The following is a 227,941-nucleotide window of genomic DNA, read 5'->3' on the forward strand; positions in this document are numbered from 1 at the left end:
TCACGGGCGGCCTCTGCCATCTGGAAATTGATCAGCGTGCCGTAGCAATCAAAGGAGATGTATTTCGGGCGGAAGATGGTCATATCGTCGTCATCCTTGCTTGGGGATCGGCCGTGCCGGAATGAATTGATCATAGAAAGCCTTTGCCCGGTCGGCGCACCGCAATTGCCATCAGCGGAAGCAGATTGTTGCGTATGCAGCCGCCAGTTTGGCAGAGAGTTGCGTTGAGCCCAACCGAAAGCCGCCGCCCGTCCCGGTTTTACGACCGGGTGCGGACAAGATGCGGCATAAGATGCGGCGGCGGATAAAAGCAACAGCGAAACATATCGAACCTTCCCATTTGTCGGGACAATCTTCTTCCGGCGTCAGTCTATCAATGAAGAGTAAGAAAAAACGGAGTTCCGGCATGCAGGCGAGCCTGATCGATATCCAAATGTTTCAACCGGACCACCTCGACGCGGCCGTTGAACTTTCCCGTCAGGCCGGCTGGCCGCACCGGAAGGAAGACTGGGCGCTGGTCCTTTCCCTGAGCAAGGGTTTTGTCGCCCTTGAGAACGGACGCGTCGTCGGCACCGCCATGGCGACGCTTCTCGGAGAAAGCTGCGCCACCGTCAATATGGTGATCGTGGATGAGAGCATGCGCGGCCGCGGCCTCGGGCGTCAGTTGATGCAGGCGGCAATGGACGCAGCAGAAGACCGCGAATGCCGTCTGGTCGCCACGGCCGACGGCCTGCCGCTCTACGAAAAACTGGGCTTCGTCGCCTGCGGCGAGGTGCGTCAACATCAGGGAATTCCGGTGACGACCGACAGGCCAACCGGTGTCATCTGGGTCGAAACCATTGATCCGGCCGCGCTTGCGGCACTCGATGCGGAGGCTTTCGGCGCGGATCGCACGGCGCTCTTTGCAGCGCTTGCCGACAGGGCACGTTTCGCGATCGTTGAGAAACAGGGCGTCATCAAGGGTTTTGCCGCCCTTCGCACCTTCGGGCGCGGCGAGGTCATCGGCCCGGTCGTGGCGGAAAATGCTGAAATCGCTAGGGATTTGATCGCCTTTGCAGTTTCCGAGCGCCCCGGCGCATTCCTGCGCGTGGATACCACCGCCGATACCGGTCTTGGCCCCTGGCTTGCCGAACGTGGCCTTGCCCATGTCGGCGGCGGCATCGCCATGCGCCGGTCGAAAACCGAAATCCCCGCGGACAAAAAACTGAAAACATTCGCATTGACCAGCCAGGCACTGGGCTGAATCTGGAGAGACCCATGTTAAGCAATTCACTGATCGAACTGGACCGCGCCCATCTGGTGCACCCCGTCTCCTCCTTCCGCGGCCATGAGAAGCTTGGTGTGCGGGTGCTGAAATCGGCAAGCGGCGCCACGGTCACCGACATGACCGGTCACCAGCTCATCGACGGTTTTGCCGGCCTCTGGTGCGTCAATGCCGGTTACGGGCATGACAGCATCGTCGAAGCGGCAGCCAAACAGATGCGTGAGCTGCCCTATGCCACTGCCTATTTCGACATCGGCAGTGAACCGGCGATCCGGCTTGCTTCCGAACTCGCCGACCGCGCGCCGGGCGATCTCAACCATGTCTATTTCACGCTTGGCGGTTCCGATGCGGTGGACAGCACCATCCGCTTCATCCGCTATTACTGGCACGCGAAAGGCCAGCCGCAACGCGACCAGTTCATCTCCATCGAACAGGGTTATCACGGCTCCACTACCGCTGGGTCGGGTCTCACGGCGCTACCCGCTTTCCATGCGGGTTTCGGTGTGCCTTATGACTGGCAGCACAAAATTCCGTCGCACTACGCCTACCGCAATCCGGCCGGCAACGATCCGGCCGCGATCATCACCTCCTCCCTGCAAATTCTCAAAGACAAGATCGAGGCCATCGGCCCGGACCGGGTCGCCGCCTTTTATGCGGAACCCATTCAGGGCTCGGGCGGCGTTCTGGTGCCGCCGCCGGGCTGGATCAAGGCCATGCGCGAACTCTGCCGTTCCTATGGCATTCTCTTCGTCGCTGATGAGGTCATCACCGGCTTCGGCCGCACCGGACCGCTCTTTGCCTGCACGGACGAGGACATCGTGCCGGACTTCATCACGGCTGCAAAGGGTCTCACGTCGGGTTATGTGCCGATGGGCGCCGTCTTCATGGCGGATCACGTCTATGATACAATAGCCGACTTTGCCGGCGATGCCGCCGTGGGGCATGGATACACCTACTCCGCCCATCCCGTCAGCGCCGCTGTCGGCCTTGAAGTGCTGAAACTCTACGAGGGCGGACTGCTGGAAAACGGCCGCCGCGCCGGTCAACGACTGATGGCCGGCCTGGAAGGCTTGAAAAGCCATCCGCTGGTTGGCGATGTGCGCGGCCGCGGCATGCTTGCCGCCATCGAACTTGTGACCGACAAGGACAAAAAGACGCCGCTGCCGGCTGCAGCGGCCCCTGCACGCAAGGTTTTCGACCGCGCCTGGGAAAACGGCCTGATCGTGCGCGCCTTTGCAAACGGCATTCTTGGTTATGCGCCGCCGCTCTGCTGCACAGATAGTGAGATCGACGCCATTGTCGAGCGGACGCTGAAGACGCTCGACCAGACACTCGAAGACCCGGCCGTCAGGGCCGCCATGGCCTGAGGTGATAGAAAGGCAGCGTTGCGGCCCCCTCTCGAAATGTCGCAACGCACCGCATATTCGCAATATTCTGCCGAAGAGCCGATCCATTTCGGCGTATCCGGCGTGCCGAAAGTGCCAAACTATTAATGCAAATGGCACTAAACGCCATAAAAAAGGGCGTAATTACAAATGGGAACGGGGCAAGGATCCCGTCCGGGAACAGAATAATCTGCCGCAACCTCCCCAAGAGGCCAAGGCGGCAAAGCGGAGACCGACATTGCCCAAAAAACTGAGCGACTTCAAATATATGAGCTTCGATGTGGTGGGAACTCTCATCGATTTCGAAGGTGGCCTGAAATCGACCCTGGCCGCAATCGGCGCGGAAAACGGCGTGGAGGTCGATGGTGAAAAGGCGCTCGCCCTTTATCGCGCAGCCCGTTACTCCGATGCGACCGACCTGTTTCCGGACGATCTCGTCCGCGTCTACCTGATCATCGCTCCGCAACTTGGACTGCCGGCGGAACGCGCTTTCGGCGAGCGCCTGCGCGACGCGGCAAAAAGCTGGAAAGGCTTTGAAGACAGCCGCGCCGCCATGGCCGAGCTTGCCAAGACGCATCGCCTCATCGCCATGACCAATGCCCAGCGCTGGGCCTTCGAATATTTCTCGAAGGAGCTCGGCAATCCCTTTCATGCGGCCTTCACGGCGGATGATACCGGCACGGAAAAACCCGATCCTGCCTTCTTCGAAAAGGTTTTCGCTTTTGTGGAGAGCGAAGGCGCATCGAAGGATGACATTCTCCATGTCGCGCAAAGCCAGTATCACGATATCGGCATTTCCCGGAAACTGGGCATGACCAATTGCTGGATCGAGCGGCGTCACGCCCAGAAGGGATATGGCGGCACCATCGAACCGGAAAACTTCACCGAGCCGGACTATCACTTTACCTCAATGGCCGGCCTTGCCGACGCCGCGAGGCAAGCGGGCGGTTAAGCCGCACCGCCAGTGGCGTGCCGCGAACTGGGATGCGGCATGCCTGAAATTTCTTCAGATGCATTTCAACAAATCATACAAAAGGGGAAGACCATGAGTGACAGGATTACAAACTGGACCCGCTCCGACGATGCCGCCGTTGAACAGGCGATCCGACGCGGCGCAACGCGGCGCGAGCTGCTTCACATGCTGCTGGCGGGTGGTGTCGCCCTTTCCGCCGGTTCGGCCATTCTCGGTCGCGCCTCAAATGCCGTGGCCGCAACGCCGGTCTCCGGCGGCACCCTCAAGGCAGCCGGCTGGTCCTCCTCCACCGCCGATACGCTCGATCCGGCGAAAGCCTCGCTTTCGACGGATTATGTTCGTTGCTGCGCGCTCTATAACCGTTTGAGCTTCCTTGATGTTTCCGGCACGCCGCAGCTGGAGCTGGCCGAAGCCATCGAAACGAAGGACGCCAAGACCTGGACGGTGAAGCTGCGTTCCGGCGTCACCTTCCATGACGGCAAGGCGCTGACCGCCGATGACGTGGTCTATTCGCTGAAGCGCCATCTCGATCCGGCCGTCGGTTCCAAGGTCGCCAAGATTGCCGCGCAGATGACCGGCTTCAAGGCTCTCGACAAGAGCACGGTCGAAATCACGCTGGCGAACGCGAATGCCGACCTGCCATCCATTCTGGCCCTGCACCATTTCATGATCGTTGCCGACGGCACCACGGATTTCTCCAAGGGCAACGGCACCGGCGCCTTCAAGCTCGAAAAATTCGAGCCGGGCGTCCGTTCGATCATGGCCAAGAACACCAATTACTGGAAGTCCGGCGGCCCGCACATCGACAGTTTCGAATTCATGGCGATTTCGGACGACAATGCCCGCGTCAACGCCCTTCTCTCCGGCGATATCCAGCTCGCGGCCTCCATCAACCCGCGTGCGCTGCGCCTGCTCGACAAGCAGGAAGGTGTCGTTCTGTCCAAGACGACATCAGGGAACTACACCAACCTCAACATGCGTCTCGACCAGGCGCCCGGCAACAATGCCGATTTCGTCGCCGGTATGAAGTCGATCGTCAATCGCGAGCAGATCGTCAAGGCGGCCCTGCGCGGCCTCGGTGAAGTCGGCAACGACCAGCCGGTTCCGCCGATGAACCCCTACCACAATCCGGATCTCAAGCCGAAAGCCTTCGATCCGGACAAGGCGAAATTCCACTTCCAGAAGGCCGGCCTCATCGGCCAGTCCATTCCGGTCATCGCATCGGATGCAGCAAGCTCTTCGGTCGACATGGCGATGATCATCCAGGCTTCGGCCGCCGAAATCGGCGTGAAGCTGGATGTGCAGCGTGTTCCCTCCGACGGTTACTGGAGCAATTACTGGCTGAAGGCGCCGGTCCATTTCGGCAACATCAACCCGCGCCCGACGCCGGACATCCTGTTCTCGCTGCTCTATGCTTCAGACGCCCCGTGGAACGAAAGCCAGTACAAGTCGCCGAAATTCGACAAGCTGATGCTGGAAGCACGCGGCATGCTCGACATGGAGAAGCGCAAGCAGATCTACTTCGAACTGCAAACGATGATCGCCGACGAAGCCGGCACCATCATCCCCGCCTATATTTCGAATGTCGACGCCATCACCTCCAAGCTAAAGGGGCTGGAAGCCAATCCGCTCGGCGGCATGATGGGTTATTCCTTTGCGGAATACGTCTGGCTTGAAGCCTGATAGATCATGGGGCCGGGCGCGAAAATGCGCCCGGCACGTTTTCCGCAGGATGCGGGAAGCCTCCACAATCAGGCAGGTCGCAGGAGCATGTGAATGAACAGCCGGATATTGTCCCTTATCGCCAGGCGGCTGGTCGTCATGCTGACGACGCTGCTGATCGTGTCGTTTATCGTCTTTTCCGCCACCAGCCTGCTGCCCGGCGACACGGCGACGATCCTTCTCGGCCAGGCGGCGACGCCGGAAGCCGTGGCGGGCCTGCGCACCGCCATGCATCTCGACGACCCGGCCCTGCTGCGTTTCGTCCGCTGGCTTTTTGGCCTGCTGCATGGCGAGCTCGGCACCTCCTATGCCAACAACATGGCGATTGCCGATCTTATCGGTCCGCGCTTCGTCAATTCCATGAAGCTTGCCGGCATTACCACCATCATCGCCGTGCCGCTGGCGCTCACGCTTGGCATCAGCTCTGCCATGCTGCGCGGAACGCTTTATGACCGGGCCGTCACCGTGCTGACCATCGGTGTCATCTCGGTGCCGGAATTCATGATCGCCACACTCGCCGTGCTGCTTTTCGCCGTTTACCTGAAATGGCTGCCGGCGCTTTCGCTGGTCAGCGAGGTTCACACGCTTTTCGATGTACTGCGGGTCTATGCCATGCCGGTCATCACGCTGACCTTCGTCGTCTCAGCGCAGATGATCCGCATGAGCCGCGCCGCCGTCATCGAAACGCTGGATACGCCCTATGTCGAAATGGCGCTTTTGAAGGGCGCACCGCGCATGCGCATCGTGCTTCGCCATGCGCTTCCTAATGCGCTCGGCCCCATCGTCAATGCGGTGGCGCTGTCACTTTCCTATCTCGTCGGCGGCGTCATCATCGTTGAGACGATCTTCAATTATCCTGGCATCGCCAAGCTGATGGTGGATGGCGTCGCAACCCGCGACCTGCCGCTGATCCAGAGCTGCGCGATGATCTTCTGCGTCGGTTATCTCCTCCTCATCACGACGGCTGACATTATCGCCATCATGTCCAATCCGAGGCTGCGCTGATGGCCGACAATATCAAAACAACTTCGGGGACTTCGCGTTTGGGTTACAAGATCAACGCAGTCGGCGTTTTCGGCTTTCTCATGATTTTTTCCTGGGCCATGGTCGCAATCTTGGCGCCGTATCTCATACCGCATCCAGTCGGTGAAATCGTCGATCTCGATTATTTCGGGCCGATGACATCAGATCTCTGGCTCGGTTCCGATTACCTCGGCCGTGACGTGTTTTCCCGCATTCTCATGGGCGCGCGTTTCACGGTCGGCATATCGCTCGCAGCCGTCACCATCGCCTGCACCTCCGGCGTCGTGCTCGGCATGTGCGCCGCCGTCATCGGCGGCTGGTTCGATGCGGCGTTGAGCCGGTTTCTCGATGCGGTGAATTCCATTCCGAGCAAGCTTTTCGGCCTCGTTGTCGTCGCCGCCGTCGGCTCGTCCATACCGGTGCTGATCATCACGCTCTCGGTCATCTATACGCCGGGCGCCTATCGTTTCGCCCGGGCGCTCGCCGTCAATGTCAACACCATGGATTTCGTCACCGTCGCCCGCGTGCGCGGCGAAAGCCTGCTTTATCTCATCGGTTCCGAAATCCTGCCGAACATCGTCCGTCCCGTGTTGGCCGATCTTGGCGTGCGCTTCGTCTTCATCGTGCTGCTGCTGTCGGGCCTCTCCTTCCTTGGCCTTGGCCTGCAGCCGCCGAATGCGGACTGGGGTGCGCTGGTGCGCGAAAACATCGGCGGCCTGCCGTTCGCGGCACCCGCCGTCATCTTCCCGTCTCTAGCGATTGCCAGCCTGACGATCAGCGTCAACCTGCTGATCGACAATCTGCCGCAGAAAATCCGCGACAGGAGCGAATAATGAGCAATCTCGTTGAAATCCGCGGACTGAAAGTCGAGGCCACCACCGATTCCGGCCGCCGCATCGACATCATCAAGGGTGTGGACATCGACATCGCCGATGGCGAGATCGTTGCGCTGATCGGCGAAAGCGGTTCCGGCAAGACCACCATTGCGCTGACGCTGATGGGCTATGCCCGCCCGGGCTGCCGCATTTCCAGCGGCAGCGTCAAGGTGGCGGGCCGCGACATGGTGCAGCTTTCCGAAGCCGAGCGAGCAACGATCCGCGGCACGAAGGTGACCTATGTGCCCCAAAGTGCGGCCGCCGCCTTTAACCCTGCGCAGAGGATCATCGACCAGGTGATCGAAGTCACCCGCATCCACCATCTGATGCCGCCGCAGGAGGCGCGGGTGCGGGCGGTAGAACTCTTCAAGGCCCTGTCGCTGCCCAACCCTGAGACCATCGGCGAGCGCTACCCGCATCAGGTGTCCGGTGGCCAGCTTCAGCGCCTGTCCGCCGCCATGGCGCTGATCGGCAACCCGAAGCTGGTGATCTTCGACGAGCCGACCACGGCGCTCGATGTCACGACCCAGATCGAGGTGCTGCGCGCCTTCAAATCGGCAATGCGCAAGGGCGGTATCGGCGGCGTTTATGTCTCGCATGATCTTGCCGTCGTCGCCCAGATTGCCGACCGGATCGTGGTGCTGAAAGGCGGCGAGGTGCAGGAAACCGGCACTACAGCGGATATCCTCGAAAATGCGCAGCATCCCTATACTAGGGAATTGCTGACGGCTTTTCACGACAAGGCACGCGTTGTCACACCCGTCAAACAGGAGCAGGCCACGCCCCTCCTGGATATCGAGGAGCTGATCGCCGGATATGGAACGAAGGGCGGAGACAAGATGCCGCTAGTGCGTGCGGTGGATTCCGTCAGTCTTTCAGTCTATCCCGGCCGCAATCTCGGCATTATCGGCGAATCCGGCTGCGGAAAATCGACACTTGCGCGCGCCATTGCCGGCATTCTGCCGGCGGCAAGCGGCCATGTGATCTTCGAAGGCAAGGAACTGGATGCCGATGCACGCCGACGGACCGGCGATCAGCTTCGCCGCATGCAGATCGTGTTCCAATATGCCGACACGGCACTCAACCCGTCCAAACCCATCGAGGGCATCCTCGGCCGGCCGCTGACCTTTTATCACGGTATGAAGGGCAAGGCGCGCGATGCGCGGATCGACCAGCTTCTCGATATGGTGAAGCTGCCGCGCTCGGTTCGCCATCGCCATCCTTCCGGCCTTTCCGGAGGGCAGAAGCAGCGTGTCAATTTCGCCCGGGCGCTTGCCGCCGAACCATCGCTCATCATCTGCGATGAAATCACCTCGGCGCTCGATACCGTGGTCGCGGCCGCGATCATCGATCTTCTCGGGGAACTGCAGCGGGAGCTGAACCTCTCTTACATCTTCATCAGCCATGATCTTTCGGTGGTGGAGACCATTTGTGACGAAATCGTCGTGATGTATGGCGGACAGAAGGTGGAGCATCTGGAGACGGAAGCGATCAAGTCGCCGACCCACCCCTATTCGAAACTGCTGTTCTCCTCGGTGCCGAAACTCGACCCGAAATGGCTCGACAATCTGCAGCAGGATGCGGAGCTGGTGCGGGCGTTTTCGAAGAGGTGAGAACGGGATGATACGGCCCTGCAAAGGGCCGTTTCCCACACCTCAAAGCGGAAACAGGCTGGTCAGCGGCATATGCGATTTGATGATCGGTGATTTCAGCACCACGAAGCTGAAATATTTATCGATGCCGACATCCATATCGGTCAGTCGCTCCATGATCGACTGGTATTCGACGATGCCAGAGGTGACGAATTTCAGCAGGTAGTCGTACCCCCCGGAAACGAGGTGGCACTCCACCACCTGGTCGATCTTTTCGACAACGCCGAGGAAGCGGGCGAAATCGATCTGGCGGTGGTTCTTCAGCGTAATCTCGGTGAAAACAGTCAGCGTCTGGCCGAGCTTGTTGATGTTGATCTGCGCCGAATAACCCTCGATATAACCTTCCGCCTGCAGTTTCTTTACCCGCATCAGGCAAGGGCTGGGCGACAGATTGACAAGCTCCGCCAGCTCGACATTGGTGATGCGACCGTTTTTCTGCAGTTCATAGAGGATCTTGATATCGATCCGGTCAAGTTTCATCACGTGCGGAACCCCTTTTTTGTTTTTTGAACACGCGGCATAAAATTCTGGCGCGGTATCGGAAATCTTACCACATGGGTGCGCCCTGTCGACGTGGAGATGTTTTTTTGGTGCAGCATAAAGAGTTGCAGACGTGGCCACCAACAGCATGAGATTCCGGCAAGACGCCCAGTCTGGCAGCGTTTACACGCCAGCTGAGGTAAATTAGGACGAATATAAGGAGTCCGACCATGCCCGCCCCGCTGCAACAGATCACGACATCGCCGGAACTGCCGACATCTGCGGACGCCGTCATTATCGGCGGCGGCATCGTCGGTGTCTTCGCCGCCTATTACCTCGCCCGGCGCGGTCTGAAGGTGGCGCTGGTCGAAAAGGGCCTGATCGGGGCGGAGCAATCCAGCCGTAACTGGGGCTGGTGCCGCCAGCAGAACCGCGACGCCCGCGAATTGCCGATTTCCACCAAGAGCCTGGCGCTTTGGGAAGAATTTGGCGCAGAGAGCGGCGAGGACACGGGCTTTCGGCGCTGTGGGCTGTTTTATCTGAGCGACAATGAAGCCGAGCTTGCCGGCTGGGCGCGCTGGCGTGACTTTGCCATTACCGCAGGCGTGACGACCCATATGCTGAGCGCCGATGAGGCGAGCGAACGCGGCCGATCTACGGGCAAACGCTGGAAGGGCGGTGTGTTTTCACCGACAGACGGTACGGCCGATCCTTCCATGGCGGCACCCGCCGTGGCGCGCGCCATCATCAAACTGGGCGGCACGGTGCATCAGAATTGCGCCGCGCGCGGGCTTGAGACGGAAGGCGGCCGTGTCAGCGCCGTTGTCACCGAAAAAGGCACGATCCGCACCAAAACCGCCATCATGTCCGGCGGGGCCTGGGCGTCGTCCTTTTGCCGCCAGCTCGGCATTCGTTTCCCGCAGGCCTCCGTCCGCTCCTCCATTCTGTCCGTCACGCCGGGTGCGGAGGGGCTGCCGGATGCACTGCACACCGCCGCCGTCTCAGCCACGAAGAGAAAAGACGGCGGCTATACTCTCGCCATCAGCGGGCTGGGCCGCATCGACCCGACGGCGCAGCAGATGCGGTTTGCCCGTGAATTTGTTCCGATGTTTCTCAAGCGCTGGCGAAGCCTGCGGCCAGGCGGGCTGGAAGGTCTTCGCGGCGGCCACGAGACGCTGAAACGCTGGCGGCTCGATGCGCCGACGCCGATGGAACGGGTTCGTATTCTCGATCCGAAACCCAATGCCGCCGCCATCCGCGAGACCCATGAAAGGGCACTGAAGCTTCTGCCGGCCCTCGGCAAAACCCGGATTTCCGCCGCCTGGGCGGGCTTCATCGACAGCACGCCTGATGGCGTGCCTGCCATTGGCGAAACCAGCGAATTGCCCGGCTTCATCCTCGCCGCCGGCTTCAGCGGCCATGGTTTCGGCATCGGACCGGGTGCCGGCCATCTGATCGCCGATATCGTGACGGGCTCGAACCCGATCGTCGATGCCGCCCCCTATCACCCCAGCCGCTTCCTCGATTCGTCCTGGGGCAAGGTCGCGGATTTCTGACCCTCCCTTAATGGGATGCGACAGACTCACCGCGATGGAACCGGCCGATGTGAAAATCCGCAATCGGCGTCGTAGTCTTCCCGGTTGCTATCAGCTCCGCCATCACGTCGCCAACACCCGGCCCGATCTGGAAACCGTGGCCGCTGAAGCCGAAGGCATAATAAAGGCCGGAGGTCGCAGCACTTCCCCCCATGACCGGCAGATCGTCGGCCATATAGCCTTCCACACCGGACCAGGTGCGGATCAGCCGGGCATGGCGCAAAGCGGGAGCCAGCCGCAGCAACTGGCGCAGCTGAGCATCAAGCCCGGCGGGATCATATTTCGCCCGGCGTTCGTCCAGCGCGGCGGCGCATCGTTTCACCCCGCCGAAAATGACGTTTCCGCGCGGGATTTGCCGCATATAAATGACCTCGCCGGGAATTTTGGTGGAGACGCCGACGACGGGGTGAATGAACCATGGCAAAGGTTCCGTCACGCCCATTTGCGGGCCGGCCACTTCCAGCGGCACCGCCTCTCCCAGGGCGCCGGCAAACCCGCCGCCCCATGCACCGTTGGCAACCAGCACCGAGGGCGCGCGATATTCCCCTTCCTCCGTCGTCACCTGGAAATCCTCGCCCGCCTTTTCGATGGCCAGAACTTCGCAATTTTCCACGATGGTTGCACCATCCCGCCGCGCCGCGCGGGCAAAGGCGGGCGCGACAAGGCGCGGATTGGCGTGACCATCATGCGGCGACCATGATCCCGCAACCGCCTCCGGTCCGATGAAGGGGAATTTCTGCCTGACAGCCTCGCGCGAGAGTATCTGCAATTCCAGACCATATTGCGTGGCATCGTCGCGGTATTTCTCGACCACGGCGATCTGTTCTTCCGCCCAGAGAAACCGGATATGGCCGACGGGCATGAATTCCACATCCGCACCGGTCAGTTGCGGGATCCGGCTCCAGATATCCCGCGATCTGTTGGCGAGCGGAAGCTGCCCGAGATAACGGCCCTGACGGCGGACATTGCCGAAATTGGTGCCGCTCGCCTGCTGGCCGACGAGGAAACGCTCCAGCAGAATGACGCTGACACCCCGATGCCGCAGGAAAAACGCCGTCGCGGTTCCAACAATGCCGCCGCCGACGATAATGACATCGGCCTCTGCAAGCGTGTTACGCATCATCGCCTCCCTTCACAATCGCCAGCGGCAGCGGTTTCACCGGCGCCTGCCCGCGCAGCCGTCCGGCCAATTCCACCGATATACCAGAGGCGGCGGCGACAATCTCCTGACCCGCCTGCCCGCAGAACCGGCCCTGACACCGGCCCATGCCAGCCCGCGAGAAAGCTTTCGAGCGGTTGACCTCCGTCGCACCCTTTTCGGTCACGCTTGCGCGCAACTCGCCCGCCGTCACCACCTCGCAGCGGCAGATAATCGTCTCGTCGGCAAGTGACCGCACCAACAGGTGCGGCCAAGGGAAGGCCCGGGCCATTCCCTGCGCAAAGCGGCTCGCGGCTTTCAGCGATTTCCGGCAGCGGCCGATCTCCGCACGGGATGGCTTCAAACCTTGATCCTCAAGAAGCGCGAGCGCGGCGAGCCGGCCGGAGGCTTCCGCACCATCTGCACCGAGAATACGCACGCCATCGCCTGCCAGATAGACATCAGGCACGGAACTGCGTCCCATATTGTCCACATCCGGAAGCCATTGCCGGATCAGCGGATCAAAGGAGAAGCGGCAACCGGCAAGGTCGGCAAGCTGGCTTTCCGCCCGCAGATGATAGCCCATGCCAATGGCATCGCAGGCGAGGCGTGTTTCCTCACCGGACGCATCCCGATAGCGAATGCCGGTCACGCCACTCTCAGCGTCGCCGATAATCTCTATCGGCATGATGCCCCGTTCGATCCTCACGCCGCCCGCAAGCAGCGCCGCGACAAGCCGCATGCCCTTGAGGAGCTGCATTGGTCGTGCCACCATCCCCGGCAGGCCCTTGATCTGCGTGAAGAATGATGTGGTATCCAGCACCGCCACAGGCGCCGCCCCTGCCTTCATATATTGATATGCCACAAGATAAAGCAGAGGCCCCGTGCCCATAAAAACCACCCGTCGCCCTATCGCGCAGGCCTGCGCCTTCAGGGATATCTGCGCCGCGCCAAGCGAAAAACAACCCGGCCTCGTCCAGCCCGGCAAGGGCATGATGCGGTCGGTCGCACCCGATGCGATGATGAGGGCATCGAAATCCAGAGCTTCGGATGTCTCTGCGCGCTGAATATGAATGCGATTGTCGCGAATTGCCCACGCCAGGGTCTGCGGGCGGTAATCGATATGGTCTGAAAGCCCGTCGAATGTGTCGTGCAGAGCCTTCGCCTTATCCGCTTCCGTGCCGTAAAGAGCGGTATATGAGCGCTTGAAATTCTGCGGCTGACGGCGATAGATCTGGCCGCCGCTGCGATCTCCCTCATCAATGACGACGGGGCGAAGCCCAGCCCGCACCAGCGTCTCGGCGGCACGCGTACCGGCGGGGCCGGCGCCCACGATCACGACGCGCAAATCTGCCATAACCCCTCCGGAACCTCGGTTCTGATATCCATGCCCGGGCGAACGGCGGTGGAACAGGCGCGCAGCCGCTCCCCTTCCCCGGTCCAGACCCAGCAATCCTGACAGGCGCCCATCAGACAGAACCCCGCGCGCTTGCCATCGGCGAATTCCGAAAGGCGGGCAAACCCGCGCGACAGCATCAGCGCCGTCAGCACCGTGTCTCCCTCCAGCGCCTCGACCGGCATGCCGTCGATCAGGACAGAGCAAACCGCGCGTCGCTCTTCGGCGATGCGCCTGAATCTGGCAAGCATCCGCGTTTCCTTTCCCAAAACCTTCGCAGGCACCTCTCCTGCACCGTCACAGATTTCCACGGCAGAAGGTTTCTCACCAATCGCAAATGGTCGCTTGAACAGAACCTTGGGTTATGGAAGAGATGACGCCGGAGGTTTCCATGAACGCCCGACAGCTTGAAATTTTCCGCGCCATCATGCGCGACGGCTCCGTGACAGCGGCTGCCAATTCGCTTGCCGTTTCCCAGCCCGGCGTCAGCAAGGTGTTGCACCATCTGGAAAGCCAGCTGGGTTACAAGCTGTTCGAGCGCATCGGCGGGCGGCTGGTGCCGACGATGGAAGCGCATCTGATCTACGAGGATGCCGACCGGGTTTTCCGTGAACTGGAAGTGCTGAAAAAACTGACGCGCACCATCGGCGAGCGCAAGCTTGGCCTTCTGCGCATCGGGGCCAGCCTGCCGGTCACCTATTCCGTGCTGCCTGAAGCATTGCTCGCTTTCCGGCAGACGCATCCGACCGTCAAAATCCACCTCAACGCCCTGCCCAAAAAGGAAATTGCCGAGCAGCTGCTGCTGGGAGACATCGATTTTGCGGTAACGCTGTCCACCATTCAGGCACCAACAGTGCGCAGTGAAATTCTTGCCTCCGTGCCTGTTGTGGCGGTGATGCGGCATGATGATGCCCTGGCCGAGATGATGACGGTGACGCCGCGCGACCTCGCCGGCAGACCGCTGATTTCCTACGGCAACCAGGCGGACGAGATCGGCCCGCAGCTGAACGAGGTCTTCGAACGCGACGGGCTTATGCGTGATGTCTCGGTGCAGGTCACCTCATCGGTCGGCGCTGTGCCGCTGGTGCGTGGCGGCATCGGCATCGCCCTTGTCGACGGCCTGGTGCGGTGGAACAGTTTCGAGGGAGTGACGGTGCGCCCGTTCATGCCTGAAGTGACGATGAATGTCGCCGTTTCCACCAACACGGCGCGGCCGCTCTCACGTTTCTTCAAACCCTTTGTTGGCGAATTGCGACAACTCTTTCGCGCCCTTCCCGCCCAGGGCTGACGGACAAAACAATACCCGCAAGGCCTGAGCCTGCGGGTATTGTCGTCCGCCGCATTTATTCGACCGGTCAGCTTTTTGGCAGGCCGGGTGGGTTGGTGCGCGATTCCGGCAGGGCTTCTTCCGATAGCTGCCAGCGATCCAGGATCTTCGCGTAAGCGCCGCTCTTGATCAGGTCGTTGGTGGCAAGCGTCAGTGCATCGGCCAGTCCCGAGCCCTTGCGGGTGGTGATGGCGACATCGGACCGTTCCGGCCAGCCGGCGGAGAGGGTTCCGACGCGCTTGATCGTCTTGTCGCGTGCGGCGATGAAAACCAGCTGCGCATGCGGCTGGACGATCACATCCGCCCTCCCCGCAGAAAGCGCCACAAACCGTGTGGCTTCATCATCGTAATATTGCAACTCGATCGGCTTCAACCCGGCGGCAACATTCTCGTCGCTCCATTTCAGCAGAATGCGCTCCTGATTGGTGCCAGCGCCGACGATGATCCTCAGGCCGGCCGCGTCCTTCGGCTCGCGGATGGCGGTTATACCGCTATCCGACTTGACGAAAAATCCGTGCAGGCCCTGACGATAGGTGGAGAAATCGAACTTTTCCTTGCGCTGTTCGGTCACACCGACATTCGAGATCACCGCATCGTATTTGCCGGAAGCAAGCCCCAGCGGCCAGTCCGCCCAGGCCACCGCCACCAATTCCAGATCGAGGCCGAGGCTGTCGGCCACCGCAAGCGCGTAATCAGGGTCTGCGCCGACCACAGTTTTTGCATCCGTCGCATAGGTCGCAAGCGGTGGCCCACCGGGTGCGACCGCGACGGTGAGTTTGCCCGGTGTGACGAATTTGAAATCCTTGGGAATAGCGGCAATAGCACCGGGGTCTTTTTCAACCCTGACGCGGCCTGGCTGGTCCGGCGACAGATCGAAGACATCCGTTGCAAAAGCCGGTGCGAAACCGGCAACGGACAGAAAAGCACCGAGCGTGGCCGTGGCGAGACGAGAGGTGAAAGTCATTGTGGTTTCCCGATAGAATGATTGCGGGACGGAGGTAGCGCGGGCGGGAGGATGCCCGCGCTACCGGCTGAGTGATGTCCCACCTTCAACTCAGCTTTTTGGCAAGCAAACCAGAACTCAGCTCTTCGGAAGGCCGGGCGGATTGGTGCGGGATTCGGTGATGGCTTCCGATCCAAGATTCCAGCGGGCGAGAACCTTGCCGTAATTGCCGTTCTTGATCTGGGCGTTCAGCGCGGCGGTGATGGCCTCGGCGATGCCCGCGTCCTTTTTCGAAGCGACGGCGATTTCCGCCGCCTCAGGCCAGCCGCCGGAGAAGGTGCCGACAAGTTTCGTCTTCTTCTGGCTTGCCGCCTGGAAGGCAGAGGTGGCGTTGGGGCCGAGATAGGCATCCGCGCGACCGGATTGCAGGGCGACGTCAAGCACGGCCTGATCGTCGTAATATTGCACGTCGGTATCGGCCAAACCCTTGGCCTTGTTGTCCTTGATCCATTTCAGCAGGATCTGCTCCTGATTGGTGGCGGCGCCGACGATCACCTTCAGCCCGGCTACATCCTCGGGCTTGCCGATGGACGTAACCTTGCTGTTATTGCCGACGTAAAAGCCGAGCAGATCGTTGCGATAGCTGGAAAAATCGAATTTTTCCTTGCGGGCTTCCGTGACCGTGATGTTGGAGGTGACGGCATCGTATTTGCCGGAGGTGAGACCGAGCGGCCAGTCGGCCCAGGCGATGGGAACAAGTTGCAGCTCAAGGCCAAGGCTGTCGGCGACCAGCTGGGCGATATCCGGCTCCACGCCGATCGGCGTTTTCGTGTCGCTCGCATAATCCACCAGCGGCAGACGGAACGGCACGGTCGCGACCGTCAGCTTTCCGTCGGCGATGAATTTATGTCCTGCGGGCAGAAGCTTGATCGCCTCTTCCACCTTTTCAGCGCGCACCCGGCCTTTCTGTTCGGGCGACAGGTCCACTTCCTGCGCATGCGCAGCCGGAATGAGTGCGGCGGTGGCGGTGAAAAGACCGCCGGCGAGCAGGGACAATAATTTCGATGAAAATACCATGCGAGTGTTTCCTTTGTTGTTGATTAGAGAACTTTTGCGAGGAATTCGGCCGTGCGCGGGTGGTCCGGGTTGTTGAACACCTTTTCCGGCGTGCCCGTTTCCAGGATGCGGCCCTGCTCCATAAAGACGACCCTGTCGGAGACTTCGCGGGCAAAACCGATTTCATGGGTGACGATGATGAGGGTGACGCCGGAGCGGGAAAGCTCCTTGATGACGTCAAGCACCTCGTTGACGAGTTCAGGATCGAGAGCGGATGTCGGCTCATCGAAGAGCAGCACCTTCGGCCGCAAGGCCAGCGCCCGGGCAATCGCCACGCGCTGCTGCTGCCCGCCGGAAAGCTGGCGCGGATAGGCGCCGGCTTTTTCGGCAAGGCCGACACGGGCCAGAAGATCGCGTGCTTCGGCCTCGGCCTGCTCTTTCGATATGCCGCGAACCACGACCGGCGCTTCGGCGATGTTTTCAAGTGCGGTCAGATGCGGGAACAGGTTGAAGCTCTGGAACACCATGCCCACTTCGACGCGGCGTTTCAGGATTTCCCGTTCCTTCAGTTCGTAAAGCGTATCGCCCTTCTGACGATAACCGACCAGCTCGCCGTCTATGGCGATAAAGCCGTCATCGACACGCTCCAGATGGTTGATGGAACGAAGCAATGTGGACTTGCCGGAGCCGGACTGGCCAAGAATGGTGGTGACGCTGCCTGCCGGGATGGAAAGGCTGACGTCGTCCAGCACCTTCAGCGTTCCGAAGGATTTCGAGACACCGTGAATATTGACCGAACCGCCGCGATTTCCGAGCTGGAAACTTCCCGACCTGACGGTGGCGGGGCGTTGGGACAAGGCAACCGCAGGCGTCGCCGTCTCCACCGCTTCAGGCAAGGGCTTGCGCGGCAGGAAGGTGCGGTAGAGCGTGGCGAACAGCGAGGGCGGCGGATTGCGCAGCGCGCCGCGCGAGAAGTGCCGTTCGATATGGTGCTGCACGATGGAAAGCGCCGTCAGGATCACCAGATACCAGACGGTTGCGACCATCAGCAGCGGGATCACTTCCAGATTGCGGCGATAGATGATCTGGATCGTATAAAAAAGCTCCGGCAGGGCGAGGATATAGACCTGCGAGGTGCCCTTTGCGAGCAGAATGATCTCGTTGAAACCATTCGGCAGAATGGTGCGCATCGCCTGCGGCAGCACGATGCGTGAAAACTGTCTGCGCCGCGGCAGGCCGAGTGAGGCCGCAGCCTCAAGCTGGCCCTGTTCCACCGAAAGAATACCGCCGCGCACGATTTCCGATGAAAAGGCTGCGGCATGTAATGTCAGCCCCAGCACCGCAGCCGCAAAGGGCGTCATCAGCTGCGTGGTATTCCAGCCGAAGAAATTGATGCCGGTATAGGGCACGCCGATCGTCACGGTCTCGTAGAGATAACCGAGATTGTTGAGGATCAGCAAAAGCACGATCAGCGGAATGGAACGGAATATCCAGATATAGGTCCAGGAGATCGCGACAAGCAAAGGCGAACCTGAAACGCGCGCAAGCGCCAGAACCGTGCCGAGCACGAAACCGAGAAAAGCCCCGAGCACCGTCAGCAACAGCGTCCGGCCGAGCCCCACAAGCACCGGTTCGGCAAAGAACCATTCCGCAAACACGTTCCAGCCCCAGCGGGGATTGCCGAATACGGAGTGCAAAATGGCCGCGATGATGAGGACCGAGAGAACGGTGCCCGCCGTGCGCAGCGGATAACGGGCGGGAACGACGCGAAAATGCGCGTAACCGTCCTTGACCGGCTCACCCTTCTGTTCGTTCACCGCAACATGCGGAAAATCGGAGGCTATTGTCATCGGAGAAAGCCTTTCACGGATGAACCGGAGAGAGTTGCGGCCGGGCGGCCTGTACTGGCGCGCCATCCGGGATGGAGGCGGCAGCGTCGGAAAGCCATTTTTCGAAGGGCAGCGACCGGATCGTCTCGGGATCGGCCGTCGTGTCGAACAGGGCGCGATAGCCATTGGTGAGATAAAGGCCGACCGCTTCCGGCTGGCGGAAACCCGTGGTCAGATAAACGCGGGCGTAACCCTGCCGGATCGCCTGCTGCTCCAGCTCCTGAAGCACGATTTTCGCAAGCCCCTGCCGGCGGTGGGCCGAGTGGGTCCAGACGCGCTTGAATTCGGCCGTCTCGTGGTCGTAGCGCATGAAAGCGCCGCCGGCGATCGCCTTACCGTCGCGCAAAAGCAGCAGGAAATTGCCCGATGGCGGGCTGAAGGCCTCCGGCGGATATTTGTTCAGCTCCGCCTTGGCCCCTTCCGCGTTGAAAAATGTGCCGTAACGGCTGTCATATTCAAACAGCAACTCCTCCAGAAGCGGCGTTGCGAGCGGATCCTTGACCGATGTGTAGAGAAAACTGTCGCTCATGTCCTTGTCCTAAATTTCGCGTCAGGAGAGGTATGCTTCCGCCAGACGCACCCAGAAGCGCGCTGCCGGTGCGATGATCGCGTCGTTGAAATCATAGTGGGGGCTGTGCAGCGGCGCGCTGTCGCCATTGCCGACGAAGAGATAGGAGCCGGGCCGCTCCTGCAGCATGAAGGCAAAATCCTCGCTCGCAGTGCGCGGCTGGAACGCTTCGGCAATCTGCGCGGACGGGAAATGCCTTTTGGCAACCTCACGGGCGAAGACCGTCTGCGGGGCGTGATTGATGACCGGCGGGAAACCACGGGAATAGGAGACATCGGCGCTTGCGCCGAAACTTTCCGCCTGCGCTCTGGCCAGCGCCGGAAGCCGCTCCTCCAGCCTGTCACGCACGGCGGGCGAAAAAGCCCGGGCGGTGATCTGCAGCTCGACGCTCTCGGGAATGACGTTGGAGGCGGTTCCGCCATGGATGGAGCCGACCGTCAGCACCGCCATCTCGCGCGGATCGACATTGCGCGAAACGATGCTTTGCAGGGCGGTGATGAAGCTTGCCGAGGCGAGAACCGGATCGACCGTCTCATGCGGCGCCGCCCCATGCCCGCCCCTGCCGATGATCTGCACCTTCGCCTTGTCGACGGAGGCCATGGCAGGACCTTCGACGAAGCCGAACTGCCCGGTTTCGACACCCGGCCAATTGTGCAGGCCGAAGACCGCATCGACCGGAAACCGCTCGAACAGCCCGTCCTTTATCATCGCCCTTGCACCCGCACCGATCTCCTCGGCCGGTTGGAAGATCAGTGTCAGCGTGCCGGAAAAATTCGATGTTTCGGCAAGATAACGGGCGGCTGAAAGCAGGATGGTGGTATGGCCATCATGACCGCAGGCATGCATGACGCCCGACGTCTGGCTGGCATAGGCAAGGCCGGTTTCCTCGATAATGGGCAGGGCGTCGATATCGGCGCGGATTCCGAGACGTTTTTCACCATGACCGCGCTTCAACGTGGCGACGACACCGTGACCACCGACACCCTCCGTCACCTCGTATCCGAAAGACAGGAGATAACGGGCAATGAGCGCCGCCGTACGCGTCTCCTTGAGCGAAAGCTCTGGATGCCGGTGGAGATCATGCCGGATGGCGATGCTCTCTTCGATGAAGGCAAGGATTCCCCGTTCGGCGTCGTCCTGCGGACGCGCGCCGTCAATGCGGATATTCATGGTTCTGTCTCCTGCGCGGGGCCTTTGCGCGCCGCGTCTTGAAATATGCGCCGGGCAGCGATTAACGCCGCCCGGCTGCAAGCTCAGGCGATGGCCTTGTCAGACGCGTTTTCGCCGCCGGCATAGACGTTTTCCCGGAAAGGCAGACCGAGATGATCACGCAATGTCGCGCCTTCCAGATGCGGATCGAAATAACCGCGCCGCTGCAGCACCGGAATGACGAGGCGGATGAAATCATCCAGTCCCTCGGCAATCACCGGAAAGCCCAGAATGAAGCCATCGGCCGCATCGTGTTCCACCCAGCGTATGATCTCGTCGGCCACCTTGTCCGGTGTGCCGATGAAGCCTTCACGCGGGGTCGCAGCCTCCAGCGCCGCCTCGCGCAGCGTCTGGTTCTTTTCCTTGGCCCGCCGCTTGATGCGGTCGGTCGTCGAGCGGAAACTGTTCTTGCCGATCTCGCCGAGTTCGGGGAAAGGCTCATCCAGCGGATAGGCGCTGAAATCATGATGATCGAAGAAGCGACCGAGATAGGCGAGCGCATCCTCGATAGTGATGAGGTTCCGGATGACGTCGTATTTCGCCTCCGCTTCCTCCTGCGTTTCGCCAACGATCGGGCCGATGCCGGGGAAAATCTTCACATCGGCAGCGGACCGGCCCTGCGCAACGGCGCTCTGCTTCACACGCTTGAGGAAGGTCTGGTTTTCCTCCAGCGAAGCGGAATTGGTGAAGACCGCATCCGCGTGTTTGCCAGCAAGACCGATGCCGGCATCGGACGAGCCTGCCTGGAACACCACCGGCTGACCCTGTGGAGAACGCTGGATGTTCAGCGGGCCTTCCACCTGGAAGAAGCGGCCCTTGTGGCCGAGCGTGTGGAGCTTGGCGCGGTCGAAAAACTGTCCCGTCTCGCGGTTACGCAGGAAAGCGTCATCGTCCCAGCTGTCCCACAAGCCCTTGATAACCTCGAGGTATTCATCGGCGATCTCGTAACGCAGCGCATGTTCGGGGTGATTGCGGCTGTAATTTTTCGCCGTGCCTTCGAGCGGTGTCGTCACGGCATTCCACCCGGCACGGCCGCCGCTCAAAAGATCGAGCGAGGCAAACTGGCGGGCAATGGTGAAGGGGTCGCTATAGGAGGTCGAAACGGTTCCCGCCAAGCCGATCTTCGAGGTGACGGCGGCGAGCGCCGAAAGGATCGTCAGCGGCTCAAACCGGTTGAGGAAATGCGGAATGGACTTGTCGTTGATGTAGAGCCCATCCGCCACGAAGGCGAAGGCGATGCCGGCTGCTTCCGCCTTCAGCGCGTTCTTTCTGAAAAAGTCGAAATTGACGCTGGCATCGACAGGGCTTTTGGGGTGTCGCCAGGCATTCATGTGCCCGCCGGGACCTTGAAGCATGATGCCGAAACGGATTTTCTTTCTCGTCATGTCATTCCCTCCTGAGAGAAAATTATGCCGCCCGGGAAAGGCGATGTGGGGCCAAGAGTTCGACCGAGGCAAGCCGCTGATCGGCCCCGACATGGGGCGGTTCGATGATGAATTCCTCGATGCCGTGCTCTTCGGAAAGCGCACGAAGCGCCTTGTGAATATCCTCCGGCCCGCCATGCAGGACGTTGGGCTTGCGCTCTTCGATGCGATAATCGGTATCGCCGGACTGGCGGGCGAATTCCTCCGCCTGTTCGCGGCGGCCGAGGTTGAACGCCCTGCCGTCGCTGAGGAATACCCGGTAGATGCGTTGACCTTCGACCTGTCTCGCGGCATGGGCGGGATCGCTGGCTGCAAAAGCCGACAGTGCAAGGATCGGGGCAACTCCACCGCTTTCCTCCCGGAAAGCCGAGAGGCTGCGGCGAAGAACCTCCGCATCACCATTGAGGTGGCCGGCAAAGACGAAATTCCATCCCCTTGAAGCCGCAAGCCTTGCGCTTTCCGGGCTGGCGCCGAGCAGAAATCTCTCTGCCGCGACCGGCGGCGCAGGTGTTGCCTGCAGCCCGGCCTGTGCATGATCCTGCGGCACAGCGCCCGATAAAAATGTGGTGAGTTCACCGAAGGCCGCTTCGAAATCCGGCTTGCGGGCGGGATCATAGGCCTGCTGCAAGGCCGACGTCGCAAGCGGCAACCCACCCGGTGTCTTGCCGATGCCGAGATCGACCCGGCCGGGCGCAAGCGACGACAGGACGTTGAAAACCTCGGCAACCTTGTAAGGGCTATAGTGCTGCAGCATGACGCCGCCCGAGCCAACCCGGATGCGGGAGGTCTTCGCCAGTATCCATGCAACCAGCGCCTCCGGCGCGGAACCGGCAAGCTCCGGCGAATTGTGATGTTCGGCCACCCAGAAACGGCGATAACCCAGCTCTTCGGCGCGTTTGGCAAGATTGATCGTGTCGCGGAACGCGCTCGCGGCGTCCTCCCCCGTTGAAACCGGGCTCTTGTCCAGCAAACTGAGCGTATACATCATCACCTCGCGTCTTTGATGCATACTTTGTCTACCGATTTTATATTCTAATAAAGGATGATCGTTCCACGTTGCGGCGCGATCAGAGAAAATATTGTTTTCAGTGATGTTTTCGAAAGCCCGTGCCGGCAAAACGGGGGACCTGGTCTCAAAAAGGCTGCAACAGGCCGCTTTGAGCACCAAACCCGGACGAAACGGGCTTGCGCCGGAATTCGCTAAAAACTACTTAGTAAGTAAGGAATAATACGGCCCGGCACTGTAAACTGTGCCGACTCTCTTTTCGGATCGTGCGATGTTGACCAAAAAAGGCAAATACGGATTAAAGGCTCTTGTCGATCTGGCGCGGTTGCCTCAGGGCGAGACCGCCTTCGTGACGGAGATTGCGACCCGCAACAACATCCCGAAAAAATTCCTGGACACTATTCTTCTGGAACTGCGCAATAGCGGCATTCTGCGCTCCAAGAAGGGCCCGAATGGCGGTTATTCACTGTCGAAAATGCCATCCGAAATCATGATCGGGCAGGTTATCCGTACGCTGGATGGACCCTTGGCTCCCATCCGCTGCGCAAGCCGCACGGCCTTTGAAGCCTGTGACGACTGTGATGATCCCGAGACCTGTCAGGTCAGGGTTTCGATGACGGACGTGCGTGACGCCATCGCAACCATTCTGGACAATATGACGCTTGCGCAATTCGTGGCAAAGGACGGGCAGGATGCCCGCTCTATTCCGGCCGGCGAATAGAATTTCGCACGGCCCTTCGTTCGGGTTCCACGACAGAGCGTCGCTTATTGCCTGCGCAGATCACTGTCCAGCGACGCGATCAGCCCGGCTTCGCTGACGCCTTCGACAAGACCGAGGCGCGCCATCAGGATTTCAAGCGTGATGGCATTGTTGCGGACCGAACGAAAGGTGACATTCTCCGCCCCCACCTGCGCCGCATCGATATTGGCCGCAAGGCTTGTTATCTGCGCCTTCAGGAGTTCGATGGCGAGAAATATTTCACCTATCATGGGCCGCGCTGCGCCCTCGTCCGCCAGTCTGTCGATCAGCAGAACGGAAAGCTCACGCTGCTTCTGCCCCAGAGCCACTGCGGCTTTCAAAAGGGCGGAAACGGAAGCGGCCAGGTTCCCGGCGCCCTGGGCAAGGAACACCACCTGATCGGCGCGCAAGAGACCCTCCCATGACGTATTGGGGCGATTGCGCAGGACGACAAGCAGGGGCTGTCCGGCCGTGTTGACAGCCGGCACAACGATCCAGTCCGCATCGACCTTGACCGACCCCGCGACTTCATCGGGCAGCCGCAGGGCGTAGTCGTCTTCCGTCACCACAACCGCCTGATCCAGATCAGCGGCAGATATTGCCAGCGCGAAGGTCTCGCCAAGATCAAGACGGGCGAAGAGCGCCTTGCGCTGGTCTTCGCTACCCGCGTTCCTGATGAATTCCAGGGCGGTGAAATGTTCAACGAGATCATGCGCCGCCCCCGCATCGGCTGCGGAAATGATGGCTAACGCCTGTGACAGAACGTCATTTGTGATATCCGCCCCGCCGAGTTCCGTTGGAACGGAAAGAGCAAGAAGACCGGAACGGGCGATCCGCGCATGAATTTGCCCGGGACTTTCAACGGCGCAGTTTTCGGCGATCGTCCGGGCAACGGTCAGCACATCGATATCCGCGCCGAGGCGTGGAGGAACGAAACGAAGTCTTTCGCCGAGAGGCGTGACGGATCCCATGCTCAACTCCCTCAAAGAATGACAAAGTGAAAGCGCCGAATGGCCGGCGCTCAGTCCAGAGAATGATAACGCCCGTTTTGATAGAGCAGCGAATGACCGGAGCCGATGCGGATCGCCTCCACCTTGCCGATGACGATGACATGGCTGTGCCGTTCGATCGTTTCTTCGATGGTGCAATCGATCGCGGCAACCGCGTCTTCGAGGATGGGCGCGCCGCTCGACAGCCGTGTCCATTCAGCGCCGCGATACCGATCCGGGCCCTTCAGGCCACCGATGCCGGCAAACTGATTGGCAATGAACTGATGGTTCGCTCCGATGATGTTGACGGCAAGATGACCGAAACGCTGCACCACCGGCCACGTTGACGAGGAACGGTTGAGCGCTACCAGAATGCGCGGCGGATCGACCGACAAAGCGGTGGCCGAAGTCACGGTCGCTCCCGTTCGCTCGTCACCCTCACCGGCCGTAATCACGCTGACACCGCCGCCCAGTGTTCTCAACGCCGCCTTGAGGCTGTCGGCATCCGCCGACTTGCCGCCAACCGGGTCGCGGAGATTGATGAAGTGTTGATCCTTGGCCGCATATTGCAATGTCATCGGGTTGCTCCTGAAAACAGCTGAATTGTTCAATAGCTAGCAGCGATGGCGGGGGGTGAAATAGACATCGTTTTCCATATTGATAATATTCTATAGAAATAATGTCTTATATGCCGTTGCCTGATTTCATTGCGCCGCAAGGATGTCTGCCGAAACGGAAGAAGGCATAAGCCGCCTCCCGCCGATGAATCAGGATCCGGACACCAGCTTGACGTTACCGCCATGACCGCCACCGCCGAAAACCTGTTTCGCGCCGAAAGAGGACCGTATCTGGTTACGGGGCCCACCGAGCCCGATTTCCGGAAACAGCAGTTCGGATAGCCGATAGGCTTCTTCCAGATGCGGATAACCCGAGGCGATGACGGTATCGATGCCCAGCGCCTGATATTCCCTGAGCCGCGCCGCCACCGTCTTCGGCGAACCGACCAGCGCCGTGCCTGCACCCGAACGGACAAGACCGATGCCCGCCCACAAATTCGGGGAGACTTCCAGCCGGTCTCGCCGGCCATTGTGCAGCGCCTGCATTCTCGCCTGCCCAACGGAATCCGAAGCCTTGGAGAAGACCTCCTGAGCGGATGCGATGGTTTCGTCGGAAAGCTTCGAGATCAGCCGGTCGGCATCGACCCACGCTTCCTCGTCTGTTTCGCGAACGATGAAATGCAGCCGGATACCGAAGGTAACCTCTCGCCCTTTTTTGGCGGCGGCGGCGCGCACCTTGGCGATTTTTTCAGCCACCTGCGCCGGCGGTTCACCCCAGGTCAGGTATTTGTCGGTGATACCGGCCGAAAACTCGATGCCGGCATCGGAGGAGCCGCCGAAATAAATAGGCGGTCGCGGTTCCTGCACCGGCGGCAGGCCGAGTTTTGCGTCCACCGCCTTGATATATTTGCCGTCGAGGTTTCCCTTGCCGGTTTCAATCAGCGAATTGAACACCTGGAAAAACTCGCCGGCGTGATCGTAACGCTCGTCATGGGGCAGAAAAATGCCATCGCCGGCAAGTTCCTGGGCGCTGCCGCCGACCACGATATTAAGCAGCAGCCGGCCATGGGAAACGCGATCCAGCGTGGAAGCGAGCCGCGCATAATAAGCGGGCGATGCGACGCCCGGACGGATGGCGACCAGGAATTTCAACTTTTCGGTATAGGCGGCAAGATTGGCCGCAAGGATGAAGGATTCCTCACAGGCAACGCCGGTGGGAATGAGCACGCCTGAATAACCCAGCCGATCAGCGGCCTGGGCTATTTCCCGGAAATAGCCGGGATCGGCAGGACGCGAAAGATCGTCTGAGCCGAGATAGCTGCCATCGCCTGAGGTGGGTATGAACCACAGAAAATCGAGTGGCTTATCGGGTGTGCTCATCGGCAGGTCCTTTGCAATCTGCCCTCGGGCAATGCGGCTTGATGATAAAAGGGTAGCCAATTCCCCGGCGCGTTTAAGAAATTTTGTTCCAATTTCCACCCGGCGAAGAGAGTTTCTCTCCCCGATAACCCGCGCTCCGAAAGGAAAAGGAGCCTTCGTTAATGGTCCTCAGAAGACCGGATAAAGGCCGAGCATCGCAAAGTTCATTTCGCAGATCTCTTCCCTTTCGAGTTCGAGATCGCTTTTCTCCTGCCTGATGCGTCCGGAATGATCCAGAGGATGAAGACTAACCTGTTCCTCGCCACGCGGCTGGCGCCGGGTCAAACCGAACAGATCGAAAGTAAACGCATGAAGTCCCTGCGGCATGTGCGCCTCCTTTGCTCAACTCCCTTATCCTCGGGCGACGGTCTGACATCGTCAATATTTTCCATAAAATTACTATTCTATAATTGGGGGATCACCGGCAAATGTGGACTAAGGTTGCGGCGACGGGAAAAAATCCGTTTCCGGCCGCCGAGAATGGGCCCTCGCCGCCTCATCTAACGATGGTGGTAAATTTCAAGCGTCCGGTCTCATGGCAAGGCAAACCGGCGCTTGAGAAAAAGGCCGGAAAATGCACCCAAACCGCAAAAAACGAGAAATACCCAGCCGGAAAGCGCACCCGCATGGATGCCTGACAAAAGCACGCCAATAGTGCAGCCAAGCGCGGTCATGCCACCCCAGCCCATCAGCACGCCACCGGCAAACCGTGTCACCAACCCACCGGCGGAAGGCCATGCGGGCTGAAATTTCCCCGCTGACAGCGCGGACGCCAGACTCGCAAACATCAGTCCCAGGACGAAAACACCGTTCGGCGACAGGATCGTTGTTTTAACGGCGCTGATGCATCCCCGCACCGTGTCTAATCCCGCAAGCGTTTCCGGCACCCAGCCCGCCGCAGCCCCGGTCGTTCTGACGATGCTGCCGAGTTCGGCCGTCACTCCGAGCGGTGCGACACGGAAATAGGAAAAGGCGCTGATGGCCGCGACAAGAACGCCGGTTATGACGGGCGGCCAGCGTTCGACGAAAATGCTTCGGAGCGCCTGCTGCAGCCGGCTTGCCGTGGCGGCAGTCGATGAAGCGGGCTCGGTTTTATCGAAAAACAGAACGAGTAGGATCAGAATGACCAACACAGTGCAGGCAACCAGCAGCGCCGGGCCGTATCCAAGATGATGCGGCAACCAGATGGGCAGATCGTCAAAAATGCTGACCGTATAGAGAAAATTCCAGCTGAGAAATGCCAGCAGGAAACCAAGCCCCGCTCCGGCTATGGCAAGCACGGAACCGAAAGCCCCCTCGCCCAGCCGGTAAAAATGCCCGGACAGGCAGGAGCCGGAAAGCGCTGCGCCCAAACCGAAGACGCTCGCAGCCAACGCCAGAATCCAGCCGACGGGGCCGATATGCGCATTGGGCGGCAGGCGGCCGGGTTGCGGCACCGGCATCCACGCCGCGGTGACGACCTGGTAAAACACCACGCCCGCCAGCAATGCCACAAGAATGGCCACAACACCGTCCGAACGCCTGCCGTCGATGAAATCGCGGAAATTGCAGAGAAAGCAGAACCGTCCGCGCTGCATCACGATGCCGAAAGCGGTGCCGGCCAGAAGGGAAAATGCAAGCGGCCTGCCATTCTCAAGCAGCCCCAATTGATAAACAGCAACCGTCAGGGCGCATAAAATGGCAAGCGCCGCGAGGCGGGAAAGGGTCGAATGCATGGAATACCGGCGATGTCGGAAGAATAAATGCCGGTGCGCCATCCGACGCACCGGCCCCATGATGAAGGCGGTGGAGGCTTATTTGCCCGTCCAGACCGTTCCCGTCGGATTGCTGATGGGAACACCGACCGCATTTCCGTACTCGGTCCAGGAACCGTCATAATTGCGGACGTCGTAACCGAGTATCTTCTTCAGCGCGAACCAGGTGTGGCTGGAGCGCTCGCCGATGCGGCAATAGGTGATGATGGGCGCCGAGCCGTCGATGCCCTTCTCGGCATAGATCGCCTTGATCTCTTCTGCCGCTTTGAAGGTTCCATCCTTGTTGACGATTGTGCCCCACGGAACATTGACGGCGCCGGGGATGTGACCGGCACGGACGGACAGCTCCTTGACGCCATCCGGCGCGAAAATCTTGCCGGAATATTCATCCGCCGAGCGGATATCCACCAGCTTGATGTTGTGCTTGCCCTCAGCCACCGCAACGACGTCGACAAAGCGCGCCCGGACCGAGGTGTCGGGCTCGGCGAGTTTCAGTTTCGTTTCGGCCGTTGCCGGTGCGGATGTGTCGAAAGGCAGGCCCTGCGCCTCCCAAAGCTTGCGGCCACCATCCAGCAGCTTTACGCGGTCGCCAAGACCGTAGGTTTCGAAAATCCACGCACCCCAGGCGGCAAACCAGTTGTTGTTGTCGCCATATAAAACGATCGTCGTATCGTCACCCACGCCGGCTTTCTGCAGCAGGGACTGGAAATTCTCACGCGCGGCAATGTCGCGTTTTTCCTTGTCAACGAGATCCGTATGCCAGTTGAGGTTCACTGCGCCCGGAATATGCCCGCGCTCATAGACGCCCGTATCGACGCTGACTTCAAAGACCCGCACTTTCGGATTGTCGAGATTCTCCTTCAGCCAGTCGGCCGTGACCAGCGCTTCCGATGCTCCAGCCGTGGCCAACGATATCGCCGACAAAAACAATCCGCCGAGAGCCGACGTTACAAGCTTGATTCTGGACATTTCCTTACCCCTTTCCCTGATTTGATGACCAATGAAAGGTGACGACAAAACCGTCCGGAGCGAAGAAACGCTTTTCTATATTTTCTGTAGAAATAAATGCGACCACTCAAAAACAATCTTCAGGAGAAATTCAAAATTCCGTCCGTAAAAATTGCCAATAAAACTTCCAAAGGTTGTAAATGATGCCAAAAATCGAAAAGAGCGATAAACCGACCGCTATCCATCCCGTTTAGCAAGGAAGGCTGGAAAAACCCGATCTTTCTCTAAAAATGCGCGTCGCCCAGGGCAGTCAGTCTGCGCAGCCTCGATCCCGCCACCGCCTTTGAAGGTGCGCCATCTGCCTTCAACCGCTCGAAAAGAGCATAACCCTCAGGCCATCGTCCGTAACCGCTGGCAATATTGATATGTCCGACGGGACCGAGATTGATGAGGCCACTGCCCCACAGGCTCGCACTGCGCGAGAGCTCTTCGGAATCCATATAGGGATCGTTCATGCTGCCCACGACGAGGCTGGGGAAAGCAAGCGGCTGCTGCGGAAAGGCACCGAACCTGACGATGCAGGGATGCATCGCCTCCACGCGGTCGAGATGGGCGGGTGCGACCAGAAGCGCGCCCTTGATTTTGGCGGCAGAGGGTCGAGACCCCATATTCGCCACCAGCAGGCAACCGAGGCTGTGGGCGACGATATAAGCGCTGTCGACTGTCGCCAGCGCTGCCTCGAGACGGTCGAGCCAGTCCTCGAGAACCGGGCATTGCCAATTGTCCTGATCGACCAGTTGCGCTTCGGGATCATCCAGCAACCAGTGCCGTTGCCAATGTCCTTCATCCGAACCATTCAGGCCAGGGACAATCAAGGTGGTACACATGCCTGCTCCGTGAGTTATGGGCGGTGTGTGGCAAGCATGGTGAATTTCGCGATTCCAGTCGACTATTGCCTTGCTCACCTTTCGGACGCACGAGAAAAATCAATCCAGACAATTTCGGTAGCGCAGAAAATGCTTTCCCACCGACGGAGATAATGTCGATCGCAGGGAATCATTTCCTCAAATTTTTTATATAGAAAATATGTGCAATATAGTCTTTCCAGACGGAAAGCTTTTCCTCTGCCGGATGACAAAAGAAACGTCGCTGCTTCGCCGGACCGCCGCCGCTTTGCCATTCTCGCACCAGCGGAGGCTTGCGCCTCCGCGAGCCCCAAGTGGTGAAGGCAAAGCGTCGGCAGGGCCATTCCACCGCAACATAAAACGAAAATTCAGGCGGATAATGTGAGCAGCACGAGCGAATTTCTCTGGTACATCCCCAATGACGTCAAACCCGGCCACCGGGGCGACGCCGTCAGCGAAAACCACAACAGTCTCGAGACATTGACGAGCCATGCCAGGGCGCTTGAAACCCATGGCTGGAAAGGCGCGCTGATCGGCACCGGCTGGGGACGTCCGGATACATTTACGGTGGCGGCGGCGCTTGCGGCGCGCACCACCACATTCGAGCCGCTGATCGCTATCCGTCCCGGCTACTGGAAGCCGGCCAACCTCGCATCGGCCGCTGCCACCCTCGATCAGCTTTCCGCCGGCCGGGTGCGGATCAACATCGTCTCCGGCAGGGATGAGCTTGCCGCCTATGGCGACGAAGAAGGTGATCAGGCGCAGCGTTATGCGCGCACGAAAGAATTCATGCGGCTGGTACGGCGGCTCTGGACCGAGGAAAACGTCACGTTTAATGGCGACCATTTCCGGGTGACGAACTCCACCGTCTCGCCACGTATCACCGCACGCGAAGGCCGACCGCATCCCAAACTCTATTTCGGCGGCGCTTCCGAAGCAGCCGAGCAGGTTGCCGCAACCGAGGCCGATGTGCAGCTTTTCTGGGGAGAACCGCTTGCCGGCGTGCGCGAACGGATCGAGCGGCTCAGGCACTTCAGTGAAAAGCTCGGCCGCGATCTGCCGCCGCTGCAATTCGGCCTGCGGATCACCACGCTGGTACGCGAAACCACGGCCAAGGCTTGGCAAGATGCGGAAGCGAAAGTTGCCGAGATGGCCGCAAACAGTGGCGTACGCTGGAACGACCACCTTCAGGCCGTAGCTGTCGGCCAGCGCCGTCTGCTGGATTTGCACCGTCAAAGCGACGTGCTGGACGACAATCTTTATACCGCGCCGGGCAAATTCGGCGGTGGCGGTGCGGGAACCACATGGCTTGTCGGTTCGGCGGAGGATGTCGCCGCGTCACTGCGTAAATACCGCGCGCTGGGCATCACCCATTTCGTGCTTTCCGACACGCCCTATCTCAAGGAAATCGAAAGGCAGGGCGACAGCTTGCTGCCGCTGCTGCGGGATTGATTGGCGTGGCTTGAACATGGGCGGCCCGCCCCAGACAAGGCCGCCCTGTTGCTTCATTGATCAGCCACCCGCCGCCTTGATGCTCTGACGGCCAAGAATCGTACGGATCATATGGCTCTGCGGCGCATGTGCCCTTGCCGTGATGGCATCGCGGTGATGGCGTTCAAGGTTGTAGTCCCGGCGCAGGCCGCGATTGCCGCCAAGCTCCAGCGCCAGATCCGTCACCGCCACCGCATTGTCGATCACCACATGGCGAACGGCGAGCGCATCGGTTCCCACCCTCTCGCCCGCATCGACGTCGCGGGCGACGGAGAGAAGGAGGCGCCGGTTCGCCGCCAGCAGCACCTCGATCTGGCCGAGACCTTCCTGAATCCGAGGAATGGAGGACAGGGGTGCGCCAAGGCTTGCCGGAACATGGCCGTTCAGATGGCTCAACAGATCGTCCCGCGCCGAAAGCGCGACACCGTGGTAGACGGAAGCCAGCAGCACGAAGAAATTATAACCATCTGCCTCATCGCGCCGCAGCGGCTCATCCGCCGGCTGTTCGGCAACGACGTCGGCAAGCGGCACCTTCACCTCTTCCAGCACCAGATCATGGCTGGCGGTGGCGTACATGCCGGTCGCTTCCCACGCTTTTTCCTCGGCGATACCAGCCGCATCGAGCGGCACCAGAAGCTGGACGAGGCGCGGCGTCTCTTCCGTCGTCACGGCAAGCACGATCGCCCATTTCAGACCCGGCAGGCCGGTGACGAAGCTCTTGCGGCCATTGACCACCCAGACATCGCCCTCGATCCGCGCCGTCGTTTCCGGCAGGCCGCCATGGGCCGGCGAACCGACACCCGGCTCCGCCTGCGCATTGTTCAAAAGCGCCGGCTCCGTGCTATTGGCGGCCAGTACCTTTGCAGCAAGTGCTGCCGGCCACTTGCCACGCCGGATCGCGGCATGAACGCTGTAGTGCATGGCGAGAATGAGAGCGGTCGACGGATCGCCCTTGGCGATGGCCGTAATGACGGCATGGGCCGTTTCCATACCCTCGCCCCAGCCGCCATCCTTTTCAGCCGTGACGAGACCAAGCAGGCCTGATTTGAAAAGCGCCTCGAAATTACCGGCGGCGAATTCGCCGCTCTTGTCGTGCTCCGCAGCCGTCAGGCTGAAATTCCCGGCCAGCGCGGTTGCGATGGCGACGGGATCGGGCCGCTGCGCCAACGCGTTTGGGACGGCGGAAAGTGCAACGCTCATGCCACCGCCCTTTCATTTGCCGTGACGAAACGATCGTCAATCCAGTCGCCGAGATCGAAGTCGTTTTCAAGGAAGCCCCATTGGTGCAGGAAGTCCTTGTAATGGCCGACGGCGCCAACAAGATCGGCATCGAGGCCGAGACCAAGATGACGGTGAACCTCAGCTCCGTTGGCAGCCAGAACCTGTTCCTCCGTCGCGCCGGCCTCGCGCGCGATGAAACGGCGCGTTTCTTCCGGATGTTGCTCCGCCCAGAGAGAGGCCCTGGCGATGGCGTCAACCAGCCGCTCCACCAGATCGGGGCGCTCATCGGCAAGCCGTCCGTCGACCGTCAGCACCCGGGGTGAACCGGAATTGATGCGTATCTTCGGATCGGCATGAAAACCGAACTCCGCCACCTGCACGGCACCGATCAGGTTGGCGGCGGCAATGCCGGCCGTTCCCTTGACGAAAATCGCGTCGACCTCGCCACGCAGCAGCGCGATGATTTCCTCGCCGAAGGATTGACGGCGCTTCAGGCCAAACAGCGACGGCCCTTCCTGCGAGGCCAGCACCGAATCCTTGATGACAATATCCTTGAGCTCGACATCCTCGACCTTAAGCCCTTCCAGCGAAAGCGCCGAGACGATGCCCTTCAGCGCCGTCGCGCGCATGAAATCAACGATGCCTTCCGGCCGGCGCGGCACACCGAAACGGCGGCCGACGAGATCGGCAAGCGAACGGATACCGGTTTCCGGCAGGGTGATGATTGCCTGAAACTCGTCCGTCCAGGTAACCCCGATTAGACGCGTATTGCGCCCTTCCGAGCGGGCGCGGATGGGAGGTACATTGCCGCCGTGGCGGAACGACCATTCCAGCGTGTGGTTGAAATGGCTCTGGCGAACGGAACGGTCAGGCGAATCGATGATGGATTTCAGCGCTATGCCGACCTCCTCGAAGGTCTGCGAAAGATAACCGAGCTGTGCCGCCAGCCCTACTGGGGTGGGCACCGGGCAGCGTGTGTACCAGATTTCAGAAAGTGTCGTGCTCATGGCTTTGGCCTCGATGAAAACGATGGCACCGGAAAGCGATGCTGCGGCGCCTGTCGACTGAAGGGACATCCCGGCCCGCACCAAAGGGCGAGCCGGGTTTGGCGAGACGATCAGGATGCGGCGATATGCGCGAAAGCGAGGCTTCCCGCCACGCCTTCTGCGCCGATGGTGTGATCGGAAATGCGCTTGTTGAAGATGGTAATCTCAGGTGCTGCGACGATGTCGATGGCCGGCACGTCTTCAACCAGGATCTGCTGGATTTCCTTCCATTGCGCGACGCGCTTGTCCGGATCAATCTCGATGGCGGCGGCTTCGAGAAGCGCATCCACCTTGGGATTGCTGTAAGCCGCGCCATTGGAGAAAGGCACGCCCTTCTTGAAGTTCTTGGACCAGTAAAGCCGCTGCACGCCGACGGTCGGATCGAAGAGATTACTCATGCCCTCATAGGCAAAATCGAAATCGCGATCCGTGTAGATGCGCTTGGTATAGGTGGCGAAATCCTGCGTCCGCACCGTCACATCCACGCCGACCTTCGCCAGCGCCTGGCGAATATAGTCCGCACCACGCGGATAGGCTTCGGTGCTCGGCACGTAATCCAGATTGAGCTTGAAACGGATGCCATCCGCGCCGCGCTTGTATCCGGCCTCATCCAGCAGCGCTTCCGCCGCCTTCAGATCGATCGGATAGGTCTTCAGATCATCCACGAACCATTTCGTCAGCTTCGGATTGATCGGGCCGGTGATCGTCGCGCCATAACCGTAATTGACCGTGTTGAAGATGACGTTGCGGTCAATCACATGCGCGAAGGCGCGGCGAACGCGCACGTCCTTGAATACGTCCTTTTCGAGGTTGAATTCCACGCGGCTGATCGAGTTGGTATATTGATAGCCATTGGTCTCGAAGCCGAGGCTCGGCAGTTCTTTGAGACGGTCGAGATCGCTATAGGCGACCGGCGTGCTGGGGGCGAGATCGATCTCGCCGGTTTCTATGGCAATCGCGCGGGCAGAAGCGTCAGGAATGAAGCGGACGATGAGCTTGTCGAGATAGGGGCGCGGCGCATCCCAATAATCGGCATTGCGCTCGAAAACGATATGGCTGCCGCGCACCCACTCCTTGAACTTGAACGGGCCGGTGCCCACAGGCGCGAGATTGACCGGGTTTTCGGTAACCTTCGTACCCTCATAAAGATGCTTCGGCACGATTGGCGTTTCGGCCGCCGCGAGCGCCGTTATGAGGTACGGCGCGGGTTTGGAAAGAACCAGAACCGCCGTCAGCTCGTCCGGCGTCTCGACAGCAGTGAGGTTCAGGAATGTATTGCGGCCGCGCGGATGCACTTCCTTGATGGTGTTTATGGAGAATGCCACATCGGCGGAAGTGAAGGGCTTGCCGTCATGCCATTTCACGCCGGGCCTCAGCTTGAAGGTATAACGAAGGCCATCTGCGCTCACGTCCCATGATTTGGCCAGCAGCGGTTTGGGATTGAGATCGAAACCATAGGTCAGCAGCCCTTCGGTGACCTTTGGCGATATATAGACGGAATTATAGGCCGTGTGCGCGATCGTCGTCAGTACCGGCGGCTCTGACGAGATCAGCAGCGTGGCCGTACCGCCACGGGCCGGCTCTGCAGCCTCTAGCTTCAGCCCCGGCAATGACACCACGCCAAGCGCCACCGACGCCAGCAGAAATCCACGCCGCGTCGTCTGGTTGAAAACAGTCATGCGATACCCTCTCCTTGATTGAACCGGCGAAAAACCGACAAAACTCAACAGTTGCGCTTAGGAAGAAGTTTGTTCCGCAGACGAGAGCGTGCTTGGCATGAAGAACCAGTCATTCTCATAAATAGGAATTATCTTTTCTTTATGGCGCTTATTTTCGTAAATTTCAGAAAATAATTCTATTACTCTTTGACAAATTCCATAAAATTAGTCAACTAATACCAACACCCCAGCGGGGCCGATTTCCTGATTTCACGCTTACGGACTGGAGCCGATGTCGAATTCGAAAAGGATTTTATCGCAGGCGAGGAGGGTGGCCATTCAGGCCATTCCGACGGTTCTCGGTATCGTCATCCTGAACTTTTTCCTGCTGCAGCTGGCGCCGGGCGATGCCGCCGATGTGCTGGCCGCGGAAGCGGGTTCGGCGACGGTCGAGACCATGGCGGAAATCCGCAATCGTTTCGGACTGGACCTGCCGGTTCTGCACCAGCTGATGAATTATCTCGGCAATCTCGCGCAGTTCAGCCTCGGCTTTTCGCCCCGTTACGGTATGCCGGTTGCTGATCTCATCGGCCAGCGACTGCCCGGTACGCTTGCGCTGATGGGAGCAGCGCTTGGCATAGCAATTTTCGTGGGCGTGTTCCTCGGCTCCATCATGGCGCTTTTCTCAGGCAAGCTGCCGGACCGGATCATTTCCATCGGCTCGCTGATCTTTTATTCCGTGCCGGGCTTCTGGATCGGCCTGATGCTGATCCTGACCTTTTCGGTGAAGCTCGGCTGGCTTCCCTCGGGCGGCGACAGCACCATCGGCAGCAGCCTCACCGGTTTTTCCGCCCTGCTGGACCGGTTACGTTACATCGTTCTTCCCGCCCTTTCGCTGGCGCTTTATTTTCTGGCGATCTATGCCCGCCTCACCCGCGCGGCGATGCTGGAAGTGAAATCGCAGGATTATGTGCGCACGGCCCGCGCCAAGGGCGTTTCGCCGATCAGGCTCACCACACGCCATATCCTGCGCAACGCGCTCATCCCCATCACCACCATGGCCGGCATGCACATTGGCGGCCTGCTCGGCGGCGCTGTCGTGGTTGAAACCGTCTTCAGCTGGCCCGGCCTTGGCCGTCTAGCTTTCGAAGCCGTCATGGCGCGCGATTTCAGCGTGCTGCTCGGCATTCTGCTCCTCTCTTCCCTCGTCGTCATCATCGTCAATGCGGCCGTGGACCTGTTGCAGGCATGGCTTGATCCCCGCATCGGAGAAAGCCGATGAATTCCTCCCATACGTCAGCGGTTCTCGACACGGCCGAACTCGGCACTGGAGAGACCAATCCCAAACCGAAAAAGCCGGAAGAAAAGGTCTGGCCCTATATCCACGCACCGGATGCGCTTTCGGCCCGCTCCGTCTCCGTGCCGCGGCGCGGCCTGCGGCGGGAACTGAAGATTTTCCTCACCAATCCCAACGCCATCGTCGGCCTGCTGTTTCTCGCCACCGTCATCATCACCGCACTGATCGCCCCCTTGATCTATCCCGGTGATCCCTTGGAAATGGTGGCCCGCCCATTCCTCTGGCCCGGCCAGAATGCCGCCTATCCGCTCGGCACCGATTCCATGGGCCGGGATGTTCTGGCCGGGATCGTGCATGGCGCGCGTATCTCGCTCACCGTCGGCGTCGTGGCGACGTTGATCGGGCTCACCATCGGCATCGCCGTCGGCGCCTTCGCCGGTTATTTCGGTGGCGTCATCGACGATATTCTCGTGAAGCTGATCGAAATCTTCCAGACCCTGCCGAACTTCGTGCTGCTCGTCGTGCTCGTCGCCATCGCCCAGCCCTCCGTCACCACGGTCACATCGGCTATCGGCATCATCACATGGCCGCTGGTGGCACGCCTTACCCGCGCGGAATTCCGCGCCATCCGCGAAAAGGACTATGTGCTCGCCGCCCGCAGCCTCGGTTACGGCCATGCGCGGATCGTCTTTCAGGAAATCCTGCCCAACGCGCTGCCGCCTATTATCGTCACTTCCTCCGTCATGGTGGCGGGTGCAATCCTCATGGAAGCAGCCCTTTCCTTCATGGGGCTTGGCGATCCCAACCGCGTCTCCTGGGGATCGATGATCGGGTCCGGCCGCGATGTCATCCGCACCGCCTGGTACCTGACCGCCCTTCCCGGCCTTGCCATCGTCTTCACCGTCATTTCGCTGAACCTCATCAGCGACGGTCTCAACGATGCGCTCAACCCCCGCTTTTCGGAGGAACGCCGATGAGCAAACTGATTGAAGTCCATGATCTGTCCGTCAGCTTCGGCTCGGCCCAGCCTGTCAAAGGCGTCAGTTTCGATGTCAGCCCGGGCGAGATGCTGGCAATCGTCGGCGAAAGCGGCTCCGGTAAATCCCTGACAGCGCTCGGCCTGATCGGCCTCCTGCCATCACACGCCAAGACCGGCGGGCGGGTTCTGCTCGAAGGCCGCGAGCTGCTACCGCTTTCCGAGCGGCAATGGCGCGGCATTCGCGGCCGCGATATCGGCATGATCTTTCAGGAGCCGATGACCTCACTGAACCCGGTTTTGACGGTCGGCGAGCAGATCATCGAGGTACTGCGCATCCACGAAAAGATCGACCGGCACCAGGCGCGCAAACGCGCCATCGAGCTTCTGGAACTGGTCAATATTCCCGATGCCCGCCGCCGCGTGGATGATTATCCGCATCAGCTTTCCGGCGGCATGCGCCAGCGCGTGATGATCGCCATCGGCGTCGCCTGCAATCCGAAACTGCTGATCGCCGACGAGGCGACAACCGCGCTCGACGTGACGATACAGGCGCAGATCCTCCAGCTGCTCGACAATCTGCGCCGCGATCTCAACATGGCCGTCATCCTCATCACCCACGATCTCGGCATCGTGGCCCAATGGGCCGACCGGGTGATGGTCATGTATGCCGGCCGCAAGGTGGAAGAAGGATTGCCGGAACCGGTTTTCTCCAACCCCTACCATCCCTATACGCGCGGTCTGCTCGCGGCCTCTCCGCGCGCGGAAGATGGCCAGCATTATCGCGACGGGCCGCTCATTGAAATTCCGGGCTCCATCGTTTCCGCGACGGGGGAACGCGGTTGCGCCTTCCGGCCACGCTGTCCGAGCGCCCGCGGTTTCTGCGGGCAGTTCGTGCCCCCGCTGCGGCATATTTCGGAAGGTCGTTACGCCGCCTGCCCCTTCGTTGCTCCCACATCCAAGGAAGTATCCGATGACGCTCTTGTCAGTGCATAGCCTGTCCACCCACTACACGGGCGGACGCGGAACCGTGCGTGCCGTCGATGACGTCTCGCTCGATATCGAAGCGGGCGAGACCGTGGCGCTCGTGGGTGAATCCGGCTGCGGCAAATCCTCGCTCGGCAAGTCGCTGATGCGTCTGGTCGAGCCATCTTCCGGCCGGATCACCTTCAAGGGCGCCGACGTCACGGCAATGACATCGTCCGAACTGCGCGGTATCCGCCGCCGCATCCAGATGATCTTTCAGGACCCCTTTGCCTCGCTCAACCCGCGCCAGACCGTGCGCACCATTCTGACCGGGCCGCTGAAGGTGCACGGTATCGGAGACCGGGCGCGCCAGCGGGAAATCGTCGAAGCCATCGTCACGCAGGTCGGTCTGCCGGCGGATTCGCTCGACCGGTATCCGCATGAATTTTCCGGCGGCCAGCGCCAGCGCATCGGCATTGCCCGCGCGCTGGTTCTGGAACCGGAACTGGTGGTCTGCGACGAGCCGGTTTCAGCGCTCGATCTGTCGATACAGGCGCAGATTCTCAACCTTCTGGTGGAGATGAAGAAGCGGCTTTCGCTCTCCTATCTCTTCGTTTCCCACGATCTGTCCGTGGTGCGTTATTTCTCCGACCGCGTGCTCGTCATGTATCTCGGCAAGATCGTCGAAAGCGCACCGACATCGGAACTCTGGGCGTCGCCGAAACACCCCTATACCCGTGCGCTTCTCGCAGCCGTTCCCGATCCCGCGCGCCGCAAGCAGGCAGCCCCCATTTCCGGAGACCTGCCGAGCCCGCACGACCCGCCATCCGGCTGCCGGTTTCACACCCGCTGCCCGCTCGCCACCGATCTCTGTCGCGAAAAAGCGCCTGACTACACCCTTTTCGGCAAGAACCACGCCGTGGCCTGCCACCATGCCCAATAAACTGAAGGAGCAACCATAATGGTCGACTATCGCTATCTCGGACGCAGCGCGCTGAAAGTTTCACCGCTGAGCCTCGGCACGATGATGTTCGGAGGCCCGACGCCGGATGACGTGGCCTTCCGCATCATCGACAAGGCACGCGAGCAGGGCATCAACTTCATCGACACAGCTGATGTCTATCACGACGGCAAGTCGGAAGAAGTCGTCGGCCGCGGCATCAAGGCCAATCGCGATCACTGGGTTCTGGCAACGAAATTCGTCAATTCCCACACCAAGGGCCCCAACCTCGGTGGGCATTCCCGGAAGTGGGTGATCGAGACCGTCGAGAATTCGCTGCGCCGTCTCAACACCGACTATATCGATATCCTCTATTTCCACCGCGCCGTCTTCGATGCGCCGCTGGAAGAGCCGGTGCGCGCCATCGCCGATCTCATCCATGCAGGCAAGCTGCGTTACTTCGGCGTGTCGAATTTCCGCGGCTGGCGCATCGCTGAAATTTCGCATCTGGCCGACCAGCTCGGCATCGACCGGCCCGTTGCCAGCCAGCCGCTCTACAATATCGTCAACCGCACGGCGGAAGCCGAACAGCTGCCGGCCGCCAACCATTATGGCCTTGGCGTGGTGTCCTATTCACCGCTCGCACGCGGCGTGCTGACAGGCAAATATCAGCCGGGCGAACAGCCAGGCGCCGATACCCGCGTCGGCCGTGGCGACAAGCGTGTTCTGGAAACGGAATGGCGTCCGGAATCGGTCGACATCGCCCAGAAGGTCGCGGCCCATGCCGCATCGAAGGGCGTTTCGGCGGCGGATTTTGCGCTCGCCTGGGTGCTGAACAACAAGTTCGTCACCGCCGCGATCACCGGCCCGCGCACCGAGGAGCATTGGGACGGTTACGTCCGTGCGCTCGATGTGAAGATCGATGCGGAAGATGAGGCGCTTATCGATAGCCTCGTCACGACAGGCCATCCCTCGACGCCGGGCTTCAACGATCCGAGCCACCCCGTCGAAGGCCGCGTGCCGCGCAATCTCGAACCGGCACACCGCCCGGCGCTCAAGCCGCGCGCGGTCGCCTGATCGTCCAGAAGTACAAATGCCTGCGGCGCGACCGCGCCGCAGGCCTTCACATCCGCTCAGGGAAAACCGCAATGTCCAATCCGAAACTGCAGACAACCACCACCGACAATGCCGGCGTGCCGAGCCGGGACGAGATTCTGGCCCGGGCAAAGGACATTGCGGCTATTGCGGCAAAGGATGCCGCCCGTCGCGAACGCCAGCGGGAACTTCCCTTCGACATCTTCGCCCTTATCAAGGAGGCGAAGATCGGCACGCTGCGCGTTCCCGAAGCCAAGGGCGGACCGGGCGGCTCGATTTCGGACTACATCGAGGTGCTGATGATCCTTGGCGAAGCCGACAGCAATATTCCGCACGCACTTCGCAGCCATTTCAATTTCACCGAGAACCTCGCTCTCTCCCCCATCGAACTGGAGGACCGGCGGCATCTCGAACATGTTCTCGCCGGCAAGCTCTTCGCGGGCGCCAGCACCGAACAGGGCACCAAGCGCCCCGGCGAAATCACCACGCGTCTCAGCGCCGATGGTGAGCGTTATCGCCTTAACGGCCGCAAATGGTATGCGACCGGCACGGCCTTTGCCGATTTCGGCACCTTCAGCGCCATCGGTGACGACGGCCAGCCGATCGGCGTGCTCATTCCGCTCGATCGCGCCGGCATCACCATTCTCGATGACTGGGACAGCATGGGCCAGCGCATGACGGCGAGCGGCGGCGTCCTGCTGGAAAATGTCGAAGTGCTGCCGCATGAGCTGACGACCCGCAAGCTCGGCAGCCAGATCGGCCGCCACAGCTCGGCCATGCGGCAGCTGCACCTTGCCGCCTCCGCCGCCGGCGCCGTTCAGGGCGCGCTCAAGGATGGCGTCGATTATGTCTTGCGGCAGGCGCGCACCACGCTCCACAGCAGCGCGGAAACAGCCAATCAGGATCCCTTCGTGCAGAAGATGCTCGGCGAAATCAGCGCCGGCGCTTTCGCCGTCAAGACCCTGATCCGCGAAGCGGCCAGAACGCTCGACCGCAGCGCCATCGCGTTTGCCACCGGCGACGAAGAGGCCATAGAGGCAGCCCTGCTGGAAGGCTCGCTCGCCACCGCCCGCACCCAGATCATCGCCTCGCAGCTTTCGCTGACGGTCGCCACCAATCTCTACGAACTCGGCGGCGGCTCGGCGACGTCAAGCGATCGGAATTTCGATCGCCACTGGCGCAACATCCGCACCGTCTACAACCACAACCCGCTTGCCCACAAGGCGCGTGTCATCGGTGATTATTACCTCAACGGCACCACGACGCACCTTAGGGAAGGCCGGGTATTCTGACCATGCCGGAGGTCCAGGCGGCAAAGGAGAAACAGCAATGAGAACGGAGTTTGTCGCTCCCGCCGGGAGCCGGACGGCTTTTCGCCTGCCGACACTTTCCCGGCTGCCGCCGCTGACGGCCTTGCGCGCCTTTGTCGTGGCCGCCCGCCACGCCAGCTTCTCGCGGGCGGCGGAGGAACTGCATGTATCAACCGCTGCCATCGGCCAGCAGGTCCGCATTCTCGAAACCCATCTCGGCCAGCCGCTTTTCAGCCGCCAGCGCGGAGAGTTGCTGCTGACCGATGCCGGCAGCGCACTTTATCCCGGCCTTGCGGATGCCTTCGAGACCATGATCGGCAGCCTTTCCGACCTGATGGTTTCGAACGCCAGACCGCAGCTGAAGGTTCTGGCCGAGGGCTGCTTTGCCGCCCGCTGGCTGGCACCGCGGCTGGGAAGTATCGTTCCGGCGCTGGGAGACGTCGAGCTTTCCATCGAATCCCTTGATGGTGAAACCATCGACCTCACCCATTTCGACGCCGATTGCGCGATCGTCGCTACTTCTGCGCAAATTCCGGGTTTCATCCATGAGCCACTTTTCACCGACACGGTCAGCGCCGTCTGTGCTCCGGACTTCGCAGCCCGCCATGGGCTTGCAGGCGAACCGGAGCGATTGCGGGATCTCGGCTTTGCGATGCTGCGCGGCAATGGTCTGGACCCGGCATTCGAATGGGCAAACTGGCTTCGCGCCTGCCGCATTCCACTCCGGATTTCGGCGACGGGTCCCCGTTTTTCACGCCAGACCGCACTGATAGAAGCGATCTCATCCGGCCACGGCATCGGTCTTGTGCGTCACTCGCTGATTTCCGAAGACCTGAAAACCGGGCGCCTGATCGCCCCCTTCGGCGCGCCGCAGCCGACCGCCAGCCGTTATCACCTGTTGACCAGTCCTGACAGGCGGCGGCTGCCGGAGGTTGCATCTCTACTCGCTTTGTTGCGCGAGGATATGCGCTCTCTTGAGGCCGCCGCCTGAACACGCCCGTCCCACCTCAGGCGCGTTCCCTTTGCAACTCTCTGGCCGCGTAAATGTTCTCCGGTCGGGGCAGACCATAGTGGTCACGCAGCGTATCACCCTCATATTCCTCGCGGAACAGACCACGCCGTTTCAGGATCGGAACCACCTCGTCCACGAAGATATCGAACCCGCCGTTCAGCCAGGGCGGCATGATGTTGAAGCCGTCGGCCGCGCCCTCACGGAACCAGGTTTCTATCCAATCCGCCACCTGTTCCGGCGTTCCGGAAATCACCTTGTGCCCGCGCCCGCCGGCAAGCCGGTGCAGCAATTGCCGGATCGTCGGGTTCTCCCTGTCGATGACGTCGAGAACCAGTTGATGGCGGCTGCTATCCGCCTGCGCCCGCGTCGACTCGACTGCCTCTTTCGGCAAAGGCTTGTCGAGATCGGCGGATGAGAGATCGATGCCGGTGATGCGCTGCAATTGCTTGAGCGAAAAGGCCGGCTGGATGAGATCGTTGAACGAAGCCTCCAGCTTGCGCGCCTCCTCTTCCGTGGAGGCGATGAAGGGGCTGATGCCCGGCAGGATTTTCACATGGGCGGGGTTGCGCCCGGTGGCTGCAACCCGCCGCTTGATATCGGAGTAAAAAGACCGCGCACTCTCCAGAGTCTGATGCGCGGTAAAGATCGCTTCGGCATAATGGGCGGCAAAGCCGCGCCCTTCCTCCGAAGAGCCGGCCTGCACGTAAACCGGCCGTCCCTGCGGTGAACGGGGCACGTTCAGCGCGCCGCGCACCCGGTAAAATTCGCCGTCGTGATTGGCGGGATGGATGCGGTCGGTCTCGGCAAACAGACCGCTCTCCTTGTCTGCGACGATGGCGTCATCTTCCCAGCTATCCCAGAGCTTCGTCACCACGTCGACAAATTCAATGGCCTGACGGTATCGATCGGCATGCGGCGGGTGCTTCTGGAGGTTAAAGTTGCCGGCCGCAGCATCGGCCGAAGTCGTCACGATGTTCCAGCCCACGCGGCCGCCGCTGATATGATCGACCGAAGCGAACAGCCGGGCGAGATTATACGGCTCGTAATAGGTAGTGGACGCCGTGGCGATGAAGCCGATCTTTTCGGTGACGGCAGCGAGGGCAGCCAGCATGGTGATAGGCTCCAGCCGGTGGCGGGCGGCATAGCGGATATTGGCGTCCAGCACCGGCGCATCGGCAAAGAAGATGGCGTCCAGCTTTGCTGCCTCGGCCTTGCGGGCAATATCCTGATAGAGCTTTATGTCGGTGACGCGGTGGGGCTCCGAGTCCGGATGCCGCCAGGCCGCCTCATGATGTCCGCCCGGATAGATGAACGCATTGAGAACCAGCTTTTCGGATTTTCTGCTCATGGAAATAACCTCTTCTTCGCTCTACGAACCGAAAGGTGAGGAGGCTCACGCCTCCTTCGTCACCCAGGCCTTGGCGAGATTGCCGCTCAGCCCCTCCGCCCCGGTCGCATAATCCTTAATGCGAACGCTGCCGACGACCGGCTGGATGGGTGAGACCAGATTGATGACGGGAAGATCCTTGGCGACAACGGCCTGAAATTCCTTGAAGAAGGCGGCGCGCTTCTCGATGTCAGGCTCCACCGCCGCCGCTTCCAGCAATCGGTCGACTTCCGGATTGGCGTAATGGCTGGCATTCGAGAACGGCAGGCCGATCTTGAAATTCTTGCTCCAGTAGACACGCTGCACGCCGGCCGTCGGATCGAAGGTATTGGAGAGGGATTCCACCGAAAGATCCCAGGCGCGGTCGGTATAAACGACCTTCACATAGGTGCCGAAATCGAACTTCTGGATATCCGCCTCGATGCCAATCTTCGACAGCGCCTGCGCGATGAAATCCGAATAGGTCTGCGGATTGAACGGGTTGGTGGTGACCCTGAGCTTGAAGCGCTTGCCGCCGTCCTTGCGCGGAAAGCCTGCCTCATCCAGCAATTTTTCCGCCAGCGCTATATCGAATTTGGCAAAACCGATATCGGAATTGTGGAACTTCGCAAGGCCGGGGCTGATCGGCGTCGGCGACGGCACGGCATAACCGTAAAGCACGGTATCGATGAGCGCCGGAACATCAATGGCATGGGCAATCGCCTGCCTGACCTTCAATTCCTTCAGATATTCGTTCTCAAGATTGATCACCAGCTGGTTCTGCTGGCCGGCATAGGCATAGATGCGGTCATCCACTTTCAGCGTCGGGATGGATTTCAGCCGTTCCAGATCGGCAAGAGCCACCGGGTTGGGGCCAATGTCGCCTTCCCCGGTTTCCAGCGCCGCCGCGCGTGCGCCCGCATCATTGATGAGGCGGATGATGACGCGGTCGAGATAAGGGCGCGGTGCATCCCAGTAATCGGCATTTTTCTCCAGCAGAATATGGCTGCCCGGCACCCATTCCTTCAGCACGAAGGGACCGCTGCCAATGATCTGCGCCGGCTTCGGGTTATCAGTCGGTTTGAAGGTCTCGAAGATGTGCTTCGGCACAACAGGCGATTCCGAGGAGGCGAGCGCCGTGATCAGACCCGGCGCCGGCTTGGAAAGTTTCACCTTCGCAACAAGTGGATCGGATGTATCGACGCTCTCGACATTTGCGAAAGTCGCCCGGCCACGCGGATGGGCCTCCTTCAGCCGCAGGATGGAAAATGCCACATCCGCCGATGTCACCGGTTTGCCATCATGGAATTTCGCCTTTGGCTGCAGGTGAAAGACATATTCCAGCCCGTCGGCCGAAACGCTCCATTCCCTGGCAAGGCTCGGCTTGGGCGAAAGTTCGTAATCGTAAGTCAAAAGCCCGTCATAAATCTTCGAACCGATGAACTGCGGGCCACCCGCGCTGGTATTGATCGCCACGAGCTGCGTCGGCTCCGGAAAATAGACGATCTTGAGCGTGCCGCCCGAAACGGGCTCTTCGGCAGCGGCGAAAGAACCGCCGGGAAGCGCCACGAAAGCGCCGGCGGCGAGTGCAATTTTATGAAACTGGCGTCTGGAAAAGGTCATGTCTGTCTCCTAAAAAATCCGATATGCGAGGTGCGGCAGCTCAATGCAGCTGCGGGAACCCGTGGCGCTCGGCGAGGATTTGCAAAATACGTTTGGTGTCCTGAATGAAGTGCGTGTCGCCCCTTGTGGTCGCGTCACCGGGTGCATCGCCAGCAAAGATGAGCAGCGGCAGCGACTGGTTTTCCTCCCCCACGGCGGCGATGACCGCCTCGCGCGGGCGCTGAAAACCGACTCGGTGAATATCGATGCCGGCGGCAAGATCCGGAAAGGCGGCAAGCAGGCCTTCGATCTGGTTACAATGCGGGCAGACGAAGCGGACACCGGGGTGCTTTGGGTCCTCAAAACCGGGGGCGATCAAAAAAAGCGTATCCTTGGCCATGGCATCCATCATTTGCGGTGAGATTTCCAGCGCACAGTGCAGGCGGCCAAAGCGTGGGTCCAGAAAGCAATTCTTGCTTTGAAACGAAGAATTCCTTTGCGCTAAATTATTGATGAAACTTATTTTTTCGAAATTTCCACTGGTGACATCGCCGTTTCGGCCGACATGTTTCATGCGCAAAGTTTTTCTCGAAAACGGGCGTGCCGCGCGAAGGCGCAAAAAGGATGGAGGGCGAATTTCGACAATAAAAAACCCGGCAGAATTGCCGGGTTAATGTTGATGATCGCAGACCCCCTCTTCCGTCATGCCGGGCTTGACCCGGCATCCAGCCACGGCGCATCTGTGCCGTTAAGAAACTCTCTCGCGATCAAGGACTTGAGTGCGCTGGATCCCGGATCCAGTCCGGGGTGACGGAGTTTGGATGAAAACGCTCACTCCTTCTTCCAGGCCGTCGCCAGATCCCCATAGGCGATGTCGATGGTCGTCACGAGGGACTGCAGACTGGTGTTGCGTAAAATGACTGTCGGCAGGGCGACGATCGAGAAATTTGGCAGATCGTCCCCGGTGATTTTCTGGATGTCGTGGAACTGCCCGGCCCGCTTCGTTTCATCCACCTCGATGGCAGCGGCACGGAAGAGATCATCCACCTTGGGGTTGTTGTAGTGGGCGGCGTTGACATAGGGAGCGGGGTTCTTGATGCCGTCGGACCAGTAGAGGCGCTGCACGCCCGCCGTCGGATCGAACAGCCGGCTGATGCCGTTCACCGTCAGGTCAAAACCGCGCTCCGTATAAACGCGCTTGATGAAGGTGGCGAGATCGCCTTCGACGATATCCACCTTCACGCCCAGTTTGCCGAAGGATGAACGCAGATATTCGGAGGTCTTGCGGAAGACGTCTGACGGCAGGAAGGCAAGCCGCAGCGAAAAGCGGGTGCCATCCGCGCCCTTCGGATAACCGGCCTTGTCCAGCAACTCATTCGCTTTGGCGAGATCAAAGGGATAGGTGAAGGGCTTTTCGTCATTATAGGCAGTGAAGACCGCCGGGATGTTTGAACCGGCTGGTTTGGCCGTACCGAAAAAGATGGCATCGTTGATGAAATCGCGATCAATGGCATGGGCCAGTGCCTGCCGGACTTCCTTCTTCGCGAGGATAGGATTCTCCAGATTGAACTCGAATATGGCGGCGTTGTTGAGATAGGCGTCGGTATAGACCTCCACCGCAAGTTTCGGATTCTGCCGCAACCGCTCCAGATCGCTGTAGGAGACATCGGCGGTGTAATCCGCCTCACCGGTTTCGACCGAAATGGTGGTGGAGGCCGCATCGGCGACTAAGCGCGCCACGAAACCGTCGAGATAGGGCAGATCGGCCTGCCAGTAATTCGGGTTCTTCTTCAGCTTCACATAGCTGCCGCGTTTCCATTCCTCAAACACGAAGGGGCCGGTGCCGACAGGCGCGTTGCCGTTCGGGCTCTCATTGTATTTTTCCGAGGTATAGGCATGAGCCGGCAGAATGGGCGTTTCGCCGCCCGTCAGCGCCCTCAAGAGATAGGGTGCGGGTTTGGAAAGCACCACCACGGCCGTCAGTGGATCGGGCGTTTCGATATCGGCAACATTGGCAAAGGTGATGCGTCCGCGCGGGCCAACCTTCTTGAAGGCCAGCAGGGAAAATTTGACGTCCTGCGACGTGAAATCCTTGCCATCATGCCATTTGACGCCCTTGCGCAGCTTGAAAGTGTAGCGCAGCCCATCGGCTGATGTTTCCCAGCTTTCGGCCAGAACCGGATGCGGTTTGAACTCGCTGTCGAACCGTACCAGTCCTTCGAGGATTTTTGTGGAGATGGCGCGGGTTCGTGTGTTGGAATCGGAAAGCGGCACCAGCGTCGTCGGCTCGCCAAGGCCTGCAAGGGTAACGATCCCGCCTTTCTTCGGCGTTTCCGCCGCCAGCACCGGCAAGGACGGCAGGAGCATGGCCCCGGCAAGGGCAGCACTCAGAAGCAATGTCTTACGTCTTGTAATATCCATGGATGTTTCCTCTTGCAGACTTGTTTTTAAAATTTTCAGGCAGCCTTCAGCCGGGTCTCCACCAGCCGGGCAAACAAGGTGGCGCCGACGGGCAGGATGTCGTCGTCAACGATAAAACCAGGATTATGGGCGGGCACGGTGCCGGAATGACCGAGGGTGAAAAATGCGCCGGGCGCGTGTTTCAGGAGATCGGCGAAATCCTCGCTGCCCATGAAGCGGCCAGGCTCCGTGGAAACGCGCTCGTCTCCCAAAACCTCGCACGCCACGCCGGCGACGATATCCACCGATGCGTCATCATTGGTCAGGACCGAGAATATGTCGCGAATATCCACCTCGGCAGTGAGGTCGTGAGCCGCGGCAACGTGATCCGAGATGGTGCGGATGCGCTGCCTTATGGTTTCGCGCACGCTGTCGGAGAAGGCCCGCACAGTCCCGGCAATCGCGGCCGTTTCGGGAATGACGTTATAGGCTGATCCCGCCTCGATACGCGTGATCGACAACACGGCGGGATCGGTCGGCGACACGTTTCGGCTGACAATGGTCTGCAGCGCCTGGATAAGCTCACCCGTCGCCGGCACCGGATCGCGAGAGACATCGGGATGTGCCGCGTGAGCGCCCCTGCCCTTCAACCGGATATCGAAGAAATCCGCTCCTGCCAGAATGGTGCCCGGCGAAACCTTCAGGTGATTGGGCGCGGCATGGGTGGAATTGTGCAGCCCGTAAATCTCGTCAACGGGAAAATCCTTGAACAGCCCGTCGGCAATCATGGCGCGTGCGCCGCCCAGCCCTTCCTCGGCCGGCTGGAAAATGAACACCACCGTACCGGCAAAATCCCGGGTTTCCGCCAGATAGCGGGCGGTGCCTAGCAGGATGGTGGTGTGCACATCATGCCCGCAGCCGTGGAACTTTCCGGGATAGACGGACGCATAGGGCAGACCGGTTTCCTCCGGCATCGGCAGGGCATCCATATCGGCCCGCAGCCCGATGGAGCGGTTGCCTGCATGCCGGCCGCGCAGCACACCGACCACGCCGGTCTTGCCATAACCGCGATGGACCTCGATGCCCCAGGAAGCGAGCTTTTGGGCGACGATGCCGGACGTGCGCACCTCCTCGAAACCGATTTCGGGATGCTGGTGCAGATCGTGGCGGATGGAGACAAGTTCGGGAACATAGGTCCCGATCCGATCAAGGATTTTAGGAGCGGGCGTTTTGATGGGATCGACGGCGATATTCACGGTATCTCCTCAGGGCAAAAAATATCGTTTTCGCAATCGGGCGATTGCGAAGGATTGGCTTCGGATATGGAAAATCAGGGCTGGAAAGACGTCAGAGCCTCAGGCCAGCCTCCTTCATCAAGGGCAGAATGCGCTCGGCGAAATAGTCGAGGTCTTCGCGGAAATCGTAGAAATTGAGCTGAACGCCGTCGATCCCTGCCTTTTTAAGACCGACAAGCTGCTCGACCACCTGCTCGGGCGAACCGATGATTTCGATATTACCGCCGAGATTGCGCCCCTGCTTGTGGCGCGCATCGCCGCGTCCGCGCCAGGCATGCGCGTCGCTATCATAATTATTGGTGGCGAAGGCGCGGGTGCCGGGCTGCGGTTTTCCGGCCTCGATGGCATCGGCATAGGCTATCGCTTCCTTCTCCGTGTCGCGGCTGACGATGATCGGATTGATGATCGTCTTCACCTGCCGGCCATAGGCTTTGGCGCGGTTCTTGACGGTGGCGACATGATCGGGAAGCGTTTCGAGCGCACTGTCTATATGCGCACCACCTGGCGAGGTGACGAAAACCAGATCGGAATGACGGGCGGCGAAATCGATACCGGCGGGCGAACCGGTCGCCGTCACCAGCGGCGGGCGGCCGAAGGTGGGCTTCGGCGTGATCCAGCCATTGTTGATCGCCCAGGGATTGAGCTTGCCTTCATAGGAGAAGTTTTCGGTTTCGCCCCACAGGCGATGAAGCACATCGAACAATTCTCCGGCCATATCGTAACGCTTGTCATGGTCGATGCGCTGCCAGCCGAACATTTCATGCTCAACGGCGCGGTGGCCGGTGACGATGTTGATGCCCCATCGTCCTCTAGCAATGTGATCCAGCGTCGCGCCATATTTGGCGAGATGCAGCGGATGCAGAGGCCCATAAAGCACATGGATGGTGGAGATCAGCAAAATGCTCTTCGTGACCGCCGCCATTGCGCCGAGCGCAATGAAACTGTCGAGCGAGGATTCGCCATCATAACCACCCTTGGGCAGCCATTGCGTTCGGCTGAAAGCAATTTCGAAACCAAGCTCTTCCGCACGCTTCACCAGTTCGACGTTGTAATCGAAGGTCCAGCTGTTGCTGGTCGGTAGGCTGGAGAAATTGATGTCCTGCAGATTGAGGAACAGGCCCAGCATCAGCGGCTGCTTTACCGCGCGGCTGAGCGGGCTGTCGTCGAAATCGGCCGGGCTTTTCAGTTCAAGACCTTTCAGCTCGGGACCTTCGGGCAATGGAACAGTCAGCGCCATGTCTTTTCTCCCTCGGAATTGCCGCCCTGCGGGGCGGTCGCCGCCAGGCGGGCGCGCAGATAATCTTCGACGCCGCGGGGCAGCCGGCCCGTAATCTGGTGGATGGTATCGGTGACCGATGCGGCGAGACCTTCGCGGATGAGCTCTCCGAATTCACCGATCGCCGTCTGTTCAAACCCACCGATATGGGGCGGAAAGGCCGGGGCGGCATGATGGGAAATCCCGACAGGGCGATGCAGGATACGCGCCGCGATGCGGGCGATTTCCAGCGCCGTCAGGGCTTCGCCGCCGGTCAGCACAAAAGTACCGGAAACCAGCGCGCTTGATGTCAGGGCGTGAACGGCGACATCGGCAATATCATCGGCATCAATGAAGGAGACGGCCGCATCGCCAAAGCGGGCGGGCACATCCTCCCCCTTGCGCAGCGCGGCGACAACGGGCTCCAGCGCAACCTGCATCCAGGCGTTCGGCCGCAGCACCGCATGCGCGATGCCGCTTGCGGCCAGATGCTGTTCCACCTCTGCATGGGCCGCCCCCGAAATGGAGCGTGCGGCATTTTTAATGGTCCAGTCGGAACCGGATATTTTCACGATCCGCGACACACCGGCGGAAAGAGCGGCATCGATGACCGCCTTCTGGTCCGCCGCCAGCGTCTCTCCGATGGGGGAAAGCAGGAACAACCGGTCTATTCCCCGCGCAGCTTCTTTCAGGCTGGCAGGATCGGAAAAATTGCCTTCCGAAATATCGACCCTGTCGCCCCAGAGCTTCAGCGCATCTTCTCGCCGGCGGGTCAGCACGCGAACCTCTGCGTGATTTTGCAAAAGACGGCTGACGACCCGTTGCCCGAGCTTGCCGGTTGCACCTGTCACAAGAATGGTGGATGCCATGGCTCCCTCACTTTCCGGCGCTGTGTTGCGTGGCGTCTTGCAGTAAAGAAAGGGCGCGTGGATCAGCCCATTCCTGCACGTCGAAATCTTCGGGGATGAATTTCCATTCCAGCAGGAAATCCTTGAAGTGGCTGAGCGCATCCAGCTCGGTCGGATCGAGATCAAGCCTCAGATTGCGATGCACATCCGCCCCATTCGCAGCCAGAACCGCCTCCTCGCTGACGCCGATCTCGCGGGCGATGAAACGCACGGTTTCGGCCGGATTGTCATTTGCCCATTGGGCGACACGCTGAACCGTAGCCACCAGTTCCGCCACCAGATCGGGCCGCTCATCGGCAAAGGTGGCGTCCACCGTTAAGGGACGCGGGGTGCCGTTGTTGATGCGGATTTTCGGATCGGGGTGAAACCCCGTCGACACCACGACCTGCGCGCCGATGAGATTGGCGATGGTGACGCCTTCCGCTCCCTTGACGAAAAACGCGTCGATCTGGCCCCGGTGCAGCGCTGCAATTTCTTCGCCATAGGGAAGCCGCCGGTGCAGACCGTGAAACCGCTCATCCGCTGGGCCGAGCAACACCGGTTCTTTAGCCGTGAGATCGACAAGCTCGACCTCCGCGACGGAGAGACCCGAGACCGTCAGCGCCGACACGATGCCCTTGAGCGATGTGGCGCGCTGGAAATCGATGGTTTCGTTCGGGCGCTTCGGCAAACCGATGCGCCGCCCCTTCAGGTCGCTGCCCTTGCTTATCCCGCTTGCGGGCAAGGCAATGACGGCCTGGAACTCATCGGTTCTCGTCAGCCCCACCAGCCGGGTTTTCCGGCCACCGGATTTCGCCCAGATCGGCGGGATATTGCCGCCCTGACGGAAGGACCAGTCCAGACGATGGTCGAAATGGCTCTGGCGAATGGCCGGGTCGGCCGCATCACGAATGGAGGAAACGGAGATGCCATGGGTGGCGAAACTTTCCTCAATCCAGCCGAGTTGCGCCGCGATGGAAAGCGGGGTGGGCGCCGGGCAGCGTGTATACCACACGGTTACGGGTTGGGTTACCTGGCGAAGGGCGGCATCAGCCATGGCGTGCGTCCTCGAAATTGCGATCTGAACGGCACGCTACACGTCATGAGATATTTTCTATAGATAAAGTGTACTATTTCAGGTGCGATTGAGGAAATTCGTTTCCATCTTGTCACGTCTTCACCGGGATGACGGAATATCCTTTCGATGGCGGCCGGATTTCGGGTCGGATTATCGCCCGGACTCTATCCGCTCTTTAAGTCCACTGCAGCTTGGCTGCCGCTACTGATGAAAGTTTTTCTTCTCCGAGCAGCAAGGATTTTTAACTCGCGGCCCGAACCCCGGCTGTTACGCTTTCATGCAATTGCACCGGCCAAGGCCGGAAATCCCAGCAGACCGAGAAGAAAAAGTAAAAGCATGAGCAAGACCAAACGCCGGCTCAATCTCAATGTCGGCATCAACACGACCGGATACCTCGCCAACGCCTGGAAATACCGGAGCGGAGATCGGCACGACATCAACGAGATCGGCTATTACCGGCGGCTGACGGAACTGGCCCACAAGGGCCGGTTTGACGCCGTTTTCCTTTCCGACCATCCCGCATTGCTGACCGACCCGGCAAGCCGGCCGTTTCACACCATCGATCCGCTCATTCTCTCCACATCGCTTGCCGCGCAGGTGCCGGATATCGGCTTTGTGGCAACGATATCCTCCACCTATAACTCGCCCTATAACTTTGCCAGACGGACCCAATCCATCGATCTCGTCACCGGCGGACGGCTGATCGTCAACATCGTCTCCTCCTTCAATCCCAATGTCGCCGCCAATTTCGGCAACGACCCGCTGCCGCCGCGCAACGAGAGATATGCCAAGGCCACCGAATTTCTCGATGTTGCAAAAAAACTCTGGTCGAGCTGGGATCCGCGCCGCGAAGGCGAGGTGCCGGAAGAGCGTTTCTGGGATGCGGCGACGGCCGAAACCATCGATCACGAGGGGCAATATTTCCATGTAAAAGGGCCGCTCAATGTTCCGCGCGGACCACAGGGGCATCCCGTCATCGCGCAGGCCGGCGCCTCCGAAGGTGGCATCGATCTCGCCGCACGCCATGGCGAGATCATCTATTGCAACATATTGTCCCGGCCGGCGGGCCAGGCCTTCGGCAAAAAGGTCCGCGACCGCGCTGCCTCCCTCGGCCGCGATCCCTCCGGCATCCGCATCGTTCCCGGCCTCGTTGTCATTCTCGGCGAGACCCGGGAGGAAGCGTTGCGCAAACACGAGCTATACAGTGGAGCCGGTTCGGAAGACGGGCTGCTGGCGCGTTTCGCCAGGGAAAACGGCATTGATCCCCGCGATTTTGATCCCGATGCAAAGCTCGATGCAGAGCGTTTCATCCCGGACCAGAACCGGCAGTGGGCGGTGGGCATGGGGCTTGGCCTTTCCGACCTTTTGACCCACGAAAAGCTCACAGCCCGCGAGGCCGTACGCCGTTCGGAGGGACACCACCGGTTGCTACTCGGCACGCCAGAAGATGTGGCGGATGGCATTATCGATCTCTGGCAGGATGGCACGGTGGACGGCTACACCCTGCAGCCGCCGCGCGCGCCAGACGATATTGCTGAATTTGTCGAAAAGGTCGTGCCAGTGCTGCAGGATCGCGGTGTTTACCCGCGCGAATACGAAGGCGCGACAATACGCGACCGCTATGGCCTGCCCTATCCCGACTGAATAGGATGTGGCGCAGGTAAAGCGCCACACGTCCATCTATCGCCGCTTCCCGCTGGAAGCGGGAGTGGCGGGAACGGGAAATATTATTGGCCGGTCACCACTTTCAAAACGGGCCGCCCGCCGGAAAGCTGCGGCAGGACGGAAGCGAAATCCGTGACGATCTGGCGATAATCTTCCGGCTGGAACTCATAGGGTAGTTCAAGACGGAACTCCGAGACGAGCGGCAGAACGGGATCGCGCGACAATTTCTCCAGAATTTCGTCCGTCGTCCCAACGATATCGGGCAGGAAAAGCGTGCGGCGCGCGCCATGCGCCGTGGTCGTACGCTTGTCGCGCTCGGCGGCGAATTCCTCGTAACGGCGGCGGGTCGCGGGGCTGGCGCTATCCGTCGGCAGGATCACGCGGCCAAGAGCGACACGCGGTTGACGCTCATGCGCCCACTCCTGCCGGAAGCGGGCAACGAGAGCAGCCTGCGCAATCAGAAAATCATCGGTATTTTCACCGCTGACGATATTGCCCGTCAGAAGATTGAACCCTGCCTTGCCCGCCCAGCGGGCGGAATTCTGCGATCCGCCGCCATACCATAATCGGTCCGTCAGCCCCTTGGCGACGGGCCGCAGGCGCGGCACCTGCGCACCGGCCGCATTGCCCGCTTCCGTCTCGCTGGACAGCGGTTCCGATCTCAGAGCCCTCGCCAGCTTTTCGGCGCGGGCATGGCTGTAATCCGTATCGGGAACCGTATCGACATAATCCGAAATGAGATGGGCGAAAGGCGGCGCGCCCACGGAAACCCCAACATTCAGCCGCCCACGCGACAGCACATCCACGGTGGCCAGATCTTCAGCCAGCCTGAAGGGATTTTCGTAACCAAGCTGAATGACGGCGGTGCCTAATCCGATCCGCTTAGTGCGCTGCGATGCCGCTGCAAGAAAAGTGGCCGCCGAGGAAACGCCCCGTTCCAGGTGGCGCTGGCGAACCCAGGCGCTGTGATACCCCAGCGCCTCCCCGGCTTCAAAAAGCTGCAGGGTTTCTTCCAGCCCCTGCGCCGGATCGTCGTCCTGATAATTGCCGGGCACGAGAAAAGCAAAGTGGGAGATATGGGAAAGGGGCATGGTTGTGCATCCGGAAACGAGTGTTGAAGCTCAGCGGCGCAGACGCAGCCATCCTTGTTGCGGGACAGCCGTTCAATGCGGCGCATGCTCACGCAGAATGCATGATGGCAGGCACGGCTGGCACGGCATGTTCGTTTATAGTCCCGGTCATTGTTGAAAGATCATTGCGCGATTTAATAGTCTACTAAAATTATAGATTAATCTCGGATAGCATAGGCCGCGCCCACCCGATTTTCTTCTGCGAAGCGGCAAAATCTCCCCAACCGCCCTGTCCACCGAAGATCTGTGCAAGACCGCCTGTAAATGGCCTTGATTTTTCGCGTCAACATGTAATACAGATTATCATACATGTTGACAAATATCGCATACATGTATGACATTGCAGCCGCCGCAAACGCTGCCATACCTGCATGAGGGAGGAATTATGATCATCACCGACGTCGATGTCCGTGTTTTCCGCACGACGACCCGTCGCCACTCGGACAGTGCCGGTCACGCGCATCCGGGTCCGGCGCATCAGGTGGAACAGGCCATGCTGACCGTCCGCACCGAAGACGGTCAGGAAGGTCATTCCTTCACCGCGCCGGAGATCGTTCGCCCGCATGTCATTGAAAAATTCGTCAAGAAAGTCCTGATCGGTGAGGATCATCGCGACCGGGAACGGCTGTGGCAGGACCTTGCCCACTGGCAGCGCGGTTCGGCCGCACAGCTGACTGACCGCACGCTGGCGGTGGTGGATTGCGCGCTGTGGGACCTTGCCGGCCGCTCGCTCGGGCAACCTGTATACAAGTTGATCGGCGGTTATCGCGACAAGGTGCTGGCCTATGGCTCCATCATGTGCGGCGACGAGCTGGAAGGCGGACTGGCAACGCCGGAAGATTATGGCCGCTTTGCCGAAACGTTGGTGAAGCGTGGCTATAAGGGCATCAAGCTGCACACCTGGATGCCGCCAGTAAGCTGGGCGCCGGATGTGAAGATGGACCTCAAGGCCTGCGCGGCCGTGCGCGAAGCGGTCGGGCCCGATATCCGCCTGATGATCGACGCCTTTCACTGGTATTCCCGCACCGATGCGCTGGCGCTCGGCCGAGGCCTCGAAAAACTCGATTTCGACTGGATCGAAGAGCCTATGGATGAGCAGTCGCTGTCCTCCTACAAGTGGCTTTCCGACAATCTCGATATCCCCGTCGTCGGCCCGGAAAGTGCAGCCGGCAAGCACTGGCATCGCGCCGAATGGATCAAGGCCGGTGCCTGCGATATTCTGCGCACCGGCGTCAACGATGTCGGCGGCATCACCCCGGCGCTCAAGACCATGCATCTGGCCGAGGCTTTCGGCATGGAATGCGAAGTGCATGGCAACACGGCCATGAACCTGCACGTTGTCGCCGCCACCAAGAATTGCCGCTGGTACGAGCGCGGCCTGCTGCACCCCTTCCTCGAATATGATGACGGCCACGACTATCTGAAGTCGCTGTCCGACCCGATGGATCGCGACGGCTTCGTGCATGTCCCTGATCGGCCGGGCCTTGGCGAGGACATCGATTTTACCTTCATCGACAACAACCGGGTGAGGTAACGGGCGATGAAAACCGTGCTCGCCTTCGGAGACAGCCTCACCTGGGGCGCAGACCCGGCAACGGGCCTCCGGCACCCGGCCGAACACCGCTGGCCGGAGGTACTGGAGGCAGAGCTCGCGGGAAAGGCGAAGGTTCACCCCGAGGGCCTTGGCGGGCGCACCACCTGTTATAACGACCATACCGGCCCCGCCTGCCGCAATGGCGCACGGGCGCTTGAAGTCGCGCTCTCCTGCCATATGCCGCTCGATCTCGTCATCATCATGCTCGGCACCAACGACATCAAGCCGGTGCATGGCGGGCGGGCGGAAGCGGCGGTTTCCGGCATGCGGCGACTGGCGCAGATCGTCGAGACCTTCATCTACAAACCACGCGAGGCAGTGCCGAAACTGCTGATCGTCGCCCCGCCGCCCTGCGTTGCAGGTCCGGGCGAAGAGCCGGCGGGCGGGCGGGATATCGGGCAATCGCTGCGGCTTGCGCCGCTTTACCGCAAACTCGCCGCCGAACTGGGGCACGCCTTCTTCGATGCCGGATCGGTCGCCAGCGCTTCATCGGTGGATGGCGTGCATCTGGATGCGCCGGCAACGGCCGCAATCGGCCGGGCGCTCGCAGACCCGGTGAGAGAGATTCTTGGCTGATCATGCGAAGCCTGTGGAGGAACCAGGCGCGTGGATCAAAACGTGGAAAGGCCGTATGAACCGGCCGTATTGGGAGGAAAAATGAAACATTTTCTTGCAACCGCAGCGCTTGGCGCCTTGCTGATCGGCGCGATGCCGCTCAGTGTTTTCGCCGAAACGCCGAAAGACCAGCTCATCGTCGCCACGACCATGAGCAACATCCTGACCCTTGATCCCGCCGCCATTACCGGCCGCGAGACCGTGCAGGTTCTGAACAACGTTTATGACACGCTGGTCGTACTTTCACCGAAAGATCGCAGCGTCCAGCCACGTCTTGCCGAACGCTGGGAAATTGCCGAAGACCGCAAATCCATCCGTTTTCATCTGCGCGGCGATGCCAAATTCTCTTCCGGCAATGCGGTGACGGCAAAAGACGTGGTCTGGAGCCTGAAGCGGCTGCTCGCTCGCAACCTGGCGCAATCGTCCTTCCTGAAGACCCGCGGCTTCAAGCTGGAAGAGGCCGACAAGCTCTTCGTTGCCGAAAACGACCAGACCTTCGTGCTCAATATTCCAAAGCCCGATGATCCCAATCTGCTGCTGATGATTCTTGCACAGAATGGTCCGGGCTCGATCATCGACAGCCAGACGGCGCTTGCCAATGAAAAGGACGGCGATCTCGGCGGCGCATGGCTGACGCTGAATTCCGCCGGTTCCGGTCCCTTCAAGCTCACCCAGTGGAAATCCAACGAATATATCATCCTCACGCGCAACGATGATTATTGGGGTGAGAAGGCCAGGATGAAACGCATCCTGATGCGCCATCTGCCGGAATCGCAGTCGCAGCGGTTGATGCTGGAAAAAGGCGATATCGACGTTGCCTATTCCCTGCAGGCCCCGGACCTGAAATCGCTTGAGGCCGACAAGGCCGTCACCATCGAATCCACACCCGGCTCCGGTTTTTATTACCTCAGCGTTTCGATGAAGGATGAGAAGTTCGCGAACAGGAAAGTGCGCGAGGCCCTGCGTTACCTGATCGATTACGACGGTCTCGACAAGGCGGTCATGCCCTATTACGGCAAGCTGCATCAGCGTTCTCTCAGCACCGGCGTGATGGGCGCGCTGCCCGATCAGGGCTACAAGCTCGACATCGCAAAAGCCAAGGCGCTTCTGGCCGAGGCCGGTTATCCCAATGGTTTCAAGACCACGCTGCGCGTGCTTTCAGAAGACCCCTTCATGAAGGCGGCAACGGCGATCCAGAACACGCTGGCCCAGGCTGGCATTCAGGCTGAATTGATCAGCGGCTCGGGCGACCAGATTTACGGTGCAATGCGCGAGCGGAATTTCGAACTGCTGCTCGGGCGCGGTGGCGGCGGCCAGCAGCCGCATCCGGACAACAACCTGCGCTCGATCGCCTATAACCCCAACAATGCCGACGATGCCAAACTGACCAACTACCAGAGCTGGCGCACCAGTTTCTTCGATGAGAAACTGAACAAGATGATCGAGGAAGCGCTGGTCGAGCGCGATGTGGCAAAACAGACGAAGCTTTATGAGGACCTGCAGGGCTATATGGACGAAACCGTCATGTCGATCCAGCCCTTCTCCGAAGTCATCGACACCGCCGCCTTCCGCAGCGACATCAAGGGCATGATCGTCAGCCCCTGGCTTTCGCGGTTTGAAGAGGTGAGCAAGGAGCGGTAAGGCATCCCCGCTCGCCGTCATCCTCGGGCTCGACCCGAGGATCCATAGCTCCAACCGCTTATGGATCCTCGCCTCAAGAGCGAGGATGACGACCGAGGGACGCGAAGATAACGGCGGAGAAGTTTCGTTTTACAACCCCAAGGCGCGGCTAACCCCGCGCCTTTTTGCTGGTAATAAAACCTGGCAGAGCCGATGCGTTCGGTGAAATCGGGACATCCGCACTCCGTCATCCCGGACTTGATCCGGGGTCTAGTGCGATCAAGTCCTTGATCGCGAAAGAGTCTGTTCACGGCGCAGACGCGCCGTGGCTGGAGGCCGGATCAAGTCCGGCATGACGGAAAGGCCGGTCTCGCACTATGTCAGCAGCCTAGGCGCAGTTGGCGGCCCGCCATCCCGCCTAGCTACCTCCAAAAAAATGCCCGGCGGGGAGGCCGGGCAAGGAAGGAGGATGTTATTATCCGTGACGCCCCGGAGGAGGACGGTCACGTTCTTGGAGCCGTCACGCGCCTTCATATTCCAGCGAAGCGCCGATCAATTCACGCGCATAGGGATGCGTCGCGCGATTGTCGGCGATGGCCTCGCGCGGCAGGATTTCGGTGATTTCGCCGCGCAGCATCACCGCGAACCGGTCGCACATGTGATCGACGACGGCGAGGTCATGGGTCACCATGATATAGGTAAAGCCGCGCTCTTCGCGCAGCCGCTGCAGCAGGTTGAGGATTTCCGCCTGCACCGAGACATCGAGCGCAGACGTCGGCTCATCGAGCAGTAACAGCGACGGCTCGAGAATCAGCGCCCGCGCAATCGCCACGCGCTGCCGCTGGCCGCCGGAAAGCTGGTGCGGGAAACGATCCAGAAACGATACGGGCAGGCCGACATCGGTGATGACCTTGCGCATGCGCTCTTCGCGGTCGCCAAGCTTGTGGATCGCAAGCGATTCCGAAAGCACGGTGCGCACCGACTGGCGGGGATGCAGGGAACCATAGGGGTCCTGAAACACCATCTGCAGCATGCGGCACCGCTCGATCAGCGGCATGTCGCGCACCGATCTGCCGTCGATAAGGATATCGCCGGTCCAGAAATCGTTGAGCATGGAGACGCAGCGAAGCACGGTGGATTTGCCCGAACCGCTTTCGCCGACCAGCCCGAAGCACTCGCCCGGCTCGACGCGGAAGGATACGGAAGGCAGCACTTTCAGCGCCGTGTGGCCGCTGCCGAAAGTGATGGAGAGATCGCGGGTTTCGACGGAAACGGCCATTATACGTTCTCCTCCAGCCATTCGGGGCGACGGTCCAGCACCGCAAGCGGCGCGCGTGTGCCACCGATGCGCGGCTGTGCCGCCAGCAGGCCGCGCGTATAGGGATGCTGCGCCTGATCGAGATCGCGCGCGGCCAGCGTTTCCACCACACGGCCGGAATACATGATGAGCACCCGGTCGCAGAAATTGCGCACGAGATTGAGGTCGTGACTGATCATGATCAGGCCGATGCCGCGATCGCGCACGAGACCGTCGAGAATATTCAGCACCTGCAGCCGCACCGTCACGTCAAGCGCCGACGTCGGCTCATCGGCAATGACGAGATCGGGATCGGCAAGCAGCATCATGGCGATCATGACGCGCTGGCCCATGCCGCCGGAGATTTCATGCGGATATTGCTCGTAAACGCGGGCGGCATCGCGGATTTTCACTGCATCGAGCATGGCAAGCGCCTTTTCCCGGGCCTCCTGTTTCGAAGCCTTGAAGTGGCGCAGATAGGTTTCCGTTACCTGATCGCCGACCCTACGGATGGGATTGAGAGAGAATTTCGGATCCTGAAGGATCATCGACATGCGCCGGCCGCGAACCTTCAGCATCTCTTTCTCATCGAGCGAGAGAAGATCGAGGCCATCGAAATCCAGCCTGTCGGCGGTGATCGTCGCCGATGGCAAAAGGCGCAGCAAGGCGCGGCCGACGGTGGATTTGCCCGAGCCGCTTTCACCGACGATACCAAGCCGTTCCCGGCCAAGGGTGAAGGAAATGCCCCGCACCGCCTCGGTGGGTGAGCCGCCATAACGGATGCGGAGATTTTCGACGTCAAGAATTGGTTTTTCCATGACCTATCTCCGGTTCATCTGCTTCGGGTCGAGCGCATCCCGCAGGCCGTCTCCCAGAAGGTTGAAGGCGAGGCTGACGGACAGGATCGCAACGCCGGGGAAGGTCACCAGCCACCAGCTATCCAGCATGTAACGGCGGCCGGTGGCGATCATCGCCCCCCATTCCGGCAGCGGCGGCTGCGCGCCGAGACCGAGAAAGCCGAGGCCGGCGGCGGTGAGAATGACGGTCGCCATGTTCAGCGTCAGGCGGATGAGGACCGAGGGCAGACACATGGGCATGATCGATTTAACGATGATGCGCAGAGGCGACGCGCCCTGAAGCCGCGCAGCGGCAATATAATCCGCCTTGCGGAAGGTCATGGCTTCGGCGCGCGCAAGGCGCGCGATCGGCGGCCATGAGGTGAGCGCGATGGCAATGATCGCGTTGTTGAGGCTGGGGCCGAGCGCTGCGACGAAGGCGAGCGACAGGATGAGGCTCGGGAACGACAGGAAGATATCCGTGATGCGCATCATCACCGTGTCGAACTTGCCGCCGAGATAACCGGAAGCCGTGCCGACCAGAAGGCCGACGGGACCAACAATGATCGATACCAGCGAGATGATGGTGAGCGTGATGCGCGCGCCCCAGAGAAGGCGGCTATAGATGTCGCGCCCCAGCTCATCCGTGCCGAAGACATGGCCGTTACCCGGCGCCTGCAGCGTATTGGCGAGATCCTGCACATAAGGGTCATGCGTCGCAAGCCAGGGCGCAAAAACAGCGGCGATGACGAGCAGCAGCAGGACGGCCAGGCCGAAAGCCGATGTCGGGCTTTTCAGCAGGAAAACAACGATGTTCTTCAGCGCGTTCAAGGGCACGGGAAGGCGAGAGGAAGTTTCTGCACGGGCCGTCATCAGCGGGTCCTCGGATCGAAAAAGCGGTAGAGAATGTCGGACAGGAGGTTGAGCCCGATGAAGATGACGCCGACGATAAGCACGCAGGTCATCACGGCATTCATGTCGCCGATGATAAGATTGCTGGTGAGATATTGCCCGAAACCCGGCCAGGCGAAGACGGTCTCAATGAGAACCGCGCCTTCCAGCAGCGAACCATAGGCAAGGGCGATGATGGTGACGAGCTGCACCCGGATATTGCCAAAGGCATGCAGCCACACCGTCTGCCGCTGCGACAGACCTTTGACGCGCGCTGTCGTCACATATTCCTGGCCCAGCTGGTCCAGCATGAAGCTGCGCGTCATGCGGGTGATATAGGCCGAGGAGGAATAACCGAGCAAAGCGGCGGGAAGGATCAGGTGGTTGATGGCCGACCAGAAAACCTCCATATCGCCCGCAAGCAGGCTGTCTATCAGCAGAAAGCCCGTCCGCTCCTCAACCAGTCCGATATAGAACTGGTCCATGCGGCCACCGCCGCCGACAAGGCCGAGATGGGCGTAAAAAACGATCAGCGCGATCATGCCGGTCCAGAAGATCGGCATGGAATGGCCGAACAGGCTGAGCACACGTACCAGATGATCCTGCCAGCGGTCTTTATTGACCGCGGCATAAACACCCATGGGAATGCCAAGGCCGGCACCGATCAGGATCGCAAAGGTCGCAAGCTCCATCGTCGCCGGCATGACCCTGATGATATCCTCGATGACCGGACGACCGGTGCGGATCGAGGTTCCAAAATCGCCGCTGAAGACATCACCGAGATAATAGATGAACTGCTGCCACAGCGGACGGTCGAAACCGAGCGCATGATAGACCTGTTCATAGGTTTCGCGCGTCGCATCCTCGCCAACGATGGCCCGCACTGGATCGGCCGGCATCAGGCGACCGATAAAAAAGGTCAGCAGCAGCAATCCAAGCAGCGTAACGGCAATACTTCCGATCTGGCCGGACAGGCCATAAAGCGAAAGGCGTCTTTTTGACATGATTCCTCCCTTGCCAGAGATCGATTGCGCAAGTGACCAAGGCGCAATCCTGTCTGACAACTATTCGCAAGTTGTCACAGGTGTTGAGAGCTGTCAAGCGCGTGACTGTGAAATCCGCATCGCCGAGGGCTCTGAAAGGCGTGCCTCGAGGAGGAATCTCATGCTGAAATCATCCGGCTTTCGTGTTGCTTTGGGAAAAAGCACTTGTGTTGCGGCACCCGTAAAAGCCTGTATTCTCCGACTTCGCGGAATGCGCGGACGCTAGCTGGGCGGGCGGTGGCACCGATGACATCCGTGCCGACAGGGGGAGGAAAATATGGCTGACGTGACACTTCTGGCATTTGCAGTGGTCGCCTTTATCGGCATTGCCACGCCCGGCCCTACCGTCTTGCTCGCGCTTGCAAATGGCTCAAGATTCGGAGTACGCCGCGCCATGATCGGCATGGCTGGCGCTGTCCTCTCGGATTTCGTCCTGATCGGCGCAGTAGCACTAGGATTGGGTGCCTTGCTCGCCGCCTCCGAATTCTGGTTCAGCGTCGTCAAATGGGTGGGCGTCTGTTATCTAGCCTTCCTCGGCATCATGCTTTTGCGCTCAAGAGGCACGCTCGATGGTGCTCTTCAATCCGCAGAGGCCAACGGGGTCGCTTCCGCCCGCTCGATTTTCCTCAAGAGCTTTCTCGTGGCGGTCACCAACCCCAAGGGATATCTGTTCTTTTCCGCTTTCCTGCCGCAATTCATCGATCCCGCCGCGCCGCAGATCCAGCAATATGCGGCGCTTGCGCTGATCTTCGCCGGCATCGATTTCATCGTGATGTTCGGATATGCCCTGCTCGGCTCGCAGGCCGTCCGGCTGTTGCGGAAAACCGGAGCCCTGTGGCTCGACCGGATTTGCGGCGGCGCGCTTCTGACGCTTGCCGCCTCCCTGGCCTTCTATCGGCGGGCGACTGCGTAACCCACTGACCTCTAGGCCATTTCCGGCTCATTCAGCGGCAGTGCGTGAGCGCAGAAGCACCTTGTAGCGCTCAAGACTGCCGCGCAGATGCGCCGCCATATGTTGACGGGCGGCATCGGCATCACCTTCGATGATGGCATCGACAATCCTCGCATGCTCCTCCTGGAGATGCAGGTTGTAGTCCTTCGGACGCGACCCGGGCGCTGCCCCCTGCAATTCGCCGCGGGGAATGATGCCGGAGCGAATGAGCTGAAGAAACTCGGGAAACCGCCTGTTTTGCGTCGCCTGCGCAATTGCCAGATGGAACTCGAAATCAGCATCCCGCGTCGGCAGCCCGGCGGCAAGACAGTCGCCGACGCGCCGGTGCGCATCCACAATCGCCTCCACCTGCACGGCGGAACGGCGCGATGCCGCAAGCCCGGCGGATTCGACCTCGAAAACGGTGCGCAATTCCAGCAATTCGATCACCGAGGAAATTCGCCCCACGGCCAGATCGTTAAAAGGCAGTTCCTTGGCCGGCTTTACTTCGACGGCAAAAACGCCTGCGCCCTTGCGGGCTTCAACGAGACCATCGGCGCGCAGAATGGCGATGGCTTCGCGCACCACCGTGCGGCTGACGGAATATTCCCGCGTCAGGGCGCTTTCGCTCGGAAGACGATCACCGGGGCGGAAAACGCCTTCCGCCAGATCCCGCCGCAATGCCGAACTGATTTTCGCCGCGAGCGATACCCCCTGCTTCGTGATGCTCTCAACGTCCATTCCGGCCCACCTGTTTTAAACTTGTCTGGCATGTTAGCAAACACCCGCCACATTGCAAGGGCCGGACCTCCTCACCACCGCGACTGTTGCCGCCCTCACGCCGCAGCCATGGCCGAACTGCTGGAAAAGCGGCTTCTATATTCACCCGGTGAAAGGCCGAGAATGCGGTGGAACACCCGGCGGAAGGCCGCGGCATCCTCATAACCCACCGACCATGCGATCTGATCGACCGAACGGCGGGTGAATTCCAGCAATTCCCGCGCCTTGCCGACCCGCAGATGCTGGACATATTCAATCGGCTTCATGCCTGTCGCCGCCTTGAAGCGGCGCAGGAAGGTCCGCTCCTCCAGCCCGGCATGGCCTGCCATGTCGGTAACGCTCGTCGCCCGCCCGGCACGGGCCTGCAGCCAGTGCTGCACCTTCAGGATCGGCTCGTCGCCATGCGTCAGCCTTGGGGCGAAACTGCTATAATGGCGTTGTTCACGCCCCGAAGGGTCGATCAGCAGGAACTTGCCGGTCTCGATCATCACCGAAGGTCCGAGCAGCCGGTCGACGATGCGCAGGCCAAGATCGGTCCATGCCATCAGCCCGCCAGCCGTGATGATATCGCCATCCTCTATGACGATCTTGTCTATCTCCAGCCGGATATCGGGAAAACGCTCGCGGAACCGCTCGGCAAACAGCCAGTGGGTGGTGGCCGGGCGACCGGACAGGAGGCCCGTTGCCGCAATCATGAAGGAGCCGCCGCAACTGGCGGCGAGCGTCGCCCCCTGCGCATGCCGATCCAGCAGCCAGCGGGCATAAGGCTCGGCTTCCTCGATCTCAGCGGGCCCCGTCAACCGGCCGGGTACAACGAAAATGTCGGGATGTCCTGACTGCCCGGAATGAGTGTCGTGACAGCGGGAAAATTCACCGCCCTCGCCCATGCTCCAGTGGCTGACCCGCAATTTCGGTCCGCCGCGATCCTGGGAAAATACCGATGCGATGGCAAAAAGATCGGTGATGCCGTGCACCATGGCGATCTGACAGTCCCGATAGAGGACCAGACCGACTTCCAGCGCGCTTCCCGTTACACCCGCCATGCGCCCACACCCCGTTTTGTCAGTTTCGGCTCGCTTTCTGTCAGAAGCGCCAATCCAGCCCCGGCTGTCTCCAGAGTATCTCTATTCCCACGGGACGCAAGCAAGCTCCCTGCAACAGGAGAGAGAGCCATGACAACGATCACCACCAGAGACGGAACGCACATCTTCTACAAGGACTGGGGTCGCAAAGACGGCCAGCCCATCATCTTCTCCCACGGCTGGCCGCTCAGCGCCGATACGTGGGATGCGCAGATGGTGTTCTTTGCCAATCAGGGTTTCCGCACCATCGCCCATGACCGCCGCAGCCACGGCCGCTCCGACCAGGTCTGGCATAACAATAACATGGATCAATATGCCGACGATCTGGCCGAACTGATCGAACAGCTCGATCTTCACGACATCATTCTGGTCGGCCATTCCACCGGCGGCGGCGAGGTCACACGCTATATCGGTCGCCATGGTACGGCCCGCGTCGCCAAGATCGCCCTCATCGGCGCGGTGCCGCCGCTGATGCTGAAGACGGAAAGCAATGTCATCGGCCTGCCGATCGATGTTTTCGACGGCATCCGCAAGGGCACCTACGACAATCGCAGCCAGTTCTTCAAGGATTTGACCATTCCCTTCTACGGTTACAACCGCGAAGGCGCCGTGATTTCGCAAGGCATCCGCGACGAATTCTGGCGTCAGGGCATGATGGGCGGGCTCAAGGGTCAGCTCGACAGCATTCGCGCTTTCTCGGAAAGCGATTTCCACCAGGATCTGAAGGCCTTCGACAAACCCACGCTGGTTCTGCACGGTGATGACGACCAGATCGTGCCGGTCGGCGCTTCGGCACTCTCCACGGTCAAGATCGTCAAACACGCGGTCCTCAAAATCTACGAAGGCGCCGACCATGGCCTGACGCAGACCCATCAGGACCGCTTCAACGCCGACCTCCTCGCCTTCATCAACGCCTGAAACCACCGGACACAGGAGACACGGGACATGACACAGAATACATTTCTCATCACCGGCGCATCCGACGGCATCGGCGCGGTCTATGCCGAACGTCTGGCAAAACGCGGCCATGATCTCATCCTCGTGGCGCGGCGCGCCGAAAAGCTGAAGACACTGGCAACCCAACTGGAGAAGGATCACCATATCGCGGTCGAGGTTCTCTCCGCCGACCTTTCCAGAGCAGAAGACCTCGAAAAGGTCGAGGCACGACTGCGCGATGACCGGCGGATCACAGGCCTCGTCAACAATGCCGGTATTGCCGGTGAAGGCGCCATCACGGCGCTGGACCCGGCCTATGTCACGACGATGATCAACCTCAATATCCTTGCCGTCACCCGGCTTGCAGCGGCGATCGCGCCGCGGCTTGCCGCCGATGGCAAAGGCACGATCATCAACATCACATCGGTAACGGCCCTGATGCCGGCGGCATTTACCGCCGTCTATCCGGCAACCAAGGCCTTTGTGCTCGCCTTCACCGAAGCGCTGCAGGCGCAGCTTTCCCCGTCCGACGTGCGGGTTCAGGGTGTCCTGCCGGGTATTACCCGCACGGCGATCTGGGAAGAGGAGCGGCTCGAGGCCATTCCGGCCGCCATGGTCATGGATGTTTACGAGATGGTGGATGCGGCCCTTGCCGGTCTCGATCTTGGCGAGACCCTGACCATTCCTTCGCTGCCGGATGCGGCCGATTTCGAAAATTTCCTTGCAGCCCGCGCAGCATTGAGGCCCAATCTGTCGCATGCACTTGCCGCCAGCCGGTATCGTGCAACTCAAACCGAATAGAGGGAGACGCATCATGATCCTCGGACTGACCATTCCCCAATTCACGACATTGCACGTTGCCCTGAGCCTCATTGGCATCGTAACCGGACTGATCGCCCTGCCCGCTTATGCGGCGGGGCGGTGGATGCCGCGCATGATGGCGCTTTTCCTCGTCACCACGCTCGCCACCACACTCACTGGCTTTCTGTTTCCAATCGGAAATTTCACACCGGCACTCGGCGTCGGCATCATCTCGACCCTCGTTCTGGCAATCGCACTGGTTGCGCTTTACGGATACGGTCTGAATGGCAGGGCGCGCATTATTTATACGATCACCGCCACGATCAGCCTTTATCTCAATATGTTTGTGTTGATCGTTCAGGCCTTTCTCAAGGTCGAAACACTCAACAACCTGGCACCGAACGGCAATGAACCGCCCTTTGTAGTCGCCCAGACGGTTCTGCTTGTTGCAGCCATCTGTCTCGGCTGGAAAGCGACACGCCGCAGGCTCGCCGTCTGAAACGAGCCGAAGTTCGAACCGGCTTCCGGGGAAATGCCTTTTGCCTGAGTGCTTTCAGGCACTAGGCATGTTTTTGCATGCCGAATACAGGCAATCTCCGCTCATCCGTCACAAAACGAAGAAATCCCGTCTCTAGGGTTTCCTCCCGAATCTCTCCTGAAATCCAGCGGGAGATATCCGGAACGAAGACGCTTTTCGCCTCTTGCAAACAAACAATATACATTATATAATAATATATATTAATTTATTACAACAGGAGATGCCGATGAATGCCGTGAAGATCAACGAGCGTCTGACCGTTGCGGGCCAGCCGATGATCGCCGATTTCCAATCGCTCTCCGCCGAGGGCTATAAAAGCATCATCAATGCCCGGCCTGATGGTGAAGAGCCCGGTCAGCCAGGCAATGTGCAGGAAAAAAGCGCCGCCAGCGCGGCAGGCATGGAATATGGCTTCATCCCGGTCAGCGGCCCTGCCATCACCGAAGCCGATATCCGCGCCTTCCAGCAGAAAATGGCGGAAGCGGACGGCCCCGTTTTCGCCCATTGCAAGGGCGGCACGCGCGCACTCACGCTTCATGTTCTCGGCGAAGCGCTGGATGGACGCATCGAGCGGGGCGACATCGAGGCTTTCGGCAAGGCGCATGGCTTTGACCTTTCCGGCGCCACCCGCTGGCTGGAGCGACGCGAAGCGGCGGTTCCACACGTCAAGGCCTTCTTCGATCCGCGCACATGGAGCGTGCAATATGTCGTTTCCGATCCTGCGACCAAGCGCTGCGCCATTATCGACCCGGTCTATGATTTCGATGAGAAGTCCGGTGCAACCGGAACCATGAATGCCGACGCCATTCTGGATTATGTGGCGAGCCAGGGCCTGTCGGTGGAATGGATTCTCGATACCCATCCCCATGCCGACCATTTTTCCGCCGCCCATTACCTGAAGCAGAAGACCGGTGCGCAGACGGCGATCGGCGCGAAAGTTACCGGCGTACAGAGGCTCTGGCAGGAGAAATATAACTGGCCGGATCTCGAAACCGACGGCTCGCAATGGGACCGGCTGTTCGAGGCGGGCGACAGGTTCGATATCGGCTCCCTGGAAGCGCGCGTGCTGTTTTCACCCGGGCATACGCTGGCCTCCGTGACCTATGTGGTAGGAGATGCCGCCTTTGTGCACGATACGCTTTTCATGCCCGATTCCGGCACTGCGCGCGCTGATTTTCCGGGCGGCAGCGCCAGAGAACTCTGGGCGTCCATTCAGGACATTCTCGCCCTTCCCGACGAAACACGGCTTTTCACCGGCCATGATTATCAGCCCGGCGGCCGCGCTCCGAAATGGGAAAGCACCGTTGGCGAACAGAAACGCAGCAATCCGCATCTGGCCGGCATGACGGAGGAGGGCTTCATCCGTCTCAGGGAAACACGGGATCGCACATTGCCGATGCCTAAGCTCATTCTCCATGCGCTGCAGGTCAATATTCGCGGCGGCCGTCTGCCGGAGCCGGAAGAGAATGGCAAGCGTTACCTGAAATTCCCGCTCGACGTGCTGGAGGGCAGCATATGGTAAAGGAAAACACGCGGGAAAAGCGCCCGCACATTGCTGCAATTCCCCTTCCCGCCATGGAGGAGAGGGCTGTCGAGGTCGCGCTGCTTCTGAAAACACTTGCCCACCCGGCGCGGTTGATGCTCGCCTGCACGCTGGCGCAGGGGGAATTTTCCGTCGGCGAACTGGAGGTCAAGCTGGATATCCGCCAGCCGACGCTTTCCCAGCAGCTGGGCGTGCTGCGGGAAGCCGGCGTGGTCGAAACCCGGCGCGACGCCAAGCAGATTTTCTACCAACTGAGCGAAGCGAAAGCAGCGCAACTGATCGAGGCCCTTTACACCATATTCTGCGCGCCGGAGGAGGAGACCCTGTGAGCCCCTACTGGCCCTCTCTTTTCGGCGGCATGCTGCTCGGTCTTGCCAGTATTATGCTGTTTCTTTTTAACGGCCGTATTGCCGGCATCAGCGGGATCATGGGCAAAATGCTCGGCAAGGAGCGGCGTCTTGCCGATCTCGCCTTCGTCACCGGCTTGCTGGCCGGACCTTATATCTATGCTGTGGCCTTCGGCCGGCTGCCTGCCATCACCCTCGTTGCACCATGGCCGCTCATCCTCATTGCCGGCCTGCTGGTGGGTTTTGGCACACGCATGGGCTCCGGCTGCACGTCCGGCCACGGCATCATGGGACTGGCGCGATTTTCCCGGCGCTCCATCGCAGCGACCGTAACCTTCGTGATATCAGGCATCTGTGCCGCGACGATAGCAGGAGCCCTGTCATGAAAAATCCGGCCGTGGCCCGTGTTGCCCTGGCATTGGCCGCAGGAGCGCTGTTCGGCTTCGGCCTCTCGCTGTCAGGCATGGTCGATCCCGCCCGTGTTTCCGGCTTTCTCGACGTGGCAAGCGGCCATTGGGACCCGAGCCTGATATTCGTTCTCGGCGGTGCTGTGATGGTCGCCGCGCCGGGTGTGCTGCTCAGCCGACGTCTTGCCAGGCCCGTCCTCACTGAGGATTTCAACCTGCCCGCAAAAACCCGCATCGACCGGCCGCTCATAACAGGCTCGGCCATTTTCGGCATCGGTTGGGGGCTTGCCGGTTTCTGCCCCGGCCCGGCACTATCGGCTCTCGCCCTCGGGCTGATGCCGGTCGTTCTTTTCGTCTGCGCCATGATTGCCGGCATGCTGGTCCACGACCGTCTCTACGCAAAACAGCCATAACACAGACGCTCGTCCCGAACGCGGGAAACGGGCAGTCGCGCGGGGCTGGAACGCTCCCGCGCGACTCGTTTGATTAGAGGTCGATCAGGCTCTTGCCCGTCATTTCCGGCGGCAGCGGCACATTCATCAATTGCAGCAAGGTGGGCGCGACATCGGCGAGAATACCGGCATGCAGCTTTGCACCTTCCGGCCCGCCAAAAAGGATCACCGGCACCGGATTGGTGGTGTGGGCCGTGTGCGGGCCGCCGGTCACCGGGTCGACCATGGTTTCGCAATTGCCGTGGTCGGCAATGACAAGCATCGCGCCACCCACTTTTTCGAGCGCGGCAACGACGGCACCAAGTCCGCGATCCACGGCTTCGCAGGCCTTGATTGCGGCCTGCAGATCGCCGGTATGGCCGACCATGTCAGGGTTGGCGTAATTGGTAACGATAAGATCGTAACCCTTGCCGATCGCCTCGACGAATTTCTCCGTCACCTCGGGCGCGCTCATCTCAGGCTGCAGGTCGTAGGTCGCAACCTTCGGCGATTTCGGCATGAAGCGGTCTTCGCCGACTTCCGGCTCTTCCTTGCCGCCATTCAGGAAGAAGGTGACATGCGGATATTTTTCCGTCTCGGCGAGGCGAAACTGCGTGAGCCCCTGTTTTGCCACCCAGGCGCCGAGCGTATTGACGATATCGCGCTTGGGGTAGGCCGTCGTCATGAAATGGCTGTGGCGGGTGGAATATTCAACCATACCGAGCAGCGCCGAAAGCACGGGCTTTTCGCGCGGAAAACCGTCGAAATCATTGGCACCAATGGCAAGCAGGATTTCACGCGCACGGTCGGCGCGGAAATTCAGGCAGAACAGGCCGTCGCCAGCCTTGAAACCTTCATAACCATCGATCACCGTTGGCAGGATGAATTCGTCGGTGACATTGTTTTTGTAGCTCTGGGCAACGGCGCTCACCGCATCCCGCGCGTGTTCGCCTTTCGCCAGAACCATGGCGTCATAGGCTTTCTCGACGCGCTCCCAGCGATTGTCGCGATCCATCGCATAATAACGGCCGATTACCGTGCCGATGCTGGCGCCTTGCGGCAGGCTCGCTACCAGCGCCGCCACAAAATCTTCAGCCGATTGCGGCGCGACGTCGCGGCCATCGGTGATGGCATGCACCACGACCTTCAGGCCGTGGCTGATCATCAACCTCACCGCCGCCTGGCCGTGGAGGATATGGCCATGGACGCCGCCATCGGAAACCACGCACATCAGATGCGCCACACCGCCCGCGGCTTTTACCTTGGCTGCGAAATCAAGCATCGCCGCATTGCGGAAAAAGCTGCCATCCTCGATCGCCAGATCGATCTGGCCGAGATCCATGGCAACGATGCGGCCGGCGCCGATATTGGTGTGGCCGACTTCGGAATTACCCATCTGCCCGGTCGGCAGACCGACATTCGGGCCGAAGGTGGTCAGCGTCGCATTCGGGCAGGTGGCAAAAAGCCGGTCCATGGTCGGCGTGTTCGCCAGAACAGGCGCATTGCTGGATGTATCCTCACTCAGCCCCCAGCCATCGAGAATAGTCAGGACAACGGGTCTGGGAGTTTGCATGGGAGGACCTTCTTCGTTCGGTTGCCGGCGGAGGGCGGACCGCCGGGCACCGGAGCGCCCTCTTCCGCCACTATGATCATGATGAGAAAACATGCTTCTCGTTCTTCTCTTCTATACCCGAAGATGACGAACGCAAGCCTATACCGACAGCGAAACAGTTCCGTGAAGGTCGAAAACGGCGGCTTAAAAACTCACCCCCTCATTCCTGTGCTCGTCACAGAAATCCAGCCGACGCGTGTCTGCGCGGCGGAGAGACCCCTTTCAACCCAAGGGCCTGGGCTGGAAGGATCCCTGTGACGAGCACAGGGATGAGAAGCGCGTGGCGGAGTGGTCGCCGGTCTCCTTCACTCGATGAAAATCAGCGCGGGCTTCTCCAGCAGTGCCTTGACGGCCTGGATGAAGACCGCCGCGTCCCAGCCGTCGACGACACGGTGATCGAAGCTGGAAGACAGGTTCATCATCTTGCGCGGCACAAAGCGAATTCCATCCCAGACCGGCCGCGTCATGATCTTGTTGACGCCGATGATCGCCACTTCGGGGTGATTGATGAGGGGCGTCGAAACGACGCCGCCCAAGGCTCCCAACGAACTGATGGTGATGGTGGAGCCCATCAGTTCTTCCCGATGCGCCGTGCCGGTGCGGGCGGCTTCTGCAACGCGCGCGACTTCCTCTGCGCATTCCCAGAGGCCGAGCGTTTCCGTGTGACGCACGACCGGGACCGTCAGGCCCGACGGCGTCTGCGTGGCGATGCCGATATGAACGGCTTCATAGTGGCTGACGACCCCTTTTTCGTCATCAAAGGTGGCATTCATGCCGGGATGATCCGCAACGGCTTTCACCAGCGCGCGCATCAGAAACGGCAGGATCGTCAGCTTCGGTTGCCCGGAACGGCGGTTGCCGTTCATGGTCGCCCGCAAATCCTCCAGATCGGTCACGTCGACTTCCTCGACATAGGTGATGTGGGGAATTCGGGAGGCGGAAAGCACCATCTTCTCGGCAATCTTGCGCCTGAGCCCGGTCACCTTCACCTCCTCGACGGCGCTATCGTGGGGCGCTATCGGCTCGGGGCGTTCAGGCCGCCCCCGCACGGTTAAAAACCCGTCGAGATCGGCATGGGTAATATGCCCATCCGCGCCCGTTCCCTTGACCTGTGCGAGATCGATATCGAGATCGTCGGCGCGCTGGCGGACGGCGGGGGATGCCAGCGGTTTGTGGTGCAGTTCGGCTGCGGGCGCCGGTGGCCCCTCCTCGGTCTGGCGCGCCGTCGGCTGGGTTTCAACGGGTGGCGGCGTGTCCGTCATGTCGGCTGGTGCTTCCGTTATCTGGGCGGGCGCTTCCGCTTCCGGCATGCTGCCATTGGGCGCAACGGCTGCGACATCGGTTTCAATGCGCAGGAGCGGCGCCTTCACCGGCACGGTGTTTCCAACCGTCACGGCGAGCCAGGTGACCACGCCCGCCACGGGTGAGGGGATTTCAACCGTCGCCTTGTCCGTCATCACCGCGGCCAGCACCATGTCTTCATGGACGAGATCACCCGGTTTGACGTTCCATTCCACCAGTTCGGCTTCCGCCACACCTTCACCGACATCAGGCATAGTGAGAACAAATTCCGCCATAATCAGGCCTCCATGACTTCGACAAGGGCTCGCCCGACGCGGGCAGGTCCCGGAAAATAGTCCCATTCCTGCGCATGGGGATAAGGCGTATCCCAGCCGGCGACGCGGACGACGGGAGCCTCCAGATGATAAAAACAATGTTCCTGCACCAGCGATACGACTTCCGCCCCGAAGCCGGAGGTCAGCGTTGCCTCATGCACCATGACGCAGCGGCCGGTCTTCGAAACCGATTTCACGATGGTATCGAGATCGAGCGGCAAGAGGCTGCGAAGGTCGATAATCTCGGCATCCACGCCGGTCTCTTCCGCCGCCGCCAGCGCCACATGCACCATGGTGCCATAAGCGATGACGGTGACATCGTTTCCGGGGCGGCGGATTTCGGCCTTGCCGATGGGAATGGTGTAGTGCCCTTCCGGCACCTCGCCCATCTCGTGTTTGGACCAGGGCGTTACCGGCCGGTCATGGTGCCCGTCGAAGGGGCCGTTATAAAGCCGCTTCGGCTCCAGAAACATCACGGGGTCGGGGTCTTCGATGGATGCGATCAGCAGCCCCTTGGCATCATAAGGATTGGAAGGGACCACCACCTTCAGCCCGCAGACATGGGTGAAGAGGGCTTCCGGGCTCTGGCTGTGCGTCTGCCCGCCAAAAATCCCGCCGCCGGTGGGCATGCGGAGAACGATCGGGCAGGTGAAATCGCCATTGGAGCGATACCGGATACGCGCCGCTTCCTGGGTGATCTGGTCATAGGCGGGATACATATAATCGGCGAACTGGATTTCGACGCAAGGCCGCAGACCATAAGCGGCCATGCCAATCGCCGTGCCGACAATGCCGGATTCGCTGATCGGCGCGTCGAAACAGCGCGTCTTGCCGTATTTTCCCTGCAGCCCCTGCGTGGCGCGGAAGACGCCGCCGAAATAGCCCACATCCTCACCGAAAACCACGACATCGTCGCTGCGCTCCATGGAGACATCCATGGCGCTGCGGACGGCTTCGATCATAGTCATTCTTGTCATGTCTCACCACCCTGCCTTCTGGCGCTGGCGGGCGAGATGCGGCGGCATCTCGGCGTAGACGCCTTCGAAAATATCCTTTTTCGGCGGTTTTCCACCCTCATGCAGCGTACCGTGGCTTTCCGCCTCGCGCTGGGCTTCCAGCACCTCATCGGCGATTTCCGCCTCCGCCTGCCGGTGCCGCTCGTCCGACCAGACGCCGCGCAGGACGAGATGTTTCTTGAGCCTCAGAACCGGGTCACCCAGGGGCCACGCCTCGGACTCCGTCTTGGGGCGATAAGCGCTCGGATCATCCGAGGTGGAATGGGCGCCGACACGATAGGTGACATATTCGATCAGCGTCGGACCGAGGTTGCGGCGCGCCCGTTCCACGGCCCAGCGCGCCACGGCATAAACGGCGAGATAATCATTGCCATCGACCCGGAGTGCGGGAATGCCGAAACCCAGCCCGCGCGCCGCAAAGGTGCCAGAACCGCCGCGCGCAATGCCCTGAAAGGTGGAAATCGCCCATTGGTTATTGACGATGTTGAGGATGACCGGCGCCTTATAGGTGGAGGCAAAGACCATTGCCGAGTGAAAATCCGACTCCGCCGTCGAACCGTCGCCGATCCAGGCGGCCGCGATTTTCGTATCGCCCTTGATGGCCGAGGCCATCGCCCAGCCGACGGCCTGCACATATTGCGTGGCGAGATTGCCTGACACGGTGAAGAAGCCGTGTTCCTTCGAGGAATAGAGAACCGGCAATTGCCGCCCGTGCAGCGGGTCGAGCTCGTTGGAGTAAATCTGGTTCATCATGGTGACGAGCGGATAGTCATCGGCAATGAGCAGTCCCGCCTGCCGGTAGGTCGGGAAATTCATGTCGCCTTTGGAAAGCGCCTTGCGGAAAGCGCAACTGACAGCCTCTTCGCCCAGATGCTGCATGTAGAAGGACGTCTTGCCCTGCCGCTGCGCCATCAGCATGCGGGCATCGAAAGCCCGCAGCCGCATCATGTTTTTGAGGCCCACCAGCAATTCCTCGTCCGAGAGCAGCCCGGCCCACGGCCCGACGGCCTCACCCTGATGATTGAGGACACGGATGATCGAATAGGCGAGATCGCGCATGCTTTCAGGGGCGGCATCCACCTCCGGGCGTGGCACGGAGCCGGCCTTGGGTATTTTCACATTGGAGAAATCCGGCTGGTCACCGGGCCGCACCGCTGGCTCCGGCACATGCAGGCTGAGATGCGTGGTTTCGGTAATATCCATTCTACTCCTCCCATCGCCATCTCCTCCAGACGACGAAACAATTTTCAGAGGTTGCGCGCGATGACCATCCGCTGGACATCGCTGGTTCCCTCGTAAATCTGGCAGATGCGCACATCGCGATAGATCCGCTCCACCGGATAATCCGCCATGTAGCCGTAACCGCCGTGAATCTGGATGGCGTCCGAGCAGACACGCTCGGCCATTTCGGAAGCAAAGAGCTTGGCCATCGAGGCTTCCGAAAGGCAGGGTTCGCCCGCCTCCTTCAGCGCCGCCGCATGCAGCACCAGCTGCCGCGCCGCCGTAATCCGCGTCGCCATATCCGCAAGCCGAAACGCCACCGCCTGATGCTCGATGATTGCCTGCCCGAAGGCCTTGCGTTCGCGGGCATAGTCCCGCGCCGCCTCGAAAGCGGCCTGCGCCATGCCGACCGCCTGCGCGGCGATACCGATGCGGCCGCCTTCCAGATTGGCGAGCGCAATGCGATATCCCTGCCCCTCTTCGCCGAGCCGCAATTCGACTGGGACTGCCATGTCGGTGAAGGCGATCTGGCAGGTATCGGACGAATGCAGGCCGAGTTTTTCCTCAACCCTGATTACCTCGTAACCCGGTGTATCAGTCGGCACGATGAAGGCGCTGATGCCCTTCTTTCCCGCCGCCGGATCGGTGACGGCAAAAACGATGACGACGTCGCCATTCTTGCCTGATGTGATGAACTGTTTCGCGCCGTCGAGAATATAACGGTCGCCGTCGCGCCGGGCGCGGGTCTTAAGATTGGAAGCGTCGGAACCGGCCTGCGGTTCGGTCAGCGCAAAACCGCCGATCCATTCGCCGGAGGCGAGCTTGGGCAGGAAACGCTGCTTCTGGTCTTCCGTGCCGAATTTCAGAATCGGCACGCAGCCGACCGAATTGTGGACGCTCATGATGGTGGAACAGGCGCCGTCACCGGCGGCGATTTCCTCCAGCGCCAGGGCATAGGCGACAGCACCGGTTTCCGACCCGCCATAGTCCTCGGAGACCAGCATGCCGAGAAAGCCGAGTTCACCCATTTCTTTCAGTTCGTCTTTCGGGAACCGGCTTTCCCGGTCGCGCGCGGCGGCACCGGGGGCAAGCCGCTCGCGGGCGAAATCACGGGCCATGTCCCTGATCTGCTGCTGGGCTTCATTCAGGATCATCGCCGCCTCCCCTCAGTGCAGTTCAACCGCGAGCGCGGTCGCTTCACCGCCGCCGATACAGACGGCGGCAACGCCACGTTTCAGCCCGTGACGCTGCAAGGCCGCAAGCAAGGTGACGACGATACGTGCACCCGAAGCCCCGATGGGATGGCCGAGTGCGCAGGCACCGCCATGCATATTCACCTTCTCATGCGGCAAATCGAGATCGCGCATCGCCGCCATCGCCACCACGGCAAAGGCCTCGTTGATTTCGAACAGATCGATATCCTTCGCCGACCAGCCGGTTTTCTCGAACAGCTTTTTCATTGCTCCCACGGGAGCTGTCGGAAATTTCGCCGGCGCATCGGCATGGGCGGCCTGGCCGATAATGGTCGCCAGCGGTGAAAGGCCCCGCCTTTCCGCCTCGGACCGGCGCATGAGAACAAGAGCGGCCGCGCCATCGGAAATGGAGCTGGAATTGGCGGCCGTCACCGTTCCACCATCGCGAAAGGCGGGCTTCAGTTGCGGGATTTTTTCCGGGCGGGCCTTCCCCGGCTGTTCGTCTACGGCAACATCGCCGACAGAAGTGATTTCCGCCTCGAAAGCCCCTTCCGCGATAGCGCGTCGGGCGCGTTCCAGTGAAGCCAACGCGTAATCATCCTGCATGGCGCGCGTGAACTGATAATCTTGCGCGCAATCTTCCGCGAAAGTCCCCATCAGCCTGCCCTTGTCATAGGCGTCTTCAAGGCCGTCGAGAAACATGTGATCGGTGAGCTTGCCGTGGCCGAGACGATAACCATTGCGGGCGCGGTCCAGCAAATAGGGCGCGTTGCTCATGCTCTCCATGCCACCCGCAAGCACGACGGAAGAGCTTCCCGCCGCAAGCTGGTCATGCGCCAGCATGATCGCCTTCATGCCTGAGCCGCACATCTTGTTGATGGTCGTCGCGCCAATCGAGTTGGGAATGCCGGCGGCAATGGCCGCCTGTCTCGCTGGAGCCTGCCCCTGCCCGGCCGAGAGCACGCAGCCCATCAGCACATCGTCGATATCAGCGGGTGAAATTACGGCCCGTTCGACGGCCGCGCGGATCGCCGCCGCCCCGAGATCGGGCGCAGCCACCGATTTGAATTCGCCCTGGAACCCACCCATAGCAGTACGGGCGGCCCCGACGATAACGACAGGGTCATGCACAGCCAAATTCACCTCCCTAGGCCATCCTCCCACCAAGAGAACGACCGTCATCGTGATCTCCTCCAGACCTCGACTGACGTGAACGCTATCACTATCTCGAATTCATTTCAAAGCTATTTTGATTGACAGTTTTTTGATTGGCGATATCTTTGATCCAACAAATAGTCATATCATAGAGCAAATGATCCATGATTGAGCTCGACAGTTTCGACCAGAAGATTCTGCATGTGCTCGGCGATGACGGGCGGGTGAGCTGGCGCGATCTGGCGGCCCGGATCGGCCTTTCCTTCACGCCGACGCTGCGCCGTGTCCGCAAGCTGGAAGAGGAAGGCATCATTCGCGGTTATACCGCCGTGTTCGATGAGAACCGCCTGCTCGGCAATATGGGTGTCTTCATTTCCGTCACGCTCGAGCGGCAGATCAAGGAAGCATTGACGACCTTCGAACACCACGTCGCCTCCATTCCGGAAGTGGTGGGCGGTTACCAGACCAGCGGCAGTTCCGATTATCTCATTCATGCCATGGTGCGGGATTTGCCGCATTATCAGCAGCTTCTGGATTTCCTGACCACGGTTCCCGGCGTGTCGCGCATCCAGTCCAATTTCGCCATCAAGACATTCGTGCGCCGTTCAGCCGCCTTCACCGGAGGTGACGCGCCATAAATGAGAGTTGCCAGCACGGAGGAGGTGCTGGCCGCTGACGAGAGGGACGGAGACAAACGGCCGTCCGGAGGAGGAGACGCGATGAGTTTGAACCTCGCCGCTATTTTCGATGCCGATCTCGGCCCGGAAATCGCAGCGCTGCGCGACAGCGCAAGAGCATTCGCCGACGATAAAATAGCCCCGCTCGCCGCCGAGATCGATCGCGACGATCAGTTTCCGCGCAAGCTCTGGCCGCAGATGGGCGAACTCGGCCTGCACGGCATCACCGTTTCGGAAGAGTACGGCGGTGCTGACATGGGCTATCTCGCCCATTGCGTGGCGATGGAGGAGATAAGCCGGGCTTCCGCTTCCATCGGCCTTTCCTATGGCGCCCATTCCAACCTCTGCATCAACCAGATTCATCGCTGGGGAACGGAAGATCAGAAGCGCAGATATCTGCCGAAGCTGGTTTCCGGCGAGCATGTCGGTTCGCTTGCCATGAGCGAAACGGAAGCCGGGTCAGATGTCGTCTCGATGCGGTTGAAGGCGGAGCACAAGGGTGACCATTATGTGCTGAACGGCACGAAGATGTGGATCACCAATGGCCACGAGGCGGATACGCTGGTGGTTTATGCCAAGACGGACATGTCCGCCGGCCCGCGCGGCATCACGGCCTTTCTGATCGAGAAAGGCTTCAAGGGGTTTCGCCCCGCACAAAAACTCGACAAGCTCGGCATGCGCGGCTCGCCAACCTCCGAACTGGTTTTCGAGGATTGCGAGGTGCCGGAGGAAAATATCCTCGGGCGTCTCAACGACGGGGTGACGGTGCTGATGAGCGGGCTGGATTACGAGCGCGCCGTGCTGGCCGCAGGCCCCGTCGGCATCATGCAGGCGGCCATCGATCTGGTGCTGCCCTATGCGCGCGAGCGCAAGCAATTCGGCAAGCCGATCGGCGAATTCCAGCTGGTGCAGGGAAAGCTCGCCGATATCTATTCGGCCATGAACGCCTCCCGCGCCTATGTCTATGCCGTGGCACGCGCCTGCGACAATGGCCGCATCACGCGGCAGGATGCGGCAGGCGCGATTCTTTTTGCTGCCGAGCGCGCGACGCAGGTGGCGCTGGACGCGATCCAGCTTCTCGGCGGTTCCGGCTACGTCAATGAAAGCCCGGCCGGACGGCTGCTGCGCGACGCCAAGCTTTATGAAATCGGCGCGGGCACCAGCGAAATCCGCCGGATGCTGATCGGCCGCGAACTGGTCAAAGGCAACGGGTGAGGAACGCGATGAAGCTTACATCCAGTCTGAACCGCGATCCCACCTTCACCGCCAATACCACGTTCATGTCTGGCCTGGTGGACGACCTGAGGCAGCACGTCGAAAAAATCACGCGGGGTGGCGGCGACAAGGCCCGCGAACGGCATCTGTCCCGTGGCAAATTGCTGGCGCGCGACCGGATCGAGGCGCTTCTCGATCCCGGCAGCCCGTTTCTCGAATTCTCGCAATTCGCCGCTTACGAGGTCTATGACGAACCCGTTCCCGCCGCCGGCATCGTCACCGGCATCGGCCGGGTGTCAGGCCGTGAATGCGTGATCGTCGCCAATGATGCGACGGTGAAAGGCGGCACCTATTATCCGCTGACCGTGAAGAAACATCTGCGCGCGCAGGAGATCGCCACTGAGAACCGACTGCCCTGTATCTACCTAGTGGATTCCGGCGGCGCGAACCTTCCAAATCAGGACGAGGTGTTTCCCGACCGTGATCATTTCGGCCGCATCTTTTACAATCAGGCCAATATGTCTGCAGAAGGCATTGCCCAGATTGCAGTGGTGATGGGCAGTTGCACCGCGGGCGGGGCCTATGTACCCGCCATGAGCGACCAGTCCGTCATCGTCAAAAATCAGGGCACGATCTTTCTCGGCGGCCCGCCGCTGGTGAAGGCGGCAACCGGCGAAGTGGTAAGCGCGGAAGAACTCGGCGGCGCAGATGTGCATTCGCGACAATCCGGCGTCACCGATCACTACGCCCACGACGACCGCCACGCGCTTTCGCTGACCCGGAGGATCGTCTCAACCCTTAACCGCCGCAAACAAGTGGAACTGGATATTCGCGAGCCAGCGGAGCCGCTTTATCCGGCGGAAGAACTTTACGGCATCGTTCCCGCCGATACACGCAAGCCTTTCGAGGTGCGCGAGATCATCGCGCGTCTGGTGGATGGTTCCGAATTCGACGAGTTCAAGGCGCTTTACGGCACGACTTTGGTCTGCGGTTTTGCTCATATCCACGGCTATCCCGTCGGCATCATCGCCAATAACGGCATCCTGTTTTCGGAATCGGCGCTGAAGGGCGCGCATTTCATCGAACTCTGCTGCCAACGCGGCATTCCGCTGGTCTTCCTGCAGAACATCACCGGCTTCATGGTCGGCAAGGCTTATGAGGCTGATGGTATCGCCAAGGATGGCGCCAAGCTCGTTACCGCCGTCGCATCGACTAAAGTGCCGAAATTCACCGTCATTATCGGCGGCTCCTTCGGTGCGGGCAATTACGGCATGTGCGGGCGCGCCTATTCGCCGCGCTTTTTGTGGATGTGGCCGAATGCGCGCATTTCCGTCATGGGCGGCGAGCAGGCGGCATCCGTTCTGGCGCAAATCCGGCGCGACGGCATCGAGGCGGATGGCCGCCACTGGTCCAAGGAGGGCGAGGAGGCGTTCAAACAGCCGATCCGGGAAAAATACGAGCGGGAAGGTCACCCCTATTATGCCAGTGCAAGACTGTGGGACGATGGCATCATCGACCCGAAGGATACCCGCCTCGTGCTCGGCCTTGGCCTGTCGGCCGCGCTGAACGCGCCGATTGAACCCACCCGTTTCGGCATATTCAGGATGTGAGGCGACGATGTTCTCAAAAATACTGATCGCCAACCGCGGCGAAATCGCCTGCCGGATCATCCGCACCGCCCGCAAGATGGGCATCCGCACCGTCGCGGTCTATTCGGATGCCGACCGTGACGCCATGCATGTGGCACTGGCCGACGAGGCAATCGCCATTGGCCCCGCGCCCGCACGTGCCTCCTATCTCGACGGCGAAAAAATCATCGCCGCCGCAAAAGCGACCGGCGCGGAAGCGGTCCATCCGGGTTATGGTTTCCTCTCGGAAAATGCCGGTTTCGCCGAAGCCTGTGCCGCCGCCGGTCTTGTTTTCATTGGCCCGCCGGCGGCAGCGATCCGCGCCATGGGCGGGAAAAGCGAGGCGAAAGCGCTGATGGCGAAGGCGGGCGTTCCCGTCGTTCCCGGCTTTCACGGTGAGGATCAGGCGGAAGAGCGGCTTCGCAGTGAAGCGGACGCCATAGGTTATCCCGTTCTGCTCAAGGCCTCGGCCGGCGGCGGCGGCAAGGGCATGCGCATCGTGCGGAAGAAACGCGAATTTGCGGCGGAACTTGCCGGCGCAAAACGCGAGGCGCTGGCCGCCTTCGGCAATGACCGCATGCTGATCGAAAAATATCTGGAGCGGCCGCGACATGTGGAAGTGCAGGTCTTTGCCGATGGCCACGGTAATTGTTTCTCACTTTTCGAGCGCGATTGCTCGATCCAGCGCAGGCACCAGAAGGTCATAGAGGAAGCCCCCGCCCCCGGCTTGCCCGATGCGCTCAGGCAACGCATGTATGAAGCGGCGGTCGCCGCCGCCCGCGCCATCGACTATCGCGGCGCGGGAACGGTGGAATTCCTGCTCGACCCTTCCGGCGAGTTCTATTTCATGGAAATGAATACAAGGCTTCAGGTCGAACATCCGGTGACGGAATATATTACCGGCCTGGATCTGGTCGAATGGCAGCTCCGTGTTGCGGATGGTGAGGCACTGCCGCAGGACTGGGCCGATCTCGACATAAACGGTCACGCCATCGAGGCCCGGATTTATGCCGAAGACCCGGCGCACGATTTCCTGCCGTCGATCGGCACGATCAGCCAACTCATTTTTCCCGATCAAGGCCCTCACGTCAGGATAGACAGCGGCATCCGCGCCGGCGACGCCATTACCGTGCATTACGATCCGATGATCGCCAAGCTGATCGTCTGGGATCGTGATCGCCCATCGGCGGTGCGGCGTCTGCGGTTGGCGCTGGAAAATCTGGCGATCTGTGGCGTCGCCAGCAATGCCGCCTTTCTGACCCGGCTTGCGGGACTGGAGGCCTTCGCAAAAGCCGAACTCGATACGGGCTTCATAGCCCGCAACGATGTCGTGCTTTTTGCCCCGGCCCCGAAGGATGGGAACGAGATAGCGATGGCCGCGCTGGGCCTGCTGCTCTCGCGGCAGAAAAACGGAAAGTCAGGTTCAGAGGCCGATCCCTATAGCCCGTGGAACACGGCAGCCGCCTTCCGCCTCAACGCGCCGTCGCGGGAAACGCTGTATTTCACCTTTGAGAACCAGCCGCTTAACGTCGGCGTCACGCATGAGGCGGACGGTTTTTCGCTTGCCATCGACGGACGGACGATCAGCGCCCATGGCAGCCTCTCGGACGACGGCAAATTCCGTGCAACCGCGGAAGACAGGAAACGGCAGGGCCATTTTTTTGCAGAAGGCGGCAGTTACGCGCTTTTCCTGGATGGCGAACATTATCGCATCGCCCAGCCTGATCCCGTCGATATCGAGGATTCCTCCACCCATACCGGTGGTCTGGAAGCACCCATGCCTGGCGTTATCCGTGCTTTGCTGAGCCGGAACGGTGCTGCGGTTGAAGCCGGCGAGGCGCTAGTGGTGATGGAGGCGATGAAAATGGAGCACACGATCCGTGCACCGGCGAAAGGTACGGTCACGGCCATCAATTGCGTCGAGGGCGATATGGTCGCGGCCGGTGCGGTGCTGGTGGATTTCGAACCGGAGGGAGCATGACATGAGCTGGCCCCGAACGGTAAAAATCGTCGAAGTGGGCGCGCGCGATGGCCTGCAGAACGAAAGCGCCGAGGTTCCAACCGCCATCAAGATCGAGCTGATCGAGCGGCTGGCCGCAGCCGGATTGACTGCGGTGGAAGCGGGCGCTTTCGTCTCGCCCAAAAAAGTGCCGCAAATGGCTGACTCGAAGGAGGTATTTCAGGGCCTCAAACGACGATCCGGCACCGCCTATCCGGTGCTCGTTCCCAATATGAAAGGTTTCGAGGCCGCCATTGAAGCCGGCGTGACGGAAATCGCCGTTTTTGTGTCCGCCTCCGAAGGCTTTAGCCAGCACAATATAGGCTGCTCGCGCGCCGAAAGCCTCGAGCGCCTGCGCCATGTTGCGGAGGCGGCGGGCGGGCGAAACATCCTCATACGCGGTTACGTTTCCTGCATTGCCGGCTGCCCCTATGACGGCGCGGTCGCGCCCGATGAGGTGGCGGCGATGGCCGAGGCGCTTATCGCGCTTGGCTGTTACGAAATCTCGCTCGGCGATACGATCGGCATCGGCACGGCCGCGCATATTCGCAAAATCATCGAACGGGTGTCGGCCAACATTCCGCGCAAAAAAATCGCCATGCATTTTCACGATACCTATGGCCAGGGCGTCGCCAATGTGTTGGCCTCGCTGGATGAAGGTATCTCCGTCTTCGACAGTTCCGTCGCCGGGCTGGGCGGCTGCCCCTTCGCGCCGGGTGCCAGCGGCAACGTCGCCACCGAAGACGTCGTCTATCTGTTGCAGGGGCTTGGCATTAAAACCGGTATCGACCTGATGGCAGTGGCTAAAACCGGCGACTGGATCAGCCGGCATCTCGGCAGACCGAATGCAGCCCGCGCCGGCAAGGCGCTGCTTGCGGCAAGACAGGAAGGGTGACGCGCATGGCGGATGAACTGCTGAGCGAAAGGCGCAAGGACGTTCTCTGGCTGACACTCAACCGGCAGGAGGTGCACAACGCGTTGAATGCCGCAATGACGGACGCCCTGGCGAAGGCCATCCGCGCGGCATCGAGTGATGGTGGCCTGCGCGCCGTGGTGATAACGGCCGCCGGAGACCGCAGCTTTTGCTCCGGGGCAGACCTCAAGGAAAGCGCCGGCGGCATGTTCCTCTCGCCGGATGGAACGAACCCCATTGCCGATGTGATGCGCGCCATCGAGGCCTGCGACAAGATCGTCATGGCCCGCATCAATGGCCGGGTTCTGGCCGGCGGGCTTGGCCTCGTTGCCGCCTGTGATCTTGCCTATGCCGCCGCTCATGCCGAATTCGGTTTGCCGGAAGTGCGCGTCGGGCTTTTCCCGGCCATGGTGGCGGCAAAGCTGCTGGCGAAGGTGCCACTGGGCCAGCTTCAGGAAATGGCCTATCTCGGCGTCGCGATCAGCGCTGCTGACGCGGAGCGTCTTGGCCTCGTCACTCGGGCCGTCCCTTCGGCCGAACTCGACGGCGTGGTTGAGGATGTTCTCGCCCGGCTGCGGCAGAATGCGCCGGGCGCGATCGCGGCCGGAAAGGCGGCATTGCTGAAGATGCGCGATATGTCGTCCGCCGAGCGGCTTGCCTTTGCCGAAAGCGTCATTGCCACGATCAGCGGCAGCAACGAGGCGCGGGAGGGGCGATTGGCCTTTGCCGAAAAAAGGAAGCCGCACTGGGTGGAGTGATCGCCGCCGCGCTGCCCGAGGACCGATTTTTTCGAAAGTCGTCCTGGGGTCAATCGATATAATCCCGATGCGTGCGTTGACCCCGTTGGGCAAATCGCGTTCTATCCAGCACCTTTCGCCGGACCGCGATTGGAGGAGCCGGAGGAGACCCATGCAGCTTGTAAAAACCGTCGCCGAATTGCGGGATGCCACCGCTGCCTTTCGCCGTGCGGGCAAAACCATCGGCTTCGTGCCGACCATGGGCTTTCTCCATATCGGTCATCTGACGCTCGTTGCCCAAGCCAAAGCGGAAAACGGCGTGACAGTGGTTTCGATCTTCGTCAACCCGCTGCAATTCGGCGCGAATGAGGATCTGGCCCGTTACCCGCGCGATCTCGCCCGCGACAGCGCATTGCTGGAAGAGGCTGATGTCGACATTCTTTTCGCGCCAGACGTTTCCGAGATGTATCCGCGCCCGATGCAGACCGTCGTGGATGTGCCCGAACTGGGTAGCCAACTGGAAGGCGCGGTGCGGCCGGGGCATTTCGCCGGCGTCACGACCGTCGTGACCAAGCTTTTTAACCTCGTCCAGCCGGATGCCGCCTATTTCGGTGAGAAAGACTATCAGCAGGTGACACTGATCCGCCGCATGGTTGAGGACCTCGCCCAGCCGGTCAGGGTCGTGCCCGTCACCACCGTGCGCGAGGCCGACGGGCTCGCCTGCTCCTCGCGTAACGTTTATCTAAACCCCGCAGAACGCGCCGCCGCCGTGATCGTGCCGCGCGCGCTGGACGAAGCGGAACGGCTTTATGCTGAAGGCTTCGACGACCCAGCCGCATTCGAGGCAGCCATAGAAAAATTCATCGCCGCCGAGCCGCTGGCCTCACCGGAAGTCGTCGCCGTGCGCGATCCCGATACGCTCGCCCCCATTGCTTCATTGCAGGCGGGACCGGTGCTGGTGGCGCTGTTCGTCAGGGTCGGAAGTACACGGCTCCTCGACAACCGCGTCATCGGGCGCGTCAAGATCGATCAACGGGAGGCTGCCCAATGAGCGCCCATGGAAAACACAAGCGGCTGACAACAGCCTCCATCCGGCAGATGAAAGGCGAGGCGCGCATCGTCTGCCTGACCGCCTATACGACGCCGATTGCCCGCCTGCTCGATCCGCATTGCGATCTGCTGCTGGTCGGCGATTCCCTCGGCATGGTGCTTTACGGCATGGACACGACGGTCGGCGTCACGCTGGACATGATGATCGCCCACGGCCGCGCCGTCATGCGTGGCGTCGAACATGCCTGCGTCATCGTCGATCTTCCCTTCGGAACCTATCAGGAATCCAAGGAACGGGCGTTCCGCAACGCCGTGCGGCTGATGCAGGAAACCGGCTGCGACGGCGTTAAGCTGGAGGGCGGCGAGGAGATGGCGGAGACCATCGCCTTTCTGGTGGCGCGCGGCATTCCCGTCTTCGGCCATGTCGGGCTGATGCCACAGCTGGTGCACACCGCCGGCGGCTTCCGCTCGCTCGGACATTCGGACGCGGAAACGCAGAAAATCTGGCGTGACGCGATTGCAGTCGATCAGGCCGGCGCCTTCGCCATCGTCGTGGAAGGCACCGTCGAGCCGCTGGCCCGGGAACTGACCGAAAAACTCGCCGCGCCGACGGTCGGCATCGGCGCATCTCCGGCCTGCGACGGGCAGGTGCTCGTTTCCGACGACATGCTCGGCCTTTTCACTGACTTCAAACCGAAATTCGTCAAGCGTTTCGCCGATTTAGGTTCGACCGTTTCGGAAGCGGCGGCAAGTTATGCAGATGAGGTGCGCTCCGGGGCGTTTCCGGGGCCGGAGCATACGTTTCAGGTTCGCAGGCAATCGCCTTCGCGCGATTGAAGGATCCGGACTGACTTGCTGGACAACGCCCTGACTAAAACTCGGTGTCATCCTCGGGTCAAGCCCGAGGATGACGGAGGAGAGGTTGAGGCGACGCTGTCAGCTCTCAGCGGTATATTCGGCCTGATCGCAGGCTTTGCATCCAGCAAAGCGAACGACTACACAATCCCGCCACTACCGCCAACCGAAGCCGGGCGCTCCGCCGCAACCTGCTTGCGATAACCACTCGCCCGATAGGTCGCCACCGGATCGATAGCGCCGCCCGCCAGCTGCCGGGCCTTGGCGAGGATCGGCTCCACATCGGTACGGTAAGCCCTTTTCAGCATATCTGATGCCATCAGCGCATCATTATCCTGCTGATAGCCATCGAGAGCCGCGCGATCCACCAGCAGCGCCTGCGCGTAAGCGCGGCGGATTTCGTTGGCGCTGGAAATCAGGCTTTCTGTCGGGTCCGTCACATTGTGCGACTGGTCGATCATATGGGCGGGATGGAAACCCTTCACGCCGCGATATTCGGCATCCACCAGTTCGTTGAAAACGAGGAACAGGCGATATGGCTCGATTGAGCCGGCATCCAGATCGTCATCGCCGTATTTGCTATCGTTGAAGTGGAAACCACCGAGCTTGCCGAACTGGATGAGCCGGGCGACGATCATCTCGATATTGGTGTTCGGCGCATGGTGGCCGAGATCAACGAGGCAGAAGGCCTTTTCACCGAGCGTATTGGCGATCAGGTAATTGGTGCCCCAGTCCTGCACGACAGTGGAATAGAAAGCCGGCTCATACATCTTGTGTTCGGAAAAGATACGCCAGTCATCCGGCAGCGCCTTGTAGATATCGGCCATGGCCGCAAGATAACGCTCGAAACTTCTGGTGAAGTTGCTCTGGCCCGGGAAATTGGAGCCATCGCCCACCCAAACCGTCAGCGCCTTCGAGCCGATGGCGTTACCGATCTCGATACATTCGATGTTGTGCTCGACGGCCTGCCGGCGCGTCGCGGCATCCGTGTGGCTGAGCGAACCATATTTGTAGGAATGGCTCTGACCCGGCGCGTCCGAAAACGTGTTGGAATTCATGGCATCGAAGCCGAGACCCAGCGCAGCGGCATGGGCCTTCAAACGCTTCGGGTCCTGTTTGTCCCACGGAATGTGAAGGGAGACGTTCGGCGTCGCCCGTGTCAACTGGTTGATGACAGCGCAATCATCCAGCTTGTCGAAAATACCGCGCGGCTCGCCCGCGCCGGGAAAACGGGCAAAGCGGGTGCCGCCGGTGCCAACGCCCCAGGACGGCACGGCGACGAAAAACTCCGCGACCTTGGCCGTGACTGCGTCGATATCGATATTGCGACGGGCCAGCTGGTTGCCAAGCGCCTGATAATCGTCCTTCAGCGCGCCAGCGCGTTTTTCGTTTTCGGCCGCGATGATGTCGGCGGCGATTTTCGTCTCGGTCATCTCTTCCTCCCGGGAATCGGTCCAGTGCATGCTAGTTCATCGCGCTCACCTCCGTCATTCCGGCCTTGAGCCGGAATCCAGCCGACGCACGTCTGTGCGGCGGAGAGAGTCTTTTCAGCCCAAGGACTTGGGCTGGCTGGATTCCGGCTCAGGGCCGGAATGACGGAAGTGAGAACGTGCCGAACGTCCTACCGCGTAAAGCTCTGCGCGTTGCCGGCATCGACATTGATGATGTTGCCGGTCGACTTGGCGGAAGCATCGGACGCCAGGAAGTAGATCGCTTCGGCGATGTCTTCCGGGAACACATTGAGCTTCAGCATCGAGCGCTTGCGGTAATGCTCCTCCAGATCGGTCACCTCGATCTTGGACGAGGCCGCGCGCTGCTCGCGCCACTCTCCGTTCCAGATTTTCGAGCCACGCAGCACGGCATCGGGATTGACGGTGTTGACGCGAATACCCGCTTCCGCCCCTTCCAGCGCGAGGCAACGGGCCAGATGAATTTCCGCAGCCTTCGCCGTGCAATAAGCGGAAGCATTGGGCGAGGATGCAAGGCCGTTCTTGGACGCAACGAAAACGACGTTGCCTCCGAGGTTCTGACGCCGCAGCAGCCGGAATGCTTCCCGCGAAACGAGGAAATAGCCCGTGGCGAGAATGTCGATATTCTTGTTCCACATGGCAAGTGTCGTGTCTTCCACCGGAGCGGAAGAGGCAATGCCGGCATTGGAGACGAGAATATCCACGCCGCCGAATTCCACGCTCGCTTCCGCGAAGGCGGAAATCACGGCATCTTCCTTCGTCACGTCAAGCTTGACGGTACGCACCGCGTCAGTGCTGTAACGCTTGGCGAAATCGCCCTTGGCCGCATCCAGCGCCGCTTCGTCAATATCGGCGAGCACCACGCAGGCACCCTCGTCCGCCAGGCGTTCGGCGGTTGCACGGCCGATGCCGCCGGCGCCACCGGTGACAAAAGCCACGCGACCGGCAAGGCTCTTCGGCTTCGGCATGCGCTGCAGCTTTGCCTCTTCCAACAGCCAATATTCGATATCAAAGGCTTCCTGCTCGGGAAGGCCCTGATAGTCGGACACGGTGGAAGCACCGCGCATGACGTTGATGGCGTTGACGTAGAATTCGCCGGCGATACGGGCCGTCGCCTTGTCCTTGGCGAACGACAGCATGCCGACACCGGGGATCAGGAAAATCACCGGGTTCGGGTCGCGCATATCAGGTGAATTGTCGTGGCGGCAGGCTTCGTAGTAGCGCGTATAATCGGCGCGGTAAGCCTCCAGCGCCTCGTCGAGACCCGCCATCAACGCGTCCACATCAGGATGTGCGGTATCGAGATCGAGGATCACCGGGCGGATTTTCGTGCGCAGAAAGTGATCGGGGCAGGATGTGCCGAGCGCACCCAGCGGCTTCAGATTTTTCGAATTGACGAATTCGAGAACCGCATCCTGGTCGTCGAAATGGCCGAGCTTGCGTTCCTCACGGCCGATGCGGCCACGAATTTCCGGCATCAGCCGGGTGGCGATGGCGCGGCGTTCGGCAACCGGCAGGCTTTTTGCCGTAGCACCGCCGAAAATCGTCTTTCCTTCGGTTTGCGCAGCGAACCATTCAATCGCCTTGTTGATGATGGCGAGCGTCAGTTCGTAACACGCCTTGGCGTCATTATCCCAGGTGAACAGGCCATGGCTTTCCAGCACGACGCCCTTGGCCTTGGGATTGGCTTTTACGAAAGCCTCCAGGTCGAGGCCGAGCTGAAAGCCCGGACGGCGCCAGGGAAGCCAGCCAATGTCATCGCCGAAGATCTGCTGCGTCAGCTCTTTCGAGTTTTTGGAGGCGGCAATCGCGATGATCGCATCGGGATGCATGTGGTCGACATGATCATAAGGTACGAAACCGTGCAGCGGCGTATCGATGGAGGCCGCGCGCGGATTGAGGTTGAAGGTGCAATGCGGCAGGAAGCCGACCATACGATCCTCGTCCTCCACACCCTTGTAAATGCCCTTCAGCGCTTCCAGCTTGTCGAGATAAAGCGTCGCAAAACCGTCGAGCTTGATGGTGCCGACATCGCCGCCGGAACCCTTCACCCACATGACACGGACCTTCTCGCCCGTCAGCGGATCGGTTTCGAGCACCTTTGCGGATGTGTTGCCACCGCCATAATTGGTGATGCGCTTGTCCGCGCCGAGCAGATTGGAGCGATAAAGCAGCTTGCCCGGCTCATCGAGCGTCTTGGCGTAAGCATCGTCCCAACGGCTTTCGAGAAGGCGGGATTTTCCCGTCATGTCTTCCTCCCAATATCTGTCTGCATTCGCGGAGCCGATACCGGCCCGCCTCCTTTGACGGCAGATATCGCGCATCCAAAAGCACAATGTCAATCAAAAACGATCATAAATTTTCATGTTGCAGCGCGATATTGATTAATTTGATCGTTCTTGATTGACAACGTAAAGAGATTGCGAATAATCACGATCAGGAGGACCCCATGCACGAACGCGAACGCCATCGCATCATCTTGAGCGCCACACAGGAAAAAGCTGTCGTGACGGTGCAGGATATTGCCGAACTGACGGATGCGTCGGAAGCGACGATCCGCAGGGATATCGCGTCGCTGCACGTTCAGGGCAAGTTGCGCCGCGTGCGTGGTGGAGCCGAAGCGGTACATCCGCCGCAGCTCGGCAATCTCGCGGCAAGGCCATTCCGTGTATCCGAATCGGTCAACATCGACAAAAAACGCGCAATTGCGCGCAAGGCGGTTGATCTCTGCAATGATGGCGATGCGATCATCCTGAATGGCGGCACGACGACATTCCAGATGGTGCACTACATGGCGGCGCGCCGTCTGCAGGTGATGACCAATTCCTTCGCGATTGCGGAACATCTGGTCAAGCATTCCAAATGCAATGTCAGTGTGCCGGGCGGCGCGATCTATCGCGACCAGAGCCTCATCCTGTCGCCTTTCGAGAATGATGCGATCCGCAATTTTTATGCACGACGCATTTTTCTCGGTGCGCAGGGCGTGGGTGCGCTCGGCATCATGGAGTCAGACGCACTGGTCATCCAGAGCGAGCAGAAGCTGATGCGGCAGGCGGAAGAACTGATCGTGATGGTCGATTCTTCGAAATTCAGAAAACGATCCAGCCTCATTTTATGCCCGCTCGAAAACGTCTCGACCATCATTACCGATGACGGGATTTCCGATGAGGCGGCGAGGATGGTGGAAGATGCCGGCGTCGAATTGCTGATCGCCGGCGCGGTGAAGGATGGCAAGACAGCCACCCCATCGGATGAAGAGGATTCTTCTTCGGTCGCCTGAGGAGCACCGGAGGGAGGAAAAAGGTTCAAAACGGGAGGAAAAGGGACATGAAACTTACACGCAGAACATTGACGAGCGCTCTGGCGCTCAGCGCGGCGCTCTCCGTCGCTGGACTGGGCGGCGTTGCCCAGGCAGCCGATGTGAAGATCGCACTGGTGGTCAAATCGCTCGGCAACGGCTTTTTCGAAGCCGCCAACAAGGGCGCGCAGGAGGCCGCAAAGGACCTCGGCGGCGTCGAGATCATCTATACCGGCCCGACCAGCACCACGGCGGAAGGCCAGATCGAAGTCATCAATTCGCTGATCGCGCAGGGCGTCGATGCCATCGCCATTTCCGCCAATGACCCCGACGCCGTGGTTCCGGCGTTGAAAAAGGCGGCGCAGCGCGGCATCAAGGTCATTTCCTGGGATTCCGGCGTAGCGCCTGAGGGCCGCATTCTCCAGCTCAACCCCTCGTCCAACGCACTGATCGGCAAGATGTGCCTGCAGCTTGCCGCATCGCATCTGGAAGGCGGCAAGGGCGATTTCGCCATTCTTTCGGCCACCACCACCTCCACGAACCAGAATATCTGGATCGACGAGATGAAAAAGCAGCTGAAGGATTTCCCCGGCCTCAACCTCGTCACCACCGTTTACGGTGACGACCTTGCCGACAAGAGCTACCGCGAAGCGCAGGGCCTGCTTTCCTCGCAGCCGAATGTGAAGGTCATCGTCGCACCGACGACGGTTGGCGTTCTCGCCGCCTCGCAGGCCGTGAAGGATGCGGGCAAGATCGGCCAGGTGTTTGTGACCGGCCTTGGCCTGCCGTCCGAGATGGCCGGCGCCATCAAATCGGGCGCAACCAAGGAATTCGCCATCTGGAACCCGATCGACCTCGGCTATTCCGCCACCCAGATCGCCTATCGCCTTGTGAAGGGCGAGGCAGACGGCAAGCCGGGCTCGGAAATCGAAGCGGGACGGATGGGCAAGATCAAGGTTGGTGAAAACAGCGAAGCGGCAATGGCCGATCCCTTCGTTTATGACGCGAAGAATATCGATCAGTTCTCGAAGATTTTTTGACCTGAGTAGCCGCTGACGGCGGGTGGAGGGTTACCCCCCTCTCCCTCAAGGGGGGAGATCGGCCGGAAGAGAACGCTCGCTCATCCTCAACGTTGGAGATGGCCGAGAGGTCGCCACATATCGATCTCCCCCCTTGAGGGGGAGATGCCCGGCAGGGCAGAGGGGGGTGCCCCTCACCGCTTCAATCAAAACTGACCGGTAAGACGGATGATGCGTATCGAAACGAAAATTTTAGATGTCGTCGAGGCTTCAAATTCAACGCCCATTCTGGAAATGCGCGGCATCAGCCAGATATTCCCCGGCGTCAAAGCCCTGGATGGCGTCGATATCGCGCTTTATCCCGGCAAAGTCACCGCGCTGATCGGCGAGAACGGTGCGGGAAAATCCACGCTCGTCAAAATCCTCACCGGCATCTATCGCCCCAACGAGGGCGAAATCCTTCTCGATGGCCAGCCTGTCCATTTTCACAGCGCGCAAGACGCCATCGATGCCGGCGTGACCGCCATTCATCAGGAAACCGTTCTTTTTGATGAGCTTTCCGTCGGTGAGAACATCTTTCTCGGCCATGCGCCAAAGGGTCGTTTCGGCCTCATTGACTGGAAGACCATCAATGCCCGCGCAAAGGTTCTGCTGGAACAGCTCGAAAGCACCATCGATCCGACGATCCGGCTGAAGGACTTGTCCATTGCCCAGCGCCATCTCGTCGCCATCGCCCGCGCGCTGTCGGTCGAGGCGCGCATCGTCATCATGGACGAACCGACGGCTGCTCTTTCCCGCAAGGAAATCGACGATCTCTTCCGCATCGTCGAAAATCTGAAGCGGCAGGGCAAGGCGATCCTCTTCATCAGCCACAAGTTCGACGAAGTCTATGAGATCGCCGAAAATTACGCCGTGTTCCGGGACGGCAAGATGGTCGGCGCGGGCAATCTCGCCGCCACGCCGCAGGACGAAATCGTACGCCTGATGGTCGGCCGCGATGTCACGAACGCCTTTCCGAAACAGGCCGTCACCCTCGGCCCGACGGTTCTGTCGGTCCGCGACTATTCGCACCAGACCGAATTCCGCGATATTTCGCTCGATCTGCGCAAGGGCGAAATTCTCGGCCTTTACGGGTTGATCGGCGCCGGGCGTTCGGAACTGTGCCAGTCGCTTTTCGGCATTACTCGCCCGGCCTCCGGACAGATTACCCTCAATGGCGAACCGCTCGTCATCCGTTCGCCGGAGGATGCGATCCGCGCCGGTATCGTTTATGTGCCGGAAGAGCGCGGCCGCCACGGTCTCGCGCTCGAAATGCCGATTTACCAGAACATGTCGTTGCCCTCCCTCACGCGAACCTCGCGCAAGGGATTTCTGGCCGCGGCCAATGAATTCGCGCTGGCGCGCAAATATGCCTCGCGGCTCGATCTGCGCGCCGCCGCCCTCTCGGTGCCCGTCGGCACGCTTTCGGGCGGCAACCAGCAGAAGGTGGTGATCGGCAAATGGCTCGCCACCCAGCCCAAGGTCATCATTCTCGATGAACCCACCAAGGGCATCGACATCGGCTCCAAAGCCGCCGTGCATGGCTTCATCAGCGAGCTTGCCGCCGAGGGACTCTCCATCATCATGATTTCATCCGAACTTCCCGAAATCCTCGGCATGTCCGATCGCGCCATCGTGATGCGCGAAGGCCTGATGGCGGGCCAGTTCGAACGCGCCGATTTTTCTCCGGAAAAGCTGGTGCGCGCCGCCACCGGCAATGCCTGAGAGGGGCAAAACCATGCAACGTCTACTCAAAAATCGCGAATGGCTGCTGGCGGGTATCATCCTCATCATGATCGCCGGTTTTGCGCTGCGCGCGCCCGGTTTCGGCCGGCCGGCCAATCTCGTCAATATCTTCAACGATACTTCCATCCTTATCATTCTGGCGCTGGGCCAGATGGCGGTCATTCTCACCAAATCCATCGATCTCTCCGTTGCCGCCAATCTCGCCTTTACCGGCATGGCGGTGGCGATGACCAATGCCGCCTTTCCGGGCATTCCGTTGCCGCTTCTCATCGTCATGGCGGTCGGCATCGGCGCTTTTCTCGGTTCGCTTAACGGCGTGCTCGTCTGGTGGCTCGGCATTCCGCCCATCGTCGTCACGCTCGGCACGCTTACCATCTATCGCGGCATGGCATTCGTGCTTTCGGGCGGCGGCTGGGTGAATGCGCACCAGCTTTCGCCGACCTTCCTCAATGTGCCGCGCACCATGATCCTCGGCATGCCTGTCCTTTCCTGGGTGGCGATCCTCATCATCGCTGGCGCCTGGCTGGTGCTCAGCCGCACCTCCTTTGGCCGCTCGGCCTATGCGTCGGGCGGTAATCCGAGCGCGGCCGTCTATGCGGGCATCGATGTGGGCCGCACGCGCTTCTTCGCCTTCGTGCTGTCAGGCGCACTTGCCGGCCTCGCCAGCTATCTCTGGGTATCGCGTTATGCGGTTGCCTATGTCGACATCGCCGCCGGTTTCGAGCTGGACAGCGTGGCGGCGAATGTGATCGGCGGCATCTCGATTGCCGGCGGCATCGGCTCGGTGGCAGGTGCAGTGCTCGGCGCGCTGTTCCTCGGCGTCATCAAGAACGCCCTACCCGTCATCGGCATCTCGCCCTTCGCGCAGATGGCGATTTCCGGCGTAGTGATCGTGCTCGCCGTCGTCTTCAACGCCCGCGCCGAAGCCAGAAAAGGCCGCATCATCCTGCGTGACCGAGCCGCAGCCGATCAGGCCGAGGAGGCCGCAGCATGAGCACGCCATCTCAACCGACGCAGAACGCGCGCATCATTCCAGACAAGCTCGGCACGCCGCTACGCCGCATCATGGCCAGTTGGGAAGTGCTGCTGCTTAGCGTTGCGATCCTCATCTTTATCGCGAATTCGCTGGCCTCGCCCTATTTCCTCAATGCCTGGAACCTGTCGGACGCGACCTTCAATTTCACCGAAAAGGCGATTATCGCCTTTGCGATGGCGCTGCTGATCATCGCCGGCGAAATCGATCTTTCCGTCGCCGCCATCATTGCGCTCGCCTCCACCGCCATGGGCGCTGCGGTGCAGATGGGCATCGGCACGCCGGGCCTCGTCGCCATCGGCATCGGCACCGGGCTTTTATGCGGGGCATTTAACGGTTTTCTGGTCGCAGGGCTGAAACTGCCGTCCATTGTCGTCACCATCGGCACGATGAGCCTGTTTCGCGGCATTTCCTACATGGTGCTAGGCGATCAGGCCTATGGCAAATACCCGGCCGATTTCGCCTATTTCGGTCAGGGTTACGTCATCTCCGTCATTTCCTTCGAATTCGTGCTGTTCATCGTCATGGCAATCCTCTTCGCCATCCTGCTGCACGCCACCAATTTCGGCCGGCAGGTCTATGTGATCGGCAACAACCCGTTCGCCGCCCGTTTCTCCGGCATTCCCGTTGAACGCGTGAAGTTCATCCTGTTCCTGCTCACCGGCCTGATGAGCGGTATCGCCGCCGTCTGCCTCACCTCGCGCCTCGGCTCCACGCGCCCGTCGATCGCTCAAGGGTGGGAGCTTGAGGTGGTGACCATGGTGGTGCTGGGCGGCGTTTCCATTCTCGGCGGTTCCGGCACCATCGCAGGTGTGGTCATCGCGGCCTTCGTCATGGGCCTCGTCACCTTTGGGCTTGGGTTGCTCAATGTGCCTGGTATCGTCATGTCGATCTTCGTCGGCCTGCTGCTGATCATCACCATCGCCATCCCCATCGTTGTGCGCCGCCTTCGGGCCATGAGAGGCTGAGCCATGCCGGAATTCGAAAAACACGCCTTCAGGATGAAACTCTTTGCCGGAAAAGAGGCCGAATATAAAAAACGCCATGACGAGATATGGCCGGAACTGGTGGCGCTGCTGCATGAGGCGGGCGTCAGCGATTATTCCATCCATCTCGACCCGGAAACCAGCATCCTTTTCGGCGTGCTGACGCGGCCGAAGAACCACGGCATGGCGGCACTGCCCGACCATCCCGTGATGAAGAAGTGGTGGGCGCATATGGCTGACATCATGGAGAGTAATCCGGACAATTCGCCCATTGCGAAAGATCTGGTGACGGTGTTCCATCTGCCATGACCGACAGCATCAAACCGGGCCGTGTCGCGGTCATCGATATCGGCAAGACCAATGCCAAGGTCGTCGTCATCGACACCGGCAGCGGAGAGGAGATTGCTGCCGAGAAACAGGCGAACCCTGTCCTTCGCGATGGAATTTATCCGCATTACGATGTGGAAATGCTCTGGCGCTTCATTCTCTCCGCCCTTCAGCGGTTCGGCCAGCAGCACGGTTTCGATGCGATTTCCATCACCACCCATGGCGCTTCGGCAGCGCTTCTCGATGGGAACGGCGATCTCGCCATGCCCGTGCTAGATTATGAACACAGCTACCCCGCAGCCATTCAGGAAGCCTATCGTGACATCAGGCCCGATTTTGCCGAGACCGGCTCACCGCAGCTTCCCGCCGGGCTGAACCTTGGCGCGCAAATCCATTTCCAGAAAGAGGCCTTTCCGGACGATTTCTCCAGAGTGCAAAGTATTGTCACCTATGCGCAATATTGGGCGGGGCGGCTGACCGGCGTTCAGGCCACGGAAACGACTTCGCTCGGCTGCCATACGGATCTCTGGAACCCGCGGCGGAAGAGTTTCTCCTCGCTCGTCGCGCGTCTCGGCATCGAGCAGCTGATGGCGCCGGTTCGCTCCGCTTTTGATGTGCTGGGAACAATCCGCCCATCGCTGGCAATGGAAACCGGCCTTTCGCCGCATATGCCGGTCTATTGTGGCATCCACGATTCCAACGCGTCGCTCCTGCCGCATCTTCTGCGCCGGGACGGTGATTTTTCGGTCGTCTCCACCGGCACCTGGGTGGTGAATTTCGCCATTGGCGGCGCGGCGGGTGCGCTCGATCCCACCCGTGACACACTCCTGAATGTCGATGCTTTCGGCCGTCCCGTTCCCTCCTCCCGCTTCATGGGCGGCAGGGAATATGAAATGCTCGCGCAACAATTCGGGGCAGCGGAAGACGAAGCGATAGACGCGGCGCTCAGCGGCGTGGTTGCCAGAGGCATGATGCTGCTGCCGAGCGTCGTCAGCGGCTCCGGTCCATTTCCCGACAAGGCGGCGCGCTGGATCGGCGATAAAAATGCCACGGCTGCGGAACGGCACGCGGCGACGTCGCTTTATCTTGCACTGATGACGGAATTCAGCCTTTCGCTCATCGGGCGGAAAGGTCCAATTCTTGTGGAAGGCCCCTTCGCCAGCAACGCCCTTTATCTGAAGGCGCTGGCCGGTTTTGCAGAGACGGAAGTAACGGCAGTCGAAGGGTCTACCGGCACCAGCGCAGGCGCGGCCCTGCTCACCGGCATCAAACCGCTTTCTGGTCGCGAGCGCCATTTCACGCTGCACGATATTCCCGGCCTCACTTCTTACCGCGATGCCTGGCGAGGCCGTCTGGCCTGATGCGAAACAAAAAATGCGGCCGAATGATCGGCCGCATTATGATTTTGCAGAAGGATCAGCCCTCGATGAAGGCCAGGAGATCGGCGTTCAGCACATCGGCGTTGACGGTGAGCATGCCGTGCGAGAAACCGGGATAGGTCTTCAGCGTGCCGTTCTTCAGGAGCTTCACGGCCTTCAGTGCAGAGTCGGCAATCGGCACGATCTGGTCGTCTTCGCCATGCAGCACCAGCGTCGGAACGCTGATATTCTTCAGGTCTTCGGTCTGGTCGGTCTCCGAGAAGGCCTTGATGCCATCGTAATGGGCCTTTGCGCCGCCCATCATGCCCTGACGCCACCAGTTCTGGATAACGCCTTCATGAACGGTCGCACCATCGCGGTTGAAGCCGTAGAACGGGCCGGCTGGCACATCGCGGAAGAACTGCGCGCGGTTTGCGGCGAGCGAAGAACGGAAGCCGTCAAAAACCTCCATCGGCAGGCCTTCCGGATTGGCCTCGGTCTTCAGCATCAGCGGCGGCACGGCGGAAACGAGAACCGCCTTGGCGACACGGCCGGCGGGTTCGCCATGTTTGGCAACATAACGGGCAACTTCGCCACCGCCGGTGGAGTGGCCGATATGGACAGCATTCTTCAGATCGAGAGCTTCGACGACGGCAAAGGCGTCGGCGGCGTAGTGGTCCATATCGTGACCGTCGGCAACCTGGGCGGAACGGCCATGACCACGGCGGTCATGGGCGACGACGCGAAAACCCTTGGAAACGAAGAACAACATCTGCGCATCCCAGTCATCGGAGCTGAGCGGCCAGCCATGGTGGAACATGATCGGCTGAGCGTCCTTCGGGCCCCAGTCCTTGTAGAAGATTTCGGTTCCGTCTGTCGTCTTAACAAAGCCCATGATCGTTTCTCCTTCGGTTGCGTTGGCATCTCCGGTGCAGCCTGTTGTGCGCCGGTTTGATGGAGGGATGATGACGCAGGATAACGGTTGCGACAATTGCAACAATAATTGAGAATGAATTGCTGTTTATGAAATTATCTTTTCGAACCGCATACCCGTTCCGGCACACGCGTCGACCCGCTCCACGCCCTCATGCACGGGTAAGAACGAGATGACAGGCGGACGGTTCCTTGAATTCGACGCGACCCTCGGCCTCAGTCAACCTCGGGATCGTATTCTCTCGGGCTCTCGTCCTTCGAGAACAGGACGCAGGGCCCGCGTGAACCGCGCGGATCATAGGCATATCCCTTGGCGGTCAACGCCTGCATGATATCGCGAACCCCGGCGAGACCGTAAAGATGGTCATGCAGCTCCACGAATATCCGCTCCACGCCGGTCAGATCGGCCCTGCCGAGCAGGTCGCGTTCCGCGCCCTCGATATCCATGACAAGCGCGGTAATGCCCCGGCTGGCGATAAATTTATCGATATTGGCGGAGGAGATTTCGATGCGCTTTTCATAGGGGCCCTGTTTTTCGTCCATGGACGACATCCAGAGATCCTTGCGAACGTAAAAAGAATAGGAGCTCGGCTCGTCGGCGGTAAGAAGTCCCTGCGAAAACACGACATTACCGCGGCAATTCGCCTTGATCACCCGCTCCGCCAGCGCCGCCGTGGAGGGGTTGGCCTCGAAAGCCCAGACGGAAACGTCCTCAATGCCAGCAATGATCGACGTGATGATCCCGATACCGGAGCCCAGCTCCAGCACACGATCGCCGGGCTTGATGGCTTTCAGGACGCTGCGGGCCTCTTTCGCCTCGTAGCTGCCGTCGGTCAGCGCCTGCCAGATGACGGGCGACACCTCGTCGGAAGAAAGAGGCAGGGCAACTCCATGCACGTCCAGTATTTCCATGTCTCAAGCCTTTTCGCAAAACCCGGCCGCTTCGTCGGAATGATCCCATATCGACCGGGAATGCTCTACAGCATCGTTGCGGCAACCGGTATCGGTTTTCGCAAGCAACAATATGACTTGGTAAAAATTCAAGATACGGCCGCCGTCAAACAGACCCCGTCTCAGACGGAACTCCAGGCCACCAGCTCCTTGGCCGGCAATGGCCTGCTGATCAGATATCCCTGAACCTGATCGCATCCCAGACGCCTGACGCATTCATATTGCTCTTCCGTCTCGATACCTTCGGCAATCGTCGTCATCCGCAGACTGCGACCGACACCGACCACGAATTCCACGATCGCCAGCGCATCGCGGTCGCTGGTGATATCGCGCAGGAACGAGCGGTCGATCTTGATCTTGTCGAAGGGTACGCCGCGCAAGTTGGCGAGCGATGAATAGCCGGTGCCAAAATCATCCATGGCGATCTTGATGCCGACGGCCTTCAGCCGCGACAGCGTATTGATCGTCTGGTCGCTCTTGTTGAGCAGGATCGATTCGGTGATTTCAAGCTCGAGCCGGCTCGGCTCCAGCCCGCTTTTCTCAAGCGCGCCCATGACGTTCTGGATGAGACTGGTGCTGTGGAACTGAACCGGCGACAGATTGACGGCCACCTTCATGTCCTCGTCCCAGCCCATCGCCTCGCGGCAGGCGGTCTCCATCACCCATTTTCCGAGCGAATGGATAAGGCCGGTTCTTTCCGCCACGGGAATGAAAACGCTGGGCGGCACATCGCCCCGCACCGGATGTTTCCAGCGCAGCAGCGCCTCGAAGCCGCAAAGCTTGCGGGTCTGCGTCGCCACCTGCGGCTGGTAATAGACTTCCATCTCGTCGTTCTGCAACGCGGTCTGCAGATCGGCCTCGAAGGATTTCTTCTCGGTCAGCTGTTTCTGCATGCGGACCTTGAAAACGCTCGCCCGGCCGGGGCCGATAGCCTTGGCCTCATAAAGCGCCAAGTCGGCACGCTTGAACAATTCATCCGCATCGACGGCGCCGTGCGAAATGGCGATGCCGATGCAGGTGCCAATTTTGACCTCCTGCTCACCCAGCTGGTAAGTGCGGCTGATCTGGTCGATGAGCTTGGTGGCAAGGCGGCGGGCGGCGTCCTCGTTCAGATCGTCGGAGACGACGGCGAATTCGTCGCCGCCCAGACGGCAGACCATGTCATAATCGCCGCCGATGGCCGAAAGGCGCTGCGCCACGGCCTGAAGCAGCGCATCGCCCGCATCGTGGCCGAGCGTGTCGTTCACGTCCTTGAAGCCGTCGAGATCGAGGAGAAGGATGGCCGTCGTTCCCGTACCGCCGAAGGATCGGCGCAATCTCTCGATCAATTCCTGGCGGAACAGCGCGCGGTTCGGCAGGCCCGTCAGCGCATCGTGATAGGCATCATGCTCGAGCCGGACATTTTTCGCCTGCAATTCCAGCGTGGCGGCACGTAGATCGTCCGTCAGGCCGCGCATGCTTTTCTGCGCGCGGTTCAGGAGGTCGTTCTGGCGAAGCAGCAATATGACAAGTGCTATACCGCACAGGATGAGGCCGCCCGCCAGCGCGGTGTAAACGATATGCAGCTTGCGCACATCCTCATGGGCCGTATCGATCAGATTGACGTCATAAGCGACGGAAGACGAGGCCAGCGTCGTCATCGGCGCGTCAAGTGCGCTCATTGCCGAAAGCAGATCCGGCACATCGGCCGGATTAAGGTTGTTCACCTGCTGCTCCAGACGGGCCAGAACGGCATCAAGACGGGTCACTAGATCCCGCCACTGCTGCTTTTCGTCGATGAAGGCGCCCAGATTGCCCTGCTTCAGAAGCTCAAGGCGGCTCAGCATGATGTCCAGACGCAGTTGCAACTCGTCCCGGTCGATCTTGCCGGGATTGAGCGCAAAGACGGCCAGCTTGTTCTGGAGGCGCAGATATTCGGCTACGGTCTGGCTGACGGCCCAGGAATCATTGTAGCGGGCGAATTTCTGCAGAGCGGTCTGCCGCTCGGCAATGACGAAAGCGATATAGCCCGTTGCCAGGACGAAGCAACAGATGATCACCGCCACAAGTTTTCGCAAACGGCACCTTTATTCCACTATCAGTTTGGCAACTTGCCATGCGGACCGCGAATAATAGGTCTGCTTCTGCAGCTCCGGGTCGCTGTCATAGGGATAGATGACGAACAACGGGCCTTTTTCGCGAACTGTCATGTAATTGCCATCCAGCTTGATCGCCAGGATAACGTTAAATTTCTTAAAATCTTCAATAGGTATCGTGCTGACATAATCGTTGAGAGCGACCGCCGTGACGCTGGTGCCCTTTGCACCGACGACATCCATCAGTTTCGCCAGCGAGACACCATCGAAACGGACACGGCCGTCATGCCAGGGCGTCGTCGTCTCCACCCTTTCCATGCCGAGCGCTTCCAGCATGTCACGATCAAATACCGCGGCGCCATCGGCATTCGTATTACTGATGTTTCCGGATATGGTTAATATCGGCTTTCCCTGCGGTTTGGCAATTTCCCCGGCTTCGGCACAGGAAAGCCACGCAAGCGACAAGAACGCACTGAGAAGTACCCGGGCGAAACTCATACTTTTTCTCCATCGATAACGTTCAGGTCGAGGGTTTTCACCAACCTTTGAAGGTCAAGGGAACCGACGTTAGCAATATATATCAGGAACTGATGTTATATCCTCACTGAGATTTTATCCGTATTTTCTCTAGGTTTTGAGTAAACCCTTTGGATAATTTTTCCGTCTTATTGTAGTTTTTTACACTCGACGCCCTGTTATGACGCAGGCGGCAAGCCCCGGAGACCCCTCCCGATAATTCGTCAGGTGCGACAAAGGCCGAATTGTGGCGAGAGCCTCGCCATCGCCGCACAGGTTCATCTGATTCGCGTGAGGCGGCCGGGCAGGCGTCGCCCCATCTCCGCGCCGGATTGAAATGACGAATGACAAATTCCACATCATAGAAAAATCATGACGATTGCCGGAGCACACGGTTGAAACATACCGCCCGGAACTTAATATAAAGGCTGTCGTTTCCGTTTCCGGCAATTCCAGAAGCCTCTTGTCGGAAATATCCAGACACATGTTCCGCGCAGCGAAAGCCGCGATGCCGGTTCGTCCGGCCAGGACAATTCTGTTCACGTCTCCGGGCCGGACGGCATTCGCCGTATCGGCCGCATCATGAAGGTAGCCCCTATGCACACCTATCCCGACATCAAACTTCTCATTGATGGCGAATGGCGAGACGCCGTTTCCGGCAAGACGATCGCCGTGTCCGATCCGGCAACCGACGAGATCATCGGCGCGATCGCGCACGCCGAGAAGGAAGACCTCGATCTGGCGCTTGCCGCCGCCGAGCGCGGTTTCAAGCTGTGGCGCGACACCTCCCCCTTCGAGCGCTCGAAGATCATGCGCAAGGCGGCCGATATCCTGCGCGAGCGCAAGGACAAGATCGCCTATATCATGACCCGCGAGCAGGGTAAGCCGCTGGCGCAGTCGGGCACCGAAATCATGGGTGCCGCTGATACCATCGACTGGTTCGCGGAAGAAGCACGCCGCACCTATGGCCAGGTCATCCCGGCCCGCGCGAGCGGCGTTTCGCAGCTTGCCATCAAGCTGCCGGTCGGCCCTGTGGCGGCGTTCACGCCGTGGAACTTCCCGATCAACCAGATCGTCCGCAAGCTTTCCGCAGCGCTCGCCACCGGCTGCTCCATCATCGTCAAGGCGCCCGAGGAAACACCGGCATCGCCGGCCGAACTCATTCGCGCCTTCGTGGATGCGGGCGTGCCTGCCGGCGTCATCGGTCTCGTTTACGGTGTTCCATCCGAAATTTCGGAATATCTGATCCCGCATCCGGTCATCCGCAAGATTTCCTTCACTGGTTCCACGCCCATCGGCAAACATCTGGCCGCACTTGCGGGCAAGCACATGAAGCGCGCCACGATGGAACTGGGCGGCCACGCGCCTGTCATGATCTTTGACGATGCCGATATCGACAAGGCGATCGAAGTGACCTCGCTTGCCAAGTTCCGCAATGCCGGTCAGGTCTGCGTCGCCCCCACCCGCTTCCTCGTGCAGGACGGCGTGGCCGATCGCTTCCTTGAAGGTTTCGTGGAAGCGACGAAGGCCATCAAGGTCGGCAACGGTCTCGAAGATGGCGTCATCATGGGCCCGCTCGCCAATGAGCGCCGCATTCCGGCACTGGAAGGCCTCATCAGCGACGCCGTTTCCCATGGCGCAGAATTGAAGACCGGCGGCCGTCGCATCGGCAACAAGGGCAATTTCTTCGAGCCGACGGTTCTCGCCAATGTGCCCACCACCGCCAAGATCATGAATGACGAGCCCTTCGGCCCGGTCGCGATCATCAACCGCTTCTCGAGCTTCGATGACGCCATCACCGAAGCGAACCGCCTGCCCTTCGGCCTTGCATCCTACGCCTTTACCGGTTCGGTCAAGACCGCGCACGCACTTGGCCAGCAGGTAGAGGCCGGCATGCTGACCATCAACCATAATGGCCTTGCGCTTCCCGAAGTCCCCTTCGGCGGCATCAAGGATTCCGGTTATGGCACGGAAGGCGGCTCGGAAGCGGTTCAGGCCTATCTGGAGACCAAATTCGTCAGCCAGATGAGCTGAAGTTAGTTTGTCACGAAACTTCTTCTCCCCGTCGGGGAGAAGAAGTAAGCGGTACCCACTCGGTCCGTCAGCACTCTTCGAAAGTTGCTCAGCCCTTGCCTCCAGCCTCATCCTGCCCTAAAAGAACAAAAAGTGAACTTTGAGGGCAATATGAGCGACACGGCGGCACCTTCATTGAAGGAAATCTTCAACCGCGAGAAACTGCGGCACATCGCCGATCAGACCAGGGCCGTCCATCCGCAGTTTGACATCTCAGCCTTCATGGCGCTCGCCACCGAAAACCTCGAGGCCTTGGGGATCATGCAGCGTATGCGGCAGGTGGCGACGAGCCTGCATGCGACACTTCCCGGCGACTATGCCCGCAACATCGAAATCCTGACCGCCGCAGCGCCGGGCATCGGCAACGGTTTTGCCTCCATTTCGCTGCCGGAATATGTGGCGCTCTACGGCCTCGATGATTTCGATCTTTCCATGGAAGCGCTGCATTATTTCACCCGTTTCGGCTCCTCGGAATTCGCCATCCGTCATTTCCTGCAAAGGGATATGGCCCGTACCCTTGCCGTGATGGAGACATGGTCACGACATGAAAACGAACATGTACGGCGGCTGGCGAGCGAGGGCTGCCGGCCGCGCCTGCCATGGTCATTCCAGCTCAAATCCCTGATCAACGATCCATCCCCGGTCACTGGTATCATCGAGGCCATGAAAGCTGATGAGGCGCTTTATGTGCGCAAATCCGTCGCCAATCATCTGAACGACATCACCAAGGACAATCCCGCTTTCGTGCTGGCGCTCATCGATGCATGGCCGAAGGAAAATCCGCACACGCGCTGGATTACACGCCAAGCCCTGCGCACATTGATCAAGAAGGGCGATGCAGCTGCACTTGCCCATCTCGGCGCACATGAGGAAGCGGAAATTGCACTTGCGGCATTTCAGGTTACGCCGGACAAGGTGGCTCTCGGCAACCCTGTGCGGATTTCAGCCTCTTTCACCTCGACGGCGAAACGCCCGCAGAAACTGGTGATCGACTACGCCGTGCACTACGTGAAGAAGAGCGGCGACGCCTCGGCGAAAGTCTTCAAGTGGAAAGAAATCGAGCTTCAGCCCGGTGAGACATGCGCGCTGTCGATCAGCCGCGCCATACGCGATTTCACCACCCGCAAACACTATCCCGGCCTTCACAGGGTTGAGCTGATGATCAACGGCAAGCTTGTGGCAGAAAGCGCCTTCGAGCTTCTGGGCTGACAACGGCTCATGCCGCCGGGAAAATCTTCGCCCGGCGGATGATGACGGAACCGCGGTCACCGGCGGCGACGTCGTTTTCCGGCGGCACGTCAAATTCCAGGATGTCGCCGCCATCGGTGCTGGCGATTACCCGGCGTTCACCCGCCCGGTCGAGAACCCGCGCCACCGAGGCGGGAATGCCCTCATGCAGATCTTCCCATTCGAGATCGCCGGGGCGGGCATAGATATCCACGACGCCATCGCCCTGCGCATAGGAGAAAGGCAGCTCATTGTCACCGACATAGACCTTGCCGCCGCGCGCCACGCCAGAGACCCGGTTGGCATCACCCAGAAAGCGCATGACGAAGGCGCTGTTCGGCTGGCGGCAGACCTCCTTCGGCGTGCCCTCCTGTACGATTTCGCCCTGATTGAGGATGACAACACGATCGGCAAGATCGAGCGCCTCTTCCTGGTCATGCGTCACGAAAATCGTGGTGATGCCGAGCGAATCGTGAATCTCGCGCAGCCAGCGGCGAAGGTCGCGGCGCACATTGGCGTCCAGCGCTCCGAAAGGCTCATCCAGCAGAAGCACCTTTGGATCGACCGAAAGCGCACGCGCCAGCGCCACGCGCTGCCGCTGCCCGCCGGAAATCTGCGCCGGGAAACGGTCGCCCAGACCATCAAGCTTCACCAGCCGCAAAAGCTCCCCGACGCGGGCGTCGATCGCCGCCTTGTCCCGCTTCACCTTCGAGACCTTCATGCCGAAAGCGATGTTTTGATGCAGAGTCATATGCGGGAAAAGCGCATAATGCTGAAACACGAAACCGACGCCGCGGTCACGCACCGGAATATTGGTGGCGTCCTCGTCGCCGAAAAAGATACGGCCGCCATCGCTATATTCGAGACCGGCGACCATGCGCAAAATCGTCGTCTTGCCGGAGCCTGAGGGACCGAGCAGCGCCAGAAGCTCGCCGCTTTCGATATCCAGCGAAACATCGCGCACGGCGCGGAAGGTATCGAAAGTCTTGACCACATTTTCGAGGCGGATTTTCATGGGAATCAGGTCTCCGTGGCGATGGCGGCATCGCCGTTGGTCTTCTTGGCGCCGCGTCCGGCGCCGCGCCCTTCCAGCGCCACCTTGGCGATGATGGTGACGACGGCGAGCAAGGCAAGGATGGAGGCGGACGCGAAGGCGCCGGCCGTCTGGTAATCGTGGTAAAGCAGCTCGATATGCAGCGGCAGCGTATTGGTCTGGCCGCGAATATTGCCCGATACGACCGATACCGCGCCGAATTCGCCCATCACGCGGGCATTGCAGAGCACGACACCATAAAGCAGCGCCCATTTGATGTTCGGCAAGGTCACCGAAAAGAAGGTACGCCAGCCGGATGCGCCAAGCGAGGTCGCCGCCTCCTCGAGATCGCGACCCTGCGCCTGCATCAGCGGGATCAGTTCGCGCGCCACGAAAGGCGCAGTCACGAACATCGAGGCGATGACGATGCCGGGAAGCGCGAAGAGTATCTTGATATCATGCGCATCGAGGAACGGGCCGAACAACCCCTGAAGGCCGTAAACGAAGAGATAGGAGACGCCGGCGACGATCGGCGAAATGGAAAAGGGTATTTCGATCAGCACCAGCAGGAAGCGCCGGCCCGGGAAATCGAACTTGGTGATCGCCCATGCGGCGGCCACACCGAAGGCGGTATTAACAGGCACGGCGATCAGCGCCGTCAGTACCGTCAGCATGATGGCGTGGCGGGTATCGGGATGGGTGATGGTGGCGGAATAGACCTTCCAGCCCTGCGAAAAGGCTTCGACGCCGATGATGACAAGCGGCGCTAAGACCAGCAAGGCACCGATAACAAGCACGAAGGCAATCAGGCTGCGGCGAACAAGAGGCGCGTCGCCAACCCGTGGCGGCTTGCGGTGTGAAGAAACGACACTCATGTCTCAGCCCCTCACCGTGTAACGAAGCGCGCGCGCCTGCAGGTAATTGGTCACCGCCAGCATCACGAAGGCGGTGATGAGCAGCACGGAGGCGATGGCGGCCGCCGCCTGATAATCATATTCCTCCAGCCGGATGAAGATCAGCAGCGCGGTGATCTCAGTCGAAAACGGCTGGTTGCCGGCGATGAAGATGATCGCCCCGAATTCGCCGAGGCTGCGGGCGAAGGACAGCGACAGACCGGCGAGCAACGCCGGCGTCAGGAGCGGCAGGATGATCTTGCGGAAAATTTCGAGATCGGAACCACCGAGCGATTGCGCCGCTTCTTCCAGCGCCGGATCGAGGTCTTCCAGAACCGGCTGCACGGTGCGAACGATGAAGGGCAGGCTGGTAAAGGCCATCGCCACCATGATGCCAAGCGGCGTGTAGGCCACCTTGATGCCGAATTGGGAAAGCACCGAGCCGAACCAACCATTGCCCGCAAAAAGCGTCGTCAGCGCAATGCCGGCAACGGCGGTCGGAAGCGCAAAAGGCAGATCGACGATGGCGTCCACGATGCGCCAGCCGGGAAAACGGTAACGTGTCAGCACCCAGGCAAGCGCCACCCCGAAAATGACGTTGAACAGCGTGGCGGCCAGCGCACAGAGCACGGTAACACGATAGCTGGCGACGGCGCGCGGAGAAGAGATGATCGACCAATATTCGGCAGGGCCTAGGCTTGCCGCCTTGAACACCAGCGCCGAGAGCGGCAGAAGCACGATGATGGCGACGTAAGTCAGGGTAACGCCAAGGGACAATTTCAGCCCCGGCAGAACATTCCGTTTCAAACCCCGCCCCCAATTCATCAACAAGCGACCCGGCAGTTTCCCGCCGGGTCTTCTATCTGTTCTTTGTCGTTGTGATTAACGGCTGCCGTAAAGCGTATCAAGCGTCGCGCCGGATGCAAAATGCTCTTTCTGGATTTTGTCCCAACCGCCGAAGACATCATCGACATTGACGAGGCGAATGGCGGGGAACTTGTCCTTGAACTCGCCGACGACCTTTTCATCGTGAACGCGGTGGCCGAATTCGGCGGCGATGCGCTGGCCTTCCTCGGTATAGAGGAAGTCGAGATAGCTCTTCGCCAGATCACGCGAGCCGCGCTTGTCGACCACCTTATCCACCACGGCCACCGGGAATTCGGCGAGCAGGCTGACGGAGGGCACAACGCCTTCCACCTTGTCGGCGCCATATTGCTTGGCGATGCCGCGGGTCTCGGCTTCGAAGGTGATCAGCACGTCGCCGATCTCGCGTTCCACGAAAGTGGTGGTGGCGGCGCGGCCTCCGGTGTCGAAAACCGGCGTATTGTCGAAGATTTTCTTGACGAATTCCTGGACCTTCTTCTCGTCGCCGTTGAACTTCTCCTTGGCGTAAGCCGTGGCGGCGAGATAGGTGTAACGGGCGTTACCCGAGGTCTTCGGATTGGGGAAAACGATCTTCACATCGTCGCGGGCAAGATCGTCCCAGTCCTTGATACCCTTGGGATTGCCGGCGCGCACGAGGAAGGACGGGAAGGAATAGAACGGCGATGCGTCGTTCGCAAAATCCTTCTTCCAGTCGGCGGAAACGAAGCCCTGCTTCACCAGAAAATCGACATCGGTCACCTGGTTAAAGGTGACAACATCGGCTTCAAGACCCTCGACAATGGCGCGCGCCTGCTTGGAGGTGCCGGCATGCGACTGATCGACGGTTACGCCCGGATGCTGTTTGATGAACGCCTCGTTCTCGGCCGCAAAAACTTCGCGGGCGACATCGTAGGATGCGTTGAGGATGGTGGTCGGAGACTGCGCCTGCGCCGCACCTGCAAAAAGAGCGGCAAAAGCAGTACCGATAATGAGAAGACGTTTCATGAATACCCCCGGCAATTCGAATGGTGTTCAACATAGCGGGCGGCAGCAACGCCCGCGAGAAACAACTGTGCCTTGCAGGGGTATGGATTGGAAATTTCACCCAAAGAATAAGCACTCAAAAGGTGATGATTTCATATAGGGCAAGAAGCCGAATTTCTTTTGCGTCACCCTTCCCAAAATCTCGGAGAGAACCATGAAATTCATCACGCCCGAAACATGTATTCGCATTGAGCGTAGCCCTCGTCCTTGTGCTTGTCACAGGAATGAGGGCGGAGATTCGCCAGTCTCCAGGCAACAGGCGCGGTCTCCACTGATCTAAAGGCGATGATCGGGAAACAGATTGCCGGAATGCCCGGCAAAATAGGGCGCCAGATTCTCCTCCCGCACCTCTTCCAGCCGCGCCGGTTGCCAGCGGGGATTGCGGTCCTTGTCGATAAGGGCCGCACGCACGCCTTCGTAAAAATCGTGCTGGCGCAATATTTCCGTGCCGGCGGCAAATTCCCGCTCCAGGCATTCGATGAGGCTCGCACTTTCCCGACCGAGGCGCAGCAGCTTCAGGGTCAGTTTCAGACTGGTGGGAGAGCGCTTTTGCAGGACCTCAAGGGTCTCGCGCGAAAACGCATCTTGGCGCGCCGAAAGTGCCGCGAAAATTTCTTCGACGGTATCAAAACGGAATGTCGCGTCGATAATATCCCGATTTAGGGATAAAACGCCTTCATCGGCCTCAACCGCCTGCGCCATGATCGCCGTCTCGATGCTGTCTATATCCGCCGCTTGCGACAGGTTCTGGACCAGACCGTCGAGACGGTCCGAAGGAACAATATAATCGGCAAAGCCGGCGTAGATGGCATCAGCGGCCGTAACCGCGTTGCCCGTCAGCCCCAGCCACGTGCCGCATTCGCCCGGCGCTCGTGGCAGGAGCCAGGAGCCGCCAACGTCAGGGAAATAACCGATGCCGGTTTCCGGCATGGCGAGTTTTGTGCGTTCCGTGACGATGCGGTGGCTGCCATGGGCTGAAATGCCGACACCGCCGCCCATGACGATGCCGTCCATCAGGGCAATATAGGGCTTGCTGAAGCGGGCGATGCGATAGTTGAGCGGAAATTCTTCCCGCCAGAAATCAAGCACCTGCGGGTCGCCGGCCTTGCCAAGATCATGAATGATGCGAACATCGCCCCCGGCGCAAAGCCCCCTGTCGCCTTCCCCGGTCAACACCACGCAGGCAACACCGGCATCCTCCTCGAAACGCTGAAGCGCCTGAAACAGGCAGCGAACCATCGGCAACGTCAGGCTGTTGATCGCCTTCGGGCGGTTGAGGCGAATGATGCCAGCCCCTCCCCGCTTCTTGACGATGACCTGCGCATCCGCTTCCGTTGTCTGTTCCAAGACCGCCTCCTCCGCTGCCCATTCATCCGGCCATCTTGGCGGCCTTGGGCCGATCACGCAACGTTGATCTTCTCTTGTAGGAACGTCTTTCGCCCAAACCGCTTTAACGGGGACAAAATGCCAGAAATCCGTTTTTGCAATGCAGCATGTTTGCTTGACGCCCGGAAAATCATGGCATGTAATGGGCTCTGGAAATGCCGGCATTGATTCCTGTCGAGCGTGTGCCGGACCAAGCGGAATGTCGCCTTCTCAAAGGCGCTGTAAACAGCAACGGGAGACGAGCATGCAGGTTTCGGAACACGAATGGATCAGCAAACGGGCATATACACTCTGGGAAAAGGAAGGCCATCCCACTGGGCGCGACGCGCACCACTGGGAACAGGCCAGGCATGAATTTTCGCTGCTGAAGACATCGGAAGCGACAAAACCCGCAACGCGCAAGAAGGCCGCTCCCAAGGTCGCGGCTGCCGATGCCGCACCGGATGCAGAAACCCCGGCGAAACCCAAGAGCCGTGCCCGCAAGGCTGCTGCCACGAAATAAGGGCTCGTGCCGTTAAGCTGAAGCCACCAATGAAAAAGCCCGACGAAATTCGCCGGGCTTTGTCTGTTTAGCGCGGGTCACAACCCAGATCACCGACCCGGCAGCCATCCCGGAGGTTTTCCGACGCAGGCGCACGGCGCGGGTCATCCCACTGGCGACGCTCGGCAGGAAGCCGGCCCTCATTCTGATTTGGCTGGCGATCGCGATTGCGATCCCGGTTCTCATCTTCGAAGCGCCGGCGATCGTCATCGCGACGGGGCCTGTCCTGATTTCTGTCGCCCTGGTTCCAGTCGCCATAACGACGTTCCCAGCGTCCGTCATTCGGACCGCCACCCTGACGGGGATCGCGCCACTCGTCACGACGACCATCACGCCAGTCATCCCGGCGTCCGTCACGCCACTCGTCACGCGGACGCGGGCGATCCCATCCGGCACTCGGCGGCGGGGCGTTCCAGTAACCGCCTGATGGCGGCGGACGACGCCAGCGGTCACGCTCGCGGTAGAAGTCGCGGTCGCGATAATAGCGGTCCCAATAACGGCCGACTTCGAAGGTGATAACCGGCACGCCGAGATCGCGGTAATAACGCGGTTCGACATAGACCCGGTTCTGCCGGTAGGTCGTGGCGATGTAACGCCCGGCTACCCAGCCGCGACCACCCACAAACGCGACATCGCACCAGGGCGTGTCCGAAAGGCAGCCATGGACGGTGAGCGGCGCGCCATTCGGGATCACCACAACAGCCGGATAGGCCGTGCTCGGGCCGGAGCGCATATTCACATTCGCGGTGGCGAAACCGCGCGTCGCAGCTTCGGCAAGTGCCGGCGCGGCGAGCATGGCCACCAGCGCAATTGCGCCAAACAGTTTTTTCTTCACTTCTTTCTCCTCAAGCAAAGGCCCGCTTTGCCCTTGTCGGCATCCACCACTTCGATGGACGAGTATGCGTTCCGCATACTGCCACGATCGGAAAATACGCGTTGCTGCATGAACGCAGCATGAAACAAATGAGACGCCTCATCAGTTCCACCTGCGGCAATGAGCGCCCGACAAATTGCCGCCGGAATGGACCGCCGGTCTTGACTTCGGGGGGCAATCATCCGACTTCAATGCAACAGCAATATGGAGCAGAACCATGAGCGAAACCGCACAGACGACCGTCGACCAGAGCGAAGTGGATCGCTTCTCCGCGATGGCTGCGGAATGGTGGAGCCCGACCGGCAAGTTCCGCCCGTTGCACAAGTTCAATCCGGTGCGGCTCGAATATATCCGCAACCGCATCTGCGACAATTTCGGCCGCGACCCGAAGGCGCACCGCCCGCTGGAAGGGCTGCGCATATTGGATATTGGCTGCGGCGGCGGCCTTCTCTCCGAACCCGTTGCGCGCATGGGCGCGGATGTGGTGGGCGCCGATCCCTCGGAAAAAAATATCGGCATCGCTTCCACCCACGCCCGCGAAAGCGGGGTCAGCGTTGACTACCGCGCCGTGACCGCCGAACAGTTGCAGGAAGCTGGCGAGACCTTCGACGTCATCCTCAACATGGAGGTGGTCGAACATGTGGCCAATGTCGATCTCTTCGTCACCACCTGCGCAAAAATGGTGCGACCCGGGGGCCTGATGTTCGCCGCCACCATCAACCGCACGCTCAAAGCCCGGGCACTGGCAATCTTCGCCGCCGAAAACGTGCTGCGCTGGCTGCCGCGCGGCACGCACCAATATGAAAAGCTGGTTCGCCCGGAAGAGCTCGAGAGGCCGCTGGTGGCAAGCGGTATGGATATCATCCACCGCACCGGCGTGTTCTACAACGTGCTGCAGGACCGCTGGAATCTTTCACCTGACATGGAGGTCAACTACATGATGCTGGCGAAAAGACCGGCGCAAGGCTAACGCGGGGCGCTATGTGAGTGATGTCGTTCTAAAGAAATTCAGTTGACGTCATCAGGCAAGACCGGCAGCGGCGCGATCTCTATACCCTCATCCAGCAGGGCCTTGGCTTCCTGCGCAGAGGCATTGCCGATGATGCCGCGCTCATCCGCTTCGCCATAATGGATCTTGCGCGCCTCTTCGGGAAATTTATCGCCGACATCCTCGGCATTGGCGCGGATATTGGCGACAGCCTCGCGGATTTTCGCCATCGCCTCTTTCCTGGCCGTATCCATGGCGAGCGTCTGGCGTTCGTCTTTCTTGCGGGCGGTGGAGACCGAGGGCGCCATCAATAGCTTGGAGACCTGCACGGAATTGCAGACCGGGCAGGACAGGAAACCGCGCTGCAACTGATTGTCGAAATCGTCGCTACCGGCAAACCAGCCTTCAAACTCATGGCCCTTTTCACAGGCCAGCGCATAACGGATCACGCCGCTTCACCTCCGGCAGGTTTCAGGGGAATGACGGTGTCCAGTCCGAACTCGCGAGCATTGCGCAGATTGGGAATCTTGCCACGCGCAGCCGCGACCAGCGACGTGTCGATCTCGGCGAAGATTATCTCTTCTCCAGCGCCGTCGGCAATGGCCAGAACCTTGCCCCAGGGATCGATGATGATGGAATGGCCAAAGGTCTCGCGCCCGTCCTCATGCACGCCGGCCTGCGCGGCAGCAATGACAAAAGCGCCATTTTCAATGGCGCGGGCGCGCAGCAGGATCTCCCAATGCGCCTCCCCCGTCTGCCGGGTGAAAGCCGCCGGAACCGTCAGAACCTCGGCGCCAGCAAGTGCTTCAGCGCGAAAAAGCTGCGGAAAACGGACGTCGTAACAAATCGCAAAGCCGAATTTCGCCAGTGGAAGTTCAGCGATACGCGCCACCTCGCCGGGTTGATAAGCAGCGCTTTCGCGCCAGCTTTCACCATTGTCGAGATCGACATCGAACATATGGATCTTGTCATAGCTGCAGATGCGCGAACCATCCGGCGCGAAGAGAAAACCGCGATTGGCGATCTTGCCATCCGGCCGGGCAATCGCGGTCGAGCCGACATGGACATGAATGCCGAGTTCGCGGGCGAGACGCGCGGCCGTCGCAACGATGATATCGCCATCGTCATCCTGCAATTGCGCACGCAACGCCTGCCTGTCCTTCTGGATGGCGCCCGTCATTTCCGGGGTCTGCACATAAACGGCGCCCTCGGCTGCAGCCGCCCGCACCAACCGTTCCATATCGGCGGCGTTTTTTGCCGGGTCGACGCCGGAACGCATCTGAATGGCGGCAGCCTTGAAACTCATCATATCCTCCATGCCCGCAAATCGGGCCGATCAGGCGGCCAGCAGCACGTCCAGTTTGCCGGCGCGCTCCAGCGCGTGCAGATCATCACAACCGCCCACATGCTCGCCATTGATGAAGATTTGCGGGAACGTTGTACCACCTGATTTCTCGATCATTTCCTGCCGGTATTCGGGCGTCGTCGTGGCGTTATATTCGGCGTAATCCACGCCCTTGCTGTCCAGCAGCGCCTTGGCGCGCGCGCAATAACCACAAAAATCCCGCGTATAGATCGTTACCGGTGCCATGTTTTCAAAGCCCTCGCAAACGTGCGGTAAAACGCACGATAAAGTCATGTCATTCAGGTTTCATATAGGGCCGGAAATGGCCATTGCAAAGGTCAAAACCGTCACATCCACGGCACCGGCCTTGCGCAGGGCGCGGCTTGCCGCACCCACCGTCGCACCTGTCGTATAGACATCATCCACCAGCACCACGCGCTTGCCATGGACATCGGTTTCCCGGCCGGGCGCGAGCGCGAAAGCGCCGCGCACATTGTCCTGTCGGGCAAGTGCCGAAAGCCCCACCTGCCGCTCGGTCGGCTTCACGCGCAACAGCGTGCCGGCAAGCAAGGGCTTGCCGGCGGCCTTGGCCAGATGCCGTGCCAGCTCGGCGGATTGATTGAAACGGCGGCGCAGGAAACGGTGCCGATGCAACGGAACGGGCACGATGCAATCACAGTCACCCACCGTTCCGTCACTTGCCCTCAGCATCCACAGCGCCATCAGTCGGGCGAGATCGGTCCGGTCCTGATATTTCAGCCGGTGCACGAGCTTGCGGGCGGTTCCCTCATGGCTTGCGACGGCACGCAGCCGGTCAAAGGGCGGCGGTTCGGCAATGGCCCGCGCGCTCACAAAACCGTCTCCGTGATCCCGCGCGAAGGGAACGCCCAGAACCTCGCAAAAGGGGCGATCGATAAAGCCCACATCCCGCCAGCAATCCGCGCATAAGGCACCCTCGCCGCCGGTCATGCGGGTGCAGCCCGCGCAGGTTGGCGGGTAGACCATACGGAAGAGCGCGCGCCACATGTCTCCCGCTGCCGCCGGCACGGCCGCGGACTTCGATAGCAACGCCGAAAACAGACTTTCACCAGCACCCATGAGGTTGACTTTACCGCCGAACGGGTGCCTTTGCGAGAGCGATAGTTCCATCCCGTCACCGGGAGAACGATGCCCGCAGCGGCATGACAGTAACGATACGGCCCGCCGATCCCGAAGGCGTTTGAGGCCGAGCAGGCAAGACGATGGATATTCTCTTTGACCAGGCCCTAATCGAACAAAACCGTCACCGGGCGTGGGCCAGACGCGATGACAAGGCCCTGTTTCTTCTCGATATGGCGGCCGAAGAACTGGCCGACAGGCTCGCCATCGTCGAGCGCCAGTTCGAGACCGCGATCGAACTTCATGGCGGAACCGGCGTCACCGCCCGACGCCTGGCGGAGACCGGCAAGGTCGATACTATTCGCCGTATCGAAACCGAGAGTTCTTTTGCGACGGATGCGAATATTCCCGAGGCCGCTTCCATGGAGCATCTGCCGCTTGAGGAGGCCTCCGCCAATCTCATCGTCTCACCACTTGCCCTGCATCTGACCAACGACACCCCCGGCGCGCTGATCCAGATCCGGCGGGCATTAAAACCGGACGGCCTGTTTCTCGGCGCCATTCCCGGCAGCGGCACCCTACAGGAGCTGCGCGATGTGCTGCTGACCGCAGAGGCCGAACTGACCGGGGGCGCAAGTCCGCGTGTCATTCCCTTCGCAGATGTGCGCGATGTCGGCGCGCTTTTGCAGCGCGCCGGGTTTGCGCTTCCCGTTACCGATGCGGAAAGCTACACGGTGCGTTACGATTCTATTTTTCCGCTGATGCGGGACCTGCGCGCCATGGGCATGGCCAACCCGCTGGCAAGCCGCAGCAGAAAACCGCTCAACCGCGCCTTTTTCCTGCGCGCAGCGGAGCTTTACGCCGAGCGCTATTCAGATCCTGACGGGCGGATAAGGGCGACATTTTCCATTATTTACGTATCAGGCTGGGCCCCGCACGAAAGCCAGCAGAAACCGCTAAAGCCCGGCTCCGCCAAGGTGCGGCTTGCCGATGCCTTGAAGACAACAGAGGTGAAGCTGTCCTGAGCGATCAGCCCTACAGGTTCGACTGGGCAAAAGTATCTACGATGAACTGAAACACGGCATTGATATTGCTGCTGATGTTGCCTGCGCCAGCGATGAGGGCGGCGGAGAGCAGCCCCACGATCAAGCCGTATTCAACGGCTGTCGCACCGTCTTCGTTTTTGCAAAAATTGATAAAAAAATGCAGCACAGGATATTCCCCATCCACCGGTGCGTTCCGACAACCGGCATCTGCCCTGTTGAAATCAACACTATCCTAGGTCGGCGATGTGAGAAATCCGTTACCGTTGATGGTAAACGATCAGCAACCGCTCTCGTTGCTGTAACCCGTGACCACGCAGGGCATCTCCGGCATCGGCTGGGTGATGCTGCGACGAATGGAATAGGTCTTGCCGGCATCGGTCTTCTTGATGGAGCCCGTGCTGATCATGTCGTAATTTTCGGGAAACTGCGCCACGCGCGTGGAAGATTTTCCGGCAAGCATGGGGGTGATGATCAGGGAAAGGGCGATAACCGCCGTGCCAAAAAGCAGCGCCACATTGAGCACGCCGGTGCGACGGGATTTGTTGGAATACAAATGACGACCTTCCACCGTCTTCCAGAAATCCTCGTTCATGACCAACCTCGTCTCGCGCAGTTTACCGCTTCTTTAGCTTAACAATCTGCCAGAGGGTGCTGAACGATCTCTTAACACAGCCCCGTTTTGGTACGGCAAAGCGCTGGCAACAGGGCATTTTCACGAAGCTGTGACGGGATGACCTTACAAGGGCGGATAGATCCTCGGGACAGGCCCGAGGATGACGTCATATTGAGGCGAGACAGCCTCGCACTCGACAACTACGTTACTCGACAGGCTGATCTTTACCCGATCGCGCGCAAACGCCACGCCGCCAGCTTACAGCAGATCCTGCAGGAAAGGGATGAGCGGCTCATCGGCCGGCGGCATGGGGTAATCGCGCAGAGCTTGCGGCTTTACCCATTTCAGCGCCTGCCCTTCCCGGCCATGCGCAATGCCCTCATAACGGCGGCACACGTAAAGCGGCATCAGGAGGTGAAAGGTCTCATAGGTGTGGCTGGCGAAAGTCAGCGGTGCAAGGCAGGCGACCTTGGTCTTGATGCCCAGTTCTTCGTCCAGCTCGCGGACAAGGGTTTCCTCCGGCGTCTCGCCGTGCTCCACCTTGCCGCCCGGAAATTCCCACAGGCCGGCAAGCGACTTGCCTTCAGGACGCTGCGCCAGAAGGATGCGCCCATCCTGATCGAGGAGCGCACAGGCGGCGACCAGCAGAATTTTTTTGCCCGCTTCGCTCATTTTTCGTCAACCTTGCGCCAGTAGCGATAGAGGTAGGCATCGGTGAAACCGAATTTTTCATAAAGCGCGATTGCGGGCACATTTGTCGAGACGACCTGCAACCAGGCGCTTTTGGCACCGCTGATCCGTGCCCAGCGCAGCGCCGACGCCAGAATCTGCGTACCGAGGCCCTTCTGGCGCTGCGACTTGTCAACGTCGAGCGACAGGATGCCGGCAAGATCGTTATCCTGCACGCAGATCACAGTCGCAAGCGGGCTGCCTTCAACTTCCTCGTTGATGAACAGGCCGAGCGTCGGCTTGATCGAACTGACGATTTCCGCAATCGCCGACCGCTGGGCCGGGTCGCTATCGCTGACCTTGATGCTCGCCTCGACAAAACGGCCGATATCGTGGCTCGGCAGGCTGACCAGCGTTTCCGGCAGTTCCATGCCGGTAAGATCAGCCGTCATGACCCTGACCTCTTCGACCATGGACCAGCCGTCCTTGACCAGAAAGTCCTTGAGTTGCGGCGGCATCAGCGTCGTTTCACGCACCACCAGCGGACGGCCGAAATCCTCGAAGCGCTTGCGTGCCTTTTCCAGCCGCACGGCGCTGTTTCCGTAGTCGGAAGGGTCGAGCGGCACCACGCAGTTGATCCGCTTGGAGGGATGCGAGCCTGTGAGGCGGATTTGCCAGCTGCCGTCATAAATCACCGACGAGGCAGGCCATGCCCGGAAGCTGACGGCTTCCAGACGGCGAACCAGCGGCAGATTGACGGCCTTGTTGTCCTGCATTCTCTTCGGCTCCAACGGTCAGCTCCGGTAGTCGCCGTTGATCGCAACATATTCCTTGGTGAGATCACAGGTCCAGACGGTGGCCTTGCCCTGACCGAGACCAATATCCACCTTCACCGGAATGTCTTCGAGACGCATCACCGCGGTCGTCTCCGCTTCCGAATAATCCGGATCGCGCTCACCATTCACGGCCACGCGCACGCCGCCGAACCAGATCGCGAGACGGTCGCGGTCTGCCATTTCGCCGGATTTGCCGACTGCCATGACGACACGGCCCCAATTGGCGTCTTCGCCGGCAACCGCGGTCTTCACCAGCGGCGAATTGGCGATGGAAAGGGCGATCTTCTTGGCGGCGGCATCGTTTTCCGCGCCAGTGACAGTGACTTCCACCATCTTGCGCGCGCCTTCGCCGTCGCGAACAACCTGCAGGGCCAGATCCTTGAGGAGATCGTTGAGAGCGACGCGGAAGCCGGCAAGGCGCTCGTCGTCGGCGCTCGTCACCTTCACCTGGCCGTCTTCAGCTGCCGCACCCGTGGCAAACAGCATCAGCGTGTCGGAGGTGGAGGTGTCGCTGTCGACCGTCACGGAATTGAAGGTCGGGCCGACACCGGCCGAAAGCAGCGCCTGCAGGGCTGCCGGCTCAATGTCCGCATCCGTCACCACGAAGGAGAGCATCGTCGCCATGTCGGGCGCGATCATGCCGGCACCCTTGGCGATACCGTTGATGGTAACGATGACGCCGCCGATTTCGGCAGTGCGGGTCGAAACCTTGGGATAGGTATCGGTCGTCATGATCGCCTTGGCGGCTTCCTGCCAGAAATCGGCTTCGGCCATACCGTTCATATCGCCCAGAACACCGGCGAATTTGGTGGCGTCCAGCGGCTCGCCGATCACGCCGGTCGATGCCAGAAATACCTCGTTTTCGGAGCAACCGACGGCAGCGGCGGCGGATTTCGCCGTCAACTCGGTCGCTGCCTTACCCTTGACGCCGGTAAAGGCATTGGCGTTGCCGGAATTGACCACCACGGCACGCGCCACGCCGCCGCCGAGATTGGCGCGGCAGAAATCAACCGGGGCAGACGGGCATTTTGATTTGGTGAAGACGCCGGCGACACTTGCCGGCGTGTCGAACACCATCAGCAGAACATCCGTGCGGTTCTTGTATTTGATGCCGGCGGCGGCCGTCGCCATGCGAACACCGCGCAGCGCGGGCATGTCGGGATAGGATTTCGGAGCGAGCGGGGAAACGGCAACGGACATGGGAAGCGCCTGAAATTCTGGAAAGGAGGATCTGGGAATGCCTGAGATGAAACGGGGCGGCCCATAGCCGCCCCGTAACCTGAATTTTTTACTGCTGCGGCTGAGCCTGCTGTTCCTTCGAGGCTTCGTCGTAGCCCTTCTTCAGCGTCTCATCCATGATTTCGATCTTCTGGTCAGCCTTTGCCTTCTCGATGAGGGCAACGTACTTGTCACGCATGACAAGCTGACGAACCTGCGGCTCAACCTGCTCGAAAGCCGGCGGCGGGGCGATGCGCTTGTCTTCCAGCTTGATGATGTGGAAGCCGAACTGGGTCTTCACCGGGGTCTTGGTGTAAGCGCCCTTTTCGAGGCCGAAAGCAGCTTCTTCGAATTCCGGAACCATGCGGCCCTTGCCGAACCAGCCGAGATCGCCGCCGTCATCCTTGTTGGAATCGGTCGACTTTTCCTTGGCGAGGGCTGCGAAATCCTTGCCCGAATCAAGCTGCTTGATGATGTCTTTCGCTTCGTCCTCGCTGGCGACGAGAATATGCGCGGCCTTGATTTCTTCTTCCTGCGGCAGGGCTGCGACTTCCTTGTCGTAGCGCGCCTTCACCTCGTCATTGGTGACGGCCTCGACCACATGCTTGCGGAAATAGGCGTTATGCAGCTCACGGTCCTGGATGAATTCCATGCGCTTCTTGAAATCTTCAGTCTTTTCCAGACCTTCGGCGCTGGCGTTCTTTACCAGAAGCTTGACGTCGATCGCGCCGGAAAGGGCTGCGACCTTCTTCTGCTCGTCGGGAAGCTGCGCGAGCTGCGGGTCGAGGTTGCTCATGGCGAGGTCGAGTTCGGACTGGTGGATTTCCAGATCGCCGACCTTGGCGACAACCTTGTCTTCCTGTGCGAAAGCCGGAAGCTGGAGGCCGAGCGTGGCCACAATCACCGCAGCCGCAATTTTATTATAGCGCAACATTTTGAACCTTTCGGGGACAATGCCGGCTCCAGACATGGTTTCCGGCTCTGAAAAAACTTCCAAACACCGGATTGTGGCCATTCTGTAACGGGCAGAACCGTTGACATCATTTGCCCCCCCTCTTATCTGTCACGCAACCTCGCGTCCAGATACGTTGAAGGGCGAAGTCCGTCATTTGTGCTGAAAACAGCGTGACGGAGAAAAGCGCCCGGCAAAACGGAATTTCAGAAAGGGCCAGTAAGATGGTCAGTCTCGGCGGTATAGCCCGCAAGTTGTTCGGTTCGGCAAATGATCGCCGCGTCCGCTCCTATAAAAGCAAGATCGCAGCCATCAATGCGCTGGAAGAGGCCACCAAGGCGCTCTCAGACGAGGCGCTGGCGGCCAAGACCGCCGAGTTCCGCCAGCAGCTGGCAGACGGCAAGTCGCTGGACGACCTGCTGATCCCGGCTTTTGCCGTGGCCCGCGAAGCATCGCGCCGTGTTCTCCACATGCGTCCCTTCGACGTGCAGCTGACGGGCGGTATGATCCTGCACGGCGGCGCCATCGCCGAAATGAAGACCGGTGAAGGCAAGACGCTGGTGGCAACGCTTGCGGTCTACCTCAACGCGCTCGCCGGCAAGGGCGTGCATGTCGTTACCGTCAACGACTACCTTGCCCAGCGCGACGCCGCCACCATGAGCAGGCTTTACCGCTTCCTCGGCCTCACCACCGGCGTCATTGTTCACGGGCTGGACGACGACCAGCGCCGCGAGGCCTATGCCTGCGACATCACCTACGCGACGAACAACGAACTCGGCTTCGATTATCTGCGCGACAACATGAAATATGACCGCGCGCAGATGGTGCAGCGCGGCCACAACTACGCGATCGTCGACGAAGTCGACTCGATCCTGGTCGACGAGGCGCGCACGCCGCTCATCATTTCCGGCCCGCTGGACGACCGTTCCGATCTCTACAACACCATCGACGCCTTCATTCCGCTGCTGGCACCAGAAGATTACGAGATCGATGAGAAACAGCGCTCGGCCAACTTCTCCGAAGAAGGCACCGAAAAGCTCGAAAACCTGCTGCGGCAGGCGGGTCTCCTGAAGGGCGAATCGCTTTACGACGTCGAAAACGTCGCCATCGTCCATCACATCAACAATGCGCTGAAGGCCCACAAGCTCTTCACCCGCGACAAGGACTACATCGTCCGCAACGACGAAATCGTCATCATCGACGAATTCACCGGCCGCATGATGCCCGGCCGCCGTTATTCCGAAGGTCAGCATCAGGCTCTCGAAGCCAAGGAAAAGGTGCAGATCCAGCCGGAAAACCAGACGCTTTCCTCCGTCACCTTTCAGAACTACTTCCGCATGTATGAAAAGCTGGCCGGCATGACCGGTACGGCCTCGACGGAAGCGGAAGAATTCGGCAACATCTACGGCCTCGACGTCATCGAGGTGCCGACCAACCTGCCGATCCAGCGTATCGACGAGGATGACGAGGTTTACCGCACCGGCGAGGAGAAGTTCCAGGCCATCATCACCGAGATCAAGGCGGCGCATGAACGCGGCCAGCCGGTTCTGGTGGGTACGACCTCCATCGAAAAGTCCGAGCTTCTGGCCCATATGCTGCGCCAGTCCGGTTTCTCCGACTTCCAGGTTCTGAACGCTCGTTACCACGAGCAGGAAGCCTATATCGTTTCGCAGGCCGGTGTTCCCGGCGCCGTCACCATCGCCACCAACATGGCCGGCCGCGGTACCGACATCCAGCTCGGCGGCAACGTCGAGATGCGTCTGGAGCGCGAGCTGGAAGGCATGGAGCCGGGTCCGGAGCTTGACGCCAAGGAAGAGGCCATCCGCGCCGAGATCAAGGTGCTGAAGGAAAAGGCGCTTGCCGCCGGCGGTCTTTATGTCATCGCCACCGAACGCCATGAAAGCCGCCGTATCGACAACCAGCTGCGTGGTCGTTCCGGCCGTCAGGGTGACCCCGGCCGTTCGAAATTCTACCTGTCGCTTCAGGATGACCTGATGCGCATCTTCGGTTCCGAGCGCATGGACAGCATGTTGCAGAAGCTCGGCCTGAAGGAAGGCGAAGCGATCGTCCATCCGTGGATCAACAAGGCGCTGGAACGCGCCCAGAAGAAGGTCGAAGCCCGCAACTTCGAGACCCGCAAGAACCTTCTGAAATATGACGACGTGCTGAACGACCAGCGCAAGGTGATCTTCGACCAGCGTCTCGAGCTGATGGAAGCCGACAATATCGGCGAAACCGCAGCCGACATGCGCCACGAAGTCATCGAAATGCTCGTCACCAAGCATGTTCCGGAAAATGCCTATGCCGAACAGTGGGATATTGCAGGCCTCAAGGCCGGCATCGCCCAGTTCCTGAACCTCGACCTGCCGGTAGAGGACTGGGCCAAGGAAGAGGGCATCGCCGAGGACGATATTCTCCAACGCGTCACCGAGGCCGCCGACAAATACGCCGCCGAGCGCGCGGAACGTTTCGGCCCCGGGATCATGACCTATGTCGAACGTTCGGTCATTCTCCAGACGATCGACCATCTGTGGCGCGAACATATCGTCAATCTCGATCATCTCCGTTCCGTCGTCGGTTTCCGCGGTTATGCCCAGCGCGATCCGCTGCAGGAATACAAGGCGGAAGCCTTTGAACTGTTCCAGGCCCTGCTCGCCAATCTGCGCGAGGCCGTTACCGCCCAGCTGATGCGTGTGGAACTGGTGCAGCAGGAACCGCAGCAGCCGGAACTGCCGGAAATGACCGCGCATCACCTCGACCCCAATACGGGCGAAGATGAAATGGCGCAGGGCATGCAGCCCACGCCCGTCAATTTCGTGCCGGCCGAGGAACGCGATCCGAACAACCCCACCACCTGGGGCCGTATCGGCCGCAACGAAATGTGCCCCTGCGGCTCCGGCAAAAAATACAAGCACTGCCACGGCGTTTACGAACAGGCGTAAGGCGCTTGTTGTCAGCCTGAAATCAATCGCCCGTAACCCGCGTTACGGGCGATTTTGTTTGGGCCGGGCCATTGCCGGTGTGCCGGCTGTTGACTGGTCTCGGCGCTTTCCATAAGGGAGCCTGATCATTTTCTGGAAACTGCTTCCATGGCCCCTCGCGATCTCGCTGCCTATATTTTTCTCGCGCTCGCGTGGGGAGTTTCTTTTCTGCTGCTTTTACAAGTCGTAGCAGCCTTCGGCTGGATCGGCGCCGTCACGCTTCGTTCACTCATGACCGCTGCCGCCCTCTTTCTCATCGCACGGACGGTGCGTCGAAAGCTGACATTCTCGGCCGGCTGGCGCGCCTTTACGGTTGTCGGGGCAACAACGGTCGCGGGGCAATTGATCGGCCTGTCCTACGCCACACCCCAGATCGGCACCGCCATGGCCGCCATATTGGTGGCGACCATTCCGCTTTTTTCCATGCTCATCTCTCAGCTATGGGGTATTGAGCGTCTGACGCGTCAGGGCATTGCCGGTCTCGTTATCGGTTTTGCCGGCATCGTCCTGCTTGTCGGTTTCCCCGCCGTTCCAGTTACAACCACCTTCATCATCGGCTGCGCCGCTGCTGTCGCCGCCTGCATCTGCGCGGCCTATGGCAGCAATTTCGCCAGCCGCCACCTGAAGGGCGTAGGTTCCTGGGAAATCACCATAGGCTCATTCCTGACAGGCGGCCTGATGACCCTGCCGCTTCTCTTCGTGGTCCCATTGCCGAGAACACCTGATCTCATCGATTACGGTTATCTTTTGATACAGGCGGTGGTCATGAGCGGCCTTACCTACATCACCTATTTCAAGCTGGTCTCCTCGATCGGCGCAACCAAAGCGATCAGCGTTGAATTCGCCGTCACCGTCGTGGCGGTTCTCGTCGGTGCTTTGGTGCTGGATGAGCCGCTTTCGCTTCCCCAGCTTTTCGGCGCCGGCATCATCATTTTGGGCTGTGCGCTGGTCCTTGACCTTATGCCCAAGAAAAAGGCTCCACCCACCCCTTCCGGTGCGTGAAGAGTTTATTAGCGTTTTCCACCAATAGTCGTGCTGGTCATTGCTGATCGCGTTTGCGGCACGGGGGAAAAATGCAACCGGGCAAGTCAGACTACGAGCATTATTGGGACCCGCTCAGGGCTCTCCTCATGCTGCTTGGCATTCCCTATCACGCCTCCCTCATCTACAGCCATGCCTTGCCATGGGACATCAAGGATTTTGACACCAGCCCGCTCCTGAGCGCGCTTGGCGCCGTGCTCTCCACCTTCCGCATGCCAGCTTTTTTTGTAGTGGCCGGATATTTCTCCACCATGGTCATCGGCAAGAAGGGCAAGATGCGCTGGCTCAGGCAACGTTTCCTGCGCCTCGGCGTGCCCTTTATTGTGGCGGTCCTTCTGCTCGGGCCATTGCAGCTTTTCCTGCTGCAACTGGCCGGCGTCGCCAAGGGCGAGATCCCGGCCGACCGGCTACTGGAGAGCCTGCCCGGCCTGCTGCGTCCGAGCGAACAGTGGATCATGCATCTGTGGTTCCTGCCGGCCCTTATCGTCTATTCCATTCTGCTTGCCGGCCTGTTGTTTCTTACGGAACATAAGCCATTGGCATATGCGAAAGATTGGTTCGACAGCCTGCGGCAGCGACATGTCACACTGTTTTTCGCAGCGCTCTGCACCCTTCCGGTTTTGTGGGAATTGATGATCTACGGATCCGGCCTGCTTGCGGCAAGGACCGGAAGCGGCCTCTTTCTTCTCTATGAACGCGCTTCCGACCCCTATGCGCGCTACCTGCCATTTTTCCTTGTCGGGGCCGTGCTGCACCGTGATCGCGCCCTCTTTCACCGCTTTCGCCAGACGGGTCTTCTCACCGGCATCGTCGCGGCGAGCGCCATAGCAACCGCGGTAACCCTGCGCCTGCAAAATCCCCTTTCGAATTCGGCCCTGCTGGTGCTGGTTTCGGCAATTGCGGCGGTGGCCACGAGCCGTCTGTTGATCGACCTCGCCTGCCGATATTTCGACGGGCCAAACCGCTTTGCCAGACGCATGACGGATGCATCCTTCACCATCTACCTGTTTCACCATCCACTGATTTACGCCTTCGGAACGCTCTTCATCCTGTTCGCGCTGCCGCCGATCCTGGAATTCGCCATCATCGTCGCGGCCACCACAGTGGTGGCCTATATGCTGCATCAGGTGATACGGCTCAGCCCGCTCGTCCTTTTCCTGTTCAATGGCATCCGCAGGCCGAAGGTGGTGGACGATATTGGCACACAGGCCGGCGCCTCCCAAACCCTTCGTTAAGGATGAAGCGCGTATAATCGGCTTGCCTATTCAACTGGAAATGATGGCGTGTGGATCATGGCTATCCTCAACACGGCGGAAAAAGCCTTACCCGCAGGCCTGCGCGCGAAGCTTTCGCCGCTGGTAGCGAAAGTCGCCGTCCTTCTTTCCGGCGGAGATGAGGTTTCCCGTGCGCAGCGCATGGCGCTGGTTGCATTTGCGGTGCGCATCGTCAGCGCCGGCATCGCCTTCATTTCCCAGATCATCCTTGCCCGCCTGATGGGGGAGTTCGAATATGGCCTGTTCGCCTTTGTCTGGGTTCTGGTGATCCTGTTCGGCAACCTCTCCTGCCTCGGTTTTCACACGACCGTCATCAGGTTTTTACCCGGCTACCGTCTGGAGGATGCCCATGACAAGATCATGGGACTGACCTCGACGGCGCGCGTCTTCGCCATGTTTTCGGCCAGCGCGCTTGCGATTTTCGGTTTCGTTTTCCTGTACTTCTTCGGCGAGCGCATCGCCTCCTATTATCTCATTCCCGTGTCGCTGGCGCTGTTCACCCTGCCGATGGTCGCGCTGGGCGATGTGCTGAACGGCACCGCGCGCGCCAATGGCTGGGCGGTTTCCGCTCTCAGCCCCACCTATATTGTCCGCCCGGTGCTGATCCTGCTGTTCATGCTGGTGGCAATCGGTTTCGGCGCGGAAAAAACCGCGACGACGGCCATGCTCACGGCCCTTCTTGCCACCTATGTCACCACGCTTTTCCATTTCATCTTCATGGACCGCCGGCTCAACCGTCATTTCCGCAGCACAGCCCGCAGGGTTCATTTCCGCCACTGGATAAGGTTCGCCTTTCCGATGTTCCTGATCGACGGCATCGGGTTTTTGATGACCAATTCCGATGTGGTGATTGTCGGGCTTTATCTGCCGCCGGATCAGGTGGGCATTTATTTCGCCGCGGCAAAGACCATCGTGCTGATGCAATTCGTGTTTTTCTCCGTGCAGGCGGCAGCCGCCCCGCGTCTGGCCGCCCTGATGTCTGCCAATGACAGGCAGGGGCTCGCCGGTTTCGCCAGCCAGGCCGCGCGCTGGGCCTTCTGGCCGTCGCTCGCCGTTGGCAGCGTGGTGCTTCTGGCCGGCCCGTTCCTGCTATCGCTGTTCGGTCCCGGCTTCGTTCAGGGTTACGAGCTGATGTTCTTCCTTTTCGCCGGTTTCCTCGCCAAAGCGCTGATCGGTCCGGGAGAAACATTGCTGAATATGGCCGGCAAACAAAAATTGTGCGTCGTGCTTTATATTATTATCTTTGGTTGCAACATTGCACTCAACATGGCGCTCATTCCGGTCTATGGTCTGGCAGGGGCCGCGGCAGCGGTGGCGATAGCCATGTGCATAGAAGCTGTGCTATTGCATATTGCCATTCGCCGCACACTCGGGATCGTCCTTTTTGCCTTCAACGATCCCCGGGCGGGCCAAAACACTGGGAAGGCGGTGTAACGATAAGCATGTCCAGCGATCCAAAGAATCCTGATTTTCAGGACCCGCGCATCGCCGCACTGATGGCGTCTGCGGAGCGTGACCGTCCCGTAGCCGACAGCAGCCGACGCGTGGGGCGCGATGGCCGGGAATTCTGCATCTATCCGGGTCAGCTCGGTTACGACATGCAGGAAGAACTCGACTTTCTGTCCAACCGCGTGATGGAGGCGAATGTCTTCTTCACCGGACGGCTTCTCGCACCCGCCATGCCGCGGATCGAGGACAAATCCGTGCGCTTTGCGCTTATTCGCGATGAGAACGGCGCCAGAAGCCGCATGCGCTTCCTGATGCCTTTCACCGTGGAAAAGCCCGGCTTTTCAATCGGCCCTTCCATTATTCGCGTCTGGGCCAATCCGTTCGGGCCGCTTGGTACGCCGCTGGTTGATACCGAAGGGGCCGCCGAAACCCTCGACAATCTTTTCGACGCCCTTTCCGACCGCAACATGCGTCTGCCGAACGTTCTGGTGTTGCCGGATGTTAGGCTGGAAGGGCCCTTTGCCCGCATGTTCAAAGCCATCGCGCTCAGCCGCAACCTGCCGGTGACGACGACAGGCAATTATCACCGGCCGATGCTGGAAAGCCTGCTTGATGGCAGGGCCTACCTGCAAAACGCCCTTGCGCCGCACCATCTGCGTGAAATGAACAGGCAGTGGCGTCAGCTCGAAAAAATTGGGCCCCTCGCCTATACCGTTACCCGGCAGCCGAAGGACGTGCGCTATCGCATGGAGGAATTTCTGGCGCTGGAGGCGAGCGGCTGGAAAGGGCGTAAACGCACCGCGCTGGTCAACGACCGTTATCGCGCCGCCTTTGCCCGCGAGGCGATCACCAATCTGGCAGAAGCCGATGCGGTGCGTATCCACACCATCGATCTCAATGGCAGCGCCATCGCCTCCATGGTCGTCTTCATCACGGCCGGTGAGGCCTATACGTGGAAAACCGCTTTCGACGAGAGCTATGCGCAATTTTCTCCCGGCAAGCTGCTGGTGCAGAAACTGACCGACTGGCATCTGGATGACGCCAATATCCTGCGCAGCGACAGCTGCGCCGTGCCCGATCATCCGATCATGAGCCGCTTCTGGCAGGAGCGCCAGGAAATGGGCACGCTGGTGGTGGGGCTTGCCCAGAACAGCGACCGCGACGTGCGGCAGGTTTCCACGCAGGTGGACATGTACCGCAACACCCGCAACCTCGCCCGCAGCCTGCGGCAGAAGATCCTGTCCTTCGGACGCAAGGGCAATTGATCCGAAGGACGCCGGCGGCGCCCTTCGGAGTTTATGATGCGGGTAAAGCCCGCTTCAGCGCGAAGCCGTCCGGATCATCTTGCACAATTGCGTCAGAGCCGCATCGTATCCGCCGCCCAGAATATCGACACAACGGCGGGCGAGCTTGATCTGCTCGGTCCGCGACATGTCGTTATAGGCCTGTATGACCTGACGCATGGCGCCAGGCGTCATTGGCCCCGATGTGCCGGGATTGTTAGGATTTCCCGGGTTCCCAGGATTTCCCGGATTGCCGGGGTTACCCGGCGAACTTGAGCCGCCAATGCCCAGCCCGACATCAACGCCCACCCCGCTCGAGCCGCCGACATTGGCTCCGACATTGGCATTGACACCGTTCGACCCGCCAACGGAGGCGTTCACGCCCGCATTGACGCCGCTGGAACCGCCGACGGATGCATTCGCATCCGCATTGACCCCATTGCTGCCGCCGACCGAAGCGTTGACATCCGCGCCCAATCCGCCGCCGCTCCTGCCGCCGACATCCGCACTGGCGTTGACACCACCGCTGCCGCCAACGGAGGCATCGACCCCGAGCCCGCCGCTGCCATTGCCACCCACACTGGCATTAACCCCATTTTCACCGCCGATCCCGATATCCAGCGCATGGGCATGGACCGGCAGGATCAGGCAGGCGGACAGTAATAAATTGCGAGAAAAAGCCCTCATAATTTCCTCCCTATGAGTTTGGCCATTCCCGCCCCGCGTGGAAACTCCACCCGGACATCATAATTCAATTAGTAATTGCGTATATTCTAATTTATTAGAGGTACCTAATATTACCTTAATGCCGCAACTGCAGGTGTCGCGATCCGGCACAGCGACCGACCGTAACATTTTGATCGGCGGCCCCGGCAAGGACGCAAAACCGGCCGCGCAAACACGCGCAATTCAAAAGGATAAGTCAGCTTTGGGGTTGCACGCATGGCCCTCGCCATGATAGACGCCGTGGCATTACCACCGTTGCCCCAATGGCGGAATTGGTAGACGCGCCGCACTCAAAATGCGGTTCCGAAAGGAGTGCTGGTTCGATCCCGGCTTGGGGTACCATTTCCAAAAGCGCATTGATTTCTCTAGGCTTTGTCCAGCACCCGCCAGTGAGTTCTTCAACGGCCCCATGCCGGCCGGCAAGCTCACGAAACTTTGCTTGCGCACCCCCCGAATATTGCCAGGCTTTCATTTGCCAGATGCGGCGGACTGGATTAGACGAATCCCGTTACACCCCGTGAGGACCGGCGACTTAATTTCGCCATCACGCCCGCCTTTTTGAAAGCCCGTCCGGGATATCTGCTTCTTCGCGAAGTTTGAGGAAAACAACATGGCCAATGCGACCACCGCCGACAATAGCCGCACGCTCGCCGCTCTCGGCGTCACGGCGGGAATGATCTTCACCGTCGGCTCCGCCCTCGGTTTCCAGCATATTGGCGGTTATACGCCCTGCGCGCTGTGCCTGCTGCAGCGCGATCCCTATTATTACGCCATTCCGCTGGGCATATTGGCCGTTGCAACCAGCGTCTTCAAATTGCCGGTTCAGATCACCCGGGTGCTTCTTGCCCTTATCGGCGTGGCGATGCTTATCGGCGCCGGGCTCGGCGTCTATCACGCCGGCGTGGAATGGGGTTTCTGGGCAGGGCCGATTACCTGCGCCACCGGGGCGCCTTCCATCACCACCAACGCCGGCGATCTCCTGGGTAATCTGAACGCCATCAAGGCACCCTCCTGCAACGACGCGGCCTTGCGGGTGCTCGGCCTTTCCTTCGCGGGCTGGAATGTCATCGCAAGCGTTGCACTTGCGGCAGTCGCCTTTTTTGGCGCGAGCCGTAAAAGCCGGTAAGCGGAAAAACCGCATTGCAGTCCTGAAAACATCAGGGCTGCAGTTCGGTATCCCAGTAAAGATAGTCCATCCAGCTTTCGTGCAGATAATTGGGCGGGAACAGCCGCCCGTTATTGTGCAAATCCTGAACCGTCGGCTGGAAGGGCCTCTGCGCCGGGAACATACCCGCCTGCTTGGGAAGCTTGCTGCCTTTTTTAAGGTTGCAGGGAGAGCACGCCGCAACGACATTGTGCCAGGTGGTTTCACCGCCATGCGCGCGGGGAATCACATGGTCGAAGGTCAATTCGTCCCGCGTGCCGCAATACTGGCATTCGAACTTGTCCCGAAGGAAAACGTTGAAGCGTGTGAAGGCAGGGTTGCGGGTGGGCTGCACGTAAGTCTTGAGGCTGACGACGCTCGGCAGCCGCATGGAAAAGCTGGGGGATGACACCGCGTGATCATATTCTGCAATGATGTTCACACGATCTAGAAAGACAGCCTTGATCGCGTCCTGCCAGGACCATAACGACAAGGGATAATAACTCAGTGGCCTGTAGTCTGCGTTCAGAACGAGCGCCGGCAGGGCCTGTGGTGAAACTGCAATCGTCAAGGGCTTCTCCTGAGCGATTCGGCATCTGCACTTGTATATTAGGTCCGTTGTTACAGGATTGTGAAGCCTATAAATGCAGCGGCAAAGAGCTTAATTTTTGAGCCCCAGAATGGCGTTTTTCGCATTCCTGACGATCGAGCGGCACGGTGACGCCTCCTGGCGACGTGGCACCGCTGGCTGATGCGGCAGGGAGGCGATTCGGCCTTTGCCAGACACAAATCCTTCTCACACCGGATGCAATATCGGTGATATGATTACCCCCGACGGACGCTGAAAAAGCAATGCACGCCGGGCATGGCAAATGTGCGGCGGCGTCATCCATTATTTCGTCCATGGAGGAACGGCCATGACGGTGGGCAGGCAGCAAGCAGCAGCATTGCGCAGGAGGCTTGCGGCCGGCGTTCTGGCCGCCACGATCGGCTTCTCCGCTGGTGCCCATGCGCAGCAATATCAGAATTTCGAAGTGACGCCGGATGGCCGCGGCGGGGCGCAGGGAACGATCGGCGGACGCAATTTCGAAGTTTACCGGAACTACGACCGGCCGCCGGCAAGCAGAGCCTCACCCGATACACAGCGAGAACTCCGACGAGCCGTCCCACAACAGACCTGTATTGTCGATACGGAAGGTCGAACCCGCTGCAAGTGAGCGCGAACCCAATTTTTCAACGCGCTGTAACAAAATTAGATTTCATTAAAATGCAATCTATCGACTTAAACGGCCCGCAAGAATGGGTCGCTATGGTGCCAGCACAAGAGAAGGCAACTGTGCAGGGGCAAGGACATGGCGAAGAGAACAATCCGTCTGGCAACGTTTTTTGCCGTCGCTGCCGGCATGGCGGCGAGCATTGCGACAACGGCATCGGCCGTGCAGCTTGGTGGCCTTGCCCAAAAGCCTGGCGCATCGCGGCCCGGCCTCTTCATGACCACGAGCCGTCCGACCATCGCGCCCATTGCCTTTGCCAAATTCTGTGAAAGCGCCGCCGACCAGTGTATCCGGACTGGTGACCGCGATACGGTGGAGCTGAGCAAACAGAAGCGTGTGGAACTCCAGCGCATCAACGCCGAGATCAACACCTCGATAATCTATGCCAGTGAAGGGGACGGCGAAGACGACTGGAAACTGAACCCGGCAAGCGGCGACTGTGACGATTATGCGGTGACCAAGCGGCAACGCCTCCTGCGCGCCGGCTGGCCTTCCGGCGCCCTGCGCATTGCCACTGCCCGCACGACGGATGGCATAGGTCACGCCGTTCTGGTCGTCAGCACCAGCCAGGGCGATCTGGTGCTGGATAACCGCACCAATGTCGTCAAGCCGTGGAAAGCGGTGGATCTGAAATGGATCAAGATCCAGTCGCACGAGGACCCGCGTGTCTGGCTGAAACTCTAGAACATGTCTTTACGCTGAAACCGCCCTTTCGGACGACAGGCCCGACCGCCGGTTTAAGGCAACGTATCTTTCGGACATCAAAGAGGGTATTCTCTCCTCGCAGGATTGACGCATCCTGCTTTATAAAAGCCGCCTTTCACTGCTTCGTCCAGCGGGTTTTGACGGGTGACCCAGCATCGCGTCAACGCAGCTTTGGCGGGTGATGCGGCAGCCTCTTTCAACGCTCTTGACCTTGTGCAGGAGAGACAGTATCGGCAGCTATGCCCAAGGTGCTCAACTGGATTCGCGGTCGTAAACAACCAGCCTCCCGCGACGACCGGAGGCGGCGCAGAATCGACCTTGGCGACAAGCCAGCCTCCTTTCCGATCTATGCCATTGGCGACGTGCATGGCAGCCTCGACCTGCTTTTGCAGGCGGAGCGGAAAATCCTTGCCGATCTGGGGCCCGACCCCTCTCCCGCGCTGGTCGTTCTCCTCGGCGACTATGTCGATCGAGGGCGCGATTCCCGTGGCGTTCTTGAACATTTGCTGAAGCCACCGCCGACGCCGCTGCGCCGTATTGCACTTTGCGGCAACCATGAGCAGCTCTTCCATGATTTTCTCGAAAATCCGCAGGAGAACATGCACTGGCTGGACTTTGGCGGCCGCCAGACGCTCCTGTCCTACGGGGTCGACATAGACTATTTCCTGCAAAAGGGGCGCTTGAGACTGCAGCCGTTCAGGGATGCTCTGCTCGGCGCAATTCCGCAAACCCACCGCCAGCTTTTATCCAGCCTGCCGATCTATGCCCGGATAGGGTCTTATATTTTCGTGCATGCCGGCTTGAGACCGGGATTGCCGCTGGAGGCGCAGACCGATGAGGACATGCTCTGGATCAGGGAGCCGTTCCTTTCACAAGGGGCCGGGCTGGACCTCGTCGTCATCCACGGCCATACACCGGTAACCGAGCCGGAAACCGGCCCGCAGCGGATCGGCATCGACACGGGTGCATTCACCACGGGCAGGCTTACCGTTCTCAGAATTTCGGATGCGGGCTTACACCTGATTGGTTAAGCGCGTTGCCGCGACCTCAAGACTAGCGGTTTCAACCAATTCGCCTGCCGCTCAGAATATTATCAAGGGTCGTCATTTGCTGGCGATTCCATTCAATGGCGTCCTCAAACGCCCTGTTTCCCAGTTCCTGCCGCTGATCGTGGCTCGAGGCGAGCTGCAGGATCGCGTCGGCGAAACCCCTGTGGTCATCATCGTCCACAATGACCACACCGCGCCGGTATCGTTCCGAAAGCCCCCTCGCGCCCGTGCGGGTGCTGATTGTGGGAACACCGGCAGCCAGGGCATCGAGCAGTTTTATATTGATGCCTGTTCCAAGCGTGATGGGATTGATGGAAAGCGGCGCGCGCGTGAAGGCGTCCTTCACATCATCCACGCGGCCGAGCTTGAGAATGCCCTCTTCATCTTCAATCTTGCCGCATATACCGCCCGCCAGCACCAGACGTATATCCGGCCGGGCAGCCCTTACCAGCGGCATGATGTTCCGGAGAAACCCCTTCAGGGAAATGATGTTGGCGTCATTACCGGAACCGAGAAACAAGAAGTCGCTCGGCGTGAAGTCTTCCACTTTTCCATTGAGATCGAGAATATGGCTGACGGTTGCGAGAGCCGGCGGCTCTTCCCCCAGCCGCTGCCGGAACGCGTGCTCCTCTTCCTCCTGAATGGCGACAACCACATCCGCACGGCGCAATGCCCGGCATTCCACCGCCGGCGGCACCGAAAACCAGTATCCATATTTGTTGGCGGTATGGATGAACGCCTTGTGCCGGTCGGCAAAGGAATCATGGGTGTCGAGAATACGCAGCACGCCCTTCGGCAAACCCAGAAACGCCCTTGAGTGAAACGCATATTCCACAATGACGGCATCGATCCCCAGCCGCTGCTGAATATCGCGAAGCTGCCGGCCCATTTCCGGATAATAGAATTCATCCATCTGGTTATAAAAACCACGCTCGCGGCCAAGCAGCCGGTGGAGCTTGCGAAGGGCTCGAAACGACGTCAAGCCAACCTCGAAACCAAAATCGCCGGGAAGTCGGGTGCTGAGGCTACCCCCCTGCCGGGAAACACGGTGCAGGTGATGCGGCCCGAATTCAGCCTCGTGACCCGCCGCATCGAAATCGGTGGCAATCGTGCCGTCGACATAGATGAAATGCACCTCGTGCCCGAGGCTGCGCACGGCGCGCGTCAGCTGGAGAATCCTGCTCCGCGCGCCTTCATTGGCGGGAACGACCGGAAATGCCGAGACGAAAGCGACTTTCATGAAAGGACTGAAGCACGCGCCGGGAAAGTCTCGAACAGCTGAAAATTCCTCTTCGACATCGCCAGAATTTCCGGCAGTTTTTTCCCGACGTTTTCACGGATTTCGTCGGATTGGTCGATAAATTCGATCAGTGCGCTCTTGATTCCATCCTGCGTAAGGAAGGAAGACGGAGAAAGCAGATCGGCAGCGGACAGACCAAAATGCTGATAGAGCCCTTCGAACTTTCCCTGATAGGCGATGCATATCGCTGGAACGCCTTTGCCGAGCGCCGCAATGGCGAGATGCATGCGCCCGCTGACGAGGCCGTCCAGCTGGCCGGCGACGCCTTTCAAGACGGGCGCTGACCATTTTCCGTCGAGATAACGGACCCTGTCGGTTCTGGACGCAGGCACACGCTCGGCGATAGCCTTGAGATAGGCCTGATCGCCCACATTGTCGCGATAGTCATGCGGGATGAGCAGCCAGCACACCGGCCGGGCATCGACGGCAAATTGCAACGCTTCCGCCGCGTGCCTGATGACCGCCTCGGTCTGCGCGTGGTCGGCGTTTTTGAACAGCATGGGATGCAGGTTGAAACCCATGACCCGGTATCCCTCGGCCCGCTTTCGCGCGATCCATGAACGCGTGCCCTCGTCAGGCTCAGAAGGAACGAGACTGAACGCGGAATCGGAAACGAGCGCCGCATTTGTCTTCGCAAAGGTCTGTAGGCGCTCAAGCGAGATAGTGTCGCGCACCTTGAGCGCGCATTCCGGATGAAGGGAACGATAGAACATTGCCAAGGGGGCATGCGGCGTTTCATTGAAGCTGAAGCCGAGGATGACGTTCTTTATTCCGGCAGCGGCGGCGAGATCCGCACTCGCAAGAAGTTTTGCGCTGACCAGGGGGTGGTAGTATCCATCCATGACATCGGCGCCGACAACGACGACACTATCGTATTGTCTTGTCGCAAACTGCTGCGCCAGGGCCTTTATGAAATCGGGCTTGCCAAAGATATCGACGGGGACAAAACCCCTCTGGTAAGCGGAATCGGCGTAATCCATCCCATCGACAAGGATGTCTATCTCGACATCGGGATTACTCGCACGCGCGTGTTGCAGCGTCGCGGTGATCATCGCATCATCGCCCAACGAGCCAAAAAGCGTGATGGGGTCGCCGGCCACGATCAAAAGCCGGCTTAACCGGTCGCCGGCAGCGGCGGGTTTCATGCCCGCCTTCAACGCCTGCAGATCGTCAAAGAGTTGCCGAAACGCGATATCCCTTCTTCGCCGCTCGATATATTTCACCGCTCTCTGGCGCAGCGGTGCTGGCAGTATTTTTTTTATCAGCTTGCGCATTTGCTTTCCTTTCGGGAAATGATTTTGCCCATGACGAGCGCGATGGCGGACCGGGCCTCGTTCCGCGCGGTCAGCACCAGAAGCAGAAGATAGGCCACGCCGAAAATGGAGCCGAGCAGGATGCCGGATATGAAATCGCCGGCGCCCAGCAGCTTGACCTCGGGACGCATCCATTGAACGAGCAGGAAGCAGAAACCGCTGGAGGCGAAGCTCGGCAGAAGCAGGAGGAATATTCGCCACAGCCCGATGCCAAGCTCCCGGGCGATGAAGAAAAATGTGAAGGGCGTGGAGGTCAGCTGCCCGACGGCATAAACAATGACGATTTCCCTGATGCTATCAGTCGGAACCAGCAGGATCAGCAGGATCGTCGAAACCGCCTTGATGCTTCCGGCAATCAGCACCTTGTTCGGTTTGCCGCGCGCTGAAAGGAAAGGCGCGTTTTGAAACTGAACACATTGCAGCGCGCCAAGCAGAAGCAGCGGTTGCGCCACCCCGTCGGCACCCTGCCATCGCACACCAAATAGCACGTTGCAGATTTCCGGAGCCAATGCCGCGGCGAGCACAAAGACCGGTGTCGAGAAGATCGCCGACATGGTGATCGACTGCTTGTAGAGCGCCGCCATTCGTTCCCGCTCGTGCGATATGCGCGAAAGCACCGTCAGTGAAACGTCATAAAGCGCCGCCTGAAGCAATTGCATCAGAAGTTGATAGAGCCTGCTGCCGACGGTGTAGAGGCCGAAGAGCGCGACCCCGTAATGTCCGAGAATCATGAAATCGATCAGGCGCGTGGCCGCGAAATCGACAATACGAAGGCCGAGCGCCGACGAACCGAAGCGAAGCAGTTCAACGAAAGTGCCGGGGTTGAGGGTGGCGCCCGGCAGCCAGTGCGGCTTTCGCCAGAGCCAGATCAGCGTGACGATGGTGGCGACATAGGTCTGAACGACGAGGCTCCAGACACCGAGGCCGATGATTGCGAAAACAATCGCCACGCCGCCACCGATGATGTTCGATATGAAGGTTCTGATCGCCAGCGGCTTGAAAGCCAGCGCGCGGCGATAATTCACCTCCTGAAACATCGATGCCGTGTTCAGCGGCAGCAATATGCAGATCGCCACGATGACCGGCGCCAGCCCTTCGACCTCAAACCAGCGCTCCAGTTCCGGAGAGAACACGCAGACGGCAATGGCCAGCAATGTCGCCACCGCAACCGAGGCATAAAACGGCAGATTGACGTCGCTGGGCTCCAGATTGCGTTTCTGCACGATCGCATCCGCGAATCCGAATTCCGACAGCATCTGGATCAGCATCAGCACCAGCCCGGCGGTGGCGACCATGCCGTAATCGGTAGGGCTGAGGAAACGGGCGAGGACGATGAAGAGAATGGAGGTGAAAAGCTTGCCGCCCCAGTTCTGGACGATGGACCAGAACACGCCTTTCAGGGCCGCATTGCCTATTGACGTTGCCTCGGACATCAATCCACCACCTGCAAAACCGGCCGCATCAACGCACCGGGCGCAGCGACCGCAAAACAGTCGACGCCCATGCCAGGAAGGCGGAGGCTGCCGTTATTGCTTCCCACCATATGCTCTCTCCTTCGAAGAAAACCGCTGCAACGGACGGGGTCCGTTGCCGGTCTAAGATGCACGCAGGGTTCGGCTTTGCCGGTGGCTCGTCAGGACGTCCTCATAAAGTTTCACATAGTTTTCGCCGACCCGGCGCGAGGTGGATTCCTCGACGATGTTTCCGAAATCGGCCTCCGTCGGCAATTCTTCGCGCGAAAGCGTCAGCACGCGACGAATACGGGCGGCAAGATCCTTGGCGTTGCCCGGTTCGAACAGCCAGTCGTGGTTAGTCTCGCCAATCAGCTCCGGAATGCCGCCGGAGGCTGCGCCGATGACCGGCACACCCATGGCGTAGGCCTCGTAGATCGTGCGCGGTGAAGGCTCGGCCCAGAAGGAGGGAACGATGAGCACATCGATCTCTTCGAAAAACTCCTTCGGCCTTGCCCAGCCGACGAACTCGATCGGCAGATCACCGGCCTGGGCTGTGAAACGCTCGATGGAATCATCCATCGCATGACCGGCGACCAGACAGCGCCAGTTGCCGTGACCGATTTCCTTGAAGGCATCGACCATGTTGCCGACGCCTTTTTCCGTGTTGATGCGGCCGATGTAACCGAAGGTCAGCGGCCTGCCGCTGCGGTCAATCTGCCGGCGGGCGACGGGATCGCCCTCGGGAACCGTGCAGGAATAAAAGATGACGCGGCGCAGGCTTTCCGGAATGTGGTGGAATAGCCCGTGATTGACGTGCGTCTTGAGGATTTCGGTGCCGACGCTTGCGACAGCGCCGATATAACGCTGCGTGAATTTCTTGGTGAAATTCACCACCTGACAGCCGAGATGGAGGTGCTCGCAGGGCTTGCCGCCCTTGAACATGGCGGCATTGCCGCACAGGAGATCATATTCGCAGATCGTGTGAACGATCGGAATGCCGCGCTTATGCGCCGCCCGCCACACCAGCGTCGTCACATCCAGCAGCGAGTGGGTGTTGAGAACGTCAGGTTTGAAATCGTCGAGAACGGCCTCGAACTGCTTTTCGACGTCGAAATTCCATTGCTGCTTGAGCTTCTGCATGCGCCGCTGCTGCGGGGAATATTGCGGCCAATCCTCAAGCCAGAAATCGTTGTTGTGGAACATGCGGTAGACGGAGACGCCGTTGCGCATCGTTTTCGGTTCGGCCTGCCGCTCTATGCAGGCGGCGCCGACCGTATGTCCCATGGAGACGAGTTCCTCGGCGAGATGTTCGACCGAGCGTTCGCATCCACCAACGATATGCGGCGGATAAAGGCTGCTAAGATGGAGAATTCTCATGCGGATACGCTCTATTTTCCTTCATCGAAAATCTATGGCGTCCATCCCGGGCACAGTCGTCTCCGTAAATTCCCGGAGACCAGTGAGACATCTGCAAAATACAAAGAGCCGGAGCGGAACTAATGTTTGAAAATATGAATTACGAAAATCTACTTTTCAAAAAGCACGGGAATTGGCGGCATTTCAAGTGATTTTTTTCGCGGCGCGGTAAAAGCCATGCGGTGTTGCGAAAAGAACTGCTCTCATGTTACGGTTTAGCCACTTTAAAGTGCAGGCAAGCGGGAGCAATCGGCTCCGTTGCGGCTGATGACAATACTACATTTGATAATATCTGTTTTATTTCAGAGACATGGATTTTTGAGCGACCGTAAATGCCAAAAACTTCCAGGACATTCTGATCTCGAGATGCGGACAGCCGTGATCGTCATTTAAACGGCGACATCCATGTGATGGCGCTTGCTTATACTCTCTCCGGACGTACCAGGAGGCGCAGATGAATGGAAAACAGCCGATCGCCATGGGTGGCCTGACGCGGCGCAACCTGCTTTCAGCCGCACCCCTTGCATTGGTCGCCGCCTCCGGTTTGCAGGCCATTCCCGCACGGGCGCAGCCGGCTGCTTTCGCCAATACCGAAGCCTTTCTGGACAGCATAGGGGTGTGTGGCCACTTCACCCGCACCACAGGCGTCTATCCGGAACAGTTCGACCGGATCATGCCCGAGATCGAAGCACTGGGCGTCCGGCATCTGCGTGATGACGGGCTCATCGCCGCCAGAAACAGCCCCGTCTTTCAGCGGCTGCGCCGGATCGTGGCGGCGGGCCTTCGCCTCACCATCATATGTTACGACAATCTCAACCCTTATGTCTCCACGCCGCTCGACAGGCTTGCGGATTTCTACGACTGGTCCGACGCGGGTATCGATATTTTCGAGGGCAGCAATGAACCGAACCTGACGAAGGATCCGCAAAACGCCCCGCGCATTTCGGCGGAGCATCAGGCCGCCCTGCACGCCGCCGTCCGCTCGATTCCGCGACTGAGCGCGGTGCGCGTTGCGGCGCCAAGCTATGTCCTTGAGAACAGGGCGCTGGCATTGGACCTGAAGGATGTCTGCGACTACGGCAATATCCACCCTTACGCGGGCATGGAGCACCCCGAAACGACCGGTCCGGGGGCGCTCTCAAAATCCGTTGCCGCTTCGGCGCATATAGCAGCGGGCCGGCCGGTGCTCGCCACGGAGATGGGCTACCATACCTCGCTGCAAACCGAGACCTTTCATTTCCCCGTCACCGAAGGCATCAAGGCACGCTATATGCCGCGTATGCTGCTCTGGTGCTTCATCAGCGGTATCCGCCGGTCCTATATCTATGAAATGGTTTCAAGCTTTGCTGCGGATGAGACAAACCCGGAATCCTCCTTCGGTCTCCTGCGCCATGATCTGAGCCGCACCCCCGCTTACGAGGCCGTTCGCGCCCTTCTTTCCCTCTGCAAGGCAGAACGGCAAACCGGGCAGGAGGAACGGCAGATCGATTTCCTCACGGCCGATCCCCAAAGATTGTCCCTGCATCTCGCAAGGCCGGACGGTGCTTTGCTCGTGCCGGTCTGGCTTGGAATTTCCGGCTGGCAATGGCCTGCGCGGATCGAAAACCCGCCCGCCGAACGGGTTGCGACATTTTCGGTGGCCGGCCAGCACAGTCACGTTGTCGCACACCGTTTCCGCGATGACGGCTCCGTGAGCCAGCAGACAATAACGCAGGAAAGCGGGCAATACCGGCTTTCGGTCAGCGACCAGCTTACCGTTCTGGAAGTTTTCTGAGCGGTGCGGAGGAAATGCCGCATCGCAAAATTGTGTGTATCGCGTCGTGCTGTTGCATGCTAGCCTGCTTGAATGATGGACTTCTGCGCCGCAACGGCGGGCGCAATATATTACTAAATATATCTTTATTTTTATAGATTGACGATGATGAAAAACTTTAAAGAAGCGCCCGCTGCCGGGGCGCAGCGTCTCGATGTTCTTCAGGTAATGCGCGCCGTCGCGGCAACCATGATCGTTGCGTTGCACGCTGATGTGAACTGGCAATTCACGCTTTTCCCGCTGCATCTGCTGAGGCTGGGCGGCGGTGTGGACCTGTTTTTCGTCATTTCCGGCTTTGTCATCGTTTATGCGTCGCGGCCCTATTTTGCAGCGCCAGGCGGCCGTTCCGCCTTTCTGCTGCGCCGGTTCCTGCGCATCGTCCCGCTTTACTGGTTTGTGCTGACCCTGCGGCTTGCCATGGCCGCCAGCGTGACCCTTATCAGCGCCAAGGCCTTTCCGCCGTTACAGTCGATCCTCACTTCCTATCTGTTTATTCCCTATGACAGCATGGGTTACGGCGACGCCTATCCGTTTCCGCTGATCGATCTCGGCTGGACGCTGAATTACGAAATGTTCTTTTACATCGTTTTTGCGGTGTTCATCTTCCTGCCGCTGGAGCGCGCGGTATTCACGACAGCCGCCGTGCTGTTTACCGCCGTCATGGTCGGCTTCACCTTCGATCTCGGCCTGCCGTTCAGCTTCTGGTTTCAGCCGATCATTCTCGAATTCGTCGCAGGCATGTTCATTGCGGTCCTCTTCCTGCGAGGCGTCCGCCTGCCGCCCCTGCTCGGGCTCGCAACGGCGCTGTGCGGCCTGGCGATCTGGATGCTGACCGATCTGAGCAGGATTGGGTTCCAGTGCGATCCGGGCTGTTACTCGTTTTCGCGGCTGCTCGTTTTCGGCGGCGGCGCAATTCTGCTGATGGCAGCGGCGACCCTGACCAGAAACATCTCCCTGCCCCGTTTCGCGCAGCCGCTGGCAAAACTCGGCGATTCATCATATGCGCTTTATCTGCTGCACCCCTTTATCTTCCGGGGCTTCAAGATCGCGCTCGGCGGCGTCACTTACCCGCCGGAGTGGAGCAACGTCGTTTATCTCGTCATCGTCGTCAGCACCGTCGCCATAGCCCACGCCTTCCACGTCCTTGTCGAAACACCGGCCAATATCTGGCTGCGTGACCGGCTGATAACATCACCACGGAAAGTCGCCGTGTCCTGAATAAAACAGAGAAGGCAAGGGCGGCGGCCGTTAACAATAGCTGAGGGTTTCCGCTGCGGGTTTATTTTAGCGCTTGATCCTTTGCTTGGGCTGTGCGATTTAAAAAGAAATTTTAGATGTTGGGTAACCATCCCCAACGTTGGATGTATTTAAAGTAGTATTTTAAAAGATTTGGAGAGTTGGATGCCCCGCATTCGTAACGGCTCGATGCTCGTTGGTGCGATGTTTGTTGCCAGCATGGGTCTCTTTTCCACTGTCGCCAACGCACAAAACGTGGATTCCGTGCCACCGGCCGCCGCGCAGCAGACCCCTTCGGTCGAAAGCGCCGCAACAGGCGCGCCCGTCAAAGCCACCGATGAAACCACCGCTGCATTTCTTGCCCGCGTCAACACCACCAATCCGGACACGGTTTCCATTACCGCGGCTGAACTGTTCAAGCAGTCTCCGACGCAGGGAATGATCAAGGATCTGGTCACCATCGCTTCCAGCACGGATGCGGCAACGGTCGACGTGACCGAAAAAGTGACGAGCGGCTTTCCGATCATCGCGGTTTCCACCAGCGCGGCACAGTTTTCCGAACAGCTTTCCGCCCTGATCCTGAGTGATTCCGGCCAATTGCCAACCATCGTCGCACTGGCCCAGAAGGTCGGCAACAAGGACTTTTCCGAAGTTGTCGGCGAAGGCCTGGCACTTGCCCACGCCACCGCAATGCGCAATGGCAATACGATACTTGCGGCCGCCATCCAGTTGCAGACAAAAGGCGCCAACGTGCCCGCCGATCTTCTCATTGCCTTTAGCGAGAATATCGAGGGAACGGCTGCCGGCCCGGCCGCTCCTGCGGCTGCCGCGGCGGCTGCATCGCCGATCGGCGGCGCCGGCTCCTCGCCGGCCAGCGCCAACAGCATCGGCGGTTCGGGAACCGCAGGTGTCGCAGGCGGCACCGCACAGGCAGGTGGCGGGAGCGCACCCGTCGGCGGTGGCGGCAGCGGTGGCGGCGGAACAACAGGCGGCACGGGCACGTCGTTCTTCACCACGATCAATAACTTCTTCTCGACCGGCAGCACCACCACGCCTGTCAGCACAAGTCCCGTTTGAGTTTGGCTTATTTGACTTCCCGAGAGGGAAGGCTGCCGCCAGTTCTGTGATGCAACCGTGACTTGGCAGGCCTTGCGCCTGCCGAAAAGAGCGAGGCTGACAGTTGTTGCAAAGGCACGATCCCCTGACGATGGCCGATTACGATAAAAGCGGGCTGACGGCCGAGTTTATCGACATCGATGCCGCTCTTGCGATAATCCGCCGGCAATGGCGCATCGTCCTTGCCGCGATCGCGGTTGCCGGGGCAATCGGCCTCGCCTTTGCCGCGACGGCCGTGCCGGTCTATTCGGCTACGGCGACCCTGCTGATCGACCGCAACAATAGCCAGATTGTCGAACAGCTTTCGACGATCGGCGGCGTCATAGAGGATGAGGCCTCTATTCTGAGCCAGGTCGAGGTCCTGCAATCGGAAACCATCGGGCTTGCCGTTGTCGATAGTCTCAAACTCACGGAAAATCAGGAATTCAGGGCAACGCGTGCGTCGCTTCTGAGCTCGATATTTGGCACTATCCGTTCGCTCGTCAACGTTTCGCAATGGTTCTCGCCGGCAAAAAAAGAGTCTGTTGTTGACGATGGAACCCTGAAGAGATCGCTGTCGGACCAGCTGCTTAACGGCCTCAGCGTCAAGCGCATCGGCCGAACCTACGCGCTGGAACTCACCTATAATTCGACATCGCCGGTTCTCGCCGCTCAGATCGTCAATGCCGTGGCCTCGGCCTACCTGCTGGACAAGCTGAACTCCAAATACGAGGCGACGCGGCGGGCCAGCGACTGGCTGTCCGACCGTATTGCGGAACTGCGCCAGCGCGCGCTTGATACCGATCTTGCCGTGCAGAAATTCCGGGCCGAACATAATCTGATCTCGACCGGCAATAACAGCCTGCTTTCCGATCAGCAGCTGGCCGAATCCAATAGCGCCCTCATTCTGGCGCAGTCGGAGACGGCAAAGGCGCGGGCGCGCGTGCAGCGCATCGAGCACATTCTCGCCACCGACGATGTCGACGGGGTCGTCACCGATATTCTCGACAGCTCCGTCGCAAACGATCTGCGCAAGAAATACCTTGAGTCCTCGAAGATCGAGGCGGAAATCACGAGACGCCTCGGCAGCAACCATATTCAGGCCGTGCGTCTGCGCAATGAAATGCAGGAATACCGGCGGTTGATGTTCCAGGAAATCAGCCGCATCGCGCAGAGTTACAAAAGTGATCTGGAGGTTTCGGAAGCGAAGGAAAAATCGCTTGCCGAGAGTGTCGCCAAAGCAACCGACATCAGCAACTCGGCCAGCGAAACACAGGTTCAGCTGCGCGAATTGCAGCGCGAAGCCGAAACCTACAAGAACATGTACCAGACGTTCCTGCAGCGTTATCAGGAAGCGATGCAGCAGCAGTCCTTCCCCGTGACGGAAGCGCGCGTGATTTCCAAGGCGATGCCGCCCAGGATTCCGAGCAAACCGAACAAGCCCATCATTCTGGCGCTGTTCATGATCATGGGTGCGGCAGCCGGCGGCGGTATCGCCATGTTCCGCGAATTCCGCGATCGGTTTTTCCGTACCGGCGAACAGGTTCGCGATGTCCTCGGACTGGAATTCCTCGGCAATACCCCGCTGATCCCGAACAAGCCGGCGACAGAGGCTCCGGAAAGCGGCCATCCCGGGCTGACGCTTCCCACCAGCGTTGCGCGTTACGCGATTGACCACCCGCTCTCCTCCTTCGCTGAAACCCTGCGCAGCACCAGACTTGCCATCGATCTCGGCATTTCCGCCAAAAGCGGGGCGCGGATTGTCGGTGTTGTCTCGGCCTTGCCGAGCGAAGGCAAATCCACGATCTCCATCAATCTGGCGCAGCTGCTCGCCGGGCAGGGTTCGCGGGTCCTGCTGCTGGATGCCGACATTCGCAATCCAGGCGCCACGCGCGCCATGGCGCGCCACGCCAGCGAAGGTCTGCTGGAGGTCTTGCTGGAAGGCCGCAGCGTGCAGGATGTGGTGCTTCGTGACGAAAAGACAAAGCTCGCTTTCCTGCCCACAGTGGTCAAGCAGCGTGTCCCTCATTCCTCCGAACTGCTGACCTCGGCGCAAATGCACAAGCTGCTGGCTGAAGCGAGCAACGCTTTCGACTACATCATCGTCGACCTCCCGCCGCTCGGGCCGGTGGTCGATGCGCGCGCCATGGCGGGACGGATCGATGGTTTCATCTTCGTCACGGAATGGGGCAAGACCGCTCGCAGGGCGGTGCGGAACACGGTGGAAAATGAGGTCCATATCCGCAAGAAGTGCCTCGGCGTCATCCTCAACAAGGTGGACACCGAAAAGCTGAAGCTTTATCGCGCCTATGGTTCAAGCGAATATTATCATTCGCGCTATACACGATATTACCATGACTAGGCGTGGCGGCGTGATGCGCCTGCGGAAAATCCTCGCGGTCGTACCGGTCCTCGTCATTTCCGTCTTTGTCCTGTCCGTCGCGGCGCAGGCATTTTCCCAAAGCCGGCGTTTTTCCGATATCGTCGCATTGGCAAGGATCGCCGATGAAAATAACGGTCTTGCACCTGAACTGCTTGCAAAAACCGTCGCTGAACTTCACCCCGTCATCACCGAAAAAATCTGCCGTTCGGATATCGTCAAAGCCGGGCTAAGGCTCGTTCTGGCCGATCTCGATGCAAATGGCGCCGATCCGGCATCCGATTCCGGCGCGGCGCGCCTCGGTTTTGCCGAGACCTTTATTCGCCATTCGCTCTCCTGTTTTCCCGCAAATGGCGATGTCTGGCTGCGTCTTGCCATGGTTCGTTCGCTGCGCAACGCCTCGCCCATGGAAGTCGCCGTGCTGATGAATTTCTCCCAGCTCTACGGGCCCGCCGATGCCAATCTGATCCGTGGGCGTTTCGTGATGTGGCAACAATTTCCGAAAAACACCTTGCCCGAGGCCGAAGCGGCCCGCGAGGCGGACACGGCCATCGTCTGCGGCAGGCAAGGAGAAATCCTGCGATGGACCCTGGCGGAAGTCTGCCCAAAGCCGCCATCGGAAGGCGCGACACGCCTGACGCTGCCATGATCTGAAACGGCGAGAGAACAAAACCCTGTCCGTCATTCGGGCATAACCACCACAAACAATTCCGACAAAGCCCAAAGACATGTCGCTTACCGAAGCCCGATCAGAACCGCTCTCCTCCCCGCAGCCTCCATCGGCGGCAGTTCGGGACCGTGTCCGGCCGGTCGCAGCAGTCGTGTTCTGGGCGATCTTTCTGCTGGCGCTTCTCAATCGGGGCGCAACGGAAATCGAAAGCCGCATCGTTGTCACGGCCGCCATCTATCTCCTGCTGGTGCCATCGATCCTCCTGTTCGGACCTCCCAAGGCCGGTGCAGGCAAGGTACTTGCGGCGGCCTGCCTTTTGTTGGGAGCGCTTATCGTGCAGATGCTGCTGCAGGCATCCCCCCTGCCCGGCATCGCGCGCGCCAACCCGGCCTGGTCCACCGCCGCCATGTTCATGCAGAATGCGCCAGCCGCAACGATCTCACTGACGCCTGCGGATGACCGACTCGGCCTCATGAGCGCCGCCCTGCCTTTCGGCGTCTTCATGACCGGCCTTGTGATTTTCGATACCGACGAGCGTGCGGCCAAGACGCTGCGATGGTTTGCAATCGCCGGGGGCTGGCTTGCGCTGTTTTCGATCGTGCAATTCGTGCTTTTTCCCGAAGCTCTCGGCTTCATCCAGAAACGCTTTTATCTCGGCAGCCTCACCGGCGTCTTTGTCAACCGCAATACCGCCGCAACCTTCTTCGGTCTCATTCTTCTGACGCTCGCCGTATTATTACACAAAAGTCTCCTCGCTCCGGATTGGGCGAGAGTAAAGGCGCTCGTGGCAAACCGCCTGACCGTGCCGACTGAGCAGAAAAAACTCATCCGCAGAGCCGCTTTTCTCGGGGTACTAGCGGGCTTTTGCTTCATCGCATTGATGCTGACGGGGTCGCGCGCCGGGATCGGATCAAGCCTCGCAGCGTTGATTTTCCTGATCCTTCTGATTGTGTTCAACTCTCCCGCCAGAACCGGCCGCAACGGGGTCTCCGGCCGGCGCAGGCAGCGGGGGACGAGACGTCGCGCCGCGCTCCTGATCGCGATCGCCATCGCCCTGTTTGCGCTTTTCGCCAACCGGGTGGCGCTTCGCATGGAAACACGGTTGGAAGACGACATGCGCTTCTGCTACATGCCGGGCATCGCACGCGCCATCGCCGACAATTGGCCGCTGGGATCGGGTCTGGCAAGCTTTACGGACATCTATGCGCCCTATCACGCGGCGCGATGCGGGGTGGACGCCGTCGTCACCCATGCCCACAATGTCTATGCCGAGGGGCTGTTGACACTCGGCGGGGCCTTCCCGTTTTACCTCGCATTTTTTGTGCTCATCCAGCTGGTGATCTTTATTCGCGGGGCACGGAAACGCAGAAATTATCGGTATGCCTCTCATCTCGGCCTTGCGGCGCTGCTGCTTGTGCTGCTGCATTCGACGCTTGATTTTTCGCTGCAGATTCCCGGCTTCGCCATGGCCTATGCCGTTTTCCTCGCCCCGGTCGTCACGCTTTGCCTGAACCCGCCCGGAATGGAACGGGAAGGACGCAAAAGGCAGAGACAATCTCCAGCCGAAGCTGCAATGCCCACAACAATCCATTCAAGCCAGACAGCACAAACCGCGCTTCGTCTGCCATGACAGGAGTTTGGCATGGGTTCGCGGATGCAACATAATTGTCGTGATCTTAACGCCATGGGCGCAGGAATTTGAGCATGCGGATATTGCAGATAACCTCGCTATTTGCTCCGGATCGGGTGGGCGGTGCGGAAATATTCGTGGAAGACCTCGCGCGTGGACTTGCGGATAGAGGACACACGATCGCGGTGGCCGCCATCTCCCGTAAAGAGCAGGCAGCGGAACAGCGAGACGGTTTCGCCATTCACCGCCTCGGGCACACCACGCCGTTCTTTATCGGCGACTGGGGGCAACAACCGGAATGGAAGCGGAAATACTACAAGATCGCCGTGCAACTGGATCCGCGCCTCGTTCGCCGGCTTGCGCGTGTCATCGATGATTTCCGGCCGGATGTGGTCAATACCCATTCTCTCTCGGAACTGACGCCGCTGATCTGGCCGATGATCCGCAAGCGCAGCATTCCGCTGGTTCACTCGCTGCATGATTTCACGAGCATGTGCACCAACGGCTCGCTGTTTCATGACGGGCATATCTGCGATGGCAGCAGCAAAAAATGCCGCGCCTTTTCTTACCTCCACCGGCGTTGCCAATGCGCGGTTGATGCGGTTGCCGGCGTTGGTCGCGATATCGTCGAGCGTCATGTGCGGGCAGGCTTTTTTACCCACGTGCCCGAAAACCGCCGCACGGTGATCTGGAATGCGATTTCACCACCGACTTCGCCACAACCGCGCCTCCCCCGCGCGCCGGGAGAGCCGCTCGTCTTCGGCTATCTGGGTCGTATCGAAGCGGCAAAAGGGGCGGACCTGCTGATCGAGGCCCTGCGGCTCTTGCCTTCACAAGGCTGGCGACTGGTCATGGCGGGCCGCGCGCCTGACGGTATCGAGTTCTACCGGCAAAAGACAGCCGGCCTTCCGGTCACGTTTCCGGGTTATGTGGAGGCCGATCATTTCTTCACCGGCATAGACTGCCTCATCGTCCCGCCTTTGTGGCCGGAGGCGTTTGGACGTACCGTCGCCGAAGCCATTCTGCGCGGCGTACCCGTCATCGGCGCAAATCTTGCGGGCGTTGCCGAACAGATCGGCGCGGACAGGCCGGAACGCCTGTTCGCGCCGGGCAATGCCGCCGAACTGGCCGCGCGCATGGCGGAGGCCATGCGCAATCCCGCCATGCTCGAGGAAACCCCTGAAACCCGGGAGCGAATTCGGCAAGGTGTCGCACCCGAAGGGGTCGTCGCAGCCTATGAAAAGCTCTATTCGGATGTGCGTAAAACCAACGACGCATAAACCGTCACTGTCGAGACAAGGCGCTTGGGTGTCTCCGGGCCTCAACGCCGCGTTTGAAAAAGCTGCGCGTAGCTCTTCGCCGCCTTCTGCCACGAATATAATTTACGGTTCTCATAACCTGCCTGGCGAAGATTGTCTGCGAGTTCCGGATTCCCCAGAAGCCGCTCAAGCGCGTCAACAAGGCTTTGAGTGTCCGCCGGATCGAAAGTCAGGGCGCCATTGCCGGCGATCTCCGGCGTTGCGGAACGGTTGGAGCAGACGACCGGGCATCCCAGCTGCTGCGCCTCCAGCACCGGCAGGCAGAACCCTTCATAGGTAGAGGGTACACAAAGGCAGGCGGCATGCCGGTAAAGTTCGGCCAGCTGCCGATCATCTATGCCGGAAAGCCGGATCAGCCGGGTTTTCAATTCCGGATCAGCCAGCGCGCAGGCGATTTCCTCCGCCTCGTCGCGGCCGACATGCACGACACGCAGATCCGGCCATTTTTTACCGAGTATGGCAAAGGCTTTGCCAAGGAGGGAAAAATTCTTGTTGGAAGTCGCGTTTCCGACCACCAATATGTAGCGCCCGGCAACAGGCGGTACCAAACCAAGAGTCTCGGGATCGACATTCAGCGTACTGTCGGAATGAATGGTAAGGCTCTTATTGGCAGCGGCAGGATAAAAACGCGCCAGATCCTTCCGCGTCGCGTCGGATACGCAGATAACCTGATCCGAGCCGGCCATCATCAGCTTGAAGATGAAATCGGTCGTCAGGGTTGCCCGCCAGCCGATCTGTTCGGGAATGGTTTTGAAATAAAGATCGTGAACAAGGGTGAGACGCCGTTTGCCGCCGAGGGGACTTCCGAAAGGATCGGCGTTAAACAGCACATCAATGCCATGCTGGCGGCAAAGCGCGGGCAGCATGGCGGCCTGATGCACCACGTCAAAAACCATGATGCGGGGCCGCGGAGTCTCGATAAGCTGCAATCGGCTGTCGCGCAGGCTTTCTGGCAGTTGCGCCCGCGTCCACGGAGAGCGCAGAATATAATCGTCACCTGTCTGCTCCAGCAGCCGCTCCAGCAGGCTGAAGGTGACGCGGGCGACACCGGAAGCCTTGCCGCCATATTGGCTCGGCATGTTTACGAGAATGCGCATCCTGGCCCTTCCGCCTGCCGGCATTGCCTGTTCCCTGTCGATCACCGAACGGAAGCTCACGCTGCCTCCTCCAGCAGCGCGGAAACGGACCTGCAGGTTTCCTCCAGCGAGAAACGCTGGCTCACATCCTCCCTCCCCTTTTGCGCCAGCCTTTCCGCCAGAGCCGGATCGGACAGGACGCGGCCGAGCGCTGCGGCCAGCGCAGATGGCTCTCCCGGCGGCACGAGAAGGCCCGTTTCGCCGTCACGGATGATTTCGGTAACCCCGCCGCCGCGCGTGGCGACAACCGGACGCCCGCACATCATGGCCTCGACAACCACCCGGCCGAAGGGCTCGGCAACAATTGAGGTGTGAGCAACCGCATCCATCGCCGCCATCAGTTCCGGCACATCCGAGCGGAAACCGAGGAAGCGGACACGGCCGTCGAGACCGAGACTGGACGCCTGTTCGCGGATGCGCGCCTCATAGGCCTCCTGCCCGAAAAGCGCTCCCCCGACGATCACCGCCTGCACTCCCTCCATCGCCGCAATCGCCTCCAGAAATACATGCTGTCCCTTCCATTCGCTCAGCCGGCCAAAAAGGCCGACAAGCGGTTGCGGACCGAGGCCCAGTTCCGCTCGCAGCCGCGCGGCCTTGCCCGGCTCGTAGACCTTTGCCCTGGCGGGATCGAAGCCGTTGTAAACGATGCGAACCTTATTCGCCTCGCCGCCGGCCTCGATGAAAGCCCGGCCCGTTTCTTCGGAATTGACAGCCACCAGCTTGGCGAAAAGGCGCGCAAATGCCAGCGAAGCCCGACGGTTGGTGGCGCTGAAAGCGGGATCGGTGACGATATCGTGCAAAATCCAGACAAGCGGGCGACGGCTGAGCTTCGCGGCCAGCGCGCAGACAAAAAGCGCCTTTTGCGAGTTGGCGCAGATCACATCATAATGCCGCGCCTCCCGGCTCAATTGCCAGGCGACCGCCATCACATCAGCCGCTCCGCGCAACAGGGCGCCGAACGACGCATTGCGGCGGATTGACAGCATTTTTTCTCCGGCGGACAACATGACCGGAGGCCGCCCGGCGTCAGCCAGATCATCTGCGGCCGCACCACCACTGAGAAAACAAGCGCGCCAGGAATGCGGTCCACCCTTGACGAGATCAGCCAGAAAAAGTTCGGCGCCGCCCTTCTCTCCGGTATGGCTGACAAAAAGAGCGGATGTCATGCCGTCTCCCCTGCCGTAGGAGAGAACCCACGATGCGTCTGGTCTTGATTGCGGGCATGAACAGCACACCTGCGAAAAGAACCATCCTGCGCGATAGCGACAGGGATATCTTCGTCGGAGATTACAGAGAAATGCACGTTGCTAGATAAAAACACCAGCATCAGAACCTTTATTAGTAATAAAATTTAAAAATAGCAAAAGTAAAATAAAAATATTCTATTTTTACACTTCAGACGAAATGCAAGAAAAATTCATGACGTTTGTTTTTATGCGCTGATCGCCATTCCGCTCCCGGCATTTTTTCCCCGTGCCTCATGACGGAATTATCCTGAGGCCAGACCAGGAGAACGAACGATGGCAGCGCTCGGATACAACATATGCATATATATGGCACGAACGGAAGAGGTGGCGGCATGATCGGCGTAACGCTCGGCATCCGCCCCCGGACCATGGGCGCCATCGGTCTTTCCTTGACGGCGTTCTCTGTCCTGCGCGCCCGGCTGACAGCGGGTCAGAATGCCACGCTGTTCGTGAACGGCGACAGCACCGCCCATGCCGAAGCCGGACCATTTCAGCAATTTGCGATGATGCTCGGCGAACTGCACGATACGACGGTGGTGTTACATCGCTGGGCGGAATGGGAAACGAATGCCGCTACCGGGCCAAAAGCCTATGCGGAACCGGTCACGCTGCGCGCCGGTAAGGGGGCGACGCTGGCGGTCTATCTCGCAACGCTACCCGGCGGCATGGCGGGTTACATGCTCGCGAAACAGCGCGCAGCGGCGCTGAACATCCCCCGTCCGGATCTTTGCATCCTGCATCAGGGCCATAATATGCAGACCTTCGAGGTGCCTGGCGGCATTTTGAGCTCCGGGCGATCCACCCTGCTCGGCCCGCTCGGCATGACCGAATGGCAATGGCCGGGCACGCCACAGATCATCACCACGCAGAACCCGTGGCGTGATGGGACGGGTTACGACAAGGTCTATCAGGCAATCCTCGATTTGGCCCGAGCACATCCGAACCTTACGCTGGTGGATACGCATGCGGCATTTCTGGCGAAGGCCAAGGACGCCGCCCTTTATCGGGACAATATCCACCCGAACGATGCTGGATCGCGGCTCATTGCCCGAACCCTGTTCGATTCCTACCTCGCTTCGGCATCCGACAGCGGTTTTCAGACACCTTGCTGGCCGAAGCTGCCTGCCGCCAATCTCATAGGGAATGGTGACTTTACCGACTGGTCGGGCTCCGCTCCGACGGGCTGGGGCCTGATTGCGCCGGGCTCAGTTACCAAAACTACCGACGTCATTTTTTCTCCATCCTTCACCAGCAGCCTTGCCCTACATGCAAATGGCAGCCAGACGGCAGGACTCACTCGCTATTTCCGCAACGCGGAGGCCGCAGCAATGATCGGCAAAACCGTCTCCTTCGCCGTGCTTTACAGGAATAACGAGAGGCAGCGACTTCCATATGTCACGATGGTCGTGAAAAGCGGCGGCGCAGTCCGGACGATCGCTTGCTCCGCCCTGCAATTTGGAGGCGCCAACATCTCCGGTAACAGCGGCTGGATGTGGGCGATCGCCAACGGGATCGCCATAGATCCAGACATGAGCCCGACCGGGTATAATTTTTATCTGCGCATCCTTCCCGCATTCGGCACCAGCGCGCCCACCTCAAATGAGCCAGTTCACATTCAGCGCATCATCGCGGTCGAAGGGGATTTGCCGAAAGGCAATCTTGTCTAATGGAGAAACGGATAAAATTATCTTGCGTGGCGACGTCATCGAGCCCACTAATGGTCGCCATATTATATTTATTGCCGCGCGGTAACGCCCCTCTCTAAGGGACCGTCGAAATCCGCCTACAAAAGATAAAGGCCGCGAATGAAAAAACGAAAAAATCATGCGGCATCGCGCCTGCCCGCCCTACCGGGTTTCGTTTTGGCAATGCCGCTTTATCCCTCAAAAACAATCAATATTCCCGGCATCTTTCTGGCTATATTCGTTTTTTCCATCGGTTTCTTCATTCAGTGCAACGTGGTGACCAGCAATATCGGCCTGCGTTTCCTCAACATTACCGACATGCTGGTGCTGATGACGCTGCCCGTCATTGCGCTGCTTTACATTCGCTGCCTGACACCGTCGATCGCCCTGTTTTACCTCCTGCCGCTGACGGTCCTGTTTGCACTGACGGCCCTGTTTGCCGACGCGCGTGGCGATGGCGAATTTTATACGACGGCGATGACCTATTTTTATGCGGTCTATTTTCTCTTCTTTGCCTACATGCTGTTCAAGGAGAACCTTCTCGAGCTGTTCTGCTGGGGCATGTTCGCGGGCTTCATAGCCGTGACGATCCTGCTTTTCCTTGACATCGTCATTCATGACCAGCTTGCCTCCATCGGATTGTCCTTCATGTTCGATGAGGCGGGCGTCCTGGAACTCGCGGCAAAAGGTGAAATAACGCCGCTGCTTTTGCGCGTCGAAAAGGCAGGCGGCATCTGGCCTGTGGGAAACACCGCTGGACCAGCCTTCGCACTGGCCGGAGCAGCCGCTGCCTATCTCGCCGAACGCCAAAGACGGCCCGCGCTGTTTGCGGTGTTTCTGCTCATATACCTGGCAAGCTTTACGCTCACGCTCAACCGCTCGGGTGTGTTTGCCGTGCTCGCCATCGGACTTTATTTTTACGTCCGGAATTTTTCGGTCAAAATGCTGCTCAGCACGTATTTCGGCTTTGCTTTATGCGCCCTTGTCATCGCCGCCGTTCTGCCGCTCGGCGCTTTCGACTTCGCGGGGGAGGTATTTTCGAAACGTTTTCTCGAGGACAGCAATAGCAGCAACAACTTGCATGAGCGGTGGGAGACGATCACCGGCGGTTTTCAGGTCATGTTCCTGCATCCGTTGGGCATCGGATTTACCGCTCGATATGAAGAGCTTGCGCGTATCGCAAAGATCGGTACGCCCCATAACGGCTTTATGGCCACCGCCTACGCTTCCGGCCTGGGATTTTGCATGATGAGCGCCTTTGCGCTGTTTTATGCAATTTTCCGAAAACGCAAGATCGGCTTTTTCGTCTATTCGGCAATCGGGATCATTATCGGCTATCAGTTCGAAGAGCTGAATTTCAATCCCGTCTTCATGGCCCATGTGGGGCTTGCCCTCGCCTACGCCGCCATGGATCTGGACTTCAGGCTCTTCCTGAAGACCACAGTGATGCGGATGCTGGGAACAGCAGATGACGCTCGCCACCGAGAAGAAGGAATCGTTATCGGTAATCCGGGCCTCAGCCCTTTATTGTCTGACGGCAGATAGCAACAAGAAGGCCCTTATTTTTGAGGGCCCATTTTACCCAGTCCGGCCCGGGCGTCAGGCGACTTCGATGATTTCGATCTCCCTGCCGGCCAAACTGACCAGATCACCAGCCATTTTTCCCATCAGCACCCTTGCAACCGGGGAGACATAGGACATCGTTCCGGCAGCCGGGTCGGCCTCATCTTCGCCGACGATTCGAAACCGTTGCGTTCGTCCGTCATCGCGGCTGAACGTCACCAGACTGCCGAAGGCGACGACGCCATCCGCTGGCGGATCAGGCATCAGTTGGGCGGTGCGAACCCGCTCGGAGAAATATCGCAGATCCCGTAGCGGGTTGGCGGAAATGCGCCGTCTTTCATTGATGTCTTCAATGGCATTGGCCGCCTCACAGGCTTCGCGCGCCAGTCGCAACTGCTCTTCCAGCGCCTTGAGCCCGGACTGCGTTACCAGATTGGGATGAGGCGAGATTACTCGATCCGGCAGAACGGTTTCGGCTGCGGTTTCCGCGCTGTCTTCCTTGGTAAAGGCTACGCTCAATCCTGATACTCCATTCCTCAGATGCCGCGCGGACATCTGCAATCCGCCCCGATCTTGCCATCACCCGTAGGGGTACAGCAAGAGCGCGCCGATGGTTCAAAACCCGACATATAACAGGCGGAACCGGCCGATGACAACGCGCCCGTTCAACAGCTGAATGCAACCGCAGGGGAACATACCCCTTATATTTCGGCCTAACAGGAGGCTTTTTGCCCTGTTAGGGTGTGCAGCAGGAGGAGTGAGGACACCAACGCTAACGGACAGGAGACGGTTCATGGCCCGGACAGTAGTGAATGCGCTTGGAGACACACTCTATTACAGCGGCAGTTCCACCGGATTTTTCTCCGCCACGGGCTCCGGCCCGCGGCTCGCCGGCACTGCCGGCAATGATTCCATGTGGGGTGATAGCTCCGTCAACGTGACCATGGCGGGCGGCACCGGCGACGATATCTATTATCTCTATTCCGGTATCAATCGCGCCGTCGAAAATGCCGGGGAGGGCATTGACACCATCGATACTTGGATGAGTTACACCTTGCCCGACAATTTCGAGAATCTCAGGGTAACGGGTGACGGTCGTTATGCCTTCGGCAATTCACTCGACAATATCATCACCGGCGGATCGGGCAGCCAGACGATCGATGGCGGGTCCGGCAACGACGTACTGATCGGTGGCGGCGGGGCCGACACTTTCGTTTTTACGAGCGGCAACGGTACAGATCTCATCATGGATTTCAGCGCCAATGACACGATCCGGCTGAATGGTTACGGTATCACATCCTTCGATCAGCTGGCCGGCAACGCCACGCAGCAGGGCAGCGACCTGTGGCTCAATTTTTCAAATGGCGAGGCCATCGTTCTTGCAGGAAAAACCATAGACGACCTTCAGGCCGACCAGTTCGAGCTCAGCCTCGATCGATCCTCTCTCACCCAGACCTTTGCCGATGAATTCGACGCGCTGTCCCTGCGCAGTGGCAATCAGGGCACCTGGGACGCCAAATATTGGTGGGCACCCGAAAAGGGAAGCTCGCTGACGACGAATGGTGAGGCGCAATGGTACATCAACCCCTCTTATGCCGGCACGTCGGAGGTCAATCCGTTCAGCGTTGCAAACGGCGTCCTGACGATAACCGCCGAGAAAACCGCGCAATCGATTGCCGATGAAGTCGAGGGTTACGATTATACCTCCGGCATGCTGAACACCTATTCCTCCTTCAGCCAGACCTATGGATATTTCGAAATTCGCGCCGATATGCCGACCGACCGGGGCGCCTGGCCTGCCTTCTGGCTCCTGCCCGAAGACGGCTCCTGGCCGCCGGAACTCGATGTCATCGAAATGCGCGGCCAGAATCCCAATACGCTCATCATGTCCGCCCATTCCAACGCCACCGGTGAACAGACATCGGTCATCAACAATGTCAGTGTGCCGAGCACGGAAGGGTTTCACACTTATGGCGTTTTGTGGGATGCCGAACACATAACCTGGTATTTCGACGATGTCGCCGTGGCACAGACGGAGACGCCTGACGATATGCATGACCCGATGTATATGGTCGTCAACCTTGCCGTCGGCGGAACCGCGGGAACACCATCGGATGCTGATTTCAGCGACGGCTCGCAGATGATGATCGATTATATCAGGGCCTATTCGCTCTCCGACTGGGCAGCGTAGACCAAAAACACCGGCAGTCGCATCGGGACTGCCGGTGTTTCAAACATCAGCCTATCGAATTACACCTTGTTCAGGCCATCACTCGGCTGCGAGTTGGGTGCGGGCGGCATTAAGCGACATCAGATGCCGCGCCGTTTCGAGGCTTGCCGGCTGCTCGGCGCGGTAACGGCGGCCGATTTCCATCATCAGCACGGTATCGGGCAGGAACGAAAGTTCGGAGAAGATGCCCTGCCAGTCGATATCGCCCCAGCCGAGCGGCATGTGCAGATCGCCGATGCCAAGCGCCGTGTTTTCCTGGGCAAAATAAGGCTGATAAAAGCCCTGCGGGCGGCCGAAGGAATCGTGCACATGCAGATGGCCGGCAACCGGCGCCATGGCGCGAAGCTCATCGCGGAAATCGAGGCCACGATAGGTGGATTCGAGATAGGCATGGCTGAAGTCGATCAGCGCCACGACATTGTCGTGACCGACAGCCTTCACGGTCGCAGCCACTTCGGCCGGCGTCTGGCGGTATTGGCCGGGCTCGGTGGAGAAGATATTCTCAAGGGCGATACGCACGCCATAGGGCCTGCAGAACTCCGCCAGTTCGAAAAGCGCTTCCCGCTCGCGGCTGTCGGCATCGGCCCGTTCGGCGATCTGGTCGGCACGCAGGGCGCCGCTGTGCTGGACGAGGATGCCTGCGCCGATACGGTCACAGAGAACGGCAAGCGCCTTGGCCGCATCGATCTGGTAACGGCATGTCACCGGGTCCATGAAATTCGAAGAGACGAGACCGTGCACGGTGTAGCGGAAGTCGAACTGCTTTGCGAGCGACACGAAACGGTCGGCGCGCTCCTCGATGATCCGGCCGCCAGCGATCATATCGAGGCTTGTTGCGGCGATTTCTACGGTGTCGCAGCCAATTTCGGCAAGCGCGCGAAGATCGCTTTCAAGGGTGGCCAGTTCGCCATCGTCCGAGCCGGCGTTGAAGCCGGTACCTATAAGATTGCTCATGTCATGATCTCCAAGGGGAAGGAAGGTTATGCGAATTCAGGGAGCTGCGCGGTACGGCGCATCGTATCGAACAGGTCCGGGCGGTCGATGTTGACGTAGTCTACCCCGGCCAATGCGATCTCTTTATGAAGGTCGATGTCATCACCGCCGTAATAGACCATGATTTCGAGACCGGCCTTGCGGCATGCCGCGACAAGACCGGGCCGCCGCATCTGTGCCGGCGTGATCTCTATGATCGAGGCATGGTGCACGGCCGTCGCCAGCGAAGGCGACTTCGCAATGTCGAGCGTCATCATCTTGCGGAATTCGGGTGCGATGGCCTGCAGACCGCGGCGCATTTCCTCGGAAAAGGAGAAAAAGAAAGTATCGCGCAGCATGCCGAGATCGCGCACCAGGGCGGCGACCTTGACGGGATCGCAATATTTCAGCTCGACATAAACGCCGCAGCGGCCGCGCAAATGGCGGAGGTAGGCATCAAGACGCGGCACCACAGCGCCCTTGAAGTTTTCCCCGAACCAGCTGCCCGCATCCAGCGCATCGATCTCGCTCGACAGGGCATGGCCGATAGGCCCCGTACCGTCGGTCGTGCGCTCAAGCGTTTCGTCGTGAAAGACATACAGCACGCCATCCGCGCTCTCGCGCACATCAAGCTCGATATAATCCGCACCCTGCTCTAGAGCGAGATCGGCGGCGGCAAAGGTGTTTTCGGGCGCGAAACGGTTGGCGCCGCGATGAGAGACGATTTTGGGCATGGAATGTCCTGTCAGTTTACGGGTTCCGGCTGACGCGCCGGCATGGTCGAATTGTGGGAAAGATCGGCGTGCAGTCCGGCAATGCGGTTGCCGGCTGCGTCAAAAACAAGGGTCAGACCGGATTTGCAGCTGACGCCAACCCGCTCACCGGGCGCATGCCTTATCGTCTCGCCATATTCCAGCGCATGGATGACACCTGCGGGTGTGTCGATGCTGTAGAAAACCTCGCGCCCCATCGGCTCGACGGTGGCGACCGCCCCTTCAAGCCACGCTTCGGCTGGCTCGGTAAGGGTGATATCCTCGGGGCGCAGCCCGAAAGTGATCTCACCGTCGCAACGGGCATTGATGTCGAGCCGGGCATCGCCGATCCACAGCTGCTCGCCCTGCGCCTGCCCCTTCAAGAGGTTCATCGGCGGCGTGCCGATGAACCCGGCGACGAACAGGTTGTTGGGCCGGCGATAAAGATCGTCAGGCGTACCGATCTGTGCAATGGCGCCATTATTCATGCAGATGATCCTGTCCGCCATGGTGATCGCCTCGATCTGGTCATGGGTGACGATCAGAGTGGTGATCTTCAGCCGCTTCTGCAGGTTTTTCAGCTCGGCCCGCATCGTGATGCGCAGGGTCGCATCGAGATTGGAGAGCGGCTCGTCCAGAAGCAGGATATTCGGTTCCTTGACCAACGCTCTAGCCAGCGCCACACGCTGCTGCTGACCGCCGGAAAGCTGCGAGGGCCGCCGGTCGAGCAACGCGCTGATCTGCACGAGGCTTGCCGCCTCCTCCACCCGCCGCGCCGCCTCCTCGCGCGGCACATTCTTGAAACGCAGCGGAAAGGCGATGTTCTGCCGTACCGTCAGATTGGGATAAAGCGCATAGGACTGGAAGACGATGCCGACATTGCGGTCGCGCGCATCGATGCGGTTGACGTTGTGGCCGTCGAAGGCGATCTCTCCGCCGGTCGGCGCGTAAAGCCCGGCGAGCAGGAAAAGCGTGGTCGATTTTCCGCATCCCGACGGGCCGAGAACGGCGACGAATTCGCCGTCTTCGATCGTCAGCGTCATGGGTTGCAGAACCCGGGTGTCACCCCAGCTTTTGGTGACTTTGTCGAGGGTGATCCTGGCCATGGCGATTATCCTTTGATCCCGCCGAAACTCATCTGGGTGATGTATTTCTGGGTGAAGATGTAAATGATCAGCACAGGCAGCAGATAGATGATGCCGACAGCGGCGATCATGCCGTAATTCACGCCCACGCTGTCCTGTGCCACGAAGAAGAGGTAGAGGCTCATCGTCATCTGGCTTTTTTCGATGAGCAGGGTCTGGACAAAGACATATTCTTCCCAGCCACGCAGAAAGGTGAAGGTGGCGACAGCTATCAGCCCGCTTCTGACCTGCGGCAGAACCACCATGCGGAAGGCCTGGAAACGGGTCGCGCCATCGGTGACCGCACTCATCTCGATGTCCCAGGGGACATTGTCGAAGAAGCCCTTGAGAACGAAGATCGCAAAGGGCAATTCCAGCGCGCTCATGACCAGCACGACACCGAAGAGATTGTTGAGAAGGCCCATATAGTGCAGCTGCACGAAGATCGCGACAGTCAGCGCCAGTGCGGGAAATGCATGCAGCAGCAAAAGTCCGCGCAGGATGTTTTCACGTCCGGCAAAGGCAAAGCGCGACAGTGCATAGGCAGCCGGCGTGGCGACCAGCGCAACGATCAGGGTCTGGGAAGCCGCAAACAGCAGCGAGCTGCGCATGGCTGTCCAGACGGACGGCATCAGCGCAATGCGGGTATTGCCTGTTTTCTCGATGTCACGGCTCCACAGGAAGCTGTAATTCTCGATGGTCAGATGCGGCAGCACAAGCACGAAGACCAGCGCCGCCACCACGACGCCGAGCGCGAGCCAGAGCAGTGCGGGGTTGCGCAGGCGTGCTGAAAACAGCGCGATCGCAATCGCCCCGAAATAGGCCAGCGCGGCAATCGCGCCGCTGCGCCACAGCACCAGCCGGCTGAGATTGTCGTCGGAACTGGTCAGCGATTTCACCAGCAGCCAGAGATAGGGCAGGAGAACCGGGACGGAAACGACCGTGAGAAACACGAGGATGACGGGAAGGAAGCCGGCACGATGGGCGCGGCTGCGTCTTTCAAGATGCGCCCAGTCCGGTTTCAGATCGGAGGCGCGCCGGGCGTGGCTTTGAACGAGCGTCATCACAGCACCTCGATTTTGGCGGGGGCAAAGGTCGCGCGCATGTTGCTGACGCGCCATTGAACGAGGGTCACGGCGACGCCGATGGCCATCAGGCCGAGCGCCAGCGCCGCGCCATAGGCGTAAGCACCGTTTTCGAAGGCGCGCCGGTAGATATAAAGCGCATAGGTGGTGCTGTCGTAGACAGGGCCACCGCCGGTGATCAGCAGGATATATTCATAGGTCGTCATCAGCGACAGCGCCTGATAGAGCGTGATGAAACGGATCGGAGCCGAAAGCGCCGGTGCGATAACGTGGCGGAGCACGCCCCATTCGCTGGCGCCATCGACGCGCGCCGCATTGGCGAGATGCGAGGGTATCGAGCGGATCGATGATGTCAGGATGACCATGGCGAAGGATGCGCCGACGACGCCGTTCGCCACCACCACCAGAAACAGCGGAAAGTCGTTGCGCAGGTTGAGCGCCGGTGCGCCGAGCATACCGAGGAACTGGTTGAGCAGGCCGGAGGAGGTCGGATCGGCAATCCATATCCAGAGCACGCCGTAAAGCACGGCCGGGCTCATGCGCGGCAGCAGCCACAGGCCGCGGAAGAAATTGCCCAGCCTGTCGGGTATCGCCGTCGTCGTGACCGCCAGAAGCGCGCCGAGGCCGATATTGAAGAGAAACAGCGTTGCGCCGACATAGATGAATGTCGTCAAAAGCACGACCGGCAGGCGTACATCACGCTGCACCATGCGCTGGAAATTCTCGACCGTGAATTTGCCGACCTTCAGATTCGCGCCCATATCGGTAAAGGCGATCACCAGATTGACGACGATCGGCGCCAGGAAAAAGACGCCGAGCAGGGCAAGAGCCGGCGCCAGATAAAAAATCGGCCGGGCCGGACGACGCGCCCTGAGCTGGAACTGAGACATTGGGATATACCGGTGGGAACACGGGAAAGCCGCCCGGCGTAACCGGGCGGCGTGGTGTCTGATAAAACTCAGTTGCTTGCGGCTTCGCGGATTTCGATATCCGCGCCAAATTGCAGTTCGAGTTCGTCGGCGATGAAATCGACCGCCTGTTCGGCCGTCATCTTGCCGGTCTCGACCGCCTGCAGGCCGCTGAACAGCACCTTGTTGTAGCTGCCGAACTTGGTGTGGTTAGGCACGAACTGTGCGTCCTTCATCATCGGCGAAGCGGCGGAAAGAACCCAGTTGTCCCGGTATTTCGGCATGGCCGTCTGCGCGTTGCTGATGGCCGTGTGATAGGAAGTGACGGCGTGCTCGTTGTTGAAATAGGGCAAGGTCGCCAGCGCCACGAGATCGGCGGCAATATCGGCATTGGCGCTCTTCGGGTTGACGGTATAGAGCAACGGATGCGACAGGTTGGCCGGTTTGCCGCCCTTTTCGGCTGCCGGTGCGGAAATCCAGCCGATCTTGTTGAAATATCCTTCGCGATCGGTCGGCCAGGTTGCGCCGTTCTTGTCACCAACCTGCCAGGCAACGGCCCACACGCCCTGATGGAAGATGAAGGCCTTTTCCTGTTTGAAGGCGGTCTGGATGGCTTCCCAGCTCATGGCGGTATTGTCGACCGGCGTGACGCCCTGCTTGGCGTTGCGCTCATACCAGCCGAGCGCCTTCACCATTTCCGCCTTGGGGAAGACAAGCTTGCCGGTCTTTTCGTCCATGAACTTCACGCCATAGGACTGAAACACCATCAGATAGTCGATACCGACATTCGGGCGATGCAGCATGCCATATTGAGCGGCCTTGCCGTCGACCACTTCCTTCGACAGCGCGGTCAGATCATCGAGCGTGAATTCACCGGCATCGACCTTGGCCGGCAGGCTTTCGATAAAGGCCTCGTCCTTGCCGATCTTGCGCAGCATGTCCTTGTTGTAGAAGAACATGCGGATTTCCGCGTCCTGTGGAATACCGTAAATCTTGCCGTCGGCGCCCTTGGCCGAATTCCAGAGGACCGGAAGAATATCGCCATAGACCCACGGGGCGGCGGCGATCCTGTCTTCCATCGGCATGGCATAACCGTCCTGCACGAACTGGCCAATCCATTCATGCGGCAGAATGTAGATATCCGGGCCCTGCCCCACCGAAAATGCCTTCAGCGTATCGAGAGCGAAACCGTCCCAGCCCTGCACGCTGCTATTGTTCGTGTCGATGACGATGCGCTTGTCGACGCCGGCGGCCTTGAACTGCGCGTTCATGATGCCGGCCGCCGCTTCAATGTTGGTGACGCGGGCGGGCGCGTTCTTGTCGGCGAGCGTCCAGAGTTTGACGTTGATGTCTTCGGCAAAGGCAATGGCCGGCAAAAGTGCGCCGATGGCGACCGTGGCCGCCAGGGAAAGAGATTTAAACATGAGGTGCATTCCCGTTGAAACTGATTATTTAATTAAGTTGCTTAATTTACAGCTTTATGACATTTCCGGCACTAAAGCTGGGAGAGCAGAACTTTGGCTGAGAAACGAAACGGCGGATTTGCGGGTATCGGCGCGACACAGGGCGCACTTCTGGGTTACATCAGGCGCAAGGGCTCGGCATCGCGGGTCGAACTTGCGGAATATTGCAACGTCACACCGGCGGCCGTGAGCATGATGACTCGCAACCTGCTGGAACGCGGTCTTATCGAGGAAGGCGCGCGCCGGCAGGAAGGCCGCGGCGCTCCCCATATCGACCTCATGCTCAAGAAAACCGTCGGTTATGCCCTCGGCGCCCATGCCAATCGTTATTCGGTGATGCTGACGCTGCTGAATTTCGGCGGGGAGATCGTTGGCGAATTGCAGATGCGCGGTTCCTATGACGCGTTTTCCGATGTCCAGCGGGCACTTGAGGAAGGATCCGAAGAGCTGCTTTCAAAAAACGCGATTAGCCGCAACGACCTGATCGGTGCGGCGATTGCCATGCCGACCCGCTTTCGCAACGAGGCGATGTCGCTCGATCTTGCTGACGAGGTCATTTCCTGGGCGGGTTCCGACCTTTCCGCCATGCTGCGCGAGGCGCTGCGCTGCCCGGTGATTATCGAAAACGACGCCAATGCGGCGGCCATGGGCGAACTCACGCTCGGCAATACGGCGGGGCACGAAAATTTCGCCTATCTCTACCTATCCGAAGGTATCGGCGGCGGCATCATCATCAGGAACGAACTCTATCGCGGTTTTCTCGGCAATGCCGGCGAGATCGGCGCCCTGCGTGGTCGCGGAAACTCACGGCCCTCTTTCGAAGATTTGGCGGCCTGGTGCCTTGAGCATGTCGGCGAAAAACCCTCCGGACGGGCTCCTGACATCTGGACAGACTACCTGTCCCGCAACGCCGCCGTGCTTGACGCGTGGCTGGACCGAGCCGGGCCACAGGTTGCCCGCCTTGGCTTCGCCGTCAGCGCCGTATTGGCGCCCGACGCCATCTATGTCGGCGGCACGTTGCCGAGGATGGTGCGCGAAAAACTGGCGACGTGGCTGGATTATGAGGTTTCGGACCCGTTCAGCGGCGCTAAGGTCATCCAGCCACAAATCCTGCTGCCCGGGGTCGTCGCAACGGACCCCGTGGCCTTCGGCGCGGCGGCAATGATCCTGCACAGTATTGGCGAAACGGACTGAGGGCGTGCAAAGGGTGGCGACGGATGTTTCACCCCCCGAGATTGTGCACCATGAAATAAATCAGCCAGCAATGCGCGATCGCCAATATCGCCCAGGCCCATTTTGCCGCCCTGATATCGGAATCGACGACCCTGTTGCGGATCTCGGTCCTGGCCGGCGTCTCCTCCCGCGCTTGATCATCTCCGAGGGCGGGTGAGGGCAATGTCCGGGAAATCGGTTCGCTGACAACATAAAGCCTGTCATTGCGCAGAGGCGGGCACGACTCGTCATCAACGCTCTCCGCATCGGAAAGCGTATCGTCGCTGGAAGCGCAATTCACCGCCGCAAGTTGCGGTGACATCCCCCTGTTACGCACTTTACCTCTATTGAGCATCATAATTTTCCACACAATAAAAATAAAAATATTCCCTGACGACCTCCGATAAAGCCGCGCTTTACCGGGCATGCCGCAATCTGTGCAGTCCACGCCTTCACGCCCCAAAGACGTCCCCGCGATCAGGGCACCAGGGCTCCCGGCAGACCACGCCCGCCCGCATAGGGCTTTGTCTCCCGCTGGATCAGGAAGACGGATTTTTCCACCGGCAGCGGCTCGATCGTCCGATAACGCTGAAACCGCTTTGAGTATTCGAACCGGATGAACCTGTCGTCGAACTTCCCCGCCAGAACGCGATAGCCGTTGACGAATTCATTCAGGATTTCCAGCTCTTCTCCCCACACCCAGCCGCCGTAGGACGTTCCTTCATTCGACCGCAGCACGATCTCGAAAAAATGCCCGCCCGCCACCAACGGCATACGAAAGAGGATATCGAGATTATCCTCGTCCTCCTCATCGCCTTTCTTCGCCGACAGCCTGGCATGCGCGACCTTCGCATGGACCAGCGCCGAGACCGGATAGAACGGACGGCCCTTGAACCACATGAATTCACTGACCGCATATCCGACATCGTCGGCACGCTGATAAGGTTCGATGCGCGGCTCGAAGGCCATGTAGCTTCCGTTAAACGCTATCACTTTCGAAAAATCCCGATGCCTGCCCGCCGCATGTCCGCTGTTTTCCACCCGTCATTCATGCTTCTGTCTGCGACAATAGGCAGGCCGCGTCACACCAGCGTCAAATGGAATGCTATGATGACTTTCAATTTCCCGGGCACGTTGTTAGATGATGATTCATGAGGGGACGAAAGTGGCTGGGAACGCTGAACTGATACCGATCCGGCTTTTTGGCACCCCGCGCTGTGATGCGGTGCGGGAGGCATTTTTTCCGTCCAAGGGCTTCGCCCTCACTGCCGCCCTTATCCTTGCGCCGAACCAGTCCCTTTCCCGCCAGCATGCCGCATCGCTGCTGTGGGAAAATGTCGAGCAGAAAAGGGCTCTCGGCAATCTGCGGCAGCTGATCCTGCGCCTGCAGAAGCTTCCCAACGAGGATGAGGCGATCCTTCTGACCGAAGGAAACGATCTTAAGGCCGGCAAGCTGGCGCAGCGAACCGACCTTGCCATCTTCCTTGCCGGCGCAAGGGCCGAAGACCCGATGCGGCGGCTCAATGCGCTGCTTGAATTCGGCGGCGAGTTGCTGGAGGGGTTGGAGGCCGGACAGGATCATCTTTATCTCTGGCTGCTTTCCGAGCGCCGTCGTCTCAGGGATCTGTTCTTTTCCAGCTACACCCAGCTTCTGGAAGAATTGACGCGTTTTGGTCGCGCCAGTTCGAACGATATCGCCAGGCTTGCCGAATGCGCCTGCAAGATCGAGCCGGAGCGCGAAGAAACCTACCGCGCCGCCATGGCGGCCTATGCGCGGATCGGAAACATCAGCGCCTGCGAGGGCATGCACCAGCTTCTGATGGAGCAGCTCCGCCAGGAGGGGCGTTCCCCGGAAGCGGAAACCGTGGCGCTGAGGCGGAGAATACAAAGTCTGACCGCCACGATAACGGTCGCCGCCGAGCCGGAAGAGGGCAACCGCCGAAAATCCCTGGCTAAACCCCGCGTCGCATTCGTTCGCCCGGCAAGGGTCGACGGGCAGCCGGTCTCGCCGGTCATGCAGGCCTTCGTCGAGGATGTCGCCAACAGCCTTGTCCGATACCGGACCTTCACCGTCCTTTCGCCGCACAGCACCTTTGCACTGGCGCATCAGCGGGCCGATGACAGCTACGCCATGCTGCGGGCGGATTACCGCATCATTTCGACCGTGTTCGACGAAACCCGCATGTCGGTTGCCTTGATCGAGGATGCAAGCGGTGAAATCGTCTGGTCGCTGGAGGCAGTCCTGACCGAGCGGCATATCCACGCCGCCTTCCGGCTGCTGTCCAAACAGGTGGCCGCAGCACTTGCCCGCGAAATCGAGCGGCTTCAGGTGGAACCCGACCGCAACCATAGCGGCGAGGCCTATCGGCAATTGCTGGAGGGCCAGCAGCTTCTGCGCGGCAAATGCGACCTGCCGCTTCTTCGAAGAGCCCGCTCGATGTTCCGCAAGGCGGTCGATCTCGACCATAGCCTGGCGGTTGCCCGCGCCCGTGTGGCGCAGAGCCTGCAGCTGGAATGGCTGATGCTTGGCGGCAATGATCCCCATCTCCTGCATCGCGCCAAGGCGGAAGCGGATTCCTCCATCGAGATCGACCCCGCTCTTGGCGTCGGCCACTGGATGTGCGCGGTGGTGGCGCTCTACCAGCGGGATTTCGACATCTCCGCCGAAAAATTCTTCGAGGCGGAGGCGCTGGCGCCTAACTCCGCCGACCTCCTGCTTCAGCATGCCGATGCGCTCGCCCATTTCGGCGATGCGGAAATCGCCTGGGAGAAGTTTCAGCAGGCCATCGACCTCAATCCGCTTGCGCCCGACATCTACTGGTGGGCCGGCGCCAGCATCGCGTTCAAGCGTGAGGATTACGGCACGGCGGTGGAACTGTGCGGGCGGATGGAAAATGACGAGCCGGCGCTGCGCGTCTTGACCGCGAGCCAAGCTTTGCATGGCGATTTGGTCGCCGCCCGCGAAACCGGCAGCAGGCTTAAGGAAAACTATCCGGGTATGACGGCGAGGGAGATCAGCAGCCTGTCTCCAGACCGGGACCCGGTAGCGAATGAAAAATTCTATCACGCACTTCGATTAGCTGGGATCAAATAGGAGATATTATGTCCTCGCATTTCTTCATTGTCGGAAAAAAGGGTTTCGGCGTTCTCTTCATTCGCACGGCGCCGCTGCGGGTTGCGTCCGTGTCGCATGAGACGATTGCCGCCTATGAAGCCAACCATCCCGGCGTGGATGGTTATGCCCGCGTGGCAGCGGCCGCAAAGTCCATGCTCGTTCGTCAGAACGGCCAGCCTGAAGCGGAACTGGACCAGGTTCAGATTCAGGGCATCGAAGCCCTCGTCGCCGGTGGCGCCGTGGTTTCCGAAGCCGATTTCGCCTTTATCGGCGAAGTGAGCGACGCCGGCTGGGATTTCAACCGCATGGTACAGGCGCCGATCGAAGCCGCCCTGAAGGCTGTCGGCCCGGCCGGCTCCGTCACCGGCGAGCTGTTCGACGCCATCCTTGCCGACGACGGCAACACGGCACCCTGATCGCGGTCGCGCAGCCTTGACCGGCGCCGATGCTCCCATGTCAGCGACAGCGGCTTCAAGGCATGCCGACGCCTCGTTCTTCGATCCCGGACTGCTTCGGCGGTTCGGGATTACCCGTGTCGGCGATGTGACCGGCCTCGACATCATCGGCATTCCCGTCTGGTTCGCGACCCGGCCCAATTCACGCGGGCTGTCGGTATCGCAGGGCAAGGGGCTTGTCGCGGAACAGGCCCGGCTATCGGCGATCATGGAGGCAATCGAAGGCGCGGTTGCCGAAGACACCCGCAAACATATCGCCATTTTCGGCTCCATTCAGGAGATGCGGGACAAAGGCGTTCCCCTGGTTCCTTTCGAAACCGTCGGCCGGGTCGATCCGGACACTCTCGATCCGCAAAAAGAACGCGCCTGGGTGAAGGGAACATCCATTCGCCACCAGCGGGAGGTTTTTGCCCCTTATGAACTCGTCGGCATGGATTTCCGCGTGGATTTCCCATGGGACCGGCGAGCCTTGCGCATGAGTTCCCAAGGGCTCGCGGCCGGATTCGACCATGACCATGCGGTTCTCCATGCCCTGCTCGAACTCATTGAAAATGACGCCTGCTTCCTCGTCGACACTTTCGAAACACGCGCCATCGCACCTCAACCGATCCTCATTCCGGCGGGCGTCGATCCTTCCCTTGACGGCCTTGTTCGACGCCTGTCGGATATCGGGCTGCCGCCGTCCTTCTTCGACATGACGAATGGGCTTGGCGTGCCGGTGGTGATGGCGAGCCTGCCCCGCTCTCTTCAGGCTAAGGACGGGCCGACCACCCGCAGCGCCGCAGGCGCGGCCTGCCGGCTTGATATGCATGGCGCTGCGATTGCTGCGCTGCTGGAGGCGATCCAGTCGCGATTGACCGATATCAGCGGCGCGAGAGACGATCTTTCCCCTCTCCGCTACCAGCGGGATATGGTTGCGGCCGGGCCTTCGGCCTCCGGCGCACCGCCGGTGGAAAGGGTGCCGGTCAATCTCGATTTTGCCCATGGCGCCGCATCTTCGCCGCCATGGCGCCAGCTTGCGACGCACCTTTTCGCCGGCGGCATCGAGGATATCTATGTCTTTCCTTTGGAAACGGACGTAGCCGGCCTGCATGTGGTGCGGGTTCTGGCAAGTGGCCTTGCCCCGGCCGGCGGCGGGCTCCAGCACATCTCGCAGCGCACCCTCGATCACTTGCTGACTGTCGGAGGCCTCGGATGAAGCCGGTGGTTTTTGCAGGGCCGTCCATCCATGGCATCGCCGGCGAACATATGTCCGGCCTCGATATTCGCGGTCCGGCGGCCTGCGGCGATATTTTCGATGCGGTCCGGCAAGGCATCGGGGCAATTGGGCTGATCGACGGTCTTTACGGCGATTGCGCCGCCGTCTGGCACAAGGAAATCCTCTATGCGCTGTCCAGCGGCGTCAGCGTTTTCGGCGCCGCCAGCATGGGTGCGCTCCGGGCGGCGGAATGCGCCTCCTTCGGCATGATCGGCATCGGGGAGATTTTCGAAGCCTATCGGGACGGGCAACGTTTTTCCGATGCCGATGTGGCGGTGAGCCATGCACCCGGCGAACTCGCCTACCGCCCGCTAACAGTCGCGCTGGTCGACGCCGAAGCGACGCTTGCGGCCTGCCGTGAAGCGCTCACCCCGGAGCAATATGACGCGCTCGCGCGTGCCGCCAGCAACCTGCATTTTACCCGCAGGACATGGCGCTCCATCGCGGCCGAAGCCGACCTCGGCTCCGCGACGGCAGATTTGCTCGCGGCCAATGCGGTTTCCGTCAAGAGAAACGATGCGACGAGGCTTCTCGCGGTGCTCTCGGGCGAGACGCTGCCATTCCCGCCGCCATCGTGGAAACTGCAGAACACGATGTTTTTCCAGCAATTGACTGCACGGCAGACGGCAGGGGACAAGACGTCTTGAACGCCGTCCAGTCCACGGCACTGCCTTTGGTGCCCGATTGCGGTGGGCTGATACGCACGATCGCGTTCGCATTGCCTGCCGCCTTTTTTGCGGACAACGGACCCGCTGACACCGTTTCTCCGCTCATTCCCATCGGAAACCTGCTTTCGGCCCTGCCTGCGGATATCGCTGCCGCTATCGTGGTCGATCGCGCCTGTGTTGCGCCGGCACAAAGCTGGCTCGACGGCCTGCCAACCCACTGCCCCACCGAGTTGATACCCCTTGCCGGAAACGACAGCGTTTCGCATCCATGGCTGCAGGATATGCTCCATGTGCGGAGAAATGATCGCGACGGATATGCCAGTGCGGAGTTTGTTTTGGCGGCGGAAAAGGCCGTCGGGGTCAGTCTGGCCGAGCATCTGGGAGCGGCAACTAGGTATTCCGATGTCGCCTTGGCGGGGGGCAATCAGCTCGTCGGCCCGGATTTTCGGCTGGTGGGCCATTCCAGCCTGCAGGATGACAGTGGGATCGGAAGAAATGCGGCCATCCCGTCGCAACGATGGCGAAAGGTTGAGGCTCTCGACGGCCGAAGCGTGTTCAGTTTCGGATATCGGCCGAGAGATCTCGGCAATATCCCGGCATCTCTGACTCCTTCCGCGACTCCAATTTGCGGGGCGGAGATGGCCAGCGAAAGAATGCACCAATGCGGCTTCCACGTTGATCAGTTCGTTTCCGTCACCGGCCTGAAAAGCGGGGGCCGGCCGTTATTGCTCGTTGCCGATCCCGTCGCGCATGGCGGATGCAATGCCCGCGCCGCAACCGATCTGAAACGGAAGCTGGACGCCTCGGCCCTTTCGCTTGTGCGGCAAGGCTTTGCGATTGAACGAAATCCCATCCCGGTTTCACCGGCCATCGATACCAACAAATGCCTGCCCAGACTTTACAACAATGTCCTTCTTGAAAATGTCACACGTTCCGGTCAGAAACGGCCATTCGTCTGGATTCCGCATTTCGGCGATAGGGAAGCGCTTGAGGAATTCGACGCGATGAATCGGAAAATTTGGGACAGATTCGGCTTTCAGGCCATCGGTGTGGCCGGATGGAGCCATCTTTCAAGCCGCAACGGTGCGTTGCGTTGCGCGACAAAAATAATAAATCGCGGCCCGGACACGCGATTATGAACAAAAAACCGTGCTATTTTGTCAATAAAGCTTCATAATACCCGTGGAAATTGTGTTGAATGTATACCTTCAACAATATTAATTGATAATCATCGGATTTAAGAACCTCAACCGGAGGAATTTGTAATGCAGGCCAAACTACCCAGCCCGATCGACGTCCATGTCGGCGCACAGATCAGAATGCGCCGCAAGTCGCTCGGCATGAGTCAGAGTGCGCTGGCCGGGCGATTGGGCATCACCTTCCAGCAGGTACAGAAATATGAGAAGGGCGCCAACCGCGTCGGCGCGTCCCGTCTGCAGGCCATTGCGTCGATCCTCGGCGTGGATGTCAGTTCCCTGTTTGCCAATGCCACGCCCGATGGCGACCCGGCCAATCCGGCCCTTGGCACGATCAATGCCATGCAGACCTTCGTGGCTTCGAACGAAGGTTTTTCGCTCAACCAGGCCTTTTCGCGCATCAAGAGCGCCGCCGTGCGCAGAAGCATCGTCGCCCTCGTGACATCGCTCGCGGCGACTGAAGCGGCGGAAAATGCCAGCGCCCCGGCAGACAAAAACGACAATTGACGCAGGTGTGACGCTCGCGTGACGCTCGATATGGTCGAAAATGAACAACGCAACATCAAAGCGTTTTCATACTGTCGACTGTCGAGAGGGAATCATGGTGGCGTCTACCACAGCTATACTTGAACAGGACAATGCAGACGAGATTCTGGCGCTCGGGCGGATGGTTTCCTATCTTTGCCAGCGCTCGAAGGCTCTGGAACTGGGCATGTCGACCTATTTTCTGGAAATGGCATTGCTGTCGCTGGCCCAGGACATCAATCAGCAGGGTCTGCCGTCGGTAAGCACAGAAATCAATGTCAGCGCCCTGGCACAGGCCGACCTGCATTGAACGCTTTCGCAACGGCATGAACCCGCAGGAGTGAGCGTTTCCGCGCCGGCCTCCAGTTGTGAAAGCTTGGGAACGTTCTTGCCTGTCCGGCTGGCTCCATCCAGCCGGAGAGTCATTTGCATATCTTCCTCCACATTTTATTGGCGCAAGCCATGAGTGAGGCCCGGTTTTTCCGAGCCTCACTTCATATCAGGGCACCGCGCGGCGAAGCTCGATGGCAGCGGCAACCATGTTGACGAGTGCCGGCCTGACCTCTTCCCACTTGCGGGTCTTCAGGCCGCAATCCGGGTTGATCCAGAGCTGCCGGTCGTCAAGCCGCTCCCGCGCCAGCGCCAGAAGATCGACCATTTCTCCGACATCAGGCACACGCGGCGAGTGGATGTCGTAGACGCCGGGACCGATCTGGTTCGGATATTTGTAAGTCCGAAACGCATCCAGCAACTCCATCTTTGACCGCGAGGTCTCGATGGAGATCACGTCGGCATCCATCGCCGCAATGGCATCGATAATCTGGTTGAATTCGGAATAGCACATATGGGTGTGCACCTGTGTGCGGTCGTCCACGCCGCTGGAGCAAATGCGGAAGCATTCCACCGCCCAGCCGAGATAATCCTGCCAGTCCCGGTGCCGAAGCGGCAGGCCCTCACGCAGAGCCGCCTCATCGATCTGGATCATCTGCGCCCCGGCCGCCTCGAGATCGTTGACCTCGTCGCGGATGGCGAGCGCGATCTGCCGGCATGTCAGGCTTCTGGCGATATCGTCGCGGACAAAGGACCAGTTGAGGATCGTCACCGGTCCGGTCAGCATGCCCTTGACAGGCTTGTCGGTAAGCGACTGGGAATATTCCCACCAGCGGACCGTCATCGGTTTCGGACGCGACACATCACCGAAGATGATGGGCGGACGCACATAGCGCGAGCCGTAGCTCTGCACCCACGCATGCTGGGTGAAGGCGAAACCGGAAAGCTGTTCACCGAAATATTGCACCATGTCATTACGCTCGAACTCACCATGCACGAGAACATCGAGGCCAATTTCCTCCTGCCAGCGGATCGTCGCTTCGGTTTCTTTCTGCAGGAAGCTTTCATATTGCGCATCGGTCAGAGCGCCTTTCGAATGCGCTGATCGGGCCTTGCGCACCTCCGGCGTCTGCGGGAAGGAGCCGATGGTCGTCGTCGGGAAAAGCGGAAGCGTAATGGCCTGCGACTGCAGCTTCTGCCGCTCGGCAAAGGGGCTTACCCGCTTCCTGTCGGCCTCGCCAACCGTCGCGATACGCTTTTGCACGGCGGCATCCGTTACTTTCGGCGAGGATGCGCGTGCGGCAACCGCCTTCGAGGCAGCCTCCAGTTCCGGGGTTACAGCGGCCTTGTCCTCACCGAGAGCCTTGCCAAGCGTGGCAAGCTCGTCGAGCTTCTGGGTGGCGAAGGAAAGCCAGCTTTTCAGATCAGCATCGAGACCGGTTTCCAGTTCGAGATCAACCGGAACATGCAGCAGCGAGCAGGACGGCGCAATCTGAAACGCCGCCGCACCGCGTGACGCGATGATGGGTTCCAATCGGGTGACGATTGCGGCGAGATCAGCACGCCAGATGTTGCGGCCATCGATGACGCCCAGCGACAGAACGCGATTTTCCGGCAGCGCCTTCAACACCGCCTCCAACGCAGCGGGTGCCCGCACCAGATCGACATGAAGGCCGGCGACCGGCAGCGCCGCGATGGCTTCGAGATTGTCCTCAAGCCCACCGAAATAGGTGGCGAGCAGGATCTTCAAATCCGGCACGGCCTTCGACAAAGCCTGGTAGGTCACAGCCAGCGCATGGCGCTCCCCCTCGGAAAGGTCCAGCACGGCGACCGGCTCGTCGATCTGCACCCAGTCCGCACCGGCCGCATGCAGGCGGCGCAGCAGCTCTTCATAAACGGGCAGCAACCGTGCCAGCAGATCAAGCGGCTTGAAGGCTGCCTCGCGCGCCTTGGCGAGCTTCAGGAGCGTGACCGGACCAAGAATGACCGGACGCGTATGGATGCCGAGCGCCTTTGCCTCAAGGAAGTGGTCAACCGGCTTTTGCGAGGTGAGCACGAAGTGCTGATCCTCTGAAACCTCCGGCACCATGTAGTGATAGTTGGTGTCGAACCATTTGGTCATTTCGAGCGCCGGAACACCCTGACCATGATGCGAATGTCCTTCATGCGCATGGCCGCAGCCTGCATGCCCGTCGCTCTGGCTGCCGCGCGCCATGGCGAAATAGGTCGAGAGGGAAACATCTCCACCCGCCCTTCCATAGAGGGATGGAATGGCGCCTACCATCACGGCCGTATCGAGGACATGATCGTAGAGGGAAAAATCATTGGAGGGGATGTGGCTAATCCCCTTCTCCTGCTGAAGCACCCAGTTTTCGGCGCGCAGCCTGGCGGCGGTTTCGAGAAGTTCCGTTTCGGAAATCTTTCCGGACCAGAAGCCTTCAAGCGCGAACTTCAATTCGCGATGACGGCCGATCCTCGGGAAACCGAGCGATGCGACTGGAATGGTCTTGTTTGACATTGTCATACCCCAGATGGTTGTGGGGGCATGGGTAAAGCGGACGCGCGCAGGCCCGGGCTTTGCCGAACCATTGCAGCAACCACCGGGACACCCCGCCCGTGGACGTTATTTTGTCCTGGCAGGTCTCCTGGCTCGCGGGTCGTCGCCTTTGCCCGTCTTCCCGGAGTTCACCCCAGTGACGTCTTGGACAAAGGCTCGCCGCTTACAGTTGCGGGGGCAGCTCCGGTCTTGCCGATCGTCGGCGCACCGGATTCCCTCTTAGCTCCGGGATTGAAATAATCAGGCCCGGAGAACCATGACACCCGCATTTCTCACTACGGGTGTCACAATGTCAATAGACATAAAGAAATCTTTATATCTTTATTTCATTCAAAGGCGGATGTCAGGACACGACCGCGCCCGGACCTGCCACGGCACCTGACGGCACCTTGCCCAGAATGATCATGCCGAGAACCTCGTCCTTCGTCACATCTTCCGTGCGGGCATGGCCGACCACCTTGCCGTTTTTCATCACGAATACCCGGTCCGCCAGATCGAAGACGTCGTGGATATCGTGGCTGATGAGAAAGATGCCGATGCCCTGCCGTTTCAGCTCCTTGACGAGGTCGCCGACCTGCGCCGTTTCCTGCGGCCCGAGTGCTGCCGTCGGTTCGTCCATGATGAGGATGCGAGCGTCGAACAGAATGGCGCGGGCGATGGCGACGGACTGCCGCTGGCCGCCGGACAATGCCTTCACCGGCTCCTTGAACCGCCGGAAATTGGGGTTGAGACGTCCCATCACCTCGCGGGCCGAAGCCTCCATGGCGACATCATCAAGTGTGCCCCATTTCGTCTTCAGCTCGCGGCCGAGATAAAGATTGGCCGCCGCATCGACATTATCCGCCACCGCCAGCGTCTGATAGATGGTTTCGATGCCGTATTTCTTGGCGTCGCGGGGATTGCGGATATCCGCATCCTCGCCATTGATGAGGATATCGCCGCCATCGCGCCGGTAGGCGCCGGACAATATCTTGATGAGCGTCGATTTGCCCGCGCCGTTGTGGCCGAGAAGGGCCACCACCTCACCGGGGAAAAGGTCGACAGAGGCGTTTTCCACCGCATGGATACCGCCGAAGGAAATGGAAATATTGCGCATTTCCACGAGGGGCGTGACTTGTTCCGTCATAGGAGTTCTCCTCGGTTCTTACTTGGCGCGGGCGCGGTAGATGGTGTCGAGCCAGACGGCGACGACCAGAACCACACCGACGACGATGCGCTGGAAGGGCGTATCGATGCCCACCAGCACCATGCCGGATTGCAGCGACTGCATGACGAGCGCGCCGAGCATCGCGCCCGCTATGGTTCCGACACCGCCGGCAAGCGAGGTGCCGCCGATGACCGCCGCCGCGATCGTATAAAGTTCGTCCAGTTCACCCTGGGCGTTGGTTGCCGCGTTGAGGCGGGCAGTGGAGATTGCCGCCGCGATGGCGCAGAGAACGCCCATCAGCGTGAATATCTTCACCGTGACCCAGCGGGTCTTGATGCCGGCGAGTTCGGCCGCTTCCGGGTTGCCGCCGATGGCGAATACATAACGTCCGAAGCGCAGCCGCGTGGCGATGAAGGTCATCACTGCACCAACGGCGAGCGCTATCAGCACCGGAATGGCAATGCCGTGCGGAATGAACAGACCGCCGTCCGGCCAGGTGATGCCATTGGCATCGGCATAATTGCGGGCGATGTTGATCGGCCAGGGATAGCTGTTGACGACAGCCACAAAACCGATGACGACGAAGCAGCCGAGTGCCACCAGGAAATATTCCGCCCAGACCGGCCGCAGTGGAAAGCCGAAACGGCGGCGCTGATGACGGGAATTGAGGATTGCCGCGACGATGGCGACGCAGGCAACGATAGCGGCGATCCAGCTCCATGTCGCGCCGATCGAGCCGCTGGTGCCGCCGCCCATCAGGCGGAAGGTGGAATCCATAGGCGCCACGGTGCGACCGCTGGTGACGAACCAGGTGCCGCCGCGCCAGACCAGCAGACCGCCGAGCGTGACGATGAACGACGGCACGTTGAGGAAGGCGATGATAGAGCCCTGCAGCATGCCGATGGCGCCGCCGACGAGAATGCCGACCAGAAGCGTGACGATCCATGTCGCCCAATGTTCGAAGCCGAGTATCTGCGGCAGGATCTCCGCTTGCGTGACACCCATGATCATGCCGGAAAAACCGAGGATCGACCCGACCGACAGGTCGATATTGCGGGTGACGATGACGAGCACCATACCGGTCGCCATGACAGCCACGGACGCGGTCTGCACGGAAAGGTTCCAGAGGTTTCGCGGCGTCAGGAACAGGCCGCCGGACAGGATATGAAATCCGATCCAGATCAGAAGAAGCGCGCCGACCATGCCGAGCAGGCGGGTATCAAGCTCCGTTGCGCTGATGAAGCGCGCGATGGAGCCTGTCTTTTCCGTCTTGGCGGACGCTGGGGAATTGGATTGGGTCATATCGGCCATAACTGCCGGTGCTCCTCACATCTTAAAAGGCGCTGCGCCATGAACCATGGCGCAGCGCCCGAACCGGGACATAGTCGATCAGTTGCAGGCCTTGACGGATCCGGCCTTCACACCCTGGCAGGCCGTTTCCTTCTTGATCCAGCCGGCATCGATCACGACGTTCAGATTGTCCTTGGTGATGGCGATCGGCTTGAGGAAGACCGACTGCATCGTGACCTTCTTCGGGCCGCCATCAAAGGCGGTAACGCCCTTGATTTCCGTCATCTTCTTGCCACCAGCAAGCGCGAGCGCAATACCGGCCGCTTCCTTGCCGAGTTCACGGCTGTCCTTCCAGACGGAGACCGTCTGCGTGCCGAGTGCGACGCGGTTAAGCGCGGCGAAGTCTGCGTCCTGACCGGACACGGGAACCGAGCCCGCCATGCCCTGCGCGGCGAGAGCGGCGATTGCGCCACCGGCCGTGCCGTCATTCGACGCGACAACAGCATCGACCTTGTTGTTATTCTTGGTCAGGAACTGTTCCATGTTCTTCTGGGCATTTTCCGGCTTCCAGCCATCGGTATAGGCTTCGCCGACATTCTTGATCTTGCCCCCGTCGATGGCGGCCTTCAGCACTTCCTGCTGGCCGGCGAAAAGGAAGTCCGCATTCGGATCGGAAGACGAACCCTTGATGAAGACGTAGTTGCCTTCCGGCTTGACCTTGAAGACTTCGGCTGCCTGAAGGCGTCCGACTTCCTTGTTGTCGAAGGTAATGTAGAAGGCGTTCTTGTTTTCGATCAGGCGGTCGTAACCAACGACCGGAATACCCTCGGCAACGGCCTTTTCAACGGCCGGGCCAATCGCGTCGCTGTCCTGCGCCAGGATGATCAGCGCGTTGGCGCCCTGGGAAATCAGCGATTCCACGTCGGTCAGCTGTTTTGCGGCGGATGATTGCGCATCGGCGGAGATGTATTTCGCGCCGGCCTTGTCGAGCGCTGCCTTAATGGCCGCCTCATCCGTCTTCCAGCGTTCTTCCTGGAAATTCGACCAGGAAACGCCAACGACGAGATCAGCTGCAATAGCGGCAGTATGCAGGGAAACGAGTACGGCCGTACCCGCCAAAAGCTTGGCAAAAGAATTCATGATGTCCTCCCGGTAAGGGCGAAGCCTGCACCTCCATGCAGGGAAAACGCCCGGAAAAAGCTGTCGGTCTCTGTGGTTTCACAATTTTCTCGACAGTCGAGAAAATTAATGTCAGAGATTCCCCATGCTGTCAACAACGGCTGCGGGCAGCATCCGGGTGCCTTGATCTTGCTTTCGGCATGCGCCATCAGAGGGATCAGCACGACAGGAAAAAAGCCGTTCAGGGAGCATGCCCCAGCCCATGTCCGCCATTGCAAGCACGGAACTGGTGCGCCAGAAAAACAGCCTGTCGGTGATGGCGGCACTGCGTCTGCACGGCAGTCTTTCCCATACCGACATGTCGACTTTCACCGGGCTTGCCTCCGCAACCGTTTCCGCCATCACCATGGAACTCGAACGTGCGGGGCTCATCCTCAGGAAAGAACAGCTTGCCACTGCCGGACGCGGGCGGCCTCGTATCTTCTTCGCGCCAAGCGGCGACTTCTGCTACGTTGCGATCGTCATCATCTCCTCCGACAGCGTGCAATATTCGCTCGTCGATTATGCCGGCAAGCTGGTGGACCGCTTTACCGAGCAGAGGATCACGGCTGAAAAAGGCTCGTTCGGAGGTTGGATATTGACGGGCCTTGCGAGACTTGCAGACCGTTCCCGCATCAACCGCCACGACATTCTTCAGGTCTCGATCAGCAGCAAGGGCCTCGTGGATGCGGCAACGGCTGTACTCGTGTGGTCGCCAGTCCTCGGTAACGAAAAGATAGATTTCCAGCAGCTTATTTCGCAAGACGGCCGCACCCGCGTGACGCTGAACAATGAGACGCTGCTGGCCGCAAAAGCCATCTGGATGCGGGAGCACGCAAAGGAAACCCCGGCACCGGAAGCGCTCGTCACCCTGTCGCTCGGCCATAGCATCGGCCTTGGCATTGCCCGCGCAACGGGCGGCGCAATCGAAGTCAGCGCCCCCAATTTCGGTCATATGCTGCATCTGGCCGATGGTGCGCTGTGCCGTTGCGGCACCAGGGGCTGTATTGAGGCCTATTCCGGCTTCTACGCCATCCTGCGGTCGGCTTTCGAGGCACCACCGCAGGCGGAACCGGCAAAATTCGTGCCGATCGCCGAGGTGGACAAGATCGCCGCTTCGGCTCGCGCCGGGGGCCGAATGGCGCGGTTTGCCTTCCGCACCGCCGGCCTTGCGCTCGGCAACGGTCTTTCACGCCTCTTCAGCCTGCACGGCCATATGCCGGTTTTCATCACCGGCCCCGGCACCCGTTATTTCGACCTTCTGGAAAGCGGCCTGCGCGATGGACTTGCACAGTCACAGGCAGTGCGTTTCGGCGGCATGCCGAAAATCGCAATCGCCCCTCACGAGCCGGAGTTGGTGTTCGAAGGGCATATGGAACACGCCCTTTCCGCCGCCGACGACTACATCTTGAGCGCCGACGGCCCCGAGAGGCCGCTGAGGAGTTCGGGGAATTGACGTAAAACCTGGCGGAAGCTCAGGCTCGCTCCGCCACGGCTTCGGTCTTTTCCTTGCCGCCTGTCAGCATGGCCACGAATTCATCGAGACCGGCGGCCTCGTCCTTGCTCAGGCGCAGGCCCTGTTTCGTGCGGCGCCAGAGAATGTCCTCGGCCGCAAACGCCCATTCGTGTTCAACCAGCCAGCGCACTTCGCATTCGTAAAGCGTGCCGCCAAAATGCCGGCCGAGGCTGGACATATCGGTGGCGCTGCCCAATAGTTCCACAGCCTTTGTGCCGTAGTTTCTGACCAGCCGCTCGGCATGGCGTCCATCAAGGAAAGGGTATCGGGAGACGAGCGCCCGAACCTGCGCTTCATATCTCTGCGCGCCGAAATCGCCGCCCGGCAGATGCGAGCCCGCCGTCCACGGCTTGCCCTTTTCGCCGATCGCCGCGCCGATCTTTTCCAGCGCGTGTTCCGCCAACCGCCGATAGGTGGTGAGCTTGCCGCCGAAAATATTGAGGAGTGGAGCCTCACCCTCGGTCTCTTCAACCTTCAGCACGTAATCGCGTGTAGCTTCCTGCGCTTTCGAAGCGCCGTCATCAAAGAGCGGCCGCACGCCGGAATAGGCCCAGACGATGTCTTCCGGCCGAACGGGTTCGCTGAAATAGTCGCTCGCCGCGTTGCAGAGATAGGAAATCTCTTCCTCGGAAATGCGAACCTTGGCCGGGTCACCCTTGTAGTCGCGGTCGGTGGTGCCGATCAGCGTGAAATCCCGCTCATAGGGAATGGCGAAGATGATGCGGTTATCCGGGTTCTGGAAGAAATAGGCGCGCGGATCGGAAAACTTCCTGCGCACGATGATGTGGCTGCCCTGCACGAGCCGGACATTGTGAACATCCTTGCGCCCGAAGACGCCGGAAAGCACGGTATCCACCCAGGGACCGGCAGCGTTGACCAGCATGCGCGCTTTATGCGTGGCTGAACGACCGGTTTTTTCGTCCAGCGTCTCGATGAGCCACAGCCCGCCTTCGCGCCGTGCGGAAACGACCCGCGTGCGGTTCATGATCGTCGCGCCGCGATCCGCCGCATCGCGCGCGTTGAGAACCACGAAACGGGCATCATCCACCCAGCCGTCGGAATATTCGAAAGCCCTGGCAAAAGCCGGCTTCAGAGGTTTGCCCGCCGGGTCCTTGCGAAGATCGAGCGTACGGGTCGCCGGCAAAAGTTTGCGGCCGCCGAGATTGTCATATAAAAACAGGCCGAGCCGGACCATCCAGGCCGGGCGTACTCCGCCCTTCTGAATGGGCAGAACGAAACGCATGGGCCAGATGACATGCGGAGCCATGGCCCAGAGGATTTCCCGCTCCATCAGCGCTTCACGTACGAGGCGGAATTCGTAATGTTCGAGATACCGCAAACCGCCATGAATGAGCTTGGTGGCCGCCGAAGACGTGCCGGAGGCAAAATCGCCCTTTTCCGCAAGCGCCACGGAATAACCCCTGCCCACGGCATCGCGGGCAATGCCGCAGCCATTGACGCCGCCACCGATGACAAAAAGATCAAAAATGTTTTCGCCGGACATGAAGCCTCCGCGACAATGCAGGGGAGAAACCCCTTATGGAAAGACAATTATATAACAACGAAAACAAAACGAATGTCAAAAGAAAACAAACGAACCATACGAACGCAAATGAAAGCGCCGCCGTGAGCGGTGCGTCACAACGTCAGCCTCCTAGGAGATTTATGTTTCAGCCGTGTGTCTGAGAAACCTGCTCAAGCTCATAGAGCACGCCGCCCATATCCTTCGGGTGCAGGAAAAGAACGGGATTGCCGTGAGCGCCGATCTTCGGCTGGCCATCACCCAGAATTCGAACGCCCCTCTTGATGAGGTCGTCACGGGCCGCGGCAATATCCGGCACCTCGAAGCAGAGATGGTGCGTCCCGCCGCCCGGATTTCTTTCGAGAAAGGCGGCAATCGGCGAATTTTCTCCGAGGGGGTGAAGGAGTTCGATCTTGGTATTCTCAGCCTGAATGAAAACCACCGTCACGCCGTGTTCAGGCAGGGATTGCGGCTCGGAGACATCTGCGCCAAGCGCCCTGTATCGGGCAATGGCGGCTTCGAGATCGGGCACCGCGATGGCGACGTGATTCAATCTTCCGAACATGGCCATCTTCCCCTCACGCGTTCCGCCTGACGCCTTCGAGCAGGTCGAGAACCTTGTTGGCGGCATCCATGACATTAGTGCCGGGTCCGAAGATCGCGGAAACCCCGTGGTCGAGCAGGAACTGGTAATCCTGCCGCGGGATGACGCCGCCGACCACGACGATGATGTCTTCCGCACCCTTCTGTTTCAGCGCCTCGACCAGCTGCGGCGCAAGCGTCTTGTGACCGGCGGCGAGCGACGACATGCCGACCACATGAACCCTGTTCTGAACGGCGAGATCCGCCGCTTCAACGGGAGTCTGGAACAAGGGGCCGGCCAGCACATCAAAACCGATATCGCCAAAGGCTGAAGCAATGACCTTCGCGCCGCGATCATGCCCATCCTGCCCGAGCTTGGCGACCATGATGCGCGGTTTGGTGCCGATCCGTTCGGCAACACCGGAGAGGCGGGCGGCGAGCGTGGCGAGTTCCGGCTCATCCTTATAGGCCTCGCCGTAGATATCACTCACCACCTCCGGCACGGCGGCATGGTCACCGAAGACCGCACGCAGTGCATCGGAAATCTCTCCCACTGTGGCGCGGGCGCGGGCGGCGACAACCGCAGCTTCGAGAATATTGCCCTTGCCGCTGCGGGCGATCTCGGAAAGTGCTGCCAAGGCGGAGGTCACGTCCTTGCCATCGCGGCGACGGCGCGTCTCCTCAATGCGGCGGATTTGCGCGGCGCGAACGGCGGCATTGTCGATATCGAGAACATCGATATCTTCCTCGTTTTCGAGACGGTAACGGTTGACGCCGACGATGACCTCCTCGCCCTTGTCCACCGCCGCCTGGCGGCGCGTTGCCGCCTCTTCGATCAGCCGTTTCGGCAGACCTTCCGCCACGGCCCTGGTCATGCCGCCAAGCGCCTCCACCTCCTCGATCAATGCCCAGGCTTTCTCAGCCAGTTCATCGGTCAGGCTCTCGACATAATAGGAACCGGCCAGGGGATCGACGACCTTGGTAACGCCTGTTTCATGCTGGAGGATAAGCTGGGTATTGCGGGCGATGCGGGCGGAAAACTCTGTCGGCAGGGCAATCGCCTCATCGAAGGAATTGGTGTGTAGCGACTGCGTGCCGCCAAGCACGGCGGACATGGCCTCAAACGCGGTGCGGACGATGTTGTTATAGGGGTCCTGCTCCTGCAGCGAGACGCCAGAAGTCTGGCAATGGGTGCGTAGCATCAGCGACGAGGCCTTCTGCGGTTTGAATTCTTCCATGATGCGTGACCAGAGCAGGCGCGCGGCGCGCAGCTTCGCCGCCTCCATGAAGAAATTCATGCCGATGGCGAAAAAGAACGACAGGCGCCCGGCGAAATCATCGACATTCAGCCCCTTGGCCAGCGCCGCGCGCACATATTCGCGGCCATCCGCCAGCGTGAAGGCAAGCTCCTGCACCAGCGTCGCGCCCGCCTCCTGCATGTGGTAACCGGAAATGGAGATGGAGTTGAATTTCGGCATCTCCTTCGCCGTATATTCGATGATGTCGGCAATGATCCGCATCGAGGGTTCGGGCGGATAGATATAGGTGTTGCGGACCATGAACTCCTTGAGGATGTCGTTCTGGATGGTGCCGGAAAGGGCGGCGCGGGGAACGCCCTGTTCTTCGCCCGCCACGATGAAACTGGCGAGCACGGGAATGACCGCGCCGTTCATGGTCATGGACACCGAGACTTTTTCGAGCGGGATGCCGTCGAACAGGATTTTCATGTCCTCGACGCTGTCGATCGCCACACCAGCCTTACCGACATCGCCCTCCACGCGCGGGTGATCGCTGTCATAACCGCGATGGGTGGCGAGGTCGAAAGCCACGGAAACACCCTGCTGGCCGGCGGCGAGCGCCTTGCGGTAAAAGGCATTCGAGGCTTCGGCCGTGGAAAAACCGGCATATTGGCGGATGGTCCAGGGCCGCCCGGCATACATGGTGGCGCGCGGGCCGCGCGTGAAAGGCGCAAATCCCGGCAGGCTGTCGAGATGGGAAATCTTCTGCAGATCGTCAGCCGTATAGAGCGGCTTGACCTCGATGCCCTCCGGCGTGTGCCAGACGAGTGTGTCCGGTGAGCGCTTCAGCTCCTTTTCGGCAAGCTGCAGCCAATCCCGCACCTTTTTTTCACCCGACATGCATCTCTCCCCTTCTGCATTTCATTCTAGCACTGTGGCGGTTGATCGTGACGAAAATCGAACGGCCGCCCGCAGGCCCGACCCCGTAAACCGCTCCGGCCCGCATCCGTTCCGGAAAACGGCAGCGGCTATCACTCGAATTCGAGAATGACTTCGTCCACCGCGAGGCTGTCGCCCGGTTTTGCCGCCACCCTGGCAACCCGACCGCGTTTTTCCGCGCGCAGGATGTTTTCCATCTTCATGGCCTCCACCGTCGCCAGCGCCTGCCCGGCCTCCACCTCGTCGCCTTCGCCCACCGAAATACCGGTGATGACACCAGGCATGGGGCAGAGCAGCAGTTTCGATGTATCCGGCGGCAGTTTTTCCGGCATCAGCAGCGCCAGTTCCGCCACGCGCGGGCTGCGCACGCGGGCAAGAATATCCATGCCGCCCCAGCGCAGGCGAACCGCCGCGCCGGCAAGATCAACCTTGGCGGCGATAACTTCGCCCGCCACCGTGAACAGACCCAGACTCTGGCCCGGAAGCCAGCCGGCATCGATGGCCAAAGCCGCCCCGTCCTCGAAACGGACCACCGTGCCATCCGGACCGGTTTCAACGCTGACCCTTTGGTGCAATGCGCCAAATGAAACCACCCAGTCATGGCCGACGATGCGGCGGTGATTACCGATGGTGCCGGAAATTTCGACCGCGCGGTTCTGTACGCGCTGGTTGATGATGGCGGCAATGGTGGAAAGCTTACGCGCCGCGGCTTCATCCGGCTCGACGCCGGAAAACCCTTCCGGAAATTCTTCCGCGATAAAGCCCGTCGTGAGCCTTCCGGCCCGGAACCGCTCATGCTGCATGACGGCCGACAGGAAGGGCAGATTGTGGCCGATGCCCTCCACCTCGAAACGGTCCAGCGCCTGCCCCATGGCGTCGATGGCCGTTTCGCGATCCTGGCCCCAGCTGCACAGTTTGGCGATCATCGGATCGTAATACATCGAGATTTCGCCGCCTTCGAAGACGCCGGTATCGTTGCGGATGACCGTTCCGTTCTCCTGCGCACCTTCCCGCGGTGGTCGATAGCGCGTCAGCCGGCCAATGGAAGGCAGGAAGTTGCGATAGGGGTCTTCGGCATAAAGCCGGCTTTCAATCGCCCAGCCATTCAGTTTCACATCCGCCTGTGCGAAGGAAAGCCTTTCACCTGATGCCACACGGATCATCTGCTCGACCAGATCGATGCCGGTAACAAGCTCCGTCACCGGATGTTCCACCTGCAGGCGAGTGTTCATTTCCAGAAAGTAGAAATTCCTCTCGCCATCGACGATGAATTCCACCGTGCCGGCCGAATGGTAACCGACCGCCCTTGCCAGCGCCACGGCCTGCTCGCCCATGGCCTTGCGGGTCGCTTCATCCAGAAAGGGTGACGGCGCTTCTTCGATGACCTTCTGGTTGCGGCGCTGGATCGAGCATTCGCGCTCACCGAGATAGAGGATGGTGCCGTGCTTGTCGCCCAGCACCTGAATTTCGATGTGGCGCGGCTGGGTGACGAATTTCTCGATGAAGATGCGGTCGTCACCAAAGGAGGATTTCGCCTCGTTTTTCGAGGACTGAAACCCCTCGCGCGCCTCGGTATCGTTGAAGGCGATGCGCATGCCCTTGCCGCCGCCGCCGGCGGACGCCTTGATCATGACCGGATAACCGATCTGGGAGGCGATCCTTACCGCCTCATCCGCATCCTCGATCAGCCCCATATGGCCGGGGACGGTGGAAACGCCCGCTTTTGCGGCCAGTTTCTTCGAGGTGATCTTGTCGCCCATGGCCTTGATGGCGCCAACAGGCGGGCCGATGAAGGCGACACCCGCCTTTTCCAGAGCCTCAGCGAAGGCAGCATTTTCCGACAGGAAGCCGTAACCGGGATGGACAGCATCTGCCCCGGTCTTCGCGATCGCCTCGAGAATCTTGTCAATGACGATATAGGACTGCGACGAGGGAGCCGGGCCGATATGAACGGCTTCATCCGCTTGTCTCACATGCAGCGCATTGGCGTCCGCATCCGAATAGACCGCGACAGTGGCGATGCCCATCTTCTTCGCGGTCTTGATGACCCGGCAGGCGATCTCGCCGCGATTGGCGATGAGGATTTTCTTGATCATGCGGTTATTCTCCCCTCGCATCGTCATCATCGTCGCGGAATTTCTTTTCATAGGGCATCATCAGGATCGCCGAGGCGGTGGCCGCCGCGCCGAACAGGGACGCGATGGGCACGACGACCAGCAATACCGGCACAACCGGATTTGCGGCGCGGCCGATGCGCGCGCCCAAACCGCCAATGTCGAGAAAAATCAGCGCTGCACCGACGCAGACGCCGATCAGCACGCCGACCGCCGCATTGAACGCCATGAAACGCAGCATCTGCCGGTGATCGAGCCGGGCAGCTTCCGGCGTCATCTTTGGCTTTGGATCACGACTGCCCGATGCTCTGCCCGCGTTACCGCCGCGACCTTGCCTCACCCAGCGTCGCAGCCATTGCAGGTCCATATGGAGTATGTCGACAATCATGTTCCTCCTCCCCCTCAGGAAAAATGCCGTCGCCTGCCCTCAGATCTCGAAAAAATTCTCGAATGATTCCGGGAAATTCTGCCGGGCAACGCGCTCATCGATGACCAGCATCGCCTGATAGGAAAGCGGATCGAAATTCTTTTCCGCAGGTATGACCTCACGGCCGAAAAGCAGGTTGAGGCGGGCGGCGTCGAGATTGCCGCGCTCGAAGGGCTCGGCACCAAAATGGTGCCAGAGTGAGTGCAGGAAGGCGGCATCGATGCGATGCTCCTTGGTATCGTTGCGTGCCCGGCGGGGTATCATCTTGATAGGTGTTACCCCTTTGGGGTTGGCGCGACGGATGGTGAACTGGACGCCCGTGCTCGGCATGCCGGAGGGAAATCCCTTGTGTTTGGTCATTTCGGGCAGGTTCGCCATCTTTAGTCCTTCCAGAACATTTCCAGTAAAAGCGGAATCGCTTTTACGTCCGGAAATGCGTCAATTCAAATAGTTAGAGCGCTTTTAGCGCTCTAATCTTTTCGTTATGCCTTGCCGATCCTGTCCTGCGTCTTCGTTTCGAAGTCGGAGGCATCGTGGCGTTCATGCAATTGTTCGGACGGATCGCCCGAGGTTTTGTTGACGATCACACCGCGCTTGACCGCCGGGCGCTCGCCGATTTCGAGCGTCCAGCGCATGACGTTCTTATAGCTGTCCGCTTCAAGGAACGCACCGGCATCGCCATAGGCCTGACCGAGCGCGATCTTGCCATACCACGGCCAGACGGCCATATCGGCGATCGTATATTCCGAACCGGCGAGATAACGGTTGTCGGCGAGGTGCCGGTCCAGCACGTCGAGTTGGCGTTTGACCTCCATCGCGTAACGGTCGATCGCATATTTGATCTTCACCGGCGCATAGGCGTAAAAATGGCCGAAACCGCCGCCGAGGAAGGGGGCGGAGCCCATCTGCCAGAACAGCCAGTTCAGCGCCTGCGTGCGGGCATTGCCCTCCTTCGGCAGGAAGGCGCCGAATTTTTCCGCGAGATAAACGAGAATGGAGCCGCTTTCGAAAACACGCGTGGGCTCAGGGGTCGAATGATCCATCAGCGCCGGGATCTTGGAATTCGGATTGACGCCGACGAAACCGGAACCGAACTGGTCGCCTTCACCGATCTTGATCAGCCACGCATCATAATCTGCGCCCTTGTGGCCGGCAGCCAGCAATTCTTCCAGCATGATGGTGACCTTCTGGCCGTTCGGCGTCGCCAGCGAATAAAGCTGCAGCGGGTGCTTGCCGACAGGCAGTTCCTTTTCATGGGTGGGACCGGCGATTGGACGGTTGATATTGGCGAACTGGCCGCCATTGCCCTTATCCCAGGTCCAGACCTTGGGCACTTCATATCCGGCGGGGAAATTATCTGCGGAGGAATTTTCGGCCATGAAAAACTGTCCTTGTGCGTTTCGGGAGGACATCCGGAAATCCGGGCGCCTGAACATCCATATAGTAAGGTGGCCGAAGCATTTTTCCAGCCCTGCAGCAAATCAGAGCGGAATGGTGTCGTGTTTCTTCCAGCGGGTTTCGACGCTCTTGTTGCGCAGCGACGCGAAGGCGCGGGCGATGCGGCGGCGTGAGGAATGCGGCATGATGACCTCATCGATGAAACCGCGTTCCGCCGCCACGAAGGGATTGGCGAAACGCTCCTCATATTCTTTCGTGCGCGCGGCAATCTTCTCGGGATCGGAAAGCTCGGAACGATAGAGGATTTCCGCCGCTCCTTTTGCTCCCATGACAGCGATTTCCGCCGTCGGCCAGGCGTAGTTCACATCCGCGCCGATATGTTTGGAGGCCATCACGTCATAAGCGCCGCCATAGGCCTTGCGCGTAATCAGCGTCACCATCGGCACCGTGGCCTCCGAATAGGCGAAGAGAAGTTTTGCGCCGTGCTTGATGACGCCGCCATATTCCTGCGCCGTACCCGGCAGGAAGCCCGGCACATCCACCAGCGTCAGCAGCGGAATGTTGAAGGCATCGCAGAAGCGCACGAAGCGGGCGGCCTTGCGCGAGGCGTCGATATCGAGGCAGCCGGCCAGCACCATCGGCTGGTTGGCGACAACCCCCACCGTCTGGCCTTCAAGGCGGATGAAGCCGGTGATAATGTTGCGGGCAAAGGCTTCCTGCAGTTCGAAGAAGTCTCCCTCATCCGCCAGCGCGTGGATCAGTTCCTTCATGTCGTAGGGTTTGTTGGAACTGTCGGGGATCAGCGTATCGAGACGTGCTTCCAGCCGCGCCGGATCGTCATGAAACGGCCGGACAGGCGGTTTTTCGCGATTGTTGAGCGGCAGGAAATCGAACAGCAGCCGCACATGTTCCAGCGTCTCGATGTCGTTTTCATAAGCGCCGTCAGCGACGGAGGATTTTCTCGTATGGGTGGAGGCACCGCCAAGCTCTTCCGCTGTGACGATCTCGTTCGTCACGGTCTTCACCACATCCGGCCCGGTCACGAACATGTAGGAGGTATCGCGCACCATGAAGATGAAATCGGTCATGGCAGGCGAATAGACAGCACCACCCGCACAAGGCCCCATGATAACTGATATCTGCGGCACGACGCCGGAGGCGACGACATTGCGCTTGAACACATCGGCATAACCGCCGAGCGAGGCCACACCCTCCTGGATACGCGCACCGCCGGAATCGTTCAGCCCGATCACCGGCGCACCATTGCGCACCGCCATATCCATGATCTTGCAGATCTTCTGCGCATGGGTTTCCGACAGCGAACCGCCGAGCACGGTGAAATCCTGCGAGAAAACATAGACCTGCCGGCCATTGATGGTGCCCCAGCCGGTGACGACGCCGTCACCTGCAATCTTCTGGTCCGCCATGCCGAAATCCACCGCCCGGTGGGTGACGTACATGTCGTATTCTTCGAAGGAACCTTCATCCAAGAGCACGTCGATACGCTCGCGCGCCGTCAGCTTGCCCTTGGCGTGTTGCGCCTCAATGCGCTTGACGCCGCCGCCGAGCCGCGCCTCTTCCCGCCGCGTTTCCAACTGCTCCAGAATGCCGGGCATGTTTCCTCCATGCGTTGTCATTACGATCCATAGCCCAGAAAATAGTCTGCCAGAAGCCTTGATCGTGCGCGTATGCGTGCCATAAATATTTGCAATATTTAATTTTGCAAAGTTGCAATATGGCGACGGAAAAACTCTTCATCGGCCGCAAGGTGCGCGGCCTTCGCGAAAACGCCCGCGCCACGCAGGCGCAATTTGCCGAGCGGCTGGGCATCTCCGCGAGCTACCTGAACCAGATCGAGAACAATCAACGCCCGGTTTCGGCCAGCGTTCTGGTGACGCTGGTGGAAAAATTCCAGCTTGATATGGCGGAACTGGCGACGGGCGAAAGCGACCGGCTGGTTTCCGCCGTGCGTGAGGCGCTGAAAGATCCGCTCTTCATGAACTACGAACCGGGCCTTCAGGAACTGAAACTGATCGCCCAGAACGCGCCGGGTTTTGCCCATGCGCTGCTGCGCGCCCATCAGGCCTATCGCCAGAACAGCGAGCAGCTGGTGCAGCTGGATGACCGGCTGGGCCGCGGAACCGCGCAGGTGGAAAGAACCCCCTATGAGGAGGTGCGCGATTTCTTCCACTTCGTCGACAATTACGTCGCCGAGATCGACCTTCTGGCCGAAGAGCTGGCGGAAGAACTGGAGATAGAAGGCGGCGAGACCTACGGCATTCTGGCCGCGCATCTGCGCAACCGTTACGGCATCCATATCACAAGAACGGAGGCGGCAGGCGGGTTGATCCGGCATTTCGACCCCGCCGGCAAAACGCTCGCTCTCAGCTCCTACATGGCCGCGCCGACCCGCTGTTTTCAGCTTGCATTGCAGATCGCCCAGCTTCACGCCGGCGCGACGGTGGACAGGGTGCTGGCCGGTGCCGGATTCCGCAATGTGGAAGCGGCGGAAATCTGTCGTATCGGACTGCACAATTATTTCGCCGCAGCCCTCATCCTGCCCTATGGGCAATTTCATCGGGCGGCTCAGGAACTGCGTCACGATCTGGAGCTTCTCGCCGTGCGCTTCGGCGCGAGCCTTGAGCAGGTGGCCCACCGGCTGAGCACCTTGCAGCGCCCGGGCATGAAAGGCGTGCCGATCTTTTTCGCCAAGATCGACCGCGCCGGCAACATTACCAAACGCCACAGCGCCACGCGGCTGCAATTTGCCCGTTTCGGGGCGGCCTGTCCGCTTTGGAATATCCATCAGGCTTTCGAAAGCTCCGACAGGATCGTGCGGCAACTGGCGGAAACGCCTGACGGCGTGCGCTATCTTTCCATTGCCACGCAAATCGAGAAAGCTGGCGCGGGCTTCAATACGGAGAGACCGCGCTATGCCATCGCACTCGGTTGCGAAATTTCCCATGCGCAGAATTTCGTTTATGCCGATACGCTCGATCTCGGCAATGCGGCCTCCTTCAAGCCGATCGGCATTTCCTGTCGGGTCTGCGAAAGGGTGGATTGCGTGCAGCGCGCCGTGCCGCCGTTGAAACGCAAGCTGCATTTCGATCATCTTTCGCGCGGAGCCCTGCCCTACAGGATCGCCGACTTCTAGCGCCGCGGGAGTATCAGGGTAAAGGCACCATGGCGCGCCGCATGATATTGGCGTAGTAGCCCCAGAAAAGCCGCGCGGCCACGGAGCGCCAAGGCGACCAGAGTGCCGCACGCTCCGCCAGCCATTTCGCTTCCGGCCTCACCTCCAGATCAAGCGCGTGGGCCACCGCCGATCTCAGCGCCACATCGCCGACCGGGAAAATATCCGGATGCCCGCCGCAAAACATCAGGTAGACTTCCGCCGTCCACGGGCCGATGCCACGAAGCGCTACCAGCTCGAAGAACGCCGCACCCGCCTCCTTGCGCACCACGCCGTCAAGGTCGATCTGCCCGTCCGTGACGGCGCGCGCCAGCCCTTCCAGCGTCGTCGCCTTGGCCCGGGAAAGGCCGAAGCTGGCGCGCAACGCCTCCGATGCACCGAGATAATTTTCCGCCGTGACCAGGCCGCCGGTGCCGGCAAGGATACGCGCCCATATGGCATTGGCGCTGGCGCGCGACACCATCTGCGACACGACGATATGGGCAAGGCCGGCAAAGCCGGGCTCGTGAATGCGCAGCTCCAAAGGACCGGCTTTTTCTATGACGGGGCTGAGAACAGGATCGAGGTGAGCGAGATGCTCCAGCCCTTCGCTGATGTCATCCATCCCGGTGATGATTTTCATATCGGTCATTCCATATGCCGCCAGCCGGCTGGTGGGGCGCTTTAAAACATGGCAGAAGAAACCATGCCTTCGCCTCTCCGTCAAAAACCGGTTTACCGTTTTGCGCCAAGCCCCAACGGCCTGCTGCATCTCGGCCACGCGCTTTCCGCCTTCCTGAACCATGATATGGCACGTGACAATGGCGGCCGCTTTCTGCTGCGCATCGAGGATATCGACCAGACGCGCTGCACGCCGGAGCTGGAGCAGGCGATCTATGATGATCTCGGCTGGCTGGGACTTTCCTGGGAAGAGCCGGTGCGGCGACAATCGGAACATTTCGATGAGTATCGCGCGGCGCTGGACATGCTGATCGACGCGGGCCTCGCCTATCCGGCTTTTCTCAGCCGTGGGGAAACAAAGGCCATCGTTCGCACTTTTGAGGCAGAAGGAAGGCTCTGGCCACGCGATCCTGATGGTGCGCCGCTTTACCCGGCCTTAGATCGGGAGAGGCCAAAGGCTGAGCGGGAGGCGCTTTTGGCCTCCGGCCGACCGCACGCCTGGCGGCTCGACATGGAAAAGGCGATGCACGCCGCCGGCATCCCTCTGTTCTGGCAGGAGAGCGGCGACGGCGGGACCGGGCAGATCGAGGCCCTTCCCGCGCTCTGGGGCGATGTGGTGCTGTCGCGTTCCGACGCGCCTTCGAGCTATCATCTCTCCGTTGTGGTTGACGATGCGCTGCAGGGCATCACCCATGTGGTGCGCGGCATGGATCTCTTCCACGCAACCGCCATCCACCGGCTGCTGCAACACCTGCTGGACCTGCCGCAGCCCGCCTATCACCATCACCGGCTTATTTTGGGCGCAGACGGCCGCAAGCTTTCGAAAAGCGAAGGCAGCACCGGCCTTTCCGCCCTGCGGGCGGAAGGGGCGACGTCCTCAGATATCCGCCGGCTTGTCGGTCTCTTCTAGCGCCCGCTCCCGGCGCGCGCCGCTGCCGCCGATATTGCGGCGGATGATCTGCCGCACCTTGTATTTCATCAGCGCGGCATTGACCTCCGCACCGAGCATGAAGATGACGCCGACCATGTAAAGAAACACCAGAACCACCATGACGGAGGCAAGACCAGCATAGGTGGCGGCATAATTGGCGAAGGTGGAGAGATAATAGGCAAAGATCGCCGCGCCGATGACCCAGAAGATCATCGTCAAGAGAATGCCCGGCCAGACATCCCAGATACGGCGTTTGCCGGCGGGCAGCCAAAGATGCGCGGCCACCAGCCCCGCCGTCAGAACCACGATGGTGCCGTAAAGACCAAGGCTGGAGATGGTGTTCAGCACATCCGTCAGCCACGGGAACCGCTGCTCGGCAAAAGAGGTGGCGACCGGCACGGCAACAAGGACGATACTGATGCCGGCAAAGACGACCACGGCGATCAGCACATAAAGCAGGCTGAGCAGGCGGGTCACATACCACCATCGCGTTTCGGTGACACGATAGGCGCGGTTGAGTGAAATTCGGAGCGCCTCGACGCCATTGGAGGCAAAATAGGCGGCGGCCAGCACCGAAATCGTCAGCAGCCCGCCGCGCGGAATGGTCAGCACCTGCTGCACCTGCGCCGCCAGCGGCCCGGCAATCGCCTCAGGCCAGGTGTCGAAAATCAGGTGCACCGCCGTTTCGGAAAACTGGTCAGCGCCGAGAAAACCGGCAAGCGCCGTACCGAAGATCAGAAAGGGGAACAGCGCCAGCAGGATGGAAAGCGCCATATGGCTCGCCATCGCCCAGCCGTCATCCTCGGCGAAATGGGAATAGGCATCGAAGGCAACCTTGCCTGCCAGGCGCACTGCGGCAACCATGTCACCTCCATTCATCGGCATTTCATTTGTAACTTCGCCCCGAATATGGGAAATCAGCTTCGCTTTGTACAGCGCGCAAGCCCGGCTTTCGGTTCCGTCACTGAGAAGGATTTTGCGCAATGCGTTTTCCATGGGCCGGTCAAACGGGCCAGAGCAATAGTCGGTTTCCCGGAGCGGCAGATGTCTGAAAAGCCCGTCATCATCATTACCGGATGTTCCTCGGGCATTGGCGCTTATTGCGCCGGCGCGCTCCACCGGGACGGCTGGCGGGTTTTCGCCACCGTGCGCCGCATCGCCGACATGGCCGCACTTGAAAATCAGGGCATCGAAACCCTGATCATGGATTACACCAAGCCCGAAACCATCGCCGCGCTGGTGGATACCGTCGCCGCCCGAACCGGCGGCCGCATCGATGCGCTTTTCAACAATGGCGCTTATGGCCAGCCGGGCGCGGTGGAGGACCTGCCTGTCGAAGCGCTGAGAGCCCAGTTCGAAACCAATGTCTTCGGCTGGCACGATCTGACACGGCGGGTCATTCCCTTCATGCGCGCCCGCGGCGTCGGCCGCATCGTGCATTGCTCCTCCATTCTCGGCCTCGTGCCCTATCGTTATCGCGGCGCTTACACCGCTTCGAAATTCGCGCTTGAGGGGCTGGGCGTCACCTTGCGCATGGAGCTTCAGGGCAGCGGCATCCATGTGAGCCTGATCGAACCCGGTCCCATCACCTCGAAATTCACCACGACGGCGCTTGCCCATATCAACGAGCATATCGATCTCGAAAATTCGGCCCATGCGGCGGAATATAAACGCCAGCTGGCGCGCATGGATGGCTCCGGTCCCGTCAACCGTCACAAGCTTGGTCCCGATGCGGTTTATGCCGTGCTGAAACACGCCCTGACGGCGGCAAAACCGAAGCCGCATTATCCCGTCACGGTGCCAGCCAAACAGGGGCTTATCCTGAAACGGCTCTTGCCTGCCGGACTTTTCTATCGTCTGCTGCGCAGATTCGATTGAGGAGGAGTAATACCGCATGTCCGGCTTCACCACCGTTCTGGCCCTTATCGTCATGGGCCTCGTCGTCATCGTGCTGATACGCGGCCTCTTCAACATGCTGAAGGGGCAGGATGCTAACCGGTCCAACAAGCTGATGCAGCTTCGCCTTCTCCTGCAGGCCGTCGCCATCGTGCTGATCATGCTCACCCTCTGGCTCACCGGCGGTGGCCGTTGACATGGTGAAACTGAATAAGATCTACACCCGCACCGGCGACAAAGGGACGACCGCGCTGGTTTCCGGCCCGCGCCGGCTGAAGCACGATCTTCGCGTCGAGGCCTACGGCACGGTGGACGAGACCAATTCGGCCATCGGCGTCGCGCGACTGCATACGGGCGGGCTGGAACGGCTGGATGCCATGCTCTTCCGCATCCAGAACGATCTGTTCGATCTCGGCGCCGATCTCGCCACGCCTGATAGTGGAGAGCCGCTTTCTTATGAGCCGCTGCGCATCGTCGAAAGCCAGGTCACCCGGCTGGAAAATGAAATCGACGAACTCAATGCCGCCCTCGAACCGCTGACCTCTTTCGTGCTGCCGGGCGGCAGCGCGGCAGCGGCCAATCTGCACTTGGCGCGCACCGTCTGCCGCCGGGCGGAGAGGCTGATGGTAGAGCTTTCCGTTTCCGAGAATGAGATCGTCAGCCCGGCGGCGCTGAAATATGCCAATCGCCTGTCCGATTTCCTGTTCGTCGCGGCCCGTTTCGCCAATGATGCCGGCAAGGCCGACATATTGTGGGTTCCGGGCAAGAACCGCTAGATCGCATCACTTGCGCAAATGAAGGACGTTCCATGTTCATACCGCTGCACGATGCGAACTCCCTCAAACATATCCGGCTGCAATATGTCACCATCGGCCTGATTGTGGTCAATGTGCTGGTCTGGCTGTTTACCGGCGTGCTTGCCAGCGATACCGAGGCCAATGCCGCAGCGCTCGGCCTTGGTTTCATTCCGGCCGTGGTGTTCGACTACGCCTATCTGGAACCGGCCTTGCAGGTGGTGCCCGACGATCTGACCGTTGTCACTTACGCATTCCTGCATCTCGATTTCTGGCATCTGGCCGGCAACATGCTGTTTCTCTGGGTCTTCGGCGACAATGTCGAGGACGCGCTTGGCCATTTCCGTTTCCTGATCTTCTATCTTGCCTGCGCCATTGTCGGCGCGCTGTTTCACGGTGTCGTCTCACCCACTTCGGAAGGGCCGCTGATCGGCGCTTCGGGTGCGGTTTCCGGCGTGGTCGCGGCCTATTTCCTGCTGCATCCCAGGGTGCGCGTCTGGGTGCTGGTTCTCATGCGCATTCCGCTTCCCCTGCCCGCCTTCATTCCGCTGGCTCTGTGGATTGGCCAGCAATTCCTGATGCTGGCGCTGGGGCTCGAGGAAAACGTCTCCTGGGGCGCCCATGTCGGCGGCATAATTGCAGGTGCGATCCTGGTGGTTTTCATGCGCAGGCGAGGCGTGCCCCTGTTTGACCGCACCATTGTTGCGCCGAGGGCGGCGCAGTTCAAGAATACGTCGCAAACGGCAGGGTTGTCGCAAATCGAACGGGGCTATGACGGGGGTAGATGAGACCCTGCGTGAGAGATAGAGTATTTACGTTAACGTCAACGTAAGATATGCCTTACGTGCATGTGATAATGAAGATTGCTCCGTTGTATTTGCGGGAAAAATGCTTATCCATGTCGCCAACCTGTTTTTGGAGGTCCGCGCGGTCAACTGGCCAAAGCGGACAGGAGTTTGAGGAAAGCCGCCGATGAAAATCCTTGTCCCCGTTAAACGAGTCGTCGATTACAACGTGAAGATCCGCGTGAAAGCGGATGGTTCTGGCGTTGAGCTTGCCAATGTGAAGATGTCGATGAACCCGTTCGACGAAATCTCGGTGGAAGAGGCCCTTCGCCTGAAGGAAGCCGGCAAGGCCGAAGAGGTCGTGGTCGTCTCCATCGGCCCGGCCAAGGCGGAAGAAACGCTGCGCACCGCGCTCGCCATGGGCGCCGACCGCGCCATCCTGATCGAGACCGACGAAACGGTTGAGCCGCTCGCCGTCGCCAAGCTGCTGAAGGGTGTCGCTGAGGCTGAACAGCCCGGTCTCGTCATCGTCGGCAAGCAGGCGATCGACGACGACAGCAACCAGACCGGCCAGATGCTGGCCGCCCTTCTCGGCTGGGGCCAGGGCACGTTTGCCTCCAAGGTCGTACCGTCAGACGGCAAGGTCGCGGTCACCCGCGAAGTCGATGGCGGTTTGCAGACGATCGAACTGAAACTTCCCGCCGTCGTCACCACCGACCTGCGCCTGAACGAGCCGCGTTACGCCTCGCTGCCGAACATCATGAAGGCGAAAAAGAAGCCGCTCGACAAGAAGGCTCCGGCCGATTTCGGCGTCGATGTTTCGCCGCGCCTGAAGGTGCTGAAGACCGAAGAACCTGCGGGCCGCAAGGCCGGCATCAAGGTCGGCTCGGTTGCCGAGCTGGTCGAAAAGCTCAAAGCCGACGGCGTCCTCTAAGGTTTCGGAAAAGGGAGATATTCTTATGGCCATTCTTCTTCTGGCAGAACACGACAACGCAACCCTTTCCGACCTGACGGCGAAGACGCTGACGGCGGCAATGCAGATTGGCGGCGACGTCCATGTGCTGGTTGCCGGCGCCAATGCCAAGGGCGCAGCCGACGCTGCCGCGAAACTCTCCGGCGTATCCAAGGTGCTGCTCGCCGACGACGCCTCCTATGCCAATGCGCTCGCCGAGCCGCTGGCGGCGCTGATCGTTTCGCTTGCGCCTTCCTATGACGTCATCATTGCGCCGGCGACCGCCTCGGCCAAGAACGTGACGCCGCGCGTTGCGGCGCTTCTCGATGTGGCGCAGGTCTCGGAAATCATCGAGGTCGTCAGCCCTGACACCTTCAAGCGCCCGATCTATGCCGGAAACGCCATCCAGACGGTGCAGGCAACCGATGCGAAGAAGGTCATCACCGTGCGTCCGACCGGCTTTGCGGCAGCGGCAGAAGGCGGTTCGGCAGCGGTCGAAACCATCGGCGCGGCGGCAAACCCCGGCCTTTCCAGCTTCGTTTCCGATGCCCTGGCGTCGTCCGACCGTCCGGAACTGACCTCTGCGAAGATCATCATCTCGGGCGGCCGCGCGCTTGGTTCTTCCGAGAAGTTCAGGGAAGTCATCCTTCCCGTCGCCGACAAGCTCGGTGCAGCCGTTGGCGCATCGCGCGCAGCCGTCGATGCCGGTTATGCGCCGAACGACTGGCAGGTGGGCCAGACGGGCAAGGTGGTTGCCCCGCAGCTTTACATCGCCGCCGGCATTTCGGGCGCCATCCAGCATCTGGCCGGCATGAAGGACTCGAAGGTCATCGTCGCCATCAACAAGGATGAAGAAGCGCCGATCTTCCAGGTTGCGGATTACGGCCTCGTCGCCGATCTGTTCGAAGCCTTGCCGGAACTCGAAAAATCGCTGTAATTTAAGCATAAATTGGAGGCGGCGCGTTTTTTAAACGCGCCGCCTTCTCTTTTTCGGCGATATGCGTAACATCGCCGGCAATAACGCAGACAAAATCCCTGAGAGGAGACCAACCTATGACCGCCCCCTTTAAAAACATCGGTGTCATCGGAGCCGGTCAGATGGGATGCGGCATTGCACATGTCTCCGCCATCGCCGGTTACAGGGTCCATATCTACGATCTTTCCAAGGAAGGCATCGAGGCCGGTCTCGCCACGATCAACGGCAATCTCGCCCGCCAGGTCACCAACGGCAAGCTTTCGGACGACGCCCGCAAGCAGGCGCTGGCGCTGATCAGCGGATCGACTGATATCAATGATCTGGCAGCCATGGATCTCGTCATTGAGGCCGCGACGGAAAATGAAGAGATCAAGCGCAAGATTTATGCGCAGGTCTGCCCGGTCCTGAAGCCCGAAGCGCTGCTCGCCACCAATACGTCTTCGCTCTCCATCACTCGCCTTGCATCCGCCACCGATCGGCCCGAGCAGTTCATGGGCATCCACTTCATGAATCCGGTGCCGGTCATGAAGCTGGTGGAACTGGTGCGCGGCATCGCCACCAATGAAAAGACTTTCGACGCGGCAAAGGATTATGTGCGGACGCTGGAAAAGGCGATCACCGTCGCCGAGGATTTCCCGGCCTTCATCGTCAACCGCATCCTGCTGCCGATGATCAACGAGGCGATCTACACGCTCTATGAAGGCGTCGGCTCGGTGGAAGCCATCGACACCGCCATGCGCCTCGGTGCCAACCACCCGATGGGACCGCTGCAGCTTGCCGATTTCATCGGTCTCGACACCTGTTTGTCGATCATGCAGGTACTGCATGACGGTCTCTCCGACAGCAAATACCGCCCCTGCCCACTGCTGGTCAAATATGTCGAGGCCGGCTGGCTCGGCCGCAAATCAGGCCGCGGATTCTACGACTATCGCGGCGAGACGCCGGTCCCCACGCGCTGAGCCCGGACCAATATCGTCTCTGCCTTCGGCTGAACTCTCAGGCAATCAGCAGATAAGTGACCGCTCCGGCGCCGGCGGCGAGGACGGATGCGGCCGTGAGCAACCCGCAATAAACGAGCGTTCCGGAAACGGCCGCGACGAATACGCGGCCTACCGCGTTTGCGGCGAGAGCGGCGAGAATTGCGCTCGCCACGATATCAGGCGAAAGATTCTGCGCGTTGGCTCGCAACGCACTGAGAACGGCGACATCGGCATCGAATATGGCCGACAAAGCCGTGAGGGCGATGAAACCACCCGTGCCGATCCAGACGAGAAGAACGGCATTCAGCGTTCGCGTTGCAGCAAAGAGCGCGGCGAAGATGGCAAGGGGCACCAAGTCGAACGGATTTTTTGCGTCGATTTCCTGTCCGGGCTGCGTGTCCTGCAGTCTTATCAGGCCGGTGCCGCTCAATCCGAGAACCAGTGCAGCGGTCAGCGTTGCCGGTGCGATGAGGGAAAACGTCGTCAGCGAGAGGGCGAGGACGATAGCGAGAACCCGAAGCAGCGATACAGCCGCGGCCAGCGCCGCCACACCGGCAAGAGGCCAGACGTTTTCACCGCTTTTCGCCTTCTGCCCGAAGCTGGCGGTTACGGCGGTTGATGAAACCAGAGCACCCGCCAGCCCGGTCACCAGCAGGCCGCGGGTTGAGCCGAGCAACCGCACGGCAATATAGCCGCAATAGGAAATCGTGGCGCTGAGCACGGTGAACAGCCATATTTCCCAGGGGTTGAAACCGCCCCACGGATCGATTGTCCGGTTTGGAAGGATCGACAGGCCGACGGCGGTCATCACTGCAAGCACCAGCGCGGAGCGAAGCTCGATCCATGTCAGCCGTTTCAGCAGACGGTGGAGAACTTCCCTGCCCGCAAGCAATGCCGCAAGGGCCGCGCCACCAGCCGCCGCCGCCTGATATTGCTCCGTTACCGCAAGCCCGCCGAGGGCAAAGACGCAGAGCGCCGCAACCACGCCGGTGACACTGAAATCATTGTCATGGCGCGCCTCACGCAGCTTGAACCACGAAAAACTGAATGCGAATCCCAGAAAACCCGCCGCAAAGGCGAAGGCATTGCCCTGCTCATCGGCCAAGATGCCGAAGATGCCACCGAGCAGGCCGGCAATGCCATAGGTCCTGATCCCGGCGGTACGGCTGCCCGCCGGCGCATCACGCTCCCGCCAGCCGCGCTCAAGGCCGACGAGCAGGCCGATGGCAAGGGCAAGACCAAGCCGGGGGATAAGCAACTCCATGTCGGCACCTATTCCATGGCGGAAGCAGGATCATTATACGGGGCGGGTGCCGGCTTGTCTGCACCGGCCCATCCGCTGGACAGGCCTGTCTTGAGGGCGGTTGCGGCTCTCAACTCATGGATCCAGCCACCGGCATCATTTTCCCGTCGCGGCGGTCACCAGCGCCTTGGCATCCTCGCTGTCCCACGCGGCCGGGCCGTTCATGGCCGCGAGCAGGCAGCCATTTTCATCCAGCAGCAGGGTTGCCGGCAGGCCAAAAGCGAGGCCTTCCTTTTTCAAAACGTTGAAGACGCCCATGGAACTGTCGCGGTAGTGCTTCAGAGCGTCGATCTTATATTCATCCATGAAGGCTTTCGGTTTTTCATCCGCGCCGACATCGATATTAACGGCAACGACCTCAAAATTCTCGCCGCCCTTTTCCTTCTCCAGCGCGTTCAGAGCCGGCATCTCTTCCCGGCAGGGCACGCACCATGTGGCCCAGAGGTTGAGAAGGACCGCCTTGCCCTTGAGGTCGGCAAGCGTCATGTCCTTAGCCTCCGGTCCCTTGAAGGACAGCGGGATGACGCGCGGCTTGTCCGCCGCCGACATGGCCGCCACCTGCCCTTTCAGAAACGGCTTCAGCGAAGCGATGCGGTTTGCCGCACCTTCACATAAACCGCCCTCGGCCACCGCTGCCCCTTGAACCGGGCTCTCAGACCCAATATGCCTGAACCAGACCGCGCCAGCACCGGCGAGCACACCGGCCACGGCAGCAATTGCAACCAATTTGGCGGAAGGAAGCCTGAACGGCCTTTTTTCTGTCATCGAATACTCCAGGGCACTTAACATGGCTGACGGCACAGATCAGAAATCCTCCAACCAGATGTGGGGCGGACGTTTCGCTTCCGGGCCATCTGCCATCATGGAAGAGATAAATGCCTCCATCGGCTTCGACAAGAAGCTTTACGCCCAGGATATCCGCGGCTCTATGGCGCATGCCGCCATGCTGGCATCTAAAGGCATTATTTCGCCGGAAGATAAAGACAAGATCACCGATGGCCTGAACACGATCCTGTCAGAGATCGAAACCGGCAGCTTCGAGTTTTCGCGCAAGCTCGAAGATATTCATATGAACATCGAAGCGCGGCTCGCAACGCTCATCGGCACGGCAGCCGGCCGCCTGCACACCGCCCGCTCGCGCAACGACCAGGTGGCGCTCGATTTCCGCCTGTGGGTGAAGGAAGAATTGCAGAAGACCGAGGGCATGCTGACCGCGCTCATCGCCGCCTTCCTCGATCGCGCCGAAGAAAATGCCGATACGGTCATGCCCGGCTTCACCCATCTGCAGACAGCCCAGCCCGTCACCTTCGGCCATCATTGCATGGCCTATGTGGAAATGTTCGGCCGTGACCGCGCCCGCGTGCGCCACGCCATCGAGCATCTGGATGAAAGCCCGATCGGTGCTGCCGCTCTTGCCGGCACCGGCTACCCCATTGACCGCCACATGACGGCGAAGGCGCTCGGCTTCCGCGAGCCGACCCGCAATTCCATCGACACCGTCTCCGACCGCGATTTCGCGCTGGAATTCCTGTCGATCGCCTCGATCTGCGCCACGCATCTGTCGCGTCTCGCCGAAGAAATCGTTATCTGGTCGACGCCGCAATTCGGCTTCATCCGCCTGTCGGACGCTTTTTCCACCGGCTCGTCGATCATGCCGCAGAAGAAGAACCCTGACGCAGCCGAACTGGTGCGCGCCAAGACCGGCCGCATTAACGGCTCGCTGGTGGCGCTTCTGACGGTCATGAAGGGCCTGCCGCTCGCCTATTCCAAGGACATGCAGGAAGACAAGGAACAGGTTTTCGATGCTGCCGAAAGCCTGGAACTGGCGATTGCCGCCATGACCGGCATGATCCGCGATCTCGAAGTGCGCAAGGACCGCATGCGCGCGGCCGCCGGTTCGGGATATTCCACCGCCACCGATCTCGCCGACTGGCTGGTGCGCGAGGCGGGCCTGCCCTTCCGCGATGCCCACCATGTGACCGGCAATGCCGTGGCTCTGGCCGAAAAGAAGGGCTGCGATCTGGCCGATCTTTCGCTGGAAGACCTGCAGGCGATCCATCCGGCCATTACCAGCGGCGTTTTCGACGTTCTTTCGGTCGAGGCATCGGTCGCCAGCCGCACCAGTTTCGGCGGCACGGCCCCTTCGGAAGTGCGAAAGCAGATCGCCTGGTGGCGTGGACGCAACTGATAAATCTGCGTTACGCTGCGATCACAAGAAACAGGGTGCACAAGCGCCCTGTTTTTCGTTATCAGAGAGGCACATATTTCCTTTGGACAGGCTCATGCTTTCAAAAACCGCGCGCAAAATCATCGTTCCCATCGGCATGACGCTCGCCGTCAGCCTTGCTCTCAGCGCCTGCGGGCGTAAGGGCGATATCGATCCACCGAGCACGCCGGTCGAAATGCGCAACAAACGCGCCGCCGATGGAAGCGAGCCGAAGCCGGCAACGGCTGAGCGTCCGTTCATTCTCGACAAGCTCCTCTGACGGGTAAAAAGCCGTGAACCATTTTGGCTATATCGACGGCGTGCTGCACGCCGAAAACGTGCCCGTGCCTGAGATCGCCAAGGCGGTCGGCACGCCGTTCTATGTCTATTCGACCGCGACGCTGGAACGCCACTACAAGGTGTTCTCAGGCGCTTTTGCCGATGTGGACGCCATGGTCTGTTACGCCATGAAGGCCAATTCCAACCAGGCGGTGCTGAAGACGCTGGCAAAGCTCGGCGCGGGCATCGATGTCGTGTCGGGCGGCGAATTGCGCCGGGCGCTCGGCGCCGGCGTGCCGGCAAGCCGCATCATGTTTTCCGGCGTCGGCAAGACGGTGGCGGAAATGGATTACGCGTTGGAAGCCGGCATCTACTGCTTCAACATCGAATCCGAGCCGGAACTGGAAGTCCTTAACCTGCGCGCCGTGAAAGTGGGCAAGCGGGCGCATGTCTCCTTCCGCATCAATCCTGACGTGGACGCGCGCACCCACGCCAAGATTTCCACCGGCAAGAAAGAAAACAAGTTCGGCATTTCCTATGAACGCGCCCGCGCGGTCTATGCCCATGCCGCCACTTTGCCCGGTATCGAAGTCACCGGCATCGACATGCATATCGGCAGCCAGATCACCGAATTGCAGCCTTTCGAGGATGCCTTCCGGCTGCTGCGCGAACTGGTCGAGGCGCTGCGCACCGACGGACACACGATCAGCCATGTCGACATCGGCGGCGGTCTCGGCATTCCCTACCGCGACGACAACAACCCGCCGCCGCTGCCGGATGCCTATGCACATATCGTCAAGAATGAACTGAAGAGCCTCAACTGCAAGATCATCACCGAACCCGGACGCCTGATTGTCGGCAATGCCGGGATTCTGGTGACGGAAGTGATCTATGTGAAGGATGGCGGCGAAAAGACCTTCGTGATCGTCGACGGCGCGATGAACGATCTCATCCGCCCCACGCTTTACGAAGCCTATCACGGCATTCGCCCGGTGGTGCAGCCTGCACTGGATGCCCCTCGCATCAAGGCCGATATCGTCGGTCCCGTCTGCGAGACGGGTGACTATCTGGCGCTGGACCGCGAGATGGCCGCACCGCAGCCGGGCGATCTCATCGCCGTCAGCTCCGCCGGCGCCTATGGCGCGGTGCAGGCCGGCACGTATAATTCGCGCCTGCTGGTGCCGGAAGTGCTGGTGAAGGGTGACAAGTTCCACGTCATCCGCCCGCGCGGCACCTATGAAGAGCTGATCGCTCTCGATTCCGTACCCGCCTGGCTCGATTGATTTCGTCTGTCGCACCGCGTGACCGATCACAATCAAGCGAAGTTGCCTAAAAAATGGGGGTGAGCATCCGCTTGCCCTCGTCTTCGCCACAAAGAATGTTATCCTTGCCCCTCGGAATACAAGCAGCTCGCCGTTCCGGGAATGGCGTTTGACGTGGCCAGAGCCGGGAGAACGGATTGATGACCACAACCGGAGAGGACAGGACAGGCAGAAAGCGCCCGACCGGCGCATTCGCGCAACGGCCGGACCTTGCCCGTCTGGTTGCCGCCAAGCGCTTCTTCGCGAAAATCGTGCTGCTCTGCGAGAAAATCGCACCGAAAACCCTGTGGCCGCTCTCCATCGCCGCCGTATTTCTGGCGCTCGCCTGGTTCGGCCTTTACCGGCACATGCCGGATTTCCTGCGGCTTGGCATCGTTTTTGTGCTGGTTTTCAGTTTTATCGCCACGCTTCTGCCGATCCTCAGGCTGAAATGGCCGACGGATAATGATGCGTCGCGCCTCCTCGAGGATCGGAACGGTCTCGCCCACCAGCCAGTCGGCGTGCAGGAAGACGAACCTGCCTTTGACACACCATTTTCCCGCACACTCTGGAAAGAACACCAGATTCGCATGGCGGAGCGCATCGCCGCGCTCAATGCCGGCCTGCCGAAACCCGATATCGCCCGTTATGACCGGCTGGCGCTGCGCGCCATTCCGGCACTGCTTCTGGTCACTGCTTTCGGTTTTTCCTATTCCAACGGCGCGGGCACCGTTGCCGATGCTTTCCGCAGCCGGCCGGTCGTCGGTCCGCTCAATCCGGATATTCGTCTCGATGCCTGGGTCACGCCGCCCGCTTATACCGGCCGCGCACCGATTTTCCTGACCGGGCGTGACGCAACCAACCGCGACGCGGTTTCCGTGCCGCAATCCTCCAAGCTGACGATCCGCATGACCGGCGGCGATGGCGGCGAGGAGGTGACCTTCGAACCGGAAATGGCAGGCGCATTGCAGAAGCTTGCACCGGAAGCGGCGCGCGCCGACAGTGCAAGCGGCGAGGTCGCCGTTCAGGCGCCGGTGCGTTCGGCGGATCAGCCCGTCGCGCCGCGCACCTTCGCCATGGATGTCACCGAAAGCGGCATGATTACCGCCAATGGCGAGCAATGGGTCTTCAACGTCATTCCCGACCAGCCGCCCAGCATCGCCTTCGACAACATGCCGCGCCGGGCCGTCAACGGCGCGCTGGAAGTGGGCTTCACGGCCAAAGACGATTACGGCCTGAAGGAAGCCCATGCGATCATCGAGCCGCTTGGCGTAGCGGAAGGCGCAACCGCACTTTACCCGGCGCCGGAATTCAAGCTCGATCTGCCGCGGCAGAACAATCGCGAAATCAAGGGCCTGACCAGCCGCAACCTGACCGAACATCCGATGGCGGGCAAGCGCGTGCGCATCACGCTGGTGGCGACCGACGGCGCCGGCCAGACCGGCCGCAGCCCCGCGCATGAAATGGTGCTGCCGGGCCGTAACTTCTCCGAACCGCTGGCGGCCTCCATCGCCGAACAGCGGCAGATTTTCTCACTGGACACGCGCCAGATGCCGAAGGCCATCGCCTATAACGAGGCGGTAGGCCTGCGCCCGGAAGAGACCATTCCCAACACCACGCATTATCTCCTGCTGCAATCGGCGCAGACCCGCATGCGGCTCGCCTATAATGAGGAGATGCTGAAGGATACGGCTGATTACCTCTGGGAAATCGCGCTCGGCATCGAGGATGGCGACCTTTCGCAGGCCGAAAAGCGCCTGCGCGATGCACAGACGGCGCTTTCGGAAGCGTTGCAGCGAAATGCCTCCGACGAGGAGGTCGCCAAGCTGATGCAGGAACTGCGGGAAGCGATGCAACAATTCATGAACGAGCTTGCGCAGCGCATGCAGAACGCGCCGCAAGCCAACATGAACCAGCAGGCGCAGAACGTGCTGCGCCAGCGCGATCTGGAAAACATGATGAACCAGATCGAGAACCTCGCCCGCTCCGGCAACCGCGACGCGGCGCAGGAAATGCTCTCGCAGCTGCAGCGCATGATGAACAATCTGCAGGCAGGCAGGCCGCAGCGTCAGGGCCAGCAGGGGCAGCAGCAGAGCAGCAAGATGCGCCAGCAGATCGACAAGCTGGGCGAAATCCTGCAGCAGCAGCAGAAGCTGATGGACGAGACTTTCAAGCTCGATCAGGCGCTGCGCGACCGCATGCAGCGCGGCGACCCGCAGCAGGGCGGCGAAAGCGAAGACGACCACCAGATGGGCGAGAACGGCCAGCCGCCGCAACAGGGACAGCAGGGCGAACAGGGCGAAAATGGCCAGCAGGGTGGGCAGCAACAGTCTGACCAGATGACTGCGGAACAATTGCGCGAAGCGCTGAAAAACCTGCGGGCCCAGCAGGATGCACTCGGCAAGCAACTCGGCGAATTGCAGCAGGGTCTTCGTGATCTCGGCATGGAACCGGGCGAAAACTTCGGCAAGGCGCAGCAGGAAATGCAGGGCGCCGGTGAAGCACTGGGCAAGGGTCAGGGCGAACAGGCTGTCGAAGGCCAGGGCAATGCGCTGAACGCGCTGCGACAGGGCGCGCAGGACATGATGGGCCAGATCATGCAGGCCATGCGCCAGCAGGGTCAGCAGCCCGGGCAAGGTCAGGAAGGCATGGCCGGACAGGGCGGCCAGAACGGTCGCGACCCGCTCGGCCGTCCGCGCAGCACCACCGGCCCGGATTTCGGCGATCAGGTGAAGGTGCCTGACGAGATCGACGTTCAGCGTGCCCGCGAAATCCTCGAGGCTATCCGTGAAAAGCTCGGCAACAACCCGCCGGGGGAAATCGAGCGGCGTTATCTGGAGCGGTTGCTGGATATCAAGTGAGGCGCATGCCCGGTTCACTCAGTGCGCTCCAGTACAGCCAGTTTTAAAGGGTAAAGTTTCTCGGTCATGCCGGACTTGATCCGGCATCCAGAGACGCGCGTCTGCGCGGCGAGACGACTCTTTTCAGCCCAAGTCCTTGGGCTGGCTGGATCCCGGCTCAAGGCCGGGATGACGGAAGTGGAAGCGGAAAGACCATCGGGTAAGTCTGGTCAACAAAAAGGCGGCCCGACGGCCGCCCTTTTTAAATTTCTATGACCTTCGCTCAGGCCGCGAGCGCACGGGCGACAGCCTTGCGGATATCGGGAAGCGCGAAGGGTTTGGAAACCACATCGACAATCTTTTCGGCCAGATCGTCGGCGCGTTCGCGCTGTTCGGCATAACCGGTCATCAACAAAATGCGCATGGCCGGGAAGCTTTCGGCGGCGCGGTGCGCCAGCTCGATGCCATCCATGACCGGCATGCGGATATCCGAAAGAAGAAGATCGAAACTGGTTTCCTGGAGCTTCTCCAGCCCCTGCTCGCCGTCTGCCGCCTCATGGGTCTCGTGACCGTCGAGACGCAGGGCGCGGGCGACAAAAGCCCGCAATGCATCCTCATCTTCGGTAATCAGAATCTTCGCCATCAATCATTGCTCCTGGGCATCATTTCCAGCCGTGAGCAACATCGCAGGCTCCTCTTTTCAAGAGGTAAACACCCAGGCTTTGGCTGGGTGAATGGTTAATGAGGCGTCTCCGCCCTGTGCCGTTCCGGCACGGGAGAAGTAGTCAGGCGTCGCCGGTCACGACGCCGACGAAAGGCAGTTCGCGGAAGGCATAGGCCACGTCCATGCCGTAACCCACGACGAAATAATCTGGACATTCGAAACCGACATAATCGGCCTCCAGATCTTCCTTGCGCTTCACCTTCTTGTCGAGCAGCACGGCGATGGTGACGTGGCGCGCGCCGCGCTCATAGAGCAGTTCCTTGGCGAAACGCAGCGTGCGGCCGGATTCCAGAATATCGTCGATCAGGAGCACATCGCGATCCTTCACATCGCTGTCGATATCCTTGACGATCCTGACGCCTTGCGAAACCGTGCCGGTGCCATAGCTCGACAGCGTGATGAATTCGACTTCGGGCGCAAGGCCGCTGTCATGCAGCGCGCGGATAAGATCGGCCGCGAAAATGAACGATCCCTTGAGCACGGCAATGACCAGCAAATCCTTGGTCGGGCCGCTGGCAATGTGCTTGGCCATGTCGCGATTGCGCTCGGCGATCTGCTCGGCGGTATAAAGCGGCTCGATATTTTTTCCACGGACGACGGGCATTCTTACTCCTGTGCTGCGCCTTGCCGATTTTACCTTTCAGTAAAAATAGAAGACAGGCGTTAGCACAGTCAGCGTTCGGACGCACCCGCCTCGACGAAGGAAAGCTTGATCTCTGGCGTTTTTCCACCGGGATGGCGCAGTTTTGCCGAAAAACCGTGGCTGAAACCGGGCTGCATCTCTTTCACCGGCGGCTCGATGACCATGCTGGCCACCAGCTGCCCCTTGGCGGCGAAGAGATCGGCGCGAAGGGCCGGCACCTCTTCCAGATTACCGCCATTGTTTTCCACGATGCCGTTGATGAGCAGAATATCCATGCCCCCCGCTTCCTGCGGGGTCACGGTGACATGGGAAATGGCGAGCGGGCTGACCGGGGCCGCGGCCGCCGTCTTTTCCGGCACCACGACCGAGAGACCACCCGAGCACACGAAGACAAAAATAGCGAGGCCGGCCACCAGCGCCGAATAGGCATCCGCCGAAAGGCGCGATAATCTGCGATCCACCCAGCCGATGAAGGCGAGGCCCAGCATGGGGAGGGTAACGGGCGGTTTTACCGCCTGCCGGCGCGCTGCGCCACGATTGTCATTTCCAGGCTGGCGCGCACGGTTTTCCTTGATGGTGACAAATTCAGCGTCTACCACGTCGCGGTCGGGATTTGCTGCCCGCGCCGCACGGCGCACCGGCGTTTCCGGCATCAGGAGATCAAAATCGAATGCCGCTTGCCGGCGAGATGAACGGAACATAGCCATAGAATTCCCCGGTCAGGTTTTCCGGCCCGCAAAACTGGGCATTGCAACGAATCCTGCCAAGTTTTAAATTTAATTGGTTAATGCTTCGCAAAAACGGCTCGCACAGGTCACCGGATCCGGGTTAACCCACGATACCGAACCCAACGCGCCAGCGGCTTGCGAACCACCACGAAACGAAGAGACTGGAAGTCCGTTGATCCATTTCGAAAATGTCGGGTTGCGTTACGGCATGGGACCCGAGATCCTGAGGGACATGACCTTCGACATTCCCAAGGGGTCATTCCAGTTTCTGACCGGCCCATCGGGCGCGGGCAAGACGACGCTTCTGCGCCTGCTTTTGATGTCGCTGCAGCCGACGCGCGGCAATATCCGCATGTTCAACCGCGATGTATCACGCATCCCGCGTAGCGAGCTGCCGATGCTGCGCCGCCGTGTCGGCATCGTGTTTCAGGATTTCCGACTGCTCGATCATCTGACGACCTATGAGAATGTCGCCCTGCCGCTGCGTGTGCGCGGCAAGGAAGAGAGCGCCTATCGCAACGACGTGATAGAGCTTCTGAAATGGGTCGGGCTCGGCGAGCGTATCAATGTGCTGCCGGCCATTCTTTCCGGCGGGGAAAAGCAGCGCGCCGCCATTGCCCGCGCGCTGATGGACCAGCCGGAAATATTGCTGGCCGACGAACCGACCGGCAACGTCGATCCGCCCATGGCCAAACGCCTGCTCAACCTCTTCCTGGAGCTCAACCGGCTGGGCACGGCCGTCGTCATTGCCACCCATGATTTTGGCCTGATGGACCAGATCGATGCGCGCCGGATGATCCTCACCGAAGGGCGGCTCGATATCTATGAATGAGATCAACCGCAAACAGCTGAAACCGGAAGCCGCGCAGCCGAAGCGCCCGCCCATGCGCATCCGCCCCATGGCGCCCATCCTGCCGCCCTCCAACATTCAGGGCAATGCGCTGATGGTGGTGATCGCCATCATGGCCTTCCTTGCCTGTCTGACGCTCGGCGCCGTCTCCATGGTGCGCGCCACCGCCGCCACCTGGCAAAGCCAGATTTCCCGCGAGATCACCATTCAGATCAAGCCTGAGGACGGGCTGGACATGAATGCGGCGCTGAACAAGGCGCGTAATCTGGCGCTCACCTTTGTCGGCACGCGGGATGGCACGATCCTCGACGATGCGGCGACATCGCGCCTGCTGGAACCATGGCTCGGCAGCGGTCTCGACCTTTCCGAACTTCCCATTCCGCGTCTCGTCGTCATCACCATCGATGAAAGCAATCCGCCCGATTTCCAGGCCATGCGGGATATGTTGAAAGCGGAAATCCCGCAGGCATTTCTCGACGATCACCGCACCTGGGTCGACAGGCTGGTCTCCATGGCCAGAACTACAGTCATGATCGGCGTCGGCGTCCTCATCCTCGTTTTCACGGCCATGGTGCTGACGGTGGTGTTCGCCACGCGCGGCGCGCTTTCCGGCAACCGGCATATTGTCGAGGTGCTGCATTTCGTCGGTGCCGAAAGCAGCTTCGTGGCGCGCGAATTCCAGAAGCACTTCCTGAAGATCAGCCTCAAGGGGGCAGCGGCAGGCAGCGCACTGGCAGCCGCCGTGTTCCTGGTCGCCGGCTTCTGGCAATCGAGCACGGTCGCCACACCGCAAAGCGATCAGGCAAGCGCGCTTTTTGGCTCGTTTTCGGTCGGACTCGGCGGTTATCTCGGCATCGCCATGACGATGATCATCATCGCGCTTCTCACCACCATCACGGCGCGCATGACCGTTATCCGCACCATCGATGATATTGACCGCGTCCGCTCCGATCCATCGAAAAGTGACGGCCTCGCGTCGTGAGGATACCACCGGACTCCTGCGGTAAAACTGAAACGTCACAGGCCGGATGTAACCTGCAGACGGTGGACAAAAATGCCTGTTCCTTGCCTTAATCGGCGAGTATTCAGGAGGAATGTTTGTGAGTCGGATGGACCAGGATCAGACGACGGCGCGGCCGGCCAGAAAGGGCCTGTTGTCGCGGCGTGGTCCTTTGCGCCGTTTTATTCGCGGCTTCATCCTGCTCTGCGTCGTTCTTCTTGGTGTTTTTTCAGGCGGCTTCCTGTGGTTTGCCGATTCCGTCGCCTCCATGCGCCCGCCGGAAGGGGCGAGAGGCGACGCCATCATTGTGCTCACCGGCGGCTATCAGCGTATCGAACAGGCGGTCGGCCTGCTCAGGGACGGCGTGGGCAAGCGGCTTTTGATATCAGGCGTCAACCCCGCCACCACCCGCTCGCAGATTCGCAAGATGACTCAAGGGTCATCCGACATGTTCTCCTGCTGTGTGGATATGGGCTACAAGGCCATCGACACGATCGGCAACGCCAATGAGGCGGCAAGCTGGATACGTGACCACAACTATTCCTCCATCGTCGTCGTCACCAATAATTATCATATGCATCGCAGCCTGCATGAATTGCGCAGCGCCAGCCCGCAGACGGAATTCATCGCCTATCCCGTCATCAGCGCCGATCTCGCCCGCACCAACTGGTTCGTGGAGCCGGATGTGGTGAGAACCATGCTCTACGAATATCTGAAGTTCGTGGCTGCGGCCGGGCGCGACCTCACCGGCTTCGGCAAGGGCGACGGGCTGCGCAAGGCAGCCGCCGACCACTCCACCCCGAAGGTGGCGACCGCTTCGCCCTGACCCGCGAGAACACCCTTGCTGCGGCCCCTTGTTTTCGTGTAGGCGTCTGGCATCGGCATCCGGCATCGAGGCGCTCAAAGTTTCGGAACGGCTGCATCCCGGGAAGGCTGTTGATGCTCAAGCTGCGCTCTTTTCTTTTCAATACGCTGTTTTATCTCAACCTGATTGTCCGCATGATTGTGCTGACGCCGATCTATTTCATCCTGCCCCGCAAGATCGCATTCGAAATTCCCAAGAATTGGGCGCGGTCCAACCATTGGCTGATGAAAACCATCGTCGGCACCACCTTCGAGATCGAGGGGCTGGAGAACATTCCCGAGACCGGCTGCATCTTTGCGCCGAAGCACCAGTCCTTCTGGGATACCTATGCGCTGCTACCCAATCTGCCGGACCCCGTTTACATTCTGAAGCGGGAGTTGATGTGGATTCCGCTGTTCGGCTGGTATGTGATGAAACAGCGCATGATACCGGTCAACCGCGCCGCACGCGGCAAGGTGATGCTGAAGGTCATGGAGCGGGCGAAAGAGGAAATGGCCGCCGGCCGCGAACTCATCATCTATCCCGAAGGCACGCGCCGCCCGCCGGGCGCCGAGCCTGAATACCGTTACGGTATCGCCCGGCTTTACCGCGATTTGCAGGTGCCGGTCATTCCCGTTGCCATGCATCCCGGCCTGTTCTGGCCGCGCCGTTCCACGATGCGCTATCCCGGCCATTTCAAGGTGCGTATCCTGCCGGCCATCGAGCCGGGGCTGGACCCCGATGTGTTCTTCAAGCGTCTGATCGATGTGACGGAAAAGGCGAGCGACGAATTGCTGCTGGAAACCGTGCGCAACAATCCCCACCTGCCGCTGCCGCCGACTGCCGTAAAGCGGATCGCTGAACTTCAGGGCAAGGAAACCACGGCCGGCTGAGCGGCGAGCGTGCCGACATTTTTGGCAATGCTTTCCAGCAGTGAGTCGCGAATGCCCATCTCCTGCAGATGCTGCACGGTGTTGAAGACATAATCCGTATTCGGCCCGGACCGGCCCGTTGCCGCCGCGACGATGGTCGCCGATTCGGCAACGCCGAGACCGCCGATATATTGCTCATGCGCGGGGTCGGCCACATAGGTCACGGCGCTGCCGCGCCTGCCATCTGACAGTGCGATGGAAACCATCCGCTCCTTGTAGACATTGGTCACCAGTTCGCGCTCGCGCAGATAGACCATCACGGGGTCGCGGTCTTGTCCGCGCACGCGGAAGGCGACGCCGAGGCAGGAGCCGCCGCGCTCCAGACCGAGAACGAGACCGGGCTTTTCTTCCGTACCTCTATAGAAGTTGGAACTGATGCAGAGCGAGCGCCGATAACCGTGCAGCCGCGCCTGCTGCCTCTCCTCGAAGGCAAAGCCGGGGTTCCACATCAACGAACCGTAGCCAAAGACCCAAAAATCGTCCATATCCCAAGCCAAATCAAAATTCCCTGAAGTCTGTTCATCGGAGATCAATATGGCAGCGTCAAGCCAATCCGGCACGACCAAAAAATTCCTCTGGCTCGCCATCGCCATTGTGGTGGTCATCGGACTTTACACTGCCGGATGGTTTTATGCCGCCGACAGGCTGAAACAGACGGTGCTGAACGTCATTTCTCCTTCGCAGGCCCGCAGCGTCAGCGGGGAATGCGGCGATATCGCCTTCAAGGGTTATCCCTTCCGCATCGGCCTCTTCTGCTCGAAGGTGACGGTGGATGACAGCCAGAACGGCGTTTCCGCTTCCTTCGGCGAACTTCGCTCGGCGGCGCAGGTCTATAATCCCGGCCATATCGTCTGGGAACTCGATTCGCCCGCGGAAATCCGTTCCGCCCACGGCCTGACGATTTCGGCTGCCTGGAAGAACATGCAGTCCAGCATCGTCACCAAACTGAAGGGCATTGACCGCAGCTCGCTCGTCATCGACGGACTGAAGGCGCAGGCGGTTTCCTCGGTCACCGGCCAGACCATCGATTTTGATGCCGTCAAGACGGAAATGCATCTGCGCCAGAACGGGGCCGATCTCGACGGCGCAATCACGCTCACCGATTCGGCGACCGTCATCAAGGACTGGCCGCAGGTTCTTCCCCGCCTCGATGCCATCGTTGATGTCACGCTCGCGGGCAAGGCAGGCATGGTGGATGGCAGCGACAAGTCGGGTCTCTATGGCGCAAGCGGCGAGCTTCGCCGCCTGGTGGCCGATATTGGCGAGGGCCGCACCATGCGCATCAGCGGCCCCTTCTCTTTCGACAATGAGGGCTATCTCTCCGGCCAGTTCAAGCTTGAGATCGAAAAGCTCGGCTCATGGTCTGATAATGCCAAGCAGGCCTTTCCGCAGCTGCAATCCACCATCGATACGGCCCGCAAGCTGCTCGGCGCGCTCGCCGGAGGTGGTGACCGGGCGTCCGTCGATCTCGTGGTGGACCGCGGCCGCGCCACGGTCAGCGGCTTTATCCCGCTTGGAAAGATTCCGCCGATCTGAGGGATTGATTTATACTCGACGTCATCCTCGGGCTTGACCCGAGGATCCATGCGCGTCGGATCGTGGATCCTCGGGTCAAGCCCGAGGATGACGACGGGGAGGCTTTGGCACTTTGCCGGCGGGCGTTATGGGCCGGATCAAATCCCACCACGACTATAAGCGAAATGCGCCTTACTTCTTCTGATCCAGCGCATGACGCCCGAAGTCCGGCGCATCGACATCCTGACCGGCCTGCACGATAGAGCGGCGGATGGCGCGGGTGCGGGAAAACAGTTCGAACAGCTTGTCGCCCTCTCCCCAGCGGATCGCCCTTTGCAGGGAGGCGAGGTCTTCGGAAAACCGCGCCAGCATTTCAAGGATGGCATCCTTGTTGTGCAGGCAGACATCTCGCCACATGGTGGGATCGGAGGCGGCCAGACGGGTGAAGTCACGGAAACCAGAGGCGGAATATTTGATGACTTCCGATTCGGTCACCGTCTCCAGATCATCCGCCGTGCCGACGATATTATAAGCGATGATGTGCGGCAGATGCGAAACGATCGCCAGAACCTTGTCATGGTGTTCGGCATCCATTTCATCGACACGGGAGCCGAGCGCGCGCCAGAAATCCTTGAGCTTTTCCAGCGCCGCCGCATCCGTGCCCGGCAGCGGCGTGAAGATGCACCAGCGGTCGCGGAAGAGACCGGCAAAACCGGCATCCGGGCCGGATTTTTCCGTACCCGCCAGCGGGTGGCCGGGAATGAAATGCACGTTATCAGGCATATGCGGAGCCATCTGCGCGATAACCGAGGCCTTGGTGGAGCCGACATCGGTAACGATAGCTCCCGGTTTCAGATGCGGCGCGATCTGCTGTGCCACGCTTTCCGATGCACCAACAGGCACCGAGACGATGACGAGATCGGCATCCTTGACCGCCTCCGCCCCCGAAACGGTGTAATCCGTGCCGAGCGCCAGTTCTTCCGCCCGTTTCAGCGTCTCTTCGCTGCGCGTGGAAATCGTCACATGGCGGGCAAGACCCAGTTCCCTGATATCGCGGGCAATAGACGAGCCGATCAGGCCGATGCCAATCAGCGCGATGCGTTCAAACATGATCTCAGCCATCACGCCTGCCCCATGAACTCGGTAAGAGCAGCGATGGCGCCGAGATTGGCCTCTTCAGAACCGACGGTCATTCTCAGCGCATTCGGGAAGCCGTAACCGCGCACCGCACGCAGAATATAACCGCGGCGGCTCAGGAACTCGTCGGCATCCGTTGCCCGCTTGCCGTCCTGATCCGGGAAATGGATGAGGATGAAGTTGGTGACGGATGGTGTGACGGTGAGACCAAGGCCGGTAAAGGCCGTGACCAGCTTTTCCATCCACAGCGCGTTATGCGCCACGGCCTTTTCTACGAAGGCCTGATCGCGGATCGCAGCGGCACCGGCAGCAATGGCCGGCGCGCTCATGTTGAATGGGCCGCGCACGCGGTTCAGCGCATCGATGATGGCGGCGGGACCATACATCCAGCCGACGCGCAGGGCGGCGAGACCATAGACCTTCGAGAAGGTGCGGGTCATCACCACGTTGCGGTTGCCGGATACCAGCTCAAGCCCGGCCTCGTAGTCATTCTTGCGAACATATTCGGCGTAAGCCGCATCCAGCACCAGCACGACATGTTTCGGCAGGCTGGCCTGCAGGCGGCGAATTTCCGCAACGGGAACATAGGTGCCGGTGGGGTTGCCGGGATTGGCGACGAAAACCATCTTCGTCTTCGGCGTCACGGCGGCGAGGATCGCATCCACGTCCACCGCGCAGTCCTTTTCCTTCACCGTCACCGGGGTCGCGCCCGCGCCCATGATCTGGATCTTGTAGACGAGGAAACCATGTTCGGTGATGATCGCCTCATCGCCCGCGCCCAGATAGACGTGGCAAAGCATGCCGAGCAGCTCGTCCGAACCGTTGCCGCACATGATATTCGCAATGTTGAGACCGTGCACGTCGGCAATCGCCTGGCGCAGCGCAATCGCCTGTCCGTCCGGATAGATTTCCAGATGGCTGGCCGCGGTGCCGAAGGCCTCTATGGCTTTCGGGCTGGGCCCAAGCGGCGTTTCATTGGAGGAGAGCTTATAAACCTTCGCAACACCGTCCACATGTTCCTTGCCGGGAACATAAGCAGCGATATCCAGAATACCCGGACGCGGAACAGGTTGGCTAAGCTCTGCACTCATTTGATCGACCTTTGGAAAAGCGCCGGGGAACCCGGCAAAAGCAATGCCGGAGGCATTAGACCGGAATGTGCGTTTTGTCGAGGGTTAGCGCGGCTTTCCCTGCTGCACGGCGGCGCGGGTGGTGGGCACCCCCTGCGGCGCCAGAACCGGCACGAAAACCCGGCGCGAGGCGCGCTGCGTGACGGGCAATCCCTGATAGAGGCGTTTTTGCGCTTCCACCACGATGACACCGGAAAATAGCGGCCACAGCCGACGACCGGTATGCTCGAGATAACGACGGAATTTCAGCACCGGCCGGCTTGTGGTCGGCGGGAAGAACAGCGCCTCGGCGGAGGCGCCCGGTGTGAAATTGGTTTCTCGCAAAAGAGCCGTCAGCTGCCCGCGCGAATAGGGCCTTCCGGAACCGAAGGGCGTATGTTCCATGCGCGCCCAGACGCCGCGGCGGTTCGGCACCACGATGACGAGGCGGCCACCCGGCGCCAGCACCCGCCACAGTTCCTTGAGGCTTTCGCGCGGATTTTCGGCAAATTCCAGCGCATGCACCATCAGGACACGGTCTATCGACGAATCAGGCAGCGGCAGTTCCTCATCGAACACCAGCGCGGTGGAAGAAAGCTCGCCCGCCGGCCAGTTCACCGCCCCCTGCCCCGCCGGCATGAAGGCGAAGGTGCGCTCCGTATCGTGGCGGAACCGCTCCAGAAACGGCACGGCATAACCCAGCCCGACCAGACGCTCTTCCGGCAAAGGCGGCCAGAGCGTCGAAAGCGCCATGGTGATCGCCTGCTCGGCCGAACGGCCAAGCGGAGAATGATAGAATTCGCGCAGATCGACGATATCGGTATTCATGGCGAGAATGTAGCATCAGGCGGTTGGACTTCAAGGCGTCTGCCCTTACATTGAAGGTCAGGCGGGCGAATGCGCCGGTTTTGGCCGGCAAATGGAGAGGATAAGATGAAACCTTTGGAAATAGACGTCTTTCTTTGCCGCAGCGACAATTTCGGGGTTCTCCTGCATGACCCCGAAAGCGGGGCGACCGCCGCCATCGACGCCCCGGAAGAAAGTCCTATCCTGCATGCTCTCGACGGCCACGGCTGGAAGCTCACGCATATTTTCACCACCCACCACCATCAGGACCACGTGGAAGCCAATCTGGCGCTGAAGGACAAGTTTCAGTGCGAAATTCACGGTCCCTATGATGAGGCTGTTGCAATACCCGGGCTCGACCGCTCGCAGGCCGATGGCGACGAATTCGAATTCGCCGGTCGCCGCGTTCAGATCATCGCCACACCCGGTCATACGGCGGGACATATCTGTTATTATATGCCGGATGACGGGCTGCTGTTTGCCGCCGATACGCTGTTCGCCATGGGCTGCGGCCGCCTGTTCGAACGTCCGGCGGCGGATATGTGGCACTCCTTCCAGAAACTCATTGCCCTGCCGGATGAGACCAAGGTCTATTTCGGCCATGAATATACGCTGACGAATGCCCGTTTCGCCTTGACCGTCGATCCCGACAATACCGTGCTGCGCGACCGCGCGGAGCAGGTGGAAAAGGCGCGGCAGGCGAATGAATTCACCATTCCCACCAGCATCGGGCTCGAAAAACAGACCAATCCCTATATGCGGGTGGCCGATCCCGGCATCCGCAAATATCTTGGCCTGGAAAGCGCCACCGATGCCGACGTCTTCGCGGAAATCCGCACGCGCAAGGACAATTTCTGATGACAACCGATATATCGGCGCAGGCGATCATTCGTGAACTGGGGCTGGAGCCACATCCCGAGGGCGGTTTTTACCACCAGACTTTCCGTGACAAGGCCGGCGGCGAGCGCGGCCATTCCACGGCGATCTATTATCTCCTGGAAAAAGGCGAGCGCTCGCACTGGCATCGGGTCACCGATGCGGTCGAGGTCTGGCACTATTATGCCGGCGCGCCGATCGCGCTGCATCTTTCCCAGGACGGCCGGGAGGTGCAGACCTTCACGCTCGGCCCCGCCATTCTGGAAGGCGAGCGCCCGCAGGTGATCGTTCCCGCCAACTGCTGGCAATCGGCCGAAAGCCTCGGCGATTTCACCCTCGTCGGCTGCACCGTCTCGCCAGGCTTTGCCTTTTCGAGCTTTGTTATGGCCGAACCCGGCTGGTCGCCGGGCGATGCCCCGTAATTCTCAGCGCAATGCCGGCGGAATGAGCGGATGCCACTTGTTTCTTCTCCCCGGCGGGGAGAAGAACCGAACCGCACCGCCGTGTCACTTACCCCGCCATGCGCCAGCAATCAGCCGCCGTATTTCGTAGCGGTAATGTAGACCTGTCCCACCCGCGTCGGAATGATGGCGTAGACCGGCGCATAGACATCCATGTTGTTGGATTTCGCAAACCAGATCTCCATCGAAATGGATTTCAGATATTCGATATCCTTGCGTCCCTGCCGATAGCCCGACTTCGGCACATAACGCGCCTTGCAGACGATGGCGTCGCCATTAAAACCATTGGTCTTGAACGGCTTGGTGCCGCTGGAGCTCAAAACGAGATCCAGCCGCGATTCGCCGTCATAGATCGGCAGGCGAGTCGGGCAGATGCGGCCGCCCGCGGGAATGATGAGACCGGAAATCGGATCGAGAACCGAGCGCAGATCGCGGTCCTTCACGTCAACCCAGTTGTCCGGCCGCGCCTTAGGCTCGGGTTTCACTGTCGTCGATGTGACGTTGCCGTTGCGATAGACGACGTCATAGGTGCGCACCCGCTTGCCGTCCTTGTAGACCAGCGAATATTCATTGGCCTGCAGCCGGTGGCCGCGCTTGGCGCCGGAAACCGTCGTTTTGCCGGAAATATCCTTGAGGATGCTGGCAAGGCCGGCGGCGCTGAAGGAACCGGAGATCGAATAATTCGGCCCATCCATGCGAGTCGAAAAACTTGCCCGCGCAATCGGCAAAATGCCGAGATTGATGCTGTATTCGCTTGTGTGGCGCGCTTCGGCGGCGAGCGAGGGGGAGACACCCGCAAGCGCCATGGTAGCGGCCATGAAAATGCTTTTTCCTCTGGCAATCATTTCGATATCACCTTAAAAGAGGCGCGGAAGCGGCCTTATCGGGCGATCATATACGCTGACTTGTGGCAATAAAAAAGCGGACGACGGTTGAAAACGCCGGAATTTCCTTTGATTTGCTCGCGGGCGGCTTGACTGTTAAGTCCCGTCTGACTATAGAACCGCAACTTTCCAATCATGGCCAGTTGGATTGCCACCCCGGTTTTGCCGGTGGCGAGCCAGTGGTGAAACAGACGAAACGAAATAGGTGTACCCATGTCCCGTGTATGCGAATTGACCGGCAAGGGCGTCCAGACGGGCAACAACGTCAGCCACGCCAACAACAAGACCAAGCGCCGGTTCCTTCCGAACCTCTGCCAGGTCACGTTGATCTCCGATGCTCTCGGCCAGCGCTTCCGCCTGCGTGTTTCCGCAGCCGCTCTGCGCTCCGTTGAACACCGTGGCGGCCTCGATGCCTTCCTTCTGAAGTCCGGCGAAAACGAACTGAGCATGCGCGCTCGTCTCCTGCGCCGCCAGATCGCCAAGAAGACTGCTGAAGCTGCTTAATAGCGGTTTCGATATCATCTGATATTCAGAGGGCTTGAATGGCTTTTGCCGCTCAAGCCTTTTGTTTGTTTTAGATTTTCGTTGCATCGAGTTTTGCGGAAACCGTTTGAGACGTTTCGCGCCGATGCTTGGCTCCAACTGGTGGCATCACCCAGGATAAAAAAATGCCCTATCTGCGCTATACGCTTATCTATGTTCTGCTGATGACGCTCGTCGTCGTCGCTTCCAATATTCTGGTGCAATACCCGCTCTCCGGCTCGCTGTTCGGCGTCAATCTCGGCGACCTCCTGACCTGGGGCGCCTTCACCTATCCGATCGCGTTCCTTGTTACAGACCTGACCAACCGCCAGTTCGGCCCGTCCATCGCGCGTCGCGTCGTGCTTGCGGGCTTCGTCGTCGGCGTCACGCTGTCCTTCTGGACATCCATCCCGCGCATCGCTGTTGCTTCCGGCACCGCCTATCTCATCGGCCAACTGCTGGATATTTCCGTGTTCAACCGCCTGCGCCGCCAGCGCTGGTGGCATGCGCCGCTGGCCGGCTCCATGCTTGGCTCGGTGCTGGATACGGCTCTGTTCTTCTCAATCGCCTTTGCCGCGAGCTTCTCCTTTGTCGGCCCCAATGATGCCTTCGCCATCGAAAGCGCGCCGCTGCTCGGCATCTTCGCTCTGGAAGCCCCCCGGTGGATTTCCTGGGCGCTGGGCGATCTTTCGGTGAAGGTCCTTGTCGGCCTCGTCATGCTGCTGCCTTATGGCGCGCTGATGAACACGCTGAAGCCCATGCCAGGCACCGTCAAACCGAGCTGATACTTTCCGTCAGCGGGATTTGAGGCCGGGGGATGCACGATCAGATCACGCTTGCAAACCCACGGGTGGCGTTGCAATCTGCCGTCCGTGGCAAAGCTCGGAGGCGGATCGGCATGCAGATCAAGGACGTTATCGACATTGTGGATGCGACGAGCGCCACGCTTTCGGGCTCCAGCTTCGATAACGTCAATCTGTCGGGGACGGTCTTCAACAATGTCAATCTGGCCGGCACACGCTTCAATGACATCAACTTTTCCGGTGCGTCGTTTACGGACAGCAACATGTCCGGCTGGTCGATCGATGACGTCAATTTTACCGGACTGAAGCTGAGCAACACGAACCTCTCCGGCGCGCAGATAACGGCGTGCCGAATGACCGGCATGAAGATCGACGGCATTCCGGTCGAGGATCTCCTGGCTGCCTACAAGGCGGCACAGGAGCAGGCCTGATATTCACTCCACCAGCTTGAATTCCAGCATCAGATTGCGCTGGAGAAACGAGTGGTTGTCATCGGAAACGATGATGAGGCGCGTGGAACCGTCCGGCCCCTTCACCACATCCATGCCTTCCATATTGTCGATCTGGTAGGCCATGCCCGCTTCCATGAGGATTTCGCCATCCACCACCGCGCCCGGCCGGATATCCGCCCCGCGGATGCGGCGGATGCGCATGCCCACACCTTCGGCGAAGTTGAAGCGCCGCTCGAGAAGCAGCAGATCGCCGTTTGGCAGGAAAGCGCCATCAGTCACGTCAAATGAGGGGTGATGGGTAACGGCAAATGTGCCCTTGAGCGGGCCTTCCAATATGGCGGCGAGAAGGTTGCCATCCGTATCGATGCTCTTTTCGGCCACCACGACGAGAGCGCCGGCGAGGGGCGAATCGGCCGGTGATACTGCCAGCGCCTCCATGCCGCCATTGTGGCGTAACTCGTTATTGGGAATGAGATGCGGCAGACGGCCGAGCGGTTTCGAGGTAGCGAAGCCTGGATCGGGATAGATATCGATCCTGTGACGTTGCTCGTAACTGACCAAAACCTTGCCGTCGCGCAGCGCCAGCCCTTCGGCATCCATCTCCATCTTGCGCGGCGGTTCGCGGCCGCTCATATCCAGCATGGGGGTGATACGGACTTCAGCAAGGCCAGACAGCGCCCCGACAGCGTCACGCGTGACTCTGCCCGTCAGCCAATGGCCGGTATCCAGCACCGCAATGAAATCCTCCCCGTTTGGGCGGAAGCGGATGGAGGATATGGCCCCGAACAGTTTTTCCGGCGCGCTCATTACCATGCCGCCGACAAATTCCAGCTTGCCGAAACGTTTCTCGCTGGTGCCGACTTCGAAAGAAGACAGAAGACGCGCACTCACCGGCACATCGATGGTCGAAGCGCCGATGGAAACCGGGAACAGCGATGCGGCCGCCAGAATGGCGGCCATTGAGAGCGTTTTACAGGCGGAGAAAACCCGGCCCCGCTTATCCCGCACGGCGAACCCTGCGGGACGAACCGGAAGCGTTGCTCGTATCCTCGAAGAGCGCTGCGAGCTGCTCGGTCATCGCGCCCGCCAGTTCGTCGGCATCCACGATGGTCACGGCGCGACGATAATAACGTGTCACGTCATGGCCGATACCGATTGCCAGCAGTTCCACCGGCGACCGTGTCTCGATCTGCTCGATGACGGCGCGCAGGTGCCGTTCCAGATAGTTGCCCGGATTGACCGACAGGGTCGAATCGTCCACCGGCGCACCGTCCGAGATCATCATCATGATCTTGCGCTGCTCGGGGCGACCGATCAGACGGTTATGCGCCCACATCAACGCCTCACCGTCGATGTTTTCCTTCAGCAGGCCTTCGCGCATCATCAGGCCGAGATTGCGTCGCGCGCGCCGCCACGGGGCATCCGCCGATTTGTAGATGATGTGCCGCAGATCATTGAGACGGCCGGGCGAAGCCGGCTTGCCGCTGGCCAGCCATTGCTCACGCGATTGCCCGCCCTTCCACGCCTTGGTGGTGAAGCCCAGAATTTCCACCTTCACGCCCGAGCGCTCCAGCGTGCGCGCCAGAATATCCGCGCAGGTGGCCGCAACAGTGATGGGCCGGCCGCGCATCGAACCGGAATTGTCGATGACGAGCGACACGACGGTATCGCGGAACTTGGTGTCGCGTTCCTTCTTGAAGGAGAGCGGCTGCATGGGATCGATGATGAGCCTGACGAGGCGAGCCGGATCGAGATAACCCTCTTCCAGATCGAAGTCCCAGGAACGGTTCTGCTGCGCCATCAGGCGGCGCTGCAGCCGGTTCGCTAAGCGCCCGACCGCACCCTGAAGATGGGCGAGCTGCTTGTCGAGAAAGGCGCGCAGACGGTCCAGTTCGGCCTCGTCACACAGTTCCTCCGCGTGGATCTCCTCGTCGAATTCCTGGGTAAAGATGCGATAATCGACCTTTTCATTAAAGTCGTCGAAGGGGCTGTTCGGGCGGCGGGTCTCGCCGGGCGTCTCGGAATCCTCGTCGAGATCGTCGGACATTTCCTCGTCCGACATCTCGGCGCCGTCCATCTCGCCTTCTTCCATTTCCTCCTGCGAGGCCTCGTTTTCATCGGCGGGCGTCGCGTCCGAGCCGGCCTCTTCCTCGACCTGCTCTTCTTCCGTCTCGTTGGTGCGCGGCTGGTCCTCGTTGGACTCCGCTTCCTGACTGTCAGGCTCGTTATCCTCGTCGCCGAAATCTTCCGCCATCTGCATGGAGGTCAGCATCTTGCGCACCAGCCGCGAAAACGCCTTCTGGTCGGTGATGACGCTGGAGAGATCCTTGAGATCGCCAGCGGCCTTGTCCTCGATGAAATCGCGCCACAGATCGACAACCTTGCCGGCGCTTTCCGGCGGCTTTTCACCCGTAAGCTTCTCGCGCACCAGAAGCGCCACGGCTTCGGCGAGCGGCGCGTCGTCCTTGTTCGTGATGCCGGCGAAGTTGGCCTTGGCGTATTTTTCCGTGTTCATGGCCTGGATGTTGGAGGCCATGCCCGGCATGCGCAGCGCGCCGATCGATTCCACGCGCGCCTGTTCAACCGCGTCGAAGATCAGCCGCGCCTCGGCGCCCTGCGGCGACATCACCGCATGCGTGTCGGCGTCATGGCAGGCGAGGCGCAGCGCCATGGAATCACCGAGGCCGCGGGTGATCGCGATTTCCTGTGCGGTCGGTTTCTTGGAGATTTCCGGCAGGCGCATGCGCTCACCGGCAAGGCCCGGCCGCTCATTGGCGAAGACGACCTCGACCTCGGCATCGCCGGCAACGGATCGCACACATCCGGCAATCGCCTGACGCAACGGCTCCGTATCAACAGCCGTACCCGGTTTTGCTCTGGAATTGTCGCCGCGCGCTGCCATTGTCTTTCCTGTCATTTGCCGACGCGTGGAGACCGCCCATCGATATGTGCGCGGTCTGCCGGCATCTTCAAGTCATCGAAATCGTCTCCGGACAAGCCGGGGACGATCAGGCGCTGAGAACGATGTTCGCAGCGCTTTCCTTCAGCTCGACGCCAAAGGCCCGCTGATATTGTTCGGCCACCAGCGTGCGCTCAAGCTCGTCGCACTTGTTGAGGAAGGTCACGCGGAAGGCAAAGGCGAGATCGCCGAAGATTTCTGCATTTTCCGCCCAGGTGATAACGGTACGCGGGCTCATGACGGTGGAAAGATCGCCATTGACGAAGGCCGAACGGGTGAGATCGGCCACGCGCACCATCTTGGAAACGGTTTCGCGTCCCTTCGGATTGTCGAGGCTCTTCACCTTGGCGGCGATGATGTTCACTTCCTGCTCATGCGGCAGGTAGTTCAGCGTCGTGACGATGGACCAGCGGTCCATCTGCGCCTGGTTGATCTGCTGCGTGCCGTGGTAAAGACCCGTCGTATCGCCAAGGCCGACCGTGTTGGCGGTCGCGAAAATGCGGAAGGCCGGGTGAGGACGGATGACGCGGCTCTGGTCGAGCAGGGTCAGGCGGCCCGAGGATTCCAGCACGCGCTGGATAACGAACATGACATCCGGACGGCCGGCATCATATTCGTCGAAGACGAGCGCGACATTGTGCTGGTAGGCCCAGGGCAGAATGCCGTCCTTGAATTCGGTAACCTGCTTGCCGTCTTTCAGGACGATGGCGTCCTTGCCGACGAGGTCGATACGGCTGACGTGGCTGTCGAGGTTGACGCGCACGCAGGGCCAATTGAGGCGGGCAGCCACCTGCTCGATATGGGTGGACTTACCGGTGCCGTGGAAACCGGAGACCATGACACGTCGGTTGTGAGCAAAACCGGCAAGGATCGCGAGTGTCGTATCGCGGTCGAACAGATAGTCGGGATCAAGGTCAGGCACATAGGCGTCGCCCTGCGAATAGGCGGGGACCCGCAGATCCGTATCAATGCCGAAAACCTCCCGCACGGACACCGTCGTGTCGGGCAGGTTGGAAATATCAAGGTCGATTTTGCTCATCACGTCTCCAAGGCGGGCGGCAGCCACCCGGCCACATCATCAATCAGGCGGTAAACACGTAAGTTGGCTTAGCAGAAACCTGACTGCTTTAACAATTGATATGCTTGAACAACAGCCCGAAAACGCTCTTCCGAACCACGATCGCCACCATTAGCATCAGGATGATGCTTTTTGACAAGCTCCTTGTAGCGCCTTTTTATGT

212 protein-coding genes, 1 tRNA gene and 1 riboswitch (2 of these 214 cut by a window edge) are annotated in these 227,941 nt (G+C 60.1%); of the genes, 102 read left to right on the forward strand and 111 right to left on the reverse strand.

The window, feature by feature from the left end; genetic code table 11:
- A protein-coding gene (locus QRN60_RS16485; protein WP_003506842.1) for a haloacid dehalogenase type II crosses the window boundary here: on the reverse strand, positions 1 to 83 show its start. 586 nt of this gene lie to the left of the window's left edge; the window shows 83 of its 669 coding nt (coding positions 1-83); its start codon is at positions 81 to 83; the stop codon falls past the left edge of the window.
- 323 nt (positions 84 to 406) lie between these two features.
- Between QRN60_RS16485 and QRN60_RS16490 the strand changes: the two genes are divergently transcribed.
- The 7 genes from QRN60_RS16490 (at position 407) to QRN60_RS16520 (ending at position 8,855) form a co-directional block, all read left to right on the forward strand.
- The gene (locus tag QRN60_RS16490) at positions 407 to 1,243 is read left to right on the forward strand and encodes a GNAT family N-acetyltransferase (protein WP_020812184.1); all 837 of its coding nucleotides are present in this window, start codon (positions 407 to 409) and stop codon (positions 1,241 to 1,243) included.
- A 14-nt stretch (positions 1,244 to 1,257) separates the two neighbouring features.
- A complete protein-coding gene (locus QRN60_RS16495) occupies positions 1,258 to 2,631 on the forward strand; it encodes an aspartate aminotransferase family protein (protein ID WP_111817652.1) in 1,374 nt (457 codons plus the stop codon).
- Positions 2,632 to 2,887: 256 nt separating this feature from the next.
- The gene (locus QRN60_RS16500; protein WP_099087207.1) at positions 2,888 to 3,601 is read left to right on the forward strand and encodes an HAD-IA family hydrolase; all 714 of its coding nucleotides are present in this window, start codon (positions 2,888 to 2,890) and stop codon (positions 3,599 to 3,601) included.
- Positions 3,602 to 3,694: 93 nt separating this feature from the next.
- On the forward strand, positions 3,695 to 5,305 hold the full coding sequence (locus tag QRN60_RS16505) for an ABC transporter substrate-binding protein (protein ID WP_080866892.1): 1,611 nt from the start codon (positions 3,695 to 3,697) through the stop codon (positions 5,303 to 5,305).
- Between the two features lie 93 nt (positions 5,306 to 5,398).
- Positions 5,399 to 6,349, forward strand: a complete 951-nt coding sequence (locus QRN60_RS16510; RefSeq protein WP_020812187.1) for an ABC transporter permease — start codon at positions 5,399 to 5,401, stop codon at positions 6,347 to 6,349.
- The gene (locus QRN60_RS16515; protein WP_020812188.1) at positions 6,349 to 7,200 is read left to right on the forward strand and encodes an ABC transporter permease; all 852 of its coding nucleotides are present in this window, start codon (positions 6,349 to 6,351) and stop codon (positions 7,198 to 7,200) included. Before QRN60_RS16510 ends, QRN60_RS16515 begins: the two co-directional genes overlap by 1 nt.
- Positions 7,200 to 8,855 carry an ABC transporter ATP-binding protein gene (locus tag QRN60_RS16520; protein ID WP_111817651.1) on the forward strand — a complete coding sequence of 552 codons (1,656 nt, stop codon included), beginning with the start codon at positions 7,200 to 7,202 and terminating at the stop codon, positions 8,853 to 8,855. Before QRN60_RS16515 ends, QRN60_RS16520 begins: the two co-directional genes overlap by 1 nt.
- A gap of 42 nt (positions 8,856 to 8,897) precedes the next feature.
- Here the strand turns inward: QRN60_RS16520 and QRN60_RS16525 are convergent, their stop codons facing one another.
- Entirely contained in the window at positions 8,898 to 9,374 is a 477-nt protein-coding gene (locus QRN60_RS16525) for an Lrp/AsnC family transcriptional regulator (protein ID WP_003506856.1), read from the reverse strand.
- 230 nt (positions 9,375 to 9,604) lie between these two features.
- Here QRN60_RS16525 and QRN60_RS16530 point away from each other — a divergent pair, with 230 nt between their 5' ends.
- A complete protein-coding gene (locus tag QRN60_RS16530; RefSeq protein ID WP_020812190.1) occupies positions 9,605 to 10,930 on the forward strand; it encodes an NAD(P)/FAD-dependent oxidoreductase in 1,326 nt (441 codons plus the stop codon).
- A gap of 7 nt (positions 10,931 to 10,937) precedes the next feature.
- On the opposite strand, the gene QRN60_RS16535 is transcribed toward QRN60_RS16530, so the two are convergent.
- From QRN60_RS16535 to QRN60_RS16545, 3 genes are read right to left on the reverse strand one after another with little or no spacing between them, the layout of a single operon-like run.
- Positions 10,938 to 12,089, reverse strand: coding sequence for an NAD(P)/FAD-dependent oxidoreductase (locus tag QRN60_RS16535; protein WP_111817682.1), 1,152 nt, complete (start codon positions 12,087 to 12,089; stop codon positions 10,938 to 10,940).
- A complete protein-coding gene (locus QRN60_RS16540; protein ID WP_111817650.1) occupies positions 12,082 to 13,464 on the reverse strand; it encodes an FAD/NAD(P)-dependent oxidoreductase in 1,383 nt (460 codons plus the stop codon). Before QRN60_RS16540 ends, QRN60_RS16535 begins: the two co-directional genes overlap by 8 nt.
- Positions 13,443 to 13,754 carry a (2Fe-2S)-binding protein gene (locus QRN60_RS16545; RefSeq protein ID WP_003506864.1) on the reverse strand — a complete coding sequence of 104 codons (312 nt, stop codon included), beginning with the start codon at positions 13,752 to 13,754 and terminating at the stop codon, positions 13,443 to 13,445. Before QRN60_RS16545 ends, QRN60_RS16540 begins: the two co-directional genes overlap by 22 nt.
- 113 nt (positions 13,755 to 13,867) lie before the next feature.
- Here QRN60_RS16545 and QRN60_RS16550 point away from each other — a divergent pair, with 113 nt between their 5' ends.
- Positions 13,868 to 14,791, forward strand: coding sequence for a LysR family transcriptional regulator (locus tag QRN60_RS16550; RefSeq protein WP_003506866.1), 924 nt, complete (start codon positions 13,868 to 13,870; stop codon positions 14,789 to 14,791).
- 67 nt (positions 14,792 to 14,858) lie between these two features.
- Here the strand turns inward: QRN60_RS16550 and QRN60_RS16555 are convergent, their stop codons facing one another.
- The 7 genes from QRN60_RS16555 to QRN60_RS16585 form a co-directional block, all read right to left on the reverse strand.
- The gene (locus QRN60_RS16555) at positions 14,859 to 15,794 is read right to left on the reverse strand and encodes an ABC transporter substrate-binding protein (RefSeq protein ID WP_111780399.1); all 936 of its coding nucleotides are present in this window, start codon (positions 15,792 to 15,794) and stop codon (positions 14,859 to 14,861) included.
- Positions 15,795 to 15,911: 117 nt separating this feature from the next.
- Positions 15,912 to 16,850, reverse strand: a complete 939-nt coding sequence (locus QRN60_RS16560) for an ABC transporter substrate-binding protein (RefSeq protein WP_003506870.1) — start codon at positions 16,848 to 16,850, stop codon at positions 15,912 to 15,914.
- A 23-nt stretch (positions 16,851 to 16,873) separates the two neighbouring features.
- Positions 16,874 to 18,679, reverse strand: coding sequence for an amino acid ABC transporter permease/ATP-binding protein (locus tag QRN60_RS16565; protein WP_003506872.1), 1,806 nt, complete (start codon positions 18,677 to 18,679; stop codon positions 16,874 to 16,876).
- A 13-nt stretch (positions 18,680 to 18,692) separates the two neighbouring features.
- Positions 18,693 to 19,247: a GNAT family N-acetyltransferase gene (locus tag QRN60_RS16570; RefSeq protein WP_111817648.1), complete on the reverse strand. Its 555-nt coding sequence runs from the start codon at positions 19,245 to 19,247 to the stop codon at positions 18,693 to 18,695.
- Positions 19,248 to 19,268: 21 nt separating this feature from the next.
- The gene (locus tag QRN60_RS16575; RefSeq protein WP_003506876.1) at positions 19,269 to 20,456 is read right to left on the reverse strand and encodes a M20 aminoacylase family protein; all 1,188 of its coding nucleotides are present in this window, start codon (positions 20,454 to 20,456) and stop codon (positions 19,269 to 19,271) included.
- Positions 20,457 to 20,539: 83 nt separating this feature from the next.
- Positions 20,540 to 21,880: an LLM class flavin-dependent oxidoreductase gene (locus QRN60_RS16580; RefSeq protein WP_129566842.1), complete on the reverse strand. Its 1,341-nt coding sequence runs from the start codon at positions 21,878 to 21,880 to the stop codon at positions 20,540 to 20,542.
- A 22-nt stretch (positions 21,881 to 21,902) separates the two neighbouring features.
- Positions 21,903 to 22,907, reverse strand: a complete 1,005-nt coding sequence (locus QRN60_RS16585) for an LLM class flavin-dependent oxidoreductase (RefSeq protein ID WP_165001883.1) — start codon at positions 22,905 to 22,907, stop codon at positions 21,903 to 21,905.
- Between the two features lie 289 nt (positions 22,908 to 23,196).
- Here QRN60_RS16585 and QRN60_RS16590 point away from each other — a divergent pair, with 289 nt between their 5' ends.
- On the forward strand, positions 23,197 to 23,646 hold the full coding sequence (locus QRN60_RS16590; RefSeq protein ID WP_003506886.1) for an RrF2 family transcriptional regulator: 450 nt from the start codon (positions 23,197 to 23,199) through the stop codon (positions 23,644 to 23,646).
- A gap of 44 nt (positions 23,647 to 23,690) precedes the next feature.
- On the opposite strand, the gene QRN60_RS16595 is transcribed toward QRN60_RS16590, so the two are convergent.
- The 7 genes from QRN60_RS16595 to QRN60_RS16625 all read right to left on the reverse strand — a co-directional run bounded on the left by QRN60_RS16595 (position 23,691) and on the right by QRN60_RS16625 (position 30,218).
- Entirely contained in the window at positions 23,691 to 24,635 is a 945-nt protein-coding gene (locus QRN60_RS16595; protein ID WP_020808984.1) for an acyl-CoA dehydrogenase family protein, read from the reverse strand.
- A 50-nt stretch (positions 24,636 to 24,685) separates the two neighbouring features.
- Positions 24,686 to 25,231 (reverse strand): flavin reductase family protein, encoded by a 546-nt coding sequence (locus QRN60_RS16600; protein WP_003506889.1) that lies wholly within the window; start codon positions 25,229 to 25,231, stop codon positions 24,686 to 24,688.
- Positions 25,232 to 25,420: 189 nt separating this feature from the next.
- Positions 25,421 to 26,590, reverse strand: coding sequence for an FMNH2-dependent alkanesulfonate monooxygenase (ssuD, locus tag QRN60_RS16605; RefSeq protein ID WP_020808986.1), 1,170 nt, complete (start codon positions 26,588 to 26,590; stop codon positions 25,421 to 25,423).
- Positions 26,591 to 26,758: 168 nt separating this feature from the next.
- Positions 26,759 to 26,956: a hypothetical protein gene (locus QRN60_RS16610; protein WP_020012002.1), complete on the reverse strand. Its 198-nt coding sequence runs from the start codon at positions 26,954 to 26,956 to the stop codon at positions 26,759 to 26,761.
- A 206-nt stretch (positions 26,957 to 27,162) separates the two neighbouring features.
- Positions 27,163 to 28,344, reverse strand: coding sequence for a YeeE/YedE family protein (locus tag QRN60_RS16615; RefSeq protein WP_111817647.1), 1,182 nt, complete (start codon positions 28,342 to 28,344; stop codon positions 27,163 to 27,165).
- A gap of 78 nt (positions 28,345 to 28,422) precedes the next feature.
- On the reverse strand, positions 28,423 to 29,352 hold the full coding sequence (locus tag QRN60_RS16620) for a sulfurtransferase (protein ID WP_003506897.1): 930 nt from the start codon (positions 29,350 to 29,352) through the stop codon (positions 28,423 to 28,425).
- 263 nt (positions 29,353 to 29,615) lie between these two features.
- Entirely contained in the window at positions 29,616 to 30,218 is a 603-nt protein-coding gene (locus tag QRN60_RS16625) for an alpha/beta hydrolase (protein WP_035213050.1), read from the reverse strand.
- A gap of 399 nt (positions 30,219 to 30,617) precedes the next feature.
- Between QRN60_RS16625 and QRN60_RS16630 the strand changes: the two genes are divergently transcribed.
- Entirely contained in the window at positions 30,618 to 31,688 is a 1,071-nt protein-coding gene (locus tag QRN60_RS16630; protein WP_020808990.1) for an LLM class flavin-dependent oxidoreductase, read from the forward strand.
- A 60-nt stretch (positions 31,689 to 31,748) separates the two neighbouring features.
- Here QRN60_RS16630 and QRN60_RS16635 read toward each other — a convergent pair whose 3' ends face one another.
- The 3 genes from QRN60_RS16635 to QRN60_RS16645 all read right to left on the reverse strand — a co-directional run bounded on the left by QRN60_RS16635 (position 31,749) and on the right by QRN60_RS16645 (position 35,673).
- Positions 31,749 to 32,927, reverse strand: coding sequence for an acyl-CoA dehydrogenase family protein (locus QRN60_RS16635; RefSeq protein WP_111780411.1), 1,179 nt, complete (start codon positions 32,925 to 32,927; stop codon positions 31,749 to 31,751).
- Complete coding sequence (locus QRN60_RS16640; protein ID WP_080867440.1) at positions 32,924 to 33,955, reverse strand: ABC transporter substrate-binding protein; 1,032 nt, start codon at positions 33,953 to 33,955, stop codon at positions 32,924 to 32,926. Before QRN60_RS16640 ends, QRN60_RS16635 begins: the two co-directional genes overlap by 4 nt.
- Before the next feature lie 110 nt (positions 33,956 to 34,065).
- Entirely contained in the window at positions 34,066 to 35,673 is a 1,608-nt protein-coding gene (locus tag QRN60_RS16645; RefSeq protein ID WP_020808992.1) for an ABC transporter substrate-binding protein, read from the reverse strand.
- A 271-nt stretch (positions 35,674 to 35,944) separates the two neighbouring features.
- Here QRN60_RS16645 and QRN60_RS16650 point away from each other — a divergent pair, with 271 nt between their 5' ends.
- The 7 genes from QRN60_RS16650 (at position 35,945) to QRN60_RS16680 (ending at position 43,227) form a co-directional block, all read left to right on the forward strand.
- Positions 35,945 to 36,934: an ABC transporter permease gene (locus tag QRN60_RS16650; RefSeq protein WP_020808993.1), complete on the forward strand. Its 990-nt coding sequence runs from the start codon at positions 35,945 to 35,947 to the stop codon at positions 36,932 to 36,934.
- Entirely contained in the window at positions 36,931 to 37,926 is a 996-nt protein-coding gene (locus tag QRN60_RS16655; protein WP_111791662.1) for an ABC transporter permease, read from the forward strand. Before QRN60_RS16650 ends, QRN60_RS16655 begins: the two co-directional genes overlap by 4 nt.
- A complete protein-coding gene (locus QRN60_RS16660; protein ID WP_111817646.1) occupies positions 37,923 to 38,921 on the forward strand; it encodes an ABC transporter ATP-binding protein in 999 nt (332 codons plus the stop codon). Before QRN60_RS16655 ends, QRN60_RS16660 begins: the two co-directional genes overlap by 4 nt.
- The gene (locus tag QRN60_RS16665; protein ID WP_111793326.1) at positions 38,899 to 39,834 is read left to right on the forward strand and encodes an ABC transporter ATP-binding protein; all 936 of its coding nucleotides are present in this window, start codon (positions 38,899 to 38,901) and stop codon (positions 39,832 to 39,834) included. Before QRN60_RS16660 ends, QRN60_RS16665 begins: the two co-directional genes overlap by 23 nt.
- 18 nt (positions 39,835 to 39,852) lie before the next feature.
- Positions 39,853 to 40,908 carry an aldo/keto reductase gene (locus tag QRN60_RS16670; RefSeq protein WP_112295576.1) on the forward strand — a complete coding sequence of 352 codons (1,056 nt, stop codon included), beginning with the start codon at positions 39,853 to 39,855 and terminating at the stop codon, positions 40,906 to 40,908.
- Between the two features lie 71 nt (positions 40,909 to 40,979).
- Complete coding sequence (locus QRN60_RS16675; RefSeq protein WP_060724863.1) at positions 40,980 to 42,218, forward strand: acyl-CoA dehydrogenase family protein; 1,239 nt, start codon at positions 40,980 to 40,982, stop codon at positions 42,216 to 42,218.
- A 37-nt stretch (positions 42,219 to 42,255) separates the two neighbouring features.
- A complete protein-coding gene (locus QRN60_RS16680; protein ID WP_020813159.1) occupies positions 42,256 to 43,227 on the forward strand; it encodes a LysR substrate-binding domain-containing protein in 972 nt (323 codons plus the stop codon).
- A gap of 16 nt (positions 43,228 to 43,243) precedes the next feature.
- Here the strand turns inward: QRN60_RS16680 and QRN60_RS16685 are convergent, their stop codons facing one another.
- From QRN60_RS16685 to QRN60_RS16720, 8 genes are all read right to left on the reverse strand, one after another.
- Positions 43,244 to 44,596 carry an LLM class flavin-dependent oxidoreductase gene (locus QRN60_RS16685; RefSeq protein ID WP_111817644.1) on the reverse strand — a complete coding sequence of 451 codons (1,353 nt, stop codon included), beginning with the start codon at positions 44,594 to 44,596 and terminating at the stop codon, positions 43,244 to 43,246.
- A gap of 45 nt (positions 44,597 to 44,641) precedes the next feature.
- Entirely contained in the window at positions 44,642 to 46,237 is a 1,596-nt protein-coding gene (locus QRN60_RS16690) for an ABC transporter substrate-binding protein (RefSeq protein ID WP_003506927.1), read from the reverse strand.
- Between the two features lie 40 nt (positions 46,238 to 46,277).
- On the reverse strand, positions 46,278 to 46,628 hold the full coding sequence (locus QRN60_RS16695; protein ID WP_060724986.1) for a DUF3088 domain-containing protein: 351 nt from the start codon (positions 46,626 to 46,628) through the stop codon (positions 46,278 to 46,280).
- Positions 46,629 to 47,047: 419 nt separating this feature from the next.
- Positions 47,048 to 48,637 carry an ABC transporter substrate-binding protein gene (locus QRN60_RS16700; protein WP_111817643.1) on the reverse strand — a complete coding sequence of 530 codons (1,590 nt, stop codon included), beginning with the start codon at positions 48,635 to 48,637 and terminating at the stop codon, positions 47,048 to 47,050.
- Positions 48,638 to 48,672: 35 nt separating this feature from the next.
- Complete coding sequence (locus QRN60_RS16705) at positions 48,673 to 49,872, reverse strand: M20 aminoacylase family protein (protein WP_111817642.1); 1,200 nt, start codon at positions 49,870 to 49,872, stop codon at positions 48,673 to 48,675.
- A gap of 91 nt (positions 49,873 to 49,963) precedes the next feature.
- Positions 49,964 to 51,148 carry an LLM class flavin-dependent oxidoreductase gene (locus QRN60_RS16710; protein WP_111817641.1) on the reverse strand — a complete coding sequence of 395 codons (1,185 nt, stop codon included), beginning with the start codon at positions 51,146 to 51,148 and terminating at the stop codon, positions 49,964 to 49,966.
- Positions 51,139 to 52,035, reverse strand: coding sequence for an NmrA family NAD(P)-binding protein (locus tag QRN60_RS16715; RefSeq protein WP_111817640.1), 897 nt, complete (start codon positions 52,033 to 52,035; stop codon positions 51,139 to 51,141). Before QRN60_RS16715 ends, QRN60_RS16710 begins: the two co-directional genes overlap by 10 nt.
- Positions 52,036 to 52,042: 7 nt before the next feature.
- The gene (locus QRN60_RS16720; protein ID WP_111817639.1) at positions 52,043 to 53,110 is read right to left on the reverse strand and encodes an ABC transporter substrate-binding protein; all 1,068 of its coding nucleotides are present in this window, start codon (positions 53,108 to 53,110) and stop codon (positions 52,043 to 52,045) included.
- Between the two features lie 357 nt (positions 53,111 to 53,467).
- Here QRN60_RS16720 and QRN60_RS16725 point away from each other — a divergent pair, with 357 nt between their 5' ends.
- The gene (locus QRN60_RS16725) at positions 53,468 to 54,775 is read left to right on the forward strand and encodes an NtaA/DmoA family FMN-dependent monooxygenase (protein WP_020813150.1); all 1,308 of its coding nucleotides are present in this window, start codon (positions 53,468 to 53,470) and stop codon (positions 54,773 to 54,775) included.
- Positions 54,776 to 54,858: 83 nt separating this feature from the next.
- On the opposite strand, the gene QRN60_RS16730 is transcribed toward QRN60_RS16725, so the two are convergent.
- On the reverse strand, positions 54,859 to 55,887 hold the full coding sequence (locus tag QRN60_RS16730; protein ID WP_111817638.1) for an LLM class flavin-dependent oxidoreductase: 1,029 nt from the start codon (positions 55,885 to 55,887) through the stop codon (positions 54,859 to 54,861).
- Between the two features lie 424 nt (positions 55,888 to 56,311).
- On the opposite strand from QRN60_RS16730, the gene QRN60_RS16735 reads away from it, so the two are divergent.
- From QRN60_RS16735 to QRN60_RS16745, 3 genes are all read left to right on the forward strand, one after another.
- Positions 56,312 to 57,460 carry a mandelate racemase family protein gene (locus QRN60_RS16735; protein WP_111817637.1) on the forward strand — a complete coding sequence of 383 codons (1,149 nt, stop codon included), beginning with the start codon at positions 56,312 to 56,314 and terminating at the stop codon, positions 57,458 to 57,460.
- A gap of 6 nt (positions 57,461 to 57,466) precedes the next feature.
- Positions 57,467 to 58,096 (forward strand): SGNH/GDSL hydrolase family protein, encoded by a 630-nt coding sequence (locus tag QRN60_RS16740; protein WP_111817636.1) that lies wholly within the window; start codon positions 57,467 to 57,469, stop codon positions 58,094 to 58,096.
- An 81-nt stretch (positions 58,097 to 58,177) separates the two neighbouring features.
- Positions 58,178 to 59,776, forward strand: coding sequence for an ABC transporter substrate-binding protein (locus tag QRN60_RS16745; protein WP_111817635.1), 1,599 nt, complete (start codon positions 58,178 to 58,180; stop codon positions 59,774 to 59,776).
- A 499-nt stretch (positions 59,777 to 60,275) separates the two neighbouring features.
- Here QRN60_RS16745 and QRN60_RS16750 read toward each other — a convergent pair whose 3' ends face one another.
- Genes QRN60_RS16750 through QRN60_RS16765 form a run of 4 tightly spaced genes read right to left on the reverse strand, consistent with a single transcriptional unit; the run spans position 60,276 to position 63,783 of the window.
- Positions 60,276 to 61,034 carry an ABC transporter ATP-binding protein gene (locus QRN60_RS16750; RefSeq protein ID WP_003506952.1) on the reverse strand — a complete coding sequence of 253 codons (759 nt, stop codon included), beginning with the start codon at positions 61,032 to 61,034 and terminating at the stop codon, positions 60,276 to 60,278.
- Entirely contained in the window at positions 61,034 to 61,870 is an 837-nt protein-coding gene (locus QRN60_RS16755) for an ABC transporter ATP-binding protein (RefSeq protein ID WP_020813146.1), read from the reverse strand. Before QRN60_RS16755 ends, QRN60_RS16750 begins: the two co-directional genes overlap by 1 nt.
- Positions 61,871 to 61,873: 3 nt before the next feature.
- Positions 61,874 to 62,761, reverse strand: a complete 888-nt coding sequence (locus tag QRN60_RS16760; protein WP_020813145.1) for an ABC transporter permease — start codon at positions 62,759 to 62,761, stop codon at positions 61,874 to 61,876.
- Positions 62,761 to 63,783 (reverse strand): ABC transporter permease, encoded by a 1,023-nt coding sequence (locus QRN60_RS16765; protein ID WP_020813144.1) that lies wholly within the window; start codon positions 63,781 to 63,783, stop codon positions 62,761 to 62,763. The genes QRN60_RS16760 and QRN60_RS16765 overlap by 1 nt, the downstream gene beginning before the upstream one ends.
- Positions 63,784 to 64,099: 316 nt before the next feature.
- Between QRN60_RS16765 and QRN60_RS16770 the strand changes: the two genes are divergently transcribed.
- On the forward strand, positions 64,100 to 64,735 hold the full coding sequence (locus tag QRN60_RS16770) for a LysE family translocator (protein ID WP_003506960.1): 636 nt from the start codon (positions 64,100 to 64,102) through the stop codon (positions 64,733 to 64,735).
- Positions 64,736 to 64,762: 27 nt separating this feature from the next.
- Here the strand turns inward: QRN60_RS16770 and QRN60_RS16775 are convergent, their stop codons facing one another.
- Positions 64,763 to 65,494 (reverse strand): FadR/GntR family transcriptional regulator, encoded by a 732-nt coding sequence (locus tag QRN60_RS16775; RefSeq protein WP_060726935.1) that lies wholly within the window; start codon positions 65,492 to 65,494, stop codon positions 64,763 to 64,765.
- Between the two features lie 95 nt (positions 65,495 to 65,589).
- Positions 65,590 to 66,576 (reverse strand): GlxA family transcriptional regulator, encoded by a 987-nt coding sequence (locus QRN60_RS16780; protein WP_111791674.1) that lies wholly within the window; start codon positions 66,574 to 66,576, stop codon positions 65,590 to 65,592.
- A gap of 129 nt (positions 66,577 to 66,705) precedes the next feature.
- Here QRN60_RS16780 and QRN60_RS16785 point away from each other — a divergent pair, with 129 nt between their 5' ends.
- The 7 genes from QRN60_RS16785 to QRN60_RS16815 all read left to right on the forward strand — a co-directional run bounded on the left by QRN60_RS16785 (position 66,706) and on the right by QRN60_RS16815 (position 71,600).
- Positions 66,706 to 67,533: an alpha/beta fold hydrolase gene (locus tag QRN60_RS16785; RefSeq protein WP_111817634.1), complete on the forward strand. Its 828-nt coding sequence runs from the start codon at positions 66,706 to 66,708 to the stop codon at positions 67,531 to 67,533.
- Positions 67,534 to 67,560: 27 nt separating this feature from the next.
- Positions 67,561 to 68,352 (forward strand): SDR family NAD(P)-dependent oxidoreductase, encoded by a 792-nt coding sequence (locus QRN60_RS16790; RefSeq protein WP_111817633.1) that lies wholly within the window; start codon positions 67,561 to 67,563, stop codon positions 68,350 to 68,352.
- A 13-nt stretch (positions 68,353 to 68,365) separates the two neighbouring features.
- The gene (locus QRN60_RS16795; protein ID WP_003506968.1) at positions 68,366 to 68,851 is read left to right on the forward strand and encodes a hypothetical protein; all 486 of its coding nucleotides are present in this window, start codon (positions 68,366 to 68,368) and stop codon (positions 68,849 to 68,851) included.
- A gap of 265 nt (positions 68,852 to 69,116) precedes the next feature.
- Positions 69,117 to 70,412 carry a bifunctional sulfur transferase/dioxygenase Blh gene (gene blh / locus QRN60_RS16800; RefSeq protein WP_111817632.1) on the forward strand — a complete coding sequence of 432 codons (1,296 nt, stop codon included), beginning with the start codon at positions 69,117 to 69,119 and terminating at the stop codon, positions 70,410 to 70,412.
- A complete protein-coding gene (gene bigR / locus QRN60_RS16805) occupies positions 70,406 to 70,762 on the forward strand; it encodes a sulfite-sensing transcriptional repressor BigR (protein WP_111817631.1) in 357 nt (118 codons plus the stop codon). The genes blh and bigR overlap by 7 nt, the downstream gene beginning before the upstream one ends.
- Entirely contained in the window at positions 70,759 to 71,166 is a 408-nt protein-coding gene (locus QRN60_RS16810; protein ID WP_111817630.1) for a YeeE/YedE family protein, read from the forward strand. Before bigR ends, QRN60_RS16810 begins: the two co-directional genes overlap by 4 nt.
- A complete protein-coding gene (locus tag QRN60_RS16815; protein WP_060724882.1) occupies positions 71,163 to 71,600 on the forward strand; it encodes a YeeE/YedE family protein in 438 nt (145 codons plus the stop codon). The genes QRN60_RS16810 and QRN60_RS16815 overlap by 4 nt, the downstream gene beginning before the upstream one ends.
- Positions 71,601 to 71,673: 73 nt before the next feature.
- Here QRN60_RS16815 and gpmI read toward each other — a convergent pair whose 3' ends face one another.
- From gpmI to QRN60_RS16845, 6 genes are all read right to left on the reverse strand, one after another.
- On the reverse strand, positions 71,674 to 73,191 hold the full coding sequence (gpmI, locus tag QRN60_RS16820; RefSeq protein WP_112295575.1) for a 2,3-bisphosphoglycerate-independent phosphoglycerate mutase: 1,518 nt from the start codon (positions 73,189 to 73,191) through the stop codon (positions 71,674 to 71,676).
- 344 nt (positions 73,192 to 73,535) lie between these two features.
- The gene (locus tag QRN60_RS16825) at positions 73,536 to 74,807 is read right to left on the reverse strand and encodes a dihydrolipoamide acetyltransferase family protein (protein WP_099087264.1); all 1,272 of its coding nucleotides are present in this window, start codon (positions 74,805 to 74,807) and stop codon (positions 73,536 to 73,538) included.
- A gap of 2 nt (positions 74,808 to 74,809) precedes the next feature.
- Entirely contained in the window at positions 74,810 to 75,823 is a 1,014-nt protein-coding gene (locus QRN60_RS16830; protein WP_003506981.1) for an alpha-ketoacid dehydrogenase subunit beta, read from the reverse strand.
- Positions 75,824 to 75,826: 3 nt separating this feature from the next.
- Positions 75,827 to 77,065 (reverse strand): 3-methyl-2-oxobutanoate dehydrogenase (2-methylpropanoyl-transferring) subunit alpha, encoded by a 1,239-nt coding sequence (locus QRN60_RS16835; protein WP_003506983.1) that lies wholly within the window; start codon positions 77,063 to 77,065, stop codon positions 75,827 to 75,829.
- A 44-nt stretch (positions 77,066 to 77,109) separates the two neighbouring features.
- Entirely contained in the window at positions 77,110 to 78,237 is a 1,128-nt protein-coding gene (locus QRN60_RS16840; protein WP_112295573.1) for an acyl-CoA dehydrogenase family protein, read from the reverse strand.
- Between the two features lie 12 nt (positions 78,238 to 78,249).
- A complete protein-coding gene (locus QRN60_RS16845; RefSeq protein WP_165000568.1) occupies positions 78,250 to 79,413 on the reverse strand; it encodes an acetyl-CoA C-acyltransferase in 1,164 nt (387 codons plus the stop codon).
- Positions 79,414 to 79,595: 182 nt separating this feature from the next.
- Between QRN60_RS16845 and QRN60_RS16850 the strand changes: the two genes are divergently transcribed.
- The 8 genes from QRN60_RS16850 to panB all read left to right on the forward strand — a co-directional run bounded on the left by QRN60_RS16850 (position 79,596) and on the right by panB (position 88,487).
- Positions 79,596 to 80,069, forward strand: a complete 474-nt coding sequence (locus QRN60_RS16850) for an Lrp/AsnC family transcriptional regulator (protein ID WP_003500312.1) — start codon at positions 79,596 to 79,598, stop codon at positions 80,067 to 80,069.
- 81 nt (positions 80,070 to 80,150) lie between these two features.
- Positions 80,151 to 81,323: an isovaleryl-CoA dehydrogenase gene (locus tag QRN60_RS16855; RefSeq protein WP_031234246.1), complete on the forward strand. Its 1,173-nt coding sequence runs from the start codon at positions 80,151 to 80,153 to the stop codon at positions 81,321 to 81,323.
- 8 nt (positions 81,324 to 81,331) lie between these two features.
- Positions 81,332 to 82,933, forward strand: a complete 1,602-nt coding sequence (locus QRN60_RS16860; protein WP_112295572.1) for a carboxyl transferase domain-containing protein — start codon at positions 81,332 to 81,334, stop codon at positions 82,931 to 82,933.
- 7 nt (positions 82,934 to 82,940) lie between these two features.
- Complete coding sequence (locus tag QRN60_RS16865; RefSeq protein WP_112295571.1) at positions 82,941 to 84,932, forward strand: acetyl/propionyl/methylcrotonyl-CoA carboxylase subunit alpha; 1,992 nt, start codon at positions 82,941 to 82,943, stop codon at positions 84,930 to 84,932.
- A gap of 1 nt (position 84,933) precedes the next feature.
- Entirely contained in the window at positions 84,934 to 85,845 is a 912-nt protein-coding gene (locus QRN60_RS16870) for a hydroxymethylglutaryl-CoA lyase (RefSeq protein WP_003506994.1), read from the forward strand.
- A gap of 5 nt (positions 85,846 to 85,850) precedes the next feature.
- Positions 85,851 to 86,621: an enoyl-CoA hydratase-related protein gene (locus tag QRN60_RS16875; RefSeq protein WP_003506995.1), complete on the forward strand. Its 771-nt coding sequence runs from the start codon at positions 85,851 to 85,853 to the stop codon at positions 86,619 to 86,621.
- Positions 86,622 to 86,772: 151 nt separating this feature from the next.
- Positions 86,773 to 87,651, forward strand: a complete 879-nt coding sequence (gene panC / locus QRN60_RS16880; protein WP_112295570.1) for a pantoate--beta-alanine ligase — start codon at positions 86,773 to 86,775, stop codon at positions 87,649 to 87,651.
- Positions 87,648 to 88,487, forward strand: coding sequence for a 3-methyl-2-oxobutanoate hydroxymethyltransferase (gene panB / locus QRN60_RS16885; protein WP_112295569.1), 840 nt, complete (start codon positions 87,648 to 87,650; stop codon positions 88,485 to 88,487). The genes panC and panB overlap by 4 nt, the downstream gene beginning before the upstream one ends.
- Positions 88,488 to 88,645: 158 nt before the next feature.
- Here panB and rhaI read toward each other — a convergent pair whose 3' ends face one another.
- Both rhaI and QRN60_RS16895 read right to left on the reverse strand, forming a co-directional pair.
- Positions 88,646 to 89,938, reverse strand: a complete 1,293-nt coding sequence (rhaI, locus tag QRN60_RS16890) for an L-rhamnose catabolism isomerase (protein ID WP_284765918.1) — start codon at positions 89,936 to 89,938, stop codon at positions 88,646 to 88,648.
- Positions 89,939 to 90,126: 188 nt separating this feature from the next.
- Positions 90,127 to 92,223, reverse strand: coding sequence for a bifunctional rhamnulose-1-phosphate aldolase/short-chain dehydrogenase (locus tag QRN60_RS16895; RefSeq protein WP_129566969.1), 2,097 nt, complete (start codon positions 92,221 to 92,223; stop codon positions 90,127 to 90,129).
- Between the two features lie 200 nt (positions 92,224 to 92,423).
- Here QRN60_RS16895 and QRN60_RS16900 point away from each other — a divergent pair, with 200 nt between their 5' ends.
- The 7 genes from QRN60_RS16900 to QRN60_RS16930 all read left to right on the forward strand — a co-directional run bounded on the left by QRN60_RS16900 (position 92,424) and on the right by QRN60_RS16930 (position 99,783).
- Entirely contained in the window at positions 92,424 to 93,254 is an 831-nt protein-coding gene (locus QRN60_RS16900) for a DeoR/GlpR family DNA-binding transcription regulator (RefSeq protein ID WP_003507004.1), read from the forward strand.
- Between the two features lie 47 nt (positions 93,255 to 93,301).
- Positions 93,302 to 94,312 carry a rhamnose ABC transporter substrate-binding protein gene (gene rhaS / locus QRN60_RS16905; RefSeq protein WP_003507005.1) on the forward strand — a complete coding sequence of 337 codons (1,011 nt, stop codon included), beginning with the start codon at positions 93,302 to 93,304 and terminating at the stop codon, positions 94,310 to 94,312.
- Between the two features lie 207 nt (positions 94,313 to 94,519).
- Positions 94,520 to 96,055 carry a sugar ABC transporter ATP-binding protein gene (locus QRN60_RS16910; RefSeq protein WP_003507006.1) on the forward strand — a complete coding sequence of 512 codons (1,536 nt, stop codon included), beginning with the start codon at positions 94,520 to 94,522 and terminating at the stop codon, positions 96,053 to 96,055.
- Between the two features lie 13 nt (positions 96,056 to 96,068).
- Complete coding sequence (locus QRN60_RS16915; protein WP_129566970.1) at positions 96,069 to 97,070, forward strand: ABC transporter permease; 1,002 nt, start codon at positions 96,069 to 96,071, stop codon at positions 97,068 to 97,070.
- Complete coding sequence (locus tag QRN60_RS16920; protein WP_112295567.1) at positions 97,067 to 98,077, forward strand: ABC transporter permease; 1,011 nt, start codon at positions 97,067 to 97,069, stop codon at positions 98,075 to 98,077. Before QRN60_RS16915 ends, QRN60_RS16920 begins: the two co-directional genes overlap by 4 nt.
- Before the next feature lie 3 nt (positions 98,078 to 98,080).
- The gene (rhaM, locus tag QRN60_RS16925; RefSeq protein ID WP_020812004.1) at positions 98,081 to 98,404 is read left to right on the forward strand and encodes an L-rhamnose mutarotase; all 324 of its coding nucleotides are present in this window, start codon (positions 98,081 to 98,083) and stop codon (positions 98,402 to 98,404) included.
- Positions 98,401 to 99,783 carry an FGGY-family carbohydrate kinase gene (locus QRN60_RS16930; RefSeq protein ID WP_112295566.1) on the forward strand — a complete coding sequence of 461 codons (1,383 nt, stop codon included), beginning with the start codon at positions 98,401 to 98,403 and terminating at the stop codon, positions 99,781 to 99,783. The genes rhaM and QRN60_RS16930 overlap by 4 nt, the downstream gene beginning before the upstream one ends.
- Positions 99,784 to 99,838: 55 nt before the next feature.
- On the opposite strand, the gene QRN60_RS16935 is transcribed toward QRN60_RS16930, so the two are convergent.
- From QRN60_RS16935 to QRN60_RS16950, 4 genes are all read right to left on the reverse strand, one after another.
- Positions 99,839 to 100,675, reverse strand: coding sequence for an alpha/beta fold hydrolase (locus QRN60_RS16935; RefSeq protein ID WP_020812002.1), 837 nt, complete (start codon positions 100,673 to 100,675; stop codon positions 99,839 to 99,841).
- 254 nt (positions 100,676 to 100,929) lie between these two features.
- Entirely contained in the window at positions 100,930 to 101,625 is a 696-nt protein-coding gene (locus QRN60_RS16940) for an FkbM family methyltransferase (RefSeq protein ID WP_112295565.1), read from the reverse strand.
- A gap of 161 nt (positions 101,626 to 101,786) precedes the next feature.
- The gene (locus QRN60_RS16945) at positions 101,787 to 103,709 is read right to left on the reverse strand and encodes a putative bifunctional diguanylate cyclase/phosphodiesterase (protein ID WP_223564893.1); all 1,923 of its coding nucleotides are present in this window, start codon (positions 103,707 to 103,709) and stop codon (positions 101,787 to 101,789) included.
- A gap of 21 nt (positions 103,710 to 103,730) precedes the next feature.
- Positions 103,731 to 104,237, reverse strand: coding sequence for a putative pterin-binding protein (locus tag QRN60_RS16950; RefSeq protein ID WP_060724901.1), 507 nt, complete (start codon positions 104,235 to 104,237; stop codon positions 103,731 to 103,733).
- Between the two features lie 615 nt (positions 104,238 to 104,852).
- Here QRN60_RS16950 and QRN60_RS16955 point away from each other — a divergent pair.
- Together QRN60_RS16955 and QRN60_RS16960 are read left to right on the forward strand one after the other, a co-directional pair.
- A complete protein-coding gene (locus tag QRN60_RS16955) occupies positions 104,853 to 106,289 on the forward strand; it encodes an NAD-dependent succinate-semialdehyde dehydrogenase (protein ID WP_099087377.1) in 1,437 nt (478 codons plus the stop codon).
- 150 nt (positions 106,290 to 106,439) lie between these two features.
- Positions 106,440 to 107,537: a DNA alkylation repair protein gene (locus QRN60_RS16960; protein ID WP_112295564.1), complete on the forward strand. Its 1,098-nt coding sequence runs from the start codon at positions 106,440 to 106,442 to the stop codon at positions 107,535 to 107,537.
- A gap of 7 nt (positions 107,538 to 107,544) precedes the next feature.
- Here QRN60_RS16960 and QRN60_RS16965 read toward each other — a convergent pair whose 3' ends face one another.
- The 5 genes from QRN60_RS16965 to QRN60_RS16985 form a co-directional block, all read right to left on the reverse strand.
- Complete coding sequence (locus QRN60_RS16965) at positions 107,545 to 108,570, reverse strand: sulfate/molybdate ABC transporter ATP-binding protein (RefSeq protein WP_087745830.1); 1,026 nt, start codon at positions 108,568 to 108,570, stop codon at positions 107,545 to 107,547.
- Positions 108,571 to 108,575: 5 nt separating this feature from the next.
- Positions 108,576 to 109,463 carry a sulfate ABC transporter permease subunit CysW gene (gene cysW / locus QRN60_RS16970; RefSeq protein WP_112295563.1) on the reverse strand — a complete coding sequence of 296 codons (888 nt, stop codon included), beginning with the start codon at positions 109,461 to 109,463 and terminating at the stop codon, positions 108,576 to 108,578.
- A gap of 3 nt (positions 109,464 to 109,466) precedes the next feature.
- Positions 109,467 to 110,306, reverse strand: coding sequence for a sulfate ABC transporter permease subunit CysT (gene cysT / locus QRN60_RS16975; RefSeq protein ID WP_080570316.1), 840 nt, complete (start codon positions 110,304 to 110,306; stop codon positions 109,467 to 109,469).
- 57 nt (positions 110,307 to 110,363) lie between these two features.
- On the reverse strand, positions 110,364 to 111,350 hold the full coding sequence (gene cysP, locus QRN60_RS16980; protein ID WP_003507029.1) for a thiosulfate ABC transporter substrate-binding protein CysP: 987 nt from the start codon (positions 111,348 to 111,350) through the stop codon (positions 110,364 to 110,366).
- Positions 111,351 to 111,665: 315 nt separating this feature from the next.
- Positions 111,666 to 112,736: an enoyl-CoA hydratase/isomerase family protein gene (locus QRN60_RS16985; RefSeq protein ID WP_112295562.1), complete on the reverse strand. Its 1,071-nt coding sequence runs from the start codon at positions 112,734 to 112,736 to the stop codon at positions 111,666 to 111,668.
- A 283-nt stretch (positions 112,737 to 113,019) separates the two neighbouring features.
- Between QRN60_RS16985 and QRN60_RS16990 the strand changes: the two genes are divergently transcribed.
- A complete protein-coding gene (locus tag QRN60_RS16990; RefSeq protein WP_003507032.1) occupies positions 113,020 to 113,277 on the forward strand; it encodes a DUF2934 domain-containing protein in 258 nt (85 codons plus the stop codon).
- 67 nt (positions 113,278 to 113,344) lie between these two features.
- Here the strand turns inward: QRN60_RS16990 and QRN60_RS16995 are convergent, their stop codons facing one another.
- Positions 113,345 to 114,151, reverse strand: a complete 807-nt coding sequence (locus QRN60_RS16995) for an SH3 domain-containing protein (RefSeq protein WP_112295561.1) — start codon at positions 114,149 to 114,151, stop codon at positions 113,345 to 113,347.
- Positions 114,152 to 114,407: 256 nt separating this feature from the next.
- Here QRN60_RS16995 and ubiG point away from each other — a divergent pair, with 256 nt between their 5' ends.
- Positions 114,408 to 115,160, forward strand: coding sequence for a bifunctional 2-polyprenyl-6-hydroxyphenol methylase/3-demethylubiquinol 3-O-methyltransferase UbiG (gene ubiG, locus QRN60_RS17000; RefSeq protein ID WP_003507037.1), 753 nt, complete (start codon positions 114,408 to 114,410; stop codon positions 115,158 to 115,160).
- Between the two features lie 38 nt (positions 115,161 to 115,198).
- On the opposite strand, the gene QRN60_RS17005 is transcribed toward ubiG, so the two are convergent.
- From QRN60_RS17005 to QRN60_RS17020, 4 genes are read right to left on the reverse strand one after another with little or no spacing between them, the layout of a single operon-like run.
- Positions 115,199 to 115,627, reverse strand: a complete 429-nt coding sequence (locus tag QRN60_RS17005) for a DUF1178 family protein (protein ID WP_003507039.1) — start codon at positions 115,625 to 115,627, stop codon at positions 115,199 to 115,201.
- Positions 115,624 to 116,484 (reverse strand): carbon-nitrogen hydrolase family protein, encoded by an 861-nt coding sequence (locus QRN60_RS17010; protein ID WP_112293321.1) that lies wholly within the window; start codon positions 116,482 to 116,484, stop codon positions 115,624 to 115,626. The genes QRN60_RS17005 and QRN60_RS17010 overlap by 4 nt, the downstream gene beginning before the upstream one ends.
- 30 nt (positions 116,485 to 116,514) lie before the next feature.
- On the reverse strand, positions 116,515 to 116,769 hold the full coding sequence (grxC, locus tag QRN60_RS17015) for a glutaredoxin 3 (RefSeq protein ID WP_060724909.1): 255 nt from the start codon (positions 116,767 to 116,769) through the stop codon (positions 116,515 to 116,517).
- Positions 116,770 to 116,829: 60 nt separating this feature from the next.
- Entirely contained in the window at positions 116,830 to 117,621 is a 792-nt protein-coding gene (locus QRN60_RS17020) for a ComF family protein (RefSeq protein WP_112293320.1), read from the reverse strand.
- A gap of 143 nt (positions 117,622 to 117,764) precedes the next feature.
- Between QRN60_RS17020 and QRN60_RS17025 the strand changes: the two genes are divergently transcribed.
- Positions 117,765 to 118,646: a methyltransferase domain-containing protein gene (locus QRN60_RS17025; protein ID WP_003507048.1), complete on the forward strand. Its 882-nt coding sequence runs from the start codon at positions 117,765 to 117,767 to the stop codon at positions 118,644 to 118,646.
- A gap of 10 nt (positions 118,647 to 118,656) precedes the next feature.
- Here the strand turns inward: QRN60_RS17025 and QRN60_RS17030 are convergent, their stop codons facing one another.
- The 6 genes from QRN60_RS17030 to QRN60_RS17055 all read right to left on the reverse strand — a co-directional run bounded on the left by QRN60_RS17030 (position 118,657) and on the right by QRN60_RS17055 (position 122,937).
- Entirely contained in the window at positions 118,657 to 118,851 is a 195-nt protein-coding gene (locus QRN60_RS17030) for a Flp family type IVb pilin (RefSeq protein WP_003507050.1), read from the reverse strand.
- A 93-nt stretch (positions 118,852 to 118,944) separates the two neighbouring features.
- Positions 118,945 to 119,259 carry a hypothetical protein gene (locus tag QRN60_RS17035; RefSeq protein WP_003507052.1) on the reverse strand — a complete coding sequence of 105 codons (315 nt, stop codon included), beginning with the start codon at positions 119,257 to 119,259 and terminating at the stop codon, positions 118,945 to 118,947.
- 279 nt (positions 119,260 to 119,538) lie between these two features.
- A complete protein-coding gene (gene mutT, locus QRN60_RS17040) occupies positions 119,539 to 119,952 on the reverse strand; it encodes an 8-oxo-dGTP diphosphatase MutT (RefSeq protein WP_020012084.1) in 414 nt (137 codons plus the stop codon).
- Positions 119,949 to 120,725, reverse strand: a complete 777-nt coding sequence (locus QRN60_RS17045) for a GNAT family N-acetyltransferase (protein ID WP_020808897.1) — start codon at positions 120,723 to 120,725, stop codon at positions 119,949 to 119,951. The genes mutT and QRN60_RS17045 overlap by 4 nt, the downstream gene beginning before the upstream one ends.
- Before the next feature lie 18 nt (positions 120,726 to 120,743).
- Positions 120,744 to 121,985 (reverse strand): bifunctional glutamate N-acetyltransferase/amino-acid acetyltransferase ArgJ, encoded by a 1,242-nt coding sequence (gene argJ / locus QRN60_RS17050; protein WP_080864808.1) that lies wholly within the window; start codon positions 121,983 to 121,985, stop codon positions 120,744 to 120,746.
- Positions 121,986 to 122,073: 88 nt separating this feature from the next.
- Entirely contained in the window at positions 122,074 to 122,937 is an 864-nt protein-coding gene (locus tag QRN60_RS17055; RefSeq protein ID WP_112278460.1) for a peptidylprolyl isomerase, read from the reverse strand.
- Between the two features lie 242 nt (positions 122,938 to 123,179).
- Between QRN60_RS17055 and secA the strand changes: the two genes are divergently transcribed.
- From secA to QRN60_RS17080, 5 genes are all read left to right on the forward strand, one after another.
- The gene (gene secA, locus QRN60_RS17060) at positions 123,180 to 125,897 is read left to right on the forward strand and encodes a preprotein translocase subunit SecA (protein ID WP_284765936.1); all 2,718 of its coding nucleotides are present in this window, start codon (positions 123,180 to 123,182) and stop codon (positions 125,895 to 125,897) included.
- Between the two features lie 147 nt (positions 125,898 to 126,044).
- The gene (locus QRN60_RS17065) at positions 126,045 to 126,938 is read left to right on the forward strand and encodes a DMT family transporter (RefSeq protein ID WP_080864806.1); all 894 of its coding nucleotides are present in this window, start codon (positions 126,045 to 126,047) and stop codon (positions 126,936 to 126,938) included.
- Positions 126,939 to 127,009: 71 nt separating this feature from the next.
- Positions 127,010 to 128,212, forward strand: coding sequence for a glucans biosynthesis protein MdoC (mdoC, locus tag QRN60_RS17070; protein WP_112295560.1), 1,203 nt, complete (start codon positions 127,010 to 127,012; stop codon positions 128,210 to 128,212).
- 57 nt (positions 128,213 to 128,269) lie between these two features.
- Positions 128,270 to 129,685: a Wzx-type polysaccharide biosynthesis protein UppV gene (uppV, locus tag QRN60_RS17075; protein WP_111780451.1), complete on the forward strand. Its 1,416-nt coding sequence runs from the start codon at positions 128,270 to 128,272 to the stop codon at positions 129,683 to 129,685.
- Between the two features lie 8 nt (positions 129,686 to 129,693).
- Complete coding sequence (locus QRN60_RS17080) at positions 129,694 to 130,965, forward strand: GNAT family N-acetyltransferase (RefSeq protein ID WP_003507069.1); 1,272 nt, start codon at positions 129,694 to 129,696, stop codon at positions 130,963 to 130,965.
- Between the two features lie 54 nt (positions 130,966 to 131,019).
- Here QRN60_RS17080 and uppQ read toward each other — a convergent pair whose 3' ends face one another.
- Positions 131,020 to 131,670 (reverse strand): polysaccharide biosynthesis GNAT family N-acetyltransferase UppQ, encoded by a 651-nt coding sequence (gene uppQ, locus QRN60_RS17085; RefSeq protein WP_284765940.1) that lies wholly within the window; start codon positions 131,668 to 131,670, stop codon positions 131,020 to 131,022.
- Between the two features lie 296 nt (positions 131,671 to 131,966).
- On the opposite strand from uppQ, the gene QRN60_RS17090 reads away from it, so the two are divergent.
- Positions 131,967 to 132,051 (forward strand) — tRNA-Leu (locus tag QRN60_RS17090).
- A gap of 268 nt (positions 132,052 to 132,319) precedes the next feature.
- On the forward strand, positions 132,320 to 132,835 hold the full coding sequence (locus tag QRN60_RS17095) for a disulfide bond formation protein B (RefSeq protein ID WP_003507073.1): 516 nt from the start codon (positions 132,320 to 132,322) through the stop codon (positions 132,833 to 132,835).
- Between the two features lie 31 nt (positions 132,836 to 132,866).
- Here QRN60_RS17095 and QRN60_RS17100 read toward each other — a convergent pair whose 3' ends face one another.
- Complete coding sequence (locus QRN60_RS17100) at positions 132,867 to 133,424, reverse strand: HNH endonuclease (RefSeq protein WP_003507075.1); 558 nt, start codon at positions 133,422 to 133,424, stop codon at positions 132,867 to 132,869.
- 346 nt (positions 133,425 to 133,770) lie between these two features.
- Between QRN60_RS17100 and QRN60_RS17105 the strand changes: the two genes are divergently transcribed.
- From QRN60_RS17105 to QRN60_RS17115, 3 genes are all read left to right on the forward strand, one after another.
- Positions 133,771 to 134,070 carry a hypothetical protein gene (locus tag QRN60_RS17105; protein ID WP_162996185.1) on the forward strand — a complete coding sequence of 100 codons (300 nt, stop codon included), beginning with the start codon at positions 133,771 to 133,773 and terminating at the stop codon, positions 134,068 to 134,070.
- 135 nt (positions 134,071 to 134,205) lie between these two features.
- On the forward strand, positions 134,206 to 134,811 hold the full coding sequence (locus tag QRN60_RS17110) for a transglutaminase-like cysteine peptidase (RefSeq protein ID WP_080864801.1): 606 nt from the start codon (positions 134,206 to 134,208) through the stop codon (positions 134,809 to 134,811).
- A gap of 260 nt (positions 134,812 to 135,071) precedes the next feature.
- On the forward strand, positions 135,072 to 135,863 hold the full coding sequence (locus tag QRN60_RS17115; RefSeq protein ID WP_080866917.1) for a metallophosphoesterase family protein: 792 nt from the start codon (positions 135,072 to 135,074) through the stop codon (positions 135,861 to 135,863).
- A 31-nt stretch (positions 135,864 to 135,894) separates the two neighbouring features.
- Here the strand turns inward: QRN60_RS17115 and QRN60_RS17120 are convergent, their stop codons facing one another.
- From QRN60_RS17120 to QRN60_RS17135, 4 genes are all read right to left on the reverse strand, one after another.
- Complete coding sequence (locus QRN60_RS17120) at positions 135,895 to 137,121, reverse strand: glycosyltransferase family 4 protein (RefSeq protein WP_112295558.1); 1,227 nt, start codon at positions 137,119 to 137,121, stop codon at positions 135,895 to 135,897.
- Positions 137,118 to 138,455, reverse strand: a complete 1,338-nt coding sequence (locus QRN60_RS17125; protein ID WP_112295557.1) for a polysaccharide pyruvyl transferase family protein — start codon at positions 138,453 to 138,455, stop codon at positions 137,118 to 137,120. Before QRN60_RS17125 ends, QRN60_RS17120 begins: the two co-directional genes overlap by 4 nt.
- Positions 138,443 to 139,927 carry a lipopolysaccharide biosynthesis protein gene (locus QRN60_RS17130; protein ID WP_003507087.1) on the reverse strand — a complete coding sequence of 495 codons (1,485 nt, stop codon included), beginning with the start codon at positions 139,925 to 139,927 and terminating at the stop codon, positions 138,443 to 138,445. Before QRN60_RS17130 ends, QRN60_RS17125 begins: the two co-directional genes overlap by 13 nt.
- Positions 139,928 to 140,089: 162 nt before the next feature.
- Entirely contained in the window at positions 140,090 to 141,325 is a 1,236-nt protein-coding gene (locus QRN60_RS17135; protein WP_112295556.1) for a glycosyltransferase family 4 protein, read from the reverse strand.
- A 493-nt stretch (positions 141,326 to 141,818) separates the two neighbouring features.
- Here QRN60_RS17135 and QRN60_RS17140 point away from each other — a divergent pair, with 493 nt between their 5' ends.
- The 7 genes from QRN60_RS17140 (at position 141,819) to QRN60_RS17170 (ending at position 151,468) form a co-directional block, all read left to right on the forward strand.
- Positions 141,819 to 143,138 carry a hypothetical protein gene (locus tag QRN60_RS17140; RefSeq protein WP_112295555.1) on the forward strand — a complete coding sequence of 440 codons (1,320 nt, stop codon included), beginning with the start codon at positions 141,819 to 141,821 and terminating at the stop codon, positions 143,136 to 143,138.
- Positions 143,139 to 143,282: 144 nt separating this feature from the next.
- Positions 143,283 to 144,395 carry an acyltransferase family protein gene (locus tag QRN60_RS17145; RefSeq protein ID WP_060724991.1) on the forward strand — a complete coding sequence of 371 codons (1,113 nt, stop codon included), beginning with the start codon at positions 143,283 to 143,285 and terminating at the stop codon, positions 144,393 to 144,395.
- 183 nt (positions 144,396 to 144,578) lie between these two features.
- Entirely contained in the window at positions 144,579 to 145,490 is a 912-nt protein-coding gene (locus QRN60_RS17150) for a hypothetical protein (protein ID WP_112295554.1), read from the forward strand.
- Positions 145,491 to 145,620: 130 nt separating this feature from the next.
- Positions 145,621 to 147,870 carry a polysaccharide biosynthesis tyrosine autokinase gene (locus QRN60_RS17155; RefSeq protein WP_112295553.1) on the forward strand — a complete coding sequence of 750 codons (2,250 nt, stop codon included), beginning with the start codon at positions 145,621 to 145,623 and terminating at the stop codon, positions 147,868 to 147,870.
- Between the two features lie 13 nt (positions 147,871 to 147,883).
- Positions 147,884 to 148,537: a hypothetical protein gene (locus tag QRN60_RS17160; RefSeq protein ID WP_020811394.1), complete on the forward strand. Its 654-nt coding sequence runs from the start codon at positions 147,884 to 147,886 to the stop codon at positions 148,535 to 148,537.
- A gap of 79 nt (positions 148,538 to 148,616) precedes the next feature.
- Positions 148,617 to 150,188 carry an O-antigen ligase family protein gene (locus QRN60_RS17165; RefSeq protein ID WP_112295552.1) on the forward strand — a complete coding sequence of 524 codons (1,572 nt, stop codon included), beginning with the start codon at positions 148,617 to 148,619 and terminating at the stop codon, positions 150,186 to 150,188.
- A gap of 74 nt (positions 150,189 to 150,262) precedes the next feature.
- Positions 150,263 to 151,468, forward strand: a complete 1,206-nt coding sequence (locus QRN60_RS17170) for a glycosyltransferase family 4 protein (RefSeq protein ID WP_112295551.1) — start codon at positions 150,263 to 150,265, stop codon at positions 151,466 to 151,468.
- Positions 151,469 to 151,509: 41 nt separating this feature from the next.
- On the opposite strand, the gene QRN60_RS17175 is transcribed toward QRN60_RS17170, so the two are convergent.
- Together QRN60_RS17175 and QRN60_RS17180 are read right to left on the reverse strand one after the other, a co-directional pair.
- Complete coding sequence (locus QRN60_RS17175; RefSeq protein WP_112295594.1) at positions 151,510 to 152,604, reverse strand: glycosyltransferase family 4 protein; 1,095 nt, start codon at positions 152,602 to 152,604, stop codon at positions 151,510 to 151,512.
- 56 nt (positions 152,605 to 152,660) lie between these two features.
- A complete protein-coding gene (locus QRN60_RS17180) occupies positions 152,661 to 153,809 on the reverse strand; it encodes a glycosyltransferase family 4 protein (RefSeq protein ID WP_080864791.1) in 1,149 nt (382 codons plus the stop codon).
- 413 nt (positions 153,810 to 154,222) lie between these two features.
- Here QRN60_RS17180 and QRN60_RS17185 point away from each other — a divergent pair, with 413 nt between their 5' ends.
- Together QRN60_RS17185 and QRN60_RS17190 are read left to right on the forward strand one after the other, a co-directional pair.
- A complete protein-coding gene (locus QRN60_RS17185) occupies positions 154,223 to 155,557 on the forward strand; it encodes an SGNH/GDSL hydrolase family protein (protein WP_112295593.1) in 1,335 nt (444 codons plus the stop codon).
- A gap of 138 nt (positions 155,558 to 155,695) precedes the next feature.
- Positions 155,696 to 157,120: an O-antigen ligase family protein gene (locus QRN60_RS17190; protein WP_284765952.1), complete on the forward strand. Its 1,425-nt coding sequence runs from the start codon at positions 155,696 to 155,698 to the stop codon at positions 157,118 to 157,120.
- 54 nt (positions 157,121 to 157,174) lie between these two features.
- Here QRN60_RS17190 and greA read toward each other — a convergent pair whose 3' ends face one another.
- Positions 157,175 to 157,657 (reverse strand): transcription elongation factor GreA, encoded by a 483-nt coding sequence (gene greA / locus QRN60_RS17195; RefSeq protein ID WP_020012115.1) that lies wholly within the window; start codon positions 157,655 to 157,657, stop codon positions 157,175 to 157,177.
- A 274-nt stretch (positions 157,658 to 157,931) separates the two neighbouring features.
- On the opposite strand from greA, the gene eglC reads away from it, so the two are divergent.
- A complete protein-coding gene (gene eglC, locus QRN60_RS17200) occupies positions 157,932 to 159,329 on the forward strand; it encodes an endo-1,3-1,4-beta-glycanase EglC (protein ID WP_112295550.1) in 1,398 nt (465 codons plus the stop codon).
- 78 nt (positions 159,330 to 159,407) lie between these two features.
- Here eglC and QRN60_RS17205 read toward each other — a convergent pair whose 3' ends face one another.
- The 6 genes from QRN60_RS17205 to QRN60_RS17230 all read right to left on the reverse strand — a co-directional run bounded on the left by QRN60_RS17205 (position 159,408) and on the right by QRN60_RS17230 (position 165,633).
- A complete protein-coding gene (locus QRN60_RS17205) occupies positions 159,408 to 160,322 on the reverse strand; it encodes a TIM barrel protein (RefSeq protein ID WP_003509546.1) in 915 nt (304 codons plus the stop codon).
- A 26-nt stretch (positions 160,323 to 160,348) separates the two neighbouring features.
- The gene (gene ugpQ / locus QRN60_RS17210) at positions 160,349 to 161,074 is read right to left on the reverse strand and encodes a glycerophosphodiester phosphodiesterase (protein WP_112295549.1); all 726 of its coding nucleotides are present in this window, start codon (positions 161,072 to 161,074) and stop codon (positions 160,349 to 160,351) included.
- A gap of 11 nt (positions 161,075 to 161,085) precedes the next feature.
- On the reverse strand, positions 161,086 to 162,198 hold the full coding sequence (locus tag QRN60_RS17215; protein ID WP_112295548.1) for an ABC transporter ATP-binding protein: 1,113 nt from the start codon (positions 162,196 to 162,198) through the stop codon (positions 161,086 to 161,088).
- Between the two features lie 5 nt (positions 162,199 to 162,203).
- Entirely contained in the window at positions 162,204 to 163,280 is a 1,077-nt protein-coding gene (locus QRN60_RS17220) for a carbohydrate ABC transporter permease (RefSeq protein WP_020012120.1), read from the reverse strand.
- On the reverse strand, positions 163,280 to 164,191 hold the full coding sequence (locus QRN60_RS17225; RefSeq protein WP_003509551.1) for a carbohydrate ABC transporter permease: 912 nt from the start codon (positions 164,189 to 164,191) through the stop codon (positions 163,280 to 163,282). The genes QRN60_RS17220 and QRN60_RS17225 overlap by 1 nt, the downstream gene beginning before the upstream one ends.
- Before the next feature lie 68 nt (positions 164,192 to 164,259).
- Positions 164,260 to 165,633 carry an ABC transporter substrate-binding protein gene (locus QRN60_RS17230; protein WP_112295547.1) on the reverse strand — a complete coding sequence of 458 codons (1,374 nt, stop codon included), beginning with the start codon at positions 165,631 to 165,633 and terminating at the stop codon, positions 164,260 to 164,262.
- A 93-nt stretch (positions 165,634 to 165,726) separates the two neighbouring features.
- Between QRN60_RS17230 and QRN60_RS17235 the strand changes: the two genes are divergently transcribed.
- Entirely contained in the window at positions 165,727 to 166,866 is a 1,140-nt protein-coding gene (locus QRN60_RS17235; protein ID WP_112295546.1) for an ROK family transcriptional regulator, read from the forward strand.
- 28 nt (positions 166,867 to 166,894) lie between these two features.
- On the opposite strand, the gene QRN60_RS17240 is transcribed toward QRN60_RS17235, so the two are convergent.
- Positions 166,895 to 167,311: a hypothetical protein gene (locus tag QRN60_RS17240; protein WP_223567331.1), complete on the reverse strand. Its 417-nt coding sequence runs from the start codon at positions 167,309 to 167,311 to the stop codon at positions 166,895 to 166,897.
- Positions 167,312 to 167,361: 50 nt separating this feature from the next.
- Positions 167,362 to 167,853 carry a hypothetical protein gene (locus QRN60_RS17245; protein ID WP_003509559.1) on the reverse strand — a complete coding sequence of 164 codons (492 nt, stop codon included), beginning with the start codon at positions 167,851 to 167,853 and terminating at the stop codon, positions 167,362 to 167,364.
- 172 nt (positions 167,854 to 168,025) lie between these two features.
- Between QRN60_RS17245 and QRN60_RS17250 the strand changes: the two genes are divergently transcribed.
- The 7 genes from QRN60_RS17250 (at position 168,026) to QRN60_RS17280 (ending at position 174,411) form a co-directional block, all read left to right on the forward strand.
- Positions 168,026 to 169,978 (forward strand): AfsR/SARP family transcriptional regulator, encoded by a 1,953-nt coding sequence (locus QRN60_RS17250; RefSeq protein WP_003509562.1) that lies wholly within the window; start codon positions 168,026 to 168,028, stop codon positions 169,976 to 169,978.
- Between the two features lie 8 nt (positions 169,979 to 169,986).
- Positions 169,987 to 170,415, forward strand: coding sequence for a hypothetical protein (locus tag QRN60_RS17255; protein ID WP_003509564.1), 429 nt, complete (start codon positions 169,987 to 169,989; stop codon positions 170,413 to 170,415).
- A 37-nt stretch (positions 170,416 to 170,452) separates the two neighbouring features.
- On the forward strand, positions 170,453 to 171,652 hold the full coding sequence (locus QRN60_RS17260; protein WP_129566974.1) for a YcaO-like family protein: 1,200 nt from the start codon (positions 170,453 to 170,455) through the stop codon (positions 171,650 to 171,652).
- Positions 171,649 to 172,359 carry a TfuA-like protein gene (locus QRN60_RS17265; protein WP_112295545.1) on the forward strand — a complete coding sequence of 237 codons (711 nt, stop codon included), beginning with the start codon at positions 171,649 to 171,651 and terminating at the stop codon, positions 172,357 to 172,359. Before QRN60_RS17260 ends, QRN60_RS17265 begins: the two co-directional genes overlap by 4 nt.
- Complete coding sequence (locus QRN60_RS17270; RefSeq protein ID WP_112295544.1) at positions 172,356 to 173,519, forward strand: hypothetical protein; 1,164 nt, start codon at positions 172,356 to 172,358, stop codon at positions 173,517 to 173,519. The genes QRN60_RS17265 and QRN60_RS17270 overlap by 4 nt, the downstream gene beginning before the upstream one ends.
- Before the next feature lie 126 nt (positions 173,520 to 173,645).
- The gene (locus QRN60_RS17275; protein WP_003509569.1) at positions 173,646 to 174,083 is read left to right on the forward strand and encodes a helix-turn-helix domain-containing protein; all 438 of its coding nucleotides are present in this window, start codon (positions 173,646 to 173,648) and stop codon (positions 174,081 to 174,083) included.
- A 94-nt stretch (positions 174,084 to 174,177) separates the two neighbouring features.
- Positions 174,178 to 174,411 (forward strand): hypothetical protein, encoded by a 234-nt coding sequence (locus tag QRN60_RS17280; RefSeq protein WP_003509570.1) that lies wholly within the window; start codon positions 174,178 to 174,180, stop codon positions 174,409 to 174,411.
- Positions 174,412 to 174,600: 189 nt separating this feature from the next.
- Here the strand turns inward: QRN60_RS17280 and metE are convergent, their stop codons facing one another.
- The 4 genes from metE to xylF all read right to left on the reverse strand — a co-directional run bounded on the left by metE (position 174,601) and on the right by xylF (position 180,565).
- Positions 174,601 to 176,949, reverse strand: coding sequence for a 5-methyltetrahydropteroyltriglutamate--homocysteine S-methyltransferase (gene metE, locus QRN60_RS17285; protein WP_112295543.1), 2,349 nt, complete (start codon positions 176,947 to 176,949; stop codon positions 174,601 to 174,603).
- Positions 176,950 to 177,049: 100 nt separating this feature from the next.
- Positions 177,050 to 177,262: riboswitch (cobalamin riboswitch) on the reverse strand.
- 69 nt (positions 177,263 to 177,331) lie between these two features.
- Entirely contained in the window at positions 177,332 to 178,114 is a 783-nt protein-coding gene (locus tag QRN60_RS17290; RefSeq protein WP_003509572.1) for an ATP-binding cassette domain-containing protein, read from the reverse strand.
- An 18-nt stretch (positions 178,115 to 178,132) separates the two neighbouring features.
- Complete coding sequence (locus QRN60_RS17295) at positions 178,133 to 179,446, reverse strand: sugar ABC transporter permease (protein WP_020812930.1); 1,314 nt, start codon at positions 179,444 to 179,446, stop codon at positions 178,133 to 178,135.
- A 78-nt stretch (positions 179,447 to 179,524) separates the two neighbouring features.
- Positions 179,525 to 180,565 (reverse strand): D-xylose ABC transporter substrate-binding protein, encoded by a 1,041-nt coding sequence (gene xylF, locus QRN60_RS17300; RefSeq protein WP_003509574.1) that lies wholly within the window; start codon positions 180,563 to 180,565, stop codon positions 179,525 to 179,527.
- Positions 180,566 to 180,806: 241 nt separating this feature from the next.
- Here xylF and QRN60_RS17305 point away from each other — a divergent pair, with 241 nt between their 5' ends.
- Entirely contained in the window at positions 180,807 to 182,039 is a 1,233-nt protein-coding gene (locus QRN60_RS17305) for an ROK family transcriptional regulator (RefSeq protein ID WP_162694777.1), read from the forward strand.
- Between the two features lie 19 nt (positions 182,040 to 182,058).
- Here the strand turns inward: QRN60_RS17305 and QRN60_RS17310 are convergent, their stop codons facing one another.
- From QRN60_RS17310 to QRN60_RS17345, 8 genes are all read right to left on the reverse strand, one after another.
- Positions 182,059 to 183,603 (reverse strand): glycerol-3-phosphate dehydrogenase, encoded by a 1,545-nt coding sequence (locus tag QRN60_RS17310; protein WP_112295541.1) that lies wholly within the window; start codon positions 183,601 to 183,603, stop codon positions 182,059 to 182,061.
- A gap of 166 nt (positions 183,604 to 183,769) precedes the next feature.
- Positions 183,770 to 184,186 (reverse strand): methylmalonyl-CoA epimerase, encoded by a 417-nt coding sequence (gene mce / locus QRN60_RS17315; RefSeq protein ID WP_080864782.1) that lies wholly within the window; start codon positions 184,184 to 184,186, stop codon positions 183,770 to 183,772.
- A 13-nt stretch (positions 184,187 to 184,199) separates the two neighbouring features.
- Positions 184,200 to 186,341, reverse strand: a complete 2,142-nt coding sequence (gene scpA, locus QRN60_RS17320) for a methylmalonyl-CoA mutase (RefSeq protein ID WP_112295540.1) — start codon at positions 186,339 to 186,341, stop codon at positions 184,200 to 184,202.
- 131 nt (positions 186,342 to 186,472) lie between these two features.
- Complete coding sequence (locus tag QRN60_RS17325) at positions 186,473 to 188,476, reverse strand: acetyl-CoA carboxylase biotin carboxylase subunit (protein WP_112295539.1); 2,004 nt, start codon at positions 188,474 to 188,476, stop codon at positions 186,473 to 186,475.
- A gap of 4 nt (positions 188,477 to 188,480) precedes the next feature.
- A complete protein-coding gene (locus tag QRN60_RS17330; RefSeq protein WP_060724947.1) occupies positions 188,481 to 188,882 on the reverse strand; it encodes a hypothetical protein in 402 nt (133 codons plus the stop codon).
- Positions 188,883 to 188,921: 39 nt separating this feature from the next.
- Positions 188,922 to 189,299, reverse strand: coding sequence for a hypothetical protein (locus QRN60_RS17335; protein WP_003509581.1), 378 nt, complete (start codon positions 189,297 to 189,299; stop codon positions 188,922 to 188,924).
- Positions 189,300 to 189,403: 104 nt separating this feature from the next.
- Positions 189,404 to 190,300 (reverse strand): glutathione-dependent disulfide-bond oxidoreductase, encoded by an 897-nt coding sequence (gene yghU / locus QRN60_RS17340; RefSeq protein ID WP_111793808.1) that lies wholly within the window; start codon positions 190,298 to 190,300, stop codon positions 189,404 to 189,406.
- Positions 190,301 to 190,402: 102 nt separating this feature from the next.
- Positions 190,403 to 191,935 (reverse strand): acyl-CoA carboxylase subunit beta, encoded by a 1,533-nt coding sequence (locus tag QRN60_RS17345; protein WP_060724948.1) that lies wholly within the window; start codon positions 191,933 to 191,935, stop codon positions 190,403 to 190,405.
- Between the two features lie 119 nt (positions 191,936 to 192,054).
- Between QRN60_RS17345 and QRN60_RS17350 the strand changes: the two genes are divergently transcribed.
- Complete coding sequence (locus QRN60_RS17350; protein ID WP_080866929.1) at positions 192,055 to 193,473, forward strand: helix-turn-helix domain-containing protein; 1,419 nt, start codon at positions 192,055 to 192,057, stop codon at positions 193,471 to 193,473.
- Positions 193,474 to 193,486: 13 nt separating this feature from the next.
- Here QRN60_RS17350 and QRN60_RS17355 read toward each other — a convergent pair whose 3' ends face one another.
- Positions 193,487 to 194,143, reverse strand: coding sequence for a DNA-3-methyladenine glycosylase family protein (locus QRN60_RS17355; RefSeq protein WP_161974227.1), 657 nt, complete (start codon positions 194,141 to 194,143; stop codon positions 193,487 to 193,489).
- 39 nt (positions 194,144 to 194,182) lie between these two features.
- Here QRN60_RS17355 and gluQRS point away from each other — a divergent pair, with 39 nt between their 5' ends.
- Positions 194,183 to 195,082, forward strand: a complete 900-nt coding sequence (gene gluQRS, locus QRN60_RS17360; RefSeq protein WP_112295538.1) for a tRNA glutamyl-Q(34) synthetase GluQRS — start codon at positions 194,183 to 194,185, stop codon at positions 195,080 to 195,082.
- Here gluQRS and QRN60_RS17365 read toward each other — a convergent pair.
- Entirely contained in the window at positions 195,050 to 195,967 is a 918-nt protein-coding gene (locus QRN60_RS17365; RefSeq protein WP_031234460.1) for a YihY/virulence factor BrkB family protein, read from the reverse strand. The genes gluQRS and QRN60_RS17365 overlap by 33 nt on opposite strands.
- 180 nt (positions 195,968 to 196,147) lie before the next feature.
- Here QRN60_RS17365 and QRN60_RS17370 point away from each other — a divergent pair, with 180 nt between their 5' ends.
- The 7 genes from QRN60_RS17370 (at position 196,148) to QRN60_RS17400 (ending at position 201,465) form a co-directional block, all read left to right on the forward strand.
- Positions 196,148 to 196,981, forward strand: coding sequence for an SDR family oxidoreductase (locus tag QRN60_RS17370; protein WP_111780484.1), 834 nt, complete (start codon positions 196,148 to 196,150; stop codon positions 196,979 to 196,981).
- A 16-nt stretch (positions 196,982 to 196,997) separates the two neighbouring features.
- The gene (locus tag QRN60_RS17375) at positions 196,998 to 197,195 is read left to right on the forward strand and encodes a twin transmembrane helix small protein (RefSeq protein ID WP_020812918.1); all 198 of its coding nucleotides are present in this window, start codon (positions 196,998 to 197,000) and stop codon (positions 197,193 to 197,195) included.
- 1 nt (position 197,196) lies between these two features.
- Positions 197,197 to 197,775, forward strand: coding sequence for a cob(I)yrinic acid a,c-diamide adenosyltransferase (locus QRN60_RS17380; RefSeq protein WP_020812917.1), 579 nt, complete (start codon positions 197,197 to 197,199; stop codon positions 197,773 to 197,775).
- Between the two features lie 32 nt (positions 197,776 to 197,807).
- Positions 197,808 to 198,581 (forward strand): rhomboid family intramembrane serine protease, encoded by a 774-nt coding sequence (locus tag QRN60_RS17385; RefSeq protein ID WP_060724952.1) that lies wholly within the window; start codon positions 197,808 to 197,810, stop codon positions 198,579 to 198,581.
- Positions 198,582 to 198,765: 184 nt separating this feature from the next.
- Positions 198,766 to 199,512, forward strand: coding sequence for an electron transfer flavoprotein subunit beta/FixA family protein (locus QRN60_RS17390; protein WP_020812916.1), 747 nt, complete (start codon positions 198,766 to 198,768; stop codon positions 199,510 to 199,512).
- A 25-nt stretch (positions 199,513 to 199,537) separates the two neighbouring features.
- A complete protein-coding gene (locus QRN60_RS17395; RefSeq protein WP_129566975.1) occupies positions 199,538 to 200,467 on the forward strand; it encodes an electron transfer flavoprotein subunit alpha/FixB family protein in 930 nt (309 codons plus the stop codon).
- A 116-nt stretch (positions 200,468 to 200,583) separates the two neighbouring features.
- A complete protein-coding gene (locus tag QRN60_RS17400; protein WP_003509938.1) occupies positions 200,584 to 201,465 on the forward strand; it encodes a 3-hydroxybutyryl-CoA dehydrogenase in 882 nt (293 codons plus the stop codon).
- A 37-nt stretch (positions 201,466 to 201,502) separates the two neighbouring features.
- On the opposite strand, the gene QRN60_RS17405 is transcribed toward QRN60_RS17400, so the two are convergent.
- Both QRN60_RS17405 and tlpA read right to left on the reverse strand, forming a co-directional pair.
- Positions 201,503 to 202,750, reverse strand: coding sequence for an MgtC/SapB family protein (locus tag QRN60_RS17405; protein ID WP_112295536.1), 1,248 nt, complete (start codon positions 202,748 to 202,750; stop codon positions 201,503 to 201,505).
- 135 nt (positions 202,751 to 202,885) lie between these two features.
- Positions 202,886 to 203,554, reverse strand: coding sequence for a thiol:disulfide interchange protein TlpA (gene tlpA, locus QRN60_RS17410; RefSeq protein ID WP_003509934.1), 669 nt, complete (start codon positions 203,552 to 203,554; stop codon positions 202,886 to 202,888).
- A gap of 22 nt (positions 203,555 to 203,576) precedes the next feature.
- Between tlpA and argH the strand changes: the two genes are divergently transcribed.
- From argH to QRN60_RS17430, 4 genes are all read left to right on the forward strand, one after another.
- Entirely contained in the window at positions 203,577 to 204,977 is a 1,401-nt protein-coding gene (gene argH / locus QRN60_RS17415) for an argininosuccinate lyase (RefSeq protein WP_087745924.1), read from the forward strand.
- A 94-nt stretch (positions 204,978 to 205,071) separates the two neighbouring features.
- Positions 205,072 to 205,275 (forward strand): LPS translocon maturation chaperone LptM, encoded by a 204-nt coding sequence (gene lptM / locus QRN60_RS17420; RefSeq protein ID WP_020012158.1) that lies wholly within the window; start codon positions 205,072 to 205,074, stop codon positions 205,273 to 205,275.
- Between the two features lie 13 nt (positions 205,276 to 205,288).
- Positions 205,289 to 206,557 (forward strand): diaminopimelate decarboxylase, encoded by a 1,269-nt coding sequence (gene lysA / locus QRN60_RS17425; protein WP_112295535.1) that lies wholly within the window; start codon positions 205,289 to 205,291, stop codon positions 206,555 to 206,557.
- Between the two features lie 179 nt (positions 206,558 to 206,736).
- Positions 206,737 to 209,436 carry a TIGR02302 family protein gene (locus tag QRN60_RS17430; protein ID WP_112295534.1) on the forward strand — a complete coding sequence of 900 codons (2,700 nt, stop codon included), beginning with the start codon at positions 206,737 to 206,739 and terminating at the stop codon, positions 209,434 to 209,436.
- A 262-nt stretch (positions 209,437 to 209,698) separates the two neighbouring features.
- Here the strand turns inward: QRN60_RS17430 and QRN60_RS17435 are convergent, their stop codons facing one another.
- From QRN60_RS17435 to QRN60_RS17445, 3 genes are all read right to left on the reverse strand, one after another.
- Positions 209,699 to 210,058: a response regulator gene (locus QRN60_RS17435; protein ID WP_003509924.1), complete on the reverse strand. Its 360-nt coding sequence runs from the start codon at positions 210,056 to 210,058 to the stop codon at positions 209,699 to 209,701.
- A gap of 142 nt (positions 210,059 to 210,200) precedes the next feature.
- Complete coding sequence (hpt, locus tag QRN60_RS17440; protein ID WP_003509922.1) at positions 210,201 to 210,743, reverse strand: hypoxanthine phosphoribosyltransferase; 543 nt, start codon at positions 210,741 to 210,743, stop codon at positions 210,201 to 210,203.
- 68 nt (positions 210,744 to 210,811) lie between these two features.
- Positions 210,812 to 211,483 (reverse strand): DUF3426 domain-containing protein, encoded by a 672-nt coding sequence (locus QRN60_RS17445; protein WP_107677196.1) that lies wholly within the window; start codon positions 211,481 to 211,483, stop codon positions 210,812 to 210,814.
- A 199-nt stretch (positions 211,484 to 211,682) separates the two neighbouring features.
- On the opposite strand from QRN60_RS17445, the gene ftsE reads away from it, so the two are divergent.
- From ftsE to QRN60_RS17465, 4 genes are all read left to right on the forward strand, one after another.
- Entirely contained in the window at positions 211,683 to 212,342 is a 660-nt protein-coding gene (gene ftsE / locus QRN60_RS17450) for a cell division ATP-binding protein FtsE (protein WP_003497447.1), read from the forward strand.
- Positions 212,335 to 213,342: a cell division protein FtsX gene (locus QRN60_RS17455; RefSeq protein ID WP_003509918.1), complete on the forward strand. Its 1,008-nt coding sequence runs from the start codon at positions 212,335 to 212,337 to the stop codon at positions 213,340 to 213,342. The genes ftsE and QRN60_RS17455 overlap by 8 nt, the downstream gene beginning before the upstream one ends.
- Before the next feature lie 127 nt (positions 213,343 to 213,469).
- Complete coding sequence (locus QRN60_RS17460; RefSeq protein WP_003509916.1) at positions 213,470 to 214,186, forward strand: YdcF family protein; 717 nt, start codon at positions 213,470 to 213,472, stop codon at positions 214,184 to 214,186.
- 113 nt (positions 214,187 to 214,299) lie between these two features.
- Positions 214,300 to 215,097 carry a lysophospholipid acyltransferase family protein gene (locus QRN60_RS17465; protein ID WP_003509902.1) on the forward strand — a complete coding sequence of 266 codons (798 nt, stop codon included), beginning with the start codon at positions 214,300 to 214,302 and terminating at the stop codon, positions 215,095 to 215,097.
- Here QRN60_RS17465 and QRN60_RS17470 read toward each other — a convergent pair.
- Positions 215,070 to 215,621: a gamma-glutamylcyclotransferase gene (locus QRN60_RS17470; RefSeq protein ID WP_003509900.1), complete on the reverse strand. Its 552-nt coding sequence runs from the start codon at positions 215,619 to 215,621 to the stop codon at positions 215,070 to 215,072. The two genes, QRN60_RS17465 and QRN60_RS17470, sit on opposite strands and share 28 nt — an antisense overlap.
- Positions 215,622 to 215,670: 49 nt before the next feature.
- On the opposite strand from QRN60_RS17470, the gene QRN60_RS17475 reads away from it, so the two are divergent.
- Positions 215,671 to 216,672 carry a DUF2125 domain-containing protein gene (locus tag QRN60_RS17475; RefSeq protein ID WP_080866936.1) on the forward strand — a complete coding sequence of 334 codons (1,002 nt, stop codon included), beginning with the start codon at positions 215,671 to 215,673 and terminating at the stop codon, positions 216,670 to 216,672.
- A gap of 171 nt (positions 216,673 to 216,843) precedes the next feature.
- On the opposite strand, the gene QRN60_RS17480 is transcribed toward QRN60_RS17475, so the two are convergent.
- From QRN60_RS17480 to QRN60_RS17490, 3 genes are all read right to left on the reverse strand, one after another.
- The gene (locus QRN60_RS17480; protein ID WP_112295533.1) at positions 216,844 to 217,773 is read right to left on the reverse strand and encodes a prephenate/arogenate dehydrogenase family protein; all 930 of its coding nucleotides are present in this window, start codon (positions 217,771 to 217,773) and stop codon (positions 216,844 to 216,846) included.
- Positions 217,773 to 218,879 (reverse strand): histidinol-phosphate transaminase, encoded by a 1,107-nt coding sequence (gene hisC / locus QRN60_RS17485; protein ID WP_087745932.1) that lies wholly within the window; start codon positions 218,877 to 218,879, stop codon positions 217,773 to 217,775. Before hisC ends, QRN60_RS17480 begins: the two co-directional genes overlap by 1 nt.
- A gap of 84 nt (positions 218,880 to 218,963) precedes the next feature.
- On the reverse strand, positions 218,964 to 219,725 hold the full coding sequence (locus QRN60_RS17490; protein WP_003509892.1) for a class I SAM-dependent methyltransferase: 762 nt from the start codon (positions 219,723 to 219,725) through the stop codon (positions 218,964 to 218,966).
- A 105-nt stretch (positions 219,726 to 219,830) separates the two neighbouring features.
- Here QRN60_RS17490 and gloB point away from each other — a divergent pair, with 105 nt between their 5' ends.
- Complete coding sequence (gene gloB / locus QRN60_RS17495) at positions 219,831 to 220,601, forward strand: hydroxyacylglutathione hydrolase (RefSeq protein ID WP_003509891.1); 771 nt, start codon at positions 219,831 to 219,833, stop codon at positions 220,599 to 220,601.
- Positions 220,601 to 221,041: a cupin domain-containing protein gene (locus QRN60_RS17500; RefSeq protein WP_162694776.1), complete on the forward strand. Its 441-nt coding sequence runs from the start codon at positions 220,601 to 220,603 to the stop codon at positions 221,039 to 221,041. Before gloB ends, QRN60_RS17500 begins: the two co-directional genes overlap by 1 nt.
- Positions 221,042 to 221,151: 110 nt before the next feature.
- On the opposite strand, the gene QRN60_RS17505 is transcribed toward QRN60_RS17500, so the two are convergent.
- Positions 221,152 to 221,925 carry a DUF3108 domain-containing protein gene (locus QRN60_RS17505; protein ID WP_003509889.1) on the reverse strand — a complete coding sequence of 258 codons (774 nt, stop codon included), beginning with the start codon at positions 221,923 to 221,925 and terminating at the stop codon, positions 221,152 to 221,154.
- Positions 221,926 to 221,960: 35 nt separating this feature from the next.
- Positions 221,961 to 222,179, reverse strand: coding sequence for a hypothetical protein (locus QRN60_RS17510; RefSeq protein ID WP_099087313.1), 219 nt, complete (start codon positions 222,177 to 222,179; stop codon positions 221,961 to 221,963).
- Here QRN60_RS17510 and rpmB point away from each other — a divergent pair.
- From rpmB to QRN60_RS17525, 3 genes are all read left to right on the forward strand, one after another.
- Positions 222,178 to 222,468 (forward strand): 50S ribosomal protein L28, encoded by a 291-nt coding sequence (rpmB, locus tag QRN60_RS17515; protein ID WP_003509888.1) that lies wholly within the window; start codon positions 222,178 to 222,180, stop codon positions 222,466 to 222,468. The genes QRN60_RS17510 and rpmB overlap by 2 nt on opposite strands.
- 164 nt (positions 222,469 to 222,632) lie before the next feature.
- Positions 222,633 to 223,271: a queuosine precursor transporter gene (locus tag QRN60_RS17520; RefSeq protein ID WP_080866939.1), complete on the forward strand. Its 639-nt coding sequence runs from the start codon at positions 222,633 to 222,635 to the stop codon at positions 223,269 to 223,271.
- Between the two features lie 113 nt (positions 223,272 to 223,384).
- Positions 223,385 to 223,720 carry a pentapeptide repeat-containing protein gene (locus QRN60_RS17525; RefSeq protein WP_020811446.1) on the forward strand — a complete coding sequence of 112 codons (336 nt, stop codon included), beginning with the start codon at positions 223,385 to 223,387 and terminating at the stop codon, positions 223,718 to 223,720.
- A gap of 3 nt (positions 223,721 to 223,723) precedes the next feature.
- Here the strand turns inward: QRN60_RS17525 and QRN60_RS17530 are convergent, their stop codons facing one another.
- The 4 genes from QRN60_RS17530 to QRN60_RS17545 form a co-directional block, all read right to left on the reverse strand.
- Positions 223,724 to 224,701, reverse strand: a complete 978-nt coding sequence (locus QRN60_RS17530; RefSeq protein WP_165257923.1) for an esterase-like activity of phytase family protein — start codon at positions 224,699 to 224,701, stop codon at positions 223,724 to 223,726.
- A 37-nt stretch (positions 224,702 to 224,738) separates the two neighbouring features.
- A complete protein-coding gene (gene cobT / locus QRN60_RS17535; RefSeq protein WP_003509876.1) occupies positions 224,739 to 226,643 on the reverse strand; it encodes a cobaltochelatase subunit CobT in 1,905 nt (634 codons plus the stop codon).
- 106 nt (positions 226,644 to 226,749) lie between these two features.
- Positions 226,750 to 227,739, reverse strand: coding sequence for a cobaltochelatase subunit CobS (gene cobS, locus QRN60_RS17540; protein ID WP_003509875.1), 990 nt, complete (start codon positions 227,737 to 227,739; stop codon positions 226,750 to 226,752).
- 68 nt (positions 227,740 to 227,807) lie between these two features.
- Positions 227,808 to 227,941 carry the end of a J domain-containing protein gene (locus QRN60_RS17545; RefSeq protein ID WP_020012181.1) on the reverse strand. The gene runs 502 nt beyond the window's last position, so only the last 134 of its 636 coding nucleotides appear in the window; its start codon lies off the right edge, out of view; its stop codon occupies positions 227,808 to 227,810.

The organism is Agrobacterium sp. CFBP2214, from assembly GCF_030209895.1.
GTDB classification, from domain to species: domain Bacteria; phylum Pseudomonadota; class Alphaproteobacteria; order Rhizobiales; family Rhizobiaceae; genus Agrobacterium; species Agrobacterium radiobacter.

Bases quoted from the DNA above. Each gene is read 5' to 3' on its own strand.
- QRN60_RS17385 (WP_060724952.1), top strand. From the start codon at position 197,808: ATGTTCATACCGCTGCACGATGCGAACTCCCTCAAACATATCCGGCTG.
- QRN60_RS16675 (WP_060724863.1), top strand. From the start codon at position 40,980: ATGTCCAATCCGAAACTGCAGACAACCACCACCGACAATGCCGGCGTG.
- QRN60_RS16525 (WP_003506856.1), bottom strand. From the start codon at position 9,374: ATGAAACTTGACCGGATCGATATCAAGATCCTCTATGAACTGCAGAAA.
- QRN60_RS16680 (WP_020813159.1), top strand. From the start codon at position 42,256: ATGAGAACGGAGTTTGTCGCTCCCGCCGGGAGCCGGACGGCTTTTCGC.
- QRN60_RS17455 (WP_003509918.1), top strand. From the start codon at position 212,335: ATGAATGAGATCAACCGCAAACAGCTGAAACCGGAAGCCGCGCAGCCG.
- QRN60_RS16825 (WP_099087264.1), bottom strand. From the start codon at position 74,807: ATGGCGGAATTTGTTCTCACTATGCCTGATGTCGGTGAAGGTGTGGCG.
- QRN60_RS17345 (WP_060724948.1), bottom strand. From the start codon at position 191,935: ATGCCCGGCATTCTGGAGCAGTTGGAAACGCGGCGGGAAGAGGCGCGG.
- blh (WP_111817632.1), top strand. From the start codon at position 69,117: ATGAATGCCGTGAAGATCAACGAGCGTCTGACCGTTGCGGGCCAGCCG.
- QRN60_RS16960 (WP_112295564.1), top strand. From the start codon at position 106,440: ATGAGCGACACGGCGGCACCTTCATTGAAGGAAATCTTCAACCGCGAG.
- QRN60_RS16600 (WP_003506889.1), bottom strand. From the start codon at position 25,231: ATGACATTGCAATATGCGGCCAAGGATCAACACTTCATCAATCTCCGC.
- QRN60_RS16665 (WP_111793326.1), top strand. From the start codon at position 38,899: ATGACGCTCTTGTCAGTGCATAGCCTGTCCACCCACTACACGGGCGGA.
- QRN60_RS16610 (WP_020012002.1), bottom strand. From the start codon at position 26,956: ATGCCGCAGGGACTTCATGCGTTTACTTTCGATCTGTTCGGTTTGACC.
- QRN60_RS16935 (WP_020812002.1), bottom strand. From the start codon at position 100,675: ATGGGCTTTGTTAAGACGACAGACGGAACCGAAATCTTCTACAAGGAC.
- QRN60_RS16575 (WP_003506876.1), bottom strand. From the start codon at position 20,456: ATGAATATCCGCATTGACGGCGCGCGTCCGCAGGACGACGCCGAACGG.
- ubiG (WP_003507037.1), top strand. From the start codon at position 114,408: ATGAGCGAAACCGCACAGACGACCGTCGACCAGAGCGAAGTGGATCGC.
- QRN60_RS17205 (WP_003509546.1), bottom strand. From the start codon at position 160,322: ATGAGCAATCTTATAGGTACCGGCTTCAACGCCGGCTCGGACGATGGC.
- QRN60_RS16620 (WP_003506897.1), bottom strand. From the start codon at position 29,352: ATGTCCAGAATCAAGCTTGTAACGTCGGCTCTCGGCGGATTGTTTTTG.
- QRN60_RS17225 (WP_003509551.1), bottom strand. From the start codon at position 164,191: ATGTCTCAGTTCCAGCTCAGGGCGCGTCGTCCGGCCCGGCCGATTTTT.
- QRN60_RS17310 (WP_112295541.1), bottom strand. From the start codon at position 183,603: ATGTCCGGCGAAAACATTTTTGATCTTTTTGTCATCGGTGGCGGCGTC.
- cobT (WP_003509876.1), bottom strand. From the start codon at position 226,643: ATGGCAGCGCGCGGCGACAATTCCAGAGCAAAACCGGGTACGGCTGTT.
- QRN60_RS16750 (WP_003506952.1), bottom strand. From the start codon at position 61,034: ATGGCCGTTTCCGTCGAAACCCGCGATCTCTCCATCACTTTCGGCAGC.
- QRN60_RS17080 (WP_003507069.1), top strand. From the start codon at position 129,694: ATGTCCAGCGATCCAAAGAATCCTGATTTTCAGGACCCGCGCATCGCC.
- QRN60_RS17265 (WP_112295545.1), top strand. From the start codon at position 171,649: ATGAAGCCGGTGGTTTTTGCAGGGCCGTCCATCCATGGCATCGCCGGC.
- QRN60_RS16520 (WP_111817651.1), top strand. From the start codon at position 7,200: ATGAGCAATCTCGTTGAAATCCGCGGACTGAAAGTCGAGGCCACCACC.
- argJ (WP_080864808.1), bottom strand. From the start codon at position 121,985: ATGTCCGTTGCCGTTTCCCCGCTCGCTCCGAAATCCTATCCCGACATG.
- panB (WP_112295569.1), top strand. From the start codon at position 87,648: ATGAGCGCCCATGGAAAACACAAGCGGCTGACAACAGCCTCCATCCGG.
- QRN60_RS17025 (WP_003507048.1), top strand. From the start codon at position 117,765: ATGGATATTCTCTTTGACCAGGCCCTAATCGAACAAAACCGTCACCGG.
- secA (WP_284765936.1), top strand. From the start codon at position 123,180: ATGGTCAGTCTCGGCGGTATAGCCCGCAAGTTGTTCGGTTCGGCAAAT.
- QRN60_RS17435 (WP_003509924.1), bottom strand. From the start codon at position 210,058: ATGGCGAAGATTCTGATTACCGAAGATGAGGATGCATTGCGGGCTTTT.
- QRN60_RS17480 (WP_112295533.1), bottom strand. From the start codon at position 217,773: ATGGCTGAGATCATGTTTGAACGCATCGCGCTGATTGGCATCGGCCTG.
- QRN60_RS16645 (WP_020808992.1), bottom strand. From the start codon at position 35,673: ATGACTGTTTTCAACCAGACGACGCGGCGTGGATTTCTGCTGGCGTCG.
- QRN60_RS17140 (WP_112295555.1), top strand. From the start codon at position 141,819: ATGAATGGAAAACAGCCGATCGCCATGGGTGGCCTGACGCGGCGCAAC.
- QRN60_RS17130 (WP_003507087.1), bottom strand. From the start codon at position 139,927: ATGTCCGAGGCAACGTCAATAGGCAATGCGGCCCTGAAAGGCGTGTTC.
- QRN60_RS16835 (WP_003506983.1), bottom strand. From the start codon at position 77,065: ATGGATATTACCGAAACCACGCATCTCAGCCTGCATGTGCCGGAGCCA.
- cysW (WP_112295563.1), bottom strand. From the start codon at position 109,463: ATGAGTGTCGTTTCTTCACACCGCAAGCCGCCACGGGTTGGCGACGCG.
- QRN60_RS17305 (WP_162694777.1), top strand. From the start codon at position 180,807: ATGTCCGCCATTGCAAGCACGGAACTGGTGCGCCAGAAAAACAGCCTG.
- QRN60_RS17160 (WP_020811394.1), top strand. From the start codon at position 147,884: ATGCGCCTGCGGAAAATCCTCGCGGTCGTACCGGTCCTCGTCATTTCC.
- bigR (WP_111817631.1), top strand. From the start codon at position 70,406: ATGGTAAAGGAAAACACGCGGGAAAAGCGCCCGCACATTGCTGCAATT.
- QRN60_RS17500 (WP_162694776.1), top strand. From the start codon at position 220,601: ATGACAACCGATATATCGGCGCAGGCGATCATTCGTGAACTGGGGCTG.
- QRN60_RS16830 (WP_003506981.1), bottom strand. From the start codon at position 75,823: ATGACAAGAATGACTATGATCGAAGCCGTCCGCAGCGCCATGGATGTC.
- xylF (WP_003509574.1), bottom strand. From the start codon at position 180,565: ATGAATTCTTTTGCCAAGCTTTTGGCGGGTACGGCCGTACTCGTTTCC.
- QRN60_RS16950 (WP_060724901.1), bottom strand. From the start codon at position 104,237: ATGAGTTTCGCCCGGGTACTTCTCAGTGCGTTCTTGTCGCTTGCGTGG.
- QRN60_RS16920 (WP_112295567.1), top strand. From the start codon at position 97,067: ATGAGCACGCCATCTCAACCGACGCAGAACGCGCGCATCATTCCAGAC.
- QRN60_RS17405 (WP_112295536.1), bottom strand. From the start codon at position 202,750: ATGGAGTTGCTTATCCCCCGGCTTGGTCTTGCCCTTGCCATCGGCCTG.
- QRN60_RS16850 (WP_003500312.1), top strand. From the start codon at position 79,596: ATGATTGAGCTCGACAGTTTCGACCAGAAGATTCTGCATGTGCTCGGC.
- QRN60_RS16780 (WP_111791674.1), bottom strand. From the start codon at position 66,576: ATGGCGGGTGTAACGGGAAGCGCGCTGGAAGTCGGTCTGGTCCTCTAT.
- QRN60_RS16770 (WP_003506960.1), top strand. From the start codon at position 64,100: ATGGCTGACGTGACACTTCTGGCATTTGCAGTGGTCGCCTTTATCGGC.
- QRN60_RS16555 (WP_111780399.1), bottom strand. From the start codon at position 15,794: ATGACTTTCACCTCTCGTCTCGCCACGGCCACGCTCGGTGCTTTTCTG.
- QRN60_RS16570 (WP_111817648.1), bottom strand. From the start codon at position 19,247: ATGAGCGACAGTTTTCTCTACACATCGGTCAAGGATCCGCTCGCAACG.
- QRN60_RS16710 (WP_111817641.1), bottom strand. From the start codon at position 51,148: ATGGCGCTGACTGTTCCATTGCCCGAAGGTCCCGAGCTGAAAGGTCTT.
- QRN60_RS17135 (WP_112295556.1), bottom strand. From the start codon at position 141,325: ATGAGAATTCTCCATCTTAGCAGCCTTTATCCGCCGCATATCGTTGGT.
- QRN60_RS17475 (WP_080866936.1), top strand. From the start codon at position 215,671: ATGGCAGCGTCAAGCCAATCCGGCACGACCAAAAAATTCCTCTGGCTC.
- QRN60_RS17125 (WP_112295557.1), bottom strand. From the start codon at position 138,455: ATGCGCAAGCTGATAAAAAAAATACTGCCAGCACCGCTGCGCCAGAGA.
- QRN60_RS16560 (WP_003506870.1), bottom strand. From the start codon at position 16,850: ATGGTATTTTCATCGAAATTATTGTCCCTGCTCGCCGGCGGTCTTTTC.
- QRN60_RS16530 (WP_020812190.1), top strand. From the start codon at position 9,605: ATGCCCGCCCCGCTGCAACAGATCACGACATCGCCGGAACTGCCGACA.
- QRN60_RS17375 (WP_020812918.1), top strand. From the start codon at position 196,998: ATGTCCGGCTTCACCACCGTTCTGGCCCTTATCGTCATGGGCCTCGTC.
- rhaI (WP_284765918.1), bottom strand. From the start codon at position 89,938: ATGACCGAGACGAAAATCGCCGCCGACATCATCGCGGCCGAAAACGAA.
- QRN60_RS17390 (WP_020812916.1), top strand. From the start codon at position 198,766: ATGAAAATCCTTGTCCCCGTTAAACGAGTCGTCGATTACAACGTGAAG.
- QRN60_RS16855 (WP_031234246.1), top strand. From the start codon at position 80,151: ATGAGTTTGAACCTCGCCGCTATTTTCGATGCCGATCTCGGCCCGGAA.
- QRN60_RS17290 (WP_003509572.1), bottom strand. From the start codon at position 178,114: ATGACGGAACAAGTCACGCCCCTCGTGGAAATGCGCAATATTTCCATT.
- yghU (WP_111793808.1), bottom strand. From the start codon at position 190,300: ATGGCCGAAAATTCCTCCGCAGATAATTTCCCCGCCGGATATGAAGTG.
- QRN60_RS16965 (WP_087745830.1), bottom strand. From the start codon at position 108,570: ATGAAAATCCGCCTCGAAAATGTGGTCAAGACTTTCGATACCTTCCGC.
- gloB (WP_003509891.1), top strand. From the start codon at position 219,831: ATGAAACCTTTGGAAATAGACGTCTTTCTTTGCCGCAGCGACAATTTC.
- QRN60_RS17065 (WP_080864806.1), top strand. From the start codon at position 126,045: ATGGCCCCTCGCGATCTCGCTGCCTATATTTTTCTCGCGCTCGCGTGG.
- QRN60_RS16715 (WP_111817640.1), bottom strand. From the start codon at position 52,035: ATGGCATCCACCATTCTTGTGACAGGTGCAACCGGCAAGCTCGGGCAA.
- QRN60_RS16695 (WP_060724986.1), bottom strand. From the start codon at position 46,628: ATGATGGATGCCATGGCCAAGGATACGCTTTTTTTGATCGCCCCCGGT.
- QRN60_RS17510 (WP_099087313.1), bottom strand. From the start codon at position 222,179: ATGGGTACACCTATTTCGTTTCGTCTGTTTCACCACTGGCTCGCCACC.
- QRN60_RS16565 (WP_003506872.1), bottom strand. From the start codon at position 18,679: ATGACAATAGCCTCCGATTTTCCGCATGTTGCGGTGAACGAACAGAAG.
- QRN60_RS16990 (WP_003507032.1), top strand. From the start codon at position 113,020: ATGCAGGTTTCGGAACACGAATGGATCAGCAAACGGGCATATACACTC.
- QRN60_RS17110 (WP_080864801.1), top strand. From the start codon at position 134,206: ATGGCGAAGAGAACAATCCGTCTGGCAACGTTTTTTGCCGTCGCTGCC.
- QRN60_RS16735 (WP_111817637.1), top strand. From the start codon at position 56,312: ATGATCATCACCGACGTCGATGTCCGTGTTTTCCGCACGACGACCCGT.
- QRN60_RS16940 (WP_112295565.1), bottom strand. From the start codon at position 101,625: ATGGAAATACTGGACGTGCATGGAGTTGCCCTGCCTCTTTCTTCCGAC.
- cysT (WP_080570316.1), bottom strand. From the start codon at position 110,306: ATGAATTGGGGGCGGGGTTTGAAACGGAATGTTCTGCCGGGGCTGAAA.
- QRN60_RS16700 (WP_111817643.1), bottom strand. From the start codon at position 48,637: ATGGATATTACAAGACGTAAGACATTGCTTCTGAGTGCTGCCCTTGCC.
- QRN60_RS16635 (WP_111780411.1), bottom strand. From the start codon at position 32,927: ATGAGCGTTGCACTTTCCGCCGTCCCAAACGCGTTGGCGCAGCGGCCC.
- QRN60_RS17120 (WP_112295558.1), bottom strand. From the start codon at position 137,121: ATGAAAGTCGCTTTCGTCTCGGCATTTCCGGTCGTTCCCGCCAATGAA.
- hisC (WP_087745932.1), bottom strand. From the start codon at position 218,879: ATGAGTGCAGAGCTTAGCCAACCTGTTCCGCGTCCGGGTATTCTGGAT.
- QRN60_RS16490 (WP_020812184.1), top strand. From the start codon at position 407: ATGCAGGCGAGCCTGATCGATATCCAAATGTTTCAACCGGACCACCTC.
- QRN60_RS16755 (WP_020813146.1), bottom strand. From the start codon at position 61,870: ATGGAAAAACCAATTCTTGACGTCGAAAATCTCCGCATCCGTTATGGC.
- QRN60_RS16910 (WP_003507006.1), top strand. From the start codon at position 94,520: ATGATGCGTATCGAAACGAAAATTTTAGATGTCGTCGAGGCTTCAAAT.
- QRN60_RS17115 (WP_080866917.1), top strand. From the start codon at position 135,072: ATGCCCAAGGTGCTCAACTGGATTCGCGGTCGTAAACAACCAGCCTCC.
- QRN60_RS16865 (WP_112295571.1), top strand. From the start codon at position 82,941: ATGTTCTCAAAAATACTGATCGCCAACCGCGGCGAAATCGCCTGCCGG.
- QRN60_RS17470 (WP_003509900.1), bottom strand. From the start codon at position 215,621: ATGGACGATTTTTGGGTCTTTGGCTACGGTTCGTTGATGTGGAACCCC.
- mdoC (WP_112295560.1), top strand. From the start codon at position 127,010: ATGCAACCGGGCAAGTCAGACTACGAGCATTATTGGGACCCGCTCAGG.
- QRN60_RS17445 (WP_107677196.1), bottom strand. From the start codon at position 211,483: ATGTTCCGTTCATCTCGCCGGCAAGCGGCATTCGATTTTGATCTCCTG.
- QRN60_RS16745 (WP_111817635.1), top strand. From the start codon at position 58,178: ATGAAACATTTTCTTGCAACCGCAGCGCTTGGCGCCTTGCTGATCGGC.
- QRN60_RS16670 (WP_112295576.1), top strand. From the start codon at position 39,853: ATGGTCGACTATCGCTATCTCGGACGCAGCGCGCTGAAAGTTTCACCG.
- metE (WP_112295543.1), bottom strand. From the start codon at position 176,949: ATGTCAAACAAGACCATTCCAGTCGCATCGCTCGGTTTCCCGAGGATC.
- QRN60_RS16955 (WP_099087377.1), top strand. From the start codon at position 104,853: ATGCACACCTATCCCGACATCAAACTTCTCATTGATGGCGAATGGCGA.
- QRN60_RS17165 (WP_112295552.1), top strand. From the start codon at position 148,617: ATGTCGCTTACCGAAGCCCGATCAGAACCGCTCTCCTCCCCGCAGCCT.
- QRN60_RS16730 (WP_111817638.1), bottom strand. From the start codon at position 55,887: ATGCCCCTTTCCCATATCTCCCACTTTGCTTTTCTCGTGCCCGGCAAT.
- QRN60_RS17220 (WP_020012120.1), bottom strand. From the start codon at position 163,280: ATGACGCTCGTTCAAAGCCACGCCCGGCGCGCCTCCGATCTGAAACCG.
- QRN60_RS16690 (WP_003506927.1), bottom strand. From the start codon at position 46,237: ATGACCTTTTCCAGACGCCAGTTTCATAAAATTGCACTCGCCGCCGGC.
- QRN60_RS17185 (WP_112295593.1), top strand. From the start codon at position 154,223: ATGATCGGCGTAACGCTCGGCATCCGCCCCCGGACCATGGGCGCCATC.
- QRN60_RS17335 (WP_003509581.1), bottom strand. From the start codon at position 189,299: ATGGCGAACCTGCCCGAAATGACCAAACACAAGGGATTTCCCTCCGGC.
- rhaM (WP_020812004.1), top strand. From the start codon at position 98,081: ATGCCGGAATTCGAAAAACACGCCTTCAGGATGAAACTCTTTGCCGGA.
- QRN60_RS16580 (WP_129566842.1), bottom strand. From the start codon at position 21,880: ATGACGAGAAAGAAAATCCGTTTCGGCATCATGCTTCAAGGTCCCGGC.
- QRN60_RS17505 (WP_003509889.1), bottom strand. From the start codon at position 221,925: ATGATTGCCAGAGGAAAAAGCATTTTCATGGCCGCTACCATGGCGCTT.
- QRN60_RS17250 (WP_003509562.1), top strand. From the start codon at position 168,026: ATGATGATTCATGAGGGGACGAAAGTGGCTGGGAACGCTGAACTGATA.
- QRN60_RS17035 (WP_003507052.1), bottom strand. From the start codon at position 119,259: ATGAACGAGGATTTCTGGAAGACGGTGGAAGGTCGTCATTTGTATTCC.
- QRN60_RS17095 (WP_003507073.1), top strand. From the start codon at position 132,320: ATGGCCAATGCGACCACCGCCGACAATAGCCGCACGCTCGCCGCTCTC.
- QRN60_RS16900 (WP_003507004.1), top strand. From the start codon at position 92,424: ATGCACGAACGCGAACGCCATCGCATCATCTTGAGCGCCACACAGGAA.
- QRN60_RS16775 (WP_060726935.1), bottom strand. From the start codon at position 65,494: ATGGACGTTGAGAGCATCACGAAGCAGGGGGTATCGCTCGCGGCGAAA.
- QRN60_RS17295 (WP_020812930.1), bottom strand. From the start codon at position 179,446: ATGGCCGATATGACCCAATCCAATTCCCCAGCGTCCGCCAAGACGGAA.
- QRN60_RS16725 (WP_020813150.1), top strand. From the start codon at position 53,468: ATGAGCAAGACCAAACGCCGGCTCAATCTCAATGTCGGCATCAACACG.
- lptM (WP_020012158.1), top strand. From the start codon at position 205,072: ATGCTTTCAAAAACCGCGCGCAAAATCATCGTTCCCATCGGCATGACG.
- QRN60_RS17010 (WP_112293321.1), bottom strand. From the start codon at position 116,484: ATGAGTTTCAAGGCTGCCGCCATTCAGATGCGTTCCGGCGTCGACCCG.
- QRN60_RS16740 (WP_111817636.1), top strand. From the start codon at position 57,467: ATGAAAACCGTGCTCGCCTTCGGAGACAGCCTCACCTGGGGCGCAGAC.
- QRN60_RS17520 (WP_080866939.1), top strand. From the start codon at position 222,633: ATGCCCTATCTGCGCTATACGCTTATCTATGTTCTGCTGATGACGCTC.
- QRN60_RS16510 (WP_020812187.1), top strand. From the start codon at position 5,399: ATGAACAGCCGGATATTGTCCCTTATCGCCAGGCGGCTGGTCGTCATG.
- QRN60_RS16515 (WP_020812188.1), top strand. From the start codon at position 6,349: ATGGCCGACAATATCAAAACAACTTCGGGGACTTCGCGTTTGGGTTAC.
- QRN60_RS16860 (WP_112295572.1), top strand. From the start codon at position 81,332: ATGAAGCTTACATCCAGTCTGAACCGCGATCCCACCTTCACCGCCAAT.
- grxC (WP_060724909.1), bottom strand. From the start codon at position 116,769: ATGGCACCGGTAACGATCTATACGCGGGATTTTTGTGGTTATTGCGCG.
- QRN60_RS17255 (WP_003509564.1), top strand. From the start codon at position 169,987: ATGTCCTCGCATTTCTTCATTGTCGGAAAAAAGGGTTTCGGCGTTCTC.
- eglC (WP_112295550.1), top strand. From the start codon at position 157,932: ATGGCCCGGACAGTAGTGAATGCGCTTGGAGACACACTCTATTACAGC.
- panC (WP_112295570.1), top strand. From the start codon at position 86,773: ATGCAGCTTGTAAAAACCGTCGCCGAATTGCGGGATGCCACCGCTGCC.
- QRN60_RS16550 (WP_003506866.1), top strand. From the start codon at position 13,868: ATGGAAGAGATGACGCCGGAGGTTTCCATGAACGCCCGACAGCTTGAA.
- QRN60_RS16595 (WP_020808984.1), bottom strand. From the start codon at position 24,635: ATGGGATCCGTCACGCCTCTCGGCGAAAGACTTCGTTTCGTTCCTCCA.
- QRN60_RS17350 (WP_080866929.1), top strand. From the start codon at position 192,055: ATGGCGACGGAAAAACTCTTCATCGGCCGCAAGGTGCGCGGCCTTCGC.
- QRN60_RS16765 (WP_020813144.1), bottom strand. From the start codon at position 63,783: ATGTCAAAAAGACGCCTTTCGCTTTATGGCCTGTCCGGCCAGATCGGA.
- uppV (WP_111780451.1), top strand. From the start codon at position 128,270: ATGGCTATCCTCAACACGGCGGAAAAAGCCTTACCCGCAGGCCTGCGC.
- QRN60_RS16590 (WP_003506886.1), top strand. From the start codon at position 23,197: ATGTTGACCAAAAAAGGCAAATACGGATTAAAGGCTCTTGTCGATCTG.
- QRN60_RS17260 (WP_129566974.1), top strand. From the start codon at position 170,453: ATGTCAGCGACAGCGGCTTCAAGGCATGCCGACGCCTCGTTCTTCGAT.
- QRN60_RS17180 (WP_080864791.1), bottom strand. From the start codon at position 153,809: ATGACATCCGCTCTTTTTGTCAGCCATACCGGAGAGAAGGGCGGCGCC.
- QRN60_RS16795 (WP_003506968.1), top strand. From the start codon at position 68,366: ATGATCCTCGGACTGACCATTCCCCAATTCACGACATTGCACGTTGCC.
- QRN60_RS17460 (WP_003509916.1), top strand. From the start codon at position 213,470: ATGGACCAGGATCAGACGACGGCGCGGCCGGCCAGAAAGGGCCTGTTG.
- gpmI (WP_112295575.1), bottom strand. From the start codon at position 73,191: ATGCAAACTCCCAGACCCGTTGTCCTGACTATTCTCGATGGCTGGGGG.
- QRN60_RS16930 (WP_112295566.1), top strand. From the start codon at position 98,401: ATGACCGACAGCATCAAACCGGGCCGTGTCGCGGTCATCGATATCGGC.
- QRN60_RS16915 (WP_129566970.1), top strand. From the start codon at position 96,069: ATGCAACGTCTACTCAAAAATCGCGAATGGCTGCTGGCGGGTATCATC.
- QRN60_RS16535 (WP_111817682.1), bottom strand. From the start codon at position 12,089: ATGCGTAACACGCTTGCAGAGGCCGATGTCATTATCGTCGGCGGCGGC.
- QRN60_RS17525 (WP_020811446.1), top strand. From the start codon at position 223,385: ATGCAGATCAAGGACGTTATCGACATTGTGGATGCGACGAGCGCCACG.
- cysP (WP_003507029.1), bottom strand. From the start codon at position 111,350: ATGAAACGTCTTCTCATTATCGGTACTGCTTTTGCCGCTCTTTTTGCA.
- QRN60_RS17170 (WP_112295551.1), top strand. From the start codon at position 150,263: ATGCGGATATTGCAGATAACCTCGCTATTTGCTCCGGATCGGGTGGGC.
- ugpQ (WP_112295549.1), bottom strand. From the start codon at position 161,074: ATGCCCAAAATCGTCTCTCATCGCGGCGCCAACCGTTTCGCGCCCGAA.
- argH (WP_087745924.1), top strand. From the start codon at position 203,577: ATGGCTGACGGCACAGATCAGAAATCCTCCAACCAGATGTGGGGCGGA.
- QRN60_RS17365 (WP_031234460.1), bottom strand. From the start codon at position 195,967: ATGGTTGCCGCAGTGCGCCTGGCAGGCAAGGTTGCCTTCGATGCCTAT.
- QRN60_RS16505 (WP_080866892.1), top strand. From the start codon at position 3,695: ATGAGTGACAGGATTACAAACTGGACCCGCTCCGACGATGCCGCCGTT.
- QRN60_RS17530 (WP_165257923.1), bottom strand. From the start codon at position 224,701: ATGGCCGCCATTCTGGCGGCCGCATCGCTGTTCCCGGTTTCCATCGGC.
- QRN60_RS17465 (WP_003509902.1), top strand. From the start codon at position 214,300: ATGCTCAAGCTGCGCTCTTTTCTTTTCAATACGCTGTTTTATCTCAAC.
- QRN60_RS17380 (WP_020812917.1), top strand. From the start codon at position 197,197: ATGGTGAAACTGAATAAGATCTACACCCGCACCGGCGACAAAGGGACG.
- QRN60_RS16760 (WP_020813145.1), bottom strand. From the start codon at position 62,761: ATGACGGCCCGTGCAGAAACTTCCTCTCGCCTTCCCGTGCCCTTGAAC.
- QRN60_RS17325 (WP_112295539.1), bottom strand. From the start codon at position 188,476: ATGATCAAGAAAATCCTCATCGCCAATCGCGGCGAGATCGCCTGCCGG.
- QRN60_RS16540 (WP_111817650.1), bottom strand. From the start codon at position 13,464: ATGGCAGATTTGCGCGTCGTGATCGTGGGCGCCGGCCCCGCCGGTACG.
- QRN60_RS16790 (WP_111817633.1), top strand. From the start codon at position 67,561: ATGACACAGAATACATTTCTCATCACCGGCGCATCCGACGGCATCGGC.
- hpt (WP_003509922.1), bottom strand. From the start codon at position 210,743: ATGCCCGTCGTCCGTGGAAAAAATATCGAGCCGCTTTATACCGCCGAG.
- QRN60_RS17490 (WP_003509892.1), bottom strand. From the start codon at position 219,725: ATGAATACCGATATCGTCGATCTGCGCGAATTCTATCATTCTCCGCTT.
- QRN60_RS17370 (WP_111780484.1), top strand. From the start codon at position 196,148: ATGTCTGAAAAGCCCGTCATCATCATTACCGGATGTTCCTCGGGCATT.
- mutT (WP_020012084.1), bottom strand. From the start codon at position 119,952: ATGAGCGAAGCGGGCAAAAAAATTCTGCTGGTCGCCGCCTGTGCGCTC.
- QRN60_RS16840 (WP_112295573.1), bottom strand. From the start codon at position 78,237: ATGATCCTGAATGAAGCCCAGCAGCAGATCAGGGACATGGCCCGTGAT.
- QRN60_RS16640 (WP_080867440.1), bottom strand. From the start codon at position 33,955: ATGAGCACGACACTTTCTGAAATCTGGTACACACGCTGCCCGGTGCCC.
- QRN60_RS16720 (WP_111817639.1), bottom strand. From the start codon at position 53,110: ATGGCTGATGCCGCCCTTCGCCAGGTAACCCAACCCGTAACCGTGTGG.
- QRN60_RS17245 (WP_003509559.1), bottom strand. From the start codon at position 167,853: ATGGCCTTCGAGCCGCGCATCGAACCTTATCAGCGTGCCGACGATGTC.
- tlpA (WP_003509934.1), bottom strand. From the start codon at position 203,554: ATGACAGAAAAAAGGCCGTTCAGGCTTCCTTCCGCCAAATTGGTTGCA.
- mce (WP_080864782.1), bottom strand. From the start codon at position 184,186: ATGTTCGGAAGATTGAATCACGTCGCCATCGCGGTGCCCGATCTCGAA.
- QRN60_RS16785 (WP_111817634.1), top strand. From the start codon at position 66,706: ATGACAACGATCACCACCAGAGACGGAACGCACATCTTCTACAAGGAC.
- QRN60_RS17275 (WP_003509569.1), top strand. From the start codon at position 173,646: ATGCAGGCCAAACTACCCAGCCCGATCGACGTCCATGTCGGCGCACAG.
- QRN60_RS16895 (WP_129566969.1), bottom strand. From the start codon at position 92,223: ATGACGGGAAAATCCCGCCTTCTCGAAAGCCGTTGGGACGATGCTTAC.
- scpA (WP_112295540.1), bottom strand. From the start codon at position 186,341: ATGTCGGGTGAAAAAAAGGTGCGGGATTGGCTGCAGCTTGCCGAAAAG.
- QRN60_RS16545 (WP_003506864.1), bottom strand. From the start codon at position 13,754: ATGCTTGCCAGATTCAGGCGCATCGCCGAAGAGCGACGCGCGGTTTGC.
- QRN60_RS16650 (WP_020808993.1), top strand. From the start codon at position 35,945: ATGTCGAATTCGAAAAGGATTTTATCGCAGGCGAGGAGGGTGGCCATT.
- QRN60_RS17355 (WP_161974227.1), bottom strand. From the start codon at position 194,143: ATGACCGATATGAAAATCATCACCGGGATGGATGACATCAGCGAAGGG.
- QRN60_RS17155 (WP_112295553.1), top strand. From the start codon at position 145,621: ATGGCCGATTACGATAAAAGCGGGCTGACGGCCGAGTTTATCGACATC.
- cobS (WP_003509875.1), bottom strand. From the start codon at position 227,739: ATGAGCAAAATCGACCTTGATATTTCCAACCTGCCCGACACGACGGTG.
- QRN60_RS17045 (WP_020808897.1), bottom strand. From the start codon at position 120,725: ATGCAGGACAACAAGGCCGTCAATCTGCCGCTGGTTCGCCGTCTGGAA.
- gluQRS (WP_112295538.1), top strand. From the start codon at position 194,183: ATGGCAGAAGAAACCATGCCTTCGCCTCTCCGTCAAAAACCGGTTTAC.
- QRN60_RS17020 (WP_112293320.1), bottom strand. From the start codon at position 117,621: ATGGGTGCTGGTGAAAGTCTGTTTTCGGCGTTGCTATCGAAGTCCGCG.
- QRN60_RS17055 (WP_112278460.1), bottom strand. From the start codon at position 122,937: ATGTTGCGCTATAATAAAATTGCGGCTGCGGTGATTGTGGCCACGCTC.
- QRN60_RS16625 (WP_035213050.1), bottom strand. From the start codon at position 30,218: ATGTGTACCACCTTGATTGTCCCTGGCCTGAATGGTTCGGATGAAGGA.
- QRN60_RS16685 (WP_111817644.1), bottom strand. From the start codon at position 44,596: ATGAGCAGAAAATCCGAAAAGCTGGTTCTCAATGCGTTCATCTATCCG.
- QRN60_RS16585 (WP_165001883.1), bottom strand. From the start codon at position 22,907: ATGATGTATACGCTCAGTTTGCTGGACAAGAGCCCGGTTTCAACGGGG.
- QRN60_RS17330 (WP_060724947.1), bottom strand. From the start codon at position 188,882: ATGATTGTCGACATACTCCATATGGACCTGCAATGGCTGCGACGCTGG.
- QRN60_RS17430 (WP_112295534.1), top strand. From the start codon at position 206,737: ATGACCACAACCGGAGAGGACAGGACAGGCAGAAAGCGCCCGACCGGC.
- QRN60_RS17395 (WP_129566975.1), top strand. From the start codon at position 199,538: ATGGCCATTCTTCTTCTGGCAGAACACGACAACGCAACCCTTTCCGAC.
- rhaS (WP_003507005.1), top strand. From the start codon at position 93,302: ATGAAACTTACACGCAGAACATTGACGAGCGCTCTGGCGCTCAGCGCG.
- QRN60_RS17175 (WP_112295594.1), bottom strand. From the start codon at position 152,604: ATGCGCATTCTCGTAAACATGCCGAGCCAATATGGCGGCAAGGCTTCC.
- QRN60_RS16815 (WP_060724882.1), top strand. From the start codon at position 71,163: ATGAAAAATCCGGCCGTGGCCCGTGTTGCCCTGGCATTGGCCGCAGGA.
- QRN60_RS16875 (WP_003506995.1), top strand. From the start codon at position 85,851: ATGGCGGATGAACTGCTGAGCGAAAGGCGCAAGGACGTTCTCTGGCTG.
- QRN60_RS17150 (WP_112295554.1), top strand. From the start codon at position 144,579: ATGCCCCGCATTCGTAACGGCTCGATGCTCGTTGGTGCGATGTTTGTT.
- QRN60_RS17215 (WP_112295548.1), bottom strand. From the start codon at position 162,198: ATGGCCAGGATCACCCTCGACAAAGTCACCAAAAGCTGGGGTGACACC.
- QRN60_RS17280 (WP_003509570.1), top strand. From the start codon at position 174,178: ATGGTGGCGTCTACCACAGCTATACTTGAACAGGACAATGCAGACGAG.
- QRN60_RS16495 (WP_111817652.1), top strand. From the start codon at position 1,258: ATGTTAAGCAATTCACTGATCGAACTGGACCGCGCCCATCTGGTGCAC.
- QRN60_RS16655 (WP_111791662.1), top strand. From the start codon at position 36,931: ATGAATTCCTCCCATACGTCAGCGGTTCTCGACACGGCCGAACTCGGC.
- QRN60_RS16615 (WP_111817647.1), bottom strand. From the start codon at position 28,344: ATGCATTCGACCCTTTCCCGCCTCGCGGCGCTTGCCATTTTATGCGCC.
- uppQ (WP_284765940.1), bottom strand. From the start codon at position 131,670: ATGAGGGCTTTTTCTCGCAATTTATTACTGTCCGCCTGCCTGATCCTG.
- ssuD (WP_020808986.1), bottom strand. From the start codon at position 26,590: ATGAGCACACCCGATAAGCCACTCGATTTTCTGTGGTTCATACCCACC.
- rpmB (WP_003509888.1), top strand. From the start codon at position 222,178: ATGTCCCGTGTATGCGAATTGACCGGCAAGGGCGTCCAGACGGGCAAC.
- QRN60_RS17240 (WP_223567331.1), bottom strand. From the start codon at position 167,311: ATGCCCGGTAAAGCGCGGCTTTATCGGAGGTCGTCAGGGAATATTTTT.
- QRN60_RS17230 (WP_112295547.1), bottom strand. From the start codon at position 165,633: ATGTTTAAATCTCTTTCCCTGGCGGCCACGGTCGCCATCGGCGCACTT.
- QRN60_RS17105 (WP_162996185.1), top strand. From the start codon at position 133,771: ATGACGGTGGGCAGGCAGCAAGCAGCAGCATTGCGCAGGAGGCTTGCG.
- QRN60_RS17400 (WP_003509938.1), top strand. From the start codon at position 200,584: ATGACCGCCCCCTTTAAAAACATCGGTGTCATCGGAGCCGGTCAGATG.
- QRN60_RS17190 (WP_284765952.1), top strand. From the start codon at position 155,696: ATGAAAAAACGAAAAAATCATGCGGCATCGCGCCTGCCCGCCCTACCG.
- QRN60_RS16660 (WP_111817646.1), top strand. From the start codon at position 37,923: ATGAGCAAACTGATTGAAGTCCATGATCTGTCCGTCAGCTTCGGCTCG.
- QRN60_RS16870 (WP_003506994.1), top strand. From the start codon at position 84,934: ATGAGCTGGCCCCGAACGGTAAAAATCGTCGAAGTGGGCGCGCGCGAT.
- QRN60_RS17145 (WP_060724991.1), top strand. From the start codon at position 143,283: ATGATGAAAAACTTTAAAGAAGCGCCCGCTGCCGGGGCGCAGCGTCTC.